We start from the raw sequence: 230,686 nt of genomic DNA, 5'->3' as shown, positions 1-230,686 counted from the left end.
ATCGACGTGCTCGCGGCGGCCGACTCGGCGCTGAAGCGGCTCGCCGAGGCGGCGCCGGGATGCGCGCAGCAGGTCGCCCAGATGCGCCAGAACCAAGCATGGCTGAACCAGATCAACGCCGCGATCGCGGCGCTGAACGGCGGCAAGGCCGACTCCGCGGAGTACTACGCGAACCGCTCGCTCCTCATGTACCAGGGGAGCCCGTACGCGTACCACGTCCTCTCCGCCGTCGCGCAGAACAAGAACGACGACGCCGCCGCGACGCGCTACTGGCAGAAGGTCGTCGAGACGGCGGGCACCGACACCACGTACCGCGACATACGCAACAGCGCGATGTACAACATCGCCGTGACGAAGGCGCAGGCCGTGGAGTCGGCGACCGGCGCGGCGCAGAAGCAGGCGGCGAAGGACGCCGCGTCGGCGCTGCAGGCGTTCATCGCCTCCGCGCCGTCGAGCCCCGACGCGCTCCGCGCGCAGCCGACGCTCGCCCGCATGCTGCTCATCTCGGGTGATACCGCGGCCGTCGCCGCGAGCTACGCCGACCAGCTCGCGAACTCGGCGAAGTACACCGACCTCGCGCTCACGCAGGCCGGCGTGACGGCGTCGCAGATCGGCAAGCCGGCGGACGCGGCGCGGCTGTTCCAGGCGGCGCTCGAGCAGAACCCGTACGAGCGCGACGCGCTGAACAACCTGAGCGCGACGCTGCTGTCGATGAAGCAGTACGAGAAGATCCTGCCGATCGCGCAGCGCCTCGTGCAGGTCGACCCGAGCAATCCCGACAACTACGCGTTCATCTCGCTCGCCTACAACGGCATGGCGAACGCCGCGGCGGCCGGCACGGCGGCGAAGAAGGCGCTGAACGACTCGGCGTTCAAGTACTACCAGATGTCGGAGGCGATGCCGGTGAAGGTCACCTTCACCGAGTTCACGCGCGGCGACAACCGCGCGGTCGTCGGCATGGTGGTGGAGGGCGTGCAGGCGAACGCACCCGCTCCCGCGTCGTCCACGCCGGCCCGTCCGGGTGCCGCGCGCGCCGGCGCCGCCGCGCCGAAGCCGGCCGCCCCCGCCGCGGCCGCGCCGAAGACGTACACGATCAAGTTCGACTTCCTCGACAAGAGCGGGAACGTGATCGACTCGCAGACGCAGACGGTCGGTCCGGTCGCGCCGGGCGACCGCAAGCCGGTGCGCTTCGAGAGCACGAAGCCCGGCATCGCCGGCTTCCGCTACGCGCCGCTGAGCTGACGAACTGAGAGGGCGAGAGGGCAGAGAGGGCACGAGGGCAGGAGAGTCATCAGCTCTCCTGCCCTCCTGCCCTCTCTGCCCTCTCGCCCTTTACGTCAGTCGCAGTGCGGCGTGCCCGCCTGGCCGTTGTTGAACGTGTCCAGCGCGTCCATCCACGCGTCGGCCTGCGCGTTCTTGATCGACGGCAGTGCGCCGTTCGTCGGCGTGTTCGCGAGCAGCCACGCCTCGGCGGCGTTCAGCGTCGAGAGCACCGACGGGCTCACCGGGGCGCCGTTCGCGCGGTTCAGCTTCGCGGCCATCCACTGGTGCGCGAGCTGGACGTACGAGTTGCCGCCCTTCGGCGCGATGTCGAACAGGCCGTCCCACGTCAGGCCGGTGACCTGCTTCTGCGGCGTCATCCACGGCGCGGTCGGCGAGTACGGCGCGGGCCACTTGTCCTCGTGGGTCTTCCAGTAGCCCTGCGTGTACGTGCACGCCGCGCCGCCGGTCTTCTCGTACAAGCCGAAGTCGATCGTGAGGTTCTGCGTCCCGGCGACGGCGACCGACACGCCGCTGCCGTCGCTGTCCAGCGCGTCGTTCGAGCCCGCGTCGGTCGGCGACGCGACGTAGCCGATCGGCGTGCCGCTCACCGTCACCGTGTACGTGCCGGCGGCGAGGTTCGCGAACAGGTACTTGCCGTTCGCGTCGGTCGTCGTCGTCTGCGTGACGGCGCCCTTCGCGAGCGTCACCGTGACGCCCGGGATCCCCGGCTCACCCATGTCCTGCACGCCGTTCTTGTTCAGATCGTTCCAGACGAAGTCGCCGACGGAGCCGAGCTGGTAGTAGCCGAAGTCCTGGTCGTTGTTCGTCGTGCCGCTCACCACGACCACCGACACGCCGCTCGCGTCGCTGTCCACGGCGTCGTTCGCGCCCTGATCGGTCGCGGAGACGTTGTAGCCGGCCGGCGCCGAGGGAACGACGCTGTACGTGCCCGGGGCGAGGCTCGAGAACGCGTACTTGCCGCTCGCGTCCGTCGTCGTCGTGCCGAGCGTGGTGCTGCCACGCTTCAACGTCAGCGTGACGCCCGGGATCCCCGGCTCGCCGGCGTCCTGGACGCCGTTCGCGTTCAGGTCGTTCCACACGAAGTCGCCGATCGCGCCGGGCTGGTAGAAGCCGAAGTCGATCGTGTTGTCCGTCGCGCCCGCGGCGAGCGTGACGGAGGCGCCGCTCACGTTGCTGTCCGTCGACGGGTCGCTCCCCTGCCCCGTCGGCGACGCGGCGTAGCCACCCGGCGCGGTGACGCTGACGGTGTAGCTCCCCGGGGTCAGCCCGGTGAACGCGTAGTGGCCGACGGCGTCGGTGGTCGTGGTGAGCGTGCCGCTCGGCCCGACGGCGGTCACCGTCACGCCGGCGATCCCGGCCTCGCCCGCATCCTGGATCCCGTTCGCGTTCGCGTCGTTCCAGACGAAGTCGCCGAGCGCCGCGACGAGCGGCGTGTTCGTGAAGACGACGACCGCCCCGGGGCGGTACGGGCCACCGATCACGAGCCCGGTCACCGAGTTGCCGGTGCCGGTGATCGGGGCGGCGATCGTCGAGTCGTGGCTCGCCGGGTCACCCCGCAGCCCATTCCGCTTCACGGTGACGTAGCTGAAGGAGGCGGCGTAGCCATTCGGCACGACCTCGGTCACGGACGCGAGGTCTGGGTTCGGGCCGATGTCTTCCCCGTTCTGCCAGACCTTGACGCAGCTGTTCGGCTGGACCTCGACGAGGAAGTCGGAAAGGCTGCCGAACCGCAGCGCGTTGCCCGGCTTGATGACGACGTGCATGGTCACGGCGGGCCCGCTCACGCCGGCCGGGTACATCTTGCAGACCTTGAGGATCTCGCTCTCCGGTCCGGTATTGGACGTCACGACGCCGCAGTTCGTCGTGATGGCGTTGCAGCCGACCGGCAGGATGTACGTGGCGCTCGGCTTGGCGGTCGGGCCGAGAGCGGTGGCCGCGGGCTCGATGGAGCGACCGCTGTCGCAGGCGACCGCGAGGACGGCAGCTGCGGCGACGAGGAACGACGCCAGCGGCGCGAACGCCGACCGGCGGGGGCGGAAGGGCATGAGGTTCTCCGAAAGGGGTGGCCCGGGCGCGGCGGCCCGGGGATCCGTCGTGCGACCCGATTCGGCAGCCGGGCCGTCTCGCCCCCGGCGAGACCCCAGGCATTGCGAGCCGGCCTCACGACCGGGGTGCCCTTTCGATCGGAACGTTTCCGCTGCTACTTCGACTGCACGGTCCAGCTCGGCTCTTGCGAGCTGAACCGTGGCCCAATGTCGAGATCGTCATATTGGCGCGCAAGGGTCGGTTCGGGCCGGTCCCCTCGCCCGAGCGCCGGCACTATTCTTCGGCACCTCCATGCGTAAGCTTCTGCTCGTCATCGGCGCGCTGCTGCTCGTGCACGTCGCGCTGCTCTTCGCGCACCCGACCGGGGCGGCCGAGCCTCCCGGCTCGGAAGGGCTCGACGTCGGCATCGTGTTCGACGTCGGTGGGCGCGGCGACAAGTCGTTCAACGACGGCGCGTACATCGGGGCGGAGCGGGCCGCGAAGGACCTCGGCGCGCGCATCCGGTTCATCGAGCCGGGCGAGGGCTCGGACCGCGAGGCCGGGCTCCGGCTGCTCGCCGCGGAAGGGATGGACCTCGTGATCGGGGTCGGGTTCATCTTCACCGACGACCTGACCCAGCTCGCGAAGGAGTACCCGAACGTCCGCTTCGCCGGGGTCGACTACGCGGTCGCCACCGACTCGGCGGGGAACCCCGTCCTCCCGCCCCCGAACCTCGAGGCGCTGAAGTTCCGCGAGGAGCAGGGGTCCTACCTCGTCGGCGCGCTCGCGGCGCTCGTCGGGAAGTCGAAGAAGGTGGGCTTCGTCGGCGGCATGGACATCCCGCTCATCCACAAGTTCGAGGCGGGTTACCGGGCCGGCGTGCTGCACGTCTGCCCCGACTGCCAGGTGATCGCGCAGTACGCCGGCGTGACCCCGGAGGCGTTCCGCAACCCCGGGCGCGGCAAGGAGCTGGCGCTGAGCCAGTACCAGTCGGGCGCGAACGTCATCTTCCACGCGTCGGGGTCCACGGGGCTCGGCGTGTTCGAGGCGGCGCGCGCGACGGGCAAGCTCGCCATCGGCGTGGACGCCGATCAGTACTCGGAGGCGCCGGGGTTCATCCTCACGTCGATGGTGAAGGGCGTCGACGCCGCCGTGTACGACGCGATCGCCGCCGTGAAGAACGGCACGTTCCGCGGCGGGATCCTGCAGCTCGGGCTGAAGGAGAACGGCGTCGGCTACATCTACGACGCGAACAACCGCGCGCTCATCCCCGACGCGGTGCGCGCGCGCCTCGGCACCATTCGCGACTCCATCGTGGCCGGCTACATCAAGGTCCCCACCGAACGCTGATGGCACTTTCGATCAGGGTGTCCGGCGTCGCGAAGGCGTTCGGGCCCGTGCAGGCCAACGGCGACGCGTCGCTCGAGGTGGAGGCCGGCGAGATCCACGCGCTCGTCGGCGAGAACGGCGCCGGCAAGTCGACGCTCATGCGCATGCTCGCGGGCATGTTCGCCCCCGACGCGGGCACGATCGAGGTCGCGGTCGACGGCGCGCTGCGCGACGTGACGGGGTGGTCGACGGCGGAGGCGATCGCGGCGGGCGTCGGCATGGTGCACCAGCACTTCATGCTCGTGCCGCCGCTCACCGTGGCGGAGAACGTGGTGCTCGGCCGCGAGCTGACGAAGGGATGGGCGCTCGACCGCAAGCGCGCCGTGGCCGAGGTCTGCGCGCTGAGCGAGCGCACCGGCCTCACGGTTCCCGCGGAGCGCCCCGTGTCGGAGCTCAGCGTCGGCGAGGCGCAGCGGGTGGAGATCCTGAAGGTGCTCTATCGCGGCGCGAAGATCCTGATCCTCGACGAGCCGACGGCCGTGCTGTCGCCGCCGGAGGTGCGCGAGCTGTGGCGTGTGCTCCGCGGCCTCACCGCCGGCGGCGGCACGGTGGTGCTCATCACGCACAAGCTCGACGAGGTGGTGGAGATCTCGGACACGATCACGGTGATGCGCGCCGGTCGCACGGTGGAGCGCATCCGCACGAAGGACACGACGCCGCGCGACATCGCGAAGGCGATGGTGGGACGCGACGTCAATCTCGCGCTCGACCATCTCGCGGCGCCGAGCGAGCGTGGAGCGGAGAGCGTGGAGCGCGGAGCGGACGACGCTTCCGCCCTGTTAGGCGCGAGCGCGATGGAGAGCGCTCCACGCTCCACGCTCCACGCTCCCCGCTCGGGCAGCGGCCCGGCAGCGCTCGTCGTGCGCGATCTGGTGGTCCCGAGCGCGCGGCGGCCTAACGAGGTCGACGGCGTCTCGTTCGACGTATCGCCGGGCGAGATCTTCGGCATCGCCGGCGTGGAGGGGAACGGGCAGACGGAGCTCATCGAGGCGATCGCCGGCCTCGCGCAGCCGGCGAGCGGGCGCGTCGCGCTCGGCGGGCAGGACGTCGGCGCGCTCGGGGTGCGCGAGCGCGCCGACACGGGGCTGTCGCACGTGCCGGAAGACCGGCACCGCCGCGGGCTGGTGCTCGACTACACGGTGGGCGACAACCTGATCCTCGGCCTCCAGCACCGCTTCACGCGCGGCGCGTCGCTCGACGCGCCCCGCATCGACGACAACGCGCGACGTCAGATCGCGGCGTTCGACATCCGGCCCGCGGACGCGGCGCTGCCCGCGCGCGCGCTCTCCGGCGGCAACCAGCAGAAGATCGTCGTCGCGCGCGAGATGACCGGGCGCGACTACCGCGTGCTGCTCGCCGCGCAGCCGACGCGCGGCGTCGACGTCGGCGCGATCGAGTTCATCCACGCGCAGCTCCGCCGAGCGCGCGACGAGGGCAAGGCGATCGTGCTCGTGTCGGCCGATCTCGCGGAGATCCTGGCGCTCTCCGACCGCATCGCGGTGATGTACCGCGGCCGCTTCGCGACCGTGCTGCCGCGCGGCGAGGCGAGCGCGGAGATCCTCGGCCCGTACATGACGGGCGCCGCGTCGGAGCGGGTCGCGTGAGCGCGGGCTCGCGGATGCGCGCGCCGCTGCAAGAAGCGCTGCTGCCGGCGCTCATGGCGCTGGCGATCGCGGTGCTCGTCGGCGACCTGCTGATCCTCACGTTCGGCCAGTCGCCGGGCGCCGTGTACCGGCTGCTGCTCGAGGGCACGTGGGGGAACGCGTACGGCTTCGGGCAGGTGCTGTACAAGGCGACGACGCTGACGTTCACCGGGCTCGCGTTCGCGGCCGCCGCACGCGCGGGGCTGTTCAACGTCGGCGCGGAGAGCCAGCTCGCGACCGGCGGCTTCGCCGCGGCGCTCGTCGCGCTCGGCCTGCCTAACGGCACGCCGGGGATCCTCGCCGTGCCGCTGTGCCTCGTCGCGGCGGCGCTCGCCGGCGGCGTGGTGGGCGCGATCCCGGGATGGCTGCGCGCGCGGTTCGGCGCGAGCGAGGTGATCGTCACGATCATGATGAACTTCGTCGTGCTCGCGGCGCTCAACTACGTCGTCGCGTCGCACCTGCACGTGCCGGAGACGCTGCACACGCCGGAGACCACGGTCGGCGCGATGCCGCGGCTCTCGGCGATGATCCCGGCGTTCGCCGGATCGGCGGCGAACACGGTGCTGCTCGTCGCCCTGGCCGCGGCGGCGGCGCTGTGGTGGCTGCTGTTCCGCACGCGGGGCGGCTACGAGCTGCGCGCGGTGGGGCTGCAGCCGGACGCCGCGGAGTACGGCGGCGTGCGCGTGGGCCGCGTGTGGATCCGCGCCATGGCGCTCTCGGGGGCGCTCGCCGGGCTCGGGGGACTGAACTACGTGCTCGGGTACAAGCACTACTACGAGGAGGGATTCGCCACCGGCTCCGGCTTCCTCGGCATCGCGGTGGCGCTCGTCGGCCGCAACCATCCGTTAGGCGTGGTGCTCGCCGCGCTGCTGTTCGCCACGCTGTCGCAGGGCGGCCTCGCGGTGAACGCGCTCGTGCCGAAGCAGATGGTGGAGGTGCTGCAGGCCGTCGTGATCCTCGCGATGGCGACGTCGGTGCCCGAGGTGCAGCGGCTGCTGCGCGCGTCGGCTCGGCGACGCTCGGCGACGGGAGAAGCGGCATGATCGTGCTCGTCTTCCTCGCGCAGACGCTGCGCATCGTGATCCCGTACCTGCTCGCGGCGGCGGGGGGCGTGATGAGCGAGCGCGTGGGCGTCATCGCGCTCACGCTCGAGGGGTTCATGCTCACCGGCGCGTTCACCGCGGCGGTGGGGAGCTACTTCGCGGGGTCGCCGTGGGTAGGGCTCGCGTGCGGGCTGCTCGGCGGGCTCGCGCTGTCGCTGCTCTACGCGCTCGCCGCGGTGCGCTTCCGCGCCGACCAGGTCGTGGTGGGCGTCGCGCTCAACCTGCTCGCCACCGGCGTGACGCGCTTCTTCCTGCGCTTCGCGTTCGACAGCTCGTCGAACTCGCCGCGCGTGCCGGGCTTCGGGCGCGAGCACACGGGGAGCGCGGCGCTCGGGTCGCTGCTCGACTCGCTCGCGAACCCGCTCGTGTGGATCGGGCTCGTCACGATCCCGGCGGTGGCGTGGGTGCTCTACCGCACGCCGTTCGGGCTGCGGGCGCGCGCCGTGGGCGAGAAGCCGGAGGCGGCGACGTCGTTGGGCGTGTCGGTGCCGCGCGTGAAGGTGCTCGGCGTCGCGCTGTCGGGGATGCTGGCGGGGCTCGGCGGCGCGTACCTCGCGCTCGACCAGCACCAGTTCACCGACGGGATGACGGCGGGGCGCGGGTTCATCGCGCTCGCCGCGGTGATCTTCGGCCGTTGGGACCCGAAGCGCGTGGCCGCGGCCTGCCTGCTGTTCGCGGCGGCGGAGACGTTCCAGATCCAGCTGCAGGGCGCGCAGCTCATCCCGTCGCAGTTCGTGGAGATGATCCCGTACGTGCTCACGATCGTCGCGCTGGCCGGCGTCGTCGGGCGCGCGACGCCGCCCGCGGCGCTCGGGAGGGCGGAGTGACGGGCGCCGTCGCGCCGCCGCCCCCGCCCGCGGCGCAGGCCGCGGCGAGCGAGGCGCCGCAGGGCGTCGGGAAGCTCGTGGTCCTCATGATCACGGCGTTCATCGACATGGTGGGCGTCCTCATGATCATCCCGCAGCTGCCGTTCTACGCGAAGCGGCTCGGCGGGAACGGCTTCGACGTCGCCGCGTTAGGCGGCTACCACGTCGGCATCGGCCAGATCACGGCGCTGCTCGTCTCCGCGTTCACCGTCGCGCAGCTCCTCAGCGCGCCGATGTGGGGGCGATTCTCGGACAAGTTCGGACGGCGGCCGGCGCTCATGATCGCACTCGGCGCGTCGGCGGTGGCGTACGTCATCTTCGGGTTCGCGAACACGCTGTGGCTGCTGTTCCTGTCGCGGCTCGTGCAGGGCGCCGGCGGCGGCACGGTCGGCGTGATCCAGGCCTACGTCGCCGACGCGACGCGGCCGCAGGACCGCGCGAAGAGCCTCGGCTGGCTCTCCGCGGCGACGAACGCCGGCGTCGCGTTAGGCCCGGTGTTCGGCTCGTGGACGCTGGGCCTCAAGATCGGCGGGCCGGGCCTCGTCGCGGCGGCGCTGTGCGTGATCAACATCATCTTCTGCGGCATCTACCTCACCGAGTCGCACGACGTGCGCGCGCACGCCGGGAAGCCGAAGCCGCGTCGCTCGGGGACCGCGGTGGCGCGCGTCGTCACGCACTCGTCGGAGCCGGCGTCGCGGCTGATCTGGATCTACGCGGTGGGGATCGGCGCGTTCCAAGGCGTGAACTCGATCCTCGCGCTGTTCCTCGCCGTGCGCTACGGCGTGACGGCGAGCACGATCGGCTACTTCTTCATGTACGTCGGCGTGATCTCGGTCGTCACGCGCGCGCTCATCCTCGGCCGCCTCGTGGACTGGCTCGGCGAGGCGAAGCTCTCGCGCATGGGGCTCGTCATCATGGCGATCGGCCTCGCCACGCTGCCGCTGACGGTGCACTACTGGCAGCTCGCGCTCGCCGTCGCGCTCATGCCGCTCGGCGCGGCGTTCACGTTCCCGTGCGTGACGGCGCTGCTCTCGCGCGTGATCTCGAACGAGGAGCGCGGGCTGTACATGGGCGTGCAGCAGACGTTCGGCGGCCTGTCGCGCGCGATCTACCCGATGATCGCGGGCTTCACGTTCGACCGGCTCGGCGTCGGCGTGCCGTTCTTCATCTCCGCGGTGCTCGTCGCATCGACGCTCCTGCTCGGCCTCGATCTGGAGTCGTACGCGAAGCACTGACGACCGCGACGTCGTAACGGCGCTCACTCCACGCGCGTCCGGCTCCGTTCCGAGGAGAACCCGTCCGGGTAGCGCCGGCGGAGCTTGTCGATGTTCGTCGCGCCGACCTCGTCGAGGCTGACGCCGAGGACGCCCGCCAGCGCGGCGACGTACCAGAGACAGTCGCCCAGCTCCTTCACGACCGCGTCGCGGTCGAGCGGCGTGGCGTGGAAGAGATGCTTCTTCACGTGCTCCGCCACCTCCCCGGCCTCGCCGGTGAGGCCGAGCGCGGCGTTCGCCAGCCGCTCGTCGGGAGTCTGCGCGGGGCTGAGTGTGCGGGCGGCGAGCTGCTGGTACTCGTCGAGGGTCATCGGGGGCGCGGGAGAGCTGAAGGCGGTGGGAAAGGCGCCGTGCACGGCGCTGGCGGTACTGCGCTGGCGGTATGGCGGATGGGGCGCGACCGACGTGTGAAGGTCTCGATCGGCGCGCACGAACGGATCGACGGGTGGTGGGGCGGCGGATGCGGCTCTCACCGCTTCGCGTTTCCGGCGGGCCGGAGCAGCGGCCAGAGCGAGAGCAGCGCCCAGCTTCCCTCGAGGATGATGAACCCCCACCGCCGGTCGACGGCCGCGATCCAGGTCAGCAGCCCGCTGCCCGCGAAGTTGAGGAGGTTGTAGAGCGTGTCCTCCCGGCCCATGCGGCCGCGCTGGTAGGCGACGTAGGCGGCGAGGATCATCGCCGCGCCGACCAGGGAGACGAGTTGATAGAGCATGCCGGTGCCGTGAGATTCGAGAGATGCGCTGGTTCCGTCTCGTGCTCGCCCTCGCGCCGCGCGCCGCCGTGCGCCCCGGCCTCGCTGCCGACCTCCTGCGGGTCGCGTGGCGGTTCCGGGCGCGCGACTGGTGGCGTCGGCTGCCGTTCCTGCCGCTGCCGCCGTCCGAGTACGTGCGGTGGCGCATGTACACGGCCTACGGCGACGAGGAGGCCGTGCCGCCGGCCGAGGACGTGATCCGGTACGCGCGGTGGATCGGACGACAAAGATGATCACGGCGGCCCTTCCCTCGCTCGAATCCCTCGTCAAGGCACAGGCCTACGGGCTCGGCTTCGACCTCGTCGGCATCGCGCGGCTCGGGCCGGCGGAAACCGCCGCCGCGTTCGACGCGTGGCTCGCCGAGGGGTACGCCGGGGAGATGACGCCGTGGCTCGAGCGCGGGGCCGAGAAGCGGCGCGACTTCCGCCGGCCGGTGGCGGGGGTGCTGAGCGCCGTGGTCGTGGCGATGAGCTACGGCGGCCGCGAGCCGGCGGGGCCGGTGGCTCGTTACGCGCGCGGCGTCGACTACCACGACGTGATGGCGGAGCGGCTGCGCGCGCTGCACGACGGGGTGCGCGAGCGCGTCGGACGCGACGTCGCGGGCAAGGCGTACGTCGACACGGGACCGATCCTCGAGCGCGACCTCGCGCGCCGCGCGGGGCTCGGCTGGTTCGGCAAGAGCACCATGCTCGTGAACCCGACGCTCGGCTCCTTCTTCTTCCTCGGCGCGCTGCTGCTCGACCTCGAGCTGGAGCCGGACGCGCCGTTCGAGGCGGACCGCTGCGGGACGTGCACGCGGTGCCTGGACGCGTGTCCGACGGGCGCGTTCGTGGCGCCGCGGACGCTCGACGCGACGCGGTGCGTGTCGTACCTCACCATCGAGGCGCGGGGGGGGATCCCGGAGGCGCTGCGCGACGGCGTGGGGGATCGGATCTACGGGTGCGACGTGTGCCAGGACGTGTGTCCGTATAACCGTAAGTTCTCAATCGAGCTGTTCGAGGACTCGCCGTACGCGCCGAGGGCGGCGCTCGCGGGCAAGGACGCGCGGTCGCTCGCGCTCTCGCTGCTGTCCATGTCGCAGGCGGAGTTCTCGGCCTCGTTCAAGGGCTCGCCCATGAAGCGCGCGAAGCTGCGGGGGCTCCGGCGCAACGCGTCGGTGGTGCTGGGGAACGTGGGGGCGCCGGACGACATCCCGGCGCTCGTCGCGGTGCTCGCGGACGACGAGCCGCTGGTCCGGGGGCACGCGGCATGGGCGTTGGGGAGGATCGGCTCCCCGGCCGCGCTGCAGCCGCTGCGCGAGCGGCTCTCGTCCGAGGACGACCCCGGGGTGGCCGGGGAGCTGCGGTCCGCGCTGGCGGCGCTCGGGGGCTGACCGCCCCCGAGCGCGAAGTGCTTCGGCGCGTTGGGCGCCGTGCGCAGCGTGACGACCGCGGTCTTCCGGTTCGCGCGCTTTTTCCCCGGGATCGGCTCCACCACGATCAGCACGTCGTACACCCAGTAGTCGAGCAGGATCTTCCGCTCCTCGGGGCCGCTCTTCGCCCAGGCCGCGGCGATGTTCCGCGTCTCGTGGATGATCCCGCAGAGGCGCTCCCACGCGTTCTCGCGCGACTGCGCGAAACGCTCGGCGCGCGCCAGCTCCTCGCGCGCGGACTGGATCCGCCGCCGGACGACGTCGAGCTCTCCGAGGAGCGGGTTGTCGTCGAAGCCCTCTTGGCCCGCGAGCTTCGCCACGGCGCGGGCGAGGTCCTTCTGCTTCGCGGTGAGCTGCTCGAGCGAGGCGCGCGCCGCGGTTACCGCGTCGGCAGCGCTCTTCCGGAACTCGTCGCGCTCCAGCAGCAGCGCACGCACGTCGTCCTGGAACTCCACGCTCGTGCGCTCCGAGACGATCAGGTCCTTGATCTTCTCCTCCAGCTCGAGCGCGTCCACGTTCCAGACCTTGCAGCCCGCCTCCTTGCGGCGCTGGTAGGCAGTCTCGTTCGCGCGCGCCTTCGGCTGCGCGTGCGCGTACACGCGGGCGCTCCCCTGGCCCGCGCCGAGGCGCCCCCCGTTGTAGTCGACGCCGCAGTGCGCGCACACAGGTCGAATGGGGAACAGATCGCGCCGACGACGCTGGCGCCGCTCGCCACCGTCTTCAGCCGGCTCGCGCTTGAGCCGCTCCGACACCTTCTCGAAGAGCTCGACGTCGACCAGTGACTCCCACTTGGCCTTCACGCGGCGCCGCGCGCGGTTGCCCTCGTCGTCCGGTTGGTCGTGGTACTCCACCTGCCCGATCAGGGCGCGGTTCGTGAGGAGATTGCGGATGGAGCTGTGGCCCAGCTTCCCACCCTTCGGCCCTCGGACGCCCTTCTCGTACAGCTCCGCGCCCACCTTGTCGAGCGACGCGCCGCCCAGGATGCGCAGCGCCGACTTCCGCCAGAGCTTCAGGACCGGCTGGTCCCCGACCAGGATGACGCCCCCTCCACCAGCGGCCGAACGCTGCCCGGGCTTCAGGATGCGGTTCGTGCTCGTGTCCTTGCGGAGCGTCCCCCAGGGCGCGGTGCCGGCGGTCCACCACCCGTCCGCGGCGTGCTTCACGCGGCCGCGACGAGCGTTCTTCGAGAGGTTGACCGAGTAGAGGGCGGCCGCGTACGCGTACAACGCCATGGTCACCGCGTCCACGAGGCCATCGCCGGTGCGCTGGACCGTCACGAAGTGCAGCTGCCAGCCCGCGCTCTCGAACTGCGAGTACACGGCGAGGAACGCCATGATGTCGGGGGCCCCCTCCGAGTCGAGGATGCGGCCGAACCGGCTCGGGTCGTAGATCTCCACGCGCCCGGGATCACTCTTCTTCCGCGGGTTGGCCAGGCAGAACGCGAGCATGTCCTGAAATTCGGGGCGGTCGAACGTGGTGCCGGAGCGGTCGTCCGCCCAGACGAACTCACGGTCGATCGCGCCCCACTTCTTGTCCGCCTCCGCCGACTGCTGGTCGTGCGAGTGCACCTGCCGATCCTGCGACTCGGTGCTCTTACGCGAGTAGCGGATGCGGCTCGGGATGGTCCCGGCAACGGCGCCCACGCGGGCGACCCACGCGACGAGTCGCTCGCGCCAGGAACGGAAGTCACGCTGCGTCATCGAAATCCTCGAGCAGGGAGTTCGCCACGATCTCCGCCACGCGCCTGCGGCGCACGAGATCGTGGGGGTCGGTCGCGCGCACCTGTACGACGGCACGGCGCGCCACGAGTACGTCCGGGCTGATCAGGGACCGCAGGTGCTCGGGTAGGGACAGCCCCGGGGCGCCGTTGCCGGCCCCCCGCGTGCTGTCGCCGCCCCCCGCCGCTGCAGCCATGGCCCACCCGACCACTGGTGTCTTCGCCTCCGAGCGGATGTGCTCGGCAGGTCTGAGGGCCAGGGTATGAGGGGCCGATCGCCTTTGAGAAGTGCCCTAAAGGCCTGGGCGGTCACCGGACTCCCTCGCGCCAGCGCTGTCGAGGTACTGGCGCCATGCGGGCGGCGCGAGTTCCGGGTTGGCGCAGATGACCGACCAGTTGCACCAGCGGCAGGCGGTCGGCGTCCGGCTGACCCGATCCCGGTCGATCATGCCAGTGGCGTCCTGCTGGGCCGCGATCCCTTCGACGCAGCGCTCGAGCGTTCGCCGTCCCTGCTCGACGTCGGCCGGCCCGAACGCCCACCAGACATCCGACTCCCCCGGGGTCCGGGCGGACAGGTCGACGACCCGCGCCGCGATGCACCCGGTCGGCCCGTAGCGCACTCCAAGGTGCGTCACGGCGTACCACGCGTACACCTGCAGCTGCGACCGAGCCGCCTCGATCCGATCGCCGACCCGGCCACTCTTGACGTCGGCGATGACGGCGGTGCCGGCCGGGAGCGGGACGCCGACGTCGGGCAGCTCGATGCGTGCGCGGCTGATGTAGGCGACGTCCGGCGCCGCATAGACGCGGACCGGCACGCCCACCATCTCCACGAGCGTCGCCTCGAGGCTGTCGCAAGCCAGGATGTCGCCGCGGCCGCATGCGGCGAGGTCCGCGAGCACGGGGTGTGACAGCAGTCGGCGCAGGAGGCCGGCGGCGCGGGCCTGTGTCGCCTCGACGATGGCAACTGGCGGGCGCCCCTCGGGCCACTCGCCGAGCAGCACCTCGCGCAGGAGCGGTCCCCGCCGGTCATCGGCGAGCCACCCGCCCACGTCCCGGTTCCGCGCGGCCGCGTTCAGGCGCCCCCGCATGCCCTCGTACAGCTCCTCGTAGGCCGGCGGTCGTCGGCCGTCTCGCAGCGCCCGCGTGATCCGCGCGAACGCGTCGTGGATCCCCACGCCCAACACAGCGGGCACGCTGGTCAGTCCCTTCAACGCGTGAGCGACCCGCACCTCGACCGGTGCGTCCGGCCGCCAGCCGCCGTGCGCGCCGGTGGTCGCCCACCAGTCCGCGAGCTCACACTGGTCGCGCCGCCGAACCCGCGACAGCGAGACGTGGGTCGTGGTGGTGACCGAGCGTGTCGTCAGCCTCGTGGCGAAGCGGTCGACGCGCGCAGCTCCCGTGTTGGGCGCATGGCCGTCGTCAACACGCCCGACACAGTGACCACCTGTCGATGCCGCCGCTGGTGCGGACACCTGTGCGCCTCCAGGCGAGCATTCGTGGTCGCCGGCGGTGTGAAGTCGCGGGGTGGCGGACACGTGGGCCTCCGGGTGCGAGGGGGGGGCGACTCGGTGAACGGGCCCACCCTACCCTCGTCATCCGGCTCGTCCGAAAACCGTCGGCTGTCTCGAGCGTTCCCATGTCAGCCAGGGAACGCGGCGTCTCTCACGCGGACGGCATCGGTAGCTGCGCGCACTGCACCGCGTCCGTCGTGGCGGCGATCATGTCGGCCCACAACGCCGGATCGCCAGCTTCCAGCTGGGCGTCCTCCCAGCACGCGCGTTCGCGTTGCTCGTGGTCCGCGACCAGGCAGCCCTGCGCGTGGCCACCACCCATCCGCCCACAGGCGACGCACTCCGCGTTCGGCGGCTCGTCCCACCCGCCCGGGATCGTCACGTACATCCCGGTGCCGACTCGCGGCGTCGTAGCCGACCGCGCCCACGGCGGCTGGTGCGTCGCGCGCCCGCTCGCGCCGCCGCAGGAGACCAGGCTGTGTGCGGGCAGCGGCGAGGTGGTCTCGAAGAGGTCGAGCTGACGGGGATCGGTGCGCATCGCGATGCCTCGGGAAAGAGTGAGTTCTCGCGTTCGACCGAGCGCCGGTCGCCGCAGACCTCACCTACCCGCGCGCCCCCGGAGCTCCGAATCCCACACGCGTCGCGGTGTGACGCATCGGGAAGGGTCTCGGCGCCGCGGGAAGCCCCACACCGCTCACGATCGGAGCGTCGAGCGCCACCGTCCGTGAGCCGGCCGGTGTCGTCCGCTCCCCGGCCCGCCCCGGGCCGTTGATGGCTGCCCGGACGTGAGCGCACGGTGGTCGTATCACCGTAGCGGCGCTCCGGGCCTTACGATCGCTCGCTCCTCGTGGTCGCGGCGGGCGGGCCGGCCACGCTCGCCTAAGACGTTGTCGCGAACCGAGATGAACGGCGACACCCGCGGCCGAGGCGGATTCCCTGGCCCGCGGCTCGGGACTGTGTTCGGAAAGGCCGACGCAACGGACGGGAAAGTGTTGGACTTACGCCCCTGCGAACCGCCGCGAACCGTCCCGCACTGCCTCGCGATCGCAAGCCACGAGCGCCCGCACGACTCCGCGACCTCCCCCTCCACCTCCCTCCCATCGTAAGATGCCAACCCTCGCCGAGAGCATCGCCACCTTCCTCGCCAAGGCCGACGCCGGCGAGATCGTCAACCGCAAGACCGGTCGCGCCGGCCGGTTCCCGAAGAGCCGTCGCGACCCGATCCTCTCCAACGTGCGCGCCGCCGTGCGGCACGCGCTCATCCCGATGCACGGTGACCGCTGCCTGTCCGACGCCGAGCTCGAGGCGACGGAGATGGCGCCGCTCTTCGCGTCGCTGCCGGACGTGGCGTACCTCGGCGCCGTCGAGCGGTCGGACCCCGGCAAGGAGCGCAGCAACGTCCGCCTCTTCGTCAGCGTGGTGACCGGCCGCGACGCCGTCACCGAGCGCAAGCCGGCGGATCCGTCGCGCGTGCTGCCGCCGTTCGAGCCGCTCTACGAGGCGCTCGTTCGCGACGCCGAGGCGACCGGCCTGCGTCGGAACTACCCCGCCGCCCTGCTCCGCTTCCAGGACCTGCTCCTGGCCAATGGCGTGGCCGACCCGACGGTCATCCCCGACGACTTCGACGCCGTCATGGCGATGGGCGCTCGCGTCGGTCGCAGCCGATCGCGGGTCCACTACGAGCTCGGTGCCTACCGGAAGGCCGCCGACCTCCTGGGCGCGGCCGACCTGCCGCGCTGCTACGAGGTGGTCACGCCCCGCGGGCAGGGCATCCGCGGCCTGCCGGACCACCCCGAGCTCCTCCGCCGGGCGGGAGTCGCGACGAACCCGCTCGACCTCACGCCACTCGACATGGTGAAGGCGCTCGCCCCGAAGCTCGGCGCCGCCGTGGAGGAGGTGACCAACGCGGGCCGACACGCCGGCCTGAGCCCCGCATGGGAGCGCAGCCTCGCCGACACGGCCAGCTGGATCGTGGCCTCGCTCATCCGTCTGCAGGAGAGCCACGGACAGGCGCGGGAGATCGCGCTCCCGACGCTCACGTGGTACGCGCTGTGGACACACCGGGTCGCCGTGCAGATCACCGGCACGACGACCGAGCGGGACGACCAGCTGGCCGAGCTCCTTGGCGAGTCGGCAGCGCCGGTCGAGATGCAGCCGCTCATGCGCCGGCTGGCCGACATCTCCGCGCGACGGAGCTACGAGCACTCTCCCCTTACGCTCAAGAACCCCGCGCACGAGGACGACGAGGTCCCCGTCTACACCGAGAAGCTGATGCAGCAGGTGGAGATCGCGTTCATGATCGCGCACCGGTTCTTCGGGACGACGCTCCTCCAGAAGTCGCCCGAGAAGTGGGTACCGGCGCGTGTCGCGTACGAGGAGCTCACCGGGCACATGGAGACGTACAACAAGCCGCGCCACCTCGTCGGCCGGAAGGCGAAGGGCAAGCTGGTGTTGACGTGGCCGCAGCTGGTCTGCCTGGGCCTTCCATATCTGCGCCGTCGCGCTCTGCACCTCGAGGCGCAGGTGCAAGAGCGGCGCGCGCGCCTCGGTCACCTCGAGTCGCGAGAGAGCCAGAAGCTCGTGGACGACTTCCACAACGCCGTACGCGACTACGTCACGACCGCGGTACTCGCGGACGACTCCCTGCGCGTCAAGAACTACTCCGGCGCCATCGCGGGTGAGCACGTCGTCGTCACGCCCATCCGCGACGCGCGTGGCCGGTGGGTGGGCGTCAGCGAGATCCGGACGCGGTTCTCCGGCCTCGACGAGCACGAGGTGAGCCTCAAGGTGGACACACGCGGCACCACGCCGAACGAGCGGGAGCGGCGGCTCTCCCCCGGGATCGTCGACCACCGGCTCTTCCACGTGTTCTGGACCGAGGGGCGGGCACGGGCCCTGGTACGGGCGGGCGTTCTCCCCGACGTGCAGGCCTTCGACCCGGCTGACGACGGCTACGCGGTCTGGGTGACGCCGCGTCCGAGCGAGCGACAGCGCACGGCGGCGGGCTGGCGCGGCCACATGTCGACCGACTCCCTCTCGGAGATCTTCGGCCGGTCACTCCACGCGATCGTTCGCGACGTGCTCCGTATGAACGTGCCGGACTACGACGACCCGGCCCTCACGGAGGAGTACCGCGCCATCTTCTCCGCGCACTACGTGCGGCTCCTCGTCGGCAACTACTTCGGGGGCGTGCTCGGCGACTGGACGACGGCGTGTGTGCGTACCAACGACTCCGAGGCCACGCTGCGCAAGCACTACGTCCACATCAGCGCGGCCATGAACGAGCGCATGCACCGACGCGGACCCGAGAATCCGCGGTGGTTCAACAGCGTCATCGCTCGGATGCTCGAGCTGCGTGACGGGGACGACTGGGACGCCTTCTGGGACGCCTTCGATCCCGATCGCCCCGACGCGGCGCTCCCCCAGCTGGAGACAGGGCCGACGGCAGCCGAACGGCGGCGACGCCGGCGAGCGGCGTGAGGGGGTAGACGGGGGTGTGCGGGTGGGTGCTCGGTGAGGATGACGCGGGTCGGAGACGCCGGCCCGCCCCTCCCTTCGCCTTAGGACCCATGACGTTCCAGCCCCGCATGTACGCCGCCGAGTTCCGCTCCGCCCTGCGCATCGGCAAGACGAAGCTCTACGCGCTGCTAGCCGTGCCGGGCACGCGCGAGCGGCTCGACGCCGGCTTCGACGTGATGGGTAGGCTGCACTTCGACCGCGCCGCCGCGGAGGCCTACATCCGCGAGCTACAGGCCGGGGGCAGCATGGGCCGATCGCGGCATCTCGGCTCCTACGCCTGGGCGCGCAGCGTGGCACGGCCGGAGTCGTGTTGACGCTGCGACCGCCGTTGGTCGGCCGGCCGCACCGCCTGCGAGCACTGCATCGCCGACGGGTGAGTGCAGCTGGGCCGAACCGGTAGGCGCGACACGCCGCGCGCCGGGACAGTTCGGGGACAGTGCACCATCGGCACGGCGCGGGTGGGCCTTCTCGGGCCCACCCGCGCCGTGTTGAGCTACCTCCGTGGCGCCAGGGCGCGTGCTCGCGAACACCGCGATGTCTCGCTGCACCGTCCCCGGGGGCCGGAACATGAGCGCGGCGTCAGGATGATCGTCGCGCCCAGCCGCCCGGAGAATCCGGCGGATCGTCCGGAGGCCGGTGGCGCGCCGCCGAGGCGGGAATCGGCAGTGAGTCCGGCGCGACCACGAGCTCGCGATGGTCGGGCGCCGCGAGGGCGGCGATCAGCACCTCCCGCAGCGCCGCCACGAGCCAGCCGCCGGCCGTGCGGGCCGTCGCATCGTCCTGCCCGAGCACCACGGCCCGCGCCGCCCGGGCGTACGCCTCCGCGTGGATGCGCACCGTGTAGCCGAGTCGCTCGCACACGTCCGTGAGGCTCCCGAGCGCCGGCCAGCGACGGAGCACCGCGCGAAGCTCGCGCTCGGGCAACCGGCGCAGGAGGACGACCTCCTCGAACCTCGTCGCCAGCTCGAGCGGGAGCCCCGCGTGCACCAGCGCCTGGATGCTCGGCGCGCCCCGCAGGTCCAACAAGCCTGTGAACGCACCCATCGCGATCACGAGCGCCTCCCGGCTCGACCACGCGCCGCCGGTGTCGCCGAGCTGCACGCTCCCGTGCCCGACGAGCCCGAGCAGCGATGCCAGCACCTCTTGGCGCTTGGCGGCCATGTTGCCGTGCACGTCCGGGCGGACGCCAGCGTGGTGGATCTCGTCGATGACGATCACGGCGCGCCGCGCCCGCGGCGAGTCGGGTGCAGCGCCGGCGATGGCGGCGCTGATCAGGTCCCCGATCGACGGCGCGCCACTCCATCCCGGGGACGTCAGCTCGAGCGCGTCGACCACGACGACCGGCACGTCCCAACCTCCTACCTCGAGCGCGTGCCGGAGTGCGTCGATGGTCGCGGTCTTCCCCACCCCCGAAGGGCCGAGGACGAGGGCCCGGCCGCCGCTCGACAGACCGCCACCGACGTGGAGCCCGGCAAGCAGCGCGAGGCGCGCCACGGCCTTGTCTTGCCCGACGATCTCCGCGAGCATCGCCGCCCGGATCTCCGCGATCGTGGCGCGGAGCGCTTCCGGCGGCAGCGTGGTGCACGGGCGCAGCGGGGAGGACGCGAGCGGGGCGGGCGGGAGTGGGGCGTTGTGGGAGCGCCCGGTGGCGGCGGCGCTCACCAGGGGCGGCACGCGGCGCGACCCGTCGAGCCGCCAGTACTCGTCGGCGATGACGAGGTACGCCTCGCCGGCCCCGAGCCGCTCGCGGCACGGGCCGCACGCCACACGCGTCGGGCCGGCGACGTTTCGCCGATACGGCGCCCCGCGCTCGACGCCGCAGCAGCCGCACGTGCGAGCAGCCCGCGCGCGGATGCGCTGGAGCAGCGGGGCGACGGTCTCAGCGCCGTCGGGCAACTCCGCCTCGAGCGCGAGCGTGCCGTCCGCCTCGTGGCAGACATGCACCACGAGACCGTCGCTCGCCCACACGTTGTAGAGCAGCTCGACGAGGGGCCACCACCCGGGGCTGACGGAGGCCCGCGCGACCGCGCGGCTGATGCCCGTAGGCCTGGCGGGAGTGCCGGCCGGCGCGGGTGGGAAGAGATCCAGCTGCACCTGGCCGCCGTCGGGCGGCGACGAGGCGCCGGGGTTCTCGGATGGAGTGGTCATGCCAGCACCCTACCCGCGCCGCTCGCCTGGACCGAAAATCGCCGCGCGCCGGCCGCCACACCCTCGGGCAACCGGCGCGCACCACAGGCGGCTCAGGCCGCGGCGCGCCGCACGAGGGCGCGCTGGGCGGCGACGTGGGCGTCGCGGAGCACGCAGTACTCCGCGTACCACCGGGAGATCGGCTCGATGCGGGTCCGGCTGCGCACGACGGCCGTGGAGCGCGCCAGCCGCTCGCGAAACCGGTCCTCGTGCCCGTCACGGACGACCAGGAGGCCGGCGCGCACCTGCAGCCCGAGCGCCTCGGCCGCGTGGAAGCGGTCCCGCAGCTTGTCGACGCCGTCGTGGGTACGGTGCTCGACCTCGACGATCGTGAGCTCCTGCTCCGGCCGCGCGAACAGGTGCGCCGTCTGTGGGGCGCCGATCAGGTCCGCGCGCTCGAGGGTCGCGATGTGCGGCCGGGCGCAGGGCGCCACGCGGCCGACGAGCCGGTGGGCCGGCACGTCGGGCAGCCCCACCGCGTGCATGCACGGGTGCGCGACCTTGGTGCGCGCCTCGAGCGGCGGGGCCGACGCGCGGAGGCCGTATCTGAGCTCCAGCACCGCCGCCACGACCGCGACGCGCTCCTCGGTGGTCAGCAGCGCCGAGGGGTCCAGGCCGGGCGCGTGCGCGAGCACGCGCGCGAGCTCCCCCACGCCGTGCCCGAGCGCGATGCCCAGCTCCGGGACCCGCAGCATGAGACCCATGTCCTCCCAGCGCGCTGCGAGCGTGAGGTTCAGGCGCCGGATCGCGCGCTCGCCGAACGCGCGGGTCACGGCCGCGGCGATCAGCGCGTAGTCGAACGACACCAGCGCGAGCGTCGGGCGGCCGCGCTGCCGCGGGCCGACGGCGGCGACCGCGACCTGGAACGCGCGCCCGCCGTCCGCCAGGTGCCGCACGAGCCACTCGTGGTGCGCGCGCGTGACGTGCAGCGAGACGCGGTGTTCGCGATCCACGAGGCCGCCCATGATGCGGGCGACCACGTCGGGCCGGCCGTCCACCGTCTTGATGCTGCCCGCGTGGGCGAGCCCGGCCGGCGCGAACCGCACGGGTGCGCCGACGACGCGGGTGACCTCCGCCTCGCAGACCGCGCGGCGAGCGGCGGCGGTCCATCCCTTCGTACCGGGGACCCGGACTACGCGGCCGTCGAGGGTGGTGAGCGCGCGGATCATCTTCGTCATGTCGATCGTCTCCTGTGACGTGTCCTGGGTAGTCGCTCGGCGATCGGCGTCAGCCTACCCGCACCTCCCGGCCGCGCCGAAAAACGTGTCCCGCCAGTGCGCTCCTGCGGGTGGGTCCCGAAGCGTCGGCGGCACCGAGAGCACGGGGCAGCGCCCCCGGTGCGCGGAACCGGCGCTACGCGCTCTTCGCGATCCGCGGAGCGCGCGGGCGCGGCGCGCGAGGCCGGCCCGTCATCTGACGGTCCCCAGCGGCGGCCACGGTGAGGCGTCGCTGGAGCCGGTCGCTCACGACGCACCGCTCGACGCTGTAGGACGCGACGTCGTGCGTCCGTCCGCTCGCCGTGGCGCGGGCGACGTCCTCGTCGATCGCCGCGAGGTAGGCGGCGAGCCGGTGGGTCTGGTCGCGCCCGAGCGCGGTGGCAGGGTGGGCGAGTCCGCCCGGGCACGGCACCCGATGCACGTCACCGGCATCCCCGGCCGGATCGTCGATGCCCTCGATCAGCGCGAGCGTGAGGCGTCCGCCCGCCTCGTAGGTCTCGAGCGCGGTCTCGAGTTCGCGCAGCGCGGCCACCTCGCGCACGAGCGCATCCTCGCGGGCGAGGACCGACGCGAGGCGATCGGCGCCGGTCGGGTCGCACGGGATCGCACGTCCGTCCTCGACGTGCAGGAACGCGGCATCGTCGGCTTCCGAGTACCACAGCGCGACCAGCAACGCGCGCTCGGCGCGCAACAGAGGCAACGAGTGCCGAGCGAGCGCGTCGAGGCGCGTGTGCACGGCGGCGAGCATCGCGCGGATCCCGATCTCCGGGAGCGGGCGCGTCTGAGCCAGAGCCTGGGGGAGCGAGGTGGTAGGCATCTCTGCGAGCGGGATGTGGGTGGGTGGTGACTGCCGTGAGCCCACCGTACCCGCCCGCTTTCCACGCCCGGAATTTCGTCGACCATCTGCCCCGTAGCCTTCAGCGCGTCCCTTCGGCCGTGACACCCGCCCCCGTCGGCGCGCTGTTCCCGATCACGGCTGTCGCGCCCGGAGCAGCCTCCGGGTCGGATCCCTAGCGCAGCACGCCACGCACTCCCGTTATGTCCTACACGAGGTCCTCGGGCATGGGCACAGTGGCCACCCACAGGCGGCTCATCAGCGCTCCGCCAGCGCGCCCTGTAGCTCCTCGAACGTAGCCAGGGCGGCGCGCAGGTCCTCGACGATCTCGGCCGCGATCACGTCGGGCGCCGGCAGGTTCGCGGACGCCTCGAGTGCCTCGTCGCGAAGCCAGAACACGTCGAGGCTCGCCTTGTCACGCGCGACGAGCTCCGCGTAGTCGTACGCGCGCCAGCGTCCCTCGGGCGCGTCCGATTCGTGCCACGTCGCCGTGCGGTCGTATCTGTTCTCGGGCCGGTAGCAGGCCACGAACTCGTCGAGGTCCGCGCGCTGCAGCGGGTTCGTCTTGAGGGTGAAGTGCCTGTTCGTGCGCAGGTCGTACACCCAGAGCTTCCGCGTCTGCGGCTGATCGCTCGCGGCGCGGCGGTCGAAGAACAGCACGTTCGCCTTCACGCCCTGCGCGTAGAAGATGCCCGTCGGGAGCCGCAGCAGCGTGTGCACATCGCACTCGTGGAGCAGCTTGCGGCGCACCGTCTCTCCCGCCCCGCCCTCGAACAGCACGTTGTCCGGCACGACGACCGCGGCCCGGCCGCCGATCTTGAGCAGCGTCTTCACGTGCTGCACGAACGCGAGCTGTTTGTTGCTCGTCGACACCCAGAAGTCGTCGCGGACGACCGTGAGGTCCTGTCGCTCCTCCTCGCCCTCCGCGTTCACGACGCGCACGCTGGACTTCCGACCGAACGGCGGGTTGGTGAGGATGACCTCGAATCGCTGACCCGGGTCGGCGCGAAGGGCGTCGTCGACGCGCACGGCCGGCGCGGCGGTGTCCCCGGCCGTGGGGCCGATGCCGTGCAGGAGCAGGTTCATCGCGCACAGCCGGGCGACACCGTCCACCAGCTCGGTGCCGTGCAGCGCCTCGAGCTTGAGGTGGCGCTTCTGCGCGCGGTCGAGCGACGGGTGGTGGCGGACGACGTAGTCGTGCGCGGCGAGCAAGAACCCGCCGGTCCCGCACGCGGGGTCGGCCACGGTCTCGCCCGGGCGCGGGGCCACGCAGTCGACGATGGCGCGGATGAGCGGGCGCGGGGTGAAGTACTGCCCCGCCCCGCCCTTGGTGTCCTGCGCGTTCTTCTCGAGCAGCCCCTCGTACGCGTCGCCCTTCACGTCGGCGTCGAGCGCGAGCCACTGCTCGCGGTCGATGAGATCCGCGATGAGGCGGCGCAGCTTGGCCGGGTCCTGCACCTTGTTCTGCGCCTTGCGGAAGATCAGGCCGAGCATGCCCGGCTGCCGGCCCAGCGCCTCCAGTGTGTGGCGGTACTGGACCTCGAGCGCGTCACCCTCCTTCGCCTTGAGCGCGGGCCAGTCGTAGCCGGCCGGGATGACGGACGGCTGCGACCACGGCGCCTGCGTGCGCTCGTGGGCCATCTTCAGGAACAGCAGATAGGTGAGCTGCTCGACGTAGTCGCCGTACGACAGCCCGTCGTCGCGGAGGACGGTGCAGTAGTTCCAGAGCTTGGCAACGATGCGGTCGGACGTCACGGGCGCGGCGGGTTGATCGCGATGGGGGGGCGCGGCCGGCCGGGACGCCGGGCACGCTTGCGGCAGGGGCACGGCCGGGGCGGCGGCCATGCTGTCGGATCTTCTGGGCGTCAGCCGCACGGACGTAGCCATCCCTTCCGCAGTCCGTCGGCGAGCAGCGCACGGGCGTACCCCTCTGGCAGGAGCCCGGAGGCGTTGTTCGTCCGGCGAACCTCGCCGCGCTGCTCGGCATCGGCGTACTCGCGGATCGCGCGCTCGTCGTCGGGGCAGCAGCGCTCCCAGATGTGGCGCATCACCGCACGCTGGCTCTCGCCGCGCGCGGGTGCTCGGAACAGGTGGCCGAACCGGCGGCGGAACTCGCTCTTCCGCTCCTCCGTGGTGTCGGCCGTCATTCCTGCACAGCGGTGCGCCGCGTGCGCGTCCCACCCTGCCGACCACTCCTCGAACACCTTCTCACGGCAGCCCGGGCAGAGGACGCGCTGCAGGGCCACCTCGTCGGCCGTCAGCTCGTCGGCGTTGACGATCACGCCCGCCGCGTCGCGGCGCGGCTGCACCCTCGGTGGGCGCCGGTCGGAGGACCCACCCGCCCCTGCCGCGGCCGTCCCCGGGGGCGGGCTGGGGGGCGGGACGCGCGCTCCGGAGGGTGCAGCCGGTGGAACGCTCAACGCTTGCGGCGGCGCGTTCAGCGCGTCGGTGGCAGCGATCACCTCGTGAGGAGCGCCGATCCGCTCCGCGACGATGGCTACCGTCTCGATGACCTGGCGCGCCTCGCGCTCGTCGAGCACCACGTCGTGAGCGTTCCAGTTCCGGGCGCCCCGGAGCAGGTTCACGTTGTGCTTCAGCGCCTCGCCGGAGCGGCCCGAGAAGAACGTCCCCCGGTTGTCGAGCATCGCCCGCAGCAGCCCTTGAAGGTCCGCGTCGCGCGGTACCCGCGCGCCCGGGACCCCAGCGAGCTTCTGCCGGATGAACGCATCCAGGACCGGCTTGAGCAGGTTGAGCGCGCGCCGCACGCGCGCGTTGGTCGGCGGCTCCTCCCCGGTCAGCCCTCCGTGGGCATTTAGGGCCACGGTCAGCTCTCGGGCGCGAGGAAGTAGATCGGCTGCAGGGGCAACCGGCGGCGCGCGGCCTCGTCGAGCCGCGCGTAGTGCTCGACCCACAGGTCGACGAGCCGCTCCAGGTCCACGAGCGTGACGCGCCGCGCGTGCTGCGACCGCGCCTCGTCCTCGGCGTCGCGGGTGAAGCCCCCCGCGTTCACGAAGATGCCCACCTCGTCGACGCCGACCACCGCCATGAAGGAGCGGAGGCCGTCGACCGCGACCTTCTGCTGCTGGCGCTTGACCTGGACCTTGATGCGCGGCGGTCGCGTGCCGAGCGGGTCGTTGTACGCTACGATGTCCACCCCGCCGTCCTTGCCGGGCGGGGCAACCCAGCCGACGTGGTACCCCATGCCACGAAGCAGCGCGGCGACCAGCTCCTGGAACTCGTAGGGCTGCATCGAGGCGAGGTACTTCTCGATCTCGCTCCACGCCTGCTCCTCGGCCTGCTCGAACGTGATGCGGGCCGCCTTGCCGGTGCCCGGGTCCGCGCCGTCGACCGGCTCCTCTCCCCCGGTCGCCTTGGGCGTGCTCTTGCGCCACTCGTGGTACAAGTACACGGCGCGCTTGTAGAACGCCTCCGGATCGGGGTAGGCCGCGTACGCCTTCCTCCCCTCGTCGGTGATGGTCCACCGCCCGTGCGCCTTGATCATCCACTGCGCCTTCACGCAGTCGACGGTGGCGAAGCGCACGATCTTCTCGTACCGCCTGGCGCCCGACTCGGTGCTGCTCTGCTCGAAGGGTGTCGGCGGTGCCTTCTTCTCGAGGGCCCGCAGGGCCTCGCCGGCGGGCATGCCGTCCGCCTGCGGCATCAGCAGCTCGAAGAGGGCGCGCAGCAACTCGCCCGTGCGCTTCCGGGTGATCTCGGCCATGTGCAGTGGTGTCAGGCGCGCGTGGACGCGCGGGGGCGACGGCCCGCGGAAGGCGCCGGGCGCTCGGCGCGGACGCGGGCGAGCAACGCAGACGCCGGCTCGTCGGTCGGGTCCTGCGGGACGAGGCGGCCAGAGAAGGCGCGCTGGAGGATGGCCTGGCGCAGGCGCGCAGCGCGGGCGAGCTGGACGTCGATGTCGGCGGCGGTGCGCTCCGCGACGCCGAGACGCTCCTCGATCTCGGAGAGGATCGCCCGCTGCTCGTCAAGCGGCGGCACCGGGACGGGGAGCTCGCCGAGCTTCGTCATGCTGATCGAGGCCAGGTTGGTGGTCTGCTTCCCCTGGTCGAGGAAGTAGCGTTGTCCGTGGCTGTTCGCGTAGTGCGACACGAACCGTGACTCCACGCGACTCCCATCGAAACGTGCCCGGAAGACGTGGTTCTGGTGGATGCACTCGCTCAACTCGCCGTTCCACACCCAGCCGCGTCCGAGCTTGTCACGGTCGCCACCCTCGTTGAACAGCACGTCGCCAGGGAGCAGCCGCAGTTCCGCGATCTCCCGCTCGGTCGCCTCGATGGTGCGCACGTCGCTCAGATCCAGTCGGCCGCGCTGGACGTTCGCGACCCGGAGGTAGGGCACGGCGCGCGTGACGTCGCCAGCACGCCGCTTCTGCCCCTTCGTGACGCCACCCTTGAGCGAGCCTAGCTCGCGAAGAGGCACGATAGGCCAGTCGGCCCGCGGGTTCGTGCCCGTCGCGATGGCCGCGTCCGCGAAGCGACGCACGTTGGCCCGCGCCCGCTCAAGCCCCGCCACTGCCGCGTCGAGGTCCGACAGGTGCTCCTCGAGCGCGGCGACGATGCGGCGCTGCTCGGCGAGCGGAGGAAGCGGGAGCGGGATGTCAGCGACCGTGCGGGAAGACAGGTGCTTCACCGTGATCGACGACGTCGCGCCGTTGATCGCGTCGAGGTAGCCCGGAAGGACAAGCGCGAGCAGACGCTGGTCGTACCACCGCTCATCGGGCGAGAGCTTGCACACCCGCTGGTTCAGCGCCGCCACCGGCCCTCGCCACAGCGTCGCACTGAAGTCGCCGTCCATGCCGACGACAAGCTCCCCGGGCTGGACCAGGAACTCCGGGTCAACGAACCCGTCGAAGTACGCCTCGGTAGACGACCGCGCCACGTCCCGGATTCGGAGGAGCGGCGTGCCCGTGTCTCTGGTGAAACGCGAAGAGGGGAACGGAAATCCGTTGAGGACCGTCGCGACGTCGCCCAGGCGTACACGTTCCCAAGAGGGCGCGCACGCGAGCAGACCGCTTCGGTTCTCGGCGACTAACTCAGAGAGTGAAGCAGTGAAGCTCATGCCGCGATCACCTCCCCGATCTCCTCTAGCACCCGCGGCAGCTCCGTCCCGAACACCCGGTGCGCCCCCGCCAACCCGCCGCGCTGCGTGAACGGTGGGTCGTCGAAGTCCTCCGCCTCAATCTCCACGTCCGCCGCCACATGGTCGACCATCATCGCGAGCCACACGCGCTGCTCGTCGGTGAAGCGGCGCCCGCCCGCCTCCATTCGCGCGAGCCACGTGTCGAGCCGCGCCCGCGCCACCGACGGCAGCGGGGCCAGCGCGTCGTCACGGTGCGTAGCGAAGCGCACCAGCGCCACGACGTCGGTCAGCAGCCGCGCCGGTCCGCCGCGCACGCGCGACCGGTCGAGCGTCTCGTAGGCGCGCCACACGGCGTCGAGCGCGAGCGGCGGCTGCCGGTCGAGCAGCGCCCGGCGCAGCTCCTCGACCGCCGCCCGGGTGAGCCGCGCCTGTCCGGGCCCGCGCGAGCCGTAGAGGAGTCGGAGCGCCGAGAGCTCGTCGCGGTGCTCGGTGAGGAACGCCTCGAAGCTCGTGGTCAGGCCGAGCGCCCGGTCGCGCGCCTCGGGGGAGAGGCCGGCGCCGAGGAGGGTGTCGGCGCTCGCCGTGTCGATGGTCTGCTCCTTCGCGCGCTTGAGGTCGAGCAGACGCTCGCGGAGCTGCGGGTCGCCGGCCAGGGGAGCGAGAGCGGCCCGGAGCAGCGCGGCGCGGGCTCGCGCCACTGCGGCCTCGCCCGGCTCCCACCCCGGCTCGGCCACCCGCGCGCCCGGCGCGGCGGCCGCCGCCTCGCGGGCCGCCGCGCGCTGCCGGTCGGGGTCGAGCGCATCGACGATCCCGTGCGCCAGGTCGCGGAGCGTGGGCCCGCCCGTGGTCGCGGCCACGCTCGCCCGCTCGTCGCGGCCGAGCCGGGCGTCGAGGCGGACGAGGCGGCTGGCGAGCGTCGAGGCGACCTCCGGGTCCACGTTCCCCATCGCCACCGCCTGGAGCAGCCGCTCCAGCGACACCGTGGGCTGCACGTCCATCGGGCGCGTGTCGGCCATCGGCTCCTCGCAGACGCCCACGCAGTCCACGATCACGTAGCGCGTCTTGGCCGCGGCGTCGGGGGTCACCGCGCGCAGGTCGTCGGGCGAGACCACGCGGACGCCGCGCCCCTTCATCTGCTCGAACAGCGTGCGGCTGCGCACCGTGCGCATGAACCAGAGCACCTCGAGCGGCTTCACGTCGGTGCCGGTGGCGATCATGTCGACCGTGACGGCGATGCGCGGGTGGTAGGAGTTGCGGAAGCTCTGCAGGAGGTCCTCGGGACGAACCCCGCTCGACTTGTAGGTGACGCGCTCGACCTCGGCTCCGTCGGGCCCCGGCACGCGCTCGACGATGCGCGCGGTGCCGGTCTTGTAGGTGATCTTCTGCACCGCGTCGTTGCCCAGCGACAGCTCGTCGCGGAGGATCTTCACCAGGTCGTCTGCGTGCGAGTCGTCCTTGGCGAAGACGAGCGTCTTGGGGACGTGCGTGCGCTCGGGGAAAACCTCGGGGAGGAAGCGGTCGCGGAAGGCGCGCACCACGGTCCGGATCTGGTCGGGCGCCACGACGTCGCGGTCGAGCGCCGCGGCGTCGTAGACGAGCGGCTCGTCGAGCTGCTCCCACCGACGGCGGCGTGTCTCCCGGTCGCGCCGGTCGACGATCTGCCCGGCCTCCACCGCCGAGCCGCGCTCGGTGATCTCGGTGCGGATGCGGTACACGTCGAAGTCGACGTTGACGCCGTCGGCCACCGCGTGCTCGTGCCCGTACTCCTGCACCACGTTGGCGTCGAAGAAGCCATAGGTGAGCTTCGACGGCGTCGCAGTGAGGCCGACGAGGAACGCGTCCCAGTATTCGACGACCTGTCGCCAGAGCGTGTAGATGCTCCGGTGGCACTCGTCGACGAACACGACGTCGAACAGCTCGACGGGGAGGTCGGGGTTGTAGGCGACGGGAATGGGGTCGCGGCGGAGCGCGGCGAGCCCGCCGCCCGTCCCGGCGTCGCCGGTCAGCGCGACGGCGTCGAGCGCGGTGTCGGCGTCCAGCTCGTCGGCCTCCTCGGCCATCGTGGGCTCCCCACGGAGCATCGAGTAGAGGCGCTGCACCGTGCCGATCACCACGTTGGCCACCGGGTCCACCCGGTTGGCCGTGAGGCGCTGCACGTTGTAGAGCTCAGTGAAGAGCCGGCCGTCGTCAGGGGTGCGGTAGCTCTGGAACTCCTTGAGCGCCTGCCGGCCGAGGTTCGCGCGGTCGACGAGGAAGAGCACGCGCTTCGCGCCGCCGAACTTGAGCAGCCGGTAGATGCTGGCCACGGCGGCGATGGTCTTCCCCGAGCCCGTGGCCATCTGGACCAGCGCGCGGGGGCGGCCGGCGGCGAGCGAGGCTTCGAGGTGCCGCACGGTGTCGAGCTGCGCCGGCCAGAGGCCGCCGGGCTCCACCCCGGGCATGGCCGTGAGGCGGGCCCGTAGGGTGGCCGGCCGCTCCGAGCGCGGGTCAGGCGCCCCGCCGGCGAGAGGGAGCCACAGCGGCTCTGCGGTGGCCCACGCCGCGAGAGTCTCGGGGCGGTGGAACGCGAAGACCTCGCGGCTCCTCGGCACGGGGTCGAGCCGGTTCGTGAACCGGGTCTCGACGCCCGTCGACTGGTACAGGAACGGGAGCGGGCGCACGGGCGCCGGGATGCCGGCCGGGAGGCCGGCGCCGTACTTCTCGCTCTGGATCTCCACGCCGGTGAGAGTCTCCCCCACCCGCTTGGCCTCGACCACGCCCACCGCCTGGCAGTCGGCGTAGAGCAGGTAGTCGGCGACGCCGTGTCCCGGGGCGAGCGGGACCTCCCGGACGGCCACGCCGGGGCCGGCGTAGAGGTTCATGGCCGCGAGGTCCTGCACCAGCCAGCCGGACGCCACGAGCGCGCGGTCGATCTCCTCGCGGGCGGCGGCTTCCAGGGGCATGCAGGGCGTCGGGGCGGGGTGCGGATGTGGCTGGCGGAGCCGAAACGTACGTCACGTCTCTGACGCTGCCTAGAACGTGGCCGCGGTCAGGGCGGAGGGACCGGCGCGAAGAGGTCCTCACACCGCGCTAGCGGCCCGGAGGCGGGAGCGTCCCCTGGGACGCTCCGACCCGAGACGCATCGGCCTGAGGGTTCGCCGAGTCGCCCGCTGGGCGGGCCGACATCCGGTTACGACGCATGGACCCGCGCGCCCCACTCCGCGCAAGTCCGGCGCTATGCCATGCGGCGTGCGGCCGTGAACGCGCGCACGCGCTCCGTGACGACCGCGAGGTCGAGTGGTGCCAGCCGGAGGGCTTGACTCGCCTGCTCGGCGAAGCGCCGGAGGACGGCGCGCTCGTCCCGGCCCCGTGTGAGGCGCTCGAGCGCCAAGGACGTCACCGTCGCGAGCGCGCCGTGACCGAGCGTCGACCCCGCGAGCAGACGAAGCAGCGCCGCAGTGACGTCGACGGCGCCATCCAAGCTCACCTCCGGCTGCGCGAGCACGTCCAGCGCGCAGAGGACCCGCGGCGTCGCCTCGAAGCCCGATTCGGCGAGCGTGCGGTACAGCAGCTCCGCGTCGACGGGCACGAACGTGTGGCGGAACGCGAGCAGCCGCTCGACGAGGTCGGCAAACTCGGTCTCGTCGAGGAGTCCGCGCTCGCGCGCGCTCAGGAGCAGCACGTACGTCGAGCAGCCCTCAAGTCCCCACTCGTGTCGCGCGACGTTCCGTAGCCCCCAGTCGTCGGCGTGGAGCGTCGCCCCCGGCGGCTTCTCACCGACCATTGCGGCCGTCGCAGCGCTGCCGGTCTGGGCCGCGCCCGGGGACGTCTCGCCTAGAGTGACCGCCAGCTCGACCGCGTCGAACGAGCTGGCACCGACGAGGTCCCGCACCTCGGGCCTGGCGCCAGGCCGGGCGTCGAGCCGGTGGAGCGGACGCGGGAGCACCTCGGCGTCCGCCGCCACAGCGTCTCGAAGCGCGCGCGCCTGCTCGGCGAGCGCGCGGGCGTCCTCCGCCGTGACGGCGTCGAGCGCGATGCGGTGGTCGTCGCTCAGCCCCGCACTGTGGAAGCCCCCATGTGCCACGGCGGCCTCCCACTCTGCCACGTCGGCCGTGAGCTCGTCGAGCAGGGACTGCGACGCAACGCGCCGCGGGTAGAGGGCCGCCAGGAGGTCGAGCCGCCCGAGGGCGTGGAGCGTCGTGACGCCGGTGACGGTGAGGACCACCGTCCCTGCGGCGGCCTCACGGCGCGCGGCGGCGAAGCGCTCCGGGTCGGGGGCCTCGACCAACACCGGCGTGTCGCGGTCGTGCAGGAGGCCCAAGTACGTGCGCCGGAGCGAGCGCCCGAGCAGGTCCGCGACGGTGCCGAGGGGCGCGCGCCGCTCGCGGTACATCGCGAAGATCGCGCGCTCGTGGGCCTCCCGTTGCGCGAGCAGGCGGACGAGCGGCGTCGGGTCGAAGGCGTCGCCCTCGCCGACGTGGATCATCTGCAGACCCGGCGTCCCAGGGAACCGCGTCTGGAACGCGAGCATGGCGTCGTGGAAGACGTGCAGGAACGCGCTCTTGAGCTCCGCCACCCGGAACGTCTTCTCACTCACGGTTTCGGCGTGCAGCGTGACGGCGTCTCCGACGGCGAGCCCGAGGAACGTCGCGGCGCGCGGGTCCGTCGCGAGGAACTCGTTGCGCCGCACGTCGTGCGGCTCGTCCGCGAGGATGAGATATGCCACCTCCTCGCCGTCGTCCGCCCGCAACCGCACCCACGTGTCCGGCTCGACGCGCGGCCGCTCGAAGAGCGCCGCCGGGAGCTCCTCGGCGGTGTCCGCACCCAGCCATACATCGGTGAGGCACGCCTGCACGATGCGGGCGTTGTCCGGGAACTGCCGCAGCGCGCGGTACGCCTGTCGGAGCGCCGCCTCCTGACGGCCGACACGAGCCAGCGCGCGTGCAAGGTTCGTCGTGTCCTCCGCGTCGAGGTCCGTCCTCGGCTCGAGTGGCGCGAGGACCTCCCGCGCCCGGTCGACGTCGGCGGCGCGCAGGAGCGTGAACGCGTACCGCAGCCGCGTCTCGGCCACCTCCGGGCGTGCCGCCACGAGCCGCCCCAGCGTCGAGAGCGCGGTTGGGACGTCTTCCCGCTCCTCCGCTATGCGCGCCTCGAGGTCCAGGACCCACCACGGCGCCTCGCCGCCGGCGCCCGGGGCGGCGGCGGCCGCCGCCGTGACGACCAGCACGGTCGCGTACTGCCCCACCGCGAAGGCGCTCCGCGCGTACTGCATCGCCGCCCGCTCGTCGCGCTGCCAGGCGTTCGACGCGGCGAAGAGCTCGGCCGCGCGCGCGTACTCGCGCTCCCCGTAGAGGTACGACGCGTACTCCAGCGCCACCTCGCTCTTCGTCTCGGCCGCGGCGAGTGCGGCGTCGTACGCGCGCTCCGCGCCCGCGCGGTCATCCCGACGTAGCGCGATGCGCGCGCGGAAGACGTGCCGCATCTCGGCGGGCGCGGGCTCCTCGACTAGGTCCTCGCTGGCTTCCTCGCCGACACCCGCGCCGTCCAGCAACGCGAGCGCGGCCTCGGCAAGATCGAGGCGGTCCGCCGGGATGAGCCCCTCCAGTAGGGTGTTCGCGATGAACGTCCGCTGCGCGGGCCGAGCGCCAGCCAACGCGGCCCGAACGGAGTCGTCCGCGGACGCGGCCCGGCCCGCGAGGCAGAGCGCGCGCACGCGGACGGCGTGCCACGCAGCGTCGCGCGCCACCTCGGGCGTCCGGTCGAGCAGATACAGCGCGGCCCCGCCGTCCCCCGCGACGATCTGCCCCTGGGCCGCAACCAGCTGGGTGTGCGCGCTCGTCGGGTCCGCCTCGAAGGCCTGCTGGAAGTACGCGCTCCCGCGATCCGGGTCGCGTGCGAGGTCGGCTGCCCCCCCCTGCACGATGAGGGCGCGGGCGAGGAGGCGCGTGCGCTCGGTGCCGCGGAGTGCCGCCTCCGCCTCGGCGCCGAGGCGGCGGATGTCATCGACCACGTCCTTCGGCGCCGGGTCGGCGCCGGAGCGGGGGAACAGCGTCGCGTAGAGTGTCTCCGCCAGGACGACGAGCAGCTGCGGATCCCGGCGACCGGCGCGGAGGGCATCGCGGAGGAGGACAACGGCCGCACGCGCGTCGGCGCGTCCGGCGACGACCGCGCGGGCGATGATGATCGAGGGCGACTCGCGGAGCTCGTTGGGCAGCAGCGCGACGTCGACCGACGTCGGCGACGCCTGGATGCGCGCGCTCCACGCGGTCTCGGAGGCCGGGTCCATGGCGAGCGCGCGCATGGCGTCGCGGAGCGCGTCCTCGCGTGCACCGGCGAGCAGTTCGATCTGCGCCAGATTCGCCACGAAGTCGGCCCGGTCCGGCGCGTAGTCGAGAGCCATGCGGGCCGCAACGACGGCTTCGGCCGGCTGGCCGAGCTCGACCAGCGCCATGCCGATGTTGCTCGCCACGCGCGCGCGCACGATCGGCGGCGCGCCGCTCGCCGCGGCCTCGTCGCGCAGACGCTCCCACAGCCGCAAGGCGCTCCGGACGTTGCCCGCCTGATACAGCGCCTTCGCTTCCGCCATCCGCGGCTCCCAGGACGCTTCAGGCGCCGGGACGGAGGAGGACCCGGGCGCCGACCCGGCGACGGCGACCGTGCGGTCGAGGAGTAGCCGCTCCATTCGCTGCTGGCCCGCGAGCAGCGCCTCCTGCGTGCTGCGGAGGTCCTCGATCCGCGTGACCGTGTAGAGCAGCTTGGCCTCGACACCCTCCGCGAGGCGCAGCGCGGTCAGGAAGCGCTCACGCAGTTCCCGGACGAACGCCACCTCGTCAACGCCGACGGAGCCGAGGTCGTAGATCGACTCCTCGAACGCGCGCCGGACCGCCGGCTCGTCCACCGGATCGTTCGGGCGCTGGAGCACGCGCGTCACCAGGCCGGCGAACGGCTCGCGTTCGAGGGCGCGCGCGAGCCCGACGGCCGCGAGTTCGTCGCGCCCCTCAAGCGCCGCAGCCACGGCGGCGGTCAGTGCGAGACGGCGAGCCTGATCGTCGCGCGTGGGGCGCCAGCGTGCCATCGTCCGGCGCATCAACCCGCCCGCAGCCGTCGTCAGCGTTTTCACGACGGCGTTCGTCACCGCCTTCCGAGCGGGTTCCGGCAGTGTGTCGAGTGCCGCCTGCAGTGCGTCGAGCGCTTGCGGGGGGATCAGGGTCACAGCGTCGGGGCCGACGTTGGGCGTGGGCGAGGCGTCAGCGGTGGCGAGGGCGAAGCGCCGGCGCCGAAGTATCGGCCAGGAGAACGCGTCGCCCGAATGCGCCGCGGCGGCCGTCCGGGCTTGCCCGCGAAGGCTCGCCGGGTGCGTTGTCGAACGCTACCCCAGGCGGACGACCAAGAGTCACTGCGACAGCCTCCTCGCGATCACGACGCGCCGACCAACCTCCCGAGTCCGTCCCCCCGGGCGCCGCAGGCGGCCCCCATGGCGGGGCCGGACACCGCAAACGCGAAAGGGACTCCCTGAGCAGGGAGCCCCCGACCGACCGCGCCGGATCGAGTGTCAGCCGTGCCGCTTCGTGAGATCGCGGGGTGTCACGCGGAGGTAGCCCCCCGAGAGAGACGTGAACTCGGCGTTGTCTCGAAGATCGACGGCCCGCGCAGCGCGGAGCTTCTCCGCGTGGGACAGGGTCGACCCCGGGATCATGTCCTGCCGGCTCTGGCGAGGGCACGAGGCGTCGAGGCTCAGCCGAGACGCGCCGGGCCCGTGGGACGGACCTCGTACATCCTTCTTGGGCGCGCGCTTCGCCATACCAACTCCTAGTGACCGTCCGGACGAGCTTTGAAGACTACGGGCTTTCTTCGGTCCTGTCAATCTGCCCCTGAGGGTCACGGCGACGGCGTGAGCACGTCCAAGGCATGTTGCACAGACTTCGCCGTCTTGGGCCAGGGGACACCGGTCGCCGCGGCCTTCTTGACCGTCTGCGTGTCGCCCGTCGCCAGGTTGGTACGCGTCGCGGCCACCTCGAATTTCCCGGCCCCGTCCGGCCGGAGCATCACCTTACGGCGATGGGTGGCATCCGTCCATTCCCAGGTCCACTCGCCGGCGCCGGGCGTGAACTGCCAATCCAGATTCTCGTCCACTTTCGCCAGATCGTTAAGCAGATCGAGCACGCTCGCGTAGCGCGCGGCCGGGTCCGTCTGGATCGCCTTCGCGATGACGGCGCGAAGCCGCGACGGGATGTGGGCCGGCAGGCTGTCCTTGGTCGGGAAGGCGCCGGCCGCCACCGCAGGGCGCCAGTTCCCGCCGACGCGGGAGAGGAAGCCGCTGAGCTGGACGCGCCAGAGCGCCGTCCCGAGACACATCCGGTGGAGGGTGAGGCCAGCCTGGTACACGTCCGCAGCCGCGGAGAGCGACGGGGACGCGGTGATCGCCTCGGGGGCGATGTGCAACTCGTAGATCTTGTCCGGCGTGGCGAGCCCGGTGGGGTCGACCTGCTCGGCGAGACCGAAGTCCGTCAGCAGCGCCTTGCCACTCCCGTCCACGAGGACGTTCGACGGCTTGACGTCGAAGTGAAGCAGTTGCCGCGTGTGGACGTGGTGTAGCCCAGCCAGGAAGTCGGTGCCGATGCGGACGATCTCCCGCACGGTCAACGCGCGGGTGCGGAGGATGCCCTCGACCGAGCCCACATACTGGGGCATCGCCAGATAGATCTTGTCCGTCGTGGTCGAGCAGTAGAGGACTTCCGCCACGTTCGGATGCCTCACGGCGTAGAGCCGCGACGCCTCCGCGAAGTAGCGCGCCGCGTCGATAGTCGCCTTGTCGACCTCCTTCACCACCAGCTCGGCGTTCAGCTGGTGATCGAAGGCGAAGAAGACGACGGAGTTGGCTCCCTGCACCCCGACGTTGCCCCGTCGCTCGAACCGGACGGTCGTGTCGATCAGCACGCGGCACCTCCCCGATCCGCGCTGCTGCCGGTGCTGGGGACAGTCGGGAACGGCGCGGGCAGCTCGGCGGGGATTGCCGTCTCGTCCGCGGCCAGCGCCGTCAGGCGCGGCTTCGGCACCCGCAGCGCGGCGAGGGCGGCGAGCAGCGCCTCCCGCTGTTCCGTGTCGTACTCAGTCTTCCAGTCCGCCACCCCATCCGGGACGCGCTCGCCCGTCGCGTAGCTCTTGATCTCGCCGGCGGCGATCCGGAGCCGGCTGGCGATGGTGGCGAGCGGCCCCGCGAAGTACGACGGCACGGCGCCGGCGCCGAGCAGTTCCTGGATCACACCCTCAATGTTGGCGCGGAGCACGTTCGGTCGCTTCGCCATCGGCTCGGTCACGCGGACGCCGGCCGAGGTGACGCCGTACTCGCGGATGATGTCCAAGAGCGTGGTGCGGATGAACGCCAACTGCTCCGGGACATGGAGCGCCGCCGGGAGGCGAACGAACGCCACCTGGCGGATCTGGGGCGGTTCACCCGGCGCGACGACGGCGTAAGTGACGCACGTGGTGTTCGTGCGGAGGCCGAGTGCGGTCATGGGGCGAGCACGTGCGAGAAGATGGGGGCGGGAGCGGCGGCGCTCCGTGCCGGGGGCGCAAGTTACGGTGTCTCTTCGTGCGCGTGGAGCCCCTCACTGCGCAGACCAGCGGCCCGTCTGCGCGCCGGTTGAGCGCCGCCGGTGGTTGCGGCCCCCAACTGCCGACACGGGTCACGCGCGTGCCGGCGTCCTCTCCTGGCCCGCGGGCTCGTCGCGGTCCACTCCAACGTCGCCGCCCCCTGCTGCGGCGTCTTCCACCCCTTCTCGGGGTCGATGACCCCGTTCCCGCGCTCGTCGATCATGCCGTGCGCCTGGGCGATCGTGAGGTCCATGTGGCGCGCCAGCCCCGTCTCGGGGATGCCGCCCGGGTGGACCGCGAACGCGCGGACGCCGTGGCGGCGGCCGAGGAGGTCGCGCGCGACCGCGAATAGGATGTTCGCCGCCTTCGAGCGTACGAATGCATCCCAGGGGTCATAGTCTTGGCCCTGGAACTCCGGGTCGTGCAGCAGGTCGGCGACGTCCACGCGGTGGTTCCCGGAACTCGGCGCGACCACGCGGGCGCCTGCGGCAGGCCGCCCAGCGGCTGTTCGCCGAGCAGGGGTTCGACGGCCAGACCGTCGACGAGATCGCGGCGGCGTCTCGCGCCGCACCCGCTTGCTCCTTCAAGTCGAAGGAGGACGTCGTCCTGTCGTGCCACCACGACCTCGAGCGGGCGCTTCTCGCGGGGATCCTCGAGGCGCTGTCGGGGGCGCCCGCCCTTGACGTGGCCGAGCAGGCGCTCGTCGCCGCGCTAGGGCAGTTCGACGACGACGAGGGCAGCTGCTCGAGCGCCTATTGCGCGACACCCCGGCGCTCCGCGTGCGCGACCCGAGGAACCACGAACGCCTGGAGCGCGGCATCGCCGGCGCGCTCGGCGTGTGCGCCGGCACCGGTGCGGACGATCTCCGCATCCGGCTCGACTCGACGCGGATCGGCGGTCTCCTGCGGCTCGGCGGCGCCGGCTGGGTGGCTGCGGCCAACGCCGAGGCGTCCGTGGGCGAGTACGTGCGGCAGGTCCTGGGCGCGCTTGACGCGAGCCTCCTTCCGCCTCCCCACCCGGGCTGAGGGTGGTGGGGGGGGGGGAAGCGACGCACAGGGGCTAAGTCGTTGTGCGCCTGAGGGTTCGCGCTCCCGTCCCGAGCGGGACCTCAAAACAGTTATACCGCCAGACGTCCCAGGACGTGTGTCCGTGGAACGTGCGGTTCTCCAAGGAGCTGCCTAACGATTCGCCGTACGCGCCGCGCGAGGCGCTCGCGGGCAAGGACGCGAGGACGCTCGCTCGTGCATTGTTAGGCATGACGCAGGCGGAATTCAGCGCCGCGTTCAAGGGCTCGCCGATGAAGCGCGCGAAGCTGCGGGGCCTGAAGCGCAACGCGGCCGTGGTGTTAGGCAACGTCGGCACCGCCGACGACGTCGGCGTGCTCACGCGCGCGCTCGACGACGAGGAGCCGCTCGTGCGCGAGCACGCGGCGTGGGCGCTGGCGCGGATGCGACATCGGGCCGGCGAGTAGCACACCGGCTACGACGTCGCAGCGTCCCGCACCGCGCGTCAGCTCGTCTGGTCGACGACCTTCATGTGCTCCGCGTTCATCCGGCCGCCGTGTACCGCGACGGTCGCGAGGGCCGCGTCGAGCTCGCGCAGGTCCGCCGCGGTGAGCGGGACGCCGACGGCCCCCAGGTTCTCGGCCAGATGGTCGGGATTGCGCGTCCCGGGGATCGGCACGACGAACGGCTTCCGCGCTAGCAGCCACGCGAGCGCGAGCTGCGCCGGCGTCGCGTTCTTGTTGGCCGCGAACTGCCGCAGCACGTCGACGACCGGACGGTTCGCCGCCAGGTTCGCGCGGCTGAAGCGGTCGAACCCCGCGCGCAGGTCCGTCTCCGCGTCGAGCACCGTGCCCGGATCGACGGTGGCGGTCAGGTAGCCCATGCCGACCGGTCCCCACGGCACGAAGCCGATCCCGAGCGCCTCGCACGTGGCGAGCACGCCGTTGTGCTCGACGCTGCGCTCCATGAGCGAGTATTCCGTCTGCACCGCCGCCACCGGCTGGATCGCGTGCGCCCGGCGGATCGTCGCCGCGCTCGCCTCGGAGAGGCCGAAGTGCAGCACCTTCCCCGCGGCGATCAGGTCCCGCACCACGCCCGCCACGTCCTCGATGGGCACGTTCGGGTCGACCCGGTGCTGGTAGAGGAGGTCGATGCGGTCGGTCCGGAGTCGTTTGAGGGAGCCCTCGACGGCCGTGCGGATGTTCGCCGGCGTGCTGATTGGGGCGCCGGGGACGCCGGGGCGGCCGGCGGCGTGCGAGACGAGGCCGAACTTGGTCGCGATCCGCACGCGGTCGCGGATGGGCGCGAGTGCCTCGCCGACGAGCTCCTCGCTCGTGAACGGACCGTAGACCTCGGCCGTGTCGAAGAACGTGACGCCGCGGTCGTGGGCCGCGCGAATCACGCGGATGCCCTGGCTCCGGTCCGCCGGCGGGCCGTAGTTCGCGCTGATGCTCATGCACCCCGCGCCAATCTCCGAGACCTCGAGCGCGCCGAGCTTCCGCGTCTTCATCGTACTGCTCCGGGTAGTGGTGTCACTCGTCTGGTCGGCCCGTGGCTCCGCGCACCCGGACAGCGACCATGTGCCGACGGCCAGGCCCGCTCCGATGCGGGCGGTGCTGGCAAGGAAGTCGCGGCGGCCGAGGATCGGTGGGGTCACGCCGCCTCCGCGTCGAACGCGAGGGAGACCGACAGCGCGCGGTTGGACGCGATGTCCGCCTGCAGGTCGGCGATCTTCTGCTCCGCCGTGCCGATGGCGTCCGCGCCAGCGATGAACCGCCGCGGCGGCGGGTCCTGGCTCGCGATGGTGAGCAGCGCCTGCGCGAGCTTCGCGGGGTCGCCCGTCTGCCGGCCGTTCTGCGACCGCCAGTAGTCGAGCAGCGGGGCACGTCGCGCGTCGTAGTCGGCGACCGACGGCTCGGCGTAGCGCGTCGACTGCTCCGTGAGCAGCTCCGTGCGGAAGAAGCCCGGGTTGACGATGGTCGTGTGGATGCCGAACGGCGCGACCTCCGCGCGCAGCGCTTCCATCCACCCCTCGAGTCCGAACTTCGATGCCGCGTACGCGGCGACGAACTCGAAGCCGGCGCCGAGCCCCGCGGACGACGAGATGGCGATCACGTGCCCGGCGCGCTGCCGGCGCATCACGGGCAGGACGGCGCGCGTGACGCGCATGGGGCCGACGAGGCTCGTGGCGAGCTGCCGGTCGATCTGCTCCGGGGTGAGCTCCTCGAAGAATCCCGCCTCGAAGCTGGCCGCGTTGTTCACCAGCACGTCGATGCGGCCGAAGCGCTCGACCGCGGCGCGCACCGCCGCCTCGGCGTCCTCGCGACGCGTGACGTCGAGGGGCACGGTCAGCAGGTCGTCCGACGGCCCGAGCACCTGCGTGAGGCGGTCGGGGTCGCGCCCGGTCGCGACGAGCGCGTGCCCTGCGGCCAGAACGGCCCGCGCGAAGTCGGCGCCCATGCCGCGGCCGGCGCCCGTGATGAACCAGACTCGCTTGTCGGTCACTGTATCTCCTGGGTGGTCCTGTGCGCGTCGGACGAGACGCGTCGCACGTCCGGGCTTGCCCATTCCTTCCGGTCCTGCAAGCGGATTGGGAGCCGATGCGAGGAACCTACGGGCCGACCTAGGCGAACTACCTGCCGGATCGTCGCGATTCGTTGCCCATTCCTCCACGCTGCTGGAACCACTCCGGCCGTCGGTCTACCATGCGGGCATGGCGAATCGACCGACCTCCCAGGCGTCAGCCGTGACAGCCGGCCCACGGGCCGGCGCCGCGGGTACCGCGGGGTCAGCGGCGCAGGACGCGACGCGCGTCGCGGCGCTGTGCGCCGAGCTCGCGGTGCTCCTCGAGCGGCGGACGGGGGCTGATGGCGGGCACGAGACGGCGATCCCCGAGCTCACGCTCTGGCGCTTCTCGAACCCGACGGAGCCGGCGCCCGTGCTGCAGCAACCGGCCGTCTACGTCGTGGCGCAGGGCCGCAAGCAGGTGACGGTCGGGGGTGAGACCTACGTCTACGACCCGTCGCAGTACCTGGCCGTGTCACTGGAGCTGCCCGCGGTGGGCAACGTCGTGGAGGCGCGCCCCGAGGCGCCGTACCTCTGCCTGACGCTGCGCGTGGACCCGCGGGAGCTCGCGGCGCTGCTCGTCGAGACGCAGCGTCCGGTGCCGCGCGGCGACCACGATGGCCGCGCGCTGTTCGTCAGCGCGGTGGGGGCGCCGCTCCTCGACGGGCTCGTGCGGCTGGTGCGGCTGCTCGACGCGCCGGAGGACATCCCGGTGCTCGCGCCGCTCCTCCGGCGGGAGCTCCACTACCGGCTGCTGCAGGGCGAGCAGCAGGGCCGCCTGGCGGAGATGGCGATTGGGGACGGGCGGCTCCGGCGGGTGGCCGGGGCCATCGCCTGGATCAGGGCGCACTACGCGGAGCCGCTGCGGGTCGAGGCGCTGGCGAGGCGGGTCAACATGAGCCCCTCGGCGCTGCACGCGCAGTTCAGCGCCGTCGCCGGCGTGAGCCCCATCCAGTACCAGAAGCAGCTGCGCCTCCAGGAGGCGCGCAGCCGCCTGCTGTCCGGCGGGACGACGGCGGAGGCAATCGCCTACGAGGTGGGCTACGCGAGCCCGTCGCAGTTCAGCCGCGAGTACGCGCGCCTCTTCGGAGAGCCGCCGCGGCGGGACGCCGACCGGATGCGGGAGCTAACTCCTGTTCTCCCTTAGAGTTCGCGCGCCAGTCCGGAGCGGGATCGCGAAACGGGTTTGTCGGCACATCTCCCAGGACGTGTGCCCGTGGAACGTCAGGTTCTCCAAGGAGCTGCCTAACGATTCGCCGTACGCGCCGCGCGAGGCGCTCGCGGGCAAGGACGCGCGTCAGCTCGCGCGGGAGCTGTTAGGCATGTCGCAGCCCGAGTTCAGCGCCGCGTTCAAGGGCTCGCCGATGAAGCGCGCCAAGCTGCGCGGGCTCAAGCGCAACGCGGCGGTGGTGCTCGGAAACGTCGGCACCGCGGACGACGTCGACGTGCTCACGCGCGCGCTCGACGACCCCGAGCCGCTCGTGCGCGAGCACGCCGCGTGGGTGCTCGCGCGCCTGGCTCCGCGGTAGCGCCCCTCTGCAATCAGTCCGTCGCCTCGTCGAACGTGGTGCCCGTCTCCTCCGCCAACGCCCGCAGCAGGCGGTCTTGGAACGCGAGGTCGTGGACTGCGCGGTGCGGCGGGCGGCGCTCGCGGTGGTACCAGTACCCGCCGCTCGTCAACGCCTCAGGATCGTCGCTCGCCGCGAGCCATTCCTGCGTGCGGTGGCCGAGCTCAAGATCGTCCGGCGCAGCGGGGCCGCCCATCCGCGTAGGGACCCAGCCCGGATCGACGGCGTTGCTGAGCACTGTGGGACGCAGGCGGGCCACCGCCGCCGCGAGTGTGGTGACGAACAGCTTGCTGTCCTCGTAGGAGCCCGCGCGCCGCCCGCGCCAATCGACCCGGTCAAGCGAGGAACGGCCGCCGAAGTGCGAGCTGCTGCTCAGATAGACGAGGCGCCGCGGTGTTCGGAGCAGGGCCGTGAGCAAGTACGGCGCGACGATGTTGACGGGCATGACCGCCCGACCGCTCCAGACGCCGGCGTTGTGGATGACCGCGTCGAGAGGAATCGCGGCGTTCAGCTCGGCCGCGATGCGTCGGACCGCTTCGCGATCCGTGAAGTCGCCGACCACGAGGTTCGCGCCGCGGTCGAGGAGCGTGTGCAGGCTCGCGGCACGCTCCCCGTTGCGGCCGTGCACCACTACCTCGTGGCCGGCGGACAGGAGCGACTCCGCGGCGAGGCGTCCGAGCCCGTCCGCGGAGCCGGTCACGAGGATGCGCGTCACGGTCGCACCGCCCGCGGTGGGAGTTCTCGCATCCGTCCCCTCGTCCGTCGTCGTGGTGTGTGTCCGGTGTCGATTCGCGAAGTCGTCGACGGTCGCAGCGAGCGGCGTCGCCGCGCAGCGTGTGGGGCATCCAGCGAAGGCGACGAGCGTCTGCGCACGCGCGGCCCCTTCGCGCGGCGGCCCCGAAGGTGCGCGGACGATGCCGCCCCGCGCTCAGCGCGCGCGGAGCGAGATCGGGGACGCGGTCACGGCCTCGTGGCTGCCGCCGGCTGATCGAGGAACTGGTATCGCGCGCGCGGCTCGGCCTCGGCACGCGTCTCGACGTCGATGCGGATGCGCTGCACCTGGCCGTTCGTCACGCCGCCGCGCGGCCACGCGGGCAGACCCGCGCCGTTCGGGTCGCCGGTCTTGATGAAGTTCGCGAAGTAGCCCTGCATGGTCTCGGAGACCTTGAAGTCGTCGGGCGTCCACCCGAAGACCTTGTTCAGCGGCAGGTTGCCTAACGCGTACTCGATCTCCGCCGAGTGCACGGCGCCGCGCGCGGGCGGCGGGGCGCTCCCCGGGCCGCCGCGCGTGACGCCGCCGGCGAGGTTCGCGGTGACACCCGCCTCCACCGGCGCGGGCCGCGGGCGCGCGTACAGGTAGCGGTACACCGGCTGCCCGCTCGTGCGCGCGTGCTCCTCCAGCCACTTCCACGTGGCGAAGCCGGTGAAGCGGTCGCTCGCGAGGTCGGTCAGTGAGCGGGCGATCTCGTCCGCCGAGCCTAACGGGTACGCCTTCTCGGCGTCCGCCGCGCGGGCGCCGAACAGCCGCGCGAACACCGCGCGCGCGCTGTCGGCCGTCGGCTCGCCGCGAACGAGCCCGCGGCCGTTCGCCTCCTCCGAGTTCCAGCCGGCGAGCAGCGGCACCTTCGCCTGCTCGCCCGCGCCGTAGATCGCTTCCGGCGCCTTCGGGAAGAACAGCCCGTCGACGTTCGCCGGGAAGCGCGGCATGCCCGGGCGCCCGGAGAGCTCGAGCAGCTCGGTGGCGGAGAGCGCGCGCAGCCCGGCGAGCGACGTCGCGCCGACGCGGCCCGCGAACGCGACGCCGTTGCGCTCCGACTCCTCGCGCGTGGGAACCGCCGCCGACGTGCCGAAGTGGGCGCCGCTCTCGCCGATCGCGCGCGCGAACAAGCCCTTCGCGAGCGGCGACGCCATTTGCGCGCTCACCGCGAACGAGCCGGCCGACTCGCCGGCGATCGTGACCTGCGCCGGGTCGCCGCCGAACTGCGCGACGTTGTCGCGCACCCAACGCAGCGCCGCGGTCTGGTCCATGTACCCGTAGTTGCCCGCCGCGTGCTGCGGCGACTCGGCGGCAAGCTCGGGGTGCGAGAAGAAGCCGAAGATGCCTAACCGGTGGCTCAGCGTCACGACGACGATGCCGCGCCTCGCCATGCTCTCGCCGTCGTAGCGCGGCTCCGAGCCGTCGCCGGCGATCCAGCCGCCGCCGAAGATGTAGAACAGCACCGGCAGCCGGGCCCCGGGCGCGGCGTTCGGCGGGGACCAGACGTTCAGGTAGAGACAGTCCTCGCTCACGCCGGCGTTGCGGAACATCATGTCGCCGAACGGGCGCGCCTGCATGCACTGGTTCGCGAACCGGTCGGCGAGGCGCACGCCCTGCCAGCTCGTCGCCGGCTGCGGCGGCCGCCAGCGCAGCTCGCGCACCGGCGGCGCGGCGTACGGGATGCCGCGGAACGACCGCACCCCGCTCGGCAGGGCGAGCCCCTGCACGACGCCGTTCTTCGTCTGCGCGCGCGGCGCGCCGTTCGTCGCGCCGTTCGAAGCGCCGTTCGGCTGCGCGAGCGCCACCGCGAGCGGCGTCATGAACGCGAGGGCCAGGAGGAGAGGAGCGCGGCTGGTCATGAGGCTCAGTGAGTGTGTGGTGATGAACGGCCCGAGCTTCAGCGGCTCTACGGGGCGCGAGTCGCCATCTGTTCGGCCGACGGGATCTTCAGGACGGCGACGGTCTCATGGGATGAGCGGCGTGAGCGGGCCCACGCTGCAGTCGCCTCGCCACCGGCACCGCGCCCAGCGTGACGACGCTGCTGACGAGGAACACCGAGCCCAGCCCTGCGCGGCCGGCGATCAGGCCGAGCGCCGGGCTGGCGATGCCTAACGAGAGGTCGAGGAACGCCGTGAACGCCCCCATCGCGAGTCCCTTGGCCTCCGGCGGCGCGAGGCTCACCGCCTCGAGGCCGAAGCCGGGATACACGAGCGAGTAGCCGACGCCGGTGACCGCCGCGCCGACGAACACCACCGCCGCCGTGGGGGCGAGCCAGATGAGCGCCAGCCCCGCGGCCTCGATCAGCGCGCAGACGAGCGCGATGCGCGCGCCGCCGACTCGGTCGGGGAGATGTCCGAAGACCACGCGCCCGAGGATGAACGTGGCGCTGAGCACCGTGAACGCGACCCACGCGGCGTCCCACCCGCGCTCGGCGAACAGCAGCGAGGCGAATGTGCTGATCGCGCCGAAGCCCACCGCGGTGAGCGCCATGCCGAGGCCGGGAACGGCGACCGCGCCCAACACGCGGCGGATCGACGGGCGCTCGCGCGCCGACGGCGGGAGTGACCGGAGCGGCGCGACGACGAGCAGCGCCACGAGGGGCAGCGCCGTCGTAGCGAGCGCGGTCGAGACGAAGCCGAAGCGGTCGTAGAGCAACGTGCCCACCGGCGCGCCCGCCCCGTACGCGGCCCAGAGCGCGGTGCCGACCCACGCGATCACCTTGCCCGCGTTGCGCGGACCGCCGAGCGCGAGCCCATGACTCAGCGCGCCGGTGATGACAAAGCTCTCCGCGCCGCCGAGGAACACGCGGCCGATCAGCAGCACGAGGATGCTGGTCGATGGCGTGTGCGCGACGCGCAGCGAGAGGAGATAGAGCAGCCCCGAGGCCGCGCCCATCGACAGGCCGACGACCATCGCGCGCTTCGCACCCCGCGTGTCGGCGTAGGTGCCCGCCCAGAAGCGCGAGAGCAACGCCGCCGCGAACTGCACGCCCGCGGCGATGCCGACCATGAACGTGCTGAGCCCGAGCTGCTGGTGCACGTAGAGCGGCAGCACCGGCATCGCGAGCCCGATGATCAGATACGCGACCAGCACCACCGCCATGATCGGCGCCAGCGCGCCGATCATGGGCGCCGGTGTCGCCTCGGCGCGTTCGTGGCGCGGCGCCTCGGCGCGCGCCCGCAGGTCAGCGCGCAGCGGACGGGCCACGCGACTCTCCGTACTGCCCGTACTGCGCGTCGGTGACGTGCTCCAACCACTCGACCGCCTTCCCGTCGAGCGCCTCCTGGATGGCGATGTGCTGCATGGCCGTGTCGGGCGACGCACCGTGCCAGTGCTTCTCGTTCGGTGAGAACCGCACGACGTCGCCTGGCCTGATCTCCTCGACGGGGCCGCCCTCCCGCTGCACGAGGCCGCGGCCGAAGAGCACGATCAGCGTCTGCCCGAGCGGGTGCGTGTGCCACGCCGTGCGCGCGCCCGGCTCGAACGTGACGGCGCCACCCGCGGCGCGCGCCGGGGCGTTCGCGTCGAAGAGGGCGTCGATGCGCACCGTACCGGTGAACCAGTCCGCCGGCCCCTTGACAGAGGGCTTCGTGCCGGCGCGCGTGATGTCCATGATGGTGCTCCGTGTGTGTTCGTGTCCCCGCCTCACTTCGCGGAAGTGTCGGCGAAGACCTTCCGCGCGATCTCGACGGCGGTGTTGGCCGTCGGCCACCCGGCGTAGAACGCGAGGTGCGTGATGAGTTCCGTGAGCTCGTCCTTCGTCACCCCGTTCTCGAGTGCCCGCTTGAGGTGGAACGGCAGCTCGTTCGTGCGGTAGTTCGCGACGAGGGTCGCGACGGTGATCAGGCTCCGGTCGCGCTTCGAGAGGCCGGGCCGCTCCCAGACCTGGCCGAAGAGCACCTGCTGGGTGAGCTGGTCGAGGGCGGGGGCGATGTCCGCGTACGGGCCCGGGCTCGGCGTGCTCGCCGTGACGATGCTGTCTGCCGACATGCGCGTGCTGCTCCGTGTTGGGGGAATCCTGTACTGCGTATCACTGACCTGTTCGAGCCAGTCGACGTTCCGGCCGTCGACCGCCTCCTGGATAGCGGTGTGCGTCATCGCGGCGTTAGGCGCGGCGCCGTGCCAGTGCTTCACGCCGGGCGGCGTCCACACGACGTCGCCCTCGCGGATCTCCTCGACGGCGCCGCCCCACTGCTGGACGCGGCCGGTGCCCGACGTCACCACGAGCAGCTGCCCAAGCGGGTGCGTGTGCCAGGCCGAGCGCGCACCCGGCTCGAACGCGACGGCGGCGGCGGAGACGCGGGACGGCGGCGTCGCGTCGCGGAGCGGCACGACCCGCACGACGCCGGTGAAGGTCGCGGCCGGCCCCGCCTGCGCCGGCCGCTCGGCGCGGCGCGAGATCCTCATGGTTTGCGAGTCGGCCGGTGTCCTGGTCTGCGCGCCGACGCGCGCCGTCGCAGCGAGCGAGAGCGTCAGGAGCACGGCGGCCCATCCCCTCAGCACGCGGCGCGTGGAACTCGTCACGTTGGTCTGCATCGGAATCTTCCCTCGGCGTATGGCGGTCGTCGTGTACGCGGACGTCGGGTCGACTCCCCGTGCGGCTGGACGCGGTAGCGGAGCCAGAGCAGTTCGTCGGCGCGGCGTTCCACGTCCTCGAGTGTGAGCCGACACGGCACGGCGTCTTCGCCCGCCACGTCGAACAGGGCCGGCGTGCCGACCCGCCCGTCCGCCACGGGCGCGATCAGCAGGCTCACCTCGTCGACGAGTGCCGCGCGCAGGAAGCTGCCGTTGATCCCGCCGCCCCCCTCGAGCACGAGCGTCCGGACGCCGAGCCGGGCGCCGATCTTCTCCAGCGCGACCGGCAGGTCGACGTCGTCGCGCCCGGCGAGCAGGTACGACACGCCGCGCTCGCGCAGCGCAGCCAGGTACTCGTCGGACACGCGCTCGGAGAGCACGGTGACGACGTGATCTTCCGCGACCTCGCCCGACTCCCACACGAGCTTCCCGCGCGCGTCGATGGCGATGGCGAACGATGCGTGCTCGCCCGCGGCTCCCGGCGCGACGAAGTCCGCGCGCGGTGGGCCGTCATACGTGCGCGCGACCTCGGCGTCGGACCGCGTGCCCGCGGCGAAGTGCTGCTCCATCGTCACGCGCCCGCAGAGCCAGGCGTCGGGCGCGTATGTCGCGTGCACCTCCTCGTACTGCCGGCTCCCCTCGCCCGAGAGCGGCCAGCCCTCGACGACGATGCGGCCGTCCACGGACGTCATCATGTGGCAGATCACGCGCGGGCGTCCCGCCGTGCGGGCCTCGTTCCCCTCATCGTTAGGCACTTGGTCCTCGACGTCCGTTCTCGGAAAAGACGACCCGCACGCCGCGCCGGCCGAGGGTCTGCGGCAGGTCGGCAGGATCGTCGACGCGGCCGAGGCGGGTGTACGCGTACGACGAGTCGAACGTCTCGTAGAACACGACGACGGTGTTCGTGCCGTACAGCATCAGGTCACCGCGGCGGATCGTCCCCGGCCGGCTCGCGGTCGCGGGCAGCGCGTCCCGCAGTTCGGCGTACTTCTCGTTGCCGTTGAGCTCACTCATGTCCAGCGTCAGCGGCAGTTGCGCCGCGAACGCGCGAGCGGCCGCGTTGTCGTCCAGGGTGATAGCGAAGCGACGCTCGCCGACGGTCATCCACACTCGCGAATCCTCCGGTCCGCGGCTGCTGGTCATGCTGCGACCTCCGTGCACGACACGTCCTACAGCTCCTGGCTCGTTGGGCGGAACAGGATCTCGTTGATGTCCAGCTCCTCCGGCTGGCTGATCGCGAAGGCGACGACCCGCGCGAAGGACTCCGCCGGCACCCCGACCTGTCCGACGTAGTCGCGGTTCGCCTGCTGGACGTCCGTCTCGCTGATGTGGTCGAGCAGCTCCGTCTTGACGGCGCCGGGCGAGATGATCGTCGTGCGGATGTTGTCGGCCTTCACTTCCATTCGCAGCCCTTCGGACAGCGCACGCACGCCGAACTTCGTCGCCGAGTAGACGGCGGAACCGCCGAACAGCTTGTGGCCGGCGACCGACGAGAGGTTGATGATGTGCCCCGACTTCTGCTCCTGCATGTGCGGGAGCGCCGCGGCGATGCCGTAGAGCACGCCCCTGAGATTCACGTCGATCATCCGGTCCCACTCGTCGATCTTCAGCCGCTCCAGGGGCGAGAGCGGCATGATGCCGGCGTTGTTGACGAGCACGTCGACCCGGCCGAAGGTCGCGACGGCTGCGTCCACGAGACGCTGGACCTGCGTGAGGTCGGTGACGTCGGTCTGCACGGCGAGCGCCTTCCCTCCGGCGGCCGTGATCTCGTCGACCAGCGCCGTTAGGCGCTCGATGCGCCGCGCGCCGAGCACGACGGCGGCGCCCTGGGCGGACAGGTGACGGGCCGCGGCCTCGCCCATGCCGCTGCTGGCACCGGTGATCACGACGACCTTCCCTGCGATGTTGTTGCTCATGCTGGTTCCTATGTCTTCGAGTGTTCTCGCCTCGCCGAACGCGCCGGGTCAGCGCCCCTGCACGTCGATGACGAAGCGGTAGCGCGCCTGCTTGGCCACGACCTTCGTCCACGCGTCGTCGATCCCGTCCATCGCGATCTTCGTGATCTCCGGCTGGATGCGGTGCAGCGCGCAGAAGTCGACCAGGTCCTGCGTCTCCCGGATGCCGCCGGTGTTCGATCCGGCGAGCGCGTTCCGATACATGACGAGGCCCATCTGCCCGATTTCGTTCGAGTCGGCGACGTTGCCGACGCCGACACGGCAGTACGTGGCGTCGCGCTTGAGCATCGGGATGAAGCGATTCAGGTCGTGCTTGTAGGGCACGGTGTCCAACGCGAAGTCGAACGCGTGGCGGTACTGCGCGAAGTCGGCGCCGTCGCGGTTGACCACCACGTTGCGCGCTCCGAAGCGCTTCGCGTCGCTCGCCTTCTCCGGCGACGTCGTGAAGACCGTGACCTCGGCGCCTAACGCGGAGGCCAGCTTCACGGCGAGGTGGCCGAGCCCGCCCATGCCGACGATGGCGACGCGCTTGCCGGCCGACACGCCCCAGTGCCGGAGCGGCGAGTAGACGGTGATGCCCGCGCACATCAGCGGGGCCGCCGCGGCGAGGTCCAGGGCGTCCGGAACGCGGATGACGAAGTCCTCGTCGACGACGATGAACGTCGAGTAGCCGCCCTGGGTGATCGTGCCGTCCCGATCCTTCGACGCGTACGTCTGGACGTTGCCGGCGAGGCAGTAGTTCTCGTGGCCGGCCTGGCACTCCGCGCAGACGCGGCACGAGTTCACCATCGTCCCGACGCCGACGCGCGCGCCGACCGCGAACTTGCTGGCGCTCGATCCGACCTCGACGACCGTCCCCGTGATCTCGTGCCCGACGATCTGCGGGAACGTGACCGGACCCCAGTCCTCGTGGATGGTGTGGATGTCCGAGTGACAGATGGCGCCGTAGTGGATCTTGATCGCCACGTCCTTGGGACCGAGGGCGCGGCGCTGGAACGTCATGCGCTTGTGCGGCCCGGTCGGCGCGTAGGCCGCCATGCCTTCAGCGGGGTACGGCCCCTTCACATTCGCGTTAGGCATGCGCGTATTGCCTCTCGGTGTGGGTTGCGCGTTCTGCGCGTGTAGCAGGCTCGCCGCGCCAGTCCCCGCCACGGCGGCTGCCGCCGCTGCCGCCGACACGATGAAGTCGCGCCGCGAGTGCCCCGCGGGCGTGGGTCGTTCGATCCGATGCTCGTCGTGAGCTTCTCTCATCGCTTCCTCCGCTGAACTGCTGCTGTGCGTCAGGCCGCGGCGGTGCCGCGATCAGGCGCGCGATACTCCGCATCGTCTCGGTGTTGTGGCCTGCGCCCGCCGCGCGCCTGGCGCCGCGCCGCGCCCGCGACCAGCGCGGAGAGGGCGAGGGCGGCCGCGCTGAGCGCGAAGGTGCTCCGGTAGCCGCTCGCGTCGTAGACGACGCCGCCCGCCGTGGCCCCGAGGGAGATGGCCAACTGGACCACGGCCACCATCAGCCCACCACCCGCCTCGGCGTCGTCCGGGAGCACTCGGCTCAGCCACGTCCACCACGCCACCGGCGCGGCGGTGCCGATCAGGCCCCAGCCGGCGAGCAGCACGCCCACCGCGACGGGAGCGCCGCCGAGGATCGTGAGCGCCACGGCGATGGCCGCCATCGCCAGCGGCATCGCGACGAGCAGCCCGTGGAGCCGCGAGCGCAGCGCGAGGCCGATCAGCCAGGTGCCTAACAATCCCGCGCCGCCGGTGATCAGCAGGAGCAGCGAGAGCGTCGAGACGCTCACGCGCGTCACCGTCTCCAGGAACGGGCGCAGGTAGGTGAACAGCGCGAACTGGCCGAGGAAGAAGAGCGTGACGGCGAGCATCCCCGCGGGCACCTGCCGCCGGCGCAGGACGCGGAACACGGTGCCGCCGGCCGCGCGCTCCGACGGCATCGACGGCAGGCTCGCGTAGAGCCAGCCGAGGGTGACCAGCGCGAGCGGCACGACGGCGAAGAAGGCGCCGCGCCAGCCGACGTACTGGCCGAGGAAGCTGCCTAACGGCGCCGCGACCGTGGTCGCCAGCGCGTTGCCGCCGTTCAGCAGCCCCATCGCGCGCGGTACGTCCCGCTCCGGCACGAGGCGCATGACGGTGGCGGCCGACATGGACCAGAAGCCGCCGATCACGACCCCGACGAGCGCGCGGCCGGCCATGAAGACGCCGGCGTTCGGCGCGAGGGCTACCATCACCCCCGAGACGAGCATCAGCGCGGCGAGCGCCAGCAGCACGCGCCGGCGGTCGATCCCGCGCGTCGCCGACGAGATGCCGAGGCTCGTGAGGACGGCGAAGATGCCGGAGACGGCGATGGCCTGGCCGGCGCGTCCCTCGCTGATCTGCAGGTCGGCGGCGATGGGCGTGAGCAGGCTGACCGGCATGAACTCGGACGCGATCAGCGTGGCGACGCACAGCGTGAGCGCGAACACCGCGCCCCACTCGGTCGCGCCCGCCGCCCCGGCCGGACGGGAAGCGGTCGCGCCCGACTCGAGCGCTCGCTCGTGGATGGCTGGCGCGGCCATGTCAGCGCTCGGCGGTGCGCGCGGCGACCGTCGGCGGCACGCCCCGACGGCCGGTGGACATCGACGGATGTGGGTCGAGATGATCGCTCACGGTGCGCTCCGGGTTCGGGTCGGGCGGGTCACCCCGCCTGCCTCCCAATCAACCCGGTACCGGTGTGTCGATCTACTTGACGGCGCTGCACGACCCGTGAAGGATTACTTCACAATGTCCGACGACCTGAATGCGATGGCCGTGTTCGTCGCGGTGGCCGAGGCGCGAGGCTTCCGCGCCGCCGGCGAGCGCCTGGGCGTAAGCGCCTCGGCCGTGAGTCAGACGCTCCGGAAGCTCGAAGGACGGCTCGGCGTGGTGCTCCTCCAGCGCACGACACGCAGCGTTCACCTCACGGCGGCGGGCGAGCGCCTCTACGCCGCGGTGCGTCCCGCGCTGGAGGACGTGCGCGCCGCCGTCGCCGCGGTGGGTGAGCTGAGCGACGCGCCGCGCGGCACGATCCGGCTCCTCATCGGAACGACGGCGGACCCGGTGCTCGCGCGACTGCCGCTCGCCGACTTCCTCGCGAGCCACCCGCACGTGCGCCTCGACGTGGTGGTGAGCGACGCGGTCGTGGACATCGTGGCGGCGGGCTTCGACGCCGGCATCCAGCTCGGCGAGGTGATCGACCGCGACATGGTGGCGGTCCCCGTCACGGGCGACATCCGCATGACGGTCGTCGGCTCACCGGCGTACCTCGCACGGCGCGGCACGCCGCAGCACCCGCGCGACCTCGTCGAGCACGAGTGCCTCAACTGGCACCCCGTGCCCGAAGCGCCCGCCTACCGCTGGGAGTTCACCGAGGCCGGCCGCGAGGTGGCGGTCGCCGCCCCGGGACGCGTGCTCTCCACCGACTCGGCGGTCAACATCCGCCTCGCGCGCGACGGGCTGGGACTCACCATCGTGTACGAGGACCAGGTGCGCGACGAACTCGCGCGCGGGGAGCTCGTGGCCGTCCTGACGGAGTTCTGCGAGCCGTTCGCGGGCTACTACCTGTACTACCCGCAGCGCCGGCATGCCTCGCCGGCACTGCGCGCGCTCATCGACCACCTGCGCGGAGCGCGGGACGCCGCCCGGGGCCGGCAGCCGGGCGGCCGGACGCCGACCAGGGAGAAGCCAGCCGGGCGTGCCGCGCGCCCACGGGGGCGCTGAGCCGGGCGTGGCGACCCGCGGGGCGACGATCCGCCACTGCTCCCAGGACGTGTGCCCGTGGAACGGGCGGTTCGCGCGCGCGCTGCCTAACGATTCGCCGTACGCGGCGCGCGAGGCGTTAGGCGGCAAGGACGCGCGGCAGCTGGCGCGCGAGCTGTTAGGCATGTGGCAGCCGGAGTTCCCGGCCGCGTTCAGGGGCTCGCCGATGAAGCGCGCGAAGCTGCGCGGGCTGAAGCGCAACACGGCCGTCGTGTTGGGGTCCGACGACGCCGTAACGCAGCCGGCGCACGTCGCTGACGACCGTCGCGGGAAACAGGTTGGGGTTCAGGATTGATCCCGCAATGCCTCCGTCGGCTGAATGCCGAGCGCCCGTCGCGTCGGGACGACGCAGGCGAGCAGGCATACCCCCAGCATGAACGCCGCGTAGACCACGAGCAGCGCGACCTGGCCCCACGAGAGCGCGATCGGCGCGTTCCGGAACTCCGTGCGAGACAGAATGTCTGCGCCGACGTAGATGAGGGCGGCACCCACCGCGATGCCGATGCCGACCTGCGTCAGCGGCCGCCGGAAGACCGCGGTGATGACCGTGCGCCGGCGCGCGCCGAGCGCGACGCGGACGCCGATCTCGCGCGTGCGTCGGGCGACGGTGAAGGACAGCACGGCGTAGATGCCGGCGAGCGAGAGCAGCAGGGCGACGCCGGTCATCCCCAGCGTCGCGCGCAGGAACATCTCCCAGGTCCACACCAGGTCGTCCGCGATCCGGTCCATGCGCTGGACCTTCGAGAGCTCGAGCGTCGGGTCCAGCGCGCCGGCGATCGCGCGGACGCGCGGCACGAACGCCATCGGGTCGCCCCGCGTGTGGACCAGCAAGTAGGGCTCGAAGGCGCTCCCGGCTGCGGCCGGCAGGTAGAGCCCGATCCCGCGGTCGGGCTCCTCCACCTCGTCCATCCCGAGCTCCTTCACGAGCCCCACGATCTGGTAGAACGGAAGCGAATCGACCTGCGGCCCCGCGATCGGCGTCGTGCCGAGGTTGATCCGCAGCTGCAGGCCGATCGGGTCGCGACCGAGCAGCATCTGGTCGACGAACCCCTGATCCACGATCACCACTCTCGCGCCGGGGGCGAGGTCGGCGGGCTGGAAGCCCCGCCCCGCGAGGATCGGCGCCCCGAGCACGTCGAAGTACGACGGGTCCACGTACGCGATCTTCGTGTAGCGGTACGCATTCTTCCCGAGCCGGTCGCCCGCCGCGGCGATGGACGCCGAGTCGTCCAGGAAGACCCGGTGGTAGCTGTGGTTCATCCGCGGCAGCCGGTCCGCGAACGTGACGCCGACCACCCCCGGCTCGGCCGCGACGCGCTGCCGCAGCGCCTCGACCAGCGTCCCGAATCGCGCGCGTTTGGCGGCGGCCGCCAGCGTGTCGGCTTCCGCCTCCGGCTCGGGCGCCGCCTCCCTGCTGAGCTGCACCGACAGGTACCTGTCGGCCGCGAACCCGACGTCGTACGTCTGGATCCGGCGCACCTCCCGCACCTCCAGCAGGGTGATCGCCGGGAAGGCGACGGTCACCGCGACCTGCGCGACGATCACCGCCGTCCACACGCCGCCGAACCGCACCGTGCCGCCGCCGGCGGTGCCCCCGCGCAGGCGCGACCCGATGCCGCGCGTGATCTTGAGGCCGGGCATCGCGCCGGTGATCGCCGCGGCGACGAGCGTCAGCGCGCACGCGTAGAGCACCGTCGCGGGCAGGAGGCGCGGGTCGATCCAGAAGGGGACGCTCCCGAAGGTCGCCTCGAGGAACGGCCGCCCCACCTGGCGCAGCGCGGCGTGGGCGCCCGCGAGCCCGACGGCGGCCGCCACCCCGCCGAGCACGAGCGCCTCGGCGAACAGCTGCAGCACGATCCGACCGCGGCTGGCTCCCAATGCGCTCCGCACGACGATCTCGCTCTCGCGCGTCGCCGCCCGCGCGAACAGCAGGAGGGCCACGTTGCCGCAGACGAGCACGAGGAGCATCAGCACGAAGGCCTGCAACAGCCCCAAGACCCCGAGCTTTTCGGCCATCGACGACCCTCCGCCGAACATCTGCGCGTAGGGCATCACCTGGGGCTGCAGGTGCTCGTGCGTGGCCGGCAGCTCCCTGGCCGCCCGCTGGCCGAGCCGCGCGAGTTCGGCCCGCGCGTCGTCGAGCGTCGCGCCGGGGGCGAGCCGCCCGAAGATGGTGATGTCGGGCCCACGCCGCGGCGCGTCGTCGCGCGCGGTCGGGCGGAACGGCGTCCACGCGTCGTGCGCGACGGGGAACCGGAAGCCGTCCGGCATCACGCCGACCACCGTGGCGTACGCGTCCCCGAGCTGCACCGTCTGTCCGACGATCGCCGAGTCAGCCCCGAATCGCGCCCGCCACACGGCGTGGCCGAGGACCACCACCGGCGGCGCGCCGATGTGCTCGTCCGCCGGCACGAGGACGCGCCCCAGCAGCGGCCGCGTCGCGGCGACGCGGAACCCCGACGCGGTGATCGCCGCGACCTGCACCGGCCGGGCCTCGCCGTCACGCCCCTTCAGGTTGCGCACGACGTCCTGCCAGGCCCCGAAGTCGGTCACCGACCGCATCGCCTGGCGCCAGACGACGAAGTCGTGCAGCGCGCGCGGCTCCGCCTGGTTCGCCTGCACGTCCCAGTTTCGCAGGTGCACGATGCGGTCGCCCCCAGGCAGCGGCAGCGTGGGACTGACGAACAGCATCACCATCTCGAAGGCGACGGCGCCGACCCAGATGGCGAACGCCATCGCGAGTCCGCCGACGATCGTCAGCCCGGGGTACTTCACGAGCAGACGGACCCCGAGCTTCAGATCGAGCGACAGGCCGCCGAGCCACCTGAGGCCGCGGCCGTCGCGCATCTCTTCCTTGTGCCGCTCCATGTACCCGAACGCCAGGCGCGCCCGGCGCCGCGCCTCCTGCGGCTCGAGCGCCTCCTCGCGCACGAGCCGGTCGGCCTCCATCTCGAGGTGGAAGCGGAACTCCTCGTTCATGCGCGACTCCGCGTCGCGCCGGGCGAACAGGAGATGCAGGCGCGCGCGCGCGCGGCGTGGATCAGTCTCATGCGAGGGTCCGAGAGTGGCCGGTCAGGTCGTGCGGAGGTCGGCTTCGACGATCCTCGGGTCGGCCTAGTCGACCCGCATCGCCACGATCGGCTCGACCCGCAGCGCGCGCCGCGTGGGAACGACGCAGGCGAGCAGGCACACCCCCAGCATGAACGCCGCGTAGACGACGAGCAGCGCGATCTGGCCTAACGAGAGTCCCTTCGGCCAGTCCTGGAACTGGTAGGTGCGAGCCAGCCCCAGTGCCCCGAGCGCGACGAGGGTGGCACCGGCGGCGATGCCGAGGCCGACCTGCGTGAGCGGCCGCCGGAAGATCGCTGCGAGGACGGTGCGCTGGGGCGCGCCGAGCGCGACGCGCACGCCGATCTCGCGCGTGCGTCGGGCGACGGTGAACGACAGCACCGCGTAGATGCCCGCGAGCGACAGCAACAGGGCGACGGCCGTCATGGCGAGCGTCGTGCGCAGCCACATCCCGAGCATCCACAGCAGGTCGTCGGCGACCTGGTCCGCGCGCTGGATCTGCGAGAGCCGCAGCGTCGGATCCAGCGCGCCGGCGATCGCGCGGACGCGCGGCACGAGTGCCATGGGTTCGCCCTGCGTGTGGATCATCATCTGCGGCGGGAAGCCGCTCCCCGGCGTGGCCGGCCGGTAGAGCCCGATCTCGCGGGTGGTCTCCGCCGCGCCGATCATGCCGAGGTTCTTCACGACGCCCACGATCTGGAGCCAGGGGAGCGAGTCGGCGCCCGGGCCATCGGGCTGGATGCCGTTCTCGGCGACCCGCACCCGCCGACCGATCGGGTTGCGCCCCTGGAGCGCCTGGTCCACGAAGCCCTGGTCCACGATCGCCACCCTCGCGCCGGGGGCGAGGTCGGCCGCCTGGAAGCCCCGGCCCGCGAGGATCGGCGCCCGCAGCACGTCGAAGTACGACGGATCCACGAACGCGACCTTCGTATAGCGCCGCGGCTGCCGTGCTGCGGCTGCACCCGCCGGGGCGGACGCCGAGTCGTCCAGGCCGATGCGGTAGTAGTCGTAGTTCGTGCGCGGGAGCTGGTCCACGAACGTGACGCCGACAACCCCCGGCTCGGCCGCGACGCGCTGACGCAGCGTCTCGACCAGCATCCCGAGTCGCGCGCGGTAGGCAGCGGCGGCCGCCGCGTCGCCCGCCGCGTCCACCCCGGGCGTCGCCTCCCGGTCGAGCTTCACGGTCAGGTACTCGTCGGCCGCGAACCCGGCGTCGTACGAGCGGATCCGCTGTTGCTCCCGCCCCTCCACCAGGACGAGCCCCGGGAAGGCGACGGTCACCGCGACCTGCGCGACGATCACCGCCGTCCAGACACCGCCGAACTGTAGGCCGCCGCCGCCGGTCGTGCCGGCTCGCAGGCGCGAGCCGATGCCGCGTGTGACCTTGAGCCCGGGGAGCCCGCCCGCGATCGCGGCGCCGAGGACGGTGAGCACGCCAGCGTAGAGCACGGTGGCGGGTGTGACACGCGGGTCGAACCAGAACGGGAGCTGATCGTAGTTCATCTTCAGGAACGGCAGCGCCCATTGCCGCAGCGTGATCTGGGCGGCCGCGAGCCCGACGCCGGCCGCCACCCCACCGAGCACGAGCGCCTCGGCGAACAGCTGCAGCACGATCCGGCGGCGGCTCGCGCCGAGGGCGCTCCGAACGATGATCTCGCTCTCGCGGGTCGCCGCCCGCGCGAACAGCAGCAGCGCGACGTTGCCGCAGACGAGCACGAGGAGCATCAACGCGAAGATCTGGGTCAGCGCGACGACCGCGCCCTCCTCCGCCGCCGACGGCGCCCCGCCGATCATCTGCGCGTACGGCATCACCTGAGGCTGCAGGTGCTCGTGCGTGGCCGGCAGGTCCCTGGCCGCGCGCTGCCCGAGCACGGCCAGCTCGGCCTTCGCGTCGTCGAGCGTCGCGCCGGGGGCGAGTCGCCCGAAGATGGTGATCGCGGGGCCGCGTCGCGGCGCGTCGTCGCGCGCGGCCGGGCGGAACGGCGTCCACGCGTCGTGCGCGATTGGGAACCTGAAGTCGGGCGGCATCACACCCACCACGGTGGCGTACACGTCCCCGAGCTGGACGCTCTGCCCGACGATCGTGGAGTCGGCCGCGAAGCGCGCCCGCCACACGGCGTGGCCGAGGACCACCACCGGCGGCGCGCCGATGTGCTCGTCCGCCGGCACGAGGACGCGCCCCAGCAGCGGCCGCGTCGCGGCGACGCGGAACCCCGACGCAGTGATCGCCGCGACCTGCACCGGGCGGGCCTCGCCGTCACGCCCCTTGAGGTTGCGCACGACGTCCTGCCAGGCCCCGAAGTCGGTCACCGACCGCATCGCCTGGCGCCAGACGACGAAGTCGTGCAGCGCGCGCGGCTCCTTCTCGTTCGCCTGCACGTCCCAGTTCCGCAGGTACACGACGCGGTCGCCCCCCGGCAGCGGCAGCGTGGGATCGACGAACAGCATCACGACCTGGAAGACGACGGCGCCGACCCAGATCGCGAACGCCATCGCGAGCCCGCCGACGACCGTCAGCCCGGGGTACTTCACGAGCATCCGGAACCCGAGCTTCAGGTCGAGCGACAGGCCGCCGAGCCACCTGAGGCCGCGGCCGTCGCGCATCTCTTCCTTGTGCCGCTCCATGTACCCGAACGCGAGCCGTGCCCGGCGCCGCGCTTCCTGCGGCTCGAGCCCCTCGTCGCGCACGAGCCGGTCGGCCTCCATCTCGAGGTGGAAGCGGAACTCCTCGTTCATGCGCGACTCCGCGTCGCGCCGGGCGAACAGGAGACGCAGGCGCGTGCGCGCGGCGTGGGTCAGTCTCATGCGGGACTCCGAGGGGGACCGAAGGGGGCCGATCAGGTCGTGCGGAGGACGGCTTCGAGACCGGCGGCGAAGCGGCGCCAGTTGTCGAGCTCCGCGCCGAGCGCGCCGCGTCCGGCGGCGGTCAGGCGGTAGTAGCGCGCCCGCCGGTTGTTGTCGGTCGTGCCCCACTCGCTCGTGATCAGCCCCTCCTTCTCGAGCCGCTGGAGCGCGGGGTAGAGGGAGCCCTGGTTGACCTCGAGCACGCCGTCGGAGATCTGCTGCACGCGCTGGCTGATCCCCCAGCCGTGCATCGGCTCGAGCGAGAGCGTCTTCAGGACGAGCAGGTCGAGCGAGCCGCGGAGGGCGTCGCTCTGTGGGCGGATGGTCACGAGCGGCTCCGTGCGGGGGTTCCTGTCGCCGTCTAGAGGAAGATGCAGCGCGCTCCTGTAGCCGTCAAGAGAAGCCGCTGCCGCTGTGTCGCCGTCGGGCGCGACGGCGACGCAGCCCCGCACGCTGGGTGGCACGGGATGAACGGCAACGTCACGAAGGCCGGCATCACCGCCGACCTCTGACCGGTCGGGCCGTTGGGCCAGTCGTGGGATGTGAACCGCGGCGACACCACCGCGTCGATCGCCGACCTCGCGGCCGTCGCCGGAGTCGACCCAGCGCACCTGGCGCGGGCATTCCGCAGGCACTTCGGCATCAGCACGCCCGGCGCGTACCTGTGCGAGGCCCGCGAGCGGCGCGTCGCGCGCGCTCGACTTGACGAGCGGTCGGGGGCCTCTCAGCTTCGGCAGCGCCCTCGTACCTTCGGCACTGCCCTCGCACCTTCGCTCAGGAGCGTCCCGTGCCCACCACGAGCCTTCCGCCCTCGCGCGGCATTCGCGCGGTCGCCCTGTCGCTGCTGCTCGCGGCCGGTTGTCACGATCCGACGAGCGCACCCGGACGCCTCGACCGACCCGCAGGGCGGCCGAGCACGATGCTGACACCAAACCCGACGTCGGTCACCGTAGCCGGCTCCTTCCAGTCGGAGCTCGGATGCGCCGGCGACTGGGATCCGGCCTGCGCCGTCACGCACCTCACGTACGACGCGGGGGACGACGTCTGGCAGGGCACGTGGACGCTGCCGGCCGGATCGTGGGAGTACAAGGCGGCGCTCAACGGCGCCTGGGACGAGAACTACGGACTCCACGCGCAGCTGGGCGGCGCGAACATCCCGCTCGCCGTCGCCACGGCGCGCTCGGTGAAGTTCTACTACGACCACAAGTCGCACTGGATCACCGACGACGTCGGCTCCGTGATCGTCAGCGCCCCGGGCAGCTTCCAGCACACGCTCGGCTGCGCGGGCGATTGGGATCCCGGGTGTCTGCGCTCGTGGCTGCAGGACCCCGACGGCGACGGAACGTACGACTTCTCGACGAGCGCGATACCGGCGGGGAGCTACGAGACCAAGGCCGCCATCGGCGAGGCGTGGGACGAGAACTACGGCCAGGGCGGCGTGCGTGACGGCGCGAACATCCCGTTCACCGTGCACGCGAACGGCGACCTCGTGACGTTCCGCTACGTCTCGAGCACGCACGTGCTGACCGTCACGAGCGGGCCCACGGACCACGTCGCGCCGACGATCGACATCGCGCTCACCACGCCGACGGTGGCGCCTAACGTGGTGAACGCCACGGGACCGTCGGGCGCGGTGGTGACGTACACCGCGGTGGCCCACGACGACCAGCCCGGCGTCGGCACGCCGAGCTGCACTCCCGCGTCGGGCACCACGTTCGCGATCGGCGTGACGACGATCGCCTGCACGGTCACGGACGCGGCGGGCAACGGTGGCTCACAGCAGCGCGCCGTCACGGTGATCGGCGCGACGACGCAGCTCGCCAACCTGCAGGCCGCGGTGGGCGCGCTCGGCCTCGACGGCGGGTTGACCACCGCCCTCGCCGCGAAGCTCGCATCGACGTCGTGCGGCAGTCTCAAAGCGTTCGCGAACCAGGTGCGCGCACAGCGAGGGAAAGCGATCGCCGCCGCCACTGCCGACCGCCTTCTCGCCGAGGCCGCACGCATCGAAGCGGTCCTCGGCTGCTGACCCACGAATCGACGAGGACAAGCCGTTAGGCGCTCACCGCGTCAGCGTTCGCACCGCCTGCCCGCTCGCCTGCATCTGCAGCGCGCCGTTCGTGTAGCCGCGGATCGCGAACACCGCCTCGCCGCCGCCCACGTCGATCGCGCAGCCTGTGGGCGACGTCGCCTGGGAGACGAGGCGGTACGGGTACGACCGCGGGCTCACGTCGCCGTCGGCGTAGTAGACCGTCGCGGTCACGAACCCCTGCGCGGTGAACGACCACCCGAAGCGCTTCACGTCGCTGGTGGTGGAGGCTTCGCTCCACTCCTTCACGCCGGTCAGGACGGGCTTCCACGTGGCGTCGCACTGCGCGTCCGACGTCGACGTGCCGCCCGACGGCGGTGGCGTCGTCCCGCCACCGGTGCTTCCGACGGTGATGGTCGCCGTGCCGGTCTTCGTGACGTCGTAGATCGAGCGCGCGGTGATCGTCGCCGTGCCGTTCGCGCGCGCCGTCACGACGCCCGTCAGGCCGTCCACCGACGCGACCGCCGCATTGCTCGTCGTCCAGATGACCGACGTGACGGTGGCGCCGGTGACGGCCGCGGTGAGGGCCTGCGTCTGCCCGACCTGCAGCGTCACGCTCGACGGCGCGATGCTCACGGACACGCCCGCGGACGACACGAGGACGCTGGCGGTCGCGGAGACCGAGAGGTCGTAGGCCGCCGTCGCGGTGATCGTCGTCGTGCCGATGGCGAGCCCGGTGACGTCACCCGCCGCGGTCACCGTCGCGACGGCGGGGTTCGACGAGCTCCACACGACGCCGGTGGAGTTCGTGCCGGTGAGCGTCGCGGTGAACCGCCTCGTCGTGCCCGCGACGACGGTCGCCGACGTGGGCGAGAGCGTGATGCCGATCCCCGACGTGACCGTGATGCGCGCCGTCGCGGACCGGCTCGGGTCGGCCACCGACGTCGCGCGCACGGTCACCGTGCCGGAAGCCTTGCCGAGCACCGTGCCGTCCGACGCGACGGTCGCGATGCTCACGTCGCTCGACGACCAGTTCACGCCCGTATCGGTCGTGCCGGTCACCGTCGCGGTCAGCTTCAGCGTGTTCTGCAGCCCGGTGATCGTCGCCGACTCGAGGTTCAGCTTCACGACGATCGGCGGCGTCGGCCGCACGGTGCCCGTGACAGTCGTCTGCAGCGTCGGGTCGTCGGTGTGCGCGAGCGTCGCCGTGAAGCGGGTGTCGGTCGTGGCCCCCGTCGTCGCCGTGAACGTCAGCCCGCCGCTCGCCGCGCTCACCGTCGCGCTCACGGTCGACGGCGACACGCTCACGAGCCGCACGCGCTGCGGGTCGAGGGCCCGCGCCGCGGCGGCCGTCACCGGCAGCGTGGAGAGGCGAAGCGGGAGCTTCGTGATCGCGCCGGCGACCGACGACGGAAGCGCCGCGACGGCGGCGTAGACGCGGTCGATGCCGTCGGTCACGGTCGCGGCCGCGCCCTGTCGCGCCTCGGCGCCACTCATGCTGCGCGCCCACTCGAGCACGTCGACGGCCACCACTCGCCCGCTCTCCAGGACGTCCGTCGCGAGCGGCTTCGCCTCGATGCGCTCGCCCACGTAGCACGCCTCCGGGAGCCGCGCGACGTTGGCGACGGCGTCGGGCATGAACTGCAGGTAGACCGCTGCGCCCGCGACGCCGAACAGCGCGGCACCCGCGGGCGTGAGCCCGAACGCCGCGCCGCCGACCATCGCGCCGAGGCCGACGTACACCGCCTGCACGGGCGCGGCCGCGCTGGCGATCTGTCGCGCGCAGGCCGCGGTGAGCACCGGCCCGGCCTTCAGCGCCGCGAACGACGTCGAGCCGGACGATGCGCCCGCCGACGCGAACAGACGCGCCACGGCGAGACGCTCGGCGGGCGTCGCCGACGCCATGCGCGCGCGCAGGTCGCGCCCGACGCTGTCGGCGACGGCGCGCAGGCGCGACCACTCCGCGGCGCTGAAGCCGTCAGGCGGCGTGCTCGCGGCGAACCTCGTGGTCATCGCGTCGAGCTGCGCGCTCACCGCGGCGACGGGATCGGCGATCGTCGGCGCCTGCAGCACGGTGACGCTCGCCTCGCCGGCGCGCGCGCCGAGCGTCAGGCGCAGCGTGTGGACTGCCGGCGCGAGGTCGGGGACCAGCCCGACGAGCGTGCTGTCGTCCACGCGCGCCGCCTGGAAGGCGGCCGAGCCGAGCGTGCCGCTCGCTCCGTTCGGCGCGCCGCCGCCCGGGATCACGATGCGCACGACGGCGCCCGGGCGCACCGTGTCCACCGGCACGCGCAGCGCGAGGGCGGTCGGCTGCGCCGGAGGCGTCGGCGTCACCGGGGCCGACGGGGCTGCCGGCGCATCGCCCGCCCCGCCACCGCAGGCAGTCAGCGAGAGCGCGGCGTGGACCGACAGGGCGACCGCGGCGCGGCGGAGGGCAGTGCGTTCTTTCATGGGTCGGGAGAGGCGTCGCTGGAAGGGAATCGGCGCACGGTGAGGATCGGCACGACCCCTCGCCGACTTGAGCGCCGGACGCCTTTTTTCTCCCGCGGTGGGCCCCTACCGCCCCATGGGCGCGCCTAACGCGTCGGATGCAGCGCGCGGTGCCGGATCGCGATCAGCTCCGCGCGCTGCTCCGGGTTCCGCTCGATGAGGTCCTCGAGCAGCACCCGCGCCGTCTCGTCCTGGATGATGGTCGGCTCGGCACCGAAGCGCTTGCCGTAGCCGAGGTGGCGCGTCTCGTCGATGAGCACCGGGTGCGCCAGCACGACGTCCGCCTGGTCGTCGAGCACGCGCACGGCGACGAACTTCTTGCCGCTCCGCTCCATGTAGCCGATGCGGGCGCCACGGGCTTCGGCGGGCCACGGCGGGAGCACGCGCTCGCTGCCGTCGGAGCCCTGGAAGGTGCTCGCGCCGGGCTTCAGCAGCGGATGGTTGCGGTCGAAGCCGCCGTGGTACATGAGCGCGTGGGCCATCGGGCGTCTCCCTGGTAGCGAGGTGCTTCTTCTCTGCCGGTCGGCGAGCGCGAAGATAGGCGCGGCGCCCCGTCTCGCCAGCGGCGCGCGGGCAGGCATGATGCTCGCGCCGGGAAACGTACCCGGCACTGAGTCGTAATACCCGCATGACGCTCCCCCACCCCCCGGCCGACCAGCTCGAGCTCCAGGCCGCGCTCGCCGGCGAGTACTCCATCCAGCGCGAGCTCGGTCGCGGCGGGATGGGCATCGTGTACCTCGCGCGCGACGTGCAGCTCGACCGCGACGTCGCCATCAAGGTGCTGCCGACGCACCTCGCGCGTACCGGGGAGTCGCGCGACCGGTTCCTGCGGGAGGCGCGCACGGCGGCCGGGCTGTCGCACCCGCACATCGTCCCGATCCACCGCGTGGGCGAGGCGGGGGGCTTCGTCTTCTTCGTGATGAGCTACGTGGAGGGCGAGACGCTCGGCGAGCGGCTGCGCACGCGCGGCCCGCTGCCGCCGGCCGAGGCGGCGCGCGTGCTGCGAGAGGTGGCGTGGGCGCTCGCCTACGCGCACGGCCGCGGCATCGTCCACCGCGACATCAAGCCGGACAACATCCTGCTGGAGGCCGGGACCGGCCGAGCGCTGGTGACCGACTTCGGCATCGCGTACGGCGGCGCGCATGCGGGCCCCACGACCGACCCCGGGAAGATCATGGGGACGGCGCACTTCATGAGCCCCGAGCAGACGGGGAGCGAGGCGATCGACGGCCGCAGCGACCTGTACTCGCTCGGCGTGGTCGGCTATCTCGCCGTGAGCGGCCGGCTGCCGTTCGAGGCGCCGAGCCTTCCCGCGCTGATCCTGCGGCAGGCGACCGAGACGCCGACGAGCGTCATGCGGGTCGCGCCGGGCCTCCCGCCCGCGCTCGGCGCCGCGATCGACCGGTGCCTCGCGCGCGACCCGGCCGGCCGCTTCCCCGATGGCGAGGCCCTCGCCGCGGCGCTCGCCCCGGCGCCCGACGCGCGCCCCGCCCTGCCGCCCACGCTGCGCGCGTGGCTCGCCGCGCGGAACCCGCTGCTCGTGCCGTACATGGGCTGGTCGGCCGGGTTCACCGTGCTCACGCTGGGCAACGTGTACGCGAACGCGACGGGCAATCCGGGCTCGAGCTGGCGCGACGTCGTGCTCCTGGCCGCGATCGCGTCGGCGCCGCTCTTCCCGATCGTCGGGTTCCACCTCAACCAGGCGCGCCGGCAGTTCCGCGCCGGACACTCGCTCGCCGACCTGCGCTCGGCGATGGCGGTCGAGCGACGCGAGCGGGCCGAGACCGAGGCGCTCGCGCGCGGCGACGAGGAGTCCCTGGCGCACCGGCTGCTGCGAATCGGCACGGTGGCCGCGGCGACCTGGCTCGGCGTGACGTTCGTGCTCGTCGTGGACGGGACGCTCCACGAGAACCGGACGCCGATCGCGTGGTTCCTCACGCCGCTCCTGCTCACCATGCTGCTCGGGGCGCTGAGCAACGCGCTCGACGTGCAGTTCATTCCGAGGAAGCTCCGCGAGTGGTGGCAGACGGGGATCCGCGAGCGGCTCTGGAACAGCCGCGCGGGCGAGTGGCTCGCGCGCCGGCTCGGCGCGCCGGAGCGGTCGCGCGAGGTCGGCGTGGGCGCGTTCCGCGCGACGGAGGTGGCGCTCGGCGTGGCGGCGGGCGAGCTGTTCGCGGCGCTGCCGCAGCCGTTCCGCGAGCAGCTTCCGGAGCTGCCGGCGACCGTCGCCGCGCTCGAGGCGCGCGCCGCCGAAGCACGCGCGGAGCTGGACGTGGTGGCCGCACTCGCCCCGTCGGGCTCCGCCGACGCCGAGCTGCTCGCCGGGCGACGCGGCAAGGCCGCGGAGCGCCTCGCCGACAGCGTCGCCGCGCTGGAGCGGATCCGGCTCGACCTGCTCCGCCTGCACGCCGGCGCCGACGATCTCGCGCCGCTCACGACGCTCATGGACGCCGCGCGCGCGCGCTCGACGAGGACATGGGCCGACTCGCCGAGGCGCAGCGCGAGGTGGACGAGGTGCTCGGCCGACGGCCCCTCGGCCCCGGGCGGATCGCGACGCCGACGTGACGCCGACGTGACGCCGTTCGAGCGGCGTTAGGCACGCCGGACCGGCGAGGCGGCTTGCGCGCGGCGGGACCCAGGTCTAGGGTAGCCGCCATGCGCCGACCACTCCCGCTCCCATCGCTCGTCACGCTCGCGCTGCTCGCGGCGTGCGCACCACGTGCCACCCAGCCACCGGTCTCCGCCGCCGCGCCCGGGTCGTACGACGTCGTGATCGAGAACGGACGCATCGTCGACGGGACCGGCGCGGCGTGGTTCTACGGCGACGTCGGCGTCGTCGGCGACCGCATCGCGCGCATCGCGCCCGTCGGCACGCTGCACGGCGCGTCCGCGCGCCGCCGCATCGACGCGCGCGGGCTCGTCGTGGCGCCCGGCTTCATCGACATCCAGAGCGGCTCGTACGGCAACTTCATCGGGAACGGCGACGGCCGCTCGGTGGGAAAGATCACGCAGGGGATCACGACGGAGATCATGGGCGAGGGCGGCACCCCCGCGCCGCTCAACCCCGCGACGCGACAGGCGGGCAACTTCGCGCTCGGCAGCCGCGGCGCCGACTCGACGAGCGTGTTCGCCGGCGCGCACGGCTTCGGCGCGTGGCTCGACGCGATGGAGCGACACGGCTCGTCGCCGAACGTCGGCTCGTTCGTCGGCGCGTCGACGGTGCGCGTGTACGCGAAGGGCGAGGCGCAGGGCACGCCGACGCCCGCGGAGCTCGACACCATGCGCGTGGTCACGCGTCGCGCGATGGAGGACGGCGCGTTCGGCATCGGGTCGGCGCTCATCTACCCGCCGGGGAACTACGCGACCACCGGTGAGCTGATCGAGATGGCGAAGGCGATGGCGCCGTACGGCGGCATCTACATCACGCACATGCGCTCCGAGGGCGACCAGCTGCTCGAGGCGATGGACGAGGCGATCCGCATCGGCCGCGACGGCGGCGTGCCCGTCGAGATCTACCACCTCAAGGCGGCGGGCAAGCGCAACTGGGGCAAGGCCGCGCAGGCGATCGCGAAGATCGACTCCGCGCGCCGCGCGGGGCTCGACGTGCAGGCGGACATGTACGCGTATACGGCCGGCGGCACGGGGCTCTCCGCGTGCACGCCGCCGTGGGCGTCGGAGAACGGGAAGCTGCTCGAGAACCTGCAGAATCCCACGACGCGCGCACGCATCAAGGCCGAGATGTTGAGCGATCAGACGGCGTGGGAGAACCTCTGCCTGCTCGCGACGCCCGACAACGTGCTGCTGTTAGGCCTGCGGCAGCCGCAGGACATGCCGTTCATGGGCAAGCGGCTCGGCGAGGTGGCGCGCGCGTTAGGCAAGGACTGGCCGGACGCGGTGATGGACCTGCTCATCGCCGAGCGGCAGCGCATCGGCACCGTGTACTTCCTCATGAGTGAGGAGAACGTGCGGCTGCAGCTCCAGCAGCCGTGGATGAAGTTCGGCACCGACGCCGCCGGCCAGGATCCCGACAGCTCGAAGGGCACGCTCACGCATCCGCGCGCGTACGGCAACTTCCCGAAGATCATGGGCCAGTACGTGCGCGACGAGCACGTGATCCCGCTGGAGGACGCGGTGCGCAAGGCGACGTCCGCAGTCGCGACGCGTCTGTCGCTCGAGCAGCGCGGGATCGTGCGGGAGGGCTTCTACGCGGACCTCGTCGTGTTCGATCCCGCGCGCATCGCCGAACACGCGACGTACGAGAACCCGCACCAGCTCTCGACCGGCGTGCCGTGGGTGCTGGTGAACGGCGTGCCGGTGGTGGCGGACGGTCGGGCGACCGGCGCGAAGCCGGGGCGCGTGCTGCGCGGCCGCGGGTGGCGCGAGGGACACTGACGCGAGGGCTGCCGGAACACCGACCCCGGGTGCGGGAACCAGGAGGGGGCTGGTGAATCAGCGCGCGCCGGCGCGCCGTGCGCCGCGCGCGCGGCGCGCGACGTCGCCTGCCAGCTCGGCGATGGTGGTGCGCGCGAGCTCCCGCTCCAGCGCCCGCTCCGCGGCCTCGATGCGCCCCTCGAGCGCCGCGTGGATGTTGCGCCCCACCGGACAGCGCGGGTTCGGCGTGGGATGCAGCGGGATGACGTCGCGCGCCTCGTCGACCGCGCGGTAGACGTCGAGCAGCGTGATGCGGTCGGCCGGCGTGGCGAGCAGCGCGCCGCCGCCAGTGCCGAGCTGCGACGTCGTGAGCCCCGCCCGCGCGAGCTGCGAGAGCAGCCGCCGGATCAGCGACGGGTTGGTGTTCACGCTCGACGCGATCAGCTCCGACGTGGCGGGCTCCCCGCCCTGCGTCTGCAGGAACGTGAGGATGTGGACGGCGACGGCGAAGCGCGTGTTCATGGGCGCGGCGTGGAGTGTGTACGTACGCAAGTGACACACGCTCCGTCTGTCAATCGCGCCGCGCCGGCGGCGCAACTTCCCCGGCCTAACGGCCCGGCTCCAGCCGCACGAACGCGAGGCCGTTGTTCGGGTTCATCGGGATCACGAGCTGGTTCGCGCCCGCATCGTAGCACATCGACGCCGCGCTCGGGATGTTGCGCGCGATGAGCTCCGCGGCGCGGCCGGCGCGGATGCGCGACACGCCGCCGTTCACGACGCTGCTGACGTACTTCGTGCCGTCGGGCATGATCACGAGGCCGTCGTTGCCCGACTGCGCCGCGGTCTCGGTCTTCAGCAGCTGGCCGGCGCGCGAGAACGTGAGCACGTCCGCGGTGCCGATGTTGACGACGACGACGTTGCCCTGCGGGTCGAACGCGATGCCGTTCGGCTGCCGCAGCGGCGCGCCCTGCACGAACACCGACACCGCGCCGTCGGGCGCGACGCGCAGCACCTGCCACGTCGTCGGATCGGGGTTCGTGCCGCCGGCGCCGGTCACCGTGGCGTAGATCGTCCCGTCGGTGCCGACGGCGATGTCGTTCAGCCACGCCGCGCGCTCGACGCGAATCTCGCCGGCCGGCGCGCCGGTGCGCATGTCGAACCGCCGGATCACGGCGACGCTCGGCTCGTTCGGCGTCGTGCCCCCGTCACGGTCGGCGACGTACAGCATGCCGTTCGCGATGTCGCTGCCGTACGGCTCGTTCAGCACGAGCGGCGGCGCGAGGCTCGCGCGATCGCCGGGGTTCTGGACGCCGATCCACCGCGCGGTGTGCACCGAGCCGTCGTGGTTGATGAACGACACCCACGCGTTGTTCGTCTGCACGTTCTGAGGCACGCCGCGGTTCGGCACCACGATGACGCCGCGGGTCGCATCGTACGAGCAGCTCTCGGCGGAGTAGATCGCGCCGTACATCTTCACGTTCGGCGACACCGCCTCGAACGCGCCGCCGGGCCCCGGCGTGACCGGGAGCCCGACGGGGTTGCCGACGACGTAGGGCTGCGGCTGCTGCACCTGCTGCGCGATCGAGGCGCCGGCCGCGGCGCCAATGACGAGGGCGGCCGAGCTGGCGAGGAACGTGACCCGTCTCATCTGCGCTCCCTCCGGTGGTGCGTTCGCGGTTCGACGATGCCGAATCGTAATCGCCCGCCACCCGAGGGCACGTGCTACTGCCGCAGCACCAGGTCGTCGAGGATGCCGACCCCCTCGAACGCGAGGTACTTCGGCGTCGGCATGGTGAACGCGTACGTGCCGATCACCACGCCGTCGTTCGTGAGCGTGACGGTGCCGGCGGCCGGCGCGTAGCGGATCGCCATCCGGTTCCACCCCGATGCCCCGGCGTCGCCCGAGGCGATGACGCGCCCGCTGGCGAGGCTGCCCGCGCGCAGCTCGTAGTGCAGCGGGAAGCCGAACCGCGTCGGGTCGGTGACGCGGAGCCACAGCGCGCCGGACGTCGTGAGGTTGCTCGTCACCGCGCCGGAGCTCGTGAAGCCGATGGCGACGTACGCGCCGGCGATCGGCGCCGGATACCCCTCCATGCTCAGCTCGTAGCCGGCACTCGGCAGCGTGAACGTGATCGGCATGAGCGCGGTCGGGTACGACGTCGGCGGGTCGAACCACTCGGACGCCACGCAGCCGTTGTACTGCGTCTGGAGCGGCGAGGTGAGCTCGTACGGGTCGTCGCTCCCGCCACAGAACTTCCAGGTCTGCCCCGTCTCGGGGGCGATCCACGACGCGTTGCCGCTGCCCGGATACTCGACCCAGAAGCCGTTGATCGTCGTGTGCAGCGAGGTCGCCTTCGCCGTGCCCTTCCCGCCGGCGGGTCGCAGCAGGTCGGGGCCGGGCCGAACGACTCGCGGAGCAGCACGTCCGGCGCGGGCGCGGTCGTCGGCAGGATCCCGATGCCGCTGACGCTGCTGCCGCCACCGCCGCCACCGCCGCTCGTGCCTCCACCGCCGCCGGAGCCACCGGAGCGCGAGATGCCGCCCGGAGCGAGCGTGGACGACGGAGCGGTGGCATCGCTGCACGCGGCGAGCACGCCGGCGAGCAGCGCGAGTGACAGCAGGTGTCGGGGCATGGCGGGGTCTCGTGGGAGAGGCACGGGGCGGACGTCGACGTGCCCTCGCAAGGCAGCCCACGTGCCCCCCGCCCCCGCTCCCGCGCCTAACGCTTTGCCCAGGCGCCGCTTACGCCGGCGCGACGCCGTCGCGCCGCACCGCCGCCCCGTAACGGAGCGTTACGATGCCTGTAACGATCCGATACAGCGCGCCGTCAGCGCGCGGCGCTCGGCAGATGCCGCTGCACCACCGTCAGGAACTCGTCGACGTCGAGCGGCTTCGTGAGATACGCGTCGGCGCCCGCCTGGCGCAGCCGCTCGAGCGAGCTCGCCGTCGCGTCCGCGCTCACCACGACGACGGGGATCGTCGCCGTGCGCGCGTCGGCGCGCAGTCGACGCAGCACCTCGGCGCCCGGGATGTCGGGGAGATGCAGGTCGAGCAGGATGACGTCGGGCATGTGCTCGCGCGCGAGCTCCACGCCGAGCTGACCCTGCAGCGCGGGAATGATGCGCCACCCGGGGCGCGACAGCAGGATCGCTTCGACGAGGCTGAGGTTCGCGAGGTTGTCCTCGACGTACAGCAGCGTCGCCTCGCCCCCCTCGGCGGACATCGCCGCCCACGTGCCGGTGTCCTCGAGGCGCTCGAGCGGATGCGGCGCCGCGCACAGGTCGATGCGGAACACGCTGCCGAACGCGCCGCTCGCCTCGAGCGCGAGCGCGCCGCCCATCGCCTCGCACAGCCGCTTCGACAGCGCGAGCCCGAGCCCCGTCCCTTCCACGTCGGTCTGCTCCGCGCCGAGCCGCGCGAACGGCGTGAAGAGCTGGTCGACGCGGTCGGCCGGGATGCCGCGCCCGCTGTCCTGCACGCGCACGCTCCACCCGCCCGCGGCGTTCGGCGCGCACGCGAGCCGCACCGAGCCGCCGGGTCGGTTGTACTTGATCGCGTTGCTCAGGAGGTTGAGCAGCACCTGCACGAGCCGCCGCCGGTCGGCGACCACGCATACCTCGCCCGCCGACGTCTCGTTAGGCACGCCCGCGTCGAGCAGCGCGACGCCGTGCTGCTGGGCGAGCGGCCGCACGAGCCCCAGCGCCTCATGCACCACCGCGCCGAGCGCCACCGGCTCCAGCGAGAAGCTCTCGCGCCCGGCCTCGATGCGGGAGATCTCGAGCACCTCGTTGATGAGATGCAGGAGATGCCGCCCCGCCTTCACGATGTGGCCGACGCCCTTCGCGTGCTGCGGCGGCAGCTCGGCGCGCGCGAGCAGCTGGCCGAAGCCGAGGATGGAGTTCATCGGCGTGCGCAGCTCGTGGCTCATGCGCGACAGGAACTCGCTCTTCGCCGCGTTCGCGCGCTCCGCCTCCTCCTTCGCGCGCGCGAGCGCGGCCTCGGCGAGCCGACGCTCGGTGACGTCGCGCGTGTTGATCACGAGCCCGGACTCGGCCGACGCCGGATCCACCGTGCGCGCGATGCTCTCCACGGTGCGCCACGTGCCGTCGGCGTGGCGCAGCCGGTAGATCAGCACCCCCGTCGTGCCGGGATGCGCGACGAGATCCGCGAACCCGGCGCGCGTCGCCTCGACGTCGTCGCGGTGGATGATCTCGAACGCGTTGCGGCCGACGTGCGAGTCGGACGGGTAGCCGAGCATCCGCTGCAGCGACGGGCTGTGGTAGCGCACCGTGCCCGCCGCGTCGGCGAACGTGACGAGGTCCGACGTGTTCTCGATCAGGCTCCGGTAGTACGCCTCGCGCTCCGCCAGCTCCGCGGTGCGCTCGGCCACGCGCCGCTCCATCTCCTCGTACGCGCGGCGCAGCGCCTCCTCGGCCGCCTTGTGGTCGTCGATGTTGCGCGCCGTCGCGAGCAGGCGGTCGCGCCCGCGGATGGTGACGCGGCGGAGCGTCGTCTCCATCCAGAAGAACCGCCCGTCCTTGTGCCGGTTCCCCCACTCGAACCGCGGCGACTCGCCGGCGAGCGCGCGCTGGAAGTACGGCAGCGCGCGCTCCGGCGTGTAGCCGACGTCCTGCGCGAACATGCACCCGAGCTCCTTCAGCTCCTCCACCGAGCGGCCGAGCTGCGCGATGGCGGCGTCGTTCGCGTCGAGCAGCGCGCCGGTCTCGGGGTCGTGCAGGTACATCCCGTCGGCGGCGCCCTGGAAGATCGTGCGGTAGCTCTCCTCGCTCGCCTGCAGCGCCTCTTCGGCCGCCTTGCGCTCCTCGATGTCGCGCACGAGCGCGAGCAGCCGGTCGACGCCGCGAATGGTGATGCGCTGCAGCGTCACCTCCACCCAGCGGAGCCGGTCGGTGCCGGCGGCGCGCATGCGCCACTCGAACCGCTGCGGCTCCCCCGCCGCGGCGCGCTGCAGGTGCTCGCGCGCACGCTCCAGCGTGAACGGCTCCACGGCGGCGATGTACGCGAGCCCGTTCGCGCGCAGCGCGTCGAGCGTGGCGCCGGTGAACGCGCTCGCGCGGCGGTTCGCGTCGAGCACCGCGCCGGTCTCGATGTCGTGGACGAAGATCGCGTCGTTCGACGCGTCGAAGATGGCGCGGTAGATCTCGTCGTGCGCGGCGGGCTCCCGGGAGAGGCCGGGGACGACGGGTTCGGTGCGGGCGAGCGAGGCCATGAGGCGGGGCGGCGGGTGCGGCGAGTGGGCCACGCAACATGGCGCCGTCGCGCGTTTACGTACAGCGTGCGTTTAGCGTCCGGCCTCGCGCTCCTCAGGGGGCGCGCACGCGGCGGCGAGCCGCGCGCCGTCGTCGAGCCCCCACATCTCGCGCCGACCCATGCCGTTCAGGTGCGCGAACTCGTGGCGGGCGGTCTCCACGATGGCGGGAATCCCACGCTCGGGGTTCAGCGAGTCGAAGCCGCGCGCGATGTGCACCCGCCCGGCGCCCGGCACGGGCTCCACGCGGTGCGCATCGCCGGTGACGGCGGCGAGGGACCCCTCGGTGTCGGGCGCGCGCCACATCACCGGCAGCATGCGCACCTCGTCGATGCGGGCGCGCATGGTCGTGCCGAGCGCGAGGCACTGCCGGCCGATGGACGTCGTGTCCATGGCGTAGCGCGCGACGAGGCGGTCGGCTTCGGCGACGATCGCGTGGACCTCCTCGGGCGTCGGGGGCTCCAGCTCGCACGCCGACGGCGCGCACCCACTGCCGTGCAGCGGGCCCGTCGCGCGCGACGGCGCCGCCGCTGTCACGAGAAGCACGGCGCCGACGGGCAGTACCTGCAGGACGCGTCGGTTCACGGGAGCACGGGCATCGGGTCGGGACGCGGTTGCTACCCCATTGGAACGGTGAAGGTCGCGGGGACCGGCCGCAACTCCGGCCCTACGTGCCATTCGGAACGCCCACGTGCCGTTCGCGCCGCGGCGTCGGGGAGCGCGGACCGGGAGCGTGTCTCTTTCCCGTACGACGCGACGAGCCGCGACCCCGCGTCGCGCCCCACCCGAGGAATCACCGCCATGAGCCAGCGCCCCATCTCCCTGGTCGTCCCCGCGCACCACCACGACGACGACCACGACGACCACGGCGGCCTGCATCGCGACCTGCTGGCGACCGGCGGCACGATGGGCCGTCGCCGCGCCCTGCGCATGGCGGCCAAGTGGAGCGCCGGCCTCGGGGCCAGCCTCGGCGCCTTGAGCCTGCTCGGCTGCGCCACGTCCGACCTCACCGGCACCGACGCCGGATCGTCGACCGGGACCGGCGCGAGCACGGGCACGAGCGCCGGGAGCACCAGCACGAGCGCGGCGTGCCCGACGAAGATCCCGGAGGAGACCGCGGGGCCGTACCCGGGCGACAGCTCGAACGGGCCGAACGTCCTGAACCTCACCGGCGTCGTGCGGCAGGACATCCGCTCGAGCTTCGCCGGGCTCTCGGGCACCGCGGCCGGCATCCCGCTCACGATCGAGCTCACGCTCGTCTCGGCCAGCACGTGCGAGGTGCTCGCGAACCGCGCGGTGTACCTGTGGCACTGCGACCGCGCGGGGCTGTACTCGCTCTACTCGGCCGGCGCGACGAACCAGAACTACCTGCGCGGCGTGCAGGCGGCCGACGCGAGCGGCAAGCTCACGTTCCAGTCGATCTTCCCGGGCTGCTACGCCGGACGCTGGCCGCACGTCCACTTCGAGATCTACCCGAGCCTCACCGCGGCGACGAGCGTGCGCAACAAGGTGGCGACGTCGCAGCTCGCGCTGCCGAAGGCGGCCTGCGACCTGGCGTACGCGACGAGCGGCTACGAGTCGAGCGTGCGCAACCTCGCCGGGATCTCGCTCGCGAGCGACAACGTCTTCAGCGACGGCGCGCAGCTGCAGATCGCGACGGTGACCGGCGACGTGACGAACGGCCTCAAGGCGGCGCTGACGGTCGCGGTGAACGGCGCCTGACGGCGATCGTGGCGTGTGCGGCGCGGTGCGGCGCGGTATTGTTAGGCGCCACCCCACACGCTCACGCCGCGATGTCCCCCACCCGACGCGAAGCCCTCGCGCAGCTCGCCGCGCTCGTCGCGCTCCCCGCGACGCGCTTGGCGGCGATGGCGAGCGACCCGCTCGACGGCACCGTCGCCGACTACCACGCGGGCCGTCGCCGCGGCGCGTGGACCGCGGCCGAGGTCACCGCGCGCGCGCTGGAGCGGTGCCGACGCGACGGCGCGACCTTTCGCGCGATCGACGCGCTCGCCGACACGGCGCTCGACGAGGCGCGCGCCGCCGACGCGCGGCGCCGCGGCGGACGCACGCGTGGCCCGCTCGACGGCGTCCCCGTGTTCGCGAAGGCGATCTACGACGTCGCCGGCATGCCGACGACGGGATCGAGCGCCGAGTGGGCGCGGCTGTTCCCGGAGATCGTCACGCGCGACGCGCTCGAGGTGGCGCGGCTCCGCGCGGCGGGCGCGGTGGTGCTCGGCAAGACCGCGGCCGACGACTTCGCGTACCACGGCAACGGCACGAGCAGCCACACCGGCCAGGTGCTGAACCCGCACGACGCGACGGGCACGCGCACGCCCGGCGGCTCGAGCGCCGGCTCCGCGGTCGCGGTGGCGACGGGGATGGCGTTCGCCGCGTTAGGCACCGACGACGGCGGCTCGAACCGCATCCCCGCGCAGTTCACCGGCGTGGTGGGGATGAAGCCGACGTTCGGGCTCGTGCCGCGCACGGGCGTGATCCCGACGTGGCCGTACCTCGACACGCACGGACCGCTCGCGCGCAGCGTGGCCGACGCCGCGCTGCTGCTCGCCGCGATCGCCGGTGCGGATCCGTCGGATCCACTCGCGCGCGCCGAGGCGTGGAATCCCGCGCCTCTCGCCCACCTGCGCGACGACGCGCTCGCCGGCGCGCGGCTCGGCATCGTGGACGCGCACGTTCCGCGCGCGCAGATGACCGCCGAGGCGGTCGCGATGTGGGACCGCGCGCTGGCCGACCTGCGCGCGGCGGGCGCCGTCGTCGACTCGTTCGAGCCGGCCGTGACGCGCATCGACTATCGCGATGCGTTCGCGGAGTCGGCACGTAGGCGCGGCGACGTCGCGCCCGACTCGCGGTCCCCGGCTCCCACGGCGAACGCGCTGCTCCGCTACTTCGCCGGCAGGACCGACGACGCACGGGCGGCGGTGCGGCGCGGCTACGCGGCGTATCGCGCGTTCTACGACGTGCTGCCGGCGACGTTCGAGGCGTGCGAGCCGCTGCTCGACCGCCCGATCGCCGAGGATCCGGCGGGTGTCTCGTTCGCGCGGTCGCGCGCGGCGGTCGTCGCGTCGCTCGCGGCGTCGATGCGTGCCGCCGGCGTCGCGGCGATGGTGTACCCGACGATGCCGTTCAACGCGCCGCGCGCGGTCGACCCGTGGCCCGACGTGCGCACCGCGCTCGGCTACGGCAACTGGCTCGGGCTGCCCGAGGTCTCGGTGCCCGCGGGGCTCGGTGCCGACGGGATGCCGGCGCTCAACCTGTCGGTGGTCGGGCTGCCCGGCGACGACGCGCGCGTGCTCGCATTCGCGCACGCCTACGAGCGCCAGTCGCGCCGGTTCGCGGCGCCGCCGCGCCGTTAGGCACCCGGCGCCGAGTGCACGGCCTGCGCGCGCTCGCGGAGCGCGGCGGGCTCCAGATGCTCGAGCGGCAGCGCGAGCAGCGCGTCGACGCGCGCGGCGAGCGCGTCGTACGTCTCCCGGAACGCGCGTCGCGCCGCGAGCGCGCCCACCGCCTCCGCCGGATCGGGGAGCCCCCAGTGCACCTGCGCCGTCGCCCCGGGGAAGTGAGGGCACGCGTCGCGCGCGTTGTCGCACACCGTGATCACGAGATCGAAGCGCTCCTCCGCAACGTCGTCGATGCTCTTCGGCGTGCGGCCCTCCCACGCGATCCCGTGGTCGCGCAGCACCTCGACGGCGTACGGGTTCACGCGCGCGGCCGGGCGCGATCCCGCGCTCGCCGCCGCGACGCGCCCGGCGCCGCGCACGGCGAGCAGCGCCTCGGCGATCTGGCTTCGCGCGGAGTTGCCGGTGCACAGCACCAGCACGCGGAACGGCGGCGGCGCGTTGGTCACGCGGCGTGCACCGCGCGCGTCATCACCGTCGCCGACGCCGGGCACGCGCTCCGGAACTCCGCGGTCGCGCGCACGTCGTCGGGCACCTCGTCGCGCGGGATCTGCCGAAAGCCGAAGCTCGGGAAGTACCGGTCGGCGGTGGTGGTGAGCAGGTAGAGCGCGTGGATGCCGCGCGCTTCGGCGTCGGAGACGACGCGCGCCACGAGCGCGCGGCCGATGCCGTGTCCGCGCCACGCCTCGTCGACGGCGACGGAGCGGAGCAGCGCGTGCTCGCAGCAGACTTCCAGGCCCGCCACGCCGACGAGCGCGCCCTCGGCCTCGGCGACGACGAAGCCGGGGAGCGACTCGGCCACGCCGTCGAGCGGCAGCGCGGAATCCTGCAGCAGACGCGTGACGGCGGGTAGATCGTCGGGACGTGCGGTGCGCAGCGTGGCGGTCATGGAAGGATCCTCCGTGGTATCGTCAGGCGTCAGGTGCAGCAGCCGTCGTCGCAGCCGCAGGCGCGCGTGGACTTCGCGGCGGTGCCTAACGGCGTCAGACGGCGACCCGGCTTGGTGGCGCGTACGAAGCCGCTCAGGATCTTTCCCTCCACCTGGTCGGCGAGCGCGGGATCGAGCCCCGTGCCCTGCAGCAGCGCCGCCGCGTCGTCGCGCGTGTAGATGCGCGTCGGCTCGATGCTCGGGTTCTCGAAGCCGACCTCGCGCAGCAGCGCGAGGAACTCCGTCTCCTCGAGCGCACCGGCGACGCAGCCGGTCCACAGCGCCATGCTCTCCTTCACCGCGGCGGGCAGCCCCTCGCGCACGACCACGTCGCTCACCGCGAACCGGCCGCCCGGCTTCAGCACGCGAAACGCCTCGCGCAGCACCTGCCGCTTGTCGCCGGAGAGGTTGATCACGCAGTTCGAGATGATGACGTCGACGGTGCTGGACGGGAGCGGGATCGCCTCGATGTGTCCCTTCAGGAACTCGACGTTCGTCGCGCCGGCCTTCGCTGCGTTGTCCAGCGCGAGCGCGAGCATCTCGTCGGTCATGTCGAGCCCGTACGCCTTGCCCGTGGGACCGACGCGCCGGGCCGAGAGCAGCACGTCGATGCCGCCGCCGGAGCCCAGGTCGAGGACGACCTCGCCCGCATTCAGCTCCGCGAGCGCGGTCGGATTGCCGCAGCCCAACGACGCGAGCAGCGCCTCGGCCGGGAGGCCCGCCGTCTCGCCGGCGTCGTACAGGTCGGCCGTGATCGGGTCCCACGTCTCGCTCGAGCTCCCGCAACAGCCGCTCGAGCCGTCCGCGGGGCCGCAGCACGACGCACCCGCGCCCTGCGCGACACGCTGGGCCGTCGCGCCGTAGCGCGCCTGTACCTCGGCCCTGATCTGATCAAGAAATGTTGATGACATGGGCAAAAGAAAAGAGGAGGTCAACGGCAGCACGCCCCGGCCCGGAGCGTGGGGAGCGCACCCTTCTTCGGCTGCAGCGCGACGGACAGGTCGTGCACCTCGGCCAGCGCGTCAGGGACGATGCTGTAGTACGACCAGCGCCCCTCGCGGCGGTCGGCCACCAGCCCGGCGTCCTTGAGCACGCGCAGGTGGAACGACAGCCGCGACTGCGCGGCGTCGAGCTCGTCCTGCAGCTCGCACACGCACCGCTCGCCGCCGCGCAGCATGTCGAGGATCGACAGGCGCGTGACGTCGGACAGCGCGTGGAACAGCGTCACGGCGCGGTCGAGGTCGGGGGCGGAGCGTGTCGCGGTGGTCACGGCAGCATTATATATCAATAAATACTGTTACGTCAATACCGAGAGGAGACCGCCGATGGAGCCACCGCTCACCGCCGAGGAAGTGCGTGTCCTCGGCTCGCTCGTCGAGAAGCAGATCACCACGCCCGACAACTACCCGCTGTCCATGAGCGCGCTCGTCGCGGCGTGCAACCAGACGTCCAACCGCGACCCGGTGATGCGGCTCGACGAGGACGGCGTGATGCGCGCCATCGTGCCGCTGCGCCGGCGTGGCCTGATGCGCGCCATCCAGCCCTCCGGCTCGCGCGTCACGAAGTACGAGGTGCTCCTGCGCGACGCGCTGAACCTCGACGCGCGCGAGCTCGCCGTGCTCGCGGTGCTCATGCTGCGCGGCGCGCAGACAGCGGGGGAGCTGAACGCGCGCACGGCGCGCCTCGCGGAGTTCGCCGACCTCGCCGACGTGGAGACGACGCTCGCCGCGCTCGCCGCGCGCGAGCCCGAGCCGCTCGTGGTGCGGCTCCCCCGTTCCGCCGGCCGCCGCGAGGACCGCTACGCGCACCTGCTGAGCGGCGAGGCCGCGGCCGCGGCCTCGCTGGAGAGCGCGCCTAACGATTCCAGCCCTCCGGCCGACGACCGCGTCGCGGCGCTCGAGCGCAGCGTCGACGAGCTGCGCGCCGACCTCGCGGCGCTGCGCGAGGAGCTGCGCGAGTTCCGCGCGCAGTTCCAGTAGCTCCCGCGCGCCGCACGGACGTCAGGACATCACGGCGGGTTGGGATTCGTGATCATCGCCGGGTGGCCGAGCGCGTTGCCCGGCTCCTTGCCCGTGAGCCGCATCGCGGCGTCCTTCGCGTTCGGCCAGAAGCGCAGCATCAGCTCCGCCGCCGCCGCGTGCACGCCGTCCTTGTCGATGCCGGTGAGCAGCAGCCGCTGGGCGCCGCCCGACTCGTCGAGCCGCACGACGCCGTGCTTCGCCTCCGCGACGCCCGGCGCGGTGCCTAACGCGACGACCAGGCCGCGGGCGCGCAGCGAGTCGGGCAGATCGCTCGCGCGCGACAGCCACACGGGCACGCCCGTCGCCGCCTGCAGCGTGCCGGCCACCTGGTAGGCCGACTCCAGCTCCAGCGCCGTCGCGTCGTCGGCGAACGTCACGGCGAGCGGCCGCGTCCACCCCGCGCGCCGCACGACGTCGGCGCCCTGCGGGTAGCTCACGCGCTCGCCGAGCACCGGCGCGGCGAACGTCGGCACGCCGGGGTTCGACACCACGCCCCAGCCGTAGTGCGTGCCTTCGTCGTACGTCACGCGCACGAAGTGGTGATACGTGCCCGGCATCGCGCCCGTCGACAGGCGGATCGCCACGCGGCCGGTGTGCGTCTCGCCCGGGCGCAGCGTCACGCGCGACGGTGTGAGCAGCCGCGTGGTGAGCCCGTCGTACGCTTCCGGCGCGAGCGTCACGGTGCGGGCACGGTCGCTCGCGTTGGTCACCGTGAACTCCGCCGTCGCCGCGCCGTTCGTCAGCCGCGCCTCGCGCACCGTCGTCGGCAGCAGGCGCACGGCGGCGTCGGGGCGGCCGTACTCGCGGATGACGCGCTCGAACTCCTCGCCCGAGACCTTCAGCCGCCGGTCGAGCGCGAGCGGCTCGTAGTGGCGGGTGTTCGTGCCGCTGATCGCGGGGTTGAACGTGAGCGTCTCGTGGAACTGGAACTCGATGACCTCCGGGATCGCGCGCGGGCCGAGCACCGTCTCGTACACGTCGCGGGCCGCGATGCGCTGCGAGTCGGGCGCGAGCTCGGTGAGGTTCTTCCAGTTGAACTCTCCGAGCGTGACCGCGGTGCCGTGTGCGTGCGCGACGTCGGCCGCGCCGAGCATGTGCGACGAGTACGTCTCCATCCACTGGGGCCCGTGCTTGTACGCGTGCAGCCCCACGCGGTCGAACGGCACGCCGAGCGCCGCGGCGCGCTCGAGCTGGCCGTGGTTGCCGGCGCTCGTGAGGAACACCTGCGCGTTCGGCGCCGCGGCCTTCGCCGCGCGGTACTCGGCCGTCCACCGCGCGGGGCGCGCCGGCGTCACGCCGTCGATGAGGATCTCGTTCTCCAGCTCCACGCGCGTGAGCACGTCGCGGTAGCGCTCCACCACGGTCGTGATCCAGTCCGTGGGTCCCTCGGTGTCGAGCATGAGCCGCAGGCCCAACGTACGCAGCTCGCCCGTGAAGAAGTCGAGGAACGCGAGCGCCTGCGGGCGGTCGAGCGACTGGAGCAGCTCCACGTGATGCAGCCGGATGACGTCGAAGCCCATCGCGCGCGCGATGCGCAGGTCGCTCTTCATGCGCGGCGCGTACGCGCGCCAGTTCGCCCACATCTTCGGCGAGATGCCCCAGAACGTCTCGCGGTCGAGCCCCGGCGTGCGATAGAAGTCGAGGTTCTCCGCCAGCGTGGAGTACGGGAAGTACGCGGTGCCGAACGTCACGTACGGCACGCCGAGGTCCGCGACCGCCGACGCGGTGCCGGCGCGGGTCGCCGTGCGGTAGCCGGTGAACCCGCGCAGCTGGCTCTCCTCCCAGCCCGTCGCCGGCTGCGGCGCGACGGCGAGCCGCCACCGCAGCACGAGCGAGTCGCCCTGCTCGATCGGCGCGTACGGGGTGACGGCCATCGCGCCGCGCTGCGCCTGCTTCGCGTTGGGCCCCTCGATCTCGGAGACCAGGTCGACGCGGTCGCCATCGCGGCGCGCGCGCTCCCACACGTAGAAGTGGCTGCCCTCGTTCCAGTCGCCCTTCGGCGCGCGGATCGTCGGCACCGGCGTGAAGCCGTTCACCGCGAGCAGCGACAGGTCGCCCGCGCGCCACGCCGTCCAGTCCACGGCGCGCGTGTACCAGAAGTCGCGGTCCCACGCGTCGGGCTCGCGGTCGCCGGCGACGACGCGTCCGTTGAAGCGCATGCGCGCGTCGTGGGCGCCGGGCGTGGTGAGGCGCCGCACGAGCGCGACGTACGCCTTCTCGCCGCGCGGCGCGATGCGCGTGAGCTGTGCGCGCGCGTCGACCCACCCGCCGCCGTACGCCGCGAGCGTGAGCGCCACGCGATAACCGTCCTGCTCCGCGCTCGCGCGCAGCGTACCGTCGGCGTCGCGTGTCCACGTCACCGGCAGCGGCGCGAAGCGACGCTCGGCGGTGTCGGCGTCCGCGGTCGTGCCGGGGACGACGACGAGGCCCAGGTCGAGGGTGCCGAGCTCGCGGCCGTCCCACGCCAGGGAGACGCGCGGGCCGCTGGTGGTCACGGCGAGCGGGCCGCCGAACGGCTCCGCGCCGGTCGGCGCCGGACCGACGCGGGCGAGGCGCAGCGCGCTCTTCGGCGATAGGTCGGCCACGATGCGGGCGGTGTCGCCGCGGACGACGGCGACGGCGTGGTCGCCGCGATAGAGGCCGTCGGGCAGGTCGACGCGCAGCTCCACCGGTCCCCGGTAGGGAAGCTCGTGGTGGTTGCGCAGCTCGAGCGTCGCCGACGGCGACGGCTGCTGCGCGGCGAGCGGCGCCACAGCGAGGACGATCGGGATCGTGCAGGAGAGAACACGCGGCGGCATCGCAAAGTCATCCGATGACTTGGTGAGTCGGCAGACTACGACCCGGTCCATCGGGCTGTCAAGGCGGGCGGACGCCGCGCGCGGACACCGCGCGCGGGAAGGCATACGAGGTTGCGCGGCCCCGTCCCGGGGACATCTTGGACCGGGCTCTCCCCGCCGAACCCCTCCCCCCTGCACGGCGAATGTCTCTCCGGCAGCACTCCCGGTTCGTCCGTCCGATCACGCGCGTCCGCGCGCTGCTCCTCGCCACCGCCGCCCTCGCCGCGGCGTGCGGCTCCCCCGAAGTGGTTCACCGCGGCTCGCTGCCGCCCGTCGACGGCCGGCTCTTCACCCGGCTCCCGTCGAGCTATACCGGCGTCCGGTTCGAGAACCGGGTCGTCGAGTCGCCCGAGCTGAACGTCTTCGTCTACCGCAACTTCTACAACGGCGGCGGCGTCGCGATCGGCGACCTCACCGGCGACGGCCTCCCCGAGGTCGTGCTCACGGCGAACCAGGGCGGCCCGCGGCTCTACCTCAACGAGGGGAAGTTCCAGTTCCGCGACGTCACCGCGAAGTCGGGGCTGAAGAGCGCCGCCGACGCGTGGACGACGGGCGTCACGTTCGCCGACGTGAACGGCGACGGACGGCTCGACATCTACGTCTCGAAGGCCGGCCCGGGGGCGCCCGCGCGCCGCGCGAACGAGCTGTGGATCAACGAGGGCGCCGGCTCCGACAGCGTGCCCCACTTCACCGAGCGTGCGAAGGAGTACGGCGTCGCCGACGAGGGATGGTCCACGCAGGCCGCGTTCTTCGACTACGATCGCGACGGCGACCTCGATCTCCTCGTCATCAACAACTCGCCGCGCCCGGTCACCGGGTTCGGCATCTTCTACGCGCGCATGACGCCGGACAAATACGGCGGCGCGAAGCTGTACCGGAACGATGGCGGCCGGTTCACCGAGGTCACCGAGCGCGCCGGCATCTTCAGCCCGGAGAACGCGTTCGGCCTGGGCATCGCCGTCGGCGACGTGAACCGCGACGGGTGGCCCGACGTCTACATCTCGAACGACTTCTTCGAGCGCGACTACCTGTACGTCAACAAGGGCGACGGCACGTTCGACGAGCAGCTCGACAAGGCCATGCCGGTGCTGAGCCAGTTCTCCATGGGGCTCGACATCGCCGACGTCGACAACGACGGCTGGCCCGACGTCTACACGACCGACATGCTGCCGTCGGACGAGCACCGGCTGCGTACCACGTCCGCGTTCGACGGGTGGGACATCTACCAGTCGAAGGTGCGGCACGGGTACCACCACCAGCTCATGCGCGACATGCTGCAGCAAAACAACGGCGACGGCACGTTCAGCGACGTCGGGCAGATGGCGGGCGTCGCGCGCACGGACTGGAGCTGGACGGCGCTCATCGAGGATCTCGACCTCGATGGACGCAAGGACATCTTCGTGACGAACGGCCTCGCGCGCGACGCGACGTCGCAGGACTTCATCGCGTTCCAGGCGAACGAGCAGGCGCGCATGCCGGCGCGGCCCACAGGCGGTCCGCGCCCCGGCACCGACTACATGGCGCTCACGAAGGCGATGCCGCAGACGCCGATCCCGAACGCGGTCTTCCACAACGAGGGTGGCCTGTCGTTCACCGAGCAGGCCGCCGCCTGGGGCCTCGACACGCCGAGCTTCTCGAACGGCGCGGCGTACGGTGATCTCGACGGCGACGGCGCGCCCGACCTCGTGGTGAACAACACCGACGGCGAGGCGTTCGTCTACCGCAACAACGCGCGCACGCTGCACAAGGAGAACCACTTCCTGCAGGTGCGCCTCGACGGCGAGGGGCAGAACCGGTTCGGCGTCGGCGCGCGCGTCACGCTGCGCGTGGGCGGTGAGCAGCTCGTGCAGGAGGCGTTCGCGACGCGCGGCTTCCAGTCCAGCGTCGACCCGGTGCTCACGTTCGGCCTCGGCCCCCACGCCGTCGTCGACACGCTCACCGTCGAATGGCCCGACGGCCGTGTCTCGACGCTCGCCGGCGCCGCCGCCGACCGCCGCCTAACGATGCGCCACGCCGACGCGCGCGCCGGCGAGCGAACGCCCGCGCGTACGCCCGCGCGTCCGCTCGCCACGCCGCCGCGCGCCCCCGTGCTCGTGGCGGAGGCGGACACGCTCGCGCTGCCGTTCCGCCACCGCGAGAACGAGTTCGTCGACTTCGACCGCGAGCGGCTGATGCCGCGCCTGCTCTCCACCGAAGGGCCGGCACTCGCGGTGGGCGACGTCGACGGCGACGGTCTCGACGACGTGTACCTCGGCGGCGCGAAGGATCGCGCCGGGCGCCTCCTGCTCCAGCGCCCCGACGGTCGCTTCGTGCCGAGCGACTCGGCGCTGTTCGAGGCGGACGCCGCGTCGGAGGACGTCGGCGCGCTGTTCTTCGACGCGAACGGCGACGGAAAGCCCGACCTGTACGTCGTGAGCGGCGGCAGCGACTTCCCCGAGGGGGCGCCCGCGCTGCAGGACCGTCTCTACCTCAACGTCGGGCACGGGAAATTCCGCAAGGCGCCGCCTGACGCGCTGCCGCCGGAGACGAACGCCGGCTCGCACGTCGTCGCGATCGATTACGACGGCGACGGCGATCTCGATCTGTTCGTGGGCGGGCGCGTGGTCCCCGGCCACTACGGCGAGGCGCCGCGCTCGATGCTGCTGCAGAACGACGGCACCGGACATTTCACCGACGTCACCGAGCGGCTCGCACCGCAGCTCGCGCACGTCGGCATGGTGACGGACGCGGTGTGGCAGGACGTCGACCGCGACGGCAAGCCGGACCTCGTGGTCGTCGGCGAGTGGATGCCGATCACGGTGTTCCGCAACGCCGGCGGCGGACGGCTCGCGCCGCTCGCCGTGCCGGGGCTCGCGAACACCGAGGGCTGGTGGAACCGCATCGTGGCCGGCGACTTCGACGGCGACGGCCGCGTCGACTTCGTCGTCGGCAATCTGGGGCTCAACACGCGCCTGCAGGCGACCGACGCGCAGCCGGTGACGATGTACGTCGCCGACTTCGACAAGAACGGCTTCGCCGAGCAGGTCGTGACGTACTGGCACCAGGGCAAGCGGTGGCCGCTGCCGCTTCGCGACGATCTGATCCGGGCCATCCCGCCGCTGAAGGCGCGCTACCTGACCTACGAGAAGTACGCGAGCGCCACCGTCGACTCCATCTTCACGCCGGCGGAGCTGTCCACGGCGCTCGTGCGCACGGCGCGCACGTTCGCGTCGGTGCTCGTGCACAACGACGGCGATGGGCGGTTCACGCTCGTGCCGCTGCCGCGCGAGGCGCAGGTGTCCACCGTGTACGGCATCGCCGCGGCCGACGTGGACGGCGACGGCAAGACGGACCTGCTCCTCGGCGGCAACTTCGACGGCTTCAAGCCGGAGATCGGGCGCGCCGCGGCGAGCTACGGGCTGCTGCTGCGCGGCGATGGCGCGGGCCACTTCACGCCGGTGCGCGCGTCGGAGAGTGGCTTCATGGCGCCTGGGCAGGTGCGCGACATCGCGCGTCTACGCACCCGCTCGGGCGCCGCGTACGTGGTGGCGCGGAACGACGACCAGCCGCTGCTGTTCCGCGCCGCGCCGCACGCGGCGCACGCGCAGGTAGCTACGGCACCGAGGGCTCCCACGGCACCTGCGGGGACGGGAAGAAATTGATCCCGAGGTACCGCCAGCGCGTCGCGTGTCCGGCGATGCGCTGGCGGAAGCTCTCCCAGTCGCGCGACGACTGCGGCGTCCACGCCACTTCGGCGAGCGCGGGAAGCCGCGGCATGATGAGGTACTCGGCGGCGGTGATGTTCATGACCGTCTCCGACCAGAGTGGCCCCTCGACGCCGAGCACGTCGCTCTCCGTGACGTGCGGGAAGCGCGTCACCGGATCCCAGTCGTAGGCGTTGCGCAGCTCCACGAACGCCGCCCACCGCAGCCCCGTCTCGGTCGCCGGCGTGTACTTCATGTCGAGGTACGCGTTCGCCGCGGGCGACATGACGAGCTTCGCGCCCTGCTTCACCGCGGCCATCGTCGTGTCCATGCGCCACATCTGCGCGATCGTGCCCGGGAGCAGCTTCGCCTGCCCGATCTCGTCCCATCCGACCATGCGCTTGCCGTGACGCCGCACGATCTCCTGCACGCGCTCCACGAAGTACGCGTACTGCGCGTGGTTCAGCACCGCCACCTCGTCGCCGCCGAGGTGGAGGAACGGCCCGGGGGTCATCGCCGCGAGCTCGCGCACGACGTCGTCGACGAAGTCGTACGTCGACTTCTTGTCGTAGCACAGCGCGCTGAAGCCGACGCGCGTGCCGACGTAGAGCCCCTGGATCGGCGCGTTGAGCGACGTGTCCGGGATCTGCCGCCCGCAGCCGAGCTCCGGGTACGCGACGATCGCCGAGTGGATGTGCGCCGGCATGTCGATCTCCGGCACCACGGTCACGAAGCGGTCCTGCGCGTAGCGCACGATGTCGGCGTAGTCCGCCTGCGTGTAGAAGCCGCCCGGGCCGCCGCCCACCTCGCTGCTCCCGCCGACCTGGGTGAGCCGCGGCCGCCGACGGATCTGGATGCGCCATCCCTGATCGTCGGTCAGGTGGAGGTGCAGCGTATTGAGCTTGTAGAGCGCGAGGATGTCGACGAGCTGCTTCACCTCGTCGACGGTGAAGAAGTGGCGCGCCACGTCGAGCATCGCGCCGCGCCACGCGAAGCGCGGCCGGTCGGTGATGCGTCCCGCGGGCACGCTCCACGCCGCGGGGCGGAAGTTGCCGCTCAGCTCCGACTCGACGGCCGCCGGCAGCAGCTGCCGCAGCGTCTGCACGGCGTAGAACAGCCCCGCGGGGTTCGACGCCGTGAGGCGCACCGAGTCGGCCGCGACCTGCACCGTGTACCCCTCGGCGCCGAGGTCCGCCGCGCCGTCGAGCCGCAGCACGACGGAACCGTTAGGCACCGCGCCGCCGGCCGCGCTCACGGTGATCGGGAAGCCGGTGGACGGCCGGAGCAGCGCGGCGAGCATGTGCCCGACGCGCTCCGCGTCCGCGTTCGCCGCCGGCACGACGATCGTCGTGGCGCGCGTCACCGTGAACGGCGCCCCGGAGTCCGCGGTCACCGAGACCGGCGCCGGCACGATGCGGTGCACGCCGAGCGTGGCGATCGGTGCCTGCCCCTGGAGCGGGATCCGGTTCGGGTCGTTGGGGTTCGGCGCGGGCGGCGGCCCCGCCGGTCGCGCGGGTGGCGGGGTGGGCGCGGTGCGCGGCGGCGGCGTCGGCACGAGCGCGGAGCTGCACGCCGCGAGCGCGACGACGGCGCCTAACGAAGCGAGTGCGTGACGGGTGCGGGGCATGCGGTGCGAAGGTGCGGCGAGGTGGAGGCGATGGTCCATGACGGGAAAAAGCACGGCGGCCATCGCCGGACTGCTCGGTGATGGCCGCCGTGACCTTACGACCTTACGTGCCGAGCTACGGGATCACCAGCCCGGGTTCTGCTTCAGCGTCTCGGCGCCGTTCACCTTGCTGAGCTGGATCTGGATGTTCGGGATCGGATAGAGCTGGTGGCGCGCTGCCACCGGCTCCGCGGCCGCGAGGTACGTCCGGCGCGTCTTCTCCTTCGCGAGGTACGCGTTCATCACCTGGTCGGCGATCTTCCACCGGCGCAGGTCGAAGAAGCGGTGCCCCTCCATCGCCAGCTCGAGGTTGCGCTCCTCGCGCACCGCGTCGCGGGCCTGCTGCTGGTTCGTCCACGGCGCGGTGTACTGGCCGACCTGGTACTTCGCCCACGTGATGCGCGAGTCGTTGATCGGCACCGAGATCGTGCTCGCGTCGGTGCCCGGACCCTGCACGCCGGCCGCGGCGCGCTGGCGGATCTGGTTCACGATCGCGCGCGCGTTCTCGAGCGACCCGGCCTCGACCTCCGCCTCGGCCAGCAGCAGCAGCAGGTCGGCGTAGCGGTAGATGTGGATGTTGACGCCGTTCTGCTGCGCCGGCGCCCAGCCCACGCTGGCCTCGGAGCCGCTCGCCTTCTCGTGGACGTTCTTCTTCGGGCTGTACGGGCCGCCGTAGCCGGGCGCGCGGATCCACGACGGATCGTGCGGGCCCCAGTCCTTGTACGGCACGCCGTCACGCCCGACCGTCCAGTCGAGGCGCGGGTCGACGGCGACGTTCTTCGACACGGCCGCCGTGAACGTGGCGTCGGCGTTGTTGTAGCCGTTCGGGTCGGAAAGCGCGAGCGGCAGCCCGTTCGCGTCGACGCGGTAGTGGTTCACGAGCGTCTGCGACGGCTGGTGGAAGCCGCAGCAGCCGAAGTGGCTCCCCGAGTGCGGGAAGTTGAGCCGCTCGCCGTAGTTCGAGTTCGCCGCGTCGCCCTCGCCGTCGTTCACCGACGCCTGGAACGCGAGGATCGTCTCCTTGCCGTTCTCGTACTGCTTGAAGCCCGTCCACACGCGGTCGAGGCTCGACTCGAGCGCGTACGGCCCGCTGGCCCGCACGTCGCGCAGCGTGGCCAGCCCCGCCGCGTACTGGCCCGCGTAGACCTGGACGCGACCCTTGTAGGCCTTCGCCGTCCAGCTCGTGGCGCGCCCCACCTGCCCGTTCCACGGCGTGGCGGGGAGCAGCGCGATGGCCGCGTCGAGATCCTTGAGGATGTCGGCGATCACCGCGTCGCTCGCCTCGGCCGGCTTGCGGAAGTCGGTGTCGGTCTCGCGGTAGTAGGGGATGCTCCCCCACATCTCCCACGCCTCGAAGTGGTAGTGGGCGCGGAGGAAGAGTGCCTCACCCTCGACGCTCTTCGCCTCGGCGGCGGGGAGCGCGCTCGGGTTCGACTTCTGGACGTCCTTCAGCAGACGGATCGTCGCGTTCGCGCGGTTGACCCCCTCGTACATCGCGCGCCACTTGACGTTCAGGTAGGACTCGGAGTTCGCGGTGCCCCAGTGATACAGCTCGATGTCGGTGACCTCGGGCTGGTCGCTGGCCTCGGAGCCCTTGTACGCGTCGTCGCTGGTGACGCTCCCCCACACCCAGTTGCTGGCGGCGCACCCCCAGTTGCCGTTGTCGCTGTTGGTGCAGTCCAGCGTGCGATACGCGGCGATGAGGCTGCCCTCGACGCCCGTCTTGTTGGTGAGCGTGGCCGCGTTCAGCGTGCCCTGCGGCGAAGAGGCGGCACTCAGGAAGTCCTTGCAGCCGTACACGCCGGCCGCGGAGAGGACCGTGAGCGCCGTGAACAACACCACTCGTTGCTTTTTGCGATTCATCGTCTCGCTCCTGGTGTCGGCGCTCGGTTAGAACGAGGTGATGATGCCGAAGCTGAAGATGCGGCTCGACGGATACGTGCCACGATCGACGCCGCGGTACTGGTCGCGGATGTCGCCGGCGGCACCGCTCGTCGCGACCGGCGCGAGTGCCGGATCGAGGCCGTTGTAGCCGGTGATCGTGAACAGGTTCTCACCCTGCACGTACACGCGCGCGTTCTGGAGCCACCGCGCGTAGCGCTGCGGCACGTCCCACGCGAGCTGCAGGTTCGTCATCCGCACGTAGGAGCCGTTCTCGACGTAGAAGTCGCTCAGCGCGTGGCTGAAGTTGTCGTTCGTGTCGAGGATCGGATACTTCGGGTTCGGGTTGTTCGTCGTGTACTGGTCGCGCGGCACGCTCGGATCCACCGGCGTCCACGAGTTCGCGAGGAGATCCTTGCGCACGTCCGTGGAGAAGTTCCGGAAGATGTACCACTGCTTCTGGATGTCGAAGATCTTGTTGCCGAACGTGCCGTAGACCGTGCTCCCGAGCTCGAACGCGCCGCGGCGCACCGTGAAATCGAGGCCGCCGGTGAACTTCGGGTGCGGCGTGCCGATGACGACGCGGTCGTCGAGCGTGATCTTACCGTCGCCGTTCGTGTCGACGAACTTGATGCGTCCGGGCGCCGCGCCGTCCTGCGTCGCCCAGCTCTTCACGTCGGCCGCATCCTTGAAGAAGCCGGCGGTCTTGTAGCCGAAGAACGCGCCGATCGGCTGGCCGATCTCGTTGATGACCGGGTTGCCGAAGCGCTCGCCGTTCGGGCCGTAGAAGAACGTGCTGTTGCCGTCGATGCGGACGATCTCGTTCTTGTAGTGGCTGCCGTTGAACGTGACCGACCAGTTCGTGGCGCGGTGCCCGACGGAGAAGTCGAACCCGGTGTTCTTGATCGCGCCGATGTTGACGATCGGCGGGCTCGCGATGCCGGCCGCGCCCGGGGTCTGCGGCGCGAACAGCAGGTTGTTCGTGTTGCGCTTGTAGACGTCGAACGTGACGTCGAGCTGGTTGAAGAGCCCGAGGTCGAGACCGACGTTCGTCGACCGGTTCTCCTCCCACTTCAGGTTCGCGTTGCCGAGCGCCGTCTGCCGGAAGCCGGCGACGACCGACGTGTTGTTGCCGCCGATGTCGTAGTACGTGTCGCCGCGGCTGCCACCGAACGACGAGACGATGCGGCCCGACGGGATCTGCTGGTTGCCCGTGACGCCCCAGCCGAAGCGGAGGCGCATGTCGCTGATCGTGTTGTTCCCCTTCAGGAACGGCTCCTCGGAAAGGCGCCAGCCGGCGCCGAACGCCGGGAACGTGCCCCACCGGTTGTCCGGCCCGAGGTTCGACGACCCGTCGCGCCGCACCGTGAAGCTGAGCTGGTAGCGGTCGAGCAGCGTGTAGTCGGCCTTGCCGAAATACGAGAGCAGCGCGTTGCGCGAGCCGGAGCTGGAGACGTTCTTCGTGCTCGCGTCACCGAGCGCGTCCTGGATGTAGCGCGAGTCGAGGCTCGTGTTGATCAGGCCATTCAGCGACCCGCTCATGAACCGGCTCGTGCCGCGGTTCGCCTCCTGACCGGCGAGGAGGTTCAGCGTGCTCGCCTTGTACGACAGCGAGTAGCGCGCCGTGTTGCTCCACGTCCAGCTCGTGAAGGAGTTCTGGTTCTCGTTGATCGAGTTGATGAAGACCGCTTCGGAGTTCTCGGGCGTGATGTCGTTGAAGCCGTTGAACGACCCCTGGCCCATGTTGATGCCGAGCTGGGTGCGCAGGTTCAGCTTCGGCGTGACGTCGAACCCGGAGTACACGTTCCCGAAGATGCGGGCGTTCTTCGACACGTTGTTGCGCGCCGCGTAGGCGGACTTGAGCGGGTTGGTGTTGTTCCCGAGCCCCTGCCCCTTGCCCGACGCGAAGTTGCCGTTGATGTCGTAGATCGGCACCACCGGCTGCGACAGGATGTTCTTCCCGAGGATGCCGCCCTCGCCGAACGCGTCGTTCCCGACGCCGCCGTTGGCGCGGTCGCCGGAGAGCGCGACGTTCTCGCCGACGAAGAACTTGCTGCGGTTGAACGACGTGTTCACGCGCACGCTGCCGCGATCATACCGATTGTACGCCGCCGTTCCTTTCTGGTCGAAGTAGTTCATCGACACGGCGTACGTGTGCCCGGTGCCCGCGCCGGAGACGTCGAGGTTGTAGTCGCCGACGTGGCCCGTGCCGAACACCGCCTTCCACCAGTTGGTGTTGGCGCTGCCCGGCATGATCAGGTTGTTCGGGTAGCTGTACGCCGACGGGTCGACGTTCGTGCACGACGTGTTCGAGCCGCACCAGATGTACGCCGGCACCTGCGGGTTGTTCGGGTCCCCGTACAGGTTCCGCCCGTAGACGGCCTGCTGGAAATCGGAGACCTTGTAGCCCGCGTTGACGTAGCTCGCCTTCACGACGTTGAAGTAGTCGATCGCGTTCGTGAGGACGATGTCGTCGTAGCCGCGCACCGGGGTCGCGATGCCGCTGCGGACGCGCAGGCGGGCGCGCGGCGGGCCGTTCGCGCCGCGCTTCGTGGTCTCGATGATCACCACGCCGTTGCTGGCGCGCGAGCCGTAGATCGAGGCCGACGACGCGTCCTTCAGCACCTGGATCGACTCGATGTCGTCCGGGTTCAGGAAGTTGACGTACGAGTCCTGGACCGGCGTCCCGTCGATGATGTAGAGCGGATCGTTGTTCTGGAACGAGCTGATGCCGCGGATGCGCACGGTGCTGCGCGAGCCGGGCGAGCCGCTGTTCTCGACCGTGATGCCGGGCGCGTTCGCGGCGAGGCGCTGCAGCGCGCTCGCGCCGCTCTGCCGCTCGAGCGCCTGGGTGTTCACCGTCGCGACGGCGCCGGTGACCTCGGAGCGGCGCTGCTCGGTGTAGCCGGTGACGAGCACCTGCTCGAGGACGGCGAGGCGCTCCATCGTCACGTCGACCGTCGTGCGGTTGTTCACCGGCGCGGTGGTCGGCCGGTAGCCGATGACCGTGAACAGCAGCGTCCCGTTCGCCGGGGCGGTGACCGTGTAGCGGCCTGCCTCGTTCGTGGTCGTGCCGGAGTCCGAGTCGGCGACGCGCACGAGCACCCCGCGGATGGGCTGTCCGCCCTGCGAGGTGACGATGCCGGTGACGCGAAGGCGCTGGGCGAACGCGGGGGCGCTCACGCACAGCAGAAGCAATAGGCTCACCAACCCGGACAGCAGGCGGTGAGGACGTCGGTGCGAGCGTGCTTGTCTTCCAGACAGCATCGTCTCCATGGCGATCCTCCCAGTGGCGCAGCTGTTCGACCTGGGGCGCGTCCGGTGGCCCACAGGCCCTGCCTAACAATCCGTCAGCGGTGCGACGACGACGCGGCGAGGACGACGCGTCGTCGTCGCGGGGGGGCCCGGTCGATGCCGGGGGGCGGCCTCTGGGGTGCCTGCCGTAGACGGGTCATCGAGTCAGCCTCCAACCACGGGGGGAAAGTGCCTAACGGACCAGGGAACGACCGAGCGACGCAGCGACGCAGACAGCGACGCAGGCAGCGACGTGAGGCTCCACTTCGGCTGCCCGGACTTCGCGGCGCGCGTCCCGAGCGGGGCGGCCCCGGGATACTCTGTCAACGGTCGAGGCGAATCTCCGCTCGGTGCAATCGTTGTCAAGGACGCGTAAAGAAGGCCGAGATGCCGCCGCGTCCTCGCACGCGCACCGTATCTCCTCGGGGACCCGGGCACCGATCGAGCGGTCACTCCCGCGCGCCGATCGGCGTGGCGCGCGTCACGCCCCGCTGTTCGACCACCCCACGACGGCGATCGTCCCACCGCTCACGGGCGCGCCGCCCGTCAACCCGTGGGTACGCCGGTGTACATACGCGACCGCTCCGCCGACTCGGTCCGCTCGGAGCCGAGAGTGCGCGGGCTCGACCGACGGGCGGGCGGTGTACGCGACACGGCCACCATCGTCCGGACCGTGGACGATGGTGGCCGCCGATTCGTGCTGTCGATCGTTAGGCGTCGGCGACAGCCGCCGCGCCGATCACCACCCGGGATTCTGCTTCAGGTTGGAGGTCGATCCCGCCTTGCTCAGCTCGATCTGGACCTGCGGGATGGGATACAGGAGGTGCCTCGACGTGAACGGCTCCGCGGCGGCGATGTACGAGCGACGGTTCTTCTCCACCGCCACGTACGCGTTCAGCACCTGCTCGGCGATCTTCCAGCGCCGCAGGTCGAAGAAGCGCTGCCCTTCCATCGCGAGCTCGAGCCGGCGCTCCGTACGGACCGCGTCGCGCGCCGCGTTCTTGTCGGTCCACGGCTGCGTGTACAGCCCGACCTTGTACTTCGCCCACGTGATCGACGGGTCGTTGAGCGGCACGGCGATCGACGCGCGGTCGGTGCCCGGCCCCTGCGCTTTCGCCCCGGCCCGCGTGCGGATCTGATTCACGATCGCCCGCGCGTTCTCGAGCGACCCCGACTCCACTTCCGCTTCGGCCAGCATCAGCAGCAGGTCGGCGTACCGGTAGAGGTGGATGTTGTCCGAGTTGAGCTGCGTGGGAACCCAGCCCACGTTGCTCTCGGCGCCGCTGGCCTTCTCGTGCTGCATCTTCTTCGGGCTGTACGGACCCGAGAAGCCTGGGGCGCGGATCCACGTCGGGTCGTGCGGTCCCCAGTCCTTGTACGGGACGCCGTCGCGCCCGACCGTCCAATCCAGCCGAGGATCGAGCGCGACGTTGGCCGAGGCCTTCGCATCCAGGTTGTCGTTGCGCGCGTTCCACGTGCTCGGGCTCGAGAGCGATAGCGGGAGCCCGTTCGCGTCGACCTGGAAGAAGTTCACCAGATTCTGCGACGGCTGGTGGAAGCCGCAGCAGCCGAAGTGGCTCCCCGAGTGCGGGAAGTTCAGCCGCTCGCCGGTGTTGGCGTTGTTCCCGTTCGGATCGCCGTCGTTCGCGGAAGCCTGGTAGGCGAGAATCGTCTCCTTGCCGTTCTCGAACTCCTTGAAGCCGGTCCAGACGCGGTCGTAGCTCGGCTCCAGGGCGTACGGCCCGTTGTTCTTGACGTCCTGCAGCGTCTTCAGCGCTTCGGCCCACTGACCCGCGTAGGCCTGCACGCGCCCCTTGTACGCTTTGGCCGTCCAGCTCGTGACGCGACCGACCTGGCCGTTGCGCGGCGTGGACAGAAGCAGCGAGATGGCCTGATCGAGATCCTTCAGGAGCTCCGCGGCGACCTGGTCGCTCGTGAGGTTCGGCTTCTGGAAGTCGTGGTCGTCCTCGCGGTAGTACCCGATGTTCCCCCAGACGCGCCACGCCTCGAAGTGGTAGTGCGCCCGAAGGAAGATCGCCTCGCCCTGAATGCCCTTCGCGGCATCGGCGCTGACGGCGGCCGGGTTGGAGGTCTGCACTTCCTTCAGCAGACGCAGCGTGGAGTTCGCCCGCACGACGCCTTCGTAGACCTGCTGCCACTTGTTGTTCAGGATCCCCTCGACGCCCGACGAGCCCCAGTGGTAGTTCTCGATGTCGGTCATGTCGGGGAAGTCCTGCGCCTCCGAGCCCTTGTACGCGTCGTCGCTCGGGACGCTGCCCAGGCCCCAGTTGCTGGCCGAGCAACCGCCGAACGCGAAGTTCGAGTCGGTGCAATCGAGCGCACGATACGCGGCGATCAGGCTCCCCTCGACACCGGTCAAGTTCGCGAGCGTCGATTCGTTCAGCGCTCCCTGCGGCGTTGCGCTCGTCTCGAGCAGGTCCTTGCAACCCCACGTGATGGCCACGGCGGCAAGCGCGAGCGCCGTCCTACAGAGCGCCGGATGCTTCGTGAAGATGTTCATCGTCTCGCTCCTGGTGGGCGCTCGGTTAGAACGAGGTGATGATGCCGACGCTCAAGGTGCGGCTGCTCGGATACGAGCCGCGGTCGACGCCGCGGTACTGGTCGCGGATGTCGCCCGCGGCGCCGGTCACGTTCGCGGCGGGAAGCGCGGGATCGAGGCCGTTGTAGCCGGTGATCGTGAACAGGTTCTCCGCCTGCACGTAGACGCGCGCGCTCGCGAGCCACCGCGCGTAGCGCTGCGGCACGTCCCACGCGAGCTGCAGGTTCGTCATCCGCACGTACGAGCCGCTCTCCACGTAGTAGCTGCTGACGGCGCGGCTGTACGTGTCGTTGATGTCGAGGATCGGATACTTCGGGTTCGGGTTGTTCGTCGTGTACTGGGCGCGCGGCACGGTGGCGTCGACCGGCGTCCACGAGTTCGCGAGCAGGTCCTTCCGGACGTTCGTCGAGAAGTCGCGGAAGACGTAGAACTCCTTCTGCACGTCGAAGATCTTGTTGCCGAACGTGCCGAAGATCGTGCCCCCGAGCTCGAACGCGCCGCGACGGAACGTCAGGTCGAGGCCACCCGTGAAGTCCGGGTGCGGGCTGCCGATGATGGTGCGGTCGGCCAGCGTGATCTGCCCGTCGCCGTTGGTGTCGCGGAACTTGATGCGGCCAGGCGCCGCGCCGTCCTGCTTCGGCGACGCCGTGACGTCCGCCGCGTCCTTGAAGAACCCGTCGGCGACGTAGCCGTAGAACGCGCCGATCGGCTGGCCGATCTTGTTGATGACCTGATTGCCGAACCGGGTCGCGATCGGGCCGTAGAAGAAGTCGCCGCTGCCGCCGATCGCGAGGATCTTGTTCTTGTAGTGGCTGCCGTTGAGCGTCGCGCTCCAGCTCGCGCCGCGATGGCCGACGGACAGGTCGAATCCCGTGTTCTGCATCCGCCCGACGTTCTGGATGGGCGGCGCGGCGAGGCCCGCGGTCCCCGGGAGACGTGGGTCGAACAGCAGGTTGTTGGTCTTCCGCTGCCAGACGTCGACCACGAGGTCGACGTTGTTCCTGAACAGGGAGAGATCGGCGCCCACGTTGGTGGACCGGTTCTCTTCCCACTTCAGGTTCGCGTTGCCCAGCTGCGTCTGGCGGAAGCCGGCGACGATGCTGTTGTTCGAGCCGTTGATGTCGTAGTACACGTCGCCGCGATCGCCGCCGAACGTCGACACGATGCGGCCCGAGGGGATCTGCTGGTTCCCGGTCACGCCCCATCCGGCGCGGAGCCGCACGTCCGAGAAGATGGCGTTGTCCTTCGGGAAGAACGGCTCCTGCGACAGCCGCCATCCGAGTCCGGCGGCCGGGAACGTACCCCACCGATTCGCGCGCCCGAGGTTGGACGAGCCGTCGCGGCGCACCGTGAAGCTCACGAGGTAGCGATCGAGAAGGTTGTAGTCGGCCTTCCCGAAGTAGGACACCAGTGCGTTCCGCGAGCCGCTGCTCGATACCGACTTCGTGGACGCGTCGCCGAGGGCGTCCTGGATGTAGCGGGACGCGATGTCGGTGGAGATGAGGCTACCGAGCGAGCCGGTCATGAACCGGCTGGACCCGCGGATGACCTCCTGGCCGATGAGCAGGCCGAGGGTGTGCGGTCCGCGGTTCGCCGAGTACCGCGCCGTGTTGCTCCAGGTGAAGTTCTGGAAGCTGCTGTTGTTCTCGTTGATGCCGTTGTTGAACGTCGGCTCGGAGTTCTCGGGTAGCGGCGGGCTGTACCCGGCGAACGAGCCCTGCCCCACGTTGAGGCCGAGCGTGGAGCGCAGGTTCAGCTTGGGCGTCACGTCGAAGCCGGCGAAGGCGCTGCCGAAGATGCGGCCGTTCTTGCCGACGTCGTCGCGGTGCTCGTACGCGAGCTTGAGCGGGTTGCTCTGATTGCCGAGCCCCTGCGCCTTGCCGGACGCGAAGTTGCCCTGGATGTCGCGCACGGGGATGACCGGCTGCATCAGCACGTTCTTGCCGAGAATGCCGTCTTCGGCATAGCCGCCCGGGTCGTTCGGGAGGCCGCCCGTGCCGCGGTCGCCGGAGAGCGCGATGTTCTCGCCGGTGAAGAACTTCGCGCGGTTGAAGGAGGTGTTCACCCGAATACTGCCGCGCTGGTATCGGTTGAAGCGCGCGGTCCCGATCTGATCGAAGTAGTTGAACGAGAGGTTGTACGTGTTGCCGACGCCGCCGCCCGCGACATCCAGGTTGTAGTCGCCGACCTTACCCGTGCCGAAGACCTGCTTCCACCAGTTGGTCCCCGCGCTGCCCGGCACGATCAGGTTGTTCGGATAGCCGTACTTGCTGACGTCGACGTTGCTGCAGGTCGTGTTCGAGCCGCAGTAGATGTACTGAGGGACCGACGGGCTATTCGGGTCGCCGTACAGGTTGCGCCCGTAGACCGCGCTCTGGATGTCGGCGAGCTTGTAGCCCGCGTTGAGGTAGCTCTGCTTGACGACCTGGAAGTAGTCGAGCGGACTCTGAATGAGGATGTCGTCGTAGCCGCGCACCGGGGTCGCGAGGCCGGTGCGCACGCGCAGGGTGGCGCGCGACACGCCCTGTCCCGCGCGCCCCTTCTTGGTCTCGATGATCACGACGCCGTTGCTGGCGCGTGCGCCGTAGATCGAGGCCGACGACGCGTCCTTGAGGACCTGGACCGACTCGACGTCGTCCGCGTTGAGCCAGTTGACGTAGCTGTCCTGGACCGGGGTGCCGTCGACGATGTAGAGCGGGTCGTTGTTCTGGAACGAGCTGACGCCTCGGATACGCACGGTGCTGCGCGAGCCGGGCGAGCCGCTGGCCTCGACCTGGACACCGGACACGTTGCCGGCCAGACGCTGCACGACGCTCGCGGTGGTCTGCCGTTCGACCGCCTGCGTGTTCACGGTCGCGACGGCGCCGGTGATCTCGGCACGGCGCTGCTGTGTGTAGCCGGTCACGAGCACCTGCTCGAGGACGGCGAGGCGCTCGAGCGAGACGTCGACGGTCGTGCGACCGTTGATCGGCACCTCGACGGGACGGAAGCCGATGAACGTGATCTGCAGCGTCCCGTTCCCGGGCGCGGTGATGGCGTAGCGCCCCTGCGCGTTCGTCAGCGCGGCGGTGTCCGACCCGAGGGCGCGCACCTGTGCGCCGCCGAGCGGCGCGCCGCCCGCGGACGTCACCGTGCCGGCGACGCGGATTCGCTGCGCCGCGACTTGCCCGGATGTGAGCGCGGTCGCGCCGAGCAGGGCCACGCCAAGCCCCGCCGTTCGGAGACGGAACCGGCGGCTACCCCGACGCGGTTGCCTCGCCAGCAGCATCGTTTCCATAACGATCCTCCCGTTGGTGCGGTTGCGTGGTCGCTCGGGCTCGTCCGGCAGCCTTCGGACACTGCGTCGCGATCTACGGCAGGGCGCGCGGGTCGACGCGTGGTGCGGCGCACGGGCGTGGCATCCCGAAGCGTCGCAGGGCGTCGTCCGTCATGGAGCGATGTGGAACGTTCCAACTATCCGTCGATCAAAAGGCCGACGAGTGGCCGACCTGATGGGGATGCGGATGCTCTCCGGTGCCTGCGACGATCCGAATCTCGCGCCAGCCTCAGACCGGCGGTGAGGCTTCGAGCGACCGAACGTCTTCCTGGCACAACTGCGCATCGACGGCGCAGACTTCACGCACCGCACGCGCGTCACGACAGCGCGTGTGGCGCCGAGCGCGCGGCGAGATCTCCGGTCGGATCCCACGCGTTTCTCGGCGTCGCGTCTCAATTACGGCGTCCGGGACCGGTTGTCAAGCACGACGAAATGCGTGCACGCCCCCGGCCCGATCGCCGAGCGGTCGCCCGCGTCCTAACTTCGCTCCATGAAAAGACATCTCACGCGACTCTCGATGAGGCACCACGCGCTCGCCGCAGCGCTCGTGCTCGCCCCGTGCGGCGCCGGCGCGCAAGACGCGACCGCGCTCGCGCGCATCCGCGACGAGGGAATGAATCGCTCGCACGCGCTCGAGCTGTTCGACCATCTCACGACGGTGATCGGCCCGCGGCTCACGGGGTCGCCGGCGTTCCGTCAGTCGGTCGACTGGGCCGCCGCCACGCTGCGCGGCTACGGCCTCGCGAACGTGCACCTCGAGGCGTGGCCGTTCGGGCGCGGCTGGTCGCTCGACGGGCAGACGGCGGAGCTCATCGCGCCACGCTATCTGCCGCTCATCGCGTTCGCCGAAGCGTGGTCGCCGCCGACGACGCGCGTCATCGAAGGTACGCCGGTCTACATAGGCGACCTCCCGCCGGACTCCGTGCGCGCGCACGCCGCCGCGATCCGCGGCCGGATCGTGCTCGCGACGCGCCCGCAGGACGTGTTCATCACGAAGGACCGGCTGCAGCCGACGGAGCACGACCAGCCGGTGCCGATCGGTGCGCCGCGCGCGAACAACGCGACCGGCCCGCTGCCGCGCGCCACGTTCCAGCAGACGCTGCACGACCTCGGCGCCGCCGCGGTGCTCCGTCCGACCGAGGGCAGCGAGGGAACGATGTTCGTGCTCGGCAGCCGCGCGAGCACGCCCGCGAACGCGGTGCCGTCGCTCATCGTGTCGGCCGAGCAGTACAACCTGCTCGTGCGCATGCTGCGCGACGGCGTGCCGGCGCGGCTCCGCGTCGAGGTCCGCGCACGGTACCTCACCGCCGACACGAACGGCTACAACGTGCTCGCCGAGATCCCGGGCACCGACCCCGCGGTCGCCGACGAGGTCGTGCTGCTGGGCGCGCACATCGACTCGTGGCACTCCGCCACCGGCGCGGCCGACAATGCCGACGCGGTCGCGGAGCTGATCGAGGCGATGCGGATCCTCAAGGTCACGGGCGCCCGCCCGCGGCGCACGATCCGGGCGGCGATCTGGGGCGGCGAGGAGCAGGGGCTGTTGGGCTCGCGCGCCTACGCGCAGCAGCACTACGCCGGCGACGCGAACGCGCGCGCGCGCGAGAAGTTCTACGTGTACCTCAACAACGATCCGGGCACGGGGCCGATCTACGGCTGGTACGCCGAGGGCAACGCGGCGGCCAAGGCGGTGCTCGACGAGTGGCTCGCGCCGTTCCGCGACCTCGGCGCGCGCCGCAATGTCATGGAGAAGATCGGCAACACCGACCACCTCTCGTTCACCGCGCTCGGCCTGCCGGGGTTCAACACGATCCAGGACTACACGGAGTACGACACGCGCGTGCACCACACGAACATGGACTTCGCCGAGCGCGTGCCGGCGGAAGGGCTGAAGCAGGCCGCGGTGGTGCTGGCGTCGTTCGCGTACCAGGCGGCGACGCGGGAGGGCGGGTTCCCCCGCGCGGGGACGACGCCGTGATCGCTGCGTGGCTGCGTGGCTGCGTGACGTCCCGACACCCACGCAGCCACGCAGCCACGCAGCCACGCAGCCACGCAGCCACGCAGCCACGCAGCCACGCAGCCACGCAGCCACGCAGCCACGCAGCCACGCAGCCACGCAGCCACGCAGCCACGCAGCCACGCAGCCACGCAGCCACGCAGCCACGCAGCCACGCAGCCACGCAGCCACGCAGCCACGCAGCCACGCAGCCACGCAGCCACGCAGCCACGCAGCCACGCAGCCACGCAGCCACGCAGCCACGCAGCCACGCAGCCACGCAGCCACGCAGCCACGCAGCGCGTCATTTGGTGAACAGCCGCTTCGGGATCATCACGTGCACCCCCACCGTCCCGTCGACGAGCTGCGTCACGTGGACGTCGCAACCCGTGCTCACGAGCATGTAGGCGTCCTCGCGCGTCATGTGCCGCACGTCGACGAGCAGCGCGATCGCCTCCCGCACGGCGGTCTTCGTCGCGACCGTGAGGTTGCTGTCGGTGCCCATCGCGATCCAGTGCGTCGGCGTCTCGCCGCGCGGCCAGGTGAGGTGCATGTCCTTGCGCACCACGAGCTGGAAGCGGCCGCGGAGCGCCGTCTCGAGCGCGGTGATGTCCACCTCCCCGTCGCCCTGCGCGGCGTGGCCGTCGCCGATCTCGAGGAGCGCGCCGCGGGTGTGCACCGGGATGTAGAGGATGGTGCCGGCGACGAGCTCCTTGTTGTCGAGGTTCCCGGCGTGGATGCCCGGGGGTGCGCTGTTGATGCGTCCCCGCGCCGGCGGGGGTGCGACGCCGATCGAGCCGAAGAACGGCCCCAGCGGGATCTCGATGCCCGACGAGTCGAAGACGCCCACCATGCGCGCGCGGTCGAGCGGCACGATGCGGCTCTTCGACTGGCCCGGGAAATCCTCGGGAAGGAAGCCGCTGCGCGGGCCGAACGAGTTGCACGCCCACGGCAGGTCGAGATCCACGCGCTCGATGCGCACCTCGAGCACGTCGCCGGAATCCGCGCCCTCGACGTGGATCGGACCGGTGAGGATGTGGCCACCGGGGCCGCGGCGCAGCGTCGAGTCGCGCACCGCGGCGTTGATCGCGCGCCACGCCGGCTCGATGGTGCCGGTGTCGACGCCGGGGCGCAGCAGGCGGGCGCCGCAGGTCGACACCGCGCCGACGATCACCTCCTCGCCCGACGCGACGCGGAGCACCGGCGCCGCCGCGGGATCGTAGCCGCCGACCACCACCGTCGTCGGCGACGGCATGAGCGTGTGCACGGCGCCGGCGGGGCGTGCGGGCCAGAAGAAGCCGCCGGGCGCGCTCCCACCGCCCGACGCGGTGGCGCAGGCGCCGAGCGCGACGACGGTGCCTAACGTGACGAGACGGCGGAGCGGGGTGGCGAACCAGGACATCCGGGACATGCGCATGCGCTCGGGTCAGGGGGTCGCCGCGTCGCCGATCGTGCGGACGATCTCGCTCGTGCCGTCGCGGCCGCGCCGAATGGTAATGCGCGCCGGCCCGTCGACACGCAGCCAGTGCACGCGGCCGCGCTCGGCGCGTTGCCTCGCGGCGTGTCCGGGCGTCCTTGCCACGCGGTGCGCCCGTCGGTGCGCCCTCCTCCCGGCCGTCGCCGAGCATGCGCTCCTGGTCCGACCCGCTCATCTCCGCGTCGCTGCGCGACGACAGCGCGATCCTGAGCCGCGCGCGCCTCACGGTGCAGCTCTCGATGGTGCTCGTCGTGACGGCCGCGGGCTACGCCGCGTTCTACGCGGCCGTGGTGGGCTTCCGGAGCGGCGCGATCGTCCTCGCTGCGGGCGCCGGCGCGGCGTCGATCGGGCTCGCGATGCTGCGCTTGCGGCCGTGGCTCCGCGCCGCCGGCCACACCCTGACCTGCGTGTTGTACGCCACGATCGCGGCGCTCATGTGCCACGAGGGCGGGCTGGAGTCGCTCGCCACGCCGTGGCTGATCATGCCGCCCATCTTCGCCGTGTTGCTGCTCGGCCGGCGCGAGGCGGCCGGGTGGGCCGCGCTCAGCGTGCTCACGGTCGGCGCGTTCCGCGCGGCCGAGGCGAGCGGCGTGACGTTCCCGGTCGACTACCCCGCCGCCTGGGCGCACACGCTCACGATGGGGAGCCACGCGGGGCTCGTGCTCTGCACGGCGCTGCTGCTGTTCGTGTTCGAGAACATCCGCGCCACCGCGCAGGCGCGGGCCGAGAGCGCGAGCGCGGCACTGGCGCGGCTCGCGTATCACGACGCGCTCACGGGGCTCGCGAACCGGGCGCGGTTCCTCGAGTGCCTCGACGGCGCGGTGACCGAGGCCCGCGCCGCCGGCGACCACGCGCGCGTCGCGGTGCTGCTGCTCGACCTCGACGGCTTCAAGGGCGTCAACGACTCGATGGGGCACGCGGCGGGCGACGCGCTGCTCGTCGAGGTCGCGGCGCGGCTGCTGAACGCGACGCGCGGCTGCGACACGGTCTCGCGACTGGGCGGCGACGAGTTCGCCGTGCTGCTCGGCGGCGTGCGGCACGACGAGGACGCGATCGCGGTCGCGCGCCGCATCGTCGCGTCGATCGCCGCGCCGTTCGCTCTGCAGGGGCGCGAGGTGTGCGTCGGCGCGAGCGTGGGCATTGCGCGTGCCGAGGACGTCGCCGCGGCTGCGGCGCGCGTGCTGCACGACGCGGACGTCGCGATGTACCGGGCGAAGGCGCGCGGGCGCGGACGGTGGGTGCGCCACGCGCGCGGCATGGAGGACGAGCGCGTCGAGCCTCAGGCGACGTCCGCTCCGGCCGCCGCGCGGCTCGTCATCGCGTAGCGCCTAACGCGCGGGCCGAGGCCGTCGCGTCACGCCGACGGACCCGGCTCCCCGATGCGCCGCTCCCGCCCCTGCCGCAGCAGCACGAGCGAGTACGGCAGCACGGGAAGCACGGGCATCTCCACGACGGCGACCTCGCCCTCCGCGGTGTCGACGAGCACCGTCCACTCGCCCGAGTCGAGCGTGGGCAGCGCGAACTCCACCGTGCCGTCCGACGCGTTCACGAGCAGCAGCATCGTGTCGCCGCGGATCGGCCGCCCGCGGTCGTCGGTCTCGTCGGTGGCCTCGCCGTGCACGAGCATGCCGAGCGCACGCGCGCCCGCGAAATCCCAGTCCGGCTGCGACATCTCGGCCCCGTCGGGGCGCAGCCAGGTGAGGTCCTTGATGCCCTCGTGCGACACCACCTCGCCGCGGAAGAACGTGCGGCGGCGCAGCACCGGGTTCGCCTGCCGGATCGAGACCACGCGCCGCGTGAAGTCGAGCAGCGCGCGGCGGCGGTCGTCGAGGTCCCAGTCCAGCCACGAGATCTCGTTGTCCTGCGCGTAGGCGTTGTTGTTGCCGCGCTGCGTGCGACCGATCTCGTCGCCGTGCGCGAGCATCGGCACGCCCTGCGACAGCACGAGCGTCGCGAGGAAGTTGCGCATGCTGCGGTAGCGCATGTCGAGGATCGCCGGATCGTCCGTGTCGCCCTCGACGCCCCAGTTGCGGCTGATGTTGTGATCGTGGCCGTCGCGGTTGCCCTCGCCGTTCGCCTCGTTGTGCTTCCCCTCGTAGCTCGCGAGGTCGTGCAGCGTGAAGCCGTCGTGCGCGACGACGAAGTTCACGCTCGCGTAGGCGGAGCGCTGCGACCACTTGTAGATGTCGGCCGAGCCGGAGAGGCGCGACGCGAGCGCGGGCACCTGCCCCGGGTCTCCCTTCCAGAAGCCGCGCACGTCGTCGCGGTACTTGCCGTTCCACTCCGCCCAGCCGACGGGGAAGTTGCCGACCTGATAGCCGCCCGGCCCCACGTCCCACGGCTCGGCGATGAGCTTCACGCCCTGCAGCACGGGGTCTTGCTGGATGATGTCGAAGAACGCCGAGAGTCGATCGACCTCGAACAGCTCGCGCGCGAGCACCGGCGCGAGGTCGAAGCGGAAGCCGTCGACGTGCATCTCCGTCACCCAGTAGCGGAGCGAGTCCATGATGAGCTGCAGCGTGCGCGGGTGGCGCACGTTGAGCGAGTTGCCGGTGCCGGTGAAGTCGTAGTAGAAGCGCGGGTCGTCGGGCACGAGCCGGTAGTACGCGGCGTTGTCGAGGCCCTTGAACGACAGCGTGGGGCCGAGGTGGTTGCCCTCCGCCGTGTGGTTGTAGACGACGTCGAGGATCACCTCGAGCCCCGCGGCGTGGAGGGTGCGCACCATCGTCTTGAACTCGTCCACCGGGTTGCCTAACGACCGAGCGGTGCCGTACCGGGCGTCGGGCGCGAAGAAGCCGATGGTGTTGTAGCCCCAGTAGTTCCTCAGCCCGCGCTCGACGAGGTGCCGGTCGTCGAGGAACTGGTGCACCGGGAGCAGCTCGACGGCGGTGACGCCTAACGACGTGAAGTGGTCGAGGATCGCGTCGGAGCAGAGGCCGAGGTACGTACCGCGCAGGTGCGCGGGCACGCCGGGGTGCCGCGCCGTCATTCCCTTCACGTGGCACTCGTAGATCACGGTGCGGTTCCACGGCGTGCGCGGCGCGCGGTCGTCGCCCCACGCGAACGTCGGGTCGACGACGACGCACTTCGGCACGAACGGCGCCGAATCGCGGTCGTCGGGTTCGAGGTCCTCGCGCGCGCCGCCCACGCGATAGGCGAACAGCGCGTCGTCCCACACCACGTCGCCGGCGATCGCGCGCGCGTACGGATCGAGCAGCAGCTTCGCGGCGTTGAAGCGGTGTCCCGTCGACGGGTCGTACGGCCCGTGCACGCGATAGCCGTAGAGCTGTCCCGGACGCACGTCCGGCAGGTAGCAGTGCCACACCTGGTTGGTGCGCTCGCGTACCGGGATGCGCGCCGTCTCGCGCGTCGGATCGTCGCGGTCGTAGAGGCACAGCTCCACGCCGGTGGCGTGCTCGGAGAAGAGCGCGAAGTTGACGCCCATGCCGTTCCAGGTGGCGCCGAGCGGGTAGGGCTGTCCCCGCCAGACGCGCAGCGTATCGTTGTTCATGCCGGGCGCGAAGGCAGGAACCGGACCCGCCCGACCCCGGGAACGACCACCATTTGGATTCCATCGACCGCGTGGGCGCGCGCCGCGCCGCGGAGGATCTCGTGCCGATCCATGACCTGATCGTCGTCGGCGCGTCGGCCGGCGGCGTCGAGGCGCTCGCGACGCTCGTCGCGGGGCTGCCGTCCGATCTCCCGGCGGCGGTGTGCGTCGTCGTACACATGCGCCCGTTCGCCGAGAGCCATCTCGCGGACGTCATCGACCGGGTCGCGGCGTTGCCGGCGGTGACCGCCGAACACGGCATGCGGCTGCGGCCGGGGGCGATCCACGTCGCCGTCCCCGACCACCACCTCCTGGTGGAGCGCGACGGGGACGCGGCGGTGCTCCGGCTCACGCGCGGCCCGCGCGAGAACCGCAACCGCCCTGCGGTCGACCCGCTGTTCCGATCGGCCGCGCTCGCGTTCGGCCCGCGCGTCATCGGCGTGGTGCTCTCCGGCGCGCTGGACGACGGCACCGCGGGGATGTGGACCGTGAAGGACCGCGGCGGCATCGTGGTGGCGCAGGATCCGTCGGACGCGCTCGTGCCGAGCATGCCGCGGAGCGTGATCGAGGAAGTCGGCGCCGACCACGTCGCTCCGGCCGGCGAGCTCGGTCCGCTGCTCGGCCGGCTCGCGCGCGAGGCGGCGCCGCCGGCACCGCCGCCGCAGGAGCAGCAGGACGAGCTCGCGCGCGAGGTGGGGATGGCGCTCGTCGACGAGACGGCGCATCTGCGCGAGGCGCGCTACGGCGTGCCGTCACGCTTCGCCTGCCCCGACTGCGGCGGCGTGCTGTGGGACCTGTCCGGCGACGGACCGCTGCGCTTCCGCTGCGAGACGGGACACGCGTACTCGGCGGCGAGCCTCGACGAGGGGCAGATCGAGGGGATCGAGCACGCCCTGTGGGCGGCGCTGCGCGCGATGGAGGACAAGGCGGCGCTCGCCCGCCGGCGCGCCGACCGCGCCACCATGCTCGGTCATCCCTACGCCGCCGAGCGCTTCGTCGCGCAGGAGGAGGCGGCGCAGCAGCACGGCGCCGCGCTGCGCGCGCTGCTGCGGCTCGACGGCAGCGCGCGCATCCCGCCCGCCGCCGCGACCGAGTCCGCAGATTGACGCTGCCCGCGGCGCGACTAACGTGACCCGGTGATGCCACACGCTCCGCAGCAACCGCCGGACGGCGATTCCGAGCTCGCCGCGCTCGTCGACTACCTGTACCGCACGCGCGGCCTCGACATCGGTGGCTACAAGCGCACGGGGCTCCTGCGCCGCCTCACGAAGCGACTGCGCGCCATCGGCGCGACGAGCCTGACGGCGTACATCGACTATCTCGAGTCGCACCCCGCGGAATTCGCGCGGCTCCTCGACACCCTGCTGATCAACGTGACCGCGTTCTTCCGAGACGATCTGCCGTGGGAGTACCTGCGCACCGAGATCGTTCCTCGCCTGGTGGCGCAGAAGAGTCCCGCCGATCCGATCCGCGTGTGGTGCGCCGGGTGCGCCACCGGCGAGGAGGCGTACACGCTCGCCATCGTGCTCGCCGAGGCGATCGGTGACGACACGTTCCGCGACCGCGTGAAGATCTACGCGACCGATCTCGACGAGCCGGCGCTCGCGCACGCGCGCATCGGCGCGTACGACGAGAAGGACGTGGCCGACATGCCGCCCGAGCTCGTGGACAAGTACTTCGAGCGGCGCGGCAAGCAGGTGGTGTTCCGCAAGGATCTGCGTCGCGTGCTCATCTTCGGCCGCAACGATCTCGTGCAGGACGCGCCGATCTCGCGCGTGGACCTGCTGGCGTGCCGCAACACGCTCATGTACTTCGACACGGCGACGCAGGCGAAGATCCTCGCGCGCTTCCACTTCGCGCTGAACGACGGCGGGCTGCTGCTCCTCGGCCGCGCCGAGACCATCCAGCTGCACGGCAACCTGTTCCTGGCGGTGGACCTGCGCCGCCGCGTGTTCGCGAAGGCGCACGGCGCCGTGCGGCCGCGCGGGCCGATACCGGCGATCGCGCCGCAGCGCGCCAGGACCCCGGGCGTCGAAACGGACGCGGTGCTCGGTGGGACGTTCGACGCCGGCCCGATCGCGCAGCTCGTCATCGACAAGGATGGTCTCGTCGCCGCGGTGAACGCGCGCGCCCGTGGGCTGTTTCGCCTCGGCGCGCCGGACCTCGGCCGTCCGTTGCGCGACCTCGAGGTGTCGTATCGCCCCTACGAGCTGCGCTCGCTGATCGACGAATCGACGACGGCGCGGGAGCCCGTCACGCGCGAGGCCGTGCCGTGGCGCGCCACGGGCGGCGAGCAGCGGTGGTTCGACATCCTCGTGGCGCCGATCTTCGAGCTGGGCGGCACGGTCGCCGCCGCGAGCGTGTCGTTCGTCGACGTCACCGAGACCCGGCTCGCGCGGCAGCAGCTCGACGACATGCAGGCCGAGCTGGAGACGGCGTACCAGGAGCTGCAGTCGGCGAACGAGGAGCTCGAGACCACGAACGAGGAGCTGCACTCCACCGTGGAGGAGCTGGAGACCACGAACGAGGAGCTGCAGTCCACGAACGAGGAGCTCGAGACGATGAACGAGGAGCTGCAGTCGACGAACGAGGAGCTGCAGACGATCAACGACGAGCTGCGCCTGCGGAGCGACGAGCTGAATCAGGCGAACCTGTTCCTCGAGTCGATCCTGCGGAGCCTGCGCGCCGGCGTGGCGGTGCTCGACCGCGATCTGCGCGTGATGGTGTGGAACGACCGGGCCGAGGATCTGTGGGGCGTGCGGCGCGAGGAGGCCGACGGCGCGCCGTTTCCGAGCCTCGACATCGGCCTGCCGGTGCGGCGCATCCTGCCGTCGATCCGCGCGTGTCTCGCGGGCGAGCTGCCGAGCTACGAGGCGCCCATCCGGGCGACGAACCGTCGCGGGCGCGCGATCGTGTGTCAGACGCGCGTGCTGCCACTCCTCTCGCGCACGAGCGAGGCGCCGCGCGGCGTCATCGTGCTGATGGAGGAGCCGCCGGGCGACGACGCGGCGGCGGCCGACGGCGGTCCGTCCGCCGAGGGCGCATCGGAGGGCGACGCGCCGGCCTGACGCGCCCGATCAGCCCCCCGCGCGCTCGGCCTGCCGGGACTCGCGGAGCATGTCCAGCGTCGCGCGCATCTCGCGGATGATCTCCGCCTGCTCCTGCTGCGCCACCCGCAGGTGCTCGCCATCATCCCGCGCGCGCTCCGCCAGCGATCGCGCGTGCTCCGCCACCGAGCGCGCCTGCTCGGCGTCGACGCGCGCGCGCTCCGCCGTGGCGTACGCGAGCTCCGCCTGATGCCGCGCCCGCTCCGCGTCGAAGCGCGCCGACTCCGCGCGTGCCCGATGCTCCTCGGCGAGCGCGCGCTCCGCCTCGGCCCGCTCGCGCGCGGCCTCGGCGGAGCCGCGCGTCTCCTCGGCGACGAGCCGCTGCTCCTCGGCCGCCTGCCGATCGCTCTCGGACGTCGCGCTCACGGCGCGAGCCCGGCCACCGCCAGCAGCGCCCGGTCGGAGAGCGAGAGCCACGTCGTCGGGTAGTCCCAGATGCGACGCACGAGGCGGGGATTCTCGAACACGAGGCAGCGCGGGCCCCGGGCGGCGGGGACCGCCCGCGCGTCGAGCTCGCGGACCATCCACGGCTCGACCGTCGCCGCGTCGGCCGCCATGCCCGAGATACGCCGCTCGCCGTACACGATCGCGTGCGCCCACGGGGGCGTGTGCAGCGCGGGGAAGACGGCCGCCCGCGCCGGCTCGGGCGCGGGGTTCGACGCCACCGCCCGCTCGGCGGCGCGGCGCAGCACGGCACCACCGGTGCGGCGGTGGCGCGGGCGCGCCGGCCGATCGGGGCGCGCGCACCAGCGATCGAACCGCGCGTCCCACGCCACCGTGCAGAGCTGCCGTGCTCGAGCGACGACGGCATTGGCGCGAACGACCGAGAGGTCCGCCCGCGCGATGGCCGCGTCGGCCCACGTGCGCAGCTCGCGCGCCCGCGCCTGTACGGCCCGGCGCTCGATGCTCGTGCAGGTAGCGGACGATCGAGACACGGGCGAGCCGCCGTCGTGACGGGTGATCGTGCCGGGCGTGGGAGCGGACAATGTACGCGCCCGTCGATCGCTGCACACGGCGGACCGTGCGCGCCGCCGCGTCAGCGGTCGGTGCCGCCGAGCACCGCGTGCCGATCCGCGCCGAGCACCGCGGCGCGCACGCTCTCGAGGCTGAGCGCCTGATGTCGCAGCACGGTCTCGCGGATCGTCGCGGCGCGCGCCTCCGCCTCGCGCGCCTTCTCCTCGAACCGCGCGCCGCCGGCGCCCGACTCGCGGTCGGCCGCCTCGCGCAGCAGCAGGATGCTCTCCTCCACCGCACGCAGGGCGTTCCAGAGCGCCGTCTCCACGTTCTCGGTGAGCACGGCGAGCAGGCTGTCGAGCGAGAACGCGTGGCCCGTGTGGCAGCGGAAGCGCGGGATGTCGCTCTCGTCGACGCGGACGAGTGCGCCGTGGCATTCCGGACAGGTGTAGGGGCTCACGGGCCCGAGAGACATGACGCCCTCCCGCAGTGGGTTTCCCTCCATCGCGATGCGCACCTCGAGCTCGAGCTCGCGCGCGGCCGGGCGCTCGTCCGCATCGGGCAGCGGCTCGCGCACGAGCCGCACGAGCAGGTCCGGCAGCGCGTCGGCGGGCACGACGTGGTCCGCGCGGGTGTAGTGGAGCGCGTTGCGCGGCATGTCGGGGTGCTGCGCGTCGTCGGGATCCTGCACGACCGTCGTGCCGCCGCGGTCCTTCACCGCCCACAACCCCGCGGTGCCGTCGTCGAGCCGCCCGGAGAGGATCACCCCGACGACGCGCCGCCCGTACGCGAGCGCGGCGGAGCGGAACAGCGGATCGATCGCCGGGCGGCTGTGGTTCTCGCGCGGCGCGCGTGTGAGGCGCAGCAGGCCGGGCTCGACCACGAGGTGGCGGTCGGGGGGCGCGAGATAGATGCGGCCGCGCTCGAGCGGCTCGCCGTCGCCCGCGAACGCCACGGGAAGCACCGCGCCACGCCGCAGCAGCGTCGGGAGCACGCTCGGGCTGCTGGCCGCGATGTGGAGCACGATCAGCACGGCGGCGTCGAAGTCCCGCGGCAGCCCGGCGGTCAACGTCTTCAGCACTTCCACGCCGCCGGCGGACGCGCCGACGACGATCACGTCCCTGTGCGCCATGCGCGAGACGACTGGCCGAGGTGAAGGGCGGAGGCTAGCGCGGCCGGAGGGTGGGGCGGAAGTGCCCGGACCGCTGTGGCAGGCCGCGGACGACGCCGACGGCGTCGTCCGCGGCCCCCTCACGCAGCGCGCGTGCGAGGGCCCGCAGCGCGTCGCCGAGCGCGGCCATGTCGTCCAGCGAGACATCCGGCGGGCCGTCCCCCCACCCGCTCCCGACGATGGTCTCGATCGCGAGCTCCAGCGCCTGCTCCTCGTCGAGCGACGGGCATCGCGCTGCGATCGCCGTCGCGGCGTCCGAGATGTCGTCGAGCAGGCGCCCGAGCATCTCGGCATCGTCCGACGTCTCCGGGTCGGTGCTCGCGTCGGGCGCGAGCGCGGCGCCGCCGTCGCGTACGGCCGCGCAGCGCGGGCACGTCGCGGGCACGATCACGAGTCCCGTCCAGTCGATCCGCAGTCGGGTCCGCACCATCGCGGGCGGGACGATCCACTCGGCCGGCGCGGCGCTCGCGTCGGGCGGTGCTTCGGCGGCCCCGACCGCGAAGCGGACTGCCTCGCACGTCTCACAGCGGTGCAGCGTCGCGCGCGCACGTCGCTCCGCGGCGCGGCTCAGCGCGGCCGCGAGACCGGTGCGCCACGCCTGCCACTGCTGGCGGGACGCGCGCACGCTCTCGCGCGTGGCGATGCTCTGCGCGCACGCGGCCTTCACGTGCACGGCGGACGCCGCGCACACGTCGCGGGCCTGCGCGGTGCGCTCCAGCAGCAGCTCGAGCTCGTGCCGCAGCTCGTCGACGTCGCGGCACGTCGCGGGGATCCCGCGGACGTCGCGACGCGTCATGGTCTCGCGGGTCGCGCGGCTGCGGTCAGGCGGCATGGTAGTAAGCGTCCACGCTCCAGCGCACGACGTCCTCCATGAGCGCGCGCGCCTCGTAGGCATCGAGCTCCGGCGGCGCGTCGCCTCGCGCACCGCCGCCTTCACGAGCACGAGCATGCGCTCGCTCGGCACCCCCTGCGCGCGGAGGTCGCGCACGTAGGCGACGACGGACTCGCGAAGCTCCGCGCGGATCCGGCGCGACGCATCGGTCGCGCGTTGGGCCTCCTCGACGACGAACCCGGAGACATCCACTATCGCGCGGCTCCTCTCGGCGCGCTCGCGCGAGAGGCGAATGGCGGCGCGCGCGCGTGCGATCGTCGCGCTGATCTGGTCGCGCATCCCTATCCCGCCCGAGCTGCCCGACTCGCCGACCTCGTGCTGCGGTGTCCGCTCGCGATTCGTCATGGCGGCACCCTGTCCACTCGTCGTGTGACCCACACCCGGAAGCCGCATCGCTCCGTCACCGATCGCACTCGCGAAAGATGCGCGAGCGCTACCACCGTGGTTCTCAACGTACCACGGCCTCGAAGCGACGGCTAGGCAAATGATTGCGCGCGGCGCGGTGCGCTGGACGCGGCCGCGGCGGCCGGTCATCCTTCGGCGCGCCAGCGTACGTCCTTCCTCCCTGCACGAGCCCGCACGAGCCGCCGAGTGACCGCCTCCCCCGACGACCGCGCTCCCCTCCCACCGCCGCCCCCGCCGACCGAGCGCCCGTTCACCGACCTCGGCTTCGGGCGCGTCGTCGCGCAGCAGGTGCGCGGGCGCTTCCTCACGCACGACGGGGAGCCGACGAGCCGCAAGTACGGCGTCGGCGCGCAGCGGCTCGAGCGCGCGTACCTCCGGGCGCTGAACGCGTCGTGGCCGACGTTCCTCGCGTGGGCGCTCGGCGCGCTGCTGCTGCTCAACGGCTGCTTCGCGCTCGTCTATCTCGCGCTGGGCCCGGCGGCGCTCGACGGCACGGCGGGGCTCGGGCTCGACGACCCGTTCCTGCGCGCGCTGTGGTTCAGCGTGTCGGAGTTCACGACGACGGGCGCGGGGTCGGTGCACACGGTGGGGCCGACGGCGGCGTGGCTCGTCGTGTTCGAGTCGTTCTTCGGCCCGTTCGTGCTCGTGACGACAGCGGGGCTGCTCATCGCGCGGCTCACGCGCCCGCGCATGCGCCTCCGGTTCAGCGAGTCGGCGGTGGTCGCGCCGTACGAGGGCGGGCGCGGGCTGATGTTCCGCATGGTGAACGTGCAGCCCGGCGAGGTGAGCGACGTGCAGGTGCGCGCGAGCCTGATCCTGTTCGAGCAGTCGGACGGCAAGCGCGAGCGCAACTTCTATCCGCTGGCGCTGGAGCGGAACTCGGTGGACCTGTTCACGCTCCACTGGACGGTGGTGCACCCGATCGACGCCGAGAGCCCGCTGCGCGGCGCGACGCCGGACTCGCTGCGCGCGGCGGAGGCGGAGCTGCTCGTGCTGGTGAACGCGCACGAGGAGACGTTCTCCACGCGCGTCACGGCGCGCGCGTCGTACACGTGGAGCGAGATCCGGTGGGACGCGAAGTTCGCGAGCGTGTTCGCGACGTCGCCCGACGGCGCGCTGGCGATCGACGTCGAGCGGCTCGACCGGCTGGAGCGGCTGGAGCCGGGGTCCACGAGCACGCCGGCGGCGTCGGAGCTGCGTTGACGTGGCTGCGTGGCTGCGTGGCTGCGTAACGGCCCCACGCAGCCACGCAGCCACGCAGCCACGCAGCCACGCAGCCACGCAGCCACGCAGCCACGCAGCCACGCAGCCACGGCCTAACGCGCCTCGCCTGCCCCGACCCGCACCGCCTCGAGGTCGAGCTCCTGCTCGAGGTCGCGCAGCACGTCGTCGGAGATGGCGCCCTCGTTGCGCAGGCGCACGAGCATGCGGCGCTCGGCGCGCAGCATCTCGGAGCGGAGTCGGCGGCGCCCTTCGGGTTCGCCGGCGTGGTGCTCGAGCAGACGGACACGGTCGCGCAGCTCGTTGCGCAGCCACTCGACGTCGCGTGCGTCGACCCACGACTCGCGCGAGAGATCGTCGAGCGCCTCGGCGCCGCGGCGCGCGGCCTCGAGGCGGGCGAGGCGGGCCTCGGTGTGGTGGGTCTGCTCGGGGGTGAAGCGGAACGCGCGGATGATCGGCGCGAGCGTGAGCCCCTGCACGACGAGCGTGAGCACGATCACGCACATCGTGACCACCACGATCTCCTCACGGAACGGGAACGGCGCGCCGCTCGCGAGCAGGCGCGGCAGCGCGAGCGCGGTGGCGAGCGACACGATGCCGCGCATGCTCGTCCAGGCCACGAGGAACACCGACCGCCGCAGCGGCGCCGGCTCGTCGCGGCGGATGTGCGCGCTCAGGATGCGCGGCAGCCACGTCGCGATCGGCACCCAGAGCAGCCGCACGACGATCGCCACGGCGCCGATCACGACGCCCGCGCGCACGAGCGCCGCGAGCGAGCCGCCCGGCACCGCGCGGAGCGCCGCGCGGAACTCCACGCCGAGGAACAGAAAGATCGTCGCGTTCAGCACGAACACGACGAGGTCCCAGATGAAGCGGTTCTGCAGCCGCGACAGCGGCGCCACCGCGGTGGAGAAGTGCCGCCGCAGGTACACGCCGCCCGCCACGCACGCGAGCACGGCCGAGACGTGCAGCGTCTCCGCGGTGAGCCACGCGACGTACGGCGCGGCGAGCGTGAGCAGCGTCTCCGCGAGCACGTCGCGCGTGAGCTTCATGGCGCGCAGCACGAGCCACGCGACGAGCACGCCGATCGCGACGCCGACCGCCGCGTCGACGAAGAAGCGCACGACGGACTCGCCCCAGCTGAACGCGCCCGTCACCGCCGCCGCGACGGCCGAGCGATAGAGGATGAGCGCCGACGCGTCGTTGACGAGGCTCTCGCCCTCGAGGATGACGACGACGCGGCGCGGCACCGGCAGGCGCGAGACGATGGCCGCGGCGGCCACGGCGTCGGGCGGCGACACGATCGCGCCTAACGCGACGGCGACCGCCCACGGCATCCCCGGGAAGAGCGAGCGGGCCGCGACGGCGACGGCCACCGACGTCGCGAGCACGAGGCCGATCGCGAGCAGGGCGATCGGCCGGCGCGCGCGGTTGAAGTCGCGCAGCGACGTGAAGAACGCGGCCGCCCACAGCACCGGCGGCAGGAAGACGAAGAAGACGAGGTCCGGCTCGAGCTGCGGAACCGACATCTCCGGCGCGAGCAGCCCGACGAGGAAGCCGGCGCCGACCTGCAGGATCGGCACCGGCACGGGGAGGCGGCGCGCGATCGCGGTGACCGCGACGACGACGGCCGCGAACGCGATGGCGAGGACGATCGGCGGGAAGTGCGGCATGGCCGGCGAAAGCTACACGCCGGGCCAAGCGCTCCTGCCCGCTCAGTCGCCGATCGTCAGCGGGACGGGGTTGTCGAGATAGACCGTCTTCGTCTCGCTGCGGAGGTGCCAGACGCGCGCGAACCAGCTCTCGTCGCGCGGCTGCCCGCCGTGCTCCATGAGGTAGCGCGCGACGCGGTACGCGTCGTCGGGGTGCATGCGCAGGCACCCGTGCGAGGCGGCGGCGCCGAGGCTCTCCACGTCGTCGGTGCCGTGGATGTAGTAGTCCGGCTCCTGGAAGAAGATCTTCACGACCTTCATGGGGTTCTTCGCCGCCCCGGGCGGCTGCGGGGCCCTGCCACGCGCCCACTTCTCGTCGGGCGGCACCCACGCGGGATTCCACACGATCTTGCGGATCGTGAACGTGCCGGTCGGCGTCGGCTTGGCGTCCTTCCCGACGGCGACGTCGAACGCGAGCGTGCCCGCGCCGTCGTGGATGTAGAGCTTGCGCTCGGCCAGGCTCGCACTGAGCGCGAGCCCGCCATCGTCGGGCGCATCCGGGCGCGTGAAGGCCGCGGAGCCGGCGATCGTGGCCGCGGCGAGGAGCGTGAGGGCGAACGTCGGGCGGTGGAGATGCATGCCCCGTCGTAGGGCAACCCTCGTTCCACCGGCGACATTCGTTTACGAGCCGTTCGGGCTGGCGGCGCGGTGCCCCTCGTCCGAACGGCCCGCGCGCGGCGCCGCGGGCCTAACGGTCCGGCAGCACGAACGCGACGTACGTGCCGCCGCTCGGCGCGCCGTTCTTGCCGCCGCCGCAGGCGATGACGACGTACTGCCTGCCGTTCACCACGTACGTCGACGGGGTCGCGTTCCCCGCCGCGGGCAGCGTCGCCGACCAGAGGAGCTTTCCGGTGCGCTTGTCGAACGCGCGGAACGTGTCGTCGTACGTCGTCGCGCCGATGAGCAGCAGGCCGTTCGCCGTGACGATCGCGCCGCCGTAGTTGTCGGTGCCGGTGCTCGTCAGGCCGTGCGCGGCGAGCTTGGGGTACGTGCCGAACGGGATCCGCCAGCGGATCGTGCCCGCGTTCAGATCGATCGCCGTGAGCGTGCCCCACGGCGGCGCGATGGCGGGATAGCCGTCGGGGTCGAGGAAGATGTCGAAGTACGCCGTGCGCCACGGCACGCCGAACGGATCCGGGCCCGCGGCGGCCGACGCATCGTGGCCGGTGAGCAGGTAGCTCACGATGTCGTTCATCGCGCGGCCGTCCATCGCCGCGCCGAACGCCGGCATGCGGCCGGTGCCCTCGCGCACGATCTGCAGGATCTGCTCGCGCGTGCGCCGCGCGCCGACGTCGACGAGGGACGGCGCCATCGCGGAGCCCTGGCGGCGGTCGCCGTGGCAGCCGGCGCAGTTCGCGGCGTAGAGCGACCGGTCGCTGCGCGGCACGAGCTTCAGCACCCACGCCATCTCGTTCGCGTTCACGTAGAGCAGCCCGGTCTCGGGATCGAACGCCGGGCCGCCCCACTCGCCGCCGCCGTCGACGCCGGGGTAGATGATGGTGCCCCGCTCGTTAGGCGGGTCGAACGGGTGCGCGGTGCCGTAGGCGCGGAACGTCCGCAGCGCCGCGGCATGCGCGGCCGGCGTGCGCGTGGTGAGGTCGCGCTCCGTGAGCGCCTGCCGCGTGAACGGCGGCGGCGAGACGGGAAAGCGCTGCGTCGGCGCGGCGCGGTCGCCGGGGAGCGTCGCCGTCGGCATCGCGCGCTCCTCGACCGGGAACAGCGGCGCGCCGGTGTCGCGGTCGAGCACCCAGACGTGCCCCGTCTTCGTGATCTGCGCCACGGCGTCGACGCGTCGGCCGCCGCGCCTAACGGTGACGAGCACCGGCGCCGCGGGGAGGTCGCGGTCCCACAGGTCGTGCTTCAGGATCTGCTGGTGCCACACCCGGCGCCCCGTGCGCGCGTCGAGCGCGATGACGCTGTTCGCGAACAGATCGTCGCCGAGCCGCGCGCCGCCCCAGAAGTCGTACGACGCGGAGCCGGTGGCGGCGAACACGATGCCGCGACCCGCGTCGAGCGTGACGCCCGCCCACGCGTTCGCGCCGCCGGCGGTCTGCCACGCGTCGGTGGGCCACGTGTCGTACCCGGGCTCTCCGGGATGCGGGATCGTGTGGAAGCTCCACCGCAGCGCGCCGGTCTTCACGTCGTAGGCGCGGATGTCGCCGGGCGCGCTCGGGAGCTGCTCGGGCACGGTGCTCCCCATGATGAGCAGGTCCTCGAACACGACGCCCGGCGTGCTCGCGCCGACCGAGAGCCCGTCGACCGGGCGGCCGAGCCCCGCGCGCAGGTCGACCCAGCCGCTGTCGCCGAACGTGGGGATCGGCTTGCCCGTGCGCCGGTCGAGCGCGTAGAGCCGGTTGCGGAAGTTCACGAGCACGCGGTCGCCGGTCACGACGACGCCGCGGTGGCGCAGCCGCGATCCGGGGCCGGCGCCGTGCGTCGGGTCGAACGACCACAGCTCCTTGCCCGTCGCCGCGTCGAGCGCGAAGACGCGCAGCTTCGGCGACGTCGCGTACAGCACGCCGTCGACGACGATGGGGTTCGCCTGCATCTCGGATCCGGCGAACGCGTCGTGCGTGTCGTACGTCCACGCCACGCGCAGCCGCTTCACGTTCGCGGGCGAGATCTGGCCTAACGTCGTGTAGTGCGTGTGGTCGTCGGAGCCGCCGTAGACGGGCCAGTCGACGGTGGGCTGGGCGGCCACGGTGGCCGGTAGCGCGAGAAGGAAGGCGATGCGGCGGGACATGTGGGCTCGGCTGGCTCACGCGGAGGCGCGGAGAACGCGGAGAACACCCACAATATTGGTAGGTCGCCGCGTTCTCCGCGGCTCCGCGTGAGAACGAATGGCGCCCTTGCCTCGGCCGACGCCACGCCGTCGATTACCCGCGACCCCGAACGGAGGCCTGCATGCCGCATGACAATCCGCTCACGCGCCGCGCGTTCGTCGTCGGCTCGGCCGGCGCGCTCGCCGCCGCCGCACCACTCCCCGCGATGTCGTGGGCCCGCGTGCCGCGCGCGAACGCGCGGCTGCGGCTCGGCCTCATCGGCGCGGGCGGCCGCGGGCGGTACGTCATGAGCTTCTTCCAGAAGGATCCGGAGCTCGACGTCGTCGCCGTGTGCGACGTGTACGATGCGAACCGCGACCAGGCGATCGCGAAGGCGCCCGGCGCGCGGCCGTACGGCGACTACCGGCAGCTGCTGGACGCGAAGGACGTGGACGCGGTGCTGATCGCGACGCCCGACCACTGGCACGCGCCGATCGCCGTCGACGCGATGCGCGCCGGCAAGGACGTGTACGTCGAGAAGCCGCTCGCGCACTCGGCCGAGGAAGGCCGCCGCATCGTGCGCGCGCAGAAGGAGACGGGGCGCGTGGTGCAGGTCGGGCTGCAGCAGCGCAGCGGGCCGCACTACCTGCAGGCGAAGCAGGAGTACATCGACACGAAGCGGCTCGGCAAGATCGTGTACGTGCGCACGTGGTGGCACGGGAACGCCGCGCGCGTCGTGCGGCCGCCGTGGACCACGCAGCCCGCTGGGCTCGACTGGAAGCAGTGGCTCGGCCCCGCGAGGGCGCGGCCGTTCGACCCGAAGATGGTCGTGAACTGGCGATCGTACTTCGACTTCGGCGGCGGCACGATCACCGACCTGTTCACGCACTGGATCGACGTCGCGCACTGGTACGTGGGCGAGGATCTCCCCGCGGCGGCGGGCGCGATGGGCGGCATCTACCAGTACGCCGACGGCCGCGACGCGCCGGACACGGTGAACGTGCTGCTCGACTATCCCGGCGGCTGGAGCGCCTCGTTCGCGGCGTCGCTCGCTCCCGGCGCGACGGGCGCCGGCGTGGAGCTGCTCGGCACGGAGGGAACGCTGTACATCGACCGCGGCCGCTTCGTGTACACGCCGACGCAGAAGGACGCGCCGCCGGTGACGGTGCCGTGGCCCGGCGATCAGACGGAGCAGCACGTCGCGAACTTCCTCGCCTGCGTGCGCTCGCGCGGCACGCCGAACTCCGACGTGGTGAGCGGCTACCGCTCGTGCCTCACGACGCTGCTCGCGAAGCAGTCGTACGTCGAGAAGCGGCGCGTCGCGTTCGATCCGGCACGCGAGCGTGCGTCGCTGAGTGACTGACCGCCGGTGGCTGTCGTTAGGCGTCGCGCTGGCGGTCGCGGCCTGTGCGCCGCACCCCGGCGGCGCGCCGGCCGGGCCCGCGGCGTTGCGCGTGGCGACGTACAACATCGAGTACGGCGGCGGGGACCTCGAGCGCACCGCCGCCGCGCTCCGGGCCCTGGACGTCGACGTGGCCGCGCTGCAGGAGGTGGACGTGCACTGGGCGGCACGCAGCGCGTTCGTCGACCAGGCCACCACGCTCGGCGAGCGGCTGGGGATGCGCGTGCGGTTCGCGCCGATCTATACCCTGCCGGGCGCGGACTCGGTGCCGCGCGAGTTCGGCGTGGCGCTGCTGACCCGGTACGCGATCGTGCGCTGGCGCAACGACTCGCTGACCCGGCTGTCGACGCAGGACGCGAACGCGGCGCCGACGCGCATGCCGGGTCTGCTGGACGCGACGCTCGACGTGCGCGGCACGCCGGTGCGCGTGCTCGTGACGCACCTCGACTACCGCGCGGACCCACGCGTGCGCGCCGCGCAGGTGGCGGAGCTGCTCGCGGTGCTCGACGAATCGCGCGCGCCGACGCTGCTGTTCGGCGACCTGAACGCGCCGCCCGACGCGCCGGAGCTGCGGCCGCTGCTGGGCCGCCTGCGCGACGCGTGGCCCGACTCGGCGGGCACGGGGCTCACCTACCCGGCCGATTCGCCGACGAAGCGGATCGACTACGTTCTCCTCTCGCCGCACTTCCGCGTGCGCTCGGCGACCGTGCCGGCGGTGCGCGCGTCCGACCACCGGCCCGTCGTCGTCGACCTCCGGCTCGTCGGCGAACATCCCTGAGCCCCGACCCATGCGACACCGCCTCGTCCTGACGCTCGCGATCACGCTGTCGTCGACCGCGGCTGCCCAGACGCCCGCCGCCGACGAGGCGACGCTCGGCGTGATCCCGCGCCCGCGCAAGCTCGACACGCGCCCCGGCGCGTTCACGTTAGGCCCGCGCACCGTGATCTGGACCGACGCGGCGAGCGCGGCGACGGGGCGGCAGCTCGCGCGCTATCTCGAGCCGGGCACGGGACTCACGCTCGCCGTGCGCACCGGCGGCGCGGCGCCCGGCGCGAACGTCATCGAGCTGCATCGCGACCGCGCGCTCGCGAAGACGCTGGGGACGGAGGGCTACCGGCTGAGCGTGCGCCCCGGGCGCGTGGTGGCGCGCGCGGCGAACGACGCGGGTCTGTTCTACGCCGTGCAGACGATGCGCCAGCTCCTGCCGGCGGCGGTGCTCCGCGACGCGCCGGTGCCGAACGTCGCGTGGACGATGCCCGCCGTGGAGATCGAGGACGCACCCCGCTTCCAGTGGCGCGGCGCGCACCTGGACGCGGGGCGGCACTTCATGCCGAAGGAGTTCGTCAAGAAGTACATCGACCTGCTCGCGCTCCACAAGATGAACACGTTCCACTGGCACCTCACCGACGACCAGGGGTGGCGGCTGGAGATCAAGAAGTACCCGCGGCTCACCGAGATCGGCGCGTGGCGCGCGGCGACGCCGATCGGGCACATGGTGCGCGACACGACGCAGCTCACCTACAGCCTCGTGCCGCACGGCGGCTTCTACACGCAGGACGACGCGCGCGAGGTGGTCGCGTACGCCGCGGCCCGCCACATCAACGTGGTGCCGGAGATCGAGATGCCCGGCCACGCGCGCGCGCCGCCATCGCCGCGTACCCGGAGCTCGGCATCACGGGGCAGCCGATGGCCGTGTGGACGAACTGGGGCGTCACGCCGTGGATCTTCAACGCGGACGACCGCACGATCGCGTTCATGCAGGACGTGCTGACCGAGGTGCTCGGCATCTTCCCGAGCACGTTCATCCACGTCGGCGGCGACGAGGCGGCGAAGGACGTCTGGAAGACGGACCCCGGCATCCAGGCGCGGATCAAACAGCTCGGCCTCAAGGACGAGCACGAGCTCCAGAGCTGGTTCATCAAGCAGATGGACGGCTTCCTCACCGCGAAGGGCCGCCGGCTCATCGGGTGGGACGAGATCCTGGAGGGCGGCCTCGCGCCCGGCGCGACGGTGATGTCGTGGCGCGGCATGAACGGCGGCATCGCCGCGGCGCAGGCGGGGCACGACGTCGTCATGGCGCCCACCACGTACACGTACTTCGACTACTACCAGACGCCGAACGGCCCGAACCGCGCGCTCGAGCCGCTCTCGATCGGCGGCTACCTGCCGATCGACACGGTGTATGCGTTCGAGCCGGTGCCGCCGGTGCTCGACAGCGTGCAGGCGAAGCACATCCTCGGCGGCCAGGCGCAGCTCTGGACGGAGTACATCCCCACGCCGAAGCAGGCCGAGTACATGGCGTTCCCACGGCTCGTCGCGCTGGCCGAGGTGCTGTGGACGCCGCGGGAGCGCAAGGACTTCGCGGACTTCCAGCAGCGCCTAACGCGGCACTTCGCGCGGCTGGACGCGCTCGACGTCAACTACCGGCGAGGTCCGTGAGCGCACCCTTCAGGACTCCACGTACGTGTTTTGAAGGACTGAAGAAGGACTGAAGAAGGACTGAAGAAGGAACCTTTCAAGAGTCCTTCTTCAGTCCTCCTTCCGTCTTTCTTCAGTCCTCCATAAACACGTACGTGGAGTCTCGGTCAGGCCGACAGGACGCGGCGCGCGTAGTCGCGCACGGTCGTCAGCGTGGCGGGAAAGCGGCGCAGCGTCTCGTCCATCGGGATGGGGTCGCCCCCGGTGAAGCCGACCATCAGCGTGGCGAACGCGCGGTCGAGCTCCTCGGTCGCGGCGGCCTGCTTGGCGCGCAGCGCTTCCTCGGGCACGCGCTCCACCTGGAACGGGCGCCCCGCCGTCTCCTCGAAGATGCGCACGACGTCGTTGGGGCACAGCGCCTCGGGGCCCCCGAGCTCGATCACCGCGTTATCGGCCGCTGGCTCGCGCACCGCGCGCACCGCGAACTCGGCGACGTCGCCGAGTGAGATCCAGCTGATCGGCGCCTCGCCGGATCCGAAGACGGTGACCCTGCCGGCGCCGTAGTCGAAGCCGAGCGCGGGGCTCAGCCAGATGTCCATGAACACGCTCGGCCGCAGGATCGTGTACGTCATCCCGCTCTCGCGCACGGCCCGCTCCACGGTGCGCTTCGCGCGCGTGAGCGCCTCGTCGTCGTCGAAGTTGCCGGAGTACGACACGTAGACAAAGCGCCTAACGCCGGCCCCGCGCGCCGCGTCGACGAGCGCGAGCTGGCCGTTCTGGTCGGTGGTGACGACGCCGTCGCCGGGTTGGCGCGAGAGCGTCGTGGTGGCGGTCGTGATCACGGCGTCGACGCCGTCGCAGGCGCGGTCGAGCGAGGCGCGGTCGCGGAGGTCGCCCTCCACGGTCTCGACGCCGATCGACGTCAGGCGCTCGACGGTCTCGCGCCTCGAGGTGGCGCGCACCAGGCCGCGTACGGACTCGCCGCGCTCCGTGAGGCGGCGGCAGATCTCGCCGCCGAGGATGCCAGTCGCGCCGACGACGAGGATCATGACGTCCTCCTCCTTCGGTGGTGGGCTGCCGAACGCGCTCCGTGGCGCGATCGTACTCCGCCCGGAACGTGGGCGCCAGGCCGGCCGTCCGGGCTCACCATCGAACCGCAGAGGACGCAGAGGAGGCAGAGGCCGTGGAGGACTGCCTCTTTCTGCTCTTCTCGTATTGAACCACAGAGGACACGGAGGACACGGAGGAAACCAATAACGGTGGTTCTCCTCCGTGTCCTCCGTGTCCTCTGTGGTAAGAAGCCGTTGGTGTTCCTCTGCGGCGCTCTGCGTCCTCTGCGGTCGACTCACACAGCTAGAGCCGCCGAGCTAGCGCGACGCGCTCCGCGAGCCGTCGACCCAGCGCGTGAGCGCGGCGCTCAGATCCGACGGCGTCCACGGCGCGCGGCGCACCGCGACGCGGTAGCGCAGGTCCATCGTGCCGCCGGCGGGAATCGTGCGCACGGCGGGCGCGAGGATCGCGGCGCACATGAAGCGGAAATCCGCCGGCGCGGGCGAGTTGATCATGTACCACGGCGCCTCGCCCGCGGTGTTGGACGAGTCGCTGAGGATCGCGATCGCGCCGACGGGCTGGCCATCCAGCGTGAAGCTCGCGCCCGCCGCGACCGCGTTCGGCCGCGCGCGGTCGCGCACGAACTCCGTGACCGGCCCCTCGCTCGTCGTGAACGCCACGGCGAGCGGCGAGGCGGCGAGCCGCACGCTGAGCCCCGCGTAGCCACCGTTCACCGCGCCGTTAGGCTCCCCCGGCATGGGCGTGCGGTCGAGCACCGCGCCGTCCTTGCCGGCGGTGAAGCGCATCGTCCAGTCGATCGTGTACGCACCGCTCGCGTCGGGCGCCGAGATCTCGAGCCGCCGCGACTCGGTGAGGTCGACCTCGCCCGTCGGCTGCGCGTACGTGAGCTGCATGCGGATCGTCGCCGAGCCGTCGGGGCGCGCGTCGATCTGCGGCGCGCTCCACTGCGTCGCGCCCGCCGCCTGGCCGCTCGTGCGATCCTCCTCCCAGTAGTTCACGTGGTTGATGTACTTCCACGAGAACCACAGCCCGTAGTGCCACGGGTGGTCGGCCGGCTTGAAGTTCGTGAGGCTCGGCCCCGCGGCGACGGTGACCGGCTCGAAGAACGGCTTGCCACCGCGTGCCTTGTCGAACGTGAAGCGCCACACGAAGCCGTCGCCCGACGCCCACGCGAGCGAGCCTGCGTCACGGACCCAGCCGCCGGCGGCCGCGCGGGCGGAGTGACTCAGCTCGTACGCCTTCGCGAGCGTGGCGTACTTCACGAGCATGTTGGGCACCTCCCACGCCGGGAGCTTGCCGGCGCGGAGATACGACAGGTAGTCGTTGGTCACCTGCGCGAAGTGCTGCTCGTGCCCGATGTCGTACTTCGTCGGCACCACGAGCTGCCACTCGTCGCCGCTCGGCTGCACCTCGACGCCGGGATACGTCGCCTGCAGCGACGCGACCGCGGCGCGCAGCGCGCGCTCGAAGTCGGCGGCCGGCACGGACGCGTCGCGCCGCACGTAGAGCGTCGGCTTCCACTTCTCGGGCGCACCCTGCCGGATCTCGAGCGTCGCCTTCGTGCCGCGCAGCACCGAGTGGTGCTGGTCGCCGGAGCCCTTCGGCGCCTCGAAGTCCCACGTCGCCTGCACGCGCACGTTCACGCCGCGGATGCGATAGACCACGTCGCCGTTCGAGAAGTACTGCAGCGCGCCGTTGCGCACGTCGCCCTTCAGGTACGACGGGAACGAGTCGGCGCCGGTGACCGTCTTGTACTGCGCGGGCGTCACCGGCGTCGCCCACCGGCGCGACGACAGCACCGTGACGTCGCTCTCGCGCAGCGGCTGATCGGGGAACGCCTCCCACTGCACGAGGTCGATGAGGTGCGTGCCGACGTCCTGCAGCCCTTCCCCTTCCTGCTTCACGTCGAAGAACCACTCCGGGCGGCGGAGCGGCGTGCCGTTCACGTTCTTGTACAGGTAGTGGATGCTCTCCATCCGGATGCCGGGGTTCTCCGGCGTCCCCTTCACGAGCGTGCCGAACACGGCGGCGCGGTTCGCCAGCTCGCGCTGCAGCGTGTTCGTGATCTCGTGCCGCTCGGTCATGATGTCGTACAGCAGCACGCCCTTCGCGCGCGCGACGTCGAACGCCTTGCGGAGCTGCACGAGATCCGCCGCCGTGCGCACCATCGGCTTGTCGCCGAGCACGTTGAGCCCGGACTGCACCGAGCGGAGGATGTACTCGGTCTTGCGCGCGTTGTTGCCGGCGATGACGACGACGCTGCCCACCGGCGGCTTGTCGGCGAGCATGCGCTCGAAGTAGTCGGCGCCCGTGTACACGGTCTCCTTCCACTTCGTCGGCGACTCGGCGCGGGTGTTGAACGCGTCGATGCGCGCGAGATGCTGCTGCAGGTCGTCGCCCGCCGGCGCGTAGACGCGCACCGTCGAGTCGACGTCGGGGTACATGTACTTCTGCACGAGCGAGGCGTGGAAGTGCCCCGGATCGAGCGTGATGAGGTGGAACCGCGCCCCGGCGCTCGCCGAGGCGCCGTCCTTCGACACGGGCTGTGCGCCCGCCGCTCCTCCCGACGCGAGCACGGCGGCAAGCGCCAGCGTGAGCCGCGCGCGCATCAGCCGTTCGTCGCCTTCGTCACCTTCGTGCCGCGCGACCCCGCGAGCCGCAGCGCGCCGTAGCCGGGGCGCTCGGGACGCGTCAGCATCGCGTTCGCCTCGTCGTCGTTCACGAACCGCTCCGCCTTCGGGTCCCAGTTCAGCGGGCGGTTCAGCTTCATCGAGATCCAGCTCACGATGCACGCCGTGTTGCTGCGGTGCGCGATGTCGGCGGGGGCCAGCGGCGTGCCGCGCGACGCGACGTTCTCGAGCCAGTTCTTGTGGTGCGACGTGCTCGGCGTGAGGTGCACGGAGACGCCGTTCGGATCGAGCAGCTTCGCATCGCTCGCGTCGAGCGACTTCAGCGACGTCGCGCGGCCCTGCGGGTCGCTCGCCGTCTGGCTCGCGTCGCGGGAGACGAAGATCCACCCCTCGTCGCCGATGAACTTGATGCCGTTAGGCAGCTTGTCCGACACCCGCATGTGGATGTCGCCCGGGTACACGAGCTGGATCTCGTACGCGCCGTGCACGTTCCAGATGCGCTCCTGCGGCGGGAACTCGCCCTTGCCGTCGATCTTCAGCGGCCCGGTGTGCTCGAGGTCCATGCCCCAGTGCGCCGTGTCGAAGTGGTGCGCGCCCCACCCGGTGATCATGCCGAGGCAGTAGGCGTCGTTGCGCAGCCAGCCGGGACGCGAGTTCACGTCGGGATTGCCGTTGCGGTCGAGCCCCTGCGGGTGCACGCGCTGCTCGGTGTAGTACTTCACCGCCGTCGGCCCGAGCCACATGTCGTAGTTCAGGTTCGGCGGCACCGGCTGCTCCGGATCGTCCGGCTTCGTGGGATCGGTCGGGAGCCCGATCTCGACGTTCTTCAGGTGGCCGACGCGTCCGCTGCGCACGAGCTCCACCGCCTTGCGGAACTGCTCGTTCGGGCCCCACGACCGCTGCTGGCTGCCGACCTGCAGCACGCGCCCGGTCTTCTTCACCGTGTCGCGCAGCAGCACGCCCTCGGCGTGCGTCATCGTGAACGGCTTCTGCACGTACACGTCCTTGCCGGCGTACAGCGCGCGCAGCACCACCTCGGCGTGCTGGTGGTCGGGCAGGCTCACGACGACGGCGTCGATGTCGGGCCGCGCGAGGAGCTGCTTGTAATCGGTGAAGACCGTCACTTCGGGACGCGGGCCCGGCGCGTTCGCGTAGAGCTGCGCGATGCGCTGCTTGCCGCTCGCCGCGCGGCGCGAGTCGAGATCGCAGACCGCGAGGACGTCGGCGAGGCCGGAGCCGGCGACGCCGGGCATGTCGTGCGTCTGCCCGATGCGCCCGCACCCGATGTGGCCAACCCGGATCCGGTTGCTCGGCGCGTTCGGGCCGCCGCGCAGCCGCGACGGGATGATGAGCGGCACCGCGAGCAGGGCGCTCGACTGGACGAACGTGCGGCGAGTGATCGAGCCGGGACGGTCGGGGGACGAGCTCATTTCGGCGCTCCTGTGCGGGGGGCGTACGAGGGGCGGAACGTTCCAGGCTACGTACGAAGATACCTTAGCGTTGCGCCGCCCGGTCCAGCCTGGCGCAGTCGCGGACACGAGCGCTATCGTCGCGATGCCGGCCGACCCTCCCGCTCGTCTCCCCCCGCTCGGCCTCACGCGAGCCCCAGGATTCCCCGTGCGGACGACCGCCCGTCTCGCCCTCGCCGCGCTGCTCGCCAGCGGCTGCGGCGCCTCCGTCAGCGCCCCCTCGTCGCTCGTCGGCGCGTCGGTCGACCCGCCGAACGTGATCTTCGTGATGGCGGACGACCTCGGCTACGGCGACATCGGCCCGTACGGGCAGACCCGGATCCTGACGCCGAACCTCGACCGCATGGCGCGGCAGGGGCTGCGCTTCACGCAGTTCTACTCCGGCAGCACGGTGTGCGCGCCGTCGCGCAGCACGCTGATGACCGGAGAGAACACCGGCCACACGTTCATCCGCGGGAACCTCGAGTACCCGGGCGGCCAGGAGCCGCTCCCCGACAGCGTCGTCACGGTGGCCGAGGTGCTGAAGGCGGCGGGCTACGCGACCGGCGCGTTCGGCAAGTGGGGGCTCGGCGCGGCCGACAACGAGGGGAGCCCGCTGCGGCAGGGGTTCGACGAGTTCTTCGGCTACTACGACCAGGGCGCCGCGCACTTCTACTGGCCGGAGTTCCTGTGGCGCGGCGCGACGCGCGTGCCGCTCCCGAACACCGTGCACGCCGAGCAGCGCAGCCCCGGCGCCGGCCCGGCCATCGTGCGCGGCCGCTACAGCCACGACGTGATCGCCGAGGAGGCGCTCGGCTTCATCACCCGGCACCGCAGCGAGCGGTTCTTCCTGTACCTGCCGGTCACCATCCCGCACGCCGAGCTGCAGGCGCCGCCGGACGCGTACGCGCCGTACCTGAAGGACGGCCAGTCGGTGTTCCCCGAGACGCCGTTCGCCGAGAACCACTACGGCGCGCAGGCGATGCCGCACGCCACGTACGCGGCGATGATCTCGCGGCTCGACCGCGACATGGGCCGCATCCTCGACACGCTGCGCGCGTTAGGCATCGACCGCAACACGATCGTCTTCTTCACGAGCGACAACGGCCCGTCGGTCGAGGGCGGCAGCGACCCCGCGTTCTTCCACAGCGCGGGCGGCTTCCGCGGCGGCAAGCGCGATCTGTACGAGGGCGGCGTGCGCGTGCCGATGATCGCGTGGTGGCCCGGCCACGTCGCCGCGGGCGGCACGTCGGACCAGGTGTGGGCGCTGTGGGACGTGCTGCCGACCGTCGCCGACCTCGCGGGCGCTCGCACGCCGGAGGGGCTCGACGGGATCTCGATGGTGCCGTCGCTCACCGGCCGCGGCACGCAGAAGCAGCACGACACGCTGTACTGGGAGTTCTACGAGCAGGGCTCGTCGCAAGCCGTGCGCGCGGGGCGCTGGAAGGGCGTGCGCCGTCCGATGGTCACCGGCCCGCTCGAGCTGTACGACCTCGAGACCGACCCCGGCGAGACGCACGACCTCGCGGCGTCGCAGCCCGACGTCGCGGCGCGCATCGCGGGACTGCTCGCATCGTCGCACACGCCGTCCGTGCTGTGGAAGGCGCCGCGCGAGTGAGGGCCGCTTCGTATTGAACCGCAGAGGACGCAGAGGGCCGCAGAGGAGAACCAATCGCTGTTGGTTTCCTCTGCGGCCCTCTGCGTCCTCCGCGGTTCAATACGAAGAGCGAGAGGCCGGAGCCCTCAGTACCCCGGGTTCTGCGTGAGCTGCGGCGCGACGTCGCGGTCGCGCTGCGGGATCGGGAAGAGCATCTGCGTGAGCGGGGACTTCTTCAGCGTGAGGAACGTCGCGGCCATGCCGGTGCGCACCATGTCCGGCCACCGGTCGCCCTCGAACGCCAGCTCGAGCCGGCGCTCGGCGATGATCGCGTCGATCACTGCCTGCAGCGGCGTCCCGACGTTGACGGCGAACGGCGCGAGGCCCGCGCGGGCGCGCACCTTGTTCAGCTGCGCGGCCGCCTCCGGTAGGCGGCCGAGGCGCGCGAGCGCCTCCGCCTCGATGAGCACCACCTCGGCGTAGCGGATGATGTGCAGGTGCTCCGTGCCGGAGACGCTGCGGAACTTCGCGCCGAAGAAGCGCGAGCCGCTCTGCTGGATGTTCCAGGCGAAGCGGAGGTCGTTCGGCGAGTACGACGTGCGCAGGTCGGTCGTCGGTGCCACCTCGTAGCGGCCGCCGAGCGCCTTCGGGTAGTAGTAGTAGCTCTCGCTGTTCTGGTCGGTGTCGCTGAAGCGCAGGCGGAAGATGTCCTCCGCCGTCGTGGATCCGTTCAGCGTGAACAGGTCCTCGTACTTCGGCACGAGCGTGTAGCCCATCGCGTCCACCGACTGCGCGGCGGCGAGCGCGCCGGCCCAGTCGGCGCGATAGAGCTTCACGCGCGCCCGCAGCGCGCGCACCGCGCCGAGCGACGCCTGCAGCGTCTGCTTCGGGTTCGTGATGTTCTTCTCGGCCGCGTCGAGGTCGGCGAGGATCTGCTGGTAGACCTTCGCCGTGTCGGAGCGCGCGACGTTGCCCGCCTCGGCGGCGTCGGCGACGGGCGCCGTGACGATCGGCACCGCGCCCCAGAACTTCGTCGCGTTGTGCAGGCCGAGCGCGCGGAGGAAGTACGCCTCGCCGACGTACTGGTTGCGCGTCTTCGCGTCGAGGAAGCTCGCGTCGGGCATCTTCGCGAGCACGTTGTTGGCGTTGTTGATCCCGGCGTAGATCGCGCGCCAGATCCCCGCGACCGTGCTGTTGTCGGCGATGAGGAGGTTCTGGTCGGTCTGCCGGTACGTCGAGAACGTACCGCTGTGCTGCGTGTTGTCGCTCGCCAGGTCGCCGAGGATGACGAAGTCGGTGCCGTAGTACGACCCGCTCTGCAGCGCGTCGTACATGCCGGTCACCGCGGCGGCGGCGCTCACCGCGTCGGTGACCGCGGTCTGCGCCGCGACGACGGTGGTCGGCGGCGTGGTGAGGATCTTGTCGGCGCTGCACCCCGCCGCCGCCAGGGCGAGGAGGGTGACCGGCGCCAGAGCTCGGATGCGCATGGTGGCGTTGGTCATGTCAGAAGTTGCCGCTCAGGCCGACCGAGATGGTCCGGGCGCGCGGGTAGGCGTAGAAGTCCTGGCCTAACGAGATGTTCGCGTTCGAGCCGTTGCTGTTCACGTCCGGGTCGTAGCCGAGGTACTTCGTCCACAGCTTCAGGTTGCTGCCCGCGACGTAGAGCCGCGCGTTCGACACGCCGGTGTGGCTCATGAGGGCGCTCGGCAGCCGCACGCCGAACGTGACGTCCTGCAGGCGCACATACGACCCGTCCTCCACGTAGCGGCTCGACACGATCTGCGCGCCCGAGGTGCCGTCGAAGCTGGCCCGCGGCACGTCCGTGACGTCGCCCGGCTTCTGCCAGCGCTTCAACACGTTCGAGATCTTGTTGTCGTAGTTGTAGCCGGAGTCGTCGGAGTACTCGCGGAACAGGTCGAACACCTTCGCACCCTGCGAGAACTGCACGAAGACGTTCAGGTCGAGGTTCCGCCACGTCATCGTGTTGCGCACGCCGCCGAAGTACTTCGGGTGCGGGCTGCCGACGTACTGCCGGTCGGCCGACACGGGGCTCTTCGTGATCGTGCCGTCCTTCTTCTGATACTGCGCGTCACCCGTCTGCGGATCCACGCCGACGAACTTCTGCGTGAAGAAGACGCCGATCGGCTGACCGATCGCCACGTAGTTCACGCCGCCGATGCCGCTGGCGAACGGCTGGTCCTGATACAGCGCGGTGACCTTGTTCGCGTTGTGCGACAGGTTGACGTCCGTCGTCCAGTCGAACCCGCCCCTCCCCTTCGACCGGAAGTTGACCGTGGTGAGCTGGAGCTCCGCGCCGGCGTTCTTCACGCTGCCGACGTTGTCCCAGATCGACGCGAAGCCGCTCGTCGTCGGCACGGGACGCGACACGAGCAGGTCCGTCGTGTTCTTGCTGTAGTAGTCGGCGATCACCGACACGCGGCCGTCGAGGAACGACAGGTCGAGGCCGATGTCGCTCTCGCGCGTCGACTCCCAGCGCAGGTCCTCGTTGCCCAGCGCGGCCGGCGCGATGCCCGCCGTGCTGCCGTAGTTCGCGCGCGCGTACGACGTGAGGTAGCCGTAGAGCGTGGGGATGGACTGGTTGCCGGTCGTGCCGTAGCTCGCGCGCAGCTTCGCGGTCGCGAAGCGGCGCAGGCCGGAGAGGAACCGCTCGTCGCTCAGGTTCCAGCCGAGCGACGCGGCCGGGAACACGCCCCACCGGCGCGACTTGCCGAAGCGCGACGACCCGTCGGTGCGGAGGCTCGCCGTGAGGAGATAGCGGTCCTTCAGCGAGTAGTTCGCGCGCGTGAACGCGGAGAGCAGGTTGGCCTGCGTCGCCTGGCCGTCGTAGTTCACGATCTTGCCCGCGGTGCCCGGGTACTGGAACTGGTCGTTCCCGAAGCCCTCGCCGCGCAGGTACAGGATCTCGTTGTGGTTGAACTCCGTGCCGGTGCCGACGGTGACCGTCAGCTTCTGCGCGTTGGAGCGGAGCGCGTCGAGGTCGGCGAACGCCTCGCCGACGTACTTCGACGCCGTGGTGTTGGCCTGGCGCGCGACGCCCTGCGCGCCCACCGCGTAGGTGTCGATGACGCGCGGCGAGTCCCAGCGGCGCTCCTGGTAGTCGTAGACGTCGGCGCCGACGCGGCCGTTGATGCGCAGGCGGCTCGTCGCCTCGAACGCGGCCTCGATGTTACCGAGCGCGCGGAGCGTGTTCGCGGGCGCCTTGTTGAACGTCGCGATCGCCACCGGGTTCGCGTACGCGAGCCCCTCGCTGGACGTGCTGAACTCCGTCGTGCCGGGCTTGTAGATCGGCACGTTCGGCTGGTTCGCCTGCGAGTTCGCCTGCGCGCCGACGATGGTGTTGTCGTTCTCCGTGCGGTCGAAGTGCTCGCGCGAGACCGCCACCGACGAGCGGAACGTGAGCTTCGGCGTCGCCGTGAGGTCGACGTTGACGCGGCCGCTGCCGCGGTTGTAGCCGCTCCCCATCACGATCCCGTCCTGGCCGAAGCGCGAGCCGGAGATGATGTAGGAGAAGCGGTCGCCGCCGCCGTTCGCCGTGAGATTGAAGTTCGACACCGGGGCGCGGCGCAGCACGGCGCTCTGCCAGTCGGTGTTCGTCGTGTCGTCGACGCCGGGCGTGAACCCGAAGTCCGCCGGGTCCTCGTCGTCGTTCTTCGCCGCCTCGTTCATGAACGCGACGTACTCCTTCGCGTTCAGCAGCGGCAGCCGGCGCGCCGACTTCTGCCCGCCGTAGTACACGTCGAACGAGAAGCGCGGGGCCGAGGCGTTGCCGCGCTTCGTGGTGATCATCACCACGCCGTTCGACGCGCGGGATCCGTAGATCGCGGCGGCGGCGGCGTCCTTCAGCACGTCGATGCGGTCGATCTCGTCGGGATTGAGCCCGGTGACGGCGGTGATGCCCTGCCCGCCGAAGCCGATCTGGGAGACGTTGTCCTGGATCATCGGCACGCCGTCGACCACGTACAGCGGCTGGTTGCTCGCCGAGATCGACGAGGCGCCGCGGATGCGGACGGTGATGCCGTTGCCCGGGTTGCCGGCGTTCTGGGTGACCTGCACGCCCGGCGCCTTCCCCTGCAGGGCGGCGTCGACGCCGGCCACGGGGGTGTTGCGGACGTTCTCGCCGCCGACCTGGGCGACGGCGCTGCTCACCTCCGCGCGGCTGCGCGTGCCGTAGCCGACGACCACGACGTCCGACATGATGGCCGCCTGGGCCCGGAGCACGAAGTCGACGTCGGCGGTGCTGCCGGCGACCAGGGTGACCTGGCGCGACCGCGGCTGGAAGCCGATGCGCTGGGCACGAATGGTCACGGTGCCGGCGGGGACGCTCCGCAGCAGGAAGCGCCCGGCGGCGTCGGTCTGACCGCGCGCCGTGCTCCCGACGACGATCTGCGCGTTCGGAATCGGCTGGCGGGTAGCCGAGTCGACCACGCTGCCGCGGACGACGGCGGTGGGCTGTGGCTGGGCCTGAACGGCGCGCGCGCCGCTCGCGAGTGCAGCCTGGCCGGCGATGAGCCCGAAGGCCCAGGCCCGGATGCAACGTCTCATGGATGATCCTCCGGAGGGGACGAGGGGGCGGGACGGCTGGGGGAGGGATGACGCCCGGCCCGCGGGGCAGACCCCGGCAGAGCCTGGGGCGTCACGGCGCGGGGGGTTCCGCGCGGGGAACGGGCGCGCTCCGGGTGCGCTACCGTACCGACGACGCCGCCGCCCGCCCCGCCGTCCGACCCGAGAAGATGCACCCGCCGAGGAACGTCCCCTCGAGGGAGCGGTAGCCGTGCATGCCGCCGCCGCCGAAGCCGGCGACCTCGCCGGCGGCGTACAGGCCGGGGAGCGGCGTGCCGTCGTCGCGGAGCACGCGGGCCGAGAGGTCGGTGGCGAGGCCGCCTAACGTCTTGCGGGTGAGCACGCGCAGCCGCACGGCGATGAGCGGGCCGGCGGCGGGATCGAGCAGCCGGTGCGGGCGCGCGACGCGGATCAGCCGGTCGCCGCGGTACGCGCGGGCGCCGCGCAGCGCGACGATCTGGAGATCCTTGCAGAACGGGTTGTCCAGCTCCCGGTCGCGCGCCGCGACCTCCGCCTCGAGCGCGGCGGCGTCGACGAGCGGCTCGCCGACGAGCGCGTTCATGCCGCGCACGAGCTCCGGCAGCGTGTCGCGCACCACGAAGTCGACGCCGTTCCGCTTGAACGCCTCCACCGGCGGCGGCGCCCCCTTGCCGATGCGGCCCAGCACCCCGCGCACGCTCTTGCCGGTGAGATCGGGGTTCTGCTCGGAGCCGGAGAGCGCGAACTCCTTCTCGATGATCCGCTGCGTGAGCACGAACCACGACCAGTCGTACCCCGTGCGGACGATGTGCTCCAGGGTGCCTAACGTGTCGAAGCCCGGGAACAGCGGCACCGGCAGCCGCCGCCCGCGCGCGTCGATCCACAGGGACGAGGGACCGGGGAGGATGCGGATGCCGTGACGGCTCCATACCGGCGCGTAGTTCTCGATCCCCTCCGTGTAGTGCCACATCCGGTCGGGGTTGATGACGCGTCCGCCGGCGCGCGTCGTGATCTCCAGCATCCGTCCGTCGACGTGATCGGGCACGCCGCACAGCATGCGCGCCGGCGGGTCGCCGAGCCGCGCGGGCCAGTTGCGGCGCACGAGCGCGTCGTTCGCGCCGATGCCGCCCGACGTCACGATCACCGCCCCGGCCCGCAGCGCGAACTCGCCGACCGTGCGCCGCGCGCTCGGCGCGCCGCGCGGCGCGTCGCTCGGCTCCAGGATCTCGCCGCGCACGCCGTCCACCACGCCGTCGGTCGTCGTGAGCTCGCTGACGCGATGCCGGAAGCGCAGCGACACCAGCCCGCGCGCCTCGCCGTCGCGCACGCCGCGCGCGAACGCGTCGACGATCGCCGGCCCGGTGCCCCACGTGACGTGGAAGCGCGGCACCGAGTTGCCGTGCCCCGTGGCGAGATAGCCGCCGCGCTCCGCCCAGCCCACGACGGGGAAGAAGCGCAGCCCGCGCGCGCGAAGCCACGCGCGCTTCTCGCCGGCGGCGAAGTCCACGTACGCCTCCGCCCACCGGCGCGGCCACTCGTCCTCCGCGCGGTCGAACCCCGCGGTGCCGAGCCAGTCCTGCCACGCGAGGTCGCGCGAGTCGCGCACGCCCATGCGGCGCTGCTCCGGCGAGTCGACGAGAAAGAGCCCACCGAACGACCAGAACGCCTGCCCGCCGAGGCTCTGCGGCGGCTCCTGGTCGACGACCACGACGCGCCGCGCCGCGTCGACGAGCTCCGCGGCGGCGACGAGGCCGGCCAGTCCCGCTCCCACGATGATGACGTCGGCGTCGTGCATGTGCGCGCGCATGTGCCGGCGAAGATACGTCGCCGGCCGCACCCCGTGAACGCCATTTAGCCTTCCGCCGGGGAGGGCGCGCGACAGATTGCGCGGATGCCCTCCCGACCCGTTCCCGGAGCCGCGCGATGCCGACCGGCCGCCTAACGACCCGCGCCGCCGCGCTCGCGACGGCGGCGCTGGCCGTCGGCGCGCTCGCCCCGGTGCCCGCCGTCCACGACGCCGTGACGGGCGCGCCGGTGCCCGGCGCGACGCTCGTGCTCCCCGCCCCGTACGTCGCGCTCGCGCCGCTCTGCGCGCTCGCCGACGCGATCGCCGGGCTGCCCGTGCACGCGCACTACATGCTCGTGCTCAGCCTCCTCGCCACCGGCGCGCTGTGGATGTCCGGACGGGACGGGGCGCCCAACGGCGTTAGGCGGCTGGGGCTCCGCGCGCTCGCCGCCGTCGCCGCGCCGCTGGCGGTCTACGTGGCGGCGGTGCTGCTCCCCCGCCCCGTGCCGCGGCTCGTGCTGCGCGACCCCGACGCGGTGGCGGTCGACTTCCACAGCCACACCGACGCGTCGCACGACGGGCGCCGCGACTACACGGCGGCGGCGAACCGCGCGTGGCACGCCGCGGCGGGCTTCGACGTCGCGTACGTCACCGACCACGCGACGTTCGCGAGCGCCGCGGCCGCGGCGGCGGCCAACCCGCGCCGCGCCGGCGACGGCACGGTGCTGCTCACCGGCGTGGAGGTGCGGCGCCGCGGTCAGCACCTCGACGTCCTCGGCACCGGCCCCGCCGACTCGCTGGCCTACGCCGACGGCGAGCTGCACGCCGATGCGCTCGCGCCCGATCGCTCGACGGAGCGCGTGCTGCTCCTCACGCTGCCGGCGCACCTCGACCGCGTGCGCCCGACCGATGGGCTGCACGCGATCGAGCTGTCCGACGGGTCGCCGCGCGGGCTGGAGCAGAGCGACCGCGAGCGGCGCGCGGTCGTGGCGCTCGCCGACTCGCTGCACCTCGCGCTGCTCGCCGGCTCGGACGACCACGGGTGGGCGCGCAACGCCGTCGCGTGGAGCGTACTGCGCATCCCCGGCTGGCGCGCCCTCTCGCCCGACGCGCTCGACCGCGCGATCCGCGCCGCCATCCGCGCGCGCGGACGCGCCGCCGTGCAGGTGATCGAGCGCCGCGCCTCGGTCGTCCCCGGCGGCTCGCTCGCCTCGCCGATGGACGAGCTGTTCGTGCGCCTGTGGCTCCTCTGCCGCGCGCTGTCGTGGCCCGAGCGCGCGGCGTGGCTGGCGTGGATCTGGATCCCGGCCCTGCTGTCGGGCCTCACGCGGCGGACGGGGAGCAGTGCGTTCTTGAATTGAACCGCAGAGGACGCAGAGGGCCGCAGAGAACGGCAACTGCTGTTGAACCACAGAGGACACAGAGGACACGGAGGAAACCAACAAGAGTGGTTCTCCTCCGTGTCCTCCGTGTCCTCTGTGGTTCAATACAAAGAGGCAGTCCTCTGCGGCCCTCTGCGGCCCTCTGCGGTTCAATCAACAGGCAAGCCAGTCCCCGCCTGCGCCACCGACGCTGCGGGCGACGACCGGCCGCCTAACGGCTCACGCGTTCCGATCGAGGCACGCGCTCTTGCCGGCGACGTTCGGGTTGTTCTGCTCGGCCTGCGGGATCGGGAGCGTGACGTCGGTGCCGTAGTTGCCCGACTTCACGCCGAGGCCCGCCTGCCACGTGCCCGTCGGGAAGACGGTCGCGGGACGGCCGTACTGGCGGATGAGGCGCCGCAGGTCGCCCGTGCGGTGGCCCGTGCCGAACAGCCACAGCGCGCGCTCGCGGAAGAGCTGATCCACCCGCGCCGCCGCGCTGCCGGCGTCGGTGAGCGGCTGCAGGCCGGCGACGCCGCCGCTGCCCGCACCCGTCGGCGCACGCAGCGCGTTCAGCGTGGCGAGCGCGCCCGACGCGTTGTTGCCCTGCAGCTGCGCCTCGGCCTCGATGAGCCGCGCCTCGACGCCGCTCACGATCGCCACCGACGCGTCGCGCGTCGTCCACAGCATCTGCACCGTGATGGGGCGACCGAGGTCGTCGCGCGTCGCCGACGTCACGCCGATCGCGCGGCACGCCGCGTCGCCGCCCACGCACGACGGGAGCCGCGGGTCGGCCGCGGCGGCGAAGTTGATCCCGCCGCCATCGCCGTTGCCGAGCGTGTAGCGCCGCGCGTTGTTGTTGAACGCCCAGAACTGGTTGTCGTTCGTCGCCTGCGAGTGCCGCATGACGTACTGGAAGTTCGTCGGCACGCCGGTCACCGCCGCCGCCGCGGCCGCGTACTGGCCGAGGTCGAGTAGGATGCGCCCCTTCGTGACCTGGAGCGCGTACTTCACGCGGTTGTCGTCGGCCGTCGTGCCGGTGACGAGGCGGAGCCCGGAGTCGGCGTGCGCGAGCGCGCGGTTCAACGCGTCGGTCGTCGACATCGGGCTGCCGTAGTTGTCCTCACCGTGCACGACGTCGCTGAACACGATGCCCGAGCAGAGATGCTCGGCCAGCAGGACCTCGGTGTACGCCTGCACGAAGTACATCTCCGCCGGCTGCCACCCGGGCGCGGTGGGCGCGAACTGCTTCAGCAGGTCGACCGCCTGGATCGCGCCGACGCGCGCACGGTGCAGCGCGTAGTTGGCGTCGCGCAGGAAGTTGTTCTCGCTCGTCACCACCCGCTGGTCGATCTCCTGACGCGCGATGAACGAGTCGCCGTTCAGCCACTCGTCGGCGAACAGCCCGCCGAGCAGGAACAGGCTCTCGCCCCCCGACGTCGCGACGTTCAGCCGGGCGAGCGCGCCGAGGCGCACGGCGTTCGCGCCGGCGGCCGACTGCACGTCCGTCGGGTTGATGATGTCCGGATCGGTGACGGAGAGGATCTCGCCGGTCGACGTGCACCCGGCGAAGGCGAGCGCCGCCAGCGGCAGGAGGCGACGGGCCGTGATGTATCGAAGCATGGAGAGAATGTTAGGCGGGGAGGATCAGAAGCCCACGTTCAGGCGGAGCGAGAAGTACGTCGGCGGGGCGAACGCCTGGAACGACGACGGCGCGTCGCCGGTGGTGCCGAACGCCTCCGGGTCGACGCCCGTGTAGCGCGTCCACAGGATGCCCGCGTTGCGCACCGCGGCCGTGAGGCCCAGGCTGCGCGCACGGATGCGCGACGCGAGCGCCGGCGAGGCGCTGAACGTCGCCGAGACCTCGCGCAGGCGCACGAAGTCGCCCGGCTCGAAGAAGCCCGCCACCGTGCGGCTCGGGTGCTCGCGCACCGCCACCACGCGCGCCTGCTCCCACAGCGGCGCCGTCTTGTCGATCAGACCGCGGCAGTTGTTGCGGCTCGCGCACCGAATGCGCTCGCTGTTGTTGTAGATCAGATGCCCGCCCTTGTAGTCGACCATCGCCGCGAGCCGCAGCCGGCGCGAGAACAGGTCGACGCCGTTCGTCAGCGACATCTCGATCTTCGGGATCGAGTAGCCGTGGTACTCCGCCGTGTCGCCGACGACGATCTCGCTCAGCGCCGGGTTCGCGTTGTACGTGATGATGCCGTTGCCGTCCTTGTCGTCCCAGCTGATCAGGCGGCGCGACCACCAGCCGTTCAGCGGGTAGCCCTCGCGCTGCTGGCTCGTGGAGCTGGAGACGATGTTCGGCAGCCCGCCGAGGCTCACGAGCCGGTTGCGGTTCGCCGACGCGGTGAGCGTCGCGTCCCAGCCGAAGCGCGCGTGCTGCACGAGCGTGGCGTTCAGCAGCCCTTCCCAGCCCGCGTTGCGCACCTCGCCGAGGTTCTCGAGGCGCGTCGTCGAGCCGGTGCCCGCCGACGGCGGCACGACGCGGCTGATGAGCGCGTCGCGCGACGTCTTGTTGTAGTACGTGATTTCGGTGTTGATGCGGTTGTTCCAGAACGTGGCGTCGAGGCCGACCTCGAGCTCCGTGGAGCGCTCGGGCTTGAGGTTCGGGTTGCCGGCCGTCTGGAACAGCACCGCGGGCTGCTCGCCGCTCTCGCCGAGCGTGCGGCCGGCGGAGAAGTACGGCAGCGCGTCGATCGTGCCCGGCTGCACGCCCGACGCGCCGTACGCGCTGCGGAAGCGGAGCTGGTTGAAGAACGCCGGGATGTGCAGCCCCGGCTCCTCGGAGAGCACGTACGAGACGGAGAGCTTCGGGTAGAAGACCGTCTTGAAGTTCGCGCCGAACGCGCTGTTGCGGTCGGAGCGCACGGCGCCGGTCACGAACAGCCGGTCGCGCCACGCGAGGTTCTGCTCGACGAAGCCGCCTAACGTGCGGCTCTCCGTCGTCGCCTCGTCGGCCGCCTTCACGGCGCCGGCGGTGACGGTCACGGCGCCCGGCGGCAGCGGTCGGCCGTCGGAGCCGTTGCGGTCGAACAGGTTGCGGTAGAACTGGAAGCCGACCGTCGTCTTCGACTCGAGCGTCGACGTCAGCGACTTCGTCGCCGTGCCCGCCGCGTCGAGCGTGTAGATGAAGAAGTTCGAGCGGTTGTCCGTCTTGTAGCCCTGGCGGTCGGCCGCCGTGAGCTCGGGGCACTCGCCGAAGCGGCAGAGCTGCGTGTCGAGGCGGTTCGTGTAGTCGAGGCCGAAGTTCGAGCGGAGCGCGAGCCACGACTCCGGGCGCCAGTTCGCGCTCGCCGAGGAGATGAGCCGCTCGATCCCCTGCGTCGTCTCCGTCTGGTAGACGTCGTGCGGGACGAACTGGCGCCAGCCGAACAGCGTGTCACCGGCGGCGTTCAGGTTGTACTTGAACCCCGGGCCGCCGTACGTGTTGGCGGCGATGCCCAGCGTGCCGGAGTCGTCGCTCATCGGGAGGAAGAGATCCTCCGACGTGTAGCCCGCGTTCAGCGCGAGGTCGAGGTTGCGCGGCAGCGAGAGGTTGAGGTTCGTGCGCGCCGTCATGCGCGTCATCGCGTTCGGATTCTTGTCGCGATCGCGCAGCGTGAGGCCGCGGGCGGCGAGCCACCGCTGGTCGAACTCGGGGACCTTCGTGGGCCCGTCCTCGGACTCGTACTCGCCGTGGACGAAATAGCGCAGCGCGTCGGAGCCGCCGCGGAGCTGCAGGCCGTGCTGCTGCCGGTAGCCCGTGCCGAACGGCGTCGCGTCCTTGTCGTGTGCGAGATTGAAGCTCGTCACGCTGTCCTGCTTGCAGACGTTGGAGACCGTCTGCGTGAGGAAGCACTGCACCGTGTTGGACGGCGACGACGTCGTCCCGGCGGTCGTGCCGGTGCGCCAGCCCCAGTACGCGGTGGGATAGTCGTTCAGATCCTGGACGGCCGTCTGCTCCGTGTAGTACGTCCACTGCGGCCGGCCGGCGACGCCCTTCTTCGTCGTGATGACGACGACGCCGTTCGCCGCATCGGTGCCGTACAGCGTGGACGCCGAGGGGCCGCGGATGATCTCGATGTTCTCGATCTCTTCCGGGTTCAGGTCGTTCACGCGCGACGGCGTGGTGCCGCCGACGCTGACGCTCGACGAGCCCGTCGTTCCCTCGACGCGGATGCCGTCGACGATGAAGATCGGGTTGTTCGTGAGCGACAGCGAGCTGGTGCCGCGGATGCGGAAGCGCGTGCCGGCGCCGACCTGCGTCGGCGGCGTCACGAGCACGCCGGCGGTGCGGGCGGCGAGGACGTCGGCGATGTTGGAGACCGCCTGCGTCGACACGACGTCGGCGACGTTCACCTGCGCGACCGCGTTCCCCACCTCGACGCGGCGCTGCTCGCCGGTGGCCGTGGTGACGACCGGGGTCAGCGTCGTCGCGACGGCGTGCATCTGGAAGTTCGCCGTGGCCGTCGCGCCGGTGGTGACGCGCACCGACTGCTTCTGCTCGGCGAAGCCGACCCGGAGGGCGCGGACCTCGTAGGTGCCGGCGGCCACGTTGCGGATGGTGAACTGCCCGTCCGCGTTCGTCATCGTGCCGGCGTTCGTGCCGACGACCTGGAGCTGGGCGCTCGCGATGGGCTGGCCCGACGCCGCATCGGTGACGCGGCCGGCGATGGTGCCTTGCTGGACCTGCGCGTGAAGCGATCCGGCGAGCGGTCCGGCGGCGAGCGCGCCGACACAGACGACCGGCACGACGGAGCGGAGGAGAGAGCGCATACTCATGACGAGAGCCTCGAGACGGGGGCCCCCGCGGCGCGGCGGCGCGTGCGGCGGGGGTGCGAGCCAACGCAACGTAAGAATGGGGCAGGCGGGCGCAACCGTTCTTTCCCCTTGCGCGTCTAAGGGACCAGCGTCACCTTCTCCCTTAGACCCGCATAGGGAAAGACGGCGCGGCGCGCCGAATCCGTAGACCACCCCGTACCGGGAGGCGTCACGTGTTCGCGAAGGACTCCGGCCTGCTCCAGGGCACCCTCGAGCTGCTCGTGCTGAAGACGCTGTCCTGGGGGCCGATGCACGGCTACGGGATCGCGAGCTGGATCGAGACCGCCACCGGCGACGTCCTCCGCGTGGAGGAGGGGTCGCTCTACCCTGCCCTCTACCGCATGACCCGGAAGGGGTGGATCACCGGCGCGTGGGGCACCTCGGAGAACAACCGCAAGGCGAAGTTCTACGCCCTCACCCCCGACGGGCGCCGCGAGTACCAGGAGCAGACCACCGGCTGGCAGCGGTTCGCCGCCGCCGTGAACCAGGCGGTCACCTCCACGACCGCCCCGAGCTGGGCGAGGTGATCGATGTCGCCGCGCATTCCCTTCTCCCGTCCTGCCCGCGCCGAAGTCGACGACGAGCTGGCGTTCCACATCGAGCGGCGGGTCGCCGACTACGTGGCGCGCGGCATGTCGCCCGAGGCCGCCCGCACGGCTGCCCTCGCGCGCCTCGGCGATCTCGAGGGCGTCCGCTCCGAGTGCACCGAGCTCCTGTCCGCGGAGCGCCGCGCCGCCGGCCGCCGCGACTGGCTCGACGACCTGCGGCAGGACGTCCGCCACGGCGTGCGCGCCGCCCGCCGCGCGCCGCTGTTCTCGCTGCTCGCCGTCGTCACCCTCGCACTGGGCATCGGCGCGAACGCCGCCGTGTTCGGCGTCGTGAAGTCGGTGCTGCTCGACGCGCTGCCGTACCGCGACGGCCGTCGGCTCGTGCAGGTGTTCTCGCGCTTCGACGCCTCGAAGCTGGACCGCTCGTCGACGAGCCCCGGCGTGGTGGGCGACATCGCCGAGCGCGCGCGCTCGTTCGCGGGACTCGCGGTGTTCAACTTCGGCACGTTCGACGTCGCGTACGCGGACGAGACGGGCGCCCGCACGCTGACGGCGGCGTCGGTCGCGGGCGGCTTCTTCTCCACGCTCGGCGTGCCCGCCGCGCTGGGCCGCACGCTCGGCGAGGAGGACGGGCAGGCCAACGTGGCGATGCTGAGCCACGCCGCGTGGCAGCGCGAGTTCGCCGGCGACTCCGGTGTGATCGGCCGCTCGCTGCGCATCGAGCGGCAGCTCACGCGCGTGGTCGGCGTGCTGCCGCGCGGCTTCGTGGGACCGATGGGCGACGCCGACATCGTGTTCCCGATGGACCTGCGCGCCGCGCAGCGCGATCCGTCGCTCGGCCGCGCGCAGAACTACCTCAGCATCGTCGGCCGGCTCGCGCGCGGCGCGACGCCGCAGTCGGCGCAGCGGGAGCTGGACCGGCTCGCGTCGGAGCTCGCGCGCGAGCATCCCGACACCGAGCGCGGACGCGGCTTCGTGGTGGTGCCGCTGCGCGACTCGCTCGTCGGCGAGACGCGCACGCCGCTCGTCACGCTGATGACGAGCGCCGGCCTCGTGCTGCTCATCACGTGCGCGAACCTCGCGGGCGCGCTGCTCTCGCGCACCATCACGCGCCGCAAGGAGTTCGCGGTGCGCATCGCGCTCGGCGCTCGGCGCGGGCGGCTCGTGCGCCAGCTCCTCACGGAGAGCATGGTGCTCGCCCTCGGCGGCGCGGCGGTGGGGCTGCTGCTCGCCACCGCCGGGCTGGCGGTGCTGCGCGGCCTCGCGCTCCCCGCCCTGCCGCCGTACGCGGACCTGTCGCTCGACGCCGGTGCGGTGGCGGTGACGCTGCTCGCGGCGCTCGTCACGGGCGTGCTGTTCGGGCTCGCCCCGGCGGTGATGGCGGGCCGCTGGCAGCCGCAGGGCACGCTGCGCGACGAGACGCGCGGCACGAGCGAGGGGCATCGGTCGCGTCGGCTGCGCGGCGTGCTCGTGGCGGGGCAGATCGCGCTCGCTCTCAGCCTGCTCGCCGGCGCCGGGCTGCTCGTCCGCAGCCTGCGCGCGATGGCGGGCGCGCCGCTCGGCTTCACTCCCGACGGCGTGCTCACCGCGCGCGTGCAGCTCCCGGCGTCGACGTACGGCACCCCGGAGGCGCGGGCGTCGTTCTTCCGGCAGCTCGAGGAGCGGCTCGGCGCGCTCCCCGGCGTGCGCGCCGTGGCGAGCGTGACGCAGATCCCGTCGCCGACGATGAGCGCGAACATGCTGAGGATCGACGGCGTGACGCTCCCCGGCGACGGGCCGACGTTCATCCCGTACATGGCGGTGTCGGACGACTACTTCGCGCTCATGGGCATCCGGCTCGCGCGCGGCCGCACGTTCGACGCGCAGGACGGGCCCGACGCGCCGCCGGCGATCGTCGTGAGCGAGACGATGGCGCGCCGCTACTGGCCGCGCAGCGACCCGTTGGGCGCACGCATCCGGGTGAGCCCGCACACGGCGCAGCGGTGGGGCATCGTGGTCGGTGTCGTGCGCGACGTGCGCGTCGATCCCGCGCTGCCGGCGCCCGGCCCGATGGCGTACGCGACGAACCGGCAGGACTTCCTGTGGGGCGGCCGCGACTTCCTGCTCCGCACCACGGGCGATCCGACGGCGCTCGTGAAGCCGGCGCAGCGGGCGCTCGCCGCGCTCGACCCGTCGCTCCCGCTCCGCGACCCACGCCCGCTGCGCGCGATCGTCGACGAGCGACTCGCCGGACGTCGCCTGCCCGTGGTGCTCATGAGCGCGTTCGGCGCCCTCGCGCTCGTGCTCGCGTCGGTCGGCGTGTACGCGATGTTCGCGGCGATGACGGCGGCGCGCGAGCGCGAGTTCGGCGTGCGCGTGGCGCTCGGCTCCAGCCGCGGTGGGATCGCGGCCACGGTGCTGCGCCAGGGCGCCGCGTACATGGCCGCCGGCCTCGCGCTCGGCGCGCTGGGCGTCGTCGCCGTGTCGCGCATGCTCGCCGGCCTGCTCTACGGCGTGCCGCCGTTCGACCCCATCGCGCTCGGCGCGGCGGCGGGGACGCTCGTGCTCTGCGCGGCGATCGCGCTGCTCGCACCCGTCAGGCGGGCGACGCGGGCGGATCCGATCTCGGTGCTGCGGTAGGCTCGCGCGGAGGCGCGGAGAACTCGGCGAGCTGCTTCTTTCATTGAACCGCAGAGGACGCAGAGGGCCGCAGAGAAGAGCCGATTCTTGTTGGTTTCCTCTGCGGCCCTCTGCGTCCTCTGCGGTTAGAACACGAACAGCCACTCTTGACCGCCCACGCTGCGGCCCGCATATATGCGCCACGCATATTAGCGTCACGCATATACCCGGTCCCAGGGTTCCATGGATCGCGACCTGCCGGTGGAGCGGTTCCTACCGCTCCGCCCCGTGGAGTTCGACGTGCTCCTGAGCCTCGCCGCGGGAGAGCGGCACGGCTACGGGATCATCCAGGACGCGGAGGCGCGCGGCCTTCACGCGGCGCCCGACGTCGGCACGCTGTATCGCGCGCTCCGCCGCATGCAGGACCAGGGGCTCATCGACGAGGCCGCGCAGCGACGCGCCCCGGACGCGGGCGACGAGCGGCGACACTACTACCGCGCCACCGCGCTCGGCCTGCGGGTGGCGAGAGCCGAGGCGGCGCGGATGGCGGGGCTCGCGCGCGCGGCGATGGTCGGCGGCCTGCTCGAGGCGGGCGCCCTATGAGCGCCGAGCACTGGATCCGGCGACTGCTCCGGGTCTACCCGGCGGACTTCCGCGACGAGATGGGCGACGCGGTCGTGGAGACGTACCTCGACCGGCACCGCGCCGCCGTCGCGCGTGGGGGGGCGGCCGTCGCGTGGTTCTGGACGCGCGCGTTGGCCGACGCCGCGCGCAACGGCGTCGCGGAGCGGCTGCGTCCCGCGGTGGCGTGGCGGCGGAACGGCAACTGGGGGCGCGACACGCAGCGCGTGGTGCGCCGGCTCGTGCGCGCGCCCGCGTTCGCGCTGTCGATGTTGGGTACCCTCGCCGTGGGGCTCGGCGCGTTCGCCGTCGTGTACACGGTGGTCGACAAGGTGCTCGTCGCGCCGCTGCCGTACGATCGGCCGGACGACCTCTATTACGTGTGGCGCAACTACACGTGGATCCCGCTCGAGCGCGGGTGGCTCGGCGGCACGGACGTCGCCGCGCTGCAGAAGTCCGGCGGGCCGATCGCCGACGTGGCGGGGATCCGCCGCGCGATGCGCACGCTGACGACGAGCGACGGCGCCGACCCGATGGAGATCCCGATCCTCATCTCGTCGCCGAACCTGTTCTCGCTGCTCGGTGCGCGCCCCGCCCTCGGCCGAGTGTTCGCGCCGAACGAGGCCGGTGAGGGACGCCCGCCGCTCGTCGTGCTCGGGAACGACCTGTGGCGCACGCGCTTCGGCGGCGACCGCGCGATCCTCGGCAAGGAGATCCGGCTCGATGGCTTCGCGTTCACCGTCATCGGCGTCATGGGGCCCGACTTCCGGTTCGTGCGGCACGCGAGCCTCGGGAAGCCGGAGGGCGGCGCGGCATACATCACGTTCAACTACGACCTCGCGACGCAGAACCCCGGCAACGGCTCGTTCGCGGGGCTCGTGCGCGCGCGGCCGGGGACGACCCCGGAGCGTCTGCAGGCCGCCGTCGCGTCGGTCGGCCGGATGGTGAACGAGCGCGACTTCTCGAAGCGGGGGCTGAAGCTGTGGGCGGTCGGCGTGAAGCCGGACCTCGTGGCGGAGTCGCGGCCGGCGCTCGTGGTGCTCGGCATGGCGGGCGTCGTGCTCGTGCTCGTGCTGGCGGTGAATATGGCGACGCTGCTGCTCGTGCGGGCGTCGCAGCGCGAGCGCGAGTTCGCGATCGCCCGCGCGCTCGGCGCCGACCGCCTCGCGCTCGCCCGCGCGACGCTGTTCGAGGGCGGACTGCTCGGCGCCGTCGGCGGCGCGCTCGGCGCGTTGGGCGCCGTGTGGGGCACGCGCGTGCTCGTCGCGCTCGCGCCGGAGACGCTGCCGCGCCGCGACACGATCGCCGTGGACTGGCGAATCGCGGCGGTGGTGGTCGGCGTCGGCGCGGTGCTCGGGCTGCTCGCCGGCGCGGTGCCGGCGGTGTGGACGAGCCGCACGCGGCTGCACGCGCTGCTGCGCAACGCGGCGGTGCGCGGCGGCGGCGGCGGACACGGGCCGATGCGTCGCGCGATGGTGGTGGTGCAGGTGGCGCTCTCGCTCGTGCTGCTCGCGACGGGCGGCCTCGTGGCGCGGAGCCTCGACCGGCTGCTGCGCGCGCAGCCGGGGTTCGTGGCCGACGGCGTGCTCACGCTCCGCGTGCCGCTCGCCGCGGCGCGCTACCCGAACGACACCGTCGTGCGCGAGATGCACGAGCGGCTGCAGCGCGAGCTGTCGGCCATCCCGGGCGTCCGTTCGGCGAGCGCCACGTCGGCGCTGCCGCTCACGGCGAACGCGGACCAGGGGCCGGTGTCGTTCCCGGGCGCGCCCGGCAACACGGGAGTGAACGACCACGACTTCCCGCTCGTCGACTACATGCGCGCGCGCGCGGGCTACTTCGAGACGATGGGGATCCGCGTGCTCGCGGGACGCGCGTTCGGCGCGTCGTGGCGGCCGGGCACGCGCGAGGCGGTGATCGACCGCACGCTGGCGCAGACGTTCTTCCCGAACGGGCAGCCCGTCGGCGCGCGCATCCGGCTCTCCGACACCGACACGTTCACGGTGATCGGCGTCGTGGAGCACGCGCGGCAGTACGACGTCTACCAGGACGGCCGCTCGCAGGTGTACGTGCGCGACGAGGACGGCCCGTTCAACACGCTGTCGTACGTGCTGCGCGGCGACCGCGCGCCGGAGGCGCTCGTGCCCGACGTGCGCGCCGCGGTGCATCGCGTCGATGCGCAGCTCGCGATCGCCGACGTGCGCCCGATGCAGCGCGTGGTGGACGACGCGCTGCGCCAGCAGCGCCTGAGCGCGACGCTGATCGCGGGGTTCTCGTTAGGCGCGCTGCTGCTCGCGGCGATGGGGCTGTTCGGCGTCGTGGCGGGCGCGGTGAGCCGCCGGCACCACGAGCTCGCGGTGCGGCTCGCGCTCGGCGCCGGCGAGCGGCGCGTGCTGTGGCTCGTCGTGCGCGAGGGGACGACGCTGCTCGTGCTCGGGCTGCTCGTCGGCGTGCCGGGGATCTGGCTCGCCGGCACGGCGCTGCGCGGCGCGCTCGTCGGCGTGTCGCCGTTCGACCCGCTCACGCTCGGCGCGGTCGCGGCGGGGCTCGGCGTGGTGGCGCTGGCGGCGTGCTACGTGCCGGCGCGGCGGGTCGCCGGGATCGCGCCGGCCAGGGCGCTGAGGGATTCCTGAAGGGCGGTTCTGATACGGCGGTTCTGGAACGGCGGTTCTGGAACGGCGGGAGGGGCGGATGCTGCGGGGCTGACCAGCGGGGCTCGTGCCGCGGGGCCGAACGAGCGACACGCCGCCGTCCGGCCCCGCCGGTCCGCCCCGCTCGTTAGGCCCGCCGTAGCCGCCCCTCCCGCCACATCAGAACCGCCGTATCGGAACCGCTGTATCGGAACCGCGGTTTGGGTCACGAGGAGTAGTACGCCGCGTTCTCCTCGATGTACCCCTTCGTCAGGTCGCACCCGTACGCGGTCGCCGTCGCGTCGCCGACGCCGAGCGCGATCTCGAGGTCGACGTTCTCGACGGAAAGCGCGTCGCGCACGACCGCGTCGTCGAAGTCGAGGCGCGTGCCGCCGCGCACGACCTGGTGGCCGTTGATCCACGCGTCGGTGCGCGACGGATCGACGGTGCAGTCGAAGCACTTGCCGACCGCCATGAGCAGCCGGCCGACGTTCGGGTCGGCGCCGTGGACCATCGTCTTCACGAGCGGCGAGTTCACGATCGACTTCGCGATGCGTCGGGCGTCGGCGTCGTCCTTCGCACCGCGCACGGTGACGCGCAGCAGATGCTCCGCGCCCTCGCCGTCGCGCGCGAGCAGCTCGGTCATGCGCACGCAGCCGGCGACGAGCGTGTCGCGGAACGCGCGCTCGTCCACCGCGCCGGCGCGTCCGTTCGCGAGGATCGCGCAGGTGTCGGACGTGCTCGTGTCGCCGTCGACGGAGAGCATGTTGAAGCTGACGGCGACGGCGTCGCGCAGCAGACGGTCGAGCGTCGGCGCGTCGAGCGCGGCGTCGGTGAAGACGTAGGCGAGCATCGTGGCCATGTTCGGCTCGATCATGCCGGAGCCCTTCGCGACCCACGTGATGGTCGCCTCGCCGACGCTCGCCGAGAGCGCCTTCGCGTAGGTGTCGGTCGTCATGATCCCCTCGGCGCCGACGAGCGGATCGTCCTGCAGCTCGGCCGCGATGCCGCGGATGCCGGCCTCAATCTTCTCGATCGGCAGCCGCACGCCGATCACGCCGGTGGAGCTCACGAGGACGCGGTCGGGAGCGGTCCCCAGCTCGCTCGCCGCGGCGGCGGCCATGCGTCGCGCGTTCTCCACGCCGGCGGCGCCGGTGGCGACGTTCGACACCTTGCTGTTCACGACGACGCCCCGCAGCACGCCGCCGCGGATCGTCTCGCGGCCGAGGATGATGGGAGCGCCGGGAAAGTGATTGCGCGTGAAGACCGCGGCGGCGGCGGCATCGACGTCGCTCGCGAACAGCGCGAGGTCCTTGGCCTGGGGCTTCAGGCCGACGTTACGACTGGCACAGCGGAAGCCGCGCGGGAAGCGCGGACGCTCGTGAAAGGACGTGCTCATTATGTTGTCCGCAGATTTCGCAGATTGCGCAGATGCTGTCTCCCTTGCTGGAGAGAAGCTAATCTGCGGAATCTGCGTAATCTGCGGACGACAACTCATGGCCCCCATGCGACGCACCCGTCACGCTCTGCTCGTCGTCTTCGCCATCCCGGCGGTCGCCGCCGCGCAGCCCGGCGGCAACCCGCGCATGCGCGAGGCGTCGCGCCTCGACATGGAGGGGAAGACGGCCGAGGCGCGCACGCTGTTCCAGCAGGTGATCGACTCGGCCGCCGACCCTGCGGCGAGGGCCGCCGCGCAGCGCGCGATGGCGATGTCGTACGCGTTCGGCGGCGACTGCGCGAACACGGTGAAGTACGAGCGCATGGTCATCGACTACTGGCGGACGCGCGAGCGGGCGGAGCCGCAGAACGCGTTCTACCAGGAAGGCGAGATGGCGAACGAGGCGGCGCGCGTCTGCATCGACGCGGGCAACCTCGACGAGGCGGAGCGGATGTACCGACTCGGCCGCGAGCTCGGGCTGAAGGAGCCGGAGCCGAAGACGCACCCGGCGAGCCTGTGGGAGTACCGCACCGAGCATGCGCTGGCGCGGCTCGCGGCGCGGCGCGGGCGACGCGACGAGGCGATGCAGCACGTCGCCGCGGCGCGGAAGATCCTCGACGCCGACAGCGCGATGGCGCGGCAGCAGGAGCGATTCTTCCCGTACCTCACGGGCTACGTCGCGCTGTACACGAACGACCTCGCGACGGCGCAGACGGATCTCATGCGCGCGCTCGTCATCCCGGGGAACGCGAACGACCCGTTCATGCACTACCTGCTCGCCGCGACGTTCGAGAAGCGCGGCGACGCGGCGCGGGCGCGGGCGCTGTACCAGAAGGCCTACGACCTCGCCACGGCGCACAACCCGCCGGCGGCGTTCGTGCGGCCCAACGCGCTGCGCAAGCTGTCGAACCCGTAAGGCCCGTCGGTGCGCATAGTCGGCGGCAAGTTCGCGGGGCGCGACCTCACGTCGCCGAACGACTTCCGCGTGCGTCCCACGGCGGAGCACGTGCGCGCCGCGCTGCTGGATCTCCTGGGCGACGCGGTGCGCGACGCGCGCGTGCTCGACCTGTTCGCCGGCACGGGCGCGCTCGGCCTGGAGGCGATCTCGCGCGGCGCGAAGAGCGCCGACTTCGTGGAGTTCCGCCCGGCGAGCCTGCACGCGCTGCGCGCGAACGTCGCCGCACTGCGACTCCGCGACCGCACACGCATCTTCAAGCGCGACGCGCTACCGTTCGCGGCGGCACTCGACGTGGACGCCTACGACCTCGCGTTCGTCGACCCGCCGTACGGATCGCGCATGCTCGACCGCGTGATCGACCACTGGTTCGAGCGGCGCTTCGCGCGGGTGCTCGCGGTGGAGCACGAGCGCACGCACGAGCTGCCGGCGGGCGGCCGGCGCGTGGTGTACGACGACACGGCGGTCACGATCTACCGGTCGGGGGCGAGGTGACAACCGGCGGTCGCCGCTTCCCGTGCCCCGTCGCCTGCTCGAACGCGTGGGCGATCTGCAGCAGCCCCCAGTCGCCGCGGTGGCGGCCGACGATCTGCAGGCCCACGGGCAGCCCGTCGGCGGTGAAGCCACCGGGGACGGAGATCGCGGGGCACGCCATGAACGAGACGTACCAGCACGACCGCATCCAGTCGACGTAGGTCGCCATCGGCGTCCCGTCGATCACCGTGGGGTACGGCACGGACACGTCGAACGGCGCCACCTGCGTCACGGGCAGCACGAAGTAGTCGTGCCGCTCGAAGAAGCGGCGCACGTCGTCGTAGAGCCGCGCCTGTCGCGCGAGCGCGCGTGCCACGTCCGCGCTCGTGCGCCGCTCCGCCTCCGCGATCTCCCAGCGCACGGTGTCCTTGACGAGCTCCGGGTGCGCGCGGGCGAGCGGCGCGTACTCGGCGTGGAACGCGAGGTGGCGCAGCGTGAGGAACGCGTCGTCGATGCCGGCGAAGTCGGGCTCGGCCTCGTCCACCACGCAGCCGAGCGACTCGAACACCGCGCGGCTCTCGTTCACGACGCGGCGGATCTCCGGCTCGAACGGCACGCCGCCGAGGCCGCGCCACCACGCGACGCGGAGGCCGGTCACGTCGCGGCCTAACGGGAAATGGAAGTGCGCGCCCGACTCGTCGATCGACAGCGGATGGCGCGCGTCGGGGCCCGCGATGACGCTCAGGAGCAGCGCGGCGTCGGCCACCGTGCGTGCCATCGGCCCCCCGACGGTGAGCGGCGACCAGGTCCCCGGCGCGCCCGGCACCCGGCCGGGCGACGGGCGGAGTCCCACGACGTTGCAGAACGCGGCCGGGTTGCGGAGCGAGCCGCCGGTGTCGCTGCCGTCGGCGATGGGCACCATGCCGCACGCGAGCGCCACCGCCGCGCCGCCGCTGCTGCCGCCGCACGTCCTCGTGAGGTCGTACGGGTTGCGCGTCGGGCCGAACACGGGGTTGAACGTCTGCGACCCGGCGCCGAACTCCGGCACGTTCGTCTTGCCCAGCGTGATCGCTCCCGCGGCGCGCATGCGCGTCACGATGAGCGCGTCGGTGTCGGGCTCGTGCCGCGCGAACAGCGGCGAGCCGTAGGTGGTGCGGATGCCGGCCGTGTCGAGGAGATCCTTGTGCGCCACGGGCACGCCGTGCAGCGCCCCCACGGTCCCGCCGCGCTTCGACACCGCGTCCGCGTGCTCGGCGTCGCGCCGCGCGCGCTCGGGCACGAGCGTCACGATCGCGTTCACGGAGGGATTCACGCGCCCGATGCGGTCGAGATGCGCGTCGACGACCTCGCGCGCCGACACCTCGCGGCGGCGGATCATTGCCGCGAGGTCGACGGCGGTCAGGTCGCAGAGATCGTCGCGGGCGCTCACGGCTCCTCGTGCGTCACGGTTGCGTCGCCGCGGAACGCGGATCGCGCGGATCGCGCGGATTGGTTCTCGCCTCCCGTCGTCGACCTATCCGCGCGATCCGCGTGATCCGCGTGTCGACCTCTCGCGAAGCCATGCCGGCAGTGGTACTCCGAAACGGCGCGACGCCGCACGTCGATCACAGACGCACCACCCACGGCACCGCGAGCTGACAGAGCACCGCGCCGACGACGATCATCGAGAGGCCCCAGGTCATGAGCTGCCGGAACAGCGCGCGCGCCGCGGCCGGGTCGGCGAGCGTCGCGATGCAGAGCGCGCCGAGCGTGGAGAGCGGCGAGACGTCGACGAGGTGCGAGCCGACGGCGATGCTGAGCGACACGGCGAGCGGGTCGCCGCCGCCGGTCTGTCGCACGAGCTCGTGCGCCGTGGGGAGGAATGCTGGGATCACGACGCCCGACGTGCTGCTCCACGTGGAGATCGCGCCCGTCACGAGGGCGATGGCGCCGTCGAGCGTGGCCGGCGTGGCGAGGCGCGCGAGCAGCGCGGCGAACAGCGGCATGCCGCCGGTCTTCTCGAGCAGCGCGACGAGCAGCGACACGCCGCACACCATCGTGATCGCGCCCCACGGCACCCGCCGGAACGCGCTCGTCTCGTCCGCCGCCCGCGCCGCGATCAGCAGCGCCGCCGCCGCGCACGCGCTGGGACCGAGCGGCCAGTGCCACGCGAGCAGCCCGACCACCCACAGCGCGATCGCGCCGAGCGTGAGCCACGCCGCGCGGCCGAGCGCCGCGTACTCCGCGGGCGGCGCCTCATCGGCAGTCGCGGTGGCCGCGCGCGGACGGAGCAGCAGGTACGCCGCCGCGGCGACGATGGCGTGGGCGGCGGCGTTCCACAGCCACAGCTTCACCGCGTGCCCGCCGAGCCCCGCGCGCGCGAGGATGCCGTTCGCCACCACGCCGACCGCGCTCACCGGCGACAGGTTCCCCGCGTTCGCGCCGTTGCACACCATGAGCGCGGCGAGGAACGGCGACACGCCGGCGCGCAGCGCGGCCGCCATGCCTAACGGCGCGACGAGTGCCACCGTCGGCACGGCGCCCGGGCCGAGCGACGACAGCGCGGCCGCGCCGGCGAACAGCAGCCACGGCAGCACGCGCCCGTCGCCGCGCGCGAGACCCACCAGCCGCGCCGCGAGCGCCGCGAGCGTGCCGTTCGCCTCGGCCACCGCGAACAGCAGCGTGACGCCGAGCAGGGTCACGAACAGCGCGCCCGGGAAGCCGCCGAGCACCGCATCGGGCTTGAGCCCCGCGCCGAACGTGCCGGCGAGCCACGCGAGCGCGATCGCGACGACGCCGACGTTGACGCGCGACGTGAGCGAGAGGATGATCGCGCCGACGAGCGCGGCGAGCGCCCACGCGGCGCCGCTCACCGCGCGACGCCCTCGGCGGACGGCAGCAGGTGCTTCTGCACCTTGCCGAGCGCGGTGCGCGGCAGCGTGTCGAGCCGCACGACGGCGACGGGCACCTTGAACGACGCGAGCGACCGTGCGCACTCGGCGCGCAGCGCGTCGGCGTCGAACGGGTCGTCGGCGACGACGTACGCCACCGGCACCTCCCCCTTCCGCTCGTGCGGCGCGCCGACCACCACGGCCTCGCGCACGCCCGGGATCTCGAGCAGCACGTCCTCGATCTCGCGCGGGTACACGTTGAAGCCGCTGGAGATGATGAGGTCCGTGCCGCGTCCGCGCAGCGTGAAGTAGCCGTCGTCGCTGCGCTCGCCGAGGTCGCCGGTGCGGAACCAGCCGTCGACGAACGCCGCCGCGGTGGCGTCGGGTCGGTTCCAGTAGCCCGCGCACACCGTGGGCCCGCGGACCCACAGCTCGCCGGTCGTGCCGTTAGGCACCTCGGCGCCGTCGGGATCCAGGATGCGTACGCTGGTTCCCGGGAACGGAAAGCCGACCGAGCCCGCGCGGCGCTCGCCCGCGTACGGGTTGCCGATCGTCATCAGCGTCTCGCTCATGCCGTAGCGCTCGAGGATACGGTGCCCGTACCTCGCCTCGAACGCCGCGTGCACGTGCGCGGGGAGCGGCGCGGAGCCGGAGACGAACAGCCGCGCGTGGGATCCGATGTCGCGCGCCGTCGCCTCGTCCAGCTCCAGCAGCCGCACGTACACCGCCGGCACGCCGAAGACGAGCGTCGGGCGGAACGCGCGCAGCACGTCCCCGGCGCGCGCGGCGTCGAACCGCTCCTCGAGGCGCATGCGGCAGCCGCTCGCGAGCCAGCAGTGCACGCCGTTCGCGAGGCCGTGCACGTGGAACAGCGGCAGCACGGCGAGGTAGCGGTCCGCGGCGGTGATCTGCCAGCAGGTGGTGAGCGCGACCGCGTTCGCCGCGAGGTTGTGGCGCGTGAGCATGGCGCCCTTCGCGCGCCCCGTCGTGCCCGAGGTGTAGACGAGCGCCGCGATCGCGTCGCCGTCTATCGCGACGGCCACCCGCTCCCCCGCGTGCTCGGCAGCCTCGCGGGCGAGCGACGCGACGTCCCACCACGGCGTGCCGGCGGGCAGGAGCGGTGCGCGATCGGCGGTGGTGACGACGACCTTCGGCGCCGAGTCGGCCACGAGGTGCGCGACCTCGCGCTCCTTGTACAGCGCGTTCATCGGCACGACGATCACGCCGAGCCGCACGCACGCGAGGTAGAGGTCGAGCACCTCGACGCGGTTCGGCAGGAAGAACGCGAGCCGGTCGCCGGCCGCGAAGCCGCGCGCGCGAAGCAGCCGCGCCACCGCGTTCGCGCGCGCGTCGACGTCGCCGAACGTGAGCGTCCGCGGCGGGCCGACGGTGGCGTCGTCGAGCGCGGGGGCGCCGGCGCGGCCGACGAGCGAGAGATCGAGCAGAGGCTGTAGGGACACGCGCGCAATTCTGCGCCCGGGGCGCACCCGTCGCTACCCGCTTGCGGCGTGGCTAGCTTCTCTACATGCCGAAGATCACCGCACGCTTCCTCCGCCGGGTCGCGCTGCCGGTCGCGCTCACCCTCGCGCGGTCGTCGGACGCCCAGACGGCGCCGAACGCCGCCGACGTGCGCTTCCTCCAGGGGATGATCGGCCATCACGCGCAGGCGATCGAGATGGCCGCGCTCGTCCCGTCGCGCAGCACGCGCGACGACATGAAGCTGCTCGCCGAGCGCATCGACGTGTCGCAGCACGACGAGATCGCGACGATGCAGCGGTGGCTGTCCGCGCACCACCAGACGGTGCCGCCGCTCGACGCGCACGCCGGCCACGACGTGGCGGCCATGAAGGACATGCCGGGCATGCCCGGCATGACGCACGACTCGAGCGCCGCGATGGCCATGATGCCCGGCATGGCGACGCCCGCGCAGATGGACTCGCTGCGCGCCGCGCGCGGCGCCGCGTTCGACCGACTGTTCCTCACGTACATGATCCGCCACCACGAGGGCGCGCTCACGATGGTGGCACAGCTGTTCGCGTCGAAGGGCGCCGCGCAGGAGCCGGCAGTGTTCCAGCTCGCCTCCGACGTGGACACCGACCAGCGGGCCGAGATCGCGCGCATGCGCGCGCTGCTCGCCGCGCTGCCGAACCGTTAGGCCGTCTCCCGGACTCCCCCATGCGATTCCGACCGTACCTCGTCCTGGCCGTTCTTCCCGTCCTCGCCGCAACGTCCGCCAGCGCCGCGCGCGCGCAGGACGCGCCGCGCGTCACCAAGGTCCCCTCGTCCGCGCGCGGCGACACGGCCGACCCGCGCGTGAACCTGCGCCCCGGCTGGAAGGACGCCGGCGTCGCCGCGCGCGGTGTGCGCCTCGTCGGCCACGTCGACCGCCCCGAAGGGTTCTACAACCCGGCCGACGTCGGCGACCCGCACTACTGGAGCTCCGACCTCGCGTTCAAGGGGAACCTCGTGTTCCAGGGGAGCTTCAACGGCATCCAGGTGTGGGACATCACGACGCCGAGCAAGCCGACGCTCAAGGGCACGCTCGCCTGCCCCGGCGGCCAGGGCGACGTCTCGGTGCTCGGCAACCTGCTCTTCTACTCGGTGGAGGAGACGCGCGGTCGTCTCGACTGCGGCGGCCAGGGCGTCGCCGACACGGTGAGCGCGGAGCGGTTCCGCGGCGTGCGCATCTTCGACATCACCGACGTCGCGCACCCGAAGCAGGTCGCCGCGGTGCAGACGTGCCGCGGGTCGCACACGCACACGCTGGTCCCCGATCCGAACGACCCGAACGACGTGTACGTGTTCGTCTCCGGCACGAGCGTCGTGCGGTCGCCGAGCGAGCTGGCGGGCTGCTCGAACGCGGCACCGGACCAGGATCCGAACACGTCGCTGTTCCGGATCGACGTCATCAAGGTGCCGCTCTCCCATCCGCAGGACGCGCGCATCGTGGCGAACCCGCGCATCTTCGCCGAAGGCGGCAGCATCGCCGGGCTGCAGAAGCGCGACACGACCGACTCGATGCACGTGCTGTCGGAGACGAGCCGCTGCCACGACATCACGGTGTACCCGGAGATCGGCCTCGCCGCGGGCGCGTGCGCGGGGAACGGGCTCCTGCTGGACATCCGCGACCCGTCGGCGCCGCGCCGTGTGGGCGAGGTGAGCGACCCGAACTTCTCGTTCTGGCACTCGGCCACGTTCAACAACGACGGCACGAAGGTGCTGTTCACCGACGAGTGGGGCGGCGGGACGCAGCCGCGCTGCCGCTCGACCGACCGGCCGCAGTGGGGCGCCGACGCGATCTTCAACGTCAACGGCACGACGATGACGATGGCCGGCTACTACAAGCTGCCGGTCGCGCAGACGAGCGTGGAGAACTGCGTCGCGCACAACGGCACGCTGATCCCGGTACCGGGACGCGACATCATGGCGCAGGGCTGGTATCAGGGCGGCATGTCGGTGTTCGACTTCACCGATCCCGCGCAGCCGAAGGAGATCGCGTTCTTCGACCGCGGCCCGCTGCGCGGCGACTCGCTCAAGGTCGGCGGCTTCTGGGCGGCGTACTGGTACAACGGCCACCTGTTCGGCACCGAGATGGCGCGCGGCCTCGACCTGCTGGAGCTGACGCCGGGCCCGATGCTGTCGCGCGACGAGATCGAGGCGGCGAAGCTCGTGCACACCGACGTCCTGAACCCGCAGCTGCAGACGAAGATCGTGTGGCCGCCGAGCTTCCACGTCGCGCGTGCGTACCTCGATCAGCTCGACCGCGAGGCCGGCACGCCGCGCGCGTGGTCGACGCGGGTGCGCGCCGCGCTGGGCCGCGCCGAGTCGCTCGCCGGCGCCGGACGCCGCACCGCGCTCACGCAGCTCGCCACGCAGCTCGACCGCGACACCGCGACGGTGACCGACTCGGCGCGCGTGCGGATGCTGGCGGGGGCAGTCAGAGACCTGGCGCGTTGATCGCGGCTGCGGACCTTTCATGGACACGTCGACCATCGAGCCACGCGGCGGTGTCGGCGACCTGCGGTTGGGGATGGGGCCCGATCGGGTCCTGTCGCTCGTCGGGCCGCCCGAGGAGACGAACGACGACCCGAACTGCTCCATCTGGTACTACCTGGAGCGCGGGCTGTCGCTGACGTTCGAGGCGGTGCGCGGCGCGTGGCGGCTCACGTCCGTCGACGCGAGCGGTGCCGACGTGCGGCTCGGCGGCGCGTCGGTCATCGGCGGCACGCGCGACGACGTCGCCGCGATCGCCGAGCGCATGGGACTGCATGGCGGCGCGTGGAGCGGCGACCCCGCGGGCGAGTCGTGGCTCGAGTTCACCGACGATGGGCTCTCGCTCTGGTTCAGCGCGGGGCGGCTCGAGGAGATCACCGTCGAGGTGCCGCCCGCCGAGCGCGTGGACGCCGACGACGCGCGCCGCACGCGGCTCGCGGCGCCGTACGTCGTGCCGGGCGCGACCCGCACGCGCATCACGGGCGGACGCCGACGCATGGACGACCGCGTCGCCGTGGTCCTCCTCGCCGGCGCGACGCTGTTCCTCGCGCTCCTCGCGCTCGGCGGCTTCCGCGGCGCGCTGGCCGAGCGGCGCGCGATGCGATCGATGGCCGGCTGGCCCTCCGTCGACGGACGCGTCGTGCGTGTCGACTCCGAGGGACGCGGCGACGATACGGTCTACAGAGCGGTGGTCGCGTACGAGGTCGGCAGGCAGTCGTACGAGGCGCGCGAGACGACGACATCCGATCGGCCGCGGCGGGTGGGCGCGCATCTCGCCGTGCGCTACCCGCGGACGTCGCCGGCCGACGGGCGCGTGACGGGTGACGCGGAGGGACGCTTCCGCGCGTCGCTCATCGTGGGCGGCGTGTGCGCGGCGGGGGCCCTGGCGTTCCTGTTAGGCGCCCGGCTCGTCGCGCGGTCTTGACCCGGCGGCCGCCTAACGCGGCGCCGGTGCGAGGCGTCGGCGCAGCACCATGCACAGCGCCGCGGCGAGCAGCGCGGGGAGCGCCAGCACCAGAAAGGCGCCGCGCGCGCTGCCCGTCGCGTCGCGGATCGCACCGGTGAGGTACGGGCCGAAGAAGCCGCCGAGGTTCCCGAACGAGTTGATCGCCGCGATGCCCGCCGCTGCCGCCGCGCCGCGCAGGAGCGTCGATGGCAGGCACCAGAACGCGACGCTGAACGACTGCTCGCCGACGTGCACGAGCGCGAGCGCCGCCACCTGCAGCAGCGGCGACGGCAGCAGCGCGGCGCCGAGGCACCCCATCGCGCTCACCACCACGCAGCCGGCCGCGTGGAGCCACCGCTCGCCCGTGCGGTCGGAGCTGAGCCCCACCACGAGCTGCCCGCCCGCCGCGAGGCAGGCGACGCCCGCGGTGATGAGGCCCGTCGCGGCCGCGCTCGCGCCGAGCGCGTCGCGCACGATCGTCGGCGCCCAGAACAGGTACGCGTAGCCGGTCGTGAGGCGCAGCAGGTACACCACCGCGAGCGACCACACCACCGGGTGCATCAGCGCGCGCAGCGGCGACGTCGCGTGCGGCGCGGTGGATCCCTCGTCGTCGCGCCGCAGCTGCTCGGCGAGCCACGCACGCTGCGCGTCGTCGAGCCAGCGCGCCTGCTCCGGCCGGTCGGTGAGCACGACGAGCACGACGACGCCGAGCACCACCGACGGGATCCCCTCGACGAGAAACACCCACTCCCAGCCGCGCAGCCCGAGCCGGCCGTCGAGCGCGAGGAGCGCGGCACTCGCCGGGTTCCCGAACGCGGCGGCGAGCGGCGCGGCGATCACGAACCGCGACAGCGCGCGCCCGCGCTGCGCCGCGGGGTACCAGAGGCTCAGGTAGTACACGATCCCGGGGAAGAACCCCGCCTCGGCGACGCCGAGCAGGAAGCGGAACGCGTAGAACTGCGCGGGCGTGCGCACCAGCATCATGGCCGACGCCACCACGCCCCACGAGATCACGATCCGCGCGATCCACCGCCGCGCCCCCATCCGCGCGAGCATCAGGTTGCTCGGCACCTCGAACAGTGCGTAGCCGAGGAAGAAGATCCCGGTGCCGAGCCCGTATGCGGTGCCGCTGAAGTGCAGGTCGCGGTTCATCTGCAGCGCGGCCATGGCGACGTTCGTGCGGTCGACGTAGTTGCAGACGAACAGCGCGAACAGCAGCGGGAGGAGCCGCCGGTTCACCCGCCGCATGGTCTCGCGCGCGACCGCCGCCTCGTCGTCGGCGGCGGGGCTGTACGCGGGCGGGCGGACGTCGAGCCGCGTGGACATGGCGCGGCTACCATACGCCGCGGGCCGGCGCGGGGCCAGGCGCAGGGCCAGGTGTGTTACGTTCCCTGCATGGCACCCTCGCGCACATGGCGCCGACGCTGTTAGGCCTCGCCGCCGGACTCGGCACCCGGTTCGGCGGGCCGAAGCAGCTCGAGGCGCTCGGACCCGGCGGCGAGACGATCCTCGACTTCTCGGTGTACGACGCGATCCGCGCGGGCTTCGAGCGCACCGTGCTCGTGATTCGAGAGGAGCACCGCGACGCGTTCACGGGCGGCCTCGTGGCCCGCTGGCGCGGCAGGATGCCGGTGGAGCTCGTGGTGCAGCGCACCGAGCCGCCGCGCACGAAGCCGTGGGGAACGGGCCACGCCGTGCTCAGCGCCGCGCCCGCGTTAGGCGGGCCGTTCGCGGTCGTGAACGCGGACGACTTCTACGGCCGGGACGCGTACGGCGTGCTCGGCGACTTTCTCCGCGGCGTACCCGACGACGCCGCGACCTACGCGGCGGTCGGCTTCCCGCTCGGCGACACGCTCACCGACGCCGGCGGCGTGAGCCGCGCGGTGCTCGACGCGACGGCCGACGGGCGGCTCCGCTGCACCGAGGAGATCCGCGAGGTCGTCGCCGACGCCCGCGGCGACGGCGTGGGACGCGACGTGGAGGGCCGCACGCGCACGATCCGGCGCGACGCGCCGGTGTCGATGGGCATGTGGGGCTTCACGCGTGCCGTGCTGCCGCAGCTCGCCGACGGGTTCCGCGCGTTTCGGGACGCGCACGGAGACGACGCGCGCGCGGAGTTCTATCTCCCGTCGCTCGTCGACGACGTCGTGGCGGCCGGCCGCGCGAGCGTGCGCGTGCTCGCCGGCGCCGGCCCGTGGATCGGGATGACGTACCCCGGGGAGCGGCCGCGCGTCGCCGCCGCGCTGGCGGCGCTCGTCGCGCGCGGCGAGTACCCGAGTCCCGTGTGGGCGTGAGCGCTGCCGAGGCGGCGCGCGCGTTCGCGCTCCCGTCGGACGACGTGGCCGTGTCGCCGCTCGGCGGGGGACACATCAATGCGTCGTGGATCGTGACCGCGGGCGGCGCGCGCTACGTGCTGCAGCGGCTGAACACGCACGTCTTTCCCCGCCCCGACCTCGTGATGGAGAACGTCGCGCGCGTGACCGCGTTCACGTCGGCGCGCGACGCGCGGGCGCTGCGGCTCGTGCCGTCGCGCGACGGCACGCCGTGGCACGTGGACGCATCGGGCGGATGGTGGCGGCTGTTCCCGTTCGTCGAGGGAACGGTGACGCGCGAGACGGCACGCTCGCCCGACGAGGCGTACGAGGCGGCGCGCGCGTTCGGCCGCTTCCAGCGACTGCTCGGCGCGTACGACGGACCGCGGCTGCACGAGACGATTCCCGGCTTCCACGACACACCGCGGCGCATCGCGGCCCTCGAGCGCGCGGCATCGCGCGACGTCGTCGGGCGCCTCGCGGCGTGCCGCTCGGAGCTGGACGCGCTGCTCGGCCGACGCGCCCTCGGCCACGCGCTGCTCGACGCGCACGCGCGGGGCGACGCGCCGGAGCGCGTGACGCACAACGACGCGAAGCTGGCGAACGTGCTGCTCGACGCGCGCACCGGCGAGGGCGTGTGCGTCGTCGATCTCGACACCGTGATGCCGGGGCTCTCGCCGTACGACTACGGCGACCTCGCACGATCGACGGCGAGCGCCGCGCCGGAGGACGAGATCGATCTCGCGCGAGTGGTCGTACGTCGCGACGTGCTGCGCGCGCTCGCGGCGGGCTTCCTCGACGGCACGGGCGATCTGTTAGGCGCGGCGGAGCGCGGCCTGCTCGCGACCGCGGCGCAGGTGATCACGTACGAGCAGGCGGCGCGCTTCCTCACGGACTTCCTCGACGGCGACGCGTACTACCGCGTCGCGGTGGACCGTCCGCTGCACAATCTGGAGCGCGCGCGCGCGCAGCTACGGCTGCTCACGGCGTTCGAGCAGGCCTGACGCGCCGCGGCTCGCCGAGCGTGGGGCGGAGCGCTACCTTCGCACCGCCCCGATCCCGGAATCGACCCGATGCGCTCTCGCCGTGTCGCCGCAGTCGCCTCCTTCTGTGCCGCGCTGGCGCTCGGGCATCGCGTGGCCGGCGCCCAGCAGTCCACGAGCGCGCTGGGCGCCGTGCACGGCGTGGTGTACGACTCGCTCACGCGTGGACGGCTCGCGCGGGCCTACGTGCAGATCGTGCGCGCGGACGACCTGGACGGCGGCCGCACCGTGGTCGCCGATTCGGCGGGCGCGTTGCGGATCGACTCGCTCGCACAGGGCCGCTACCTCGTCGGCTTCTTCCACCCACTGCTCGACCTGCTGCGCGTGCAGGCGAGGCCGAAGGTCGTCGAGATCGGGGCCGATGGCGGGGCGGTGCGCGTCGACCTCGCCGTGCCGGACCTCGCCCGTGTGCGGCCGGTGGTGTGCGGAAGCCCGCAGGCGCCGACCGACTCGTCGAGCGTGGTCGCAGGGCGTGTGCGCGACGCGGCCGACGGCGCGGCGGTCGCGAACGCCACGGTCGTCCTCACGTGGACGGAGCGCTCGCTCGGCACCGGCGGCCTGCACAAGGAGCACCGCCGCGTGCCCGTCATCACCGGCCCGGGCGGCAGCTTCGTGGTGTGCGGCGTGCCGGCTGGCGAGGAGATCGTCGTCGCGGCCGCAGCTCCGGGACGGGCCAGCGGCGAGATCGCGCTCGAGATCCCGACGCGCGGTCTCGTCGTGCGTGACCTGTCCCTCGGCGACACGACGGCCGCCGACACGATGGCCGTCGCCACCCCCGTGACGCGCGGCACCGCACGCGTGACCGGCGTCGTGCGCGACTCGGCCGGCCGCGCGGTGCCTGGCGCGCGCGTCTCGCTGTGGGATGCGGCCGCCGACGTCTCCGCCGGCGCGGACGGGGAGTTCTCGTTAGGCGGGCTGCCCGCGGGCACGCGGACGCTCGAGGTGCGCGCGATCGGGTTCGGGCTGCGCCGCGTGGCCATCGACCTCGCTCCGGGCCGCGTCGCGACCGTGAACGTGCGGCTGGATCGCGCGCAGACGCTCGCTCCGGTGACGATCCTCGGCAGACCGACGTCGGGGCTCGCGGGCTTCCTCGAGCGTCGCGCGCACAACCGCGGCGGCCGGTACATCACGCCGGCGGACATCGCGCGCTTGCGCACGTCCAACGTCACCGACGCGCTGCGCGCCATGCCCGGGCTGCGCATCATCCCGGACCGCCACGGCGGCGTGATCATCCTGGGCCGCAGCCTGCACAGCCAGCTCACCGGCGCCAGGTGCCTCTCGGCGATCTACCTGGACGGGCAGACCCTCCCGCCCGGCGATGACCTCGGCCGGTGGGTGGGCCCGGGTCAGGTGGCGGGCATCGAGGTCTACTCCGACGAGCCGTACGCGCCCCCGCAGTATCGCGACCCCGACTTCGAGGGCTGCAGCGTGCTGCTCGTCTGGACGCGCCGGCGATGAGGACAGGCCGGCCGGGAGCGCGCGAGGGCGCAGATCGCGGTGCGCGACGGGTCGCAGCGTTCAGGCTCGAGTGAAGCCTAACGCATCATCTCCATGGCGTTACCATCCTTGCCATAGGCGCTGGCACCATGACGCTAGGGCCTATGGACATGATCGTAACGCGATGAAGATGATGTGCCGAGTTCCTCGCCTCGCATCGGGCCCTCGTCCCCCGCCCGGAACATGCTCGCCACGAGGCGCGCGAGGAGCAGCCCGCTCGCCACGGCGACGATCGTCAGCCCCACGGCCGGCCCCACGCGTCCGTACAGCCAGCTCCCCGCCGCGAACAGGGATGCGTAGACGAACACGCAGCCGACGGTCCACGCGAGGAACTGCTGCGGCAGGCTGTCGGGGCTCGGCGCGAGCCCGGACGCCGCGCGCACCCGCGCCCAGCCCGGGCCGGCGGGACGCACGCGCTCGTAGAACCGCACGAGCGTGTCGTGGTCGGTGGGACGCGTGAGCAGCGTGGTGCCGATCCACACCACCGACGTGACCGCGACCGTGACGAGCAACGAGACGTGCGCCGGCACCGCCGCGCCGGAGCGACCGGCGATGAAGAACCCGAGCGCGACGAGGAACGAGCTCACCATCGCGCTGATCTCGCTCCACGCGTTGATGCGCCACCAGAACCAGCGCAGCAGGTAGATCAGCCCCGTGCCCGCGCCGATCGACATCATGAGGTTGAAGCTGTCGCGCGCCGTGTCGAGCACGAACGTGACGAGCGCGGCGACGATCATGAGCAGCGCGGTGACGAGGCGCCCCACCGCGACGTAGTGCCGCTCGTCCGCGTCGGGGCGCACGAAGCGGCGATACATGTCGTGCACGAGATACGACGTGCCCCAGTTCAGGTGCGTCGAGATCGTCGACCGGTACGCGGCGAGCAGGCCGGCGATCATGAGCCCGAGCCAGCCCGCAGGGAGGAAGCGGAGCATCGCCGGATACGCCATGTCGTGGCCGACGAGTCGCGGGTCGACGTACGGCAGCGCGACGCGCAGATCGGCGAGCGACGGGTACACCAGCGTCGACGACAGCGCGACGATGATCCACGGCCACGAGCGCAGCGCGTAGTGCGCCACGTTGAACAGCAGCGTGCCGCCGAGCGCGTCGCGCTCGCTGCGTGCGGCGAGCATGCGCTGCGCGATGTAGCTGCCGCCACCCGGCTCCGCGCCGGGATACCACACCGACCACCACTGCACGGTGAGCGGGATGACGAAGATCACGACCGCCGTCGACCAGTCGGCGAAGTCGGGGAGGAAGCCGAGCATCGCGGGCCGCGCGTGCGAGACGAGCCCCGCGAGGCCGCCGACTTCCGGCCGGTGCAGCGCGAACCACGCCGCGGCGAACGAGCCGGTCATCGCGATGCCGAACTGGATGAACTCCTCGACCAGCAGCCCCCACAGCCCCGCCGCCGAGGCGAACGCGATGCTCAGCACCGCGCACACCGCGAGCGTGCGCCACATCGGCCAGCCGAGCAGCACGGCGGAGATCTTCGCGGCGGCGAGGTTCACCGTCGCCATGATGATGCAGTTGAAGAACAGTCCCAGATACACGGCGCGGAACCCGCGCACCAGCGTGGCCGCGCGACCGGAGTAGCGCAGCTCGTACAGCTCGAGGTCCGTGAGCACGCCGGAGCGGCGCCACAGCCGCGCGTAGAAGAACACCGTGGCCATGCCCGTGAGCAGGAACGACCACCACGCCCAGTTCCCCGCCACGCCGCCCTCGCGGACGAAGTTCGTCACGAGGTTCGGCGTGTCCGTGCTGAACGTCGTCGCGACCATCGACACGCCGATGAGCCACCACGGCGCGGCGCGCCCCGACGTGAAGAACTCCGACGTGCTGCGCCCTGCGCGCCGCATGAGCACGAGCGCGGGGATGAACGAGATGACGATCGAGATGCCGACGATGACCCAGTCGAGTGTCGTGAGGCTCACGTCGCGCTCACCGCTGATCGCTGGCGACCGCGGGGCCGCTTCCCACCACGGCGAGCGGACGACGCGTCTTCCATGCGCCGCGCGTGAAGTCGGGGAAGTCGACCGAGCGGCTGCGCTGCGCGATCGAGCGCTCGCTGATCGGCGCCACGGCCGACCACGCGGCGCCGTCGTACACGTCGAGGTCCGTCGGCACGCCGGCGCGCAGGCAGTCGATGAGGCGGAAGTCCTCGATGAAGTCCATGCCGCCGTGCCCCGCGCCGCGCGACTTCTCCTCGAGCTCCTTCCAGATCGGGTGCTCGTACTGCTCCCGCCAGGGACGCAGCTCCTCCCACTGATCGGCCTTCGGGCTCTTTCCCTCGACGTAGATCTGCTCGGCCGGATACTTCCGCACGATCCCCTTCGTTCCCTGCAGCAGGATGTCGCGGCTGTACGGGCGCGGGTTGCTGGTGTTGTGCGTGATCTGGATCGTCTGCCCGTTCTTCGTGCGGATGAGCGTCTTCGTCACGTCGCCGAGCTTGTAGGCGCGCCGCGCCTCGGTGTTGTCGCGGCCCGCGTGCTCCTCGGCCCACAGGTGGAGCCCCGCTTCCTTGGACGACATCGACACGAGGTGGTCGAACTGGTTGCCGCGGTTGATGTCCATCCACTGCGCGACGGGGCCGAGGCCGTGCGTCGGGTAGTTGTCGCGGTTGTACTTGATCGAGTACTCGATGCGCCACCGCGGATGGTAGTAGTCGGTGAGCTTGAGCTGCCTGAGGTCGTGGAGGTAGCCGCACTCGGCGTGCAGCAGGTCACCGAACACGCCCTGCCGGACCATGTTGAGGATCATCATCTCGGTCCGGTCGTACGTGCAGTTCTCCATCATCACGCAGTGGCGGCGCGTCTTCTCCGCCGTCTCCACGAGCTCCCACAGCTCGTCGAGCGTCGGCGCCATCGGCACCTCGGTGGCCGCGTGCTTGCCGGCGCGCATCGCCGCGAGCATCACCGGCGCGTGCCACTCCCACGGCGTCGCCGTGTAGACGAGGTCCACGTCGTCGCGCTCGCACAGCTTGCGGAACTCGGTGGGGCTGCCCGAGTAGCCGGCAGGCTTCGGCTGGCCGGCCTTCACGACGAGGTCCTGCATCTTCGCGACGCGGTCGGCCTCGAGATCGCAGATCGCGACGACCCGCGCGCCCTCGATCTTCACGAGGTTCTCGACGTGCGACGACCCCTGATGGCCGACTCCGACGAAGCCGATGCGCACGACGTCCATCGGCGCGACGGCGAGGAGACCCCCGAAATCGTTAGGCGCCGGCGTCGGGGGCGATGCGCCGGCGGGCGTGGGCGGGAAAGCGATGCCGACGCCGGCGGCGGTCGCTGCTCTGAGGAAGTCTCGGCGGTCGAGGCGGTCGGACATGCGCGGCTCCTGGAGGGCGAGTCGCGCACAAGCTACGCGCTGGCACGTGAAGGTGCACGGCCGGCCGGGCCGCGCGTCACCCCGCGCCCAGCACCTCGGCCGGATTCACGGCGGCGGCGCGACGCGCGGGCAGCCAGCTCGCGACGAGCGCCACGGCGAGCAGCGCGACGATCGTGAGCCCCAGCACCCACGGATCGGTCGCGCTCACCTCGTAGAGCAGGCCGCGCAGCAGCCGCGTGAAGACGAGCGCGCCCGCCAGCCCGATCGCCACGCCGACGGCGGCGAGCCGCAGGCCGTGCAGCGACACTGCCCGGCTCACGTCCGCGGGGCGCGCGCCGAGCGCGATGCGCACACCGATCTCTCGACGACGCACGCTCACCGCGTACGCCACCACGCCGTAGAGACCCACGGCGCCGAGCGTGAGCGCGACGACGCTCGCCACCGCGAGCAGCACGACCAGCGCGCGCGCCCGCGCCGACGCGCGACGCACCGCGTCGTCGAGCGTCTCCTCGCCGAACGTCGGCAGCGCCGGGTCGAGCGCGCGCACGATGTCGCGGATGGCGGCGACCGTCGCGGGCGCGCGGCCCGGCTCCGTGCGGGCGAGCACCGCGACGCCGTACGGCACCGAGCCGTCGCCCTCCCGCTCGACGAACGGGAAGTACACCACGTCGCCTGCCGGCCGGTCGAGCGCGTCGTAGTGCACGTCGCCCACCTCGCCGACGATCGTGAGCCAGGTGCCGCCCACCGGCCGGATCCGCTTGCCGACGGGGCTCGCGCCGTTCCAGTAGCGGAGCGCGAACGCGTGGCTCACGACCACGTCCTCCGCGGTGTGCGGCTCGTCCATCGGCCCGAACGATCGCCCGCGCAGCAGCGGGATGCGCATCGTGCCGAAGTAGTCGCCGTCGACCGTCGCCGCGGGATGCGTGGCGCCCGCCGCGTCCGGCGGCAGTGGGCGGTCCTCCACCTCGATCGTCGCGCGCCAGCCGTCGGTGCCGAGCGGCACGCGGTCGGTGATGCCCGCGTCGCGCACACCCGGCGCGGCGCGCAGTCGGTCCAGCGCGTCGCGGAGGAAGCGTGCGCGCATCGGGCCCGTGGTGTACTTCGCGGCCGGGAGCAGCACGTGCGCGACGGCGACGTCGTCCGGCACGAAGCCCGGCTGCACGCGCTCCAGCCGCACGACGCTGCGCGCCATGAGCCCCGACGAGGCGACGAGCACGAGGGCGAGCGCCGTCTGCGCGACGACGAGCGCGTCGCGCGCCCGCTGGCGCGACGGGTCCGCGGCCGTACCGCGGCCCGCGCTGCGCAGCACGAGCGCGATCGGCACGCGCCGCGCACGCAGCAGCGGCAGCAGACTGACGCAGAGCGCACACAGCACCGTGGCGGCGAGCGCGAACGACAGCGTGCGCGGATCGACGCCGACCTCGTCGAGGCGCGGCAGCGCCCAGGTGTCGCCGGCGCGCACCGCCGCCTTCACGCCGAGGACGGCGAGCACCACGCCGAGCGCGCCGCCAGCGGCGCCGAGCAGCGCCGCCTCGCCTAACGACTGCGCGACGAGGCGGCGGGCGCCGGAGCCGAGCGCGGCACGCACCGCCAGCTCCGCCTGCGCGTGCTCGGCGCGCACGAGGAACAGCCCCGCGACGTTCGCGCCCGCGACGACGAGCACGAGCAGCGCGCTCGCCATCAGCACCCAGATGAGCCGCGCGACGGGGCCGACGATGGAGTCGCGGAGCGGCTCGACGCTCGGCACCACGTGCGCACGCGCGAGCATCGCCGCCGACGCGTCGCCCGGGTACTCGTCCGGGAGCCGCGTGAGCACGCGGGCCAGGTCCGCGCGCGCGCGGTCCGTCGATACGCCGTCACGGAGTCGGCCGATGGCGACGTACGCGAAGCGTCCCGCGCGCACGTTCGCCGGGTCCCACGTCAGCGGGATCCACAGATCGACGGTGCTCGCCGGATAGCCGAAGCCCCGCGGCATGACACCGACGATCGTGCGCGGCACCTCGTTCACGAGGATGCGCCGACCGATCGCGTGCGGGTCGCCGTGATAGCGCTCGCGCCACAGGCGGTCCGACAGCAGGATCACGCGCGGCGCACCGGCCCGGTCCTCGCCGGGCGCGAAGCCGCGGCCGATCGCGGGACGCACGCGGAGCACGTCGAGCAGGTTCGCCGTGACGCGCGCGATCTGCACCCGCGCCGGCGCCTGGCTCGGCGCGGACGGCTCGATGTCGGCGTCCACGTTGTCGCTCCACCACGCGGCGATCCCCTCGAACGACGCGGCGTCGCGCTGATACAGCATCACGCTCGCGTCGGACTGGTCCACCGTCGACAGGCCGGGGAGGCTCGCCGTCTGCGTGAGCCGCACGAGGCGATCGGCGCGCGGGTACGGCAGTGGCTCGAGCAGCACCGCGTTCACGAGGCTGAACGTCGCCGTGGTGGCGCCGATGCCTAACGCGAGCACGAGCACCGCCGCCGCGACGAAGCCGGGCGCGCGCCGGAGCCGGCGCGTCGCGACGCGGAGGTCCTGCAGCGCCGACTCGAGCGCCACGGTGCCGCGTGCGCGGCGGCTCGCCTCCTTCACGCGGTCGAGCCGCCCGAACTCGGCGCGCGCGCGCCGCAGCGCGTCGTCGCGCGAGAGGCCGGCGCGCTCGTGTCGTTCCGCCTCGCGGTCGAGATGGAAGCGCAGCTCGGCGTCCAGCTCGCGCTCGAGCGCGTCGCGGTCGAACAGCGCGCGCAGCCGGTAGCGCACGTCGCTCCACAGCTCGCTCAGCATCGCGCCGTCAGCCCATGTCGAGCACGAGCGCCACGGCGCTGGTGAGCCGCGCCCACGCGTCGGTCTCCGCGTCGAGCCGTTTGCGGCCGGCGCGCGTGAGCTCGTAGTACTTCGCCTTGCGGTTCGCCTCCGACGTGCCCCACTCGGCGCGGATCCAGCCGCGGCGCTCGAGGCGATGCAGCGCTGGGTAGAGCGATCCCTGCGGCACCTGCAGCGCCTCGCGCGAGACCTGCCGGATGCGCTCGGAGATCGCCCAGCCGTGCGTCGGCTCGAGCGAGACGGCTTTCAGGATCAACAGGTCGAGCGTCCCCTGCGGCAGATCGAGCCGGTCGTCGGTCATGCCGAGACGCTACGGCCTCTCTTGTAGAAGCGCAAGGGGAAGCGCCGACCCGTGTGCGGTCACACGGCGACCGGCTCGCCGGCGAGCTTCCCCGCGAACTCCACGAGCCGACGCGCCTGGAAGCGGATCGCGTCCTTCACCTCGTCGGGAATCCCCTGCCCGCCCGCGGTGACCGTCACGCCGTACGGGTTGCCGCCGGCCTTGAACTGCACGGGATCGGTGTAGCCCGGCGGGACGATGATCGCGCCCCAGTGCATCATCGTGACGTAGAGCGACAGCAGCGTCGTCTCCTGCCCACCGTGCGGGTTCATCGCGCTCGACATCGCGCTCACCGCCTTGTTCGCCAGCACGCCGCGCTGCCAGAGCGGGCCTAACGTGTCGATCCACGCGCGGAGCTGGCTGGCCGACACGCCGTAGCGCGTGGGAGCGCTGAACAGATACGCGTTCCCCCACTCCATGTCGTCGTTCGTCACCTCCGGCACGTGCGCCATGCGCTCCGCGGTCGCGCGCCACGGCTCGACGCCCTGCACGACCTCCTCGGGCGCGGTCTCGCGGACCCTGCGCAGGCGGACCTCGGCGCCGGCGTCCTTCGCGGCGTCGGCGGCGATGCTCGCCATCTCGAGGTTGGTGCCATAGGTGCTGTAGTAGACGATGGTCAGGCGGACGTTGGCCATGCGCGCGCTCCGGCGACGAGGTTGACGACTTCAGGCCACGGACACTAGATGTTGCAACACCTAGTGTCAAGCGCCCGCGTCGCAGTACCTCTCGTCGCGTCGTCAGTCCGACCGCAGCGCGATCGTCGGCTCCACGCGCGATGCCGCGCGCGCCGGCACCGCGGCCGCGACGAGCGACACCGCGAGCAGCACGAGCGCCACCGCCGCGTACACGAGCGGATCGGCCGGCGACTCGCGGAACAGCAGCCCCGTCACGCCGCGCGCGACGCCGAGCGCGATCGCCCCGCCGAGCACCACGCCCGCGGCGACGAGCCGCACCGGCCCGCGCGCCACCAGCGCGAGCACGTGCGCACGCGACGCACCGAGCGCGACGCGCACACCGATCTCGCGCCGCCGCTGCGCGACGCCGTACGCGATCAGCCCGTACAGGCCGATCCCGGCGATGGCGAGGGCCAGGCCGCCCAGCGCGACGAACATCGTCGCGCCGACGCGCCAGCTCCGCATGCGCGGCGCGACCATCTCGCGCATCGGCACCACCGTCACGTACGCGTCGCCCGGCATCACGCGCTGCAGCGCGCGTCGTACCGACTCGGCGCGACCGGCCGCCTCGCCGGAGAGACGCACCAGTGCCATGCCCGCCGCGCCGAAGTCGTACTGCGCGATGGGCACGTAGTAGCTGTACTCGCGCGGGTCGTTGAACGAGTCGAGTCGGATGTCCTCCGCCACGCCGATGACGGTGGCGCACGGCGCGGTGTCCGCCCCGATGCGCACGCAGCGTCCGATCGGATCACGCCCCGGCCACAGCGCGCGCGCCATCCCCGCGCTCACGATCGTCACGGGCGGACCGTCGGCACGGTCGTCGGTCGCCGCGAACGCGCGGCCGCGCACGATGCGCGTGCCGAGCGTGCGGAAGTAGTCGGCGTTCCCCGCCTGTAGCGTGAAGTCGCCGAGCCGCGACACGCTGTCGATGCCCGCGACGAACAGCGGCCGCCCCTCGAAGCCCCAGAACGGCACCGTCGGCGCGGGGCTCGCGCTCACGACGCCCGGTATCGCGCGCGCCGCGTCGACGAGGCGCTGCTCCAGCCGCACGCGCTCCGGGACGGAAAGCTGGACGCCGCGCATGAACTCGCTCACGACGAGCACCGGCTCCACGTCGAAGCCGAGCCGGACGCGCTGCACGTTGTGCAGGCTGCGCACGAACAGCCCCGCGCCGACGAGCAGCACGACCGACAGCGTGGCCTGGAAGACCAGCAGCACCGCGCGCGCGCGCGACGGCCGCGCGTCCGCGTCGCGCCCGCCCGCGCGCAGCGCGTCCGACACGTCGGAGCGCAGCGCCTGCAGCGCCGGCGCGAGCCCCGCCGCGAGCGCGGCCGCCGCGGTGGCGGCGAGCGTGGCGAGCAGGGTCCGTCCGTCGCCGAGCCCGGGACCGGAGAGATCGTTAGGCAGGAACAGCGCGCGCACGGCGGTGCCGCCCCAGCGCGCGACGACGAGCGCCACGACGCCGCCCGCCGCGGCGAGCAGCGCGCTCTCCGTGACGAGGTGCCGCACGAGCCGGCCGCGGCTCACGCCGATCGCGAGGCGCAGCGCGATCTCGCGGCGGCGCGCCATGCCGCGCGCGAGCAGGAGGTTCGCGACGTTCGCGCACGCGACGAGCAGCACGACGACCGCGACGCCGCTCACCCACAGCGCGACCTTCGACTCGGGGCCGGCCGCGGGGCCGCGGCTCGCCTGCACCGGGCCGAGGATGACGCGCGGCCGCGCGGCCTGCACCGGCGACGCGCCGCTCGGCTCGACGGCGTTGCGCGCGAGCCAGCTCCGCGCGAGGGCCGCCGTGAGGTCGGCCTGCGCGGTCGCGACGTCGACACCGGGCGCGCGCGTGGCGAGCAGCTGCGGCCACTGCCAGTGGTAGTCGCGCGTGTGGTCCTCGGGGCGCGCGTTCCAGGCGAACGCGGCGAGCGGCGTGTACATCGCCGGCACCTCGCCGTCGCCGAGCCCGACGAACCCCGGCGGTGCGACGCCGACGACCGTGAACAGCATGCGGCCGACGCGCAGCTGCCGGCCCAGCACGTCGCGCCGCGCGCCGAGCGCGGCGCGCCAGTACGCGTCGCCGAGCACGACGACCGGCGTGCCCGTGGGCATGCGGTCGTCCTGCGGGGTGATGAAGCGGCCGAGCGCGGGCCGCGCGTCGAACAGCGCGAAGAAGCCCCCGCTCACCGCGGCGACCGGCAGCTCGCGCGTCGCCTCGCCCTCGCCGACCGCCACGTGCCAGGTGTCGAACGCGACGAGCGAGGACAGCGTGTGGTTGCCGCGCTGCAGGTCGAGGTATCGCGCGATCGACGTCGCGTCGTGGGTGCGCTCCACGCCGTCGCGTACGCTCTTCATGTACACGCGGTGCACGCGCGGCACGTCGCGCAGGAACGGCGGTGGCCGCAGCAGCAGCCGGTCGACGACGCCGAACATCGTCGTGTTCACGCCGATGCCCAGCGCGAACGTGAGCACGACGCCGAGCGTGAACCCGCGGCTCGCGGACAGCGCGCGCACCGAGATGCGGAGGTCGTGCAGCACGGACTCCAGCGCCACGGTGCCGCGCGCGCGGCGGCTCGCCTCCTTCACGCGGTCGACCCGCCCGAACTCGGCGCGCGCGCGCCGCATTGCGTCGTCGCGGGACAGCCCGGCGCGCTCGAGGCGCTCGGCCTCGCGCTCCAGATGAAAGCGCAGCTCCGCGTCCAGCTCGCGCTCGAGCGCGTCGCGGTCGAACAGCGCGCGCAGGCGGTAGCGCACGTCGCTCCAGATCTCGCTCAGCATGATGGTGTCCTCGCGCCAAGCATACGACCGCTCTTGTAGAAGCACAAGGGGAGAGGCCGCCGGACGACGATCGTTGGATCCGTTCGTCACATCCACGCGCGCGCATACCCAACGTCGCCGTAGGGAGAAGTGTCTACGAAGCAGAAGGACCGCAGGCGCCGCGGTTCGGTTGCTCGCTCGGTGTGATCCGATCGACCGTCCGAATGACTTCCTCGCGGAGGTTCCGATGCGTGCGCCCGTGATCCGTGGACTGTGCCTCGCTCTCGTCGCCACCGCGTGCGCGACGACGAGCGGCTACGAGCGAACGTCGAGCGCCGGCACCCGCGCGCGGCGGGCGCCGCTCGACTTCGAGGTGCTGACCGCATCGGAGATCGCGACGTCGAGCGACATGCTCACGCTCGACGCGGTGCGTCACCTGCGCCCGCATTTCCTGCACGGCTCCACTCGCGCGCTTGGCTTCTCGAGTCGCCCGGAGATCGCCGTCTACGTCGACGGCGTGTACGCGGGCGACGTGTCGCTGCTGAACACGGTCCCCCTCTCCGAGGTCCGTGAGATCCGGTTCGCGCAGCCGCGCGACGCCTGGTACGACTACGGCAACTCGTGCCGCTGCGCGAACGGCGCGCTGCTGGTGCGGACGCGCAAGGCGCGGGAATGACCCGCGTCAGTACCAGCCGATCGGCCGCTCGTCGAGGTTCACGTGCACCTGCTTCACGTGCAGGTACTCCTCCACGCCCCACTTCCCCAGCTCGCGCCCGATCCCGCTCTGCTTCCAGCCGCCCCACGGCGCCTCGACGAACGTCGGCTGCATGTGGTTCACCCACACGATCCCCGCGCGCAGCCGCTTCACCGTGCGCATGGCGCGGAAGATGTCGCGCGTCCACACCGCCGCGGCGAGCCCGTACGGGCTGTCGTTCGCGATCGCGAGCGCGTGCGCCTCGTCGTCGAACGGGATGACCGCGGCGACCGGCCCGAAGATCTCCTCGCGCGCGATGCGGGCGGAGTTGTCGACGTCGTAGAAGATCGTCGGCTCGACGAACAGCCCGCGGTCGAGCCGCCCGCCCGTCGCGCGCCCGCCGCCCAGCGCGAGCTTCGCCTCGCGCTTGCCGAGCTCCTGGTAGCCGCGCACGCGGTCGAACTGCTCGCGGCTGACGAGCGGTCCCATCTTGCTCGCGCGGTCGAGCCCCGGGCCTAACGGGATGCGGCGCGCCTTCTCCACCATCGCGTCGAGCACCTTCCCGTAGATCGAGCGCTCGACGAGGATGCGGCTGCCCGCGGAGCACACCTCGCCCTGGTTGACGAACAGCCCGAACAGCGCGCCGTCGACGCTCGCCTCGAAGTCGGCGTCGGCGAACAGGATGTTCGGCGACTTCCCGCCGAGCTCCAGCGAGACCTTCTTCAGCGTGTCGGCCGCGCTGCGCATCACACGGCGGCCCACCTCCGCGCTGCCGGTGAACGCGATCTTGTCGACGTCGGGATGCGCGACGAGCGCGGCACCGGTGTCGCCGGCGCCGGTGACGACGTTCACGACGCCCGGCGGCAGTCCGACGTCGGCGAAGTGCGCGGCGAGCGCGAGCAGCGTGAGCGGCGTCTGCTCGGCGGGCTTGATGACCATCGTGCAGCCGGCGCAGATCGCGGGCGCGAGCTTCCACGCCGCCATGAGCAGCGGGTAGTTCCACGGGATGATCTGCCCGGCGACGCCGATCGGCTCGCGCAGCGCGAGGCTCAGCGCGTCGTCGGGGACGGGGATGACGTCGCCGTGGATCTTCGTCGCCAGGCCACCATAGTACTCGAAGCACGTCGCCACGTCGGCGATGTCGGCCTCCGCCTCGGCGATCGGCTTCCCGTTGTTGCGCGTCTCGAGCTTGGCCAGCGCGGCGGCGTTCGCGCGCACGACCTCGGCGAGCCGGAACAGGATCCGCCCGCGCTCCTGCGCGGTGACGTCGCGCCACGGCCCCCCGTCGAACGCGCGACGCGCGGCGGCCACGGCGGCATTCACGTCCTCGGCGCTGCCCTCCGGGACGCGGGCGATGACCTCCTCGGTCGACGGGTCGATGACGTCGAGCGATGCCGCGGCGTGAGACGGGACGAACCGGCCGTCGACGTAGTGCGTGTGGTTCATGGCGCGGCGGCGTGGGATGACGGTTTTTCCGCGAGCCCCGCGCAATGCGGGTCGAGGCGGTTCGACTTCATCAACTCGCGGGAGGAGAGCACATGGGCCTGATGCCAGCAGGGGCAGCGAATCCTTTCGTCCCCGTCGACAGAAAATCGGTCGTCGGCACGCTCAAGGCCACCGGCTCGCGAGATCCCGACGTGCTGCACGCGCAGAAGCAGACGCTGCTCGCACCGTACAATCATCTCAAGCTGCTCGCGAAGATCAGCGCCGGCGTCGGCGCGCTGATGACGGTGACCATCTTCATGGCGTGGTTCGGCATCCCGGTCCTCATCTTCGCCTGGTGGCTGTGGCGCTTCCAGGCGCGGAACGCGGCGGCCGTCGAGGAGGGCTACGCGGAATACCTCCAGTCGACCGCCGGCTGACGCGGCGGCCGCGCACCGGCCGTATCTTGCCGGCGTGCCGAGCGTGTCGGAGGTGGACGAGATCGCGGCGATGCCGGACCCCGTCGCGCGCAACCGGCGCATCACGCGCTGCTACCACGAGCTCTCGGCTGCGGTGGCGGTGCGTGCGGCGCCGGGGGCGAACTGGTGCACGTTCGCGACGTGGGCGTCGGCGCAGGCCGGCATCACGATCCGCGGCGAGGACCTGGAGCGCGCGGCGGACGACGTGCTCGGTCGCGCCGAGGTGCGCGCGGCCGTCGAGGGGTTGGCACGACAGCTCGCCGCCGACGCCGGCCCGCTGCTCGCGACGCTGCGCGAGGCGTTAGGCATCGACGCCGCGACGCGACGCGCATCCGCGGCCGTCGCGGCGGGGAACCTGAAGGTGTTCGCCGAGATCGGCCGCGAGTTCGCGCGCTGGCTCGCGCAGCCCCGCGAGGCAACCGATGCGTTCTGCGACGCCCTGCGCGCCGGCGAGCCGCCGGAGGGCCAGCGCCTGCTCGCCGACGCGTTCCGTTCCTACGCGTCGGCGTGCGCGGCGACCGACGACGTCGCCCGCGCCGAGCAGCTGCTGCTCGGCAACCTGCTGGTGGGGCTGCACGAGCAGACGCGCCTGCAGCCGGAGATCTCGGCCGCGATGGACGCCGCGTTCGACGCCGAGGCGGCGCGGGCGGCGCTGCTCGCGGCGCTGCTGCCGTCGCCGTGGCGCCGCGCGCGCGCGTGGCTCGCGCGTCGGCTCGGCCGCCCACTCCCGCTCGACGTCGCGGCGGACGCGCTGTGCGACGCGGTGCGCCGCGAGCTGCGCGTCGTGCTCACCGAGACGCTGATGACGATCCACCTGCCGGGCGCCGTCGTGCGACTCGGCCGCGACGTGCGCGGCGCGTACCCACCCGAGCTGCGCGCGCCCTCGCTCCCTGCCCTCCGCACGCTGCTGTCGCGCGTCGACCACGCGCCCCAGGGCCCCGCCGGCAGCGGCGCCGTCGACTGGTCATCGCTCGACCAGCGGATGGGGTTCATCGCGGAGCTGTTTCGCTGCTGGCACCTGCGGGCGGAGCTGATGGCTGAACCCTGAGGGCAGGAGGGCAGGAGGGCAGGAGGGCAGTGGAGCTTCGGACTCTCCTGCCCTCCTGCCCTCCTGCCCTCCTGCCCTCAGCTGTTAGGCGTCGCCAGGTAGGGGAACGTCGGCGAGAACGCGCGGTCGTTCGCGCCCACGTTGTCCGTGCACAGTGGGAGCTGGCCGGGCGAGCAGCTGGCGCCGACGGGGCTCAGCAGGTCGGAGAACACCGCGATGAGCGCGATGTCGACGACGTCGTCGGTGAGCTTGCGGCCGCCGTAGCCGTTCGCGAGCGCCCACGAGAGCCAGCCCGCCGTCGAGCCGGGCTTCGATGTGTCGACGACGAGCATGTCGGGATAGAGCACGCTCGCGATCGTGTTCGCGTACGCCTGGGGGCGTCCGGCGACGCCCGTGACGAACGCGCCGGTCTGCGGCGCGAACGTCGCCGTGTTGTACGGCTGCGTGCGATTGTACAGGTCGTGGTTCGCCTTCTGGATCGTGACCTCGCTCACGAGCGGGTTGCCCAGGAACTCCACCTGGTCGTAGATCGCGGACGAGGACGTGGCGAAGCTCGGCTCGTTAGGCGCCAGGGGCGAGCGGTCCGTGTCGCGGCAGGCCGCGAGGGCCAGCGCGGCGAGAGCGGCCGCGGCCCACGGTCGAAGGTTGCGCATGGGAATCGTGCTCCTCGGTGTCGGTGTCGATGTGGTGTGGTCGCGGTCAGATCGCGCCGGCGCTGCGCATCATGCTCGTCGTGCCCCAGATGCCGAACCGCGATCGGCGGCCGCCGTCGCTCAGCATGGAGACCGGCAGCTCGATGACGATCGCGAGGTCGTTGATCCCCCGCACGAAGTCGACGGCCTGTCCCTGCGGGCGGAACGTGAGCGGTCCCTGCGGGATCTGGGACAGCGGCCCGTTCACCGGCTCGCGGTCGGGCAGGATGCGGAAGAACGCCTCGAGGTCGATGAAGAACGGATCGTCGCGCGGGCCGGCGAACAGCTGCACGCCGGTCGGCGAGCCGAGGATCTCCCCGGTGCGGCCCGTGAGCGTGCGCGCGGGGTTCGTCACCAGCGTGTTCGCCGTGCCGGTCTGGTTCGGCCGCACGGGGCCGACGAGGCGCACGGTCTGCCGATCGTTGCCGGCGAACGTCACCTGGAACACCAGGTCCTCGACGCCGTCGCCGTTGTTGTCGACCTTGATCTGGTACAGCGCCTCGTTCACGGTGCCGAAGCGCGCGGTCGGCGTGCGGGCGGGGGTGAGCGGCGACGACGTGCCGAGCACCAGCGCGATCCGGTCGGGCGTCGAGCCCGGGAACGCGTACACGTCGTTCACGTCGAAGCGCTGATTCATCTCGACGAGCGGCGTGTCCTGGTGGTCGGACGCCACGACGACGCCAGCGGCGGCGGCGACGACGACGAGAGCAGCGGCGATCGGCCCAGCATAGCGAGCGAGGGGCCGACCTCGGAGTGCGGGCAAGCGCATCGGAGGTCTCCTGCGACATGGTGAGAGAGCGGCGAACGGCGGCGAGCGACGGGAATACGTCGGCACCGCGTTGCTGGATCTCTGACCTGCGCATCGACGGCCATGGTGGCGGGCCTGAGCAGCAGCGCGCTCGGCTGGAGGACGCATCACCTCCATTGCGTTACGATCGGACCCATGAGGCTCAACGGCCGTATGTGTCCGATGGTAACGCGATGGAAATGATGCGTCCGCGTTCCCTCGCCTACGTGCTCAGCCCCCGCGCTCGCACCTTCGAGCATGTCCCCACAAGGCGGCGCTCGGCCGCGAGCTCCAGCTGCGCGGACACCGCGTCGAGCACGAGGTCTGGGTCGACGTGTACTACCGCGGCGAGGTCGTGCGGCGGCAGCGCATCGACACGCTCGTCGACGACTCGCTCGTCGTGGAGCTGAAATCCACCGTCGTGCTGGCGGCGTACGCTACAAGGCAGACGTACAACTACCTGCGCGCCTCGATGCTGGAGCGCGGCCTGACGCTCCACTTCGGGCCCGAGCCGAGGTTCTACCGCGTGCGCTGTCGCAACTGAGCGCGCGCGTCAGCCGTGCCCGATCTCCAGCTCCGCCTCGAGCACGCCGCCCGTCTCCACTTCCACCGACTCGGCGGCGACGACGCGCGCGTGCAGCGCACCGCCGGCGGCGACCATGACGCGGCGCGCGGCCACGTCGTCGGCGCGGAGCGTGCCGTGCACGACGAGCGTCGCCGCACGCGCGGACTGCACGACGACGGTGCCGTCGGGGCTCACCTCGCACGTCGCGCCGGCCGAGAGCAGCGGACCGCGCACCTCGCCGTCGACACGCAGGTCGCCGGTGACCTGCACCCGGCCGTCGACGTTCGTCCCCTCGGCCACCACGGTGAGCGGCGGTCCCTTCTTCGGCGCGGGCGGCGGGAGCTCGCGCGGCTCGGCGATCTCGTGCTCGAGTGGCTGTGGCATGGTGCCTAACGGGTTGAGTCTGGGGCCGGCGAGGGCGGCGCGGCGCGAACGCGTCGCGGATCGACCGCCTTGCCGAAGCGGCGAACCTCGTAGTGGACGTGCGGGCCGGTCGAGCGCCCCTCGTTGCCGACGCGGCCGACGACCGTGCCGCGCGTCACGTGGTCGCCCGCGTGCACCGTGGCCGACGACAGGTGCCCGAACAGGGTGCTGAAACCGTCGGCGTGGCGGATCGCGACGGCGAGGCCGTAGCCGTTGCGCCACTCCGCGTACTCCACGACGCCGTCGGCGGTGGCCTTCACCGGCGAGCCGTACGCGGCCGGGATGTCGAGCCCGGGGTGGAACTCGGCGCGTCCGCCGCCGAACGGGTTCGTGCGCCATCCGAAGCCCGACGACAGTCGCGCGACGATCGGCACGCCGGTGGGAATCGAGCGCAGACGCGACACCACGTGGTCGCGCACCGTGCCGACGCGCCGCTCGATGTCGTCCACCCACCCGTTCGCCGCCGACGCGCGATCCACGAGCACCGCGGTGGGCGTGGCCGAGTCGCGGGCGGCGCGGGCGGCGGCGACGCCGACCGAGTGCTCGAGCGCCGCGACGTCGGCCGAGAGCCGCGCCGTGCGCGCGGTGAGCGACTGCACGTCGACGGCGAGCCGCGCACGGTCGTCGCGCGCCTGCCGGGCCACGCCGGCGAGGAACGCGAGCGGCACGAGCCACAGCGCGAGCGCAGCGACCGTGGCGACGCGCCAGATCGTGCGGGGCCGGACGCGGATCTCGCGCACCGGGCGCGCGTGCCGCACCACGAGCAGCCGCACGTCCTGCGCATCCCCCGCCGACCGACCCTCCTCACGCGCCGTCGACCGGGCGCGCGCCGCGCGAGCGTTAGGCACCGCCCGGGCCCTGGGGCGCGACGCGCTGCATGGCGCGCGGCGTGAGCTTCAGCACCGCCTTGCGCGCCGGCGCGTCGGCGGTGAGCGCGTCGCCCTCCGACGCGGCCGGCACGCCGATGCGACACGTGGCGCGCACGACGGCGCCCGCCTCCGCGACGAACCGGGTCGCCCGCACCATGCCGCTCACGCGTCCCGACTCCAGCACGAACAGCGCGCCCGCGACGTCGAGCGTGCCGTCCACGTGGCCGGCGACGGTCACCGTGCGCGCGGCGAGCGTGCCGCGCACCGCGTCCTCGCTGCCGACCACCAGCCCGTCTCCCGCGACCTGCGGCTTGCGGCGCCTGAACATCGTTGCGTCCTCACTGCGTGGGGGCACGGCGCGCCGAATCGCCGGCGCCTGTCCCTCACAGGACGACCGGGCCGCACACCGGTCAACATCGCGCGGTCCCTCCCGCGTGACGCTCGACACGAGCGCCCGGTGTGACGCGCGCCACAGTGGCGGCGGCGCGACAGGATCGACGGGGGAACGGCTCGGACAGGATGACGAACCGAAGGAACGAAAAGCGGACACGATGACAGGACGGACAGGACGTGAACCAAACGACTAGTGCAGTGCCTTTGTCGTTGGTTCTCATCCTGTCCATCCTGTCATCCTGTCCAGACCGAGCCCGGGTCCTGTCACTCCTGTCGCGTCGCCCGGAACACGTAGCTCGCCTTCACGAACAGCGCGTCGCCCGTGCGGCGCAGCCCCGAGAACGCGAGCGCCTGCGGCTCGGTGAGCGTGTTGCCGTAGCCGACGAAGAACACGGTGCCCGGCGCCGGCCGGTACGAGAACAGCCAGTCGGTGCGCAGCGCGTTGCTCGCCCGCTCGGCGGAGGCCACGAACGTGCCCGGACTCGAGCCGGGGACAAGCAGCACGCCGCCGGTCGCCGGGTCGCGGAGCGGTGCGCGGCGGCTCGACTCGTACTGCGACACCACGCGCACGAACACCGGCCGCGCGAGCTGGTACTCCATCTTGAGGCGCGGGATGCGCGTCACGAGCGTCGCCTCGCCGTCGCTCCGGCGCGTGAAGCGCGAGCTCACGTACGTCGCGCTCACGCGCAGCCGGTCGCTCGGGCGCAGGTCGAGCGTGGCGTTGTAGTCGCGCCGCCGCGCGCGCGCGACGTCTCCGCGAAGTCGACGTCGTTCCCGATCGATCCGCCGACCGACGCGAAGAAGCGGCGGAACTGCGGCGTGGAGATGCTGTACGCGCTCGTGAGCGTCGCGATGCGCGCCGACGGCACGAACGGCACGATGCCGGCGTCGTTCGCGTTCCTGTTCACGAACAGTCCCCCGTAGCTCGCCGGGTCGAACGCGAAGCTCGCGAGCGTGGGGTTGACGTTCACGCTCCACCCGCCGCGCAGCGTGATCTGGTTCGACGCGGACACGCGGTCCTCGAGCACGCTGCGGCCGGCGAAGAAGTCGGCGTAGCGCCACAGCCCCGCGGTCGTGGCGAACACGTTGTAGCGCTCGAACAGCCCGCCGGGACGGCCGTACACGGTGAAGCGGTTCGAGAAGCTCGGCTGCACGTAGCCGGTGCGCGGCACGAAGCCGTTGTCCGTCTGGAAGCGCGGGCCGATGCCGATGACGTTGTAGTGAAAGCCCCAGTTCCGTCCCGTGCGATCGACGACGCCCTCCCACATCGGCGACGAGCGCGTCTCGCCGCCCTCCGACGTCACGCTCTGCACCGCCTGCACCTGCGCGAAGTAGATGCGGCGGAACACCACGCGCGCGTCGGCGCCGGCGACGTGGTTGTCGCGCGCGCGCCGCTCGTGCGCCCGCTGTACAGGATCCCCGCCGTGTTCTGGCGCCCGAAGTCGCGCCGCAGCCGCACGATGTTCACGAGCGGGCGCGACGCGTCGCTCGTCGTCGCGCGGTCGTCGACCGCGGACAGCACGGCGACGTCGCTGCGTCCGATCTTCCCCGTCAGCTTCGCCGCCGCTTCCGGCCGCACGATGCGGCGCGTGTAGACGAGCGTGTTGGGCACGTTGAACTGGTCGCTTCCCTCGACGAAGAACGGCCGCCGCTCCGGATAGAACAGCGCGAACCGCTGGTCGGTGGCGATCTGCGTCGCGTCCGCCTCGACCTGCGAGAAGTCGGGCTTCACCGTGCCGTTCAGCACGACGTCGCTGCCCACCGCCCAGCGCACGTTGCCGCCGAGCTGCGCGTCGTTCCGGTAGCGCCAGTCGCCGGACGGTGCGGCCGCGGCGCCGGCGGCGGTGTTCGTGAGCTCGGGGTTCAGCTCCACGACCTGCCCGTGCCGCATCCCCGCGAGCCCGACGAGCTTCCCCGCCTGCGCGATGAACGACGCCGACGCGCGCCGCGCCGGCGTCCACGTCTCCTCGTAGCCGGAGTGCTGCACGTGCCGCACGATCTGCAGCCCCCACCGCTGCGGCGCGCCCACCGGATAGCGCAGGCTCGCGAACGGGATGCGGATCTCGACCTCGTAGCCCCACTCGGTGACGCGTCCCTTCGACTGCCAGCGGAAGTCGGCGCTGAGGTCGTTCTGCCCCGGCATGACGTTGGACCCCGGGATGAACCCGCCCGCCTCGCTCTTCGTGCCGTCGGCCTGCACGCCTAACGGATTCACGATGAAGACGAACGCGCGCCGCCCCTCGTCGAACGTGTCGAGCTGGATCTCGACGTTGTCGTCGGCGCTCACGCGGTCGCGGTCGGCGAGCGTGGCCTGCACCGGGCCGTGCGGCTCGTACGCGCGCACGCCGAAGTGCATCGCCGTCGGCGAGTACCACACGAGCACCTCGGTGGAGTCGGGCGCGGGCCGGCCGTCGGCAGGCTGGTACAGCGAGAACCCCGTGAGCAGCGCCGCGCGACGCCACACCGGCTCGTCGAGCCGTCCGTCCACGTCGATCGTCGTGTCCGCGCGCACGGCCGGCACGGTGGTCTGTCCGGCGCGGCCGTTGTGCGTGGCGGAGTCGGTGACGGCGACGAGTGCGGCGAGAACGAGCGACAGCGACATGCGGGCGGGCGCGGCGGGGGCGAGAAGAACGGGCGGCGCGACTAAGATACTGCCGCATGCACGCCCGGACGTCCTCCTTGCGCGAGCTCGCGCTCCTCTTCCTCCGACTCGGCACGACCGCGTTCGGCGGGCCCGCGGCGCACGTCGCGATGATGGAGGACGAGGTCGTGCGACGCCGCGGCTGGCTCACGCGCGAGGCGTTCCTCGACTACCTCGGCGCGACGAACCTGATCCCGGGGCCGAACTCCACCGAGCTCGCGATCCACGTCGGTCACGCGCGCGCCGGCTGGCCCGGGCTCCTCGTCGCCGGCGCCTGCTTCATCCTCCCCGCGGCGCTCCTCGTCGGCGCGATCGCGTGGGCGTACGTGCGCTTCGGCGCGCTCCCCGCGGCGGTGGGCGTGCTGCGCGGCGTGAAGCCGGTGGTGATCGCCGTCGTGCTGCAGGCGCTGTTCACGCTCGGCCACACGGCGGTGAAGTCGCGCGTGCTCGCCGCGATCGGCGTCGGCGCCGTGGTCGCGTCGGCGCTCGGCGTGCACGAGCTGCTCGTGCTCGCGGCGGCCGGCGCGTGCGCGGTGCTGGCGCACGCGCGTCACGGCGTCGGAAGCGCGGTGGCGTTCTGGAAATCGCCCCTCGTGTGGTCGGTCGGCCCCGCCGCCGCCGCGCCGCTCGGGCTCGCCCCGCTGTTCGCCGTGTTCCTGAAGGTCGGCGCGGTGCTGTTCGGCAGCGGCTACGTGCTGCTCGCGTTCCTGCGCGCGGATCTCGTCGAGCGGCTGCACTGGCTCACCGAGCGGCAGCTGCTCGACGCGATCGCGGTGGGGCAGGTGACCCCGGGGCCGGTGTTCACCACGGCGACGTTCGTCGGCTACGTGCTCGCCGGTGCGCCGGGTGCCGCGGTCGCGACACTCGGCATCTTCCTGCCGGCGTTCGTGTTCGTCGCCCTGAGCGGGCCGCTCGTGCCGCGGATCCGCCGCTCCGTGGTCGCCGGCGCGGCGCTCGACGGCGTGAACGTCGGATCGCTCGCGCTCATGGCGGTGGTGACGTGGCAGCTCGCGCGCTCCGCGCTCGTCGACGTGCCGACGGTGATCGTCGCCATCGTCAGCGCGATCGCGCTGCTGCGCTTTCGCGTGAACTCGGCATGGCTCGTGCTCGCCGGCGCCGCGGTGGGGCTCGCGACGTACGCGCTGCGCGGTGCCTAACGCGGCGCGCCGCCGCGGCCCGGCGTGGCGAACGCGTTCATCACGCGCTGCACGAGCCCGGCCCAGACCCCGCCCGCCGGCGTCTTCAGCGGCACCGTGACGAGCGGGTCCCCCACGGCGACGAACGCCGCCCACGTGCGCGGCGGCTCGCCGCGCCGCACCGCGTCGAGCTTCGCCACGCGCAGGGCGTCGGCCACCGGGAGGCCGCGCGCGAGCGCCGCGTAGAACGCGTCGACGAACGGCACGGCGCCCTGGTCGCGGATGCGCCACTCGGTGGCCACGAGCGAGCGCGCCCCCGCCTCGAGGAACGGCGCGGTGAGTCCCTGGATCCCTTCCCCGCCGACGACGACGCCGCCGGCCGAGCGGCACGCGGAGAGCACCACGAGGTCGGCGTCGAGGCGCAGCGCGGCGAGGTCGCCCGGTCCGACGAAGCCGCTCTCGCCGCCGCCGGGTGCGAGCGCGAGCGCCGTGCGCGCCGCCGAGCGCTCGTCGACGACGGCGTGCGTGGCGAAGTGCAGCACCCGATAGCGCCGGAGGTCGGCGCGCTTCAGGAACAGCGCGCTCGCCGCGTCGCCGACGCGCACGTCGGCCGACGGCGAGTAGCGCGCCACGAGCGCCACCTCGCGCTCGGCACCGCGGAGCGGCGGCAGCCCGCCCGACGCGTCGAACGCGTCGCGATACGTCTCCTCCGCCGCCCCGCCGGCCGACGCCCGCGACAGGCGGACCGTCGGGTTGCCTAACGCGAGCAGCGGCGCCGCCGCGGGTGCCGCCGGTGCCGCCGCGCGCACGACGCGCGTCGCGCGCGCCTCTCTGCCGCTCCGCTGCCAGAGCGTGGCCACCACCGACGCGGAGGGGGCGACGCCGAACGCCCACCGCTCCACGGCGAGGTGCCCGTCGGCCAGCCGCAGCGCGTCGAACGGCAGCCGGTGCAGCGGCCCGTCGGGCACCACGACGAGCCGCGTGACGCGCGCGTCGAGCAGCGGCATCGCCGGGTCGAGCAGCGCCGCGCCTAACGTCCGGCCGAGCCGCGCCGCGTCGACGCCGCTCTCCAGCAGCCGGCCGAAGCGCGTCACGCGGTCGGCGAGCGAGTCGACCGGCGGCAGCACCCGCGCGCGCACGCCGTCGCGCCGCACCACGAACACGGTGAGCGGCGCGCCCGCGCCGCCGACGTACGCGAGCAGCGCCGTGCGGTCGTCGGGGAGCGCCGCCGCGACGTCGACGGCGCGCAGCGAGCGCGCGGCGACGTGGCGCGCGGTGTCCGCGCGCGCGACGGCCGGCGCGGCGGCGCGGAGCGCGTCGGCGCGGTCGAGACGGTCCATGAGCTCGCGCGCGCGCCAGCGCTCCGCGAGGTCGAAGGCGGCGATCGCGCGCCCGCCGCCGACGATCGCGCCGAGCGCGCGCGCCCACGCGTCCTCCAACCCGTGCGGCTCCGCGGCCGCCGAGAACACGTGCGCCCGCTGGAAGGCGAGCGTCCGCAGCTCGGTGTCGCTCAGTCGCGCGCGCAGATGCTCCACGTCGTCGAGCGCGGCGGCCATCTCCGCTTCCGCGCGCGCGACGTCGTTCCGCCGCGCGTGCACGTCGGCGAGGCGGATGCGCACGTCGAACCCGACGAAGTCGGTCTCGGTCGGATCGCCGGGCGCGACGGCGAGGTTCCGGATGTACTGCTGCAGTGCACGCTCGGCCGTGGCGAGGTCGCCGCGCGCGACGGCGAGCCGCGCCTCGTCGTCGGTGATCTCGTCGCGGTAGTCCGCGCCCGGGAGCCGCGGGAGCTGCGCGCGCGCGGCGGCGAGCGCGCTCGCCGCCGCCGTCCAGTCACGCTCCCGCTGCGCGACCGCGGCGAGGACGCGCTGCGACTCGAAGATGCCGTTGAAGTCCTGCGCGCGGCGCGACCAGACGAGTCGCTCCGTCGCCAGCCGTCGGGCGCGCGCCGTGTCGCCGCCGGCGAGCGCGGCGAACCCCTGGAACTTCCGCGTGAGCAGGAGATTCACGGTGTCGCCCGTGGCGAGCGACAGCGCCGCCGCGCGATCGAGGTGTTGGGCCGCGGCGGCCCAGTCGCCGAAGTTGATCGCGAGGAGGCCCATGAGGCGGTGCGCGTCGGCGACGGCGGACGGGGCATGCGTCGCCTCGCCCTCGGCGAGCGCGCGCCGCGCGACCTCGCGCATCTCGGCGTATCGTCCCAGCGACTCGAGCGCGTACGAGTGCCAGATCAGCGAGTTGGCGAGCGCGCCGTTCGCGTGCGCCTGCTCGTACAGCGCCGCGGACCGATGCGCGGCCACGAGCCCCGAGTCGAACGGCGCGTTGTGCAGCAGCAGCACCTTGGCGAGCGACAGATAGCCGTCGCCCTCGATGCGGAGCGCGTGTGCCCGCCGCGCGAGCGCGATGCCCGAATCGACCGTGGCCTGCGCCTCGCGCGGACGACCGCGCAGCGCGTACAGCAGTCCGCGGCGGATGTCGAGCAGCGCGCGCACGTCGAACGCGGAGTCGGGCACGAGCCGCGCGGTCGTGTCGAGCAGCGCCCCGAGGACGTCGAGCCCCTCCGTCTTGCCGCGCGAGGACGCGAGCCACACGAGCGCGTGCGCCGCCGCGCCGTCGTCACGCAGGGTGCGCGCGAGCGCGCGGGCGCGCGTGAACTCGGCCACCGCGGCGGGCGTGAAGCGCCGCTCCTCGAGGCCCTCGCCGAGGCCGAGCCGCGCATACAGCGCGTAGCCGTCCGCGGGCCCCGCATCGAGTCGGCGATACAGCCGCTCGGACGTCGGATAGTCGTAGCGCAGCCGCGCGAGCGTCGCGACGCCGAGGACCGCCGCGCGGTCGCCGGAGTCGCGCGCCACGCGTGCGCTCCACTGCGCGCCGAGTCGCGTCGCGCTGTCGCCTTCCACGGCACGGGTCGCGGCGCGCACCACGGCGCGCGGCGGCTCGCCGGCGGGTGCCGCGGATGGTGCGAGCAGCAGGCAGACGAGCAGAGCGAGCATCGCCGCCTCGTATCGGAGAGTGCGTCACGATAGAGGCGGCTGGATGCACTGGCAAGCGCGGGCCCCTACATGCTTCCTCCCGCGGCAGCGGCGGCGACCGCCGTCGGCGCCCGGCGCGGCACGGCCGTCGAGTCGCTCTGCCGACTGGCGAGCAGGGCGTAGCCCGCGCGTCCGAACACCGCGGTCGCGTACACGCCGCACCCCTTCGCGCGCACGCAGCCGTTGTACCGGAGCAGCGCCTCCCGCACCGACTCCGACGCGTCGAGCGCGATGCGGAGCACGGCGGTGCCGAGGCAGATGTTGACGCGCAGGTCGTGCATGTCGTTGCCGCAGCCGCGGATGTCCTTCTTCCAGCTCGGCATGACCTGCATGACGCCGCGGGCTCCCGCGCGCGAGCGCGCGGTCGGCGCGAGCGACGCGTTCTCGACGCCGATGACGCCGACGACGAGCAACGGATCGAGCGCGCGCAGACGGGCGAACTCCATGACGTGCGCCGCGACGGTGCGGGCGCGGCGCTCGGGAGCGCCGTTCGCCACGAGCCAGCGTGTCACCGTGCGCACGGAATCAGCGAGGATCGCACTGTCGGCGGCCGCCGCGGCGGCGGAATCGGCCTGCGCGGCGGCGGCACACGGGCCCCCGGCGAGCAGCGCGACGACGAGCGCGAGGTGGAGCGAGCGGTCCCGGAGCGGACTGGTGAGCATGACGCCTCCCGGTGGCTGGTCCGGGGCCGGCATGGGGCAAGACTCGTGGCCCGGCGGCGCAATCGGACGCAAGTCGCCGCCGCGCCGACGGTTAGGCAGGCGGCTTTACGGCGGGCGGTCCGCACGACCCTGTGGTGCGCGCGCCACGCCGGCGTGGCGCGCATCCTACACTCTTTCCGCCTAACGCCGCTCCCAGGCGTCGTTCGCGCGGTCCATGTCGGGGTACACCTTCCGCGGATCCACCTCCGCGCGCCTAACGGTCCTGCCGGCCGGCGCGCGGTACGTGAAGCGCGGGCCGAGGTTCCACATCTGCACCGGGAGCCGCACCGTCTCCGTCGTGCCGTCGTCGAACGTGAGACGCAGCTCGGCCGGCATGATCATCGTGCCGCGGCTCGACAGCCACACGCGCGCGCGGCGGTCGGCGCCGCCCGCGGTCACCGAGTCCACGGCCTGGTCGAGGCGCGCGGTCGTGTACACCCAGTCGCGCCAGAACCAGTCGAGATCCATCCCCGACGCGTCGCGCATGACGCGGAAGAAGTCTGCCGGCGTCGGGTGCTTGAACGCCCACGTCGCGATGTAGTCGCGGAACGCGGCGTCGAACCGCTCGGGACCGAGCACCTCGGTGCGCAGCAGGTGCAGCATGAGCGCCGGCTTCTGGTAGCCGGTCCACATCAGGTCGCGCACCTCGGTGGGATTCGTGATGAGCGGTTGCTCCTGCCCCGCCGTCGTGTGCGTCGCCGCGAGGTGCAGCGGGTTCACCTCGATCGTGTCGCCGTATGCGGTGCCGGCGAAGTAGAGCGCCGCGTTGCGCAGGTCGATGAACGAGTTGAATCCCTCGTCCATCCACGGATAGAGCCGCTCGTTCGACCCGACGATCATCGGGAACCACTCGTGCCCGAACTCGTGCGCGAGATCCCAGAACTGTTCCTGGCGATTGCTCAGGTTCGGCACGAACGTGAGCATCGGGTACTCCATCCCCTGCACCGGCCCCTCGACCGTCGTCGCGTGCGGCCACGGGTAGCGGTACCACTGCTCGCTGAAGTGCTTGATGGTCGTGCGCGCCATCTTCTGTGCCTCGGGCCATTTGTCGGCCGTCGGGCGATACAGCGTCTGGATGAGGATCCCGTCGTAGCCGCTCGCGTCCCAGATCCAGTTCGGCGCCCCGGCCCACGCGAAGTCGCGCACGTTCGTCGCCGTGAAGTGCCACGTGTACGGGTGGTTGCCGGGACGCGTCCGTCGCGGGTCGCCGGCCTCGGCGCGCGTCACGATGGCGACCGCGGTGTCGGAGCGGCGCGCGGCGGCGAGGCGCGCGCGCTGCGCGGCGGTGAGCACCGCCTCGGGGTTCCGCAGCTCGCCGGTCGCGGCGACGAGATAGCTCGCGGGCAGCGTGAGCGTGACGTCGAAGTCGCCGTACTCGAGATAGAACTCGCCGGCGCCGATGTACGGCTCCTGGTTCCACCCGCGCACGTCGTCGTACACCGCCATGCGCGGGTACCACTGCGCGATCTCGTACAGCGGCCCGTCGCGCCCCATGCGTCCGACGCCCTGCTCGGGCACGGTGAAGTGCCACGCGAAGTCGAGATCGACCGACGCGCCCGGCGCGAGCGGCCGCGGAAGGTCGATGCGCAGCGTGGTGCCGTAGCGCGTCCGCTTCATCGGTGCACCGGCGATCGTCGCGGTGTCGAGCGACGGCTGCCCGGTGAACCCGCCGCACGAGAAGTCGAACGACACCTCGCCGAAGACGAGCGGCGGCTGATCGAGCGTGCTCATGATCGACGTCGGCGCGCAGATGTTCTGCTCCACCTGCAGCCAGAGGTACGGCAGCGCGCGCGGCGCGTTGTTGACGTAGTGGATCGTCTCGCGACCGCGCAGCATGTGCGTCGCCGTGTCGAGCGACGCGACGATGCGGTAGTCGGCGCGCTGCTGCCAGTACCGCGGCCCCGGCCGTCCGTCGCCGCCGCGGTACTCGTTCGGCGACGGCAGCGGCAGTTGCCGGAACGGCGAGCTGTCGGCGACCGAGAGCTCGCGCGGCTGCGCCGAGAGCGGTGCGGCGACGGTCGCGAGCATGACGGCGAAACGATGAAAATTGGACATGACGCGGCTCATTGGGCTCGGCGTTTTCGTCCACAGATTGCACAGACGAGCCACAGCGATGAGGCTGAAGCTAATAGCGATCGCCTCATCGCTGTTGCTTGTCTGTGTAATCTGTGTTCAATGCAGTTCAACGAGGCACCCTCGATCGATTTCCGACACGGACCGACAGCCCGCGAGCGCCATCGTCAGCTCGAACTCGGCGACGAGGTTCGCGAGCACCTCGCGCACGCCCGCCTCGCCGGCGAGCGCGAGCCCGTAGACGTACGGGCGGCCGACCCCCACCGCCCGCGCGCCTAACGCGAGCGCGCGCACGACGTCCGCCCCGCCGCGCACGCCGCCGTCCATGAGGACCGGTGCGCGTCCGCCGACCGCTTCCACGATCGCCGGCAGCGCGTCGACGGCGGCGATGCTCCCGTCGACCTGGCGGCCGCCGTGGTTGGAGACCCACACGCCGTCGACGCCCGCGTCGAGCGCGCGGCGCGCGTCGTCGGGGTGGAGGATCCCCTTCAGCACGATCGGCAGGCGCGTGCGCGCGCGGAGGAACGGCAGGTCGGCCCACGTGAGCGACGGACGCGAGTACGTGGCGACGAAGCGGCGCACGGCGGCGCGCGCGGTGCCCGTGCGCAGGTTGCGGAGCGCGCCGCCGGGGACGGCGCGGGCCATCGCGAGCAGGGTGCGCACGGCGGCCGCGGTGGGACGCACGCGCGCCGGCGCTGCGCCCGGCAGCGGCTCGGCGAGCTTGCGCATGAACACCGGGTCGCTCGTGTACTGCGCGATCCCCTGCCCGCGCAGGAACGGCAGGTGCCCGAGCTCCAGGTCGCGCGGGCGCCAGCCGAGCAGCGTCGTGTCGAGCGTGACGACGATCGCGTCGCAGCCGCACGCCTCGGCGCGGCGCGCGAAGCTCTCCACCAGCTCGTCGTCGCGGCTCCAGTAGAGCTGGAACCATCGCGGCGACGTGTGCATGGCGCCCGCGCACGCCTCCATGGGCACCGACGCCTGGCTCGAGAACACCATGGGGATGCCTAACGACGCGGCGGCGCGCGCGACGGCGAGGTCGGCGTCGGGGTGGGCGAGCTCCAGCACGCCCACCGGCGACACGACGAGCGGCGAGGGGAGCCGGCGCCCGAACAGCTCCACGCTCGTGTCGCGCACCGACACGTCGCGCAGCACGCGCGGCACGAGGCGGCGGCGCTCGAACGCGCGGCGGTTCGCGCGCACCGTCTCCTCGCTCCCCGCGCCGCCCGCGACGTACGCGTACGCCGCGGCGCTCATCGCGCGTGACGCGTCGGCCTCGAGGCGCGCGGGGTCCACGGGCACGCGTGGCTTCGCTCCCGCGGCGCCGGCGAGGTAGATGTCGGTCTGTCGCTTCGGCGTCGGTGTGGCGTCGGGCACTGCGCGGCAATCGTTCTGGTACGCGGCGCGTCGGATCGGTGCGGCGCCTCGGCGAAGCACGCGCATGGTGCCCGCATGCCGAGTGGACAACCGCGCCGCCGAGGATATAGCGTATGGCCATGGCCGTCACCATCCCGCGCTACACCGTCGACGATCTCGAGCGGTTCCCGAGCGACGGGAACCGCTACGAGCTGCTGGACGGGGTGCTGCTCGTGACGCCCGGGCCGGCGCCGGTGCACGAGATCGTGGTGAGCCGGATCCTCGCGCGGCTCATCGTGGCTGTGCAGCTCCCCGGCCACGCCTACGTGTTCGGCCACGGAGCGGTCACGAGGCCGCCCGGCACGCAGCTCGAGCCGGACATCCTCGCCGTCCCGCCACGATTCGCGTCGGACGCGACGTGGGCAGACGTCACCGAGCGCTGGCTCGCGGTAGAGGTGTACAGCCCCTCGTCTCGCTACTACGACCGCGACTTCAAGCGCGATGCCTACCTCGCCTTGGGCGTGCGTGAGGTGTGGCTCGTCGACCGGCGCGAGCAGTCGGTCGAGGTCTGCCGCGCCCCCGGCGCCGGCGAGATCGTGCGCGACAACATCCGCTGGCGGGTGCCCGAGCTCGATCTCGTGGTGCCCGTCAATCTCGCGGAGATCTTCGCCGGCGTCGACTGACGCGCCTAACGCGTCACGGCTTGCGGGCGCGCGCGGCGCTCGTGTCCAGTGCGGCCCCGCCGCTCGTCATGGTCCCGTTCTTCGCGGACCTGTCGCCGAGGACGCCGCCGTACGCGCCGCCCATCGGCGTGGGAGCGGCCGGCTTCTTGTCGCCGTTCACTCCGCCGGAGACGCCGCCGCGGGGCTGCGGCCGAGCGGTGGCGGAGTCGGGGTGCGGGACGGCGGGCTGCGCGTGCGCGACGCGTGCCTGCGCGGCGCCGAGCAGGGCGAGTGCGGCGAGCGTGCCGCACGAACGGGCGAGCGTGGAAACGGTCATGACGGGATCCGGTCGAGGTCACGGTGAATGCGCGATGGTCGCGCTCCCGTGACACGACGTCACACGCGCACGCTTCTCACGCCGGCTCCGCCGCGCGCGCCGTCGCCTGCCGCACCGCCGGTGCGACGCGCGTGCCCACGAGCTCGATCGCCCGCATCACCGCCGCGTGCGGCGTCGGCCCCACCGTGAGCTGCAGCAGGAACCGATCGAGCCCGCCGAAGATCTCGTGCTCGTAGAGGATCTTGTCGATGACCTCCTGCGGGCTCCCGACGAGCAGCGCGCCGCGCGGGCCCGTCTGCGCGTCGAACTGCGCGCGCGTCTGCGGCGGCCACCCGCGCTCGCGGCCGATGCGCGTCATCACGTCGGCGTGCGGCGGATAGAACACGTCCGCGGCCTCACGCGCGGTCTCGGCGACGAAGCCGTGCGAGTTGATGCTCACCTTGAGCCGCGACGCGTCGTGCCCGGCGCGCGCGCCCGTCTCGCGGTACAGATCCACGTACGGCACGAAGCGGTCGGGCGTGCCGCCGATGATCGCCAGCGCGAGCGGGAGGCCCAACGTGCCCGCGCGCACCACCGACTGCGGCGTGCCGCCGACGGCGATCCACACCGGTAGCGGATCCTGGATCGGCCGCGGATACACGCCCTGTCCGGACAGCGGCGCGCGGAAGTGGCCGTTCCACGTCACGCGCTCCTGCTCGCGCAGCTTCAGCAGCAGCTCGAGCTTCTCCGTGAACAACGCGTCGTAGTCGTGCAGGTCGAAGCCGAACAGCGGGAACGACTCGATGAACGAGCCGCGCCCCGCCATGATCTCGGCCCGCCCGCCGGAGACGAGGTCGAGCGTCGCGAACTGCTGGAACACGCGCACCGGGTCGTCGGAGCTGAGCACCGAGACCGCGCTCGTGAGCCGGATGCGCGACGTGCGCGCCGCCGCCGCCGCGAGCACCACGGCGGGGGCCGACACGACGTAGTCGGCGCGGTGGTGCTCGCCGACGCCGAAGACGTCGAGCCCGACCTGGTCGGCCAGCTCGATCTCCTCGAGCAGGTCGCGCATCCGCTCGGCCGGCCCGATCGTATTGCCGCCGACCGGGTCGCGCCCCGTCTCGGCGAACGTGTAGATGCCGATCTCCATCCGCGTAACTTGCCGCGTCGTCCCATCGGATGGTACCGTAGCCCCATGCCGATACCTTCTCTCTCGCGCCGCCGCTTCGTCGCGACGTGCGCGGCGACGCTCGGCGCGGGCCTCCTCCCGCGCGCCGGCCGGGCGGCACCGTCCCCGCATCCCACGCCGCGTCCGGGGATCACCGGCGCGAAGGTGCTCACGCACGAGCAGCTCGCCGACTCGCCGAAGCTCGTCCCGCTGTTCGATGGAGTCCGGGCGATCCCGCAGATCGTCGACGGGATCCGCTGCAACTGCGGCTGCGCGTCGATGACCGGCTACTACTCGCTGCTCTCGTGCTTCGAGGGCGACGCGATGGCGCGCGCGTGTCCCATCTGCCAGGGACAGGCGCGGCTGGTCACCCGCCTGCACAAGGAAGGCAAGACCCTGGACGAGATCCGCGTCGCCGTCGACGCCCAGTTCGGATGAGGCGCGCCATGCTTCGCTCGATCCGCGCGCTCGCCGCGCTCCTCGTCGTGCCGCCGACGCTCGCCCACGCGCAGATCCGCGCGAGCGAGATCGGCTCCGTGTCGCAGATCATGGACGGCACGAAGATCACGGTGCAGTACTCGCGGCCGCGCGCGCGCGGTCGGGATCCGATCTTCGGCACGAAGGCCGTGCACTGGGGCGAGGTGTGGACGCCGGGCGCGAACTACGCCACCACGCTCGAGACGTCGAAGGGGGTGAAGCTCGACGGCCACGCGGTGCCGAAGGGACGCTACTCGGTGTGGTTCGTCGTGCGGCAGACGGGCGACTGGACGCTCGTGCTCGACCCGCAGGACCGCCGCTACCACATGAACCCGCCCGACTCGAGCGCGACGCAGGTGCGCTTCCCGGTGCACGTGGACAGCGCGGCGTTCACCGACGTGCTGACGTGGTCGTTCCCCGAGCTGCGCGCGGACGGCGGCACGCTCGCGTTCCAGTGGGAGCGCAAGCGCGTCGCGCTGCGCGTCGAGGTCGAACCGTCGCTCACGGTGACCATGGCCGCCGCCGACGCGCTGCCGTACCTCGGCCGCTTCGAGTACGCGGACAAGGACCGGCAGGGGAAGCCGATCACCGCGGCGCTCGTCGTCACCTACGACGACACCGCGCGCACGATGAAGGCGCAGTTCGATCCCTACGACGCGTACATGGGCCGCTTCGCGATGATCCGCGTCGCGCCCGACTGGTTCGTGCCGGGCCTCTACGACACGGACGGCAAGATCTACGAGGTCTACCGGCCGGAGATGGTGTTCCAGTTCACGCGCGCGGGCGCGAAGGCGGCCACGCTGGATCTGCGCGACGAGAACGACTCGCTCCAGTTCCGCGCGTCGCGCAAGCCATGACGGCGAGCCCAACGCGCGACGACCCGCACGCGGGGCAGCCGGTGCGGACGGCTGGCGCAGCGCTCGACGGTGCGCGGGCCGCGGTGATCCTCGTGCACGGGCGCGGGGCGTCGGCGGAGAGCATCCTGTCGCTCGCCGAGGCGCTCCCCGTCGACGGCGTGGCGTACCTCGCGCCGCAGGCGGCGGGCGGCACGTGGTATCCGTTAGGCTTCATGTCGCCCATCCCACGCAACGAGCCGGGGATCACGTCGTCGATGTGGGCGATCGACCGCCTGTTCGCGCGCATCGCGGACGCCGGCGTGCCGCCCGAGCGCACGATGCTGCTCGGCTTCTCGCAGGGCGCGTGTCTCGCGACCGAGTACGTCGCGCGCCACGCGCGGCGCTACGGCGGCGTCGCGGGGCTGAGCGGCGGCTTGATCGGCCCCGACGGCACGCCGCGCGACTACGCCGGGTCGCTCGACGGCACGCCCGTGTTCCTTGGCTGCAGCGACGTCGACTTCCACATCCCGGCCGAGCGCGTGCGCGAGACGGCCGAGGTGCTCGCCCGGCTCGGCGGGGACGTCGACATGCGGCTGTACCCCGGCATGGGGCACGGGGTGAACGAGGACGAGATCGAGGCGGTGCGCGGGATCGTCCAGGGCCTGGGCGATTGAATTGAACCGCAGAGGGCCGCAGAGGGCCGCAGAGAACGGCAACTGCTTTTTTACCACAGAGGACACGGAGGACACGGAGGAAACCACCTCTTTTGAAAGGTTCTCCTCTGTGTCCTCCGTGTCCTCTGTGGTTCAAAAGAAAGGGCAGTCCTCTGCGGCCCTCTGCGTCCTCTGCGGTCAATAAACCAAGCGTAGCCGCCTAACGACTTCCACCTGGTCGCCGCGCATGCTCCGGGATCTTCGCCGGACGCGGCGGCGCCAGCACCGCCTTCGTCTCGACGAGCTTCATCGCCTCCTGCACGGCGCGCTCGAGCTGCGGGTCGCGGCCGCGCGCGATGGCCTGCGACTCCTGCACGACCTCGATGTCGGGCGGCACCCCTTCGCCCTCGACGATGTACTGGCCGCTCGGCCCGAACACGGCGAGCGCCGGCGCGGTGATCGTGCCGCCGTCGACGAGCGGGTAGGGCACGGACGCGTTCACGAGACCGCCCCACGTGCGCGTGCCGATGAGCGGCCCGACCCCCATCTGCCGGAACACCCATGGGAAGTAGTCGCCGCCGGAGCCCGCGAGCTCGTTCGTCACGAGCACCTTGGGGCCGAGGATGCCGGACGCCGGGAGGCGCGTGTTCGGCGCGCCGGGAACGAACGTCGACACGCCGCCGACCGGTCGCCGCAGCATGATCCCCACCATGTAGTCGTCGAGCAGGCCGCCACCGTTGAACCGCTCGTCGATCACGGCGCCGTGGCGGTCCTGCTGCGCGAAGTAGTAGCGGTCGAACGCGGTGATCGCCGGCGGGCTGGTGTTGGGCACCCACACGTAGGCCAGTGTGCCGTGCGACAGCGAGTCGACCCGCCGGCGGTTGTCCTCGATCCACGCGCGCTGCCGCAGCTGCGATTCGCTGCGCACCGGCACCACGGTGACGTTCCATCCGCCGTCGTCGTTAGGCCGATCGTTCAGGCGCAGCACGGTCTGCCGGTCGGCGGTGCCGTCGAGCGCCTTCCACGGCTCGTCGCGCGTCGTGATGGGGACGCCGTTCACGGCGAGGAGGTAGTCGCCGACGCGCGCCTTCACCCCCGGCGCGTCGAGCGGCGCGCGCAGCCCCGGGTTCCAGCTCTCGCTCGTGTAGATGCGCGCGATGCGCCACCGGTCGCCGTCGGCGACGAGGTCCGCGCCGAGCGCGCCGATCTGCGACGAGTCCGTGGCCGGGTAGTCGCCGCCGCGCGTGAACGAGTGCCCGACGGACAGCTCGCCGCCCATCATGTCCTCGACGTACGTGAGGTCGTCGCGGTGGCGCACCCACGGCAGCAGCGGCTCGTAGCGCGCGCGCACCGCGGTCCAGTCGGCGCCGTGGTGGTTCGGGTCGTAGAAGAAGTCGCGCTCGATGCGCCACGCCTCGTCGAAGATCTGCTTCCACTCCTTCGTCGGGTCGAGCGGCATGCCTAACGAAACGCGCAGCGCCCCCTCGCCGGCGCGCGGCGCCGTGGCCGTGCCGGCGACGACCCAGCTCTGCCCCGCCTGCCACATGAGCTTCTGCCCGTCGCCCGACGCCGAGACGCGCGACACGCCGCTCACGAACGGCTCGCTGCGGCGCTTCGTCATGTCGAACCGGTGCAGCGCGGTGCCGGGCTGGTTCGGCACGCGCTCGCCGACGAACAGCACGCCGGCCGGGCCGGGCACGAGCAGCGCGTAGTCGCGCGCCGGCATCGGCAGCGCGAGGATGCGCCGGTCGATGCGGTCGAAGTCGATGCGCACGGTCGGGACTCGGGACTCGGCACTCGGGACTCGCGTGCTGTCGGTCGGCGCGCGCACCGCCACGCGCCCCGAGTCCCGAGCCCCGAGTGCCGAGTCCCGCGGCGCGCCCGGCGTCGGCGTACCCGGACGCGGCGTGGTGGGCGCGCCGATGATGCGCGCCGCCGCCTCCTCGTCGCTCTCCGGCAGGAACGGCGTCGCCTCGTCGGCGCGCAGCACGGCGACGTACACCGAGTTCGTCGACGTGCGCGTGAGGCTCCCGAGGTCCGCCCACCCGCTCTGCACGCCGAGGTCCGTGCTCGCGAGGAAGTAGAGCCAGCGGCCGTTGCGGTCCCACACCGGCTCCCCCGCGCTCGCGAGCGCGTCGGTGAGCACGTGGCGCGCGCCGTCGGCGCCGCCCCACACCACGATGCGGCGGAACTGGTTCGGGAACGACTTCGCGTACGCGATCCACCGCGAGTCGGGCGACCACTGTGGCCGCATGGAGCCCTGGTCGTTCGCCGCGCCGCCGGTGTCGACGGTCGTGAGGCGGCCCGTGGCGAGGTCCATGACGCGCAGCCGCACCTTGTCGTCGACGAACGCGATGCGCGCGCCGTCGGGCGACCACGCGGGGCTCCACGCGAACTTCGCGTCCGCGATCGGCAGGACGCGCGGGGTGCCTAACGCATCGGCGCTCGCGACGAGCAGCCGGTAGCCGCTCCCCTCGTCCGAGAACCACGCCACACGCTGCCCATCGGGCGCCCACACCGGCGCGCGGTCGGCGGCGCCCGGCGAGCGCGTGAGATTGCGCGCGTCGCCCTTCTCCACCGGTACCGTGAAGATCTCGCCGCGTGCCTCGAACAGCGCACGCTTGCCCGTGGGGCCGAGCGACGCGCTCGCGATCTGTCGCGTGACGTCGGTCCAGTGCGGCATCGCCCACGGGAAGTCGCCGCGCGCCTCGATCGTCAGCTTCTTCGGCTGGCCGCCGGCGGCGTCCATCGTCCACAGCCAGCCGTCCTGCTCGAAGACGAGCGTGCTCCCCTGCCCGCCGAGCGACTTCACGTCGGCGTTCGAGAAGCGCGTGAGCTGCTTCAGCGCCTGCGTGCGCGTGTCGTACGACCACACGTTCGTCGCCCAGTCGCGGTCGGAGAGGAAGTAGATCGTCTCGCCGAGCCACACCGGATCGATGTCCATCGTGCGCTCGTTAGGCAGCCGGGTCTCGGCGCCGCTCGTCGCGTCGGTGATGGTGAGCGGCGTGTTCTGGCCGCCGCGGTACGACCGGAACTCCACGTCCCACCGGTCGACGCGGTCGACGACGAGCCGCTTGCCGTCGGGCGCGAAGCTGCCGCGGAAGCCCATGTACGCCGGGATCTGCCGCGCCGGGCCGCCGTCGAGCGGGATGGTGAACAGCTTCGCGTACGACGTCGGCGCGGAGACGCGGCCCGACGCGAACAGCACCGCGCGGCCGTCGGGCGTCCAGCCGCGGGCGCGCTCGCCGGCGGGGCTCCACGTGAGCCGCCGCGCGTCGCCGCCCTCCGCCGGCACGACCCACACCGCGGGCCCGCCCGAGCGCGTGGACGTGAACGCGATCCACTTGCCGTCGGGCGAGAACTGCGGCTCGCTCTCGACCGCGGGAGTGCTCGTGAGCCGACGCGCGTCGCCGCCGTCGCGACTCACGACCCACAGGTCGCCGCCGTAGGTGAACGCGATCTGCGTCGCGCTCAGCGTGGGCTGGCGAAGAAGGCGCGTGCCCTGCGCGGCGAGCGACGAGAGCGGCAGGACGGCGAGCAGGACGAGCGCGCGAAGCGAGCGCATGGCGTCGACGATACTGGTTCGGTGGGCAGCGGCGTGGCGCAACGATAGACGCGTGCGCCGGGGGCTGCCAGGCGTCGATCAGGCCGGAGTCGCCGCGTCCGCCAGTCGCCGCATCGCCTCGCGCGACGCGAGCTCGGCGTCGATGCGCGCGCCGATCGCGCGCGCCGCCTCGACGTCGCGCGTCAGCTCGTCGAGCGAGCCGCCGCCGCCGTGCAGCCGCAGGAGATCGAGCCGCACCGCCTCCAGCGCGGCCACCGCGGTCGCGTGCCGCTCGTCGGCCGCGGGCTCGCCGCGCGCTTTCAGCGCGAGCGCGTCGGCCTGCAGCCGGGCGAGCAGCGCCGGCACGTCGCCGAGTCGGGCGCGTGCGTCGGCGGGGAGCGCGACGAACAGCTCCTCCGCCGCGCGGCCCAACGCGAGCACCGTCGGCTCGCCGCCCACCGGCACGGCGGGCGCCGCGCCGCGCAGGCCGATCCCCGCGACGCGGAACAGCGCGCTGCCGAAGCGTCCCGCGAGCAGCCGGCGCCAGAGCCCACCGGGCCGCCGCATCCACGCGTTCCACACGAGTCGCAGCGTCGCCGTCGCCGCGACGATGCCGCCGCCCCCGCCGAGCGTGCCGAGCGCGAGGAGGTCGAGCGTCGTGAGCCAGTAGCAGAACGCCGTCGCCGCGACGCCTAACGCGATCCAGCCGAACGGGACGCGGGCGCGCGACGCGTCGGCGCCGTCGCCCTCCTCCTGCGCGGCGCGCGTCTCGAGCGCGAGCGCCGGGCGCACGGCTCCGTGACCGTATCCGGCGGCGAGCAGCGTCCGCGCGCGCAGCCCGACCTGAGCCAGCCGGGCGAGCGCGATGCACGCCGTGAGCATCGTGCACACCATGAGCACGATGAGCGAGATGCCGAACAGCCCGGGATCCTCGAGCACCGCCGCGGTGGCCGCGACGAGCGACGCGAGCAGCGCGTTGCCGATCTCGCTGCCCGCGCCGCCGACGTCGCGCAGGAACGCGCGCACCGGTGCCGGCACCTCGGGCACGTCGCCGCGCGAGGCGCCGAGCGCCGCGGCGAGCGCCTCGGCGCTCTCCCACCGCTCGGCGGGCGACTTCGCGAGGCACCGGTCCACCGCGCGCGTGAACGCCGGCGGCAGCGACGGACGCGCGGCGAGTAGCGGCGGCGCCGGCGCCGCCGCGTGGCGTGCGAGCATCGCCAGCGCGTTAGGCGCCTCGAACGGGAGCCGGCCGCTCGCCGCGTAGAACGCCGTCGCGCCGAGCGAGTACAGGTCGCTGCGCGTGTCGGCGCGCTCCCCCGCCGCCTGCTCGGGGCTCATGTACGCCGGCGTGCCGATCGCCGTGCCGTCGATGGGCGTCGTGCCTTCGACGGCGCGCGCGATGCCGAAGTCCGTGACGAGCGCGCGCCCGCTGCCGCGCTCCAGCAGCACGTTGTCGGGCTTCACGTCGCGGTGCACCACGCCGTGCGCGTGCGCGTGCGCGAGCGCCCACGCCACCTCCTGCGTCACGCGCATCGCGTCGCGCGCGGGAAGCGGCCCCGCGCGGCGCACCCGCTCGCCGAGCGTCTCGCCGTCGACGAACGTCATGACGTACCACGCGAGGTCGTCCGTCTCCTCGACGGCGTGGATGGGCACGATGTTCGGGTGCGACAGCCGCGCCGCGACGCGCGCCTCGCGCACGAACCGCTCGCGCGCCGCCGGCTGCGCGGCGAGCGTCGGCGGCAGCAGCTTGATCGCCACCGGCCGGTCGAGCGCGACGTCGCGGGCGAGGAAGACGACGCCCATGCCGCCGCGGCCGATCTCGCGCTCGAGCGAGTACCGGCCGGCGACGGCGGGTTGCAGGGCGAAGAACTCCGGGCTCGGCGCGCTCACGGCTCCAAGATCGGCTGCGCGCGCCGAGCCGGCCAGGCTACGGCGTGGCTCGCTTCGGCTTCCCGAGCCACTCGCGCATCATCTCGAACTGGATCGCCTGGAGGCGCCGCGCCGTCGCCATGTCGCCGGCGGCCATCTGCGTGGAGAGCTTCTGCATCTCCGGCTGGTACTTCAGCGAGATGGTCTGCAGCCGCTCGAGCTTCGCCTCCGCGTCCCGGTCGCCCCGGCTCGCCGCGGTCGAGACGCGCATCATCTCCTGCTGGAACGCCTCCAGCGTGCGCATGTCGGCGTCGCTGATCCCGTCCGTCGAGCCCGATGGGGCGCCGCGCATCGTGGGCATGCCCGGCATGCCGGGCATCGCGGCCATGGTCGACATCCGGGACGTGCCCGAGGCCGCGCCGGTCGGCGGCATCCCCGACGTCGCCGCCATGCTCGGCCGCGACGGCATCGCCCCGCCCTGCCCCGTGGCCCTCGCGAGCGCCCGCGACGCGACGGTCGACGGGTCGACGCCGAGCTTCTTCGCGACGAGGTTGCCCGCGCCGACGCCCGTGACGGCGAGCGCCGCGTCGGTCGCCGACACGCCGGTGAGGTCCTCGAACTTCGCCGACGCGGAGGCGGCCGCGGACGCGAGCTTCTTGAGCCGCGAGCGCTGCGGTGCGGAGTCGCTCTTCGTGTGCGCGGCGAGCGCGGCGGCGATGGCGGCGCTGTCGTGCGCCGAGCCCTCGTGGGCCGCGCTGTCGCGGGCGGCGGCCGCGGCCTTCGTCGCGGAATCGGGCCTGACCTTGTTCTTGAGCCGCTTCAGCCCGCCGAGCTGCGCGTCGGCGTGGAGTGGCAGGAGGGCGAGCAGGACGGCGGCGGACAGCAACCGGGCGATCGCGAGCCTCGACATAATCTCCCCCAGGGCATCGTGTGGGGAGACGGTACCGAGAGTCCGTCAGCCGGCGATCAGCGCGTCGTCACCGGCCATCATCCGGTGGAATCGGTCCCACCGCGCCGCCACTTGATGCGCGTGTACGCGATGCGGAACCCCGCGCGCTCGGCGTTGCGCTGCGACGGGCCGCCGGGCGCGGCGCACAGCATCGCGAGGTCGCACCCCGCGGCGGCGGCGTGGCGGAGCCGCGCGCGGAGCAGCGCGCCCTGCGCGCCGAGCCCGCGCCACTCGGGGCGCGTGCTCGCCCCGGCGAGCAGCGCGACGCCGCCGTGCATCGCGAGCGCCGCGGCGGCGATCGCGTCCCCGCCGCGCTCGGCCACGAAGCAGACCGTCCCCGCGGCCGACGCGCTCACCTCGCCGAACGACTGCATGAACGCCTCGAGGTGCGCGCCCTCGGTCGCCCAGCCGCGTGCGGCGGTCGCGGCCCACAGCCGCGTCTCGTGCGGCCCCGTGCGGCGCACCGTGATCGACGCGTCGGCCGGCTCGACCGCGGCGGCACGCGCGTCGAGCGGCTGGAACGTGACGCTCGTCAGCTCCACCGGGCGGTAGCCACGGTCAGCGAGCCGGGCGAGCAGCTCCGGGCCGGCGAGCGGGCAGACCTCGTGGAACACGTCCGCGCCGCGCGACGCGAAGAACGCCTCCAGCTCGGCCAGCACGGCATCGTCCGCGGGGGCGGAGAGGCCGAGCCCGAACGTCTGTGTGCACGGGGAGCCCGCGCCGTCGAACATCGCGAGCGCGCCCGCCACCTCGCGCCACGTGGCGCCCACCGACGGGTCGCACCGCGCCCGCGACTCGACGAACGCGGCGTTCGCGCGCCCCTCGGCGGACTCGAGGCGGCGCGCCAGCGCGAGGTCGGCGACGACGGGAGCGTCGGGCATAGGCGGAATGATACGCGAACGGCCGTGGCGGCCGGGTCCACGGCGCCCCACATTTTCGGTCGGCCGTGCGTAATTCGAGAGAGTCCCGGCCCGTCCCCCCGCCACCCGCGTCGCCGCGCGAGGAAAGCCCCCCATGAAGGTCGCGTTCAAGGTCAACGGCAGGTCCACCACGGTCGACGTCGCGGCCGACACCCCGCTGCTCTGGGTGCTGCGCGACGCGCTCGACATGAAGGGGACCAAGTACGGCTGCGGCGCCGGCCTGTGCGGCGCCTGCACCGTGCACTTCAACGGTGCGCCGACGCGCTCGTGCAGCCTCCCCGTCTCCGCCGTGCAGGGCGCGTCGATCACGACGATCGAGGGGCTCTCGCCGGACGGGACGCACGCGCTGCAGCGGGCGTGGGACGAGCTGGACGTGCCGCAGTGCGGCTACTGCCAGGCCGGCCAGATCATGGCCGCCGCCGGGCTGCTCGCGCGCAACGCGAAGCCGACCGACGCCGACATCGACGCGGCGATGAACGGGAACGTGTGCCGCTGCGCCACCTACCTCCGCATCCGCCAGGCGATCCACCGCGCCGCCGAGCTGAAGGCGCAGGTGCGGGTCACCGAGGCCGGCAAGTGAGGCCGCCGATGCCCAACACCACGTTTTCGCGCCGCGACTTCCTGAAGGCGAGCGCGCTCGCCGGCGGCGGCCTCGTGCTCGCCGGCTACCTCGACGCGCTGTCGCCGGCCGAGGCGTTAGGCGCGGCGGCGCCGGAGGGCTTCGCGCCCAACGCGTTCATCCGCATCGCGCCCGACGGCATCGTCACCATCGTCGCGAAGAACCCCGAGATCGGTCAGGGCGTGAAGACGATGCTCCCGATGCTGATCGCCGAGGAGCTCGACGTCGACTGGAAGAACGTGCGCGTGGAGCAGGCCCCGCTCGACACGACGAAGTTCCAGGGACAGAGCGCCGGCGGCAGCACGGCGACGCCGAGCAACTGGATCCCGATGCGCCGCGTCGGCGCCGCCGCGCGCGCGATGCTCGTGTCGGCGGCCGCGCAGACGTGGGGCGTGCCGGAGAGCGAGTGCGACACCGCGTCCGGCGTCGTGCACCACCGCGCGAGCGGCCGCTCGCTCGCGTACCAGGCGTTGGGCGAGCGCGTCGCGTCCGTCGCGGCGCCCGACCTCGCGACGGTGACGCTGAAGGACCCGAAGGACTTCAAGATCATCGGCACGCGCACGCGCGGCGTCGACACGAAGGCGATCGTGACGGGCAAGCCGATGTACGGCATCGACGTCACGGTGCCGGGGATGAAGTACGCGGTGTTCGAGAAGAGCCCCGTGTTCGGCGCGAAGGTCGCCGGCGCGAACCTCGACGTCGTGAAAGCGCAGCCCGGCGTGCGCCACGCGTTCGTCGTCGACGGTGGCACCGACCTCGCGGGCCTCCTGCCCGGCGTGGCGATCGTCGCCGACTCGTGGTGGCAGGCGCGCACCGCGCGCGCGAAGCTCGCCGTGCAGTGGGAGGAGCATCCCACGGCCCAGCAGAGCAGCGCCGGCTACGCGGCGCGCGCCGTCGAGCTGTCGAAGGCGGCGCCGCAGCGCGTGGTACGCCGCGACGGCGACGTCGACGCGGCGCTCGCGGGCGCGGCGAAGACGGTGGAGGCGGCGTACTTCTACCCGTTCATCGCCCACGCCTCGCTCGAGCCGCAGAACTGCACCGCGCAGTGGGTCGACGGCAAGGTCGAGATCTGGGCGCCGACGCAGTCGCCGGCCGCGGGACGCGCGCTCGTCGCGCGCACGTTAGGCATCCCGGAGACCGACGTCACCGTGCACATCACCCGCTCGGGCGGCGGGTTCGGGCGCCGGCTGATGACGGAGTACATGGTGGAGGCGGCGGCGATCGCGAAGCAGGCGGGCGTGCCGGTGAAGCTGCTGTGGACGCGCGAGGACGACATCAAGCACGACTTCTACCGCGTCGCCGGGTTCCACTTCTTCACCGGCGGCGTCGACGCGGCGGGCAAGCTCACCGCGTGGCGCGACCACTTCGTGACGTTCGGCGAGGGCGAGCGCGTCGTCGCCGGCGCGGGGATGTCGGGCGGCGAGTTCCCCGGGCGCTTCGTGCCGAACTACCAGCTCGGCATGTCCACCATGCCGCTCGGCGTGCCGACGGGATACCTCCGCGCGCCGGGGAGCAACGGGCTCGCGTTCGCGATGGAGTCGTTCCTCGACGAGCTGGCGCACGCCGCCGGCCGCGACCCGGTGGCGCTGCGGCTCGAGCTGTTCGACCACCCGCTCCCCGAGCCCGCGCCGACGACGCCGCCTAACGGTCCGCGCCCCGCCGGCTTCGACGGCCAGCGCATGAAGGGCGTGCTCGAGCTCGTGGCCGAGAAGTCGGGCTGGGGGAAGACGACGCTGCCGCGCGGCGAGGGGATGGGCGTCGCCACGTACTTCAGCCACCGCGGCTACTTCGCCGAGGTGGTGCACGTGCGCGTGACCAAGGCCGGGAAGGTGACGCCGCTCAAGGTGTGGGTGGCCGGCGACATCGGCGCCGAGATCATCAACCCATCGGGGGCCGAGAACCAGGCGCAGGGCTCGGTGCTCGACGGCATCGCGCAGGCGTTAGGCCAGGAGATCACGATCGAGAAGGGACGCGTCGTCCAGTCGAACTTCAACGACTTCCCGCTCCTCCGCATGGCGCAGTCGGTGCCGGTCGAGGTCCACTTCAAGAAGACGGACTTCCCCGTCACCGGACTCGGCGAGCCCGCGCTGCCGCCCGTGGTGCCGGCGCTGACGAACGCCATCTACGCGGCGACGGGCAAGCGCGTGCGCTCGCTGCCGCTGTCGAAGCACGATCTCCGCTGGAGCTGATCATCCGCGTCATCTGCGGACGACCACCACGACGAGCCCAATGACTGCTTTTCGGACCATCGTCGACACGTTAGGCACCGCCGCCACCGCCGGAGAGACGGTGGTGCTGGCCACGGTCGTGCGCGTCGTGGGGTCGAGCTACGGCGGCGTCGGGTCGCGCATGGTCGCGCGCGTCGACGGGTCGACGGTGGGGCTCGTGAGCGGGGGGTGCCTGGAGTCGGACCTCGCGCTTCACGCGCGCCGCGTGCACGAGAGCGGCCGCGCGGAGGTCGTGAGCTACGACACGCGCGCCGACGACGACGCGGTGTGGGGGCTGGGGCTCGGCTGCAACGGGTTGATCGACGTGCTGCTCGAGCCGCTGGCGCCGGCCCGCGCGGCGGAGGTGTCGGCGCTGCTCGCGCTGGCGCTCGCCGCCGAGCGCCCCTCGGCGCTGGCCACCGTCGTGAAGGGCGAGGGCGCTGGGGCCCCGGCGGTCGGCGCGCACGCGCTGCTCGCCGGCGGCGTCACGCACTCGACCGGCGAGTGGGGCGACGGCGCCGTGCGCGCCGCGCTGCCCTCGCACGAGGACGCGGCGCTCGCTGCGGGCCGACGCGGGATGGTCGTCACGTCGGGCGGCGTGGAGGTCGCGTTCGAGATCGTGCAGCCGACGGTGAAGCTCGTCGTCTGCGGCAGCGGGCCGGACGTCGTGCCCGTCGTCCGCCTCGCCACGGAGCTCGGCTGGGACGTGACGGTCGTCGACCACCGGCCGGTGGAGCACGCGCGGTCGGAGCGCTTCCCCGGCGCGCGCGTCGTCCAGTGCGCCGATCCGGCGCTGCTGGCCGACGTCGTGCCGCTCGGCGCGCGCACGGCGGCGGTGGTCATGTCGCACCACTTCGCGCGCGACACCGAGTACGTGCGCGCGCTGTCGGTCACCGCCGCGGGCTACGTCGGCGTGCTCGGGCCGAGCGCGCGGACCGAGCGCATGCTCGCCGAGCTGGCGGCGCGCGGCGCGACGGTCGCCGGCGACCGCCTGTTCGGCCCCGTGGGGCTCGACCTCGGCGGCGACGGCCCCGAGGCGATCGCGCTCGCCATCGTCGCCGAAGCCGCCGCCTCGATGCACGGCCGCGCCGGCGGCCACCTGCGCGACCGCGTCGCGACGCTGCACGGCGGGGTGCCGACGCGGGCGTGAATCAGAGGCTCAGGTGCGCGACGAGCCGTTCCAGGCTCTCCAGGTTGTGCACCGGCGCGAACACGTCCACGTGCGGGAGCGCGGCCTGCATGCCGCGGGTGAGCGGCTCGTAGCCCGGACTGCCTAACAGCGGGTTGAGCCACACCACGCGCCCCGCGCGGCGGCGGATCGCGGCCAGCGCGCCGGCCAGCACCGCCGGCTCCCCGGTGTCCCAGCCGTCGCTCAGCACGACGACCACCGTGCGCCGGTCGACGAGCCGCGGCCAGCCGTCGACGAACGCGGCGAGACTCTCGCCGATGCGCGTGCCGCCGGACCACCCGGACACGTCGTGCGCCAGCCGGTCGAGCGCCTCGCGATACGTGCCGAGCGCGAGCTGCGCGCTGACGTGGCGCAGCGACGTGCTGAAGACGAAGCTCTCGACGCGCGCGAACGCGTGCTGCAACGCGTACAGGAGCTGCAGCAGGAAGCGGCTGTACAGGTCCATCGATCCCGACACGTCGCACAGCGCGATCAGCTTCGTGCGCCGTCGCTTGCGCGTGCGGCGCGCGAGCTCCACGACGTCGCCGGCGAGCGCACGGCGCATCGTCCGCGCGAGGTGCAGTCGCTCGCCGCGCCGCGCCGGCATCCACCGCCGGCTCGGGCGCGACGTGAGCCGCCGCGCGATCCGCGTCGCGAGGTGCACGATCGCGTCCAGCTCGTCGTCGCGATACGTGCCGAAGTCCTTCGCCCGCTGCGACTCGCCCGCGCTCGCCGCCGCGATCCCGGCGGGCGACGGGGCGTCGTCGGTGCGCTCCCCCGCCCCGGTGGCCCACCGCTCCAGCGACACGGCACGCGGCGCGCCGCCGCGTAGCTTGGCGCCGGACGGCGCCGCCGGCGGCGCGTCCCACCACGCCGCGAACAGCTCGTCGAACACGACACCGTCGCCGGCGCGCGACGTGAGCAGCGCGCGCAGCGCGAAGTACACCTCGTCGCGGTCGGCCGCGTCGACGAGTCGCAGCGCGCGCACCGCGTCGATCGACTCGCCCGGCGTCACGAGCAGCCCCCGCGCGCGCAGCGACCGACAGAACGTCGTCACCGCCTCGTCATTCATCCGCCCCGCCCCGCGCCGCGGCGACGCGCGTCTCCAGCTCGGGGCGCACCGCGCGCAGGTCCGCCTCGTCCTTCAGGAAGCAGCCCATCGTCTCGTCCACCAGCTCGGCGTCGAGCCGCGCGGCGCCTAACGCGACGAGCGCCCGCGCCCAGTCGAGCGACTCGGCCACACCGGGCGTCTTCAGCAACGCGCGCCCGCGCAGCGCCTGCACGAAGCGCGTGACCTCGAGCGCGAGGGCGTCACCGATCGCCGGCACCTTCGACCGCACGACGCGCAGCTCCTTCTCCAGCGTCGGGTAATCGACCCACAGGTACAGGCACCGCCGGCGCAGCGCCTCGCTCAGCTCGCGCGCGCGGTTCGACGTCAGCACGACGTAGGGCTCGTGCGTCGCGCGCACGGTGCCGATCTCGGGGATCGTCACCTGGTACTCCGAGAGTATCTCGAGCAGGAACGCCTCGAACTCCTCGTCGCTCCGGTCGATCTCGTCGACGAGCAGCACGGGCGCCCGGTCGGGTTGCGTGATCGCCCGCAGCAGCGGGCGCTCGAGCAGGAACTCGCGGCCGAAGATCGACGCCTCGCGCTCGGCCAGCGACCGCGTCGACCCCTCGTCGAGCCGGACGTGCAGGAGCTGCTTCGGGTAGTTCCACTCGTACAGCGCGGTCGACGCGTCGAGCCCCTCGTAGCACTGCAGCCGGATGAGCGGCGCGCCGAGGGCGCTCGCGAGCACCTTCGCGATCTCCGTCTTGCCGACGCCGGGCCGCCCCTCGACGAGCAGCGGCTTGCGCAGCGTCGTCGCGAGGTACACCGCGGTCGCCGCCGCGCGGTCGGTGACGTACCCCTCGCGCTCCATGAGCGCCCGCACTTCGCGGATCTCGTCTCGCACGGCTCTCCTTGACGCGGTCGCGTGTCAGGCTAGAGTGGGGCGCGCGGCTGTCAACGTGTCCCCCACCGAACGAACCAGCGCATGAAGTTCGAGGAGACGTTCCGCGTCGGCGCGCCGGCGGCGCGAGTGTGGGGCCATCTGATCGACCCGCGGCAGGTGGCGCTGTGCCTCCCCGGCGCGGAGCTCACCGACGAGCTGGGCGAGCGGTCGTACGGCGGTCGCGTGAAGGTGCGCGTCGGCCCGGTGACGGCGGCGTACACCGGCAAGGCGACGATCGTCGAGCAGGACGACGCCGCGCGGCTGCTGCGCCTCGTCGCTGAGGGACGGGAGACGGCGGGCGCGGGCTCGGCGCGCATGACGATGGCGAGCCGCGTCGTCGCGCTCGACGACGGCGGCACCGAGGTGCGCGTGGAGGCGGACGTCGACGTCGTCGGCAAGCTCGCGCAGTTCGGCCGCGGCATGATCGACAGCGTCGGCCGGCAGCTCTTCCGCCAGTTCGCCGAGTGCGTGCGCGCGCGTCTGGAGAGCGAGGCGCCGGAGGCGATCCCCGCGCTCGGTCCCGGCACGGCGGAGCTGCGCGTGCCGACCGCCGTCATGGAAGCGATGGCCCCGGCTCCGCCGGCGCGCATCCTACCGATGCTGGCGCGCGCGGTACGCGCCACACTCGCCGGAGTGCTCCGACGCGTGTGGCGCGTCATCACGTTCGAGGGGCGGCGCGGACGACCCTAGCCGCGCGCCCGCTCGACCGCGCGCGCGATCGCCCGCTGCGTGATCACCCGCGTGAGGTGGCGCTTGTACTCGGCGTCCCCCTGCAGGTCCGCGCGCGGCTCGACCCCGGCCGCCGCCTCGGTCGCGGCGCGCTCGATCGTCGCCGCGTCCGGCGCGCGTCCGACCAGGGCCCCCTCCGCCGCCGGCACGCGGATCGCCCGCTCGCCGACGCCGGTGAGCGCGACGCGCGCCGACGACACCGTCTCGCCGGCGCCCAACGTGACCACGACCGCCGCGCCGACGAGCGCGAAGCGCGACGCCGGGTGGGGCCGCTTCGCGTACGCGCCGCCGGTGGCCGGACCGGGGCGCCGCACGCGAATCTCGGTGAGCAGCTCGTCCGGCTCGAGCGCGGAGGTGAGCAGCCCGATGAAGAAGTCGTCCGCCGCGATCGTGCGGCCGCCGCGCGGGCTGGCGGTGCGGAGCTCGGCGCCTAACGCGAGCATCACCGCCGGGAGGTCCGCCCCGGGGTCGGCGTGCGCCAGACTCCCGCCGATGGTGCCGGCGTTGCGCACGAGCGGGTCGCCGATGCGCTCCGCCGCCTCGGGGAGGATCGGGAGCACGCCCCGCAGCAGCGTCGAGCGCTCCAGCGTGCGGTGCGTCGTGAGCGCGCCGATCACGATCTGGTCATCGTCCGCGCGGATCCCGGCGAGCCCCGGGATCCGGCGGAGGTCGATCAGGTGCGCAGGCCTGGCGAAGCGCAGCTTGAGCAGCGGGATCAGACTGTGCCCGCCGGCGAGCAGCTTCGCGTCGTCGCCCAGGGTGCCGAGCAGCCGGAGCGCGTCGTCGACCGACGTGGGCGCGTGGTAGTCGAAGGATGCCGGGTACATGTCAGGCCCTCCCCTGGACGCCCTGCGCGGACTGGATCGCCCGCCACACGCGCGGCGGCGTGAGCGGCATGTCGACGTGCGTCACACCGAACGGCGCGAGCGCGTCGTGCACCGCGTTCGCCACCGCCACCGTCGCGGCGATCGCGCCCGCCTCGCCGACGCCCTTGATGCCTAACGGATTGACGGGGCTCGGCGTCACCGTGCGATCGAGCTCGAACGACGGGAGCTGATCGGCCTTCGGCACGTTGTACTCCATGAGCGACGCGGCGAGCGGCTGCCCGCCGTCGTCGTACGGCGCGTGCTCCCACAGCGCCTGGGCGACGCCCTGCGCGATGCCGCCGTGGAGCTGTCCGTCGACGATCATCGGGTTGATCACGTTGCCGACGTCGTCCACCGCGACGTAGCGCAGGAGTGTCGTCTGCCCCGTCTCGGCCTCCACCTCGACGACGGCGACGTGCGTGCCGAACGGGAACGTGAAGTTGGACGGATCCCAGTACGTGGTGGCCTCGAGCCCGGGCTCCATGCCGTCGGGCATGGAGTGCGCGAGGTGCGCGGCGAGGCTGATCTCGGCCAGGCTCTTCGCGCGTCCCGGCGCGCCGCGCACGCCGAACTTGCCGTCGGTGAACTCCACGTCCTCGGGCGCCGCCTCCAGCAGGTGCGCGGCGAGCTTCCGGCCCTTGTCGATGATCTTGTCGACGCTCAGCGCGACCGCGGTGCCGCCCACCGGGCCGCTGCGGCTGCCGTACGAGCCCATGCCGAACTGCACGCGCCCCGTATCGCCGTGCACGACCTCCACGTCGTCGACGCCGATGCCCAGCCGGTCGGCCACGATCTGCGCGAACGTCGTCTCGTGCCCCTGCCCGTGCTGGTGCGACCCGGTGTACACGCTCACCTTGCCCGTCGGGTGCACGCGCACCACGCCGCTCTCGTAGAGCCCCGCCTGCGCGCCCAACGCGCCGGCGATCTTCGACGGTGCGGCGCCGCACGCCTCGATGTAGCACGAGAGGCCGAGACCGAGGTAGCGCCCGCGCTCGCGGGCCCGCGCCTGCTCCTCGCGGAACGCGGCGTAGCCCACCATCTCGAGGGCGCGGTCCAACGTCGGCTCGTAGTTGCCGCTGTCGTACACCAGCGCGACGGCCGTCTGGAACGGGAACGCGTCCGCGGGCACGAAGTTGCGGCGCCGGAACTCGGCCGGGTCCTGGTTCACGGCGCGCGCCGCGAGGTCCATCATCCGCTCGATGACGTAGCACGCCTCCGGACGTCCCGCGCCGCGGTACGCGTCCACCGGCGTGGTGTGGGTGTACACGCCCACGACGTCGACGTGGATCGCGGGGATCGGGTACTGCCCGGAGAGCAGCGTCCCGTACAGGTACGTCGGCACCGCCGCGGCGAGCAGCAGCAGGTGCGCGCCGAGGTTCGCCACCGTGTGCACGCGCAGCCCGATCACCTTGCCGTCGGCGTCGAGCGCGATCTCCGCGTCGGACACGTGATCGCGACCCTGGGCGTCGGTGAGGAAGCTCTCCCGCCGCTCCGCGGTCCACTTCACCGGCTGGCCGAGCGTGCGCGCGAGCCAGGCGACGGCGACTTCCTCCGAGTAGACGAACATCTTCGAGCCGAAGGCCCCGCCGACGTCCGGCGAGATGACGCGGAACTTGTGCTCCGGGACGCCGAGGACGAACGCGCCCATCATCAGCCGGTGCACGTGCGGCGCCTGTGAGGTGACGTAGAGCGTGAGCTCGTCCGTGGCGCGGTTGTAGGTCGCGAGCGACGCACGCGGCTCGATGGCGTTCGCGATCAGCCGCTGATTCACGAGCCGCTGCTTCACGACCGTCGCCGCGCCCGCGAACGCCGCGTCGGTGGCCGCCGCGTCGCCCAACGCCCAGCGGAACGCGACGTTGCCGGGCGCGTCGTCGCGCACGAGCGGCGCGCCGTCGGCGAGCGCCTGCTCGGCGTCGGCCACCGCGGGGAGCGGCTCGAACTCCACCTCCACGAGCTCCGCCGCGTCGCGCGCCGTGAACGCCGATTCGGCGACCACGACGGCGACCGGCTCGCCGACGTACCGCGCAACGTCCACGGCGATCGCGCGCTGGTTGCTCAGCTTGAGGTCGGGCAGCAGCCACGCGGTGGGGATGCCGTTCACGCCGGCGTCGGCGAGGTGCTGTCCGGTGAACACGCCGACGACGCCCTTCGTCTCCCGCGCGCGCGCGGCGTCGATGCGGACGATCCGCGCATGCGCGTGCGGGCTGCGGACGAACGCGGCGTGCAGCGTACCGGGGATCTTCACGTCGTCGGTGTACACGCCGCGGCCGGTGAGGAACCGCGGGTCCTCCTTGCGGCGGACGGACGCGCCGACGAGCCGCTCGGTGGGCGGCTGCATGGTGGCCATGGGGTGGTCCTCCTAGGCGGAGATGGAGGTGCCGGCCTGCGTCGCGAGCGCGCCGGCGGGCACCGCGTCGGGCGGCAGCCTGACGGCGGCGGGCAGCGTCGCCGACTGCGCGGCGAACGCGCGGTCGGCGGCCGCGCGCACGGCGCGCACGATGTTGTGGTAGCCGGTGCAGCGGCACAGGTTGCCCTCGAGCCCAACGCGGATCTCCGCCTCCGAGGGGTCGGGGTTGTGCCGGAGCAGGTCGGCCGCCGCCATGATCATCCCCGGCGTGCAGAAGCCGCACTGCAGCCCGTGCTCCTGCCAGAACGCCTCCTGCAGCGGATGGAGGTGCCCGTCGGTCCCCAGCCCCTCGATCGTCGTGACCTCCGCGCCGTCGGCCTGGACCGCGAGCACGGTGCAGGCCTTCACGGCGTCGCCGTTGACGTGCACCGTGCAGGCGCCGCACTGGCTGGTGTCGCACCCCACGTGGGTGCCGGTCAGGCCGAGCACCTCGCGCAGGTAGTGCACGAGGAGGAGGCGCGGCTCCACGTCGTGCGTGCGGGTCGTTCCGTTCACCGTGATGCTGACCTGTGCCATGCTATCCCCCCTTTCCCGGATCCTGCGGTGGGACGTCGACGGCCAGTACACCGATTGGCCCGCTAGCTTGCAGCCCATGGATATGCCCGTCAAGCGCGTCGCCGCCGTGGTGCTCGCCGCCGGCGCGTCCACACGACTCGGCCGCCCGAAGCAGCTCGTTCTGCACGACGGCGAGCCGCTCGTGCGCCGCGCCGCGCGCGCCGCGCTCGACGCCGGGGCGGAGCCGGCGGTCGTGGTTCTGGGCGCGCACGCCGATCTCGTTAGGCGGGCGCTCGACGGGCTGCCGGTGAGCGCGGTGATGAACGACGCGTGGGAGACCGGCATGGCGTCGTCCCTCCGCGTCGGCGCGCGCGCGGCGCTCGACGCGGGCGCCGATGCGGTGCTCGTCACGCTCGTCGACCAGCCGCTCGTCGACGCCGCGGCGCTCCGGCGGCTCGTCGCGGCGTTTCCCGGCCCGTACGGCGTCGTGGCCTCGACGTACGGGGACGCGTTAGGCGTGCCGGCGCTGTTCGCGCGCGAGCACGCGGAGGCGCTGCTGCACCTCACCGGCGACGCGGGCGCGGGCGGGTGGCTGCGGGCGCGCGGCGCGGCCGTCACGCGCGTGGCGATGGACGAGGCGGCGCTCGACGTGGACACCGAGGGCGACCTCGCGCGCCTCGACGGGTGAGCTGTTAGGCGAGAGGTAGCGGGCTGCGGCGCCAGCCGTACATTGGCGGCCCGAGGAGGGCGCCGATGGAGCGAACGGAGCGGCAGAAGACGCACGCACGGCACGAGCGCCGGACGGGTCGCTTCCGACTCGTCACGCTCGGCCGCCTCGCACTGCTCGACGAGGACGGACGCGACGAGCCGTCGCTCGCCACGCGGCCGCGCAAGCTCGCGGTGCTCGCGTGGCTCGCGCTGCGCGCCGGCCGCCGCGCGACGCGCGACCGGCTGATCGGCGTGTTCTGGGGCGGGCGCGACGAGGACCGCGCGCGCAACTCGCTCTCCGACGCGCTGAGCCACCTGCGCCGCTCGCTCGGCCGCGATGCGCTGTGCGCGCTCGCCGACGAGGTGCTCCTCGCCGACGGCGCGCCGCTCGACGTCGACGCGCTGGAGCTCACTGTCGCCGCCGCCGCGGGCGACGACGAGCGCGTGACGACGCTCTACGCCGGACCGTTCCTCGACGGCGTGTACGTGGACGACGCGCCGGAGTTCGACCACTGGCGCGACCGGGAGCGGGCGCGGCTCGCGGCGCTGTTCGCGCGCAGCGCCTCGACGCGGTGCACCGCGCTGGCGCGCGCACGCCGGTGGGACGACTGCCGCGCGCTGGCCGAGCGCTGGCTCGACGCGGAGCCGGCGTCGGCGGACGCCGCGCTGTTCGTGCTGAACGCGATCAAGGCGCCGGACACGCCCGAAGCGCTCGCCGCCACGGTCGCGGCGTACGAGGCGCTCGTTAGGCGGCTCGACCGCGAGCTCGGCGCGCCGCCGCACGCGTCCGTGACGACGCTCGCGCGCGACGTCGCCGCACGGCTCGCGGCGCAGGGTCGCGTCGACACGACGGCGCGACCGTCGGCCGCCGCGCCGCGGCACACGGTGGGCCGCGCGCAGGAGCGGCAGTCGCTGCGTCAGGCGCTCGCCGCCGCGGAGGGCGGCCGCGGCGCGCTGCTCAGCGTCGCCGGCGAGCCGGGGATCGGCAAGACGACGCTCGTCGAGGAGTTCCTCGCGGAGGTGTCGAGCGCCACGCGAGCGTGTCGCGTCGCGCGCGGCCGCTGCTCCGAGCGTCTCGCGGGCACCGAGGCGTATCTACCGATCCTCGAGGCGCTCGACGTGCTGCGGCAGGACGGCGCGGCGGCCACGCTCATGAAGCGGCTCGCGCCCACGTGGTACCTCCAGCTCGCGCCCGCCGCGGCGGGGAACTCCGCGGAGGGTCGCGAGCTCGCGCGCGTGCAGGCGAGCTCGCAGGAGCGGCTGAAGCGCGAGCTCGGCGCGTTCCTCGACGAGCTGTCGCGCGCCGCGCCGGTGGTGCTCTTCCTCGACGACCTGCACTGGGCGGACCTGTCCACGGTGGACGTGCTGGCGTACCTCGGCACGCGACTCGGCGGCATGCGGCTCCTCGTCGTCGTCACCGTGCGGCCGGCGGAGCTGGCGTTGGGCCGGCACCCGTTCGCGCAGCTCAAGCTCGACCTGCAGGCGCGCGGCGTGTGCCGCGAGCTCGCGCTCGAGTTCCTCACGCCGGGCGACGTGGAGCAGTACCTGTGGCTCGAGTTCCCGGGGCACGACTTCCCGCCGAGCCTCGCCGCGCTGATCCACGCGAAGACGGAGGGAAGCCCGCTGTTCATGGCCGACCTGCTGCGCGACCTGCGCACGCGCGGCGTGGTCTCCGACGCGGGCGGGCGGTGGGCGCTGGCGCAGTCGGTGCCCGCGATCGAGCACGACCTCCCCGAATCGATCCGCGGCATGATCCAGCGCAAGATCGAGCAGCTCGGCGAGGACGACCGACGACTGCTCGCCGCGGCGAGCGTGCAGGGCTACGAGTTCGACTCCGCCATCGTCGCCGCCATCATCGGCGCCGACCCGGCCGACGTGGAGGAGCGGCTCGACGTGCTGGATCGCGTGTACCGGTTCGTGCGGCGCGGGCGAGAGCACGAGCTGCCCGACGGCACGCTCGACGTGCGCTACCGCTTCGTGCACGTGCTCTACCAGAACGCGCTGTACGCCGCGCTCGCGCCGTCGCGACGCGTGTCGTTCAGCGCGCGCGGGGCGCAGGCGCTGCTCGACGCGTACGGCGAGCGACGTGCCGAGATCGCGACGGAGCTCGCCGCGCTGTTCGAGGCGGCGCGCGACACGCGGCGCGCCGTGGAGCACATGCTCGTCGCGGCGCAGGGCGCGGCGCGGGTGTTCGCGAACCAGGAGGCGGTGGCGCTGTCGCGGCGCGCGCTGCGGCTCGTCGCGCAGCTCCCCGACACACCCGAGCGCACCGATCAGGAGCTGCACCTGCAGAGCACCCTCGCGGCGGCGTTAGGCGCCCTGCAGGGGCTCGCATACCCCGAGGTCGGCGTGGCCGCGGCCCGCGCGTTCGAGCTGTGGAAGCAGCTCGGCGCGCGCCCGGAGCTGTTCGCCGTCGGCGGCGGCATGTGGGGGTACTACGTCGTGGCGGCGAAGCTCGACGTCGCGATCGAGATCGGCGAGGAGCTGCTCGAGATGGCCGAGCGCGTCGGCGACCGGGCGATGCTCGTGACGGCGCACAACGCGCTCTCCGTCACGCTGCATCACATGGGCGAGCACCGCCGCGCGCTGACGCACTTCGAGCGCGGGCTCGCCGCGTACGGGCTCGATCTCAGCCCGCTGTTCGTGTCGTTCCCCGTCGAGCCGGGAGTCAACCTGGCGTCGGAGTACGCGCGCACGCTGTGGGTGCTCGGCTACCCGGACCAGGCGCTGCGCCAGCTCCACGCCGCGCTGGCGCTCGCCGACGCCGTGCCGCACCCGGAGGCGCGCGGCTTCGCGCCGCTGTTCGGCGCGTTCGTGCATCACTTCCTGCGCGACGTGCCCGGCACGCTGCGGTACGCGGAGACCGTGGTCGCCCTCTCGCGCGAGCGCGACATCGTCACCACGCTCGCGTGGGGGATGGTGCTGCACGGCTGGGCGGTCGCGATGCAGGGACGCGTGGACGAAGGCATCACGGAGATCCGCGACAGCCTCGCGGGGCAGCTGGCGGCGGGCTCGCTGATCGCGCGGCCGCAGTTCCTCGCCATCCTCGCCGACGCGTGCCTGCACGCCGGGCGCGTCGACGACGCGCTCGCCGCGACGGTGGAGGGGCTCGAGTGCTCCGCGACCACGGCGGACCACTACTGGGACTCCGAGCTGGAACGCCTGCGCGCCGAGGCGCTGGTGCCTGCCGGCGGGGACGCGGGGGAGATCGACGCGTGCCTCGAGCGCGCGCTCTCGGATGCCCGCGCGCGCGACGCGCGGTCGCTCGAGCTGCGCGCGGCGACGACCGCCGCGCGCGTATGGCAGGCCCGCGACGAGCGTGCGCGCGCCCGCGACACGCTCGCTCGCGTCCACGACTGGTTCACCGAGGGGCTCGAGACGCCCGATCTCGTTGCCGCGCGCGAGCTCCTGGCTCGGCTCGGCTGAGACATCGCTGGCGCACCTCGTCGCCGACTCGCCGATACGTGGCCTCGGCGTCGGCGACGCCGTTGGCGAAGAGGTACCACCCGTGGAGCAGCCCCTCCCACACCTCGACATGAACCTCGACACGCGCTCGACACGCCCGGTCGCTGAACCGTAGCGCATCCGCCTTCAGCAATTCACTCCCGCCCACCAGCAAGAGCGTGGGTGGCAGCCCGTGCAAGTCGGCATGCAGCGGATTCGCGGCGGCCGAGCGCGCGTCCGTGTGCCCGAGGTATGCGCGGGCCGCGGCGTTGAGCTGCGCTGGAATGGCGAGCGGATCCAGCGGACCCTCTTGTGACGATTCGTCGCGGTCCGTTAGGTCGATCCATCCGCCGATGCTCACGAGACCGGCCGGCATCGGCGCTCCTCGAGCGCGGAGGGCGAGCAGTGCCGTCAGGGCGATGTTCACGCCGGCAGAATCGGCGACGAACACGATCTGCTCGGGGTCGTAGCCGGTGCGCAGCAGATGGTCGTAGGCGGCGAGGACGTCGTCTCGTGCTGCCGGAAAGGGATGCTCGGGCGCCAGGCGATGGAGGACATGAAGGAGCTTGGCGCCGGCGGTGGCGGCGATGCGGTACACCGGGTACTGCCACACCCCTGCCGAGCGCCCATTGACGAACGCACCCCCATGCGTATACAGGATGGCGCGAGCATCGTGTGCTTCCGGAGGGGTGACGAGCTCCGCGCGCGCTCCCGTCGCCAGGGTGACCTGACGAACGGCCGCGTCAGCTGGCAGGTCGGGATTGATCGATTGCAGCGCGTCCAGGATGTCGCGCTGCGCCTCGAGCGAACTGCCAGCCGGGAACGGCGGGTTGTCGAGCAGATTCCGGAACAGCGCGTCCCGGGCGGGATCGTCGCGCGTCGGTACCGTGGTCGTGCGGCAGCCGGGTGTGTCGGGCATGTCGGACACTCCGCCGTCAGGCGACGCCGAGCTGGGTGAGGACCGTTAGGCGGTCGAAGTAGGCCGTCTCCGCCTGGATGCGGTCCGTGTCGTCGAACGTGAAGACGACGCACACCGGGAACGTCACGTGGCGCCCGGTCGGCGGGATCCCCTTCCAGGTGCCGGTGTGCGTGCCGTGCACCGTCACCTCGAGGATCACCGCGTCCGCCGCAACGTGTCGGCGATCGACGTAGAAGTGGAAGTCCGGGAAGCCGGCGAACAGGTCGGCGTAGTACGCGTGCACGCCGTCGCGGCCCTGGTGCGTCTCGCTGCTCGCGCGGTCCTCCCAGAACGGTCGGTCGCCGAACGTGGCGACGAGCGCGTCCAGCTCGTGCGCGTTCTCCGCGCGTGCGTGCTCCTCGACGTGCGCGAGGCGGGCGGCGACGCGATCTTCGGTGAGTGTGGTCGACATGGTCATGTGCTCAGAGGTTGCCCTTGTGCTGCGCACCGTCGACGACGATGCACGCGCCGGTCACCCAGCTCGCCCGCTCCGACACCAGGAACGCCACGACATCGGCGACCTCCTCGGGCGTGCCCATGCGGCCTAACGGGATCGTCCCGAGCACGGCGCCGTAGAAGTCCGGATTCCCCTGCCGCATCTGGTCCCAGATCCCGCCCGGGAACTCGATCGAGCCCGGTGTCACGGCGTTGACGCGGATCTTCTGCGGCCCGAGCGCGACGGCGAGCGACTTGGAGTGGCTCACGAGCGCCGCCTTCGACGCGCTGTACGCGGGCGGGAAGCCAAGCGCCTCCAGCGCCGCGATGGACGAGATGTGGACGATGGCGCCGCCGCCCGCGGCGGCCATCCACGGCGTCACCTTCCAGCTCGCGCGCACCGCGGCCATGAGGTCCACGGCGAGGTTCGACGCCCACGTCGCCTCGTCGTCGCCGAAGCCGAAGCCGCTCGGGTTGTTGACGAGGATGTCGACGCGTCCGAGCTCGGCCCGCGCGGCGTCGAGATGGGCGTCGAGCGCCGCCGGATCGCTCACGTCGCACGGCGCGGCGTATACCGGGCCGCCGCGCTCGCGCAGCTCCGCCTCGACCTCGCGCAGCGCCGGCTCGCCGCGGGCGCAGATGGCGACGCCCGCACCCTCGTCGGCCAGCCGCAGCGCGATCGCGCGGCCGATGCCGCGGCTGGCACCCGTGACGACGGCGCACTTCCCTCGCAGCTTCAGATCCATCGCTCCTCTCCGTTAGGCAGTCGCTTCGGGTTCGGGTTCGATCACTGCACGCCGAGCTGCTGCAGCATCCCCGTCTGGTCGAACTGCTCCCACCGCTCCACCACGCGCCCGTCCACCACGTGGTCGACGATGAGCCCCCAGATCGACACCGCTCGGCCGGTGGCCGGCAGCGGGCCGAGTGGGCCCATGTGCGTGCCGCGCGCGTGCCAGCGCCAGGCGACCCGGTCGCCGGAGACGATTCCCTCGTCCATCGTGAAGTGCATGTCGGGGAACGCCGTGAGGAAGCCCGCGACGAGCTGCTTCCACGCCTCGACGCCGCGCACCGGCTCGGGAAGGCCGATGAAGTGGATGGTGCAGTCGGGGGCGAACGCCTCGTCGGCGGTCGACACGTCGCCGCGGTTCAGCCCATCGGACCACACCCGCTGATAGTCGGTGATCTGCTGCATGGTCTCCATCGTCGTCCTCCGTCGCGTTAGGTGTGCGTGAACGGTAGGCGGCGTGCCTGATCTCCCTCCCAACGCGTTCAACACGTTGCGGCGCAGGATGTTAGGCGGTCTGCTGGCCGGTCCCCGGACACGGTCGTACATTTCGCGCCGGACCGGAGGACACCGATGGAGCGAACGCATCGGGGGACGACGCGCGCCCGGCATGCGATCCCCGTGGGTCGCTTCCGACTCGTGACGCTCGGCCGCCTGGCACTGCTCGATCCCGCGGGGCGCGACGAGCCGTCGCTCGCCACACGGCCGCGCAAGCTCGCGGTGCTCGCGTGGCTCGCCCTGCGCGCCGGCCGCCGCGCGACGCGCGACCGGCTGATCGGCGTGTTCTGGGGCGGGCGCGACGAGGACCGCGCGCGCAACTCGCTCTCCGACGCGCTGAGCCACCTGCGCCGCTCGCTCGGCCGCGATGCGCTGTGCGCGCTCGCCGACGAGGTGCTCCTCGCCGACGGCGCGCCGCTCGACGTCGATGCGCTTGCGCTCACCGCCGCCGCCGCGGCGGGCGACGACGAGCGCGTGACGGCGCTCTACGCGGGACCGTTTCTCGACGGCGTGTACGTGGACGACGCGCCGGAGTTCGACCACTGGCGCGAGCGGGAGCGCGCGCGGCTCGCGGCGCTGTTCGCGCGCAGCGCGTCGGCACGGTGCACCGAGCTGGCGCGCGCACGCCGGTGGGACGACTGCCGCGCGCTGGCCGAGCGCTGGCTCGACGCGGAGCCGGCGTCGGCGGACGCCGCGCTGTTCGTGCTGAATGCGATCAAGGCGCCGGGTACGCCCGAAGCGCTCGCGGCCGCGGTCGCGGCGTACGACGCGCTCGTTAGGCGGCTCGACCGCGAGCTCGGCACCGCGCCGCACGCGTCGGTGACGACGCTCGCGCGCGACGTCGCCGCACGGCTCGCGGAGACGGGGCTGCTCGAACAGCTCGAACCGCAGAGGACGCAGAGGACGCAGAGGGCCCCGACCGGTCAGGTGTCCTCTGCGTCCTCTGCGTCCTCTGCGGTGAAAAGCTCCCCGACGCGATCGACCCGAGCTCTCGTCGCGTACGCGGCAGGCGCGATCACCGTGGGCGGCGCGATCGCGGTCGCGGCGCTGCGGGCTCCGGAGCCGGCGCTCGACCCGAAGCGCGTCGTCGTCGTGGCGTTCGACAACCGGACCGGCGACTCGACGCTCGCTTCGTTAGGCCGCATCGCCGCCGACTGGATCAGCCGCGGGCTCACCGAGACGCGCACCATCGAGGTGGTCGAGCCGCTCGCGCGCCCGTCGCGCGACTCGACGAGCGACGCGCCCGCGGCGGGGCGCGCGGCGCACGCGGGCACCGTCGTCGTCGGCGCGTTCTTCCGTGAGGGCGACTCGGTGGGCGTCGAGGCGCGGGTGGTGGACGCGCGGAGCGGCCGCGTGCTGCGCGCCCTCGAGCCCGTGCTCGCCCCGCGCGCCGAGCCGCTCGCCGCGGTGCACACGCTGCGGCAGCGCGTCGCCGGCGCGCTCGCCGCGGAGCTCGACCCGCGCATCGCGGCGCTCGCCCGCGAGGCGAGCCAGCCGCCGACGTACGAGGCCTACCAGGCGTGGGTGCAGGGGCTCGACGCGTACGCGCACCGCGACTACGCGCGCGCGATCCCGTTCCTGCACCGCGCCGCGGCGCTCGACTCCGACTTCGTGACGCCGCGCCTGTGGGAGGCGGCGGCGTGGGCGAACCTCGGCGATCCGGCCCGCGAGGACTCGCTCGACCGCACCGTGGAGCCGCGCCGCGCGCGTCTCGCGCCGCTGGACCGCACGATGCTCGACGGCCAGCGCGCCACGCTCCGCGGCGACCGTGCCGGCGCGTACGCAGCGGCGCGGGAGATGCTCGCCGCCGCGCCGGCGTCGGAGTTCGCGCTCTATCACGCCGGCTACACGGCCCTCGACATCGGCCGGTACGACGAGGCCGTGGCCGTGCTGCGCCGCATCGACGCCGAGCGCTCCAGCGTGCCGTGGGACCAGTACGGCACGCGCCTGGGCCGCGCGCTGCACCTCGCGCGGCGCTACGACGAGGAGCTCGCCGAGACCCGGCGGCGGCTGGCCCGGCAGCCCGCGCTGCTGTCGGCCATCGACGACCACGCGCGGACGCTGGTCGCGTTAGGCAGGCTCGGCGCGGTCGACTCGCTCATGCGCGCGGTACTGACAATCCCGGCGCAACCGCGAACCAGCGCGGCGCAGGTCATGTTCGACACGGCGGTCGAGCTCGAGGCGCACGAGCACGCGTCCGAGGCGACGGCGCTCTTCGGCCGCGCGGCGGAGGCGTCGCGCGACGCACCCACCTCGCCCCGCGACGCCGACGTCGCGCGCGTCCTCGGCGCGGCGGCCACCGGGCTCGCCGGCGACTGGGCGCGTGCGGACTCGATGTTCCGCGCGCTGTCGGCCGCACACCCGGGCGACGTCCGGCTCCTCGGCTGGACCGGCCTCGCCGCCGCGCACACCGGCGACCGCGCGCGCGCCGAGCGCGTCGCGGCGGAGCTCGCGCGGGTCGAGGAGCCGTACCCCACGGGACTGCCGTCGCTGTTCCGCGCGTGCATCGCCGGGACGCTCGGTCGACAGGCCGACGCGGTGACGCTGCTCCGTCGCGCGCTCGCCGAGGGCTTCGCGACCGGCGCGCTGCACGCGCAGTCGTGTCTCTTGCCGCTGCGCGGCTACGCGCCCTACGAGGCGCTGGCCCACCCCGTCCGTTAGGCACTCCGCTCATGCCACCGCTCTCCCGCCGCGCGTTCGTCGCCGCGCTCGCCGCCGCCGTGCCGAGCGCCGCGCTCGTGCGCCGCGCCCACGCCCTCTCGGTCGATCATCTCGCGGCCGGCCCGCGCACGCTGCGCGCGTTGGGCGCGGTGGTGCTCCCCGCGGAGCTCGGCCCCGCGGGGACCGAGGCCGCCGTCGCCGCGTTCGAGCGGTGGATCGCCGGCTACCGCGAGCGCGCGGAGCTGCTGCACGGCTACGGCACGTCCGCGCTCAGCTACTCCGGTCCCACGCCGGCCACGCGCTGGGCGCAGCAGCTCGACCGCCTCGACGAGTCGGCGCGCGCGACGCACGGCCACGCGTTCGCCGCGCTGCCGCTCGACGCGCGGCGCGAGATGGTGCACACGCTGCTCGACGGGATGAAAGCCGACCGGATCCCCGCCGTCGGGCGCGCGCCGCACGTCGCGCTCGCGCTGCTCGGCCACTGGGCGGCGAGCCCCGAGGCGACCGACCGCTGCTACCGCGCGCACATCGCTCGGCAGACGTGCCGCCCGCTCGCCGCGCAGGCGCGCAAGCCGCTCCCGATCGCGGAGCGCACCGGGCGCCGCGCATGAGCCTCTTCCGTCGACGCGTCGTGGTGGAGAGCGACGTGTGCATCGTGGGATCGGGGATCACCGCGGCGATGGTGGCGGAGAAGCTCGCGCGCACGACGAAGAAGCGCATCGTCGTCGTGGAGGCCGGCGAGGAGGCGCCGCCGCTCGCCCGCCGCTACGCACTGCGCGATCGCTACCTGGCGTACGGCGAGAGCCCGTGGCCCAACGACCACCTCGACGGCTACGACATCCAGGGCCCGCTGCAGTCGCGCTCCATGCAGGTGGGCGGGCTCGCGCTGCACTGGGGCGGCGTGACGCCGCGCTGGTCGCCGGAGGACTTCGAGACGCGGTCGCGGTTCGGCGTCGGCACCGACTGGCCGATCGGGTACGACGATCTCGACCCGTACTACCAGGAGGCGGAGACGCTCATCGGCGTCGCCGGCGCGCAGGGGCCGGCGGAGATGGATCCGCGCGGCAAGCCGTACCCCATGCCGGCGATCCCGCTGACGTACAACCTGGAGCTGCTGCAGGACTGGGCGTCGAAGGCCGACATCACGATGTGGAGCCAGCCGTCGGCGAAGAACTCGCGCCCGTACGACGGCCGCGCCGCGTGCTGCCGCAACGACACGTGCACGCCGGTATGCCCCACCGGCGCCAAGTACACGCCCGACGTGACGTGGAACCGGCTGCGCGCGTCGAAGCGCGTCACGCTCTACCCGCGCACGCTCGTGCGGCGGCTCATCACCGAGCAGGGCTCGAGCCGCGTGACGAGCGCGCAGGCCGTGCAGCGCGTGCCGAACCGGCCGAGCGTGCCCGTGGAGTTCCGCGCGACGCAGTTCGTCGTCGCCGCGGGATACGTGTGGAGCTCGCACCTGCTGCTGCTGTCGGGGCTCGCGAACTCCTCGGGGCTCGTCGGCAAGTACCTGTGCGGGCACCGCAACAAGCAGGCGTTCGTCGCGCTGCCGCTGGAGCTGTTTCCGGGGATGAACGGGCAGCACTCGCTCGTCACGAAGCAGTTCATGCGGGCGCCCGCCACGAAGCGTTATCTGCGCCACGACCTGCGCGTGTGGGAGTCGAGCTTCGATCGCGGGCCGCGCCTGCGCGACGACGCGGGCAACCTGCTGCTCGGCGACGAGCTTCTGAGGGACTGGCGCGAGCGCACGCGCACCGGCGTCGCGCGCGTGCGCGCGTACTACGACGTCTTTCCCGACCGGGAGAGCGCGCTCACGCTCGACACCGACCTGCACAACGGCTACGGCGACCCGCTGCCGAAGCTCGCCATGCGTGACGCGCCCGAGTCGGCCGCGCTGCGCCGCTACTCCGACGACACGATCGTGGCGCTGTTCGAGCGGATGGCGCGCGCCGGCGACGGGACCGTGCTGCGCGTGGAGGAGGACGACGGCGGCTTCCAGGACCATCCCGCGGGCGGCTGCCGCATGGGCGACGACCCCGCGACGTCGGTGGTCGACTCGTGGGGACGCACGCACGACCACGAGAACCTGTTCGTCGTCGGCGCGCCGACGTGCGTGAGCGCGAGCTGCGCGAACGGCACGCTGACCTTCTGCGCGCTGGCCCTGCGGTCGGCGGAGGAGATGACGCGGTGAGTGGCGTATGAGCGCTTTCTTCGACCCCGATGGCCTCGACGACGCCGAGGCGGCGCTGCGCGAGGCGAACCTCGCGTTCGCGCGGCGCTACCCGGGCGAGCGCGCCGCGCGGCAGCCGGTGCACACGCTCATCGAGGGCGCGCAGCACTTCACCGCCGACGTGGCCGCGCGCCGCGGGGCCGAGGCGCTCGCGGCGCTCGGCGCGCACGCGCCCGACGCGGCGTCGCTCGGCCGCGCGTTAGGCATCGACGGACATCCCGCGCTCGAGGCGATCGTGGCGCGGGTGCGCGACAAGCTCGCGCGCGAGCCGGTGGAGGACTACCGCATCGACTTCGAGGACGGCTTTGGCGTGCGCGACGACGACGACGAGGATCAGGCCGCCCTCGACGTCGCCGCGGAGCTCGCGCGCGGCGTGCGCGAGGCCAGGCTGCCGTCGTCCATCGGCGTGCGCGTGAAGCCGCTCACCGAGGAGCTGCGCGCGCGCAGCGTGCGCACGCTCGGCCTGCTCGTCGGCGCGCTCGTGGAATCGGGGGCGCTTCCGGAGCGGTGGGTCGTCACGCTGCCGAAGGTGACCGTCGCCGAGCAGGTCGCGTACTTCGTCGCCGCGCTGCGCGCGATGGAGCGCGCCACGGGGCTCGCCGACGGCGCGCTGCGGTTCGAGATCCAGCTCGAGGTGCCGCAGGCGATCGTCGACGCGACGGGACGCTCGCTGCTGCCGGCGATCGTCGACGCGTCCGACGGGCGGCTCGACGGCGTGAACCTCGGCGTCTACGACTACACGGCGGCGTTGGGCATCACTGCCGCGCACCAGCGGCTGCGCCACCCGGCGTGCGACCACGCGCGGCACGTGATCCAGACGTCGCTCGCCGGCACCGGTGTGTGGCTCGCCGACGGCTCCACCGCGCTCCTTCCGGTGCCGCGACACGACGGCGATTCGGCCGGCGTGCACGCGGGCTGGCACCTGCACTTCGACGACGTGCGCCACTCGCTCGCCGCCGGGTGGTATCAGGGATGGGACCTGCACGCCGCGCAGCTCGTGTCGCGGCACGCGGCGGTGACGAGCTTCTTCCTCGAGGGCGTCGACGCGGCGGGCGCGCGGCTGCGCAACTTCGTGGAGCGCGCGCATCGCACCGCGCTCGTCGGCGGCGTGCTCGACGAGCCGGCGACGGGACAGGCGCTGCTCGCGTTCTTCCACCGCGCGATGAGCGCCGGCGCGATCGCCGACGAGGACGCGGAGCGCCTCACGGGCGTGACCGGCGCCGAGCTGCGCGAGCCCTCGTTCGCGCGCGTGCTCGCGCGCCGAGGGATCCGGTGACCCCGCGGATCTGGGAGCTGCTCGATCTCGTCGCGCGCTGGGTGCACGTCGTCGCCGGCATCATGTGGGTCGGCAACTCGCTGCTCTTCAACTGGCTCGACCGCAGCCTGCAGAAGCGCGCCGTGTCGGGGATGACGCGCGAGCCGTTAGGCACGATCTGGCTGCTGCACAGCGGCGGGTTCTACTACGTGGAGAAGACGCTGCTCGCCGGCGAGCCCCTCCCGACGCCGCTGCACTGGTTCAAGTGGCAGGCGTACACGACGTGGCTGAGCGGCGTCGCGCTGCTCGTCGTGGTCTACTGGGCCGGCGGGCGCGCCGTCATGGCCGACCCGTCGGTGCACGGGATCTCGCAGCTGCACGCGACGGCGCTCGCGATCGCCGGCCTCGTGCTCGGCTGGGGACTGTACGAGGGCGTGCAGCGACTCGTCGCGCCGCGCGCGCCCCGCGTGGCGGCGGCGGCGTGGACCGCGGGGCTCATCCTCGTCGCGATCGCCTTCACGAACCATCTCAGCGGGCGCGCGGCGTTCCTGCACGTCGGGGCGATGCTCGCCACGATCATGGCGGGGAACGTGTTCCTCACCATCGTGCCGTCGCAGCGCGCGCTCGTCGCGTCGGTGCGGTCGGGCGGCGCCGGCGCCGAGCTGGCGGCGCTGTCGGCGCGCGCGAAGCGGGTGTCGATCCACAACAACTACTTCACGTTCCCCGTCATCGCGCTCATGGTGAGCAACCACTTCCCCGCGCTCTACGCGGGGCGGTGGAGCTGGCTCGTGCTGCTCATCCTCGTCGCCGGCGGCGCGGCCGTGCGGCACGTGCTCAACGTGCGATGGACGTGGCCGGGCTGGCGGCCGGCGCTCGCGGGCACGATCGCGACGACGATCGCCGCGCTGTGGGCGGTGCTGTCGATCCCCGCGCCGCCGGTGGAGTCGACCATCGCGCCCTCGCGCATGTCCGTCGCGGGTCCGGTGACGTTCGCCGACGCGCGCCACGTCATCGACCGCCGCTGCGCGGTGTGCCACTCGATGAGCCCCGTCGACTCGAGCCTCGGCGTCGCGCCGGCGGGCGTCGCGTTCGACACACCGGAGGAGATCGTGGCGCGCGCCGCGCGGATCCGCGAGCGCGCGGTCGTCACGCGCACCATGCCGCCGGCGAACCGCACGCACATGACGGACGAGGAGCGGGCGGTGCTGGCGCGGTGGATCGATTACGGGGGGCGGGTGCGGTGACGGCGGGACGACTGACGGCGGGACGACGAACGGCGGGACGACGAACGGCGGGATGCCTTACTGCGGGACGATCTACGGCGGGACGATCTACTGCGGGACGATCTACTGCGGGATCCCTGGCGCCGGATCGTAGTTACCAGGGGGGGCTCCCCCCCCTTCGCCCAAGGTGCTACACCCCGGTCCGACCGCCGTACCATTTCGACGCGAGCTGGATCCCCCTGAGCGCATCCCCATCCCGCGGTCGAACGTCCCGCCGTTCGTCGTCCCGCCGTTCGCCGTCCCGCCGTCAGTCGTCCCGCCGTCAGTCGTCCCGCCGTCAGTCGTCCCGCCGTGACGCACTGCTGTCGATTTCCCCGCCCCCCGTTCGACTACTCCGCACCGAAGCAGTGCCCCCATTCACCCACCGGAGGCCCACGATGAAGTACGTCCTGCTGATCTACGACGACGAGAAGGTCTGGGAGACCATGAGCCCCGACGAGAGCGGCGCGATGATGGGCGAGTACTTCGCGTTCACGAAGGACATCCAGGACAAGGGGAGCTACCGCGCCGGCGAGGCGCTGCAGCCGATCGCCACCGCGACGACGGTGCGCGTGCGCGGCGGCAAGCTGCAGACGACCGACGGCCCGTTCGCCGAGACGCGCGAGCAGCTCGGCGGGTTCTATCTCGTCGACGCGGAGAATCTCGACGAGGCGATCGCCGTCGCCGCCCGCATCCCATCGGCGCGCATCGGATCGATCGAGGTGCGACCGGTCGTCGTGTTCGAGCGTCCCGAGGCGCAGCTCCCGGCCAGCGAGGCGAGGGCGACGGCGACGGCGTGATGCTGCGTGGCTGCGTGGCTGCGTGGGTCGTGACGCAGCCACGCAGCCGCGCAGCCACGCAGCCACGCAGCGGCCCCACCTCGATGCGTCAGAAGACCCTCGACCACCTCTACCGCACCGAGTCGCGCCGCATCCTCGCGACGCTGATCCGGCTGCTCGGCGACTTCGACCTCGCGGAGGAGGCGCTGCACGACGCGTTCGCCGCGGCGCTGGAGCGGTGGCCGAGCGAGGGCGTGCCGACGAACCCGCGGGCGTGGCTCGTGAGCGCGGGGCGATTCCGCGCCGTCGACGCGCTGCGGCGGCGCAGGACGCTCGCCCGCAAGGCCGACGAGATCGCGGCGCTCGCCGACGTCGAGGCGCACCTCGCGCGCATGCCGGCGCCCGACGCCGCGCTCGACGCGCCCGACGTCGAGGACGACCGGCTGCGGCTCGTCTTCACCTGCTGCCACCCCGCGCTCGCCGCCGACGCGCAGGTCGCGCTCACGCTGCGCACCGTATGCGGGCTGACCACCGAGGAGATCGCGCGCGCGTTCCTCGTCCCCGCGGCGACGATGGCGCAGCGGCTCGTGCGCGCGACGAAGAAGATCCGCGTCGCGCGCATCCCGTACGAGGTGCCGCCGCGCGACCAGCTGCCGGCGCGGCTCGACGCCGTCCTGTCGGTCGTCTACCTCGTGTTCAGCGAGGGGTACGCGGCGACGGCGGGGGACGCGATCGTGCGCCGCGAGCTGTGCGGCGAGGCGATCCGGCTCGCGCGGCTGCTCGTGGAGCTGATGCCTAACGAGACCGAGGCGAACGGGCTCCTCGCGCTGCTCCTGCTCCACGACTCGCGCCGCGACGCGCGCACCACCCCCGACGGCGACCTGCTGCTGCTCGAGGTGCAGGACCGCGGCCGGTGGGACCGCGCGCAGATCGCCGAGGGGATCGCGCGCGTGGAGCAGGCGCTGCGCGGCGGCCGCGCGGGTCCGTACGCGCTGCAGGCCGCGATCGCCGCGCTGCACGCCGAGGCGCCCGACGCCGCGTCGACCGACTGGCGGCAGATCGCGGCACTGTACCACGTGCTGCTGCGCGTCGCGCCGACGCCGATCGTGGAGTTGAATCGCGCCGTGGCGGTCGCGATGGCGTTCGGCCCCGAGCCGGCGCTGAAGCTCGTCGACGGACTGGCGGCGCGCGGGGACCTGCGCGGCTATCACCTGCTCCCCGCGGCGCGCGCCGACTTCCTGCGCCGACTCGGCCGCCTGGACGAGGCGGCCGAGTCGTACCGCGCCGCGCTCGCGCTGACGACGTTAGGCCCGGAGCGCCGGTTCCTCGAGCGGCGGCTGCGCGAGGTGACGGGCGGCTAGTAGCGCACGCCCTCGAGCCACTTCACGCTCACCGGCACCGTCGCGAACGGGTCGCGCGTCTCGTCCTCGATGAAGTAGTACTCCACGCCCGTCTGCTTCGCCGTGCGCAGCACGCTGCGGTAGTCGATCTTGCCGCTGCCGAGCGTCGTCTCGCTCTCGTCCGGCGGGGCCGAGCCGGTGTGGACGTTCGTCGCGACATCCTGCTTCATGTCCTTCAGGTGGAGCAGCTTCCAGCGCCCCGGGTACTTGCGCAGCCACTGCACCGGGTCGGCGCCCGGGCGCGAGATCCAGAACACGTCCATCTCGTACTTCACCGCGTCGGGATCGGTCTCGCGCATCAGCACGTCCATCGGCAGCACGCCGCCGGTGCCGGGGCTGAACTCGAAGCCGTGGATGTGATAGAAGAACTGCATCCCCTGCGCGCGCGCCGCCTGCCCGAAGCGGTTGAAGTCCGCCGCCGCGGCGCGCGCCGCCTCCACGGTGAGTGGCCCGTTCGGGTGCGGGATCCACGCCGTGCCGACGTAGCGCACGCCCAACGCCTTCGCCGCCGCGAGCACCGACTGCAGGCTGTCGCGGAACATCTCGTAGCCGACGTGCATCGACACCGCGCGGAGGCCGGCCTGGTCGAGCGTCTGCCGGAACTGCGCGGGGCTCTGCCCGTACGTCCCGGCGAGCTCCACGTCGCGGAAGCCGATGCCGC

At 72.7% G+C, this 230,686-nt stretch carries 173 protein-coding genes, 2 pseudogenes and 1 riboswitch (2 of these 176 cut by a window edge); of the genes and pseudogenes, 68 read left to right on the top strand and 107 right to left on the bottom strand.

The annotated features are described in order from the left end of the window. Positions 1-1,242: the 3' portion of a tetratricopeptide repeat protein gene (locus J421_RS11585; RefSeq protein WP_148306270.1), read on the top strand. Its footprint begins 348 nt before the window's first position; 1,242 of the gene's 1,590 nt are visible here — the last part of the coding sequence; the start codon falls outside the window, past its left edge; the stop codon is at positions 1,240-1,242. A 95-nt stretch (positions 1,243-1,337) separates the two neighbouring features. On the opposite strand, the gene J421_RS11580 is transcribed toward J421_RS11585, so the two are convergent. After that, on the bottom strand, positions 1,338-3,329 hold the full coding sequence (locus J421_RS11580) for an SdrD B-like domain-containing protein (protein ID WP_025411341.1): 1,992 nt from the start codon (positions 3,327-3,329) through the stop codon (positions 1,338-1,340). 60 nt (positions 3,330-3,389) lie between these two features. Then, positions 3,390-3,470: riboswitch (cyclic di-GMP riboswitch) on the bottom strand. A 151-nt stretch (positions 3,471-3,621) separates the two neighbouring features. Here J421_RS11580 and J421_RS11575 point away from each other — a divergent pair. From J421_RS11575 to J421_RS11555, 5 genes are read left to right on the top strand one after another with little or no spacing between them, the layout of a single operon-like run. Continuing rightward, complete coding sequence (locus J421_RS11575; RefSeq protein ID WP_025411340.1) at positions 3,622-4,659, top strand: BMP family lipoprotein; 1,038 nt, start codon at positions 3,622-3,624, stop codon at positions 4,657-4,659. Continuing rightward, complete coding sequence (locus J421_RS11570) at positions 4,659-6,302, top strand: ABC transporter ATP-binding protein (protein ID WP_025411339.1); 1,644 nt, start codon at positions 4,659-4,661, stop codon at positions 6,300-6,302. The genes J421_RS11575 and J421_RS11570 overlap by 1 nt, the downstream gene beginning before the upstream one ends. Next, positions 6,299-7,384: an ABC transporter permease gene (locus J421_RS11565; RefSeq protein WP_236646242.1), complete on the top strand. Its 1,086-nt coding sequence runs from the start codon at positions 6,299-6,301 to the stop codon at positions 7,382-7,384. The genes J421_RS11570 and J421_RS11565 overlap by 4 nt, the downstream gene beginning before the upstream one ends. After that, on the top strand, positions 7,381-8,271 hold the full coding sequence (locus J421_RS11560) for an ABC transporter permease (protein WP_025411337.1): 891 nt from the start codon (positions 7,381-7,383) through the stop codon (positions 8,269-8,271). Before J421_RS11565 ends, J421_RS11560 begins: the two co-directional genes overlap by 4 nt. Beyond that, complete coding sequence (locus tag J421_RS11555; RefSeq protein WP_025411336.1) at positions 8,268-9,545, top strand: MFS transporter; 1,278 nt, start codon at positions 8,268-8,270, stop codon at positions 9,543-9,545. The genes J421_RS11560 and J421_RS11555 overlap by 4 nt, the downstream gene beginning before the upstream one ends. A gap of 23 nt (positions 9,546-9,568) precedes the next feature. On the opposite strand, the gene J421_RS11550 is transcribed toward J421_RS11555, so the two are convergent. Next, entirely contained in the window at positions 9,569-9,895 is a 327-nt protein-coding gene (locus J421_RS11550) for a nucleoside triphosphate pyrophosphohydrolase family protein (RefSeq protein WP_025411335.1), read from the bottom strand. A gap of 158 nt (positions 9,896-10,053) precedes the next feature. Then, entirely contained in the window at positions 10,054-10,296 is a 243-nt protein-coding gene (locus J421_RS11545) for a CBU_0592 family membrane protein (RefSeq protein ID WP_025411334.1), read from the bottom strand. Positions 10,297-10,319: 23 nt separating this feature from the next. On the opposite strand from J421_RS11545, the gene J421_RS33375 reads away from it, so the two are divergent. Next, complete coding sequence (locus J421_RS33375; RefSeq protein ID WP_025411333.1) at positions 10,320-10,568, top strand: hypothetical protein; 249 nt, start codon at positions 10,320-10,322, stop codon at positions 10,566-10,568. Beyond that, positions 10,547-11,707, top strand: coding sequence for a tRNA epoxyqueuosine(34) reductase QueG (gene queG / locus J421_RS33945; RefSeq protein ID WP_236646241.1), 1,161 nt, complete (start codon positions 10,547-10,549; stop codon positions 11,705-11,707). The genes J421_RS33375 and queG overlap by 22 nt, the downstream gene beginning before the upstream one ends. A gap of 782 nt (positions 11,708-12,489) precedes the next feature. On the opposite strand, the pseudogene J421_RS33940 reads toward queG, so the two are convergent. From J421_RS33940 to J421_RS11515, 3 genes and pseudogenes are all read right to left on the bottom strand, one after another. Beyond that, a pseudogene (locus J421_RS33940) lies at positions 12,490-13,446 on the bottom strand (recombinase family protein); the annotation flags it as partial. A 310-nt stretch (positions 13,447-13,756) separates the two neighbouring features. Next, positions 13,757-14,938, bottom strand: a complete 1,182-nt coding sequence (locus J421_RS11520; protein WP_148306269.1) for a PD-(D/E)XK nuclease family protein — start codon at positions 14,936-14,938, stop codon at positions 13,757-13,759. Between the two features lie 190 nt (positions 14,939-15,128). After that, on the bottom strand, positions 15,129-15,515 hold the full coding sequence (locus tag J421_RS11515) for a hypothetical protein (RefSeq protein WP_025411328.1): 387 nt from the start codon (positions 15,513-15,515) through the stop codon (positions 15,129-15,131). Between the two features lie 569 nt (positions 15,516-16,084). Between J421_RS11515 and J421_RS11510 the strand changes: the two genes are divergently transcribed. Further along, the gene (locus J421_RS11510) at positions 16,085-18,457 is read left to right on the top strand and encodes a hypothetical protein (RefSeq protein WP_025411327.1); all 2,373 of its coding nucleotides are present in this window, start codon (positions 16,085-16,087) and stop codon (positions 18,455-18,457) included. A gap of 89 nt (positions 18,458-18,546) precedes the next feature. Next, on the top strand, positions 18,547-18,810 hold the full coding sequence (locus J421_RS11505) for a hypothetical protein (RefSeq protein ID WP_025411326.1): 264 nt from the start codon (positions 18,547-18,549) through the stop codon (positions 18,808-18,810). Between the two features lie 265 nt (positions 18,811-19,075). On the opposite strand, the gene J421_RS11500 is transcribed toward J421_RS11505, so the two are convergent. The 12 genes from J421_RS11500 to J421_RS33370 all read right to left on the bottom strand — a co-directional run bounded on the left by J421_RS11500 (position 19,076) and on the right by J421_RS33370 (position 37,850). Then, positions 19,076-20,644, bottom strand: a complete 1,569-nt coding sequence (locus J421_RS11500) for an ATP-binding protein (RefSeq protein WP_025411325.1) — start codon at positions 20,642-20,644, stop codon at positions 19,076-19,078. A 92-nt stretch (positions 20,645-20,736) separates the two neighbouring features. Further along, positions 20,737-21,861, bottom strand: a complete 1,125-nt coding sequence (locus tag J421_RS11495; RefSeq protein ID WP_025411324.1) for a hypothetical protein — start codon at positions 21,859-21,861, stop codon at positions 20,737-20,739. Between the two features lie 175 nt (positions 21,862-22,036). After that, positions 22,037-22,843: a hypothetical protein gene (locus J421_RS11490; RefSeq protein ID WP_148306268.1), complete on the bottom strand. Its 807-nt coding sequence runs from the start codon at positions 22,841-22,843 to the stop codon at positions 22,037-22,039. A 150-nt stretch (positions 22,844-22,993) separates the two neighbouring features. Next, positions 22,994-24,490, bottom strand: coding sequence for a class I SAM-dependent DNA methyltransferase (locus tag J421_RS11485; RefSeq protein ID WP_025411322.1), 1,497 nt, complete (start codon positions 24,488-24,490; stop codon positions 22,994-22,996). 110 nt (positions 24,491-24,600) lie between these two features. Further along, entirely contained in the window at positions 24,601-25,500 is a 900-nt protein-coding gene (locus J421_RS11480; RefSeq protein ID WP_025411321.1) for a hypothetical protein, read from the bottom strand. Between the two features lie 59 nt (positions 25,501-25,559). Further along, on the bottom strand, positions 25,560-26,456 hold the full coding sequence (locus J421_RS11475) for a restriction endonuclease (protein ID WP_025411320.1): 897 nt from the start codon (positions 26,454-26,456) through the stop codon (positions 25,560-25,562). A gap of 11 nt (positions 26,457-26,467) precedes the next feature. Continuing rightward, positions 26,468-27,811 carry a restriction endonuclease subunit S gene (locus tag J421_RS11470; RefSeq protein ID WP_104022529.1) on the bottom strand — a complete coding sequence of 448 codons (1,344 nt, stop codon included), beginning with the start codon at positions 27,809-27,811 and terminating at the stop codon, positions 26,468-26,470. Continuing rightward, positions 27,808-30,774: a type I restriction endonuclease subunit R gene (locus tag J421_RS11465; RefSeq protein WP_025411318.1), complete on the bottom strand. Its 2,967-nt coding sequence runs from the start codon at positions 30,772-30,774 to the stop codon at positions 27,808-27,810. Before J421_RS11465 ends, J421_RS11470 begins: the two co-directional genes overlap by 4 nt. Positions 30,775-31,046: 272 nt before the next feature. Then, entirely contained in the window at positions 31,047-34,826 is a 3,780-nt protein-coding gene (locus tag J421_RS11460) for a PIN domain-containing protein (RefSeq protein ID WP_148306266.1), read from the bottom strand. Between the two features lie 863 nt (positions 34,827-35,689). Continuing rightward, positions 35,690-36,748, bottom strand: a complete 1,059-nt coding sequence (locus J421_RS11455) for a serine/threonine-protein kinase (protein ID WP_025411316.1) — start codon at positions 36,746-36,748, stop codon at positions 35,690-35,692. Beyond that, positions 36,742-37,326, bottom strand: a complete 585-nt coding sequence (locus tag J421_RS11450; RefSeq protein WP_025411315.1) for a hypothetical protein — start codon at positions 37,324-37,326, stop codon at positions 36,742-36,744. Before J421_RS11450 ends, J421_RS11455 begins: the two co-directional genes overlap by 7 nt. A 62-nt stretch (positions 37,327-37,388) precedes the next feature. Continuing rightward, on the bottom strand, positions 37,389-37,850 hold the full coding sequence (locus J421_RS33370) for an SDR family NAD(P)-dependent oxidoreductase (RefSeq protein WP_104022528.1): 462 nt from the start codon (positions 37,848-37,850) through the stop codon (positions 37,389-37,391). A gap of 310 nt (positions 37,851-38,160) precedes the next feature. On the opposite strand from J421_RS33370, the gene J421_RS33935 reads away from it, so the two are divergent. Further along, entirely contained in the window at positions 38,161-38,430 is a 270-nt protein-coding gene (locus J421_RS33935) for a hypothetical protein (protein ID WP_104022527.1), read from the top strand. A gap of 131 nt (positions 38,431-38,561) precedes the next feature. After that, the gene (locus J421_RS11435; RefSeq protein ID WP_158508750.1) at positions 38,562-38,876 is read left to right on the top strand and encodes a HEAT repeat domain-containing protein; all 315 of its coding nucleotides are present in this window, start codon (positions 38,562-38,564) and stop codon (positions 38,874-38,876) included. Between the two features lie 38 nt (positions 38,877-38,914). Here J421_RS11435 and J421_RS11430 read toward each other — a convergent pair whose 3' ends face one another. Together J421_RS11430 and J421_RS11425 are read right to left on the bottom strand one after the other, a co-directional pair. After that, positions 38,915-39,919 (bottom strand): aldo/keto reductase, encoded by a 1,005-nt coding sequence (locus J421_RS11430; protein WP_025411312.1) that lies wholly within the window; start codon positions 39,917-39,919, stop codon positions 38,915-38,917. Between the two features lie 143 nt (positions 39,920-40,062). Further along, positions 40,063-40,914 carry an SDR family NAD(P)-dependent oxidoreductase gene (locus J421_RS11425; protein ID WP_025411311.1) on the bottom strand — a complete coding sequence of 284 codons (852 nt, stop codon included), beginning with the start codon at positions 40,912-40,914 and terminating at the stop codon, positions 40,063-40,065. A gap of 241 nt (positions 40,915-41,155) precedes the next feature. Here J421_RS11425 and J421_RS11420 point away from each other — a divergent pair, with 241 nt between their 5' ends. Together J421_RS11420 and J421_RS11415 are read left to right on the top strand one after the other, a co-directional pair. After that, positions 41,156-42,121, top strand: coding sequence for an AraC family transcriptional regulator (locus J421_RS11420; protein ID WP_025411310.1), 966 nt, complete (start codon positions 41,156-41,158; stop codon positions 42,119-42,121). Between the two features lie 61 nt (positions 42,122-42,182). After that, the gene (locus J421_RS11415) at positions 42,183-42,503 is read left to right on the top strand and encodes a HEAT repeat domain-containing protein (RefSeq protein ID WP_025411309.1); all 321 of its coding nucleotides are present in this window, start codon (positions 42,183-42,185) and stop codon (positions 42,501-42,503) included. A 13-nt stretch (positions 42,504-42,516) separates the two neighbouring features. Here J421_RS11415 and J421_RS11410 read toward each other — a convergent pair whose 3' ends face one another. The 10 genes from J421_RS11410 to J421_RS11365 all read right to left on the bottom strand — a co-directional run bounded on the left by J421_RS11410 (position 42,517) and on the right by J421_RS11365 (position 52,393). After that, entirely contained in the window at positions 42,517-43,257 is a 741-nt protein-coding gene (locus tag J421_RS11410) for an SDR family NAD(P)-dependent oxidoreductase (RefSeq protein ID WP_025411308.1), read from the bottom strand. 245 nt (positions 43,258-43,502) lie between these two features. Continuing rightward, positions 43,503-45,158: a carboxylesterase/lipase family protein gene (locus tag J421_RS11405; protein ID WP_025411307.1), complete on the bottom strand. Its 1,656-nt coding sequence runs from the start codon at positions 45,156-45,158 to the stop codon at positions 43,503-43,505. A gap of 88 nt (positions 45,159-45,246) precedes the next feature. After that, positions 45,247-46,506 carry an arabinose transporter gene (locus J421_RS11400; RefSeq protein WP_025411306.1) on the bottom strand — a complete coding sequence of 420 codons (1,260 nt, stop codon included), beginning with the start codon at positions 46,504-46,506 and terminating at the stop codon, positions 45,247-45,249. Continuing rightward, positions 46,484-46,912 (bottom strand): (R)-mandelonitrile lyase, encoded by a 429-nt coding sequence (locus J421_RS11395; RefSeq protein ID WP_025411305.1) that lies wholly within the window; start codon positions 46,910-46,912, stop codon positions 46,484-46,486. Before J421_RS11395 ends, J421_RS11400 begins: the two co-directional genes overlap by 23 nt. Positions 46,913-46,944: 32 nt before the next feature. Next, positions 46,945-47,706, bottom strand: coding sequence for a (R)-mandelonitrile lyase (locus J421_RS11390; protein WP_104023095.1), 762 nt, complete (start codon positions 47,704-47,706; stop codon positions 46,945-46,947). 113 nt (positions 47,707-47,819) lie between these two features. After that, the gene (locus J421_RS11385; RefSeq protein WP_025411303.1) at positions 47,820-48,629 is read right to left on the bottom strand and encodes a RibD family protein; all 810 of its coding nucleotides are present in this window, start codon (positions 48,627-48,629) and stop codon (positions 47,820-47,822) included. Beyond that, on the bottom strand, positions 48,622-49,017 hold the full coding sequence (locus J421_RS11380) for a cyclophilin-like fold protein (RefSeq protein ID WP_158508748.1): 396 nt from the start codon (positions 49,015-49,017) through the stop codon (positions 48,622-48,624). The genes J421_RS11385 and J421_RS11380 overlap by 8 nt, the downstream gene beginning before the upstream one ends. Positions 49,018-49,043: 26 nt before the next feature. Then, positions 49,044-49,790: an SDR family oxidoreductase gene (locus J421_RS11375; protein WP_025411301.1), complete on the bottom strand. Its 747-nt coding sequence runs from the start codon at positions 49,788-49,790 to the stop codon at positions 49,044-49,046. Between the two features lie 48 nt (positions 49,791-49,838). Next, positions 49,839-50,909, bottom strand: a complete 1,071-nt coding sequence (locus tag J421_RS11370) for an NAD(P)-dependent alcohol dehydrogenase (protein ID WP_236646301.1) — start codon at positions 50,907-50,909, stop codon at positions 49,839-49,841. A gap of 200 nt (positions 50,910-51,109) precedes the next feature. Further along, the gene (locus J421_RS11365; protein WP_025411299.1) at positions 51,110-52,393 is read right to left on the bottom strand and encodes an MFS transporter; all 1,284 of its coding nucleotides are present in this window, start codon (positions 52,391-52,393) and stop codon (positions 51,110-51,112) included. 205 nt (positions 52,394-52,598) lie between these two features. Here J421_RS11365 and J421_RS11360 point away from each other — a divergent pair, with 205 nt between their 5' ends. Further along, positions 52,599-53,573 (top strand): LysR family transcriptional regulator, encoded by a 975-nt coding sequence (locus tag J421_RS11360; RefSeq protein WP_025411298.1) that lies wholly within the window; start codon positions 52,599-52,601, stop codon positions 53,571-53,573. Between the two features lie 7 nt (positions 53,574-53,580). Further along, positions 53,581-53,907 (top strand): hypothetical protein, encoded by a 327-nt coding sequence (locus tag J421_RS11355; protein ID WP_148306264.1) that lies wholly within the window; start codon positions 53,581-53,583, stop codon positions 53,905-53,907. Here J421_RS11355 and J421_RS11350 read toward each other — a convergent pair. From J421_RS11350 to J421_RS11340, 3 genes are all read right to left on the bottom strand, one after another. Further along, positions 53,898-56,621 carry an ABC transporter permease gene (locus J421_RS11350; protein ID WP_260525851.1) on the bottom strand — a complete coding sequence of 908 codons (2,724 nt, stop codon included), beginning with the start codon at positions 56,619-56,621 and terminating at the stop codon, positions 53,898-53,900. The two genes, J421_RS11355 and J421_RS11350, sit on opposite strands and share 10 nt — an antisense overlap. 105 nt (positions 56,622-56,726) lie before the next feature. Continuing rightward, on the bottom strand, positions 56,727-59,486 hold the full coding sequence (locus tag J421_RS11345) for an ABC transporter permease (RefSeq protein WP_025411295.1): 2,760 nt from the start codon (positions 59,484-59,486) through the stop codon (positions 56,727-56,729). Between the two features lie 32 nt (positions 59,487-59,518). After that, positions 59,519-59,854, bottom strand: a complete 336-nt coding sequence (locus J421_RS11340; RefSeq protein ID WP_201773142.1) for a PadR family transcriptional regulator — start codon at positions 59,852-59,854, stop codon at positions 59,519-59,521. Between the two features lie 458 nt (positions 59,855-60,312). On the opposite strand from J421_RS11340, the gene J421_RS11335 reads away from it, so the two are divergent. After that, positions 60,313-61,551 carry a pullulanase X25 domain-containing protein gene (locus J421_RS11335; protein ID WP_148306263.1) on the top strand — a complete coding sequence of 413 codons (1,239 nt, stop codon included), beginning with the start codon at positions 60,313-60,315 and terminating at the stop codon, positions 61,549-61,551. Between the two features lie 33 nt (positions 61,552-61,584). Here J421_RS11335 and J421_RS11330 read toward each other — a convergent pair whose 3' ends face one another. Both J421_RS11330 and J421_RS11325 read right to left on the bottom strand, forming a co-directional pair. Beyond that, positions 61,585-64,002: an Ig-like domain-containing protein gene (locus tag J421_RS11330; RefSeq protein WP_025411292.1), complete on the bottom strand. Its 2,418-nt coding sequence runs from the start codon at positions 64,000-64,002 to the stop codon at positions 61,585-61,587. 125 nt (positions 64,003-64,127) lie between these two features. Beyond that, on the bottom strand, positions 64,128-64,523 hold the full coding sequence (locus tag J421_RS11325; protein ID WP_025411291.1) for a hypothetical protein: 396 nt from the start codon (positions 64,521-64,523) through the stop codon (positions 64,128-64,130). A 146-nt stretch (positions 64,524-64,669) separates the two neighbouring features. Between J421_RS11325 and J421_RS11320 the strand changes: the two genes are divergently transcribed. Beyond that, complete coding sequence (locus tag J421_RS11320; protein ID WP_025411290.1) at positions 64,670-66,637, top strand: serine/threonine-protein kinase; 1,968 nt, start codon at positions 64,670-64,672, stop codon at positions 66,635-66,637. 59 nt (positions 66,638-66,696) lie between these two features. Then, a complete protein-coding gene (locus J421_RS11315) occupies positions 66,697-68,433 on the top strand; it encodes an N-acyl-D-amino-acid deacylase family protein (protein WP_025411289.1) in 1,737 nt (578 codons plus the stop codon). A 57-nt stretch (positions 68,434-68,490) separates the two neighbouring features. Here J421_RS11315 and J421_RS11310 read toward each other — a convergent pair whose 3' ends face one another. From J421_RS11310 to J421_RS11290, 5 genes are all read right to left on the bottom strand, one after another. Further along, positions 68,491-68,934 (bottom strand): Rrf2 family transcriptional regulator, encoded by a 444-nt coding sequence (locus J421_RS11310; protein WP_025411288.1) that lies wholly within the window; start codon positions 68,932-68,934, stop codon positions 68,491-68,493. Positions 68,935-69,019: 85 nt separating this feature from the next. After that, positions 69,020-70,060, bottom strand: coding sequence for an SMP-30/gluconolactonase/LRE family protein (locus J421_RS11305; protein WP_025411287.1), 1,041 nt, complete (start codon positions 70,058-70,060; stop codon positions 69,020-69,022). A gap of 74 nt (positions 70,061-70,134) precedes the next feature. Continuing rightward, on the bottom strand, positions 70,135-70,995 hold the full coding sequence (locus J421_RS11300) for a hypothetical protein (protein ID WP_025411286.1): 861 nt from the start codon (positions 70,993-70,995) through the stop codon (positions 70,135-70,137). Between the two features lie 244 nt (positions 70,996-71,239). Next, positions 71,240-73,642 (bottom strand): PAS domain S-box protein, encoded by a 2,403-nt coding sequence (locus J421_RS11295; RefSeq protein ID WP_025411285.1) that lies wholly within the window; start codon positions 73,640-73,642, stop codon positions 71,240-71,242. 72 nt (positions 73,643-73,714) lie between these two features. Beyond that, entirely contained in the window at positions 73,715-74,266 is a 552-nt protein-coding gene (locus J421_RS11290; protein ID WP_025411284.1) for a hypothetical protein, read from the bottom strand. 216 nt (positions 74,267-74,482) lie between these two features. Here J421_RS11290 and J421_RS11285 point away from each other — a divergent pair, with 216 nt between their 5' ends. Together J421_RS11285 and J421_RS11280 are read left to right on the top strand one after the other, a co-directional pair. Then, the gene (locus J421_RS11285) at positions 74,483-75,403 is read left to right on the top strand and encodes an intradiol ring-cleavage dioxygenase (protein ID WP_025411283.1); all 921 of its coding nucleotides are present in this window, start codon (positions 74,483-74,485) and stop codon (positions 75,401-75,403) included. A gap of 71 nt (positions 75,404-75,474) precedes the next feature. Next, on the top strand, positions 75,475-77,055 hold the full coding sequence (locus J421_RS11280) for an amidase (protein ID WP_025411282.1): 1,581 nt from the start codon (positions 75,475-75,477) through the stop codon (positions 77,053-77,055). On the opposite strand, the gene J421_RS11275 is transcribed toward J421_RS11280, so the two are convergent. The 4 genes from J421_RS11275 to J421_RS11260 are packed head-to-tail and all read right to left on the bottom strand — an operon-like array spanning position 77,052 to position 79,295. Next, positions 77,052-77,546, bottom strand: coding sequence for an arsenate reductase ArsC (locus J421_RS11275; protein WP_104023092.1), 495 nt, complete (start codon positions 77,544-77,546; stop codon positions 77,052-77,054). The genes J421_RS11280 and J421_RS11275 overlap by 4 nt on opposite strands. Then, complete coding sequence (gene arsN2 / locus J421_RS11270) at positions 77,543-77,986, bottom strand: arsenic resistance N-acetyltransferase ArsN2 (protein WP_025411280.1); 444 nt, start codon at positions 77,984-77,986, stop codon at positions 77,543-77,545. The genes J421_RS11275 and arsN2 overlap by 4 nt, the downstream gene beginning before the upstream one ends. Positions 77,987-78,015: 29 nt before the next feature. After that, a complete protein-coding gene (locus J421_RS11265) occupies positions 78,016-78,936 on the bottom strand; it encodes an arsenite methyltransferase (RefSeq protein WP_025411279.1) in 921 nt (306 codons plus the stop codon). Between the two features lie 20 nt (positions 78,937-78,956). Next, complete coding sequence (locus tag J421_RS11260) at positions 78,957-79,295, bottom strand: ArsR/SmtB family transcription factor (RefSeq protein WP_025411278.1); 339 nt, start codon at positions 79,293-79,295, stop codon at positions 78,957-78,959. A gap of 55 nt (positions 79,296-79,350) precedes the next feature. Here J421_RS11260 and J421_RS11255 point away from each other — a divergent pair, with 55 nt between their 5' ends. Then, positions 79,351-80,004 carry a YceH family protein gene (locus J421_RS11255; RefSeq protein WP_025411277.1) on the top strand — a complete coding sequence of 218 codons (654 nt, stop codon included), beginning with the start codon at positions 79,351-79,353 and terminating at the stop codon, positions 80,002-80,004. A 29-nt stretch (positions 80,005-80,033) separates the two neighbouring features. Here the strand turns inward: J421_RS11255 and J421_RS11250 are convergent, their stop codons facing one another. Further along, a complete protein-coding gene (locus J421_RS11250) occupies positions 80,034-82,844 on the bottom strand; it encodes a COG1470 family protein (RefSeq protein ID WP_148306262.1) in 2,811 nt (936 codons plus the stop codon). Between the two features lie 182 nt (positions 82,845-83,026). Here J421_RS11250 and J421_RS11245 point away from each other — a divergent pair, with 182 nt between their 5' ends. Further along, positions 83,027-86,524: a VCBS repeat-containing protein gene (locus J421_RS11245; protein ID WP_025411275.1), complete on the top strand. Its 3,498-nt coding sequence runs from the start codon at positions 83,027-83,029 to the stop codon at positions 86,522-86,524. On the opposite strand, the gene J421_RS11240 is transcribed toward J421_RS11245, so the two are convergent. From J421_RS11240 to J421_RS11220, 5 genes are all read right to left on the bottom strand, one after another. Beyond that, positions 86,475-88,193 (bottom strand): beta-N-acetylhexosaminidase, encoded by a 1,719-nt coding sequence (locus J421_RS11240; RefSeq protein WP_104022522.1) that lies wholly within the window; start codon positions 88,191-88,193, stop codon positions 86,475-86,477. The genes J421_RS11245 and J421_RS11240 overlap by 50 nt on opposite strands. Positions 88,194-88,316: 123 nt before the next feature. After that, positions 88,317-90,095, bottom strand: a complete 1,779-nt coding sequence (locus J421_RS11235; protein WP_104022521.1) for a RagB/SusD family nutrient uptake outer membrane protein — start codon at positions 90,093-90,095, stop codon at positions 88,317-88,319. A gap of 27 nt (positions 90,096-90,122) precedes the next feature. Further along, positions 90,123-93,320, bottom strand: a complete 3,198-nt coding sequence (locus tag J421_RS11230) for a SusC/RagA family TonB-linked outer membrane protein (RefSeq protein ID WP_158508746.1) — start codon at positions 93,318-93,320, stop codon at positions 90,123-90,125. 826 nt (positions 93,321-94,146) lie between these two features. Then, complete coding sequence (locus tag J421_RS11225) at positions 94,147-95,928, bottom strand: RagB/SusD family nutrient uptake outer membrane protein (protein ID WP_025411271.1); 1,782 nt, start codon at positions 95,926-95,928, stop codon at positions 94,147-94,149. 25 nt (positions 95,929-95,953) lie between these two features. After that, positions 95,954-99,169: a SusC/RagA family TonB-linked outer membrane protein gene (locus tag J421_RS11220; RefSeq protein WP_025411270.1), complete on the bottom strand. Its 3,216-nt coding sequence runs from the start codon at positions 99,167-99,169 to the stop codon at positions 95,954-95,956. A gap of 631 nt (positions 99,170-99,800) precedes the next feature. On the opposite strand from J421_RS11220, the gene J421_RS11210 reads away from it, so the two are divergent. Then, entirely contained in the window at positions 99,801-101,261 is a 1,461-nt protein-coding gene (locus J421_RS11210; RefSeq protein WP_025411269.1) for a M20/M25/M40 family metallo-hydrolase, read from the top strand. 322 nt (positions 101,262-101,583) lie between these two features. Here J421_RS11210 and J421_RS11200 read toward each other — a convergent pair whose 3' ends face one another. Continuing rightward, entirely contained in the window at positions 101,584-102,690 is a 1,107-nt protein-coding gene (locus J421_RS11200) for an acetamidase/formamidase family protein (RefSeq protein ID WP_236646300.1), read from the bottom strand. 215 nt (positions 102,691-102,905) lie between these two features. On the opposite strand from J421_RS11200, the gene J421_RS11195 reads away from it, so the two are divergent. After that, a complete protein-coding gene (locus J421_RS11195; protein ID WP_025411267.1) occupies positions 102,906-104,081 on the top strand; it encodes a GGDEF domain-containing protein in 1,176 nt (391 codons plus the stop codon). A 29-nt stretch (positions 104,082-104,110) separates the two neighbouring features. Here the strand turns inward: J421_RS11195 and glgX are convergent, their stop codons facing one another. Beyond that, complete coding sequence (gene glgX / locus J421_RS11190) at positions 104,111-106,267, bottom strand: glycogen debranching protein GlgX (protein WP_025411266.1); 2,157 nt, start codon at positions 106,265-106,267, stop codon at positions 104,111-104,113. Between the two features lie 53 nt (positions 106,268-106,320). Here glgX and J421_RS11185 point away from each other — a divergent pair, with 53 nt between their 5' ends. Beyond that, positions 106,321-107,412: a chemotaxis protein CheB gene (locus J421_RS11185; RefSeq protein ID WP_104022516.1), complete on the top strand. Its 1,092-nt coding sequence runs from the start codon at positions 106,321-106,323 to the stop codon at positions 107,410-107,412. A 33-nt stretch (positions 107,413-107,445) separates the two neighbouring features. Continuing rightward, the gene (locus tag J421_RS11180) at positions 107,446-109,374 is read left to right on the top strand and encodes a CheR family methyltransferase (RefSeq protein WP_025411264.1); all 1,929 of its coding nucleotides are present in this window, start codon (positions 107,446-107,448) and stop codon (positions 109,372-109,374) included. A gap of 9 nt (positions 109,375-109,383) precedes the next feature. Here J421_RS11180 and J421_RS11175 read toward each other — a convergent pair whose 3' ends face one another. The 4 genes from J421_RS11175 to J421_RS11160 all read right to left on the bottom strand — a co-directional run bounded on the left by J421_RS11175 (position 109,384) and on the right by J421_RS11160 (position 112,775). Continuing rightward, on the bottom strand, positions 109,384-109,779 hold the full coding sequence (locus tag J421_RS11175) for a hypothetical protein (RefSeq protein ID WP_025411263.1): 396 nt from the start codon (positions 109,777-109,779) through the stop codon (positions 109,384-109,386). Beyond that, positions 109,776-110,348 (bottom strand): hypothetical protein, encoded by a 573-nt coding sequence (locus J421_RS11170; protein WP_025411262.1) that lies wholly within the window; start codon positions 110,346-110,348, stop codon positions 109,776-109,778. The genes J421_RS11175 and J421_RS11170 overlap by 4 nt, the downstream gene beginning before the upstream one ends. A 101-nt stretch (positions 110,349-110,449) precedes the next feature. After that, a complete protein-coding gene (locus J421_RS11165) occupies positions 110,450-111,499 on the bottom strand; it encodes a chemotaxis protein CheB (RefSeq protein WP_025411261.1) in 1,050 nt (349 codons plus the stop codon). Between the two features lie 34 nt (positions 111,500-111,533). Beyond that, positions 111,534-112,775: a hypothetical protein gene (locus J421_RS11160; RefSeq protein ID WP_025411260.1), complete on the bottom strand. Its 1,242-nt coding sequence runs from the start codon at positions 112,773-112,775 to the stop codon at positions 111,534-111,536. Positions 112,776-113,021: 246 nt separating this feature from the next. Between J421_RS11160 and J421_RS11155 the strand changes: the two genes are divergently transcribed. Beyond that, complete coding sequence (locus tag J421_RS11155) at positions 113,022-114,038, top strand: hypothetical protein (protein WP_025411259.1); 1,017 nt, start codon at positions 113,022-113,024, stop codon at positions 114,036-114,038. A 113-nt stretch (positions 114,039-114,151) separates the two neighbouring features. On the opposite strand, the gene J421_RS11150 is transcribed toward J421_RS11155, so the two are convergent. From J421_RS11150 to J421_RS11140, 3 genes are all read right to left on the bottom strand, one after another. Next, entirely contained in the window at positions 114,152-115,729 is a 1,578-nt protein-coding gene (locus J421_RS11150; RefSeq protein ID WP_025411258.1) for a Na+/H+ antiporter, read from the bottom strand. 42 nt (positions 115,730-115,771) lie between these two features. Continuing rightward, positions 115,772-116,347, bottom strand: a complete 576-nt coding sequence (locus J421_RS11145; RefSeq protein WP_025411257.1) for a L,D-transpeptidase — start codon at positions 116,345-116,347, stop codon at positions 115,772-115,774. Between the two features lie 109 nt (positions 116,348-116,456). Further along, complete coding sequence (locus J421_RS11140) at positions 116,457-118,511, bottom strand: outer membrane protein assembly factor BamB family protein (RefSeq protein WP_025411256.1); 2,055 nt, start codon at positions 118,509-118,511, stop codon at positions 116,457-116,459. Positions 118,512-118,672: 161 nt separating this feature from the next. On the opposite strand from J421_RS11140, the gene J421_RS11135 reads away from it, so the two are divergent. The 4 genes from J421_RS11135 to J421_RS33925 are packed head-to-tail and all read left to right on the top strand — an operon-like array spanning position 118,673 to position 122,372. After that, entirely contained in the window at positions 118,673-119,893 is a 1,221-nt protein-coding gene (locus tag J421_RS11135; protein ID WP_025411255.1) for a Gfo/Idh/MocA family protein, read from the top strand. Beyond that, positions 119,886-120,710 carry an endonuclease/exonuclease/phosphatase family protein gene (locus J421_RS11130; RefSeq protein WP_104022514.1) on the top strand — a complete coding sequence of 275 codons (825 nt, stop codon included), beginning with the start codon at positions 119,886-119,888 and terminating at the stop codon, positions 120,708-120,710. Before J421_RS11135 ends, J421_RS11130 begins: the two co-directional genes overlap by 8 nt. Before the next feature lie 10 nt (positions 120,711-120,720). Beyond that, on the top strand, positions 120,721-121,704 hold the full coding sequence (locus J421_RS33930; RefSeq protein ID WP_236646299.1) for a beta-N-acetylhexosaminidase: 984 nt from the start codon (positions 120,721-120,723) through the stop codon (positions 121,702-121,704). Beyond that, entirely contained in the window at positions 121,620-122,372 is a 753-nt protein-coding gene (locus J421_RS33925) for a beta-N-acetylhexosaminidase (RefSeq protein WP_236646298.1), read from the top strand. The genes J421_RS33930 and J421_RS33925 overlap by 85 nt, the downstream gene beginning before the upstream one ends. Positions 122,373-122,518: 146 nt before the next feature. On the opposite strand, the gene J421_RS11120 is transcribed toward J421_RS33925, so the two are convergent. The 3 genes from J421_RS11120 to J421_RS11110 form a co-directional block, all read right to left on the bottom strand. After that, entirely contained in the window at positions 122,519-123,400 is an 882-nt protein-coding gene (locus tag J421_RS11120; protein ID WP_025411253.1) for an SDR family oxidoreductase, read from the bottom strand. Between the two features lie 318 nt (positions 123,401-123,718). Then, complete coding sequence (locus tag J421_RS32720) at positions 123,719-126,031, bottom strand: putative oxidoreductase C-terminal domain-containing protein (protein ID WP_025411252.1); 2,313 nt, start codon at positions 126,029-126,031, stop codon at positions 123,719-123,721. Next, the gene (locus J421_RS11110) at positions 126,031-127,482 is read right to left on the bottom strand and encodes a Gfo/Idh/MocA family protein (protein WP_025411251.1); all 1,452 of its coding nucleotides are present in this window, start codon (positions 127,480-127,482) and stop codon (positions 126,031-126,033) included. The genes J421_RS32720 and J421_RS11110 overlap by 1 nt, the downstream gene beginning before the upstream one ends. 187 nt (positions 127,483-127,669) lie before the next feature. On the opposite strand from J421_RS11110, the gene J421_RS11105 reads away from it, so the two are divergent. After that, positions 127,670-129,118: an arylsulfatase gene (locus J421_RS11105; RefSeq protein WP_025411250.1), complete on the top strand. Its 1,449-nt coding sequence runs from the start codon at positions 127,670-127,672 to the stop codon at positions 129,116-129,118. A 125-nt stretch (positions 129,119-129,243) separates the two neighbouring features. Here J421_RS11105 and J421_RS11100 read toward each other — a convergent pair whose 3' ends face one another. The 3 genes from J421_RS11100 to J421_RS11090 form a co-directional block, all read right to left on the bottom strand. Next, a complete protein-coding gene (locus tag J421_RS11100) occupies positions 129,244-130,599 on the bottom strand; it encodes a RagB/SusD family nutrient uptake outer membrane protein (protein ID WP_104022513.1) in 1,356 nt (451 codons plus the stop codon). A gap of 1 nt (position 130,600) precedes the next feature. Next, entirely contained in the window at positions 130,601-133,660 is a 3,060-nt protein-coding gene (locus J421_RS11095; protein ID WP_104022512.1) for a SusC/RagA family TonB-linked outer membrane protein, read from the bottom strand. Between the two features lie 139 nt (positions 133,661-133,799). Beyond that, on the bottom strand, positions 133,800-135,464 hold the full coding sequence (locus J421_RS11090; RefSeq protein WP_201773141.1) for an FAD-binding dehydrogenase: 1,665 nt from the start codon (positions 135,462-135,464) through the stop codon (positions 133,800-133,802). Positions 135,465-135,580: 116 nt separating this feature from the next. Here J421_RS11090 and J421_RS11085 point away from each other — a divergent pair, with 116 nt between their 5' ends. After that, positions 135,581-136,804, top strand: a complete 1,224-nt coding sequence (locus tag J421_RS11085) for a PHP domain-containing protein (RefSeq protein WP_025411246.1) — start codon at positions 135,581-135,583, stop codon at positions 136,802-136,804. A gap of 240 nt (positions 136,805-137,044) precedes the next feature. Here J421_RS11085 and J421_RS11080 read toward each other — a convergent pair whose 3' ends face one another. Together J421_RS11080 and J421_RS11075 are read right to left on the bottom strand one after the other, a co-directional pair. Further along, positions 137,045-138,427 (bottom strand): RagB/SusD family nutrient uptake outer membrane protein, encoded by a 1,383-nt coding sequence (locus tag J421_RS11080; RefSeq protein ID WP_025411245.1) that lies wholly within the window; start codon positions 138,425-138,427, stop codon positions 137,045-137,047. Between the two features lie 24 nt (positions 138,428-138,451). Further along, on the bottom strand, positions 138,452-141,565 hold the full coding sequence (locus tag J421_RS11075; protein ID WP_025411244.1) for a SusC/RagA family TonB-linked outer membrane protein: 3,114 nt from the start codon (positions 141,563-141,565) through the stop codon (positions 138,452-138,454). A 218-nt stretch (positions 141,566-141,783) separates the two neighbouring features. On the opposite strand from J421_RS11075, the gene J421_RS11070 reads away from it, so the two are divergent. The 4 genes from J421_RS11070 to J421_RS11055 all read left to right on the top strand — a co-directional run bounded on the left by J421_RS11070 (position 141,784) and on the right by J421_RS11055 (position 148,007). Further along, entirely contained in the window at positions 141,784-142,137 is a 354-nt protein-coding gene (locus J421_RS11070; protein WP_025411243.1) for a PadR family transcriptional regulator, read from the top strand. Between the two features lie 3 nt (positions 142,138-142,140). Further along, a complete protein-coding gene (locus tag J421_RS11065; protein ID WP_025411242.1) occupies positions 142,141-144,777 on the top strand; it encodes an ABC transporter permease in 2,637 nt (878 codons plus the stop codon). 222 nt (positions 144,778-144,999) lie between these two features. Then, on the top strand, positions 145,000-145,359 hold the full coding sequence (locus J421_RS11060) for a PadR family transcriptional regulator (RefSeq protein ID WP_025411241.1): 360 nt from the start codon (positions 145,000-145,002) through the stop codon (positions 145,357-145,359). Then, on the top strand, positions 145,356-148,007 hold the full coding sequence (locus J421_RS11055) for an ADOP family duplicated permease (protein ID WP_025411240.1): 2,652 nt from the start codon (positions 145,356-145,358) through the stop codon (positions 148,005-148,007). The genes J421_RS11060 and J421_RS11055 overlap by 4 nt, the downstream gene beginning before the upstream one ends. 223 nt (positions 148,008-148,230) lie before the next feature. On the opposite strand, the gene argJ is transcribed toward J421_RS11055, so the two are convergent. Then, positions 148,231-149,403, bottom strand: coding sequence for a bifunctional glutamate N-acetyltransferase/amino-acid acetyltransferase ArgJ (gene argJ / locus J421_RS11050; protein WP_025411239.1), 1,173 nt, complete (start codon positions 149,401-149,403; stop codon positions 148,231-148,233). Positions 149,404-149,509: 106 nt separating this feature from the next. On the opposite strand from argJ, the gene J421_RS11045 reads away from it, so the two are divergent. Together J421_RS11045 and J421_RS11040 are read left to right on the top strand one after the other, a co-directional pair. Beyond that, entirely contained in the window at positions 149,510-150,358 is an 849-nt protein-coding gene (locus J421_RS11045; protein ID WP_025411238.1) for a hypothetical protein, read from the top strand. 9 nt (positions 150,359-150,367) lie between these two features. Then, positions 150,368-150,892 (top strand): RsmD family RNA methyltransferase, encoded by a 525-nt coding sequence (locus J421_RS11040; protein WP_025411237.1) that lies wholly within the window; start codon positions 150,368-150,370, stop codon positions 150,890-150,892. Here the strand turns inward: J421_RS11040 and J421_RS11035 are convergent. From J421_RS11035 to J421_RS11025, 3 genes are all read right to left on the bottom strand, one after another. Continuing rightward, the gene (locus J421_RS11035; protein WP_343123347.1) at positions 150,864-152,249 is read right to left on the bottom strand and encodes an amidase; all 1,386 of its coding nucleotides are present in this window, start codon (positions 152,247-152,249) and stop codon (positions 150,864-150,866) included. The genes J421_RS11040 and J421_RS11035 overlap by 29 nt on opposite strands. A 226-nt stretch (positions 152,250-152,475) precedes the next feature. Then, positions 152,476-153,723 (bottom strand): SLC13 family permease, encoded by a 1,248-nt coding sequence (locus tag J421_RS11030; RefSeq protein ID WP_025411235.1) that lies wholly within the window; start codon positions 153,721-153,723, stop codon positions 152,476-152,478. Next, complete coding sequence (locus tag J421_RS11025; protein ID WP_025411234.1) at positions 153,720-155,201, bottom strand: class I adenylate-forming enzyme family protein; 1,482 nt, start codon at positions 155,199-155,201, stop codon at positions 153,720-153,722. The genes J421_RS11030 and J421_RS11025 overlap by 4 nt, the downstream gene beginning before the upstream one ends. 65 nt (positions 155,202-155,266) lie before the next feature. Here J421_RS11025 and J421_RS11020 point away from each other — a divergent pair, with 65 nt between their 5' ends. From J421_RS11020 to J421_RS11010, 3 genes are read left to right on the top strand one after another with little or no spacing between them, the layout of a single operon-like run. After that, positions 155,267-155,896, top strand: coding sequence for a DUF305 domain-containing protein (locus J421_RS11020; protein WP_025411233.1), 630 nt, complete (start codon positions 155,267-155,269; stop codon positions 155,894-155,896). Positions 155,897-155,916: 20 nt separating this feature from the next. Beyond that, a complete protein-coding gene (locus J421_RS11015) occupies positions 155,917-157,698 on the top strand; it encodes an LVIVD repeat-containing protein (RefSeq protein WP_025411232.1) in 1,782 nt (593 codons plus the stop codon). A gap of 19 nt (positions 157,699-157,717) precedes the next feature. Next, entirely contained in the window at positions 157,718-158,659 is a 942-nt protein-coding gene (locus tag J421_RS11010; RefSeq protein WP_025411231.1) for a DUF3592 domain-containing protein, read from the top strand. Positions 158,660-158,671: 12 nt separating this feature from the next. On the opposite strand, the gene J421_RS11005 is transcribed toward J421_RS11010, so the two are convergent. After that, positions 158,672-160,006, bottom strand: coding sequence for an MFS transporter (locus J421_RS11005; RefSeq protein ID WP_025411230.1), 1,335 nt, complete (start codon positions 160,004-160,006; stop codon positions 158,672-158,674). Between the two features lie 86 nt (positions 160,007-160,092). Between J421_RS11005 and J421_RS11000 the strand changes: the two genes are divergently transcribed. From J421_RS11000 to J421_RS10990, 3 genes are all read left to right on the top strand, one after another. Continuing rightward, positions 160,093-160,974, top strand: coding sequence for an NTP transferase domain-containing protein (locus J421_RS11000; protein ID WP_025411229.1), 882 nt, complete (start codon positions 160,093-160,095; stop codon positions 160,972-160,974). Further along, positions 160,971-161,996 carry a phosphotransferase enzyme family protein gene (locus J421_RS10995; protein ID WP_158508744.1) on the top strand — a complete coding sequence of 342 codons (1,026 nt, stop codon included), beginning with the start codon at positions 160,971-160,973 and terminating at the stop codon, positions 161,994-161,996. Before J421_RS11000 ends, J421_RS10995 begins: the two co-directional genes overlap by 4 nt. A gap of 69 nt (positions 161,997-162,065) precedes the next feature. Further along, positions 162,066-163,493, top strand: a complete 1,428-nt coding sequence (locus J421_RS10990) for a carboxypeptidase-like regulatory domain-containing protein (protein ID WP_104022507.1) — start codon at positions 162,066-162,068, stop codon at positions 163,491-163,493. Between the two features lie 134 nt (positions 163,494-163,627). Here the strand turns inward: J421_RS10990 and J421_RS10985 are convergent, their stop codons facing one another. The 6 genes from J421_RS10985 to J421_RS10960 all read right to left on the bottom strand — a co-directional run bounded on the left by J421_RS10985 (position 163,628) and on the right by J421_RS10960 (position 173,445). After that, positions 163,628-165,463, bottom strand: coding sequence for a sodium:solute symporter family protein (locus J421_RS10985; protein ID WP_025411226.1), 1,836 nt, complete (start codon positions 165,461-165,463; stop codon positions 163,628-163,630). A 7-nt stretch (positions 165,464-165,470) separates the two neighbouring features. Then, complete coding sequence (locus J421_RS10980) at positions 165,471-166,856, bottom strand: Gfo/Idh/MocA family protein (protein ID WP_104022506.1); 1,386 nt, start codon at positions 166,854-166,856, stop codon at positions 165,471-165,473. Between the two features lie 76 nt (positions 166,857-166,932). After that, positions 166,933-169,626 carry an ABC transporter permease gene (locus J421_RS10975; RefSeq protein WP_025411224.1) on the bottom strand — a complete coding sequence of 898 codons (2,694 nt, stop codon included), beginning with the start codon at positions 169,624-169,626 and terminating at the stop codon, positions 166,933-166,935. A 7-nt stretch (positions 169,627-169,633) separates the two neighbouring features. Continuing rightward, positions 169,634-169,966 carry a PadR family transcriptional regulator gene (locus J421_RS10970; RefSeq protein ID WP_025411223.1) on the bottom strand — a complete coding sequence of 111 codons (333 nt, stop codon included), beginning with the start codon at positions 169,964-169,966 and terminating at the stop codon, positions 169,634-169,636. Between the two features lie 59 nt (positions 169,967-170,025). Next, positions 170,026-170,640 (bottom strand): NAD(P)H:quinone oxidoreductase type IV, encoded by a 615-nt coding sequence (gene wrbA / locus J421_RS10965; protein WP_025411222.1) that lies wholly within the window; start codon positions 170,638-170,640, stop codon positions 170,026-170,028. A 102-nt stretch (positions 170,641-170,742) separates the two neighbouring features. Continuing rightward, positions 170,743-173,445, bottom strand: a complete 2,703-nt coding sequence (locus J421_RS10960; protein WP_025411221.1) for an ADOP family duplicated permease — start codon at positions 173,443-173,445, stop codon at positions 170,743-170,745. Positions 173,446-173,671: 226 nt separating this feature from the next. Here J421_RS10960 and J421_RS10955 point away from each other — a divergent pair, with 226 nt between their 5' ends. Next, a complete protein-coding gene (locus J421_RS10955) occupies positions 173,672-174,100 on the top strand; it encodes a hypothetical protein (protein WP_025411220.1) in 429 nt (142 codons plus the stop codon). Positions 174,101-174,106: 6 nt separating this feature from the next. Here J421_RS10955 and J421_RS10950 read toward each other — a convergent pair whose 3' ends face one another. Continuing rightward, the gene (locus tag J421_RS10950; RefSeq protein WP_025411219.1) at positions 174,107-175,564 is read right to left on the bottom strand and encodes an aldehyde dehydrogenase family protein; all 1,458 of its coding nucleotides are present in this window, start codon (positions 175,562-175,564) and stop codon (positions 174,107-174,109) included. Positions 175,565-175,656: 92 nt separating this feature from the next. On the opposite strand from J421_RS10950, the gene J421_RS10945 reads away from it, so the two are divergent. Next, entirely contained in the window at positions 175,657-175,980 is a 324-nt protein-coding gene (locus tag J421_RS10945) for a hypothetical protein (RefSeq protein WP_148306260.1), read from the top strand. A gap of 34 nt (positions 175,981-176,014) precedes the next feature. Continuing rightward, on the top strand, positions 176,015-177,067 hold the full coding sequence (locus J421_RS10940; RefSeq protein ID WP_025411217.1) for a hypothetical protein: 1,053 nt from the start codon (positions 176,015-176,017) through the stop codon (positions 177,065-177,067). Positions 177,068-177,144: 77 nt separating this feature from the next. Here J421_RS10940 and J421_RS10935 read toward each other — a convergent pair whose 3' ends face one another. Continuing rightward, a complete protein-coding gene (locus J421_RS10935; RefSeq protein ID WP_025411216.1) occupies positions 177,145-177,720 on the bottom strand; it encodes a DUF4331 family protein in 576 nt (191 codons plus the stop codon). A gap of 46 nt (positions 177,721-177,766) precedes the next feature. After that, positions 177,767-178,432 (bottom strand): DUF4331 family protein, encoded by a 666-nt coding sequence (locus tag J421_RS10930; RefSeq protein ID WP_025411215.1) that lies wholly within the window; start codon positions 178,430-178,432, stop codon positions 177,767-177,769. Between the two features lie 394 nt (positions 178,433-178,826). Between J421_RS10930 and J421_RS10925 the strand changes: the two are divergent. Then, positions 178,827-179,090 (top strand): annotated as a pseudogene (locus tag J421_RS10925) (GxxExxY protein); the annotation flags it as partial. A gap of 9 nt (positions 179,091-179,099) precedes the next feature. On the opposite strand, the gene J421_RS10920 reads toward J421_RS10925, so the two are convergent. The 6 genes from J421_RS10920 to J421_RS10895 form a co-directional block, all read right to left on the bottom strand. Continuing rightward, a complete protein-coding gene (locus tag J421_RS10920) occupies positions 179,100-179,495 on the bottom strand; it encodes a bactofilin family protein (protein WP_025411213.1) in 396 nt (131 codons plus the stop codon). 5 nt (positions 179,496-179,500) lie between these two features. Continuing rightward, positions 179,501-180,382, bottom strand: coding sequence for a M23 family metallopeptidase (locus J421_RS10915; protein ID WP_104022503.1), 882 nt, complete (start codon positions 180,380-180,382; stop codon positions 179,501-179,503). Next, entirely contained in the window at positions 180,375-180,731 is a 357-nt protein-coding gene (locus J421_RS10910; RefSeq protein WP_025411211.1) for a bactofilin family protein, read from the bottom strand. The genes J421_RS10915 and J421_RS10910 overlap by 8 nt, the downstream gene beginning before the upstream one ends. A 329-nt stretch (positions 180,732-181,060) precedes the next feature. After that, complete coding sequence (locus J421_RS10905) at positions 181,061-181,480, bottom strand: hypothetical protein (RefSeq protein ID WP_025411210.1); 420 nt, start codon at positions 181,478-181,480, stop codon at positions 181,061-181,063. Next, positions 181,477-182,145, bottom strand: coding sequence for a hypothetical protein (locus J421_RS10900; protein WP_148306259.1), 669 nt, complete (start codon positions 182,143-182,145; stop codon positions 181,477-181,479). The genes J421_RS10905 and J421_RS10900 overlap by 4 nt, the downstream gene beginning before the upstream one ends. Further along, on the bottom strand, positions 182,097-183,398 hold the full coding sequence (locus tag J421_RS10895; protein WP_025411208.1) for a carbohydrate binding family 9 domain-containing protein: 1,302 nt from the start codon (positions 183,396-183,398) through the stop codon (positions 182,097-182,099). Before J421_RS10895 ends, J421_RS10900 begins: the two co-directional genes overlap by 49 nt. 56 nt (positions 183,399-183,454) lie before the next feature. Between J421_RS10895 and chrA the strand changes: the two genes are divergently transcribed. After that, complete coding sequence (gene chrA, locus J421_RS10890) at positions 183,455-184,594, top strand: chromate efflux transporter (protein ID WP_104022502.1); 1,140 nt, start codon at positions 183,455-183,457, stop codon at positions 184,592-184,594. Here the strand turns inward: chrA and J421_RS10885 are convergent. The 4 genes from J421_RS10885 to J421_RS10870 all read right to left on the bottom strand — a co-directional run bounded on the left by J421_RS10885 (position 184,591) and on the right by J421_RS10870 (position 191,750). Further along, on the bottom strand, positions 184,591-187,563 hold the full coding sequence (locus J421_RS10885; RefSeq protein WP_025411206.1) for a CHAT domain-containing protein: 2,973 nt from the start codon (positions 187,561-187,563) through the stop codon (positions 184,591-184,593). The genes chrA and J421_RS10885 overlap by 4 nt on opposite strands. A gap of 65 nt (positions 187,564-187,628) precedes the next feature. Continuing rightward, positions 187,629-188,264, bottom strand: coding sequence for a transglycosylase SLT domain-containing protein (locus J421_RS10880; RefSeq protein ID WP_025411205.1), 636 nt, complete (start codon positions 188,262-188,264; stop codon positions 187,629-187,631). Positions 188,265-188,444: 180 nt separating this feature from the next. Beyond that, positions 188,445-190,358 (bottom strand): M1 family metallopeptidase, encoded by a 1,914-nt coding sequence (locus J421_RS10875; protein ID WP_148306258.1) that lies wholly within the window; start codon positions 190,356-190,358, stop codon positions 188,445-188,447. 117 nt (positions 190,359-190,475) lie between these two features. Beyond that, positions 190,476-191,750: an alpha-hydroxy-acid oxidizing protein gene (locus tag J421_RS10870; protein WP_025411203.1), complete on the bottom strand. Its 1,275-nt coding sequence runs from the start codon at positions 191,748-191,750 to the stop codon at positions 190,476-190,478. 113 nt (positions 191,751-191,863) lie between these two features. Here J421_RS10870 and J421_RS10865 point away from each other — a divergent pair, with 113 nt between their 5' ends. Next, positions 191,864-192,412, top strand: coding sequence for a Uma2 family endonuclease (locus J421_RS10865; RefSeq protein ID WP_104022499.1), 549 nt, complete (start codon positions 191,864-191,866; stop codon positions 192,410-192,412). Positions 192,413-192,425: 13 nt separating this feature from the next. Here J421_RS10865 and J421_RS10860 read toward each other — a convergent pair whose 3' ends face one another. Next, positions 192,426-192,728 carry a hypothetical protein gene (locus tag J421_RS10860; RefSeq protein ID WP_025411201.1) on the bottom strand — a complete coding sequence of 101 codons (303 nt, stop codon included), beginning with the start codon at positions 192,726-192,728 and terminating at the stop codon, positions 192,426-192,428. A 76-nt stretch (positions 192,729-192,804) separates the two neighbouring features. After that, positions 192,805-193,857 (bottom strand): LLM class flavin-dependent oxidoreductase, encoded by a 1,053-nt coding sequence (locus J421_RS10855; protein ID WP_025411200.1) that lies wholly within the window; start codon positions 193,855-193,857, stop codon positions 192,805-192,807. 45 nt (positions 193,858-193,902) lie between these two features. Here J421_RS10855 and J421_RS10850 point away from each other — a divergent pair, with 45 nt between their 5' ends. From J421_RS10850 to J421_RS10840, 3 genes are read left to right on the top strand one after another with little or no spacing between them, the layout of a single operon-like run. Further along, positions 193,903-194,313: a hypothetical protein gene (locus J421_RS10850; protein ID WP_025411199.1), complete on the top strand. Its 411-nt coding sequence runs from the start codon at positions 193,903-193,905 to the stop codon at positions 194,311-194,313. A gap of 8 nt (positions 194,314-194,321) precedes the next feature. Further along, the gene (locus tag J421_RS10845) at positions 194,322-195,209 is read left to right on the top strand and encodes a DUF2911 domain-containing protein (protein ID WP_025411198.1); all 888 of its coding nucleotides are present in this window, start codon (positions 194,322-194,324) and stop codon (positions 195,207-195,209) included. Continuing rightward, positions 195,206-195,862 (top strand): alpha/beta hydrolase, encoded by a 657-nt coding sequence (locus J421_RS10840; protein WP_025411197.1) that lies wholly within the window; start codon positions 195,206-195,208, stop codon positions 195,860-195,862. The genes J421_RS10845 and J421_RS10840 overlap by 4 nt, the downstream gene beginning before the upstream one ends. Positions 195,863-196,061: 199 nt before the next feature. Here the strand turns inward: J421_RS10840 and J421_RS10835 are convergent, their stop codons facing one another. From J421_RS10835 to J421_RS10820, 4 genes are all read right to left on the bottom strand, one after another. After that, complete coding sequence (locus J421_RS10835; protein ID WP_025411196.1) at positions 196,062-199,406, bottom strand: S41 family peptidase; 3,345 nt, start codon at positions 199,404-199,406, stop codon at positions 196,062-196,064. Positions 199,407-199,484: 78 nt separating this feature from the next. After that, the gene (locus J421_RS10830; protein WP_025411195.1) at positions 199,485-201,275 is read right to left on the bottom strand and encodes a serine/threonine-protein kinase; all 1,791 of its coding nucleotides are present in this window, start codon (positions 201,273-201,275) and stop codon (positions 199,485-199,487) included. Between the two features lie 37 nt (positions 201,276-201,312). Further along, complete coding sequence (locus J421_RS10825) at positions 201,313-202,164, bottom strand: hypothetical protein (RefSeq protein ID WP_025411194.1); 852 nt, start codon at positions 202,162-202,164, stop codon at positions 201,313-201,315. Positions 202,165-202,241: 77 nt separating this feature from the next. Next, positions 202,242-203,084: a GNAT family N-acetyltransferase gene (locus J421_RS10820; protein ID WP_025411193.1), complete on the bottom strand. Its 843-nt coding sequence runs from the start codon at positions 203,082-203,084 to the stop codon at positions 202,242-202,244. Between the two features lie 133 nt (positions 203,085-203,217). On the opposite strand from J421_RS10820, the gene J421_RS10815 reads away from it, so the two are divergent. From J421_RS10815 to J421_RS10805, 3 genes are read left to right on the top strand one after another with little or no spacing between them, the layout of a single operon-like run. Beyond that, the gene (locus J421_RS10815) at positions 203,218-203,703 is read left to right on the top strand and encodes a (2Fe-2S)-binding protein (protein ID WP_025411192.1); all 486 of its coding nucleotides are present in this window, start codon (positions 203,218-203,220) and stop codon (positions 203,701-203,703) included. An 8-nt stretch (positions 203,704-203,711) separates the two neighbouring features. Continuing rightward, a complete protein-coding gene (locus J421_RS10810; protein ID WP_025411191.1) occupies positions 203,712-205,931 on the top strand; it encodes a xanthine dehydrogenase family protein molybdopterin-binding subunit in 2,220 nt (739 codons plus the stop codon). 40 nt (positions 205,932-205,971) lie between these two features. Further along, positions 205,972-207,099 (top strand): XdhC family protein, encoded by a 1,128-nt coding sequence (locus J421_RS10805; RefSeq protein ID WP_104022497.1) that lies wholly within the window; start codon positions 205,972-205,974, stop codon positions 207,097-207,099. Between the two features lies 1 nt (position 207,100). Here J421_RS10805 and J421_RS10800 read toward each other — a convergent pair whose 3' ends face one another. Together J421_RS10800 and J421_RS10795 are read right to left on the bottom strand one after the other, a co-directional pair. Then, the gene (locus J421_RS10800) at positions 207,101-208,174 is read right to left on the bottom strand and encodes a vWA domain-containing protein (RefSeq protein WP_158508742.1); all 1,074 of its coding nucleotides are present in this window, start codon (positions 208,172-208,174) and stop codon (positions 207,101-207,103) included. Positions 208,175-208,181: 7 nt separating this feature from the next. Further along, positions 208,182-209,072 (bottom strand): AAA family ATPase, encoded by an 891-nt coding sequence (locus J421_RS10795; protein ID WP_025411188.1) that lies wholly within the window; start codon positions 209,070-209,072, stop codon positions 208,182-208,184. An 81-nt stretch (positions 209,073-209,153) separates the two neighbouring features. Here J421_RS10795 and J421_RS10790 point away from each other — a divergent pair, with 81 nt between their 5' ends. Next, the gene (locus J421_RS10790) at positions 209,154-209,801 is read left to right on the top strand and encodes an SRPBCC family protein (protein WP_025411187.1); all 648 of its coding nucleotides are present in this window, start codon (positions 209,154-209,156) and stop codon (positions 209,799-209,801) included. On the opposite strand, the gene J421_RS10785 is transcribed toward J421_RS10790, so the two are convergent. From J421_RS10785 to J421_RS10775, 3 genes are read right to left on the bottom strand one after another with little or no spacing between them, the layout of a single operon-like run. Beyond that, positions 209,798-210,667 carry an FAD binding domain-containing protein gene (locus tag J421_RS10785; protein ID WP_025411186.1) on the bottom strand — a complete coding sequence of 290 codons (870 nt, stop codon included), beginning with the start codon at positions 210,665-210,667 and terminating at the stop codon, positions 209,798-209,800. The two genes, J421_RS10790 and J421_RS10785, sit on opposite strands and share 4 nt — an antisense overlap. Before the next feature lies 1 nt (position 210,668). Further along, a complete protein-coding gene (locus J421_RS10780) occupies positions 210,669-213,044 on the bottom strand; it encodes a molybdopterin cofactor-binding domain-containing protein (protein ID WP_025411185.1) in 2,376 nt (791 codons plus the stop codon). A 21-nt stretch (positions 213,045-213,065) separates the two neighbouring features. Beyond that, a complete protein-coding gene (locus tag J421_RS10775) occupies positions 213,066-213,629 on the bottom strand; it encodes a (2Fe-2S)-binding protein (protein ID WP_025411184.1) in 564 nt (187 codons plus the stop codon). Between the two features lie 76 nt (positions 213,630-213,705). Between J421_RS10775 and J421_RS10770 the strand changes: the two genes are divergently transcribed. Together J421_RS10770 and J421_RS10765 are read left to right on the top strand one after the other, a co-directional pair. Then, positions 213,706-214,296: a nucleotidyltransferase family protein gene (locus tag J421_RS10770; protein ID WP_104022495.1), complete on the top strand. Its 591-nt coding sequence runs from the start codon at positions 213,706-213,708 to the stop codon at positions 214,294-214,296. Between the two features lie 65 nt (positions 214,297-214,361). Continuing rightward, complete coding sequence (locus tag J421_RS10765; RefSeq protein WP_025411182.1) at positions 214,362-217,742, top strand: ATP-binding protein; 3,381 nt, start codon at positions 214,362-214,364, stop codon at positions 217,740-217,742. Here J421_RS10765 and J421_RS10760 read toward each other — a convergent pair. From J421_RS10760 to J421_RS10745, 4 genes are read right to left on the bottom strand one after another with little or no spacing between them, the layout of a single operon-like run. Further along, positions 217,678-218,679, bottom strand: coding sequence for an alpha/beta hydrolase fold domain-containing protein (locus tag J421_RS10760; RefSeq protein WP_148306257.1), 1,002 nt, complete (start codon positions 218,677-218,679; stop codon positions 217,678-217,680). The two genes, J421_RS10765 and J421_RS10760, sit on opposite strands and share 65 nt — an antisense overlap. 16 nt (positions 218,680-218,695) lie before the next feature. After that, the gene (locus J421_RS10755) at positions 218,696-219,130 is read right to left on the bottom strand and encodes an ester cyclase (RefSeq protein WP_158508740.1); all 435 of its coding nucleotides are present in this window, start codon (positions 219,128-219,130) and stop codon (positions 218,696-218,698) included. A 10-nt stretch (positions 219,131-219,140) separates the two neighbouring features. Then, positions 219,141-219,899 (bottom strand): SDR family NAD(P)-dependent oxidoreductase, encoded by a 759-nt coding sequence (locus J421_RS10750; protein WP_025411179.1) that lies wholly within the window; start codon positions 219,897-219,899, stop codon positions 219,141-219,143. Positions 219,900-219,940: 41 nt separating this feature from the next. Further along, a complete protein-coding gene (locus tag J421_RS10745; protein WP_025411178.1) occupies positions 219,941-220,354 on the bottom strand; it encodes an ester cyclase in 414 nt (137 codons plus the stop codon). 156 nt (positions 220,355-220,510) lie between these two features. Between J421_RS10745 and J421_RS10740 the strand changes: the two genes are divergently transcribed. The 7 genes from J421_RS10740 (at position 220,511) to J421_RS10705 (ending at position 229,986) form a co-directional block, all read left to right on the top strand. Further along, positions 220,511-223,096 (top strand): AfsR/SARP family transcriptional regulator, encoded by a 2,586-nt coding sequence (locus J421_RS10740; protein ID WP_104022494.1) that lies wholly within the window; start codon positions 220,511-220,513, stop codon positions 223,094-223,096. Positions 223,097-223,107: 11 nt separating this feature from the next. Continuing rightward, entirely contained in the window at positions 223,108-223,707 is a 600-nt protein-coding gene (locus tag J421_RS10735) for a gluconate 2-dehydrogenase subunit 3 family protein (protein ID WP_025411176.1), read from the top strand. Next, positions 223,704-225,290 carry a GMC oxidoreductase gene (locus tag J421_RS10730; protein ID WP_025411175.1) on the top strand — a complete coding sequence of 529 codons (1,587 nt, stop codon included), beginning with the start codon at positions 223,704-223,706 and terminating at the stop codon, positions 225,288-225,290. Before J421_RS10735 ends, J421_RS10730 begins: the two co-directional genes overlap by 4 nt. A gap of 7 nt (positions 225,291-225,297) precedes the next feature. Then, the gene (locus J421_RS10725; protein WP_025411174.1) at positions 225,298-226,605 is read left to right on the top strand and encodes a DUF6986 family protein; all 1,308 of its coding nucleotides are present in this window, start codon (positions 225,298-225,300) and stop codon (positions 226,603-226,605) included. After that, positions 226,602-227,828 carry a urate hydroxylase PuuD gene (locus J421_RS10720; RefSeq protein WP_025411173.1) on the top strand — a complete coding sequence of 409 codons (1,227 nt, stop codon included), beginning with the start codon at positions 226,602-226,604 and terminating at the stop codon, positions 227,826-227,828. Before J421_RS10725 ends, J421_RS10720 begins: the two co-directional genes overlap by 4 nt. Positions 227,829-228,244: 416 nt before the next feature. Beyond that, a complete protein-coding gene (locus J421_RS10710; protein WP_025411172.1) occupies positions 228,245-228,646 on the top strand; it encodes a YciI family protein in 402 nt (133 codons plus the stop codon). An 83-nt stretch (positions 228,647-228,729) separates the two neighbouring features. Beyond that, positions 228,730-229,986 (top strand): RNA polymerase sigma factor, encoded by a 1,257-nt coding sequence (locus tag J421_RS10705; RefSeq protein WP_025411171.1) that lies wholly within the window; start codon positions 228,730-228,732, stop codon positions 229,984-229,986. Here the strand turns inward: J421_RS10705 and J421_RS10700 are convergent. Continuing rightward, positions 229,983-230,686, bottom strand: partial view of a sugar phosphate isomerase/epimerase family protein gene (locus J421_RS10700; RefSeq protein ID WP_025411170.1) — the 3' portion only. It continues 205 nt past the right edge of the window; the window shows 704 of its 909 coding nt (coding positions 206-909); the start codon falls outside the window, past its right edge; its stop codon occupies positions 229,983-229,985. The genes J421_RS10705 and J421_RS10700 overlap by 4 nt on opposite strands.

Source organism: Gemmatirosa kalamazoonensis (genome assembly GCF_000522985.1).
Classification (GTDB): domain Bacteria; phylum Gemmatimonadota; class Gemmatimonadetes; order Gemmatimonadales; family Gemmatimonadaceae; genus Gemmatirosa; species Gemmatirosa kalamazoonensis.
This window is presented reverse-complemented; position numbering and strand designations above follow the sequence as displayed.

Bases quoted from the DNA above. Each gene is read 5' to 3' on its own strand.
- J421_RS11580 (WP_025411341.1), bottom strand. From the start codon at position 3,329: ATGCCCTTCCGCCCCCGCCGGTCGGCGTTCGCGCCGCTGGCGTCGTTC.
- J421_RS11575 (WP_025411340.1), top strand. From the start codon at position 3,622: ATGCGTAAGCTTCTGCTCGTCATCGGCGCGCTGCTGCTCGTGCACGTC.
- J421_RS11570 (WP_025411339.1), top strand. From the start codon at position 4,659: ATGGCACTTTCGATCAGGGTGTCCGGCGTCGCGAAGGCGTTCGGGCCC.
- J421_RS11560 (WP_025411337.1), top strand. From the start codon at position 7,381: ATGATCGTGCTCGTCTTCCTCGCGCAGACGCTGCGCATCGTGATCCCG.
- J421_RS11550 (WP_025411335.1), bottom strand. From the start codon at position 9,895: ATGACCCTCGACGAGTACCAGCAGCTCGCCGCCCGCACACTCAGCCCC.
- J421_RS11545 (WP_025411334.1), bottom strand. From the start codon at position 10,296: ATGCTCTATCAACTCGTCTCCCTGGTCGGCGCGGCGATGATCCTCGCC.
- J421_RS33375 (WP_025411333.1), top strand. From the start codon at position 10,320: ATGCGCTGGTTCCGTCTCGTGCTCGCCCTCGCGCCGCGCGCCGCCGTG.
- J421_RS11515 (WP_025411328.1), bottom strand. From the start codon at position 15,515: ATGCGCACCGATCCCCGTCAGCTCGACCTCTTCGAGACCACCTCGCCG.
- J421_RS11510 (WP_025411327.1), top strand. From the start codon at position 16,085: ATGCCAACCCTCGCCGAGAGCATCGCCACCTTCCTCGCCAAGGCCGAC.
- J421_RS11505 (WP_025411326.1), top strand. From the start codon at position 18,547: ATGACGTTCCAGCCCCGCATGTACGCCGCCGAGTTCCGCTCCGCCCTG.
- J421_RS11500 (WP_025411325.1), bottom strand. From the start codon at position 20,644: ATGACCACTCCATCCGAGAACCCCGGCGCCTCGTCGCCGCCCGACGGC.
- J421_RS11495 (WP_025411324.1), bottom strand. From the start codon at position 21,861: ATGACGAAGATGATCCGCGCGCTCACCACCCTCGACGGCCGCGTAGTC.
- J421_RS11475 (WP_025411320.1), bottom strand. From the start codon at position 26,456: ATGGCCGAGATCACCCGGAAGCGCACGGGCGAGTTGCTGCGCGCCCTC.
- J421_RS11470 (WP_104022529.1), bottom strand. From the start codon at position 27,811: ATGAGCTTCACTGCTTCACTCTCTGAGTTAGTCGCCGAGAACCGAAGC.
- J421_RS11465 (WP_025411318.1), bottom strand. From the start codon at position 30,774: ATGCCCCTGGAAGCCGCCGCCCGCGAGGAGATCGACCGCGCGCTCGTG.
- J421_RS11450 (WP_025411315.1), bottom strand. From the start codon at position 37,326: ATGACCGCACTCGGCCTCCGCACGAACACCACGTGCGTCACTTACGCC.
- J421_RS11430 (WP_025411312.1), bottom strand. From the start codon at position 39,919: ATGAAGACGCGGAAGCTCGGCGCGCTCGAGGTCTCGGAGATTGGCGCG.
- J421_RS11405 (WP_025411307.1), bottom strand. From the start codon at position 45,158: ATGACCAGCCGCGCTCCTCTCCTCCTGGCCCTCGCGTTCATGACGCCG.
- J421_RS11395 (WP_025411305.1), bottom strand. From the start codon at position 46,912: ATGGACATCACGCGCGCCGGCACGAAGCCCTCTGTCAAGGGGCCGGCG.
- J421_RS11390 (WP_104023095.1), bottom strand. From the start codon at position 47,706: ATGAGGATCTCGCGCCGCGCCGAGCGGCCGGCGCAGGCGGGGCCGGCC.
- J421_RS11380 (WP_158508748.1), bottom strand. From the start codon at position 49,017: ATGACCAGCAGCCGCGGACCGGAGGATTCGCGAGTGTGGATGACCGTC.
- J421_RS11375 (WP_025411301.1), bottom strand. From the start codon at position 49,790: ATGAGCAACAACATCGCAGGGAAGGTCGTCGTGATCACCGGTGCCAGC.
- J421_RS11370 (WP_236646301.1), bottom strand. From the start codon at position 50,909: ATGCCTAACGCGAATGTGAAGGGGCCGTACCCCGCTGAAGGCATGGCG.
- J421_RS11365 (WP_025411299.1), bottom strand. From the start codon at position 52,393: ATGGCCGCGCCAGCCATCCACGAGCGAGCGCTCGAGTCGGGCGCGACC.
- J421_RS11360 (WP_025411298.1), top strand. From the start codon at position 52,599: ATGTCCGACGACCTGAATGCGATGGCCGTGTTCGTCGCGGTGGCCGAG.
- J421_RS11345 (WP_025411295.1), bottom strand. From the start codon at position 59,486: ATGAGACTGACCCACGCCGCGCGCACGCGCCTGCGTCTCCTGTTCGCC.
- J421_RS11330 (WP_025411292.1), bottom strand. From the start codon at position 64,002: ATGAAAGAACGCACTGCCCTCCGCCGCGCCGCGGTCGCCCTGTCGGTC.
- J421_RS11325 (WP_025411291.1), bottom strand. From the start codon at position 64,523: ATGGCCCACGCGCTCATGTACCACGGCGGCTTCGACCGCAACCATCCG.
- J421_RS11320 (WP_025411290.1), top strand. From the start codon at position 64,670: ATGACGCTCCCCCACCCCCCGGCCGACCAGCTCGAGCTCCAGGCCGCG.
- J421_RS11315 (WP_025411289.1), top strand. From the start codon at position 66,697: ATGCGCCGACCACTCCCGCTCCCATCGCTCGTCACGCTCGCGCTGCTC.
- J421_RS11310 (WP_025411288.1), bottom strand. From the start codon at position 68,934: ATGAACACGCGCTTCGCCGTCGCCGTCCACATCCTCACGTTCCTGCAG.
- J421_RS11305 (WP_025411287.1), bottom strand. From the start codon at position 70,060: ATGAGACGGGTCACGTTCCTCGCCAGCTCGGCCGCCCTCGTCATTGGC.
- J421_RS11295 (WP_025411285.1), bottom strand. From the start codon at position 73,642: ATGGCCTCGCTCGCCCGCACCGAACCCGTCGTCCCCGGCCTCTCCCGG.
- J421_RS11285 (WP_025411283.1), top strand. From the start codon at position 74,483: ATGAGCCAGCGCCCCATCTCCCTGGTCGTCCCCGCGCACCACCACGAC.
- J421_RS11280 (WP_025411282.1), top strand. From the start codon at position 75,475: ATGTCCCCCACCCGACGCGAAGCCCTCGCGCAGCTCGCCGCGCTCGTC.
- arsN2 (WP_025411280.1), bottom strand. From the start codon at position 77,986: ATGACCGCCACGCTGCGCACCGCACGTCCCGACGATCTACCCGCCGTC.
- J421_RS11265 (WP_025411279.1), bottom strand. From the start codon at position 78,936: ATGTCATCAACATTTCTTGATCAGATCAGGGCCGAGGTACAGGCGCGC.
- J421_RS11255 (WP_025411277.1), top strand. From the start codon at position 79,351: ATGGAGCCACCGCTCACCGCCGAGGAAGTGCGTGTCCTCGGCTCGCTC.
- J421_RS11250 (WP_148306262.1), bottom strand. From the start codon at position 82,844: ATGCCGCCGCGTGTTCTCTCCTGCACGATCCCGATCGTCCTCGCTGTG.
- J421_RS11245 (WP_025411275.1), top strand. From the start codon at position 83,027: ATGTCTCTCCGGCAGCACTCCCGGTTCGTCCGTCCGATCACGCGCGTC.
- J421_RS11240 (WP_104022522.1), bottom strand. From the start codon at position 88,193: ATGCCCCGCACCCGTCACGCACTCGCTTCGTTAGGCGCCGTCGTCGCG.
- J421_RS11235 (WP_104022521.1), bottom strand. From the start codon at position 90,095: ATGAATCGCAAAAAGCAACGAGTGGTGTTGTTCACGGCGCTCACGGTC.
- J421_RS11225 (WP_025411271.1), bottom strand. From the start codon at position 95,928: ATGAACATCTTCACGAAGCATCCGGCGCTCTGTAGGACGGCGCTCGCG.
- J421_RS11210 (WP_025411269.1), top strand. From the start codon at position 99,801: ATGAGGCACCACGCGCTCGCCGCAGCGCTCGTGCTCGCCCCGTGCGGC.
- J421_RS11200 (WP_236646300.1), bottom strand. From the start codon at position 102,690: ATGTCCCGGATGTCCTGGTTCGCCACCCCGCTCCGCCGTCTCGTCACG.
- J421_RS11195 (WP_025411267.1), top strand. From the start codon at position 102,906: ATGCGCTCCTGGTCCGACCCGCTCATCTCCGCGTCGCTGCGCGACGAC.
- glgX (WP_025411266.1), bottom strand. From the start codon at position 106,267: ATGAACAACGATACGCTGCGCGTCTGGCGGGGACAGCCCTACCCGCTC.
- J421_RS11180 (WP_025411264.1), top strand. From the start codon at position 107,446: ATGCCACACGCTCCGCAGCAACCGCCGGACGGCGATTCCGAGCTCGCC.
- J421_RS11165 (WP_025411261.1), bottom strand. From the start codon at position 111,499: ATGGCGCACAGGGACGTGATCGTCGTCGGCGCGTCCGCCGGCGGCGTG.
- J421_RS11160 (WP_025411260.1), bottom strand. From the start codon at position 112,775: ATGACGAATCGCGAGCGGACACCGCAGCACGAGGTCGGCGAGTCGGGC.
- J421_RS11150 (WP_025411258.1), bottom strand. From the start codon at position 115,729: ATGCCGCACTTCCCGCCGATCGTCCTCGCCATCGCGTTCGCGGCCGTC.
- J421_RS11145 (WP_025411257.1), bottom strand. From the start codon at position 116,347: ATGCATCTCCACCGCCCGACGTTCGCCCTCACGCTCCTCGCCGCGGCC.
- J421_RS11140 (WP_025411256.1), bottom strand. From the start codon at position 118,511: ATGTCCCGCCGCATCGCCTTCCTTCTCGCGCTACCGGCCACCGTGGCC.
- J421_RS11135 (WP_025411255.1), top strand. From the start codon at position 118,673: ATGCCGCATGACAATCCGCTCACGCGCCGCGCGTTCGTCGTCGGCTCG.
- J421_RS33930 (WP_236646299.1), top strand. From the start codon at position 120,721: ATGCGACACCGCCTCGTCCTGACGCTCGCGATCACGCTGTCGTCGACC.
- J421_RS33925 (WP_236646298.1), top strand. From the start codon at position 121,620: ATGGCCGTGTGGACGAACTGGGGCGTCACGCCGTGGATCTTCAACGCG.
- J421_RS11120 (WP_025411253.1), bottom strand. From the start codon at position 123,400: ATGATCCTCGTCGTCGGCGCGACTGGCATCCTCGGCGGCGAGATCTGC.
- J421_RS32720 (WP_025411252.1), bottom strand. From the start codon at position 126,031: ATGCGCGCGCGGCTCACGCTGGCGCTTGCCGCCGTGCTCGCGTCGGGA.
- J421_RS11110 (WP_025411251.1), bottom strand. From the start codon at position 127,482: ATGAGCTCGTCCCCCGACCGTCCCGGCTCGATCACTCGCCGCACGTTC.
- J421_RS11100 (WP_104022513.1), bottom strand. From the start codon at position 130,599: ATGACCAACGCCACCATGCGCATCCGAGCTCTGGCGCCGGTCACCCTC.
- J421_RS11095 (WP_104022512.1), bottom strand. From the start codon at position 133,660: ATGAGACGTTGCATCCGGGCCTGGGCCTTCGGGCTCATCGCCGGCCAG.
- J421_RS11090 (WP_201773141.1), bottom strand. From the start codon at position 135,464: ATGCGCGCGCACATGCACGACGCCGACGTCATCATCGTGGGAGCGGGA.
- J421_RS11085 (WP_025411246.1), top strand. From the start codon at position 135,581: ATGCCGACCGGCCGCCTAACGACCCGCGCCGCCGCGCTCGCGACGGCG.
- J421_RS11080 (WP_025411245.1), bottom strand. From the start codon at position 138,427: ATGCTTCGATACATCACGGCCCGTCGCCTCCTGCCGCTGGCGGCGCTC.
- J421_RS11075 (WP_025411244.1), bottom strand. From the start codon at position 141,565: ATGCGCTCTCTCCTCCGCTCCGTCGTGCCGGTCGTCTGTGTCGGCGCG.
- J421_RS11065 (WP_025411242.1), top strand. From the start codon at position 142,141: ATGTCGCCGCGCATTCCCTTCTCCCGTCCTGCCCGCGCCGAAGTCGAC.
- J421_RS11060 (WP_025411241.1), top strand. From the start codon at position 145,000: ATGGATCGCGACCTGCCGGTGGAGCGGTTCCTACCGCTCCGCCCCGTG.
- J421_RS11055 (WP_025411240.1), top strand. From the start codon at position 145,356: ATGAGCGCCGAGCACTGGATCCGGCGACTGCTCCGGGTCTACCCGGCG.
- argJ (WP_025411239.1), bottom strand. From the start codon at position 149,403: ATGAGCACGTCCTTTCACGAGCGTCCGCGCTTCCCGCGCGGCTTCCGC.
- J421_RS11045 (WP_025411238.1), top strand. From the start codon at position 149,510: ATGCGACGCACCCGTCACGCTCTGCTCGTCGTCTTCGCCATCCCGGCG.
- J421_RS11035 (WP_343123347.1), bottom strand. From the start codon at position 152,249: ATGATCCGCCGCCGCGAGGTGTCGGCGCGCGAGGTCGTCGACGCGCAT.
- J421_RS11020 (WP_025411233.1), top strand. From the start codon at position 155,267: ATGCCGAAGATCACCGCACGCTTCCTCCGCCGGGTCGCGCTGCCGGTC.
- J421_RS11015 (WP_025411232.1), top strand. From the start codon at position 155,917: ATGCGATTCCGACCGTACCTCGTCCTGGCCGTTCTTCCCGTCCTCGCC.
- J421_RS11010 (WP_025411231.1), top strand. From the start codon at position 157,718: ATGGACACGTCGACCATCGAGCCACGCGGCGGTGTCGGCGACCTGCGG.
- J421_RS11005 (WP_025411230.1), bottom strand. From the start codon at position 160,006: ATGTCCACGCGGCTCGACGTCCGCCCGCCCGCGTACAGCCCCGCCGCC.
- J421_RS11000 (WP_025411229.1), top strand. From the start codon at position 160,093: ATGGCGCCGACGCTGTTAGGCCTCGCCGCCGGACTCGGCACCCGGTTC.
- J421_RS10990 (WP_104022507.1), top strand. From the start codon at position 162,066: ATGCGCTCTCGCCGTGTCGCCGCAGTCGCCTCCTTCTGTGCCGCGCTG.
- J421_RS10980 (WP_104022506.1), bottom strand. From the start codon at position 166,856: ATGTCCGACCGCCTCGACCGCCGAGACTTCCTCAGAGCAGCGACCGCC.
- J421_RS10975 (WP_025411224.1), bottom strand. From the start codon at position 169,626: ATGCTGAGCGAGCTGTGGAGCGACGTGCGCTACCGGCTGCGCGCGCTG.
- J421_RS10970 (WP_025411223.1), bottom strand. From the start codon at position 169,966: ATGACCGACGACCGGCTCGATCTGCCGCAGGGGACGCTCGACCTGTTG.
- wrbA (WP_025411222.1), bottom strand. From the start codon at position 170,640: ATGGCCAACGTCCGCCTGACCATCGTCTACTACAGCACCTATGGCACC.
- J421_RS10960 (WP_025411221.1), bottom strand. From the start codon at position 173,445: ATGCTGAGCGAGATCTGGAGCGACGTGCGCTACCGCCTGCGCGCGCTG.
- J421_RS10955 (WP_025411220.1), top strand. From the start codon at position 173,672: ATGCGTGCGCCCGTGATCCGTGGACTGTGCCTCGCTCTCGTCGCCACC.
- J421_RS10950 (WP_025411219.1), bottom strand. From the start codon at position 175,564: ATGAACCACACGCACTACGTCGACGGCCGGTTCGTCCCGTCTCACGCC.
- J421_RS10945 (WP_148306260.1), top strand. From the start codon at position 175,657: ATGGGCCTGATGCCAGCAGGGGCAGCGAATCCTTTCGTCCCCGTCGAC.
- J421_RS10935 (WP_025411216.1), bottom strand. From the start codon at position 177,720: ATGCGCAACCTTCGACCGTGGGCCGCGGCCGCTCTCGCCGCGCTGGCC.
- J421_RS10920 (WP_025411213.1), bottom strand. From the start codon at position 179,495: ATGCCACAGCCACTCGAGCACGAGATCGCCGAGCCGCGCGAGCTCCCG.
- J421_RS10910 (WP_025411211.1), bottom strand. From the start codon at position 180,731: ATGTTCAGGCGCCGCAAGCCGCAGGTCGCGGGAGACGGGCTGGTGGTC.
- J421_RS10895 (WP_025411208.1), bottom strand. From the start codon at position 183,398: ATGTCGCTGTCGCTCGTTCTCGCCGCACTCGTCGCCGTCACCGACTCC.
- chrA (WP_104022502.1), top strand. From the start codon at position 183,455: ATGCACGCCCGGACGTCCTCCTTGCGCGAGCTCGCGCTCCTCTTCCTC.
- J421_RS10885 (WP_025411206.1), bottom strand. From the start codon at position 187,563: ATGCTCGCTCTGCTCGTCTGCCTGCTGCTCGCACCATCCGCGGCACCC.
- J421_RS10880 (WP_025411205.1), bottom strand. From the start codon at position 188,264: ATGCTCACCAGTCCGCTCCGGGACCGCTCGCTCCACCTCGCGCTCGTC.
- J421_RS10875 (WP_148306258.1), bottom strand. From the start codon at position 190,358: ATGTCCAATTTTCATCGTTTCGCCGTCATGCTCGCGACCGTCGCCGCA.
- J421_RS10865 (WP_104022499.1), top strand. From the start codon at position 191,864: ATGGCCATGGCCGTCACCATCCCGCGCTACACCGTCGACGATCTCGAG.
- J421_RS10860 (WP_025411201.1), bottom strand. From the start codon at position 192,728: ATGACCGTTTCCACGCTCGCCCGTTCGTGCGGCACGCTCGCCGCACTC.
- J421_RS10855 (WP_025411200.1), bottom strand. From the start codon at position 193,857: ATGGAGATCGGCATCTACACGTTCGCCGAGACGGGGCGCGACCCGGTC.
- J421_RS10850 (WP_025411199.1), top strand. From the start codon at position 193,903: ATGCCGATACCTTCTCTCTCGCGCCGCCGCTTCGTCGCGACGTGCGCG.
- J421_RS10845 (WP_025411198.1), top strand. From the start codon at position 194,322: ATGCTTCGCTCGATCCGCGCGCTCGCCGCGCTCCTCGTCGTGCCGCCG.
- J421_RS10840 (WP_025411197.1), top strand. From the start codon at position 195,206: ATGACGGCGAGCCCAACGCGCGACGACCCGCACGCGGGGCAGCCGGTG.
- J421_RS10835 (WP_025411196.1), bottom strand. From the start codon at position 199,406: ATGCGCTCGCTTCGCGCGCTCGTCCTGCTCGCCGTCCTGCCGCTCTCG.
- J421_RS10825 (WP_025411194.1), bottom strand. From the start codon at position 202,164: ATGTCGAGGCTCGCGATCGCCCGGTTGCTGTCCGCCGCCGTCCTGCTC.
- J421_RS10820 (WP_025411193.1), bottom strand. From the start codon at position 203,084: ATGCCCGACGCTCCCGTCGTCGCCGACCTCGCGCTGGCGCGCCGCCTC.
- J421_RS10815 (WP_025411192.1), top strand. From the start codon at position 203,218: ATGAAGGTCGCGTTCAAGGTCAACGGCAGGTCCACCACGGTCGACGTC.
- J421_RS10810 (WP_025411191.1), top strand. From the start codon at position 203,712: ATGCCCAACACCACGTTTTCGCGCCGCGACTTCCTGAAGGCGAGCGCG.
- J421_RS10805 (WP_104022497.1), top strand. From the start codon at position 205,972: ATGACTGCTTTTCGGACCATCGTCGACACGTTAGGCACCGCCGCCACC.
- J421_RS10790 (WP_025411187.1), top strand. From the start codon at position 209,154: ATGAAGTTCGAGGAGACGTTCCGCGTCGGCGCGCCGGCGGCGCGAGTG.
- J421_RS10785 (WP_025411186.1), bottom strand. From the start codon at position 210,667: ATGTACCCGGCATCCTTCGACTACCACGCGCCCACGTCGGTCGACGAC.
- J421_RS10780 (WP_025411185.1), bottom strand. From the start codon at position 213,044: ATGCAGCCGCCCACCGAGCGGCTCGTCGGCGCGTCCGTCCGCCGCAAG.
- J421_RS10775 (WP_025411184.1), bottom strand. From the start codon at position 213,629: ATGGCACAGGTCAGCATCACGGTGAACGGAACGACCCGCACGCACGAC.
- J421_RS10770 (WP_104022495.1), top strand. From the start codon at position 213,706: ATGGATATGCCCGTCAAGCGCGTCGCCGCCGTGGTGCTCGCCGCCGGC.
- J421_RS10765 (WP_025411182.1), top strand. From the start codon at position 214,362: ATGGAGCGAACGGAGCGGCAGAAGACGCACGCACGGCACGAGCGCCGG.
- J421_RS10760 (WP_148306257.1), bottom strand. From the start codon at position 218,679: ATGCCCGACACACCCGGCTGCCGCACGACCACGGTACCGACGCGCGAC.
- J421_RS10755 (WP_158508740.1), bottom strand. From the start codon at position 219,130: ATGTCGACCACACTCACCGAAGATCGCGTCGCCGCCCGCCTCGCGCAC.
- J421_RS10750 (WP_025411179.1), bottom strand. From the start codon at position 219,899: ATGGATCTGAAGCTGCGAGGGAAGTGCGCCGTCGTCACGGGTGCCAGC.
- J421_RS10745 (WP_025411178.1), bottom strand. From the start codon at position 220,354: ATGGAGACCATGCAGCAGATCACCGACTATCAGCGGGTGTGGTCCGAT.
- J421_RS10740 (WP_104022494.1), top strand. From the start codon at position 220,511: ATGGAGCGAACGCATCGGGGGACGACGCGCGCCCGGCATGCGATCCCC.
- J421_RS10735 (WP_025411176.1), top strand. From the start codon at position 223,108: ATGCCACCGCTCTCCCGCCGCGCGTTCGTCGCCGCGCTCGCCGCCGCC.
- J421_RS10730 (WP_025411175.1), top strand. From the start codon at position 223,704: ATGAGCCTCTTCCGTCGACGCGTCGTGGTGGAGAGCGACGTGTGCATC.
- J421_RS10725 (WP_025411174.1), top strand. From the start codon at position 225,298: ATGAGCGCTTTCTTCGACCCCGATGGCCTCGACGACGCCGAGGCGGCG.
- J421_RS10710 (WP_025411172.1), top strand. From the start codon at position 228,245: ATGAAGTACGTCCTGCTGATCTACGACGACGAGAAGGTCTGGGAGACC.
- J421_RS10705 (WP_025411171.1), top strand. From the start codon at position 228,730: ATGCGTCAGAAGACCCTCGACCACCTCTACCGCACCGAGTCGCGCCGC.